The organism is Nocardia sp. CNS-044, assembly GCF_059570515.1.
Genome location: NZ_JCANSX010000006.1, coordinates 115,344 through 346,029, shown reverse-complemented (window position 1 = coordinate 346,029; position 230,686 = coordinate 115,344). Strand labels below are relative to the sequence as shown.

Genomic DNA, 230,686 nt, shown 5'->3' with positions numbered 1-230,686 from the left:
GTGTGCGGCGTCACGGTGAGAGATGTTGCAGGTCAACGGGTTTGCTCGGAGGTTTCACGTCCGCGTTACAGGTCCGCACGGGAAAGGAAATCTTTCATCAAGATCGTCGGGGGATGAGGCCGATCGCAGCTCGACCCCGTGTGCACGCGCTGGCGTGCGATGTGTGCGGCCGGTTGCCGCATCCGCGACGGACCCGTTTGGCGCTCGCCAAGCTGGCTGCCGTCTTTCCGGTGGAATTGGCGTTGCACGCGCTGGTGATTCATTGGCATCCGCCGTATCTGGTGGCAGTGCTGTTGTTGACGATCACGACCACGATCCTGGTGATCTGGGTGGTGGAGCCGTCGGCGATGCGGTTTCTCGGGTCCTGGCTGCACGGGCCGGAGTTGCGGGACCGCGATCGTGTCGATCGGGCGCCCGCGCTGTGGCGGATACGGGTGCACGTCGACGATCGGCCCGGTCAGCTCGAGGCGCTGGCCGCGCACCTCGCCGATCGCGGGGCCAACATCCTGACCGTGCACGTGCATCACTTGGAGTCCGGTGTGCTGGACGAACTGGTGGTCGCGACACCCGTTGAAATCACCACGCACGACCTCACCGCGGCGGTCGTTCTGGCGGGTGGCGCGAAGGTGCGGGTGTGGCCCGCGTCCGCGCTGACGCTCATCGATGGACAGACCAAGGCGCTCGCCGTCGCCGCTCGGGTGGTGGCCGACGCGGACGAATTGCCCCTCGCCATAGCGGAATTGCTCGGTGCGCGGTACCTGCCCGGTGGTCTCACGGACGAGCCTGCCGAGGGCACGGCACTCGAGCTGCCGGACGACGAGCGAACGCTGATCTTCCTGCGGACTGATGAACCGTTCACACCGGCCGAGATCGCCCGCGCCCACCGGCTGTACGACTTGGCACGCATCGTCAGCCGCCGCCCCTGACGGACCTTGCTCCCACACACCTCCGATATGCCTCACATAGGCACCGCCTATGTGGGACGTGCGCTGGATGTGTGGCAGCGTCGATAGAGCGGTAATGCCTTGCCTAGCGGCTCAGAAATACGCGGGATCGGGCAGCGCCCGCTCGGCCGCGCGTAGTCGTTCGGCGAGGCTGATCAGCAGGTCGATCGATTCGGCCGAAAGGCCGACGCTAGTGCGAACGAGCCGCCTCAGCCGTGGGTCGCTGAGTTCGCCGAGCGACGCGAGGTCGGGATCGGCGGCGTGCGGGTCGAGATGATCGAGATCCACTGGGGCACTCACAATCTGGCGACTGGAATTGGCGACACCGTCGCACAAATTCCCTCGCCGCGCCAGTACGGGTCGTCAGTGCCGACCCGCTTCCGCCTTCATCCGCGCCACCATGTGCGGATAGTGCAGTTCGAAGGCCGGGCGCTCGGAGCGGATGCGGGGGAGCTCGAAGAAGTTGTGCCGCGGCGGCGGACACGGTGTTGCCCATTCGAGCGAATTCCCGTATCCCCATGGATCATCCACCGCCACCGGCTCCCCGTAGCGGTAGCTCTTGAAGACGTTCCAGAGGAACGGCAGCATCGAAGCGCCGAGCAGGAAGGCGCCAAGCGTGGAGACGGTGTTCAGTGTGGTGAAACCGTCGCCGGGCAGGTAGTCGGCGTAGCGGCGCGGCATGCCCTCGGCGCCGAGCCAGTGCTGGACGAGGAAGGTCAGGTGGAAGCCGATCAACGTCGTCCAGAAATGCGACCGGGCGAGGCGTTCGTCCAGCAGCCTGCCGGTCATCTTCGGGAACCAGAAGTAGATGCCCGCGAAGGTGGCGAACACGATGGTGCCGAACAGCACGTAGTGGAAGTGCGCCACCACGAAATAGCTGTCGGTGACGTGGAAGTCGAGCGGCGGGCTGGCCAGGACGACTCCCGAGAGCCCGCCGAACAGAAACGTCACCAGGAAACCGATCGAGAACAGCATCGGCGATTCGAAGGTCAGCTGCCCGCGCCACATCGTGCCGATCCAGTTGAAGAACTTGACGCCCGTCGGCACCGCGATCAAGAACGTCATCAGCGAAAAGAACGGCAGCAGAACGGCTCCCGTCGCGTACATGTGGTGCGCCCAGACGGCCACCGAGAGCACGCCGATCGCCAGCGTCGCGTAGACCAGCGCGGCGTAACCGAAGATCGGCTTGCGGCTGAACACCGGGAAGATCTCGGTGACGATGCCGAAGAACGGCAGCGCCACGATGTACACCTCGGGATGGCCGAAGTACCAGAACAGGTGCTGCCACAACAGGGTTCCGCCGGTGGCCGGATCGAAGACGTGCGCGCCGAGGTGCCGGTCCACCGCGAGCCCCATCAGCGCCGCCGTCAAGATCGGGAAGGCCAGCAGCACAAGCACACTGGTGACGAGGATGTTCCAGGTGAAGATCGGCATGCGGAACATCGTCATGCCGGGGCAGCGCAGGCAGACCACGGTGGTGATCATGTTGACCGCCCCGAGAATGGTGCCGAGACCAGAGACGACCAGACCCATGATCCACAGATCCGCGCCGACGCCGGGCGAGTGCTCGAACAGGCTCAGCGGCGTGTAGCCGGTCCAGCCGAAGTCGGCGGGACCGCCCGGGGTGAGGAAACCGGCCGTCGCGATCGTCGCGCCGAACAGGTAGAGCCAGTAACTGAACGCGTTGAGCCTGGGAAACGCCACGTCGGGTGCGCCGATCTGCAGGGGCAGCACCGCGTTCGCGAAGCCGAACACGACCGGCGTGGCGTAGAACAGCAGCATGATCGTGCCGTGCATGGTGAACAGCTGATTGAACTGCTCCGGCGAGAGGAACTGCATGCCGGGCCGCGCCAGCTCGGCGCGCATCAGCAGCGCGATCAGACCGCCGATGAAGAAGAACGTCATCGCGGTGGTCAGATACATGACCCCGAGCACCTTCGGGTCGGTGGTGGTGACCATCTTCCACAAGTAGGAACCCTTGGGCCCCAACCGACTTGGATAGGGCCGAACGGCCTGCAATTGCGTCGTGCTCACGATCGCGCCACCTTCCGAGAACGCCAGGGGCCTGTGGACCGGAGTATGCGCCGCCGTGCCGGGCGACATGCCGAATTCGCCCCGACCCACCCTGGTAGGAGTCGCGTTTGCGACCGGGGTGGGATGTGCGCGCGGCGGCGCGGTCGTACCGTGAAGAGACTTGAAAACCGGATGGGGAGCCGAGATGAAGAGTTGGATTCGATGGGCGGCGATCAGCGGGGTGCCCTCGGTGTTTCTGCGGATGCGGGCGCGGGGCGGTGAACCGCTGGCGCAACTGCTGACCGATCCGCGCGCGCGGGAGAATCCGTATCCATTCGGCGCGCGTATCAGGGCCGAGGGCAGGCTGGTTCGGACGCCCTTCCTCCTGGTCTCCGCCGATCACGACGTTTGTCGGAACATTCTGCGCGACAAGAACTTCGGCACCGCACCGCCGGAGGCGTTGGACCTACCCGCGCCGTTGCGGCGGCTGATCCGAGCGACGGATCTGCGGCTGGCCAGCCCGGTGGAACCGCCGTCCATGCTGATGGTGGATCCGCCCGAGCACACCCGCTACCGCAAGCTGGTGGCCGGTGCGTTCACCCCGCGCGCGGTGGCACGGCTGCGCGACCGGGTCGGCGAGGTGACCGAGGAACTGCTCGACGGCCTCGCGGCGCGCGAAAAAGCGGATCTGATAGGCGATTTCGCGTTGCTACTACCGATCGCCATCATCAGCGAGATCCTCGGCATCCCCGCCGACAAGCGCGACGACATGCTGGAATTCGGGAACGCGGGCTCACCGCTGCTGGATATCAGCGTTTCCTGGCGCCAGTTCCGCGGGGCGGTGGCCGCGCTGCGCGCCAGCCAGGACTATCTGATCGGCCACATCCAGCACCTGCGCCGCGAACCGGGCGACAACATCCTCAGCGCCCTCGCGACCGGCGGCGAACTCACCGACCGCGAACTGCTCGCCACCGCGACCCTGGTCGCGGGCGCGGGATTCGAGACGACCGTCAACCTGCTCGGCAACGGCGCGATGCTGCTGCGCGATCACCCCGACCAACTGGATCTGCTGCGCGCCGAACCGGCCCGCTGGCCCGGTGCGATCGAGGAGATGCTGCGCTACGACAGCCCCGTGCAGATGACCGCGCGAACGGCGTTGTGCGACACCAAGATTGCGGGCGAATCGATACGGGCAGGCGAGACTATCGCCCTCCTGCTCGGCTCGGCCAACCGGGACCCCGCCATGTTCCTCGACCCGGACACCTTCGACATCACCCGATCCAACGCCAAGGATCACCTGGCCTTCGGCAGCGGCGTGCACGCCTGTCTCGGTGCGAGCCTGGCGAGGATGGAAGGAGCGATCGCGCTGCGGGCGCTCTACGACCGGTTCCCCGAGCTCCGGCACACCGGACCGGCGACGCGGCGTGGATTGGTGAATCTGCGCGGCTACGAGCGCATTCCGGTGTCGACCGGAGTGCAGAGGCGAGTGGTGGTCGGCTAGCCCGTTGTCTCATGTGCACTGGATGCGCAGCCCGGTGCGCCGGGTGTGCGTCCGGCACATGAACAGATACAGAGTTCCGACATCACCCCATGTCGCATCGGTGAGCTCACTCGGCCGGATCTGAAGCAGCAGCTCCATCGGCCGCCCGCATTCTGCGCAGACCGGCGTCTCGTCGCCGCCGTTCGCCCAGTGCGGGTATCCGCCGATCGCCACCCCGGTATTGCGCATGTGCGGTAGTCGGGGGCGTTGCCGCGTCAGATGGAGTGCCGCACGGTCGACGATGTCCCAGTTCGCCCATGCGCCCCGGGATCCGCTCTCACCGGGCACGAGGGCCCACAGCTCAGGGCAGTGCAGGCGCATTCCCACCCCGTCGGGCAGTGACTTCTCCAGGCGTGGCACCGCGTGGCGTTCCTCGAAGTCCGACCCGGTGCCGGACACGAGAACTTTGGGGCGCCGCAGTGCGGTGTAGGAGCGCACGAGCCAACCGCCCTGTTCGCGCTCCCGTCCCCACGGGTAGCACTTCCAGCAGTAGAAGAACGTGAAGAACGAGATGGGGAGCCCGTCGTGCAAGCCGTCGCGGGAGTAGTCGACCTGCGCTACCCCAAGGCGACGCAAGGCGGTCGCCGGTGTGGATACCGGCGACCGCCTCGAGCCTCGGTGGCGTTCGCGAGCCGCTACCGCTGACGGCCGCACTGCTCGTCGCGGCAGAACCGCGCTGTCGGCGGCCGCGCGAACCGGACGATGATTACCTGAGCTTGCGCGCCTTCCCAGCCCAATCGACACCCTGATGCCTTGCCGACTCGGCGATTTCGGTTCCCCGGTGCCGCGCGGTTTCGCCCAGCTCCGCGCCCCGGTGCCGTGCGGCCTCGCGCAACTCGGCGCGCCGATGCCTGGCGGTCTCGCGCAGCTCCGCGCGCCGGTGCTTGGCGGTCTCGCCGAACCCGGCCCCGCCCTTCTTGGCGGCCTTCTTCAGTTCGGCGCGGCGCTGCTTGGCCGCCTTCTTCAGCTCGGAACGGCGCTGCCGTGCGGTCTCGCCCAGTTCGGCGCCGCGCACTTTGGCGACCTCGCTCAGCTCGGTGCCGCGCAGCCGGGCGAGTTCACCGAGTTCGGCTCCGCGCAGCCGCGCGACTTCACCTAGTTCGGCTCCGCGCAGCCGCGCGACCTCGCTCAGCTCGGCTCCACGCTGCTTGGCGACTCCACCGAACTCCGCTCCGCGCACCCGGGCGACCTCGCCCAACTCCGCTCCGCGCTCCCGCGCGACCTCGCCGAACTCCGCCCCGCGCCCCTTGGCGCGACCGGCCCACACCCCACCGCGCGCCTTCGCCACCTCGCCGAACTCGTCGCCGCGTTCCTTCGCGATCTCCGCCCACTCCGACCCGTGTGTCTTTGCGGTGTCGGCGAATTCGGCTCCGTGCTCGCGGGCCGCGGCGGCCAGTTCCGCACCGCGCTCCTTCGCCACCGCGGCGATCGCCGCGCCACGCTGCTTGGCCGCGGCGGCCCAGTCGGGTCCGTGGGTCTGGACGATCTCGGCGAGCTCGGAGCTCTTGGTGGCGGCGGTGCCGCCCAGCGCTTTCGCGCGCTCCGCGACACCGTGCGCCTGCTGGCGCAGCGCCTCACCGTTCGAGTGGTCGGCGGCCGCGCCGAACGGCAGCGCCGCCGAGACGGTGGCCGCCGCGTTGCGGGCCGCGCGCTTGCCGCGCCAGCCGAGGGACGGCTTGCCTTCGGTGTCGGCGCTGGCGATCAGCAGTCCGCCGAGCAGGCTCATGTCCTTGAGGAAGGCGTTGCGTTTGGCGATCTTCCGATCCGGGTCCTGTTCGGCCCAGAAGTCCTGTTCGGTGATGGTGGCGGGCACGACCGTGGCCGCCAGTACGAGCGAGGCGAGGCGCGGTGCCTTGCCCAGCGCGAGCAGCACGCCGCCCGAGACCTGCGCGATGGCGTTGATCCGCACCACGGTGGCCGGGTCGGCGGGCAGCTTCGCGGCGACATTGTCCGGTAGCGAACGCTCACCCCGTTCGACCAGCGTCGCGGCGGCCTTCGCGCGCGGTTCGGGATGAATCAATGTGTCGACCCCATCGGCGACGAAGGCGGTCGCCAGCAGTGGTCGGGCTAGTCGGCGCAGCAACATGAACGTCAACCCTTTCCTCGATGGCTTATCGACCGGGTTCCCGTGGCATAGATCGCCAAACACCAAGATCAGCATACGCCCGTGCGCGATCCCGCCCGAGCGAAAAGTGCTCGTCAGCCGCTTGCCGGGCACACCGCCGCCGCTGCTGTGCCCGGACTTCGCGTTTCGTCAGGAACTGCGCGGCAGCGAGTCGGCGCGCGGCGCGTGCGGTCGGCGGCCGCCGTGCGGGCGGATCGCGGGGGCGGCGAGGAACTCGGTGATAGCGGTCGTCACTGCCGCCGGGTCCTCCACCATCGGGAGGTGGCCGCAGTCGGGAAGCACCACGCGGGTGTGCGGGCGCAGGGTGCGGTCGAGGACGGCGCCCGCCGAGGCGGACAGGATGTGGTTCTGCTTGCCCCAGATCGTGCAGATCGGCGGGAAGGCCGGGCCCGGGATGAACTCGTCGAGGACGCGGAAGTTCGGAAAGTCCTGCACCAGGCCGTGCAGCGCCTGCAACCGGCCGCGATCGCCCCAGTGCGCCTTGAGCCGCCGCGAATGCTGCATGCCGAGGCGGCGCCCGCGTGCGCCGAGCTGGTTGGCGATGATCAGCGAGATCACCCGGTCGGGCAGGGCGAGCCGCTTGGCGAGCGGCCCCAGCGGCAGCTTGCCGTCCACCCAGGCCAGTCCCGCGGATTCACCCTTGCGCACGGTGTTGCGGGTGAGCGGGCTGACCAGCACCAGCGCGCGCACGTTCGACGGATGCGCCATGGCGTAGCCGAGCGAGGTGGCGCTGCCGAGGCAGTTGCCGATGAGGACGACGTCGGACAGGTCGTGCGCGTCGAGGAAGGCGCCGAGCATGCGCACGTACTCTTCGAGCCGGTAGCCCGCGGCCGGTTGATCGGATTCGCCGTAGCCCGGCAGATCGAGTGCGAAGACCTCGTGCTCGCGCTTGAGCGCCGCCGCCTGATCGTCCCAGATATGTCGCTGCGTTCCCGCGTTGTGCAGCAACACGATCGGCGGCCCACTGCCGATACGGTCGAAGACTACGGTCCGGCCCTGGTGCGCGAAAGTCGCCACGTCGCCTCCTTGCGAGTGGTGCGTGCATGCGAACGTGCACGCCTGATTCCCAAGGTAGACCCGCTATGGTGGCGGGTCGAGACCCCGGATCGCGGGTAGTTCGGACCGGTCGGTTCGCTTATGGGCCGCCTCGTGTCACCCGCTCACGTCGGCGATGGCCTCGGCAATGCCCGCGCGAACCACCTTGCCGGTCGCGTTGCGGCTGAGTGGGGTGGTGGTGAGACGCCAGCTGGCGGGCACCTTGTAGTAGGCCAGCCGCTCACCGGCGAACTCGCGCAGGTCCGCTTCGGTGACCGTCGCTCCTTCGCGCACCACCACGAGGGCGGCCACCTGCTGACCCAGATCGGCGTCCGGAACGCCGACCACGGCGCTCTCCTCGACGTCCGGGTGTTCGTCGAGACACTGCTCGACCTCGGTCGGATAGACGTTCTCACCGCCGCGCAGGATGAGGTCCGACCGCCTGCCCGACAGCCGCAGCCTGCCCTCCTCCAGGATCCCGATGTCGCCGGTGCGCAACCAGCGATCCGGGGTGATCGCCGCCGCGGTGGCCTCGGGATCGTTCCAGTAGCCGAGCATCACGTACGGGCTGCGCACCCAGATCTCGCCCTCGACGCCCTCGCCGACCGGCTCGCCGAGCGGGTCGTGGATCTCCAGGCTCACCCCGATCACCGGGCGGCCGACCGTGTCGGGGTGCGCGGCGAGCTCGGCGGGGGCGGCGATCGTCGCGGCCGTCGAGCATTCGGTCATGCCGTAGCTGGTCACCAGTGCGGTCCGCGCGACAGGCAGCCGTTGCCGCAGTCGCTCTTGCAGCGCCGCCGAAGAGGGCGCGGAGTTGAGCGAGAAGGAGGCCAGCGAGGACACGTCGTAGGCCTCGAGGTCCACCTCGAGCAGCCGGGTGGCCATGGTCGGCATCGCGCCCCAGTTGCTGATCCGTTCCCGTTCGATCAGCCGAAGCACCCGGTCGGCGTCGAACGCGCCCTGGTAGATGACGGCCGTGTCGCCGGTGACCATCCGCGGCAGCACCAGGTTGTGCAGGCTGGCGATGTGGAACAGCGGGGAGGTGAGCAGGAAGCGCCGGCCCTTGGGGCTTCCGTCGTCCGCCCCGCCAGCGAAGGCCGCGGCGAGCGCGTCGTTGAAGCGGTGATAGTCGATGACCGCCAACAGGTTTCGGTGCGTGTGCACCGCGCCCTTGGGTCGTCCGCTGGTGCCGCTGGTGTACAGGATGACGGTCGGATCGTCCTCGGCGACGGCGGCGTCGGGCAACTCGCCCGCCGCGAACTCGGCGACCAGCTCCGGGACGTCGCGCTCCATGGTGAGCACCGGCACGTCGACGCCGAGTTCGGCGACTCGTGCGGCGCGCTTGGCGTCCACGATCAGCACCGTTGGCTCGGTGTGCGCGAGACCGTAGGCGATTTCGCGCGGCGTCCACCAGGCGTTGTAGCCGACCGCGATCGCGCCGAGGCACTGCGCGGCCCAGAACGCCACCACCCACTCGGGGGTGTTCGCCGCGAGGATGCCGACGCGGTCGCCCTTGCCGACGCCGTAGCGGTCCCGCAGCGCCCTGGCCAGCGCGCCCACCTCGGCCGCGTGCTCGGCGTAGGAGAGCCGCCGGTCCTCGGTCACCAGGTAGTCGCGGTCGCCCAGCGCGGCCGAGGCGGCGAGCACCTCGCGCAGCGCGCGGCCGCGGTTCTTCAGCACCGGCAGCGGCGCGCCGAGCACGTCCTCGACCGTCGTCTCGAAGGGGCCGCCCGGCCCGGTGAGCCGTCCGATGACCGTCGCGGCCAGCGCCTGCGGATCCATGGATTTCGTCATTCTCTGTTCCTCGTCGTTCGTGCGCGGGTTCACGGGATCAGCACCGCCCTGCCGCGGATTCGCCCGTTCGCCAGGCGGTCGAGCGCCTCGCGGCCGTCGTCCAATGGGAAGACCTCGACCTCGACCCGGAGTCTGCCCGATCGTGCCAGCGCGACGGACTCGATCAGATCGGATTTGGTGCCTCCGTAGGACTTTCGCACCGTCGCGCCCCACGGCCAGCCGGGACCGCCTGCGGGCGCCGCGGTGAGTTCCGGCGCGCCCGCGCCGAGCCCGACCATCCGGTACGCGCCGTTGGGCGCCACGCATTCGACCGCCAGGCGCGCGGTCTGGTCGGCGCCGACGAAATCGAACACCGCCTCCGCGCCGCGACCGCCGGTCCGGTCGAGAATGGCCGCGGCGGTCCCGGAATCGGCCAGCAGTCCTTCGGCGGCGCCGTGCGCGCTCGCCAGCGCGAGCTTGTCCTCGTGCACGTCCACCGCGATCACCCTGGCGGCCGTGGTGGCGGTGAGGATCTGCACCGCGACGTGACCGAGGCCGCCGACACCGATGACCACGGCCGTCGCGCCGGGCCGCAACTGGTCGCGTGCGCCGTCGATCGCGTGATAGCTCGTCAGCGCCGCGTCGGCGAGCGGCGCGGCCTGGGTGAAGTCGAGATCGCCGATCGGCACGAAAGACGTTGCGGGAACGCGGATGTACTCGGCCATGCCGCCGTCGGGCCCGAGCCCGGGACAGGGCGGCATCGCCGCGCGACCGGCGGCAAGGCACACGTTCTCGTTGCCGCGCACGCACTCCCGGCACACGCCGCAGGACCAGCACAGGTAGACGACGCCGCGATCACCGACGGCCCGGCCGGTCACCCGATCGCCGATCTCCGCGACGGTGCCCGCGATCTCGTGGCCGAGTGTGAGCGGGTCCTCGCGCAGCTGGAACGGTATCTCCAGCACGTGCAGGTCCGAATGGCAGATGCCCGCCGCGCCGACCCGAAGCAGCAGATCGTCGGGCCCGATCGCGGGCATCGGCACCTCGCGCATTTCCAGCGTGCCGGGGCCGGTGAGCTGGAGCGCTCGCATCATGCAGCCCCCTCCCGCACGGCCGCGTACGTCGCACGCAGATAGGCATCGGCGCGGGCCGAGCCCATGATGCCCGGCTCCATCTTGTTCATCGTGTAGGCGAAGGTCAGGCGGTGGTCCAGGTCGTTCACCACGATCGCCCCGCCGTAACCGGCCCACCAGCACACCCGTCCCTCGGGCACGGCGGGCGCGGCCTGCGGGTGCGGCAGGCCGTAGCCGATGCCGAAGCGCAGCGGAACCAGCAGCGCCTGGTCGACGCCGTCGGACTGCTGCTCGAAGATCAGGTCGATGGTCTTGTCCGACAACAGCTTCCGTCCGTCCAGCGAGCCGCCGCAGGACACCACGGACTGCACCCGCGCCACCGACCGCGCGTTGCCGTGGCCGTTGACAGCGCCGATCTCGGCCTCCTGCCACCCCGGGGTGGCGGTCTCGGCGATGTCGAGCAGCGGACTCGTGAGCGTCCTGACCAGAATGCTGTCCTGGTCGAGCGCCGACATGTCGAATTGCAGTGCGGGCGGCGGAATCAGCCGGGCGATGCGGTCGCGGTGCTCGGGGCCGGTGCCGATGTGGAAGTCGGCGCCGAGCGGCTCCGCGAGTTCCTCGGCGAAGAAGCGGCCGAGGCTGCGTCCGGTGACGCGGCGGATCACCTCGCCGACCAAATGCCCGTAGTTGAGCGCGTGATAGCCCGACGCGCTGCCCGGCTCCCACCACGGCGGCTGGGCGGCAAGACGTGCCGCGGCCGCTTCGGCGTCGTAGATGTCCGCCAGGTCGATGGGCGGCTGCCATCCCGAAACACCGGAGGTGTGCCCGAGGATGTGTCGAATCTCGATGTCGGCCTTGCCGTTCTGGCCGAACTCCGGCCAGTAGTGCGCGACCTTCTGGTGCACGTCGAGTTCGCCGCGATCGACGAGCAGCAGCGCGCACAGCGCCGTCATGGTCTTGCTGATCGAGAAGACGTTCACCAGAGTGTCGGTCCGCCACGGTGCCGTGCGGTCCTCGTCCAGGTGCCCGCCCCAGATGTCGACCACCGGCTCGCCGTCGACGGTCACACAGATCGACGCGCCGAGCTCGGCGCCGGAGTCGAGCTGACGCTCCAGCTCGCGCCGGACGCCTTCGAAGCGGTCGGTGCAGTATCCCGAGATATCGCTCATGGCCTCACACCCGATCCAGCGCTCGGGCGGGCACCGGCAGCGCGTGCCCGGCCGCGGCGGCGCGCTTGGCGCCCCTGGCGATCTCTCGCTGCAGATCGCGCACGTACGGCTCGAATTCGACCTGGATCGTGTGGCGCGGTGAGTTGTAGTAGCGGCCGGCGCGCGCGGTCTCCGCCGCGCGGATGTCCTCGCGCATCCCGTCCGGATCGGGCGGGAGGTAGCGCCCGGTCAGATAGGCGGCGACCAGCTTGCTCTGCTGCTCGGCGAAGTTGACCAGCGTGGGCAACGGCTGGGCGAGACCGAGGTAGAAGAGGTTGTCGATGCCCGGTTTCATCATCTGCTTGAACAGCGGGAGCCGATTGTCGCTGTCCGGCAACAGTTCTGGGTCGCTGAAGAACGGGAAGCTGATGTGATAACCGGTCGCGCAGACGATCACGTCCACCTCTTCGGCGCTGCCGTCGGCGAAGCGCACCCGCGACCCTTCCAGCGCGGTGATGGCGGGCTTGAACGCGATGTCGCCGCAGCCCGCGCGGTGCAGGAACTCCTCGCTCGCCGAGGGGTGCGCTTCGAACGGTTTGTGATCGGGCGCGGGCAGACCGTAGAACTCCATGTCGCCGCGAAACTTTCGGACGAAGCGCTGCTTCAGCTTCAACGCGAGCTTGCGCGGCATCCACGGCGGCACCCGGCGTTTGTCGCCCACTTCGCCGTGCACGTACTTCGGCAGCACCCAGACGCCGCGCCGGGCCGAGACCGTCAGCCGCGCGGCGAGGAAGCGCTGGGACAGCTCTGAGGCGATGTCGAGCCCGGAGTTGCCCATGCCCACCACGACAACTCGCTTGCCGCGCATGTCGACCGGGTCGAACGGGTCGTTGTAGGCGTGGCTGTGCATGAGAACGCCGTCGAATTCGCCTGGGTAATCCGGCATTCTGGGATCCCAGTGGTGTCCGTTGCACACGATGAGCGCGTCGTAGGAGCGGGTGCGGCCATCGGAAGCCGTCACCAGCCAGGCTCCGTCGGGCTGCCGTTCGGCCGCGGTGACCTTGGTTTCGAACAGGATCTTGTCGCGCAGGCCGAAGTGGTCGACGTAGTTCTTGAAGTACTCGAACAGCTGCGAGTGGTGCGGGAAGTCCGGCCACGATTCCGGCACCGGATAGTCCTCGAAGGCCAAGCGCCATTTGGACGTATCGATGTGCAGGCTCTGGTAGCAGGCCGACATGCCGTTCGGGTTCTTGAAATACCAGTTGCCGCCGACCTCGTCGCCCGCCTCGAAACAGTCGAACGGAATGCCGTGGTCCTGCAGGCGTTTGGCGGCGGTGATACCCGATGGTCCCGCGCCGATGACGCATACCCGGGGAAGTTGCTGAGAAGTCAAAGTCGATGTCCTCGTCTGGAGCTGCCGGCGTCGGGGCGAGCGGTGGTGGCACCGCGGGACCCGTGCGTCGCCGAAGTGACGTAGGCAACAAATTAACACTCGATAGACTCACTGTCTAGTGAGTGACAAGATGTCTATTGATAGTGCCGACGAGACGGAGTTACCGTTCACCATGCCGACCAAGTCGAACCCCTCCGGGCTAAGCCTGCGCGACGAACAGAAACTGCAGACCAGGGCCAAACTGCTGGAGGCCGCCAAGACGCTGTTCTGCGCGAACGGGTACGCCGCGGTGCGGGTCGACGAGATCGCCGCCGCCGTCGGGTGCAGCCGGGCTACCTTCTACCTGCACTTCACCGGCAAACTGGACATCTTGCGCGCGGTCGCCGCGCAATCCACCGCACCCACCGCGCTGCACTTCTACGAGGACCTGGACCGGGTGCTCGACATCGGTACCCGCGAGGCGTTCGTCGGCTGGCTGTCCAGGGCCATCGACTGGTTCCACGAATACAAGGACCTGCTGCCCGCGTGGGACGAGGCGACCACGCTGGAACCCGAGTTCCGCGAGATCGCCAGGCAGGGCATCGCGGCACTGCCCAACGCGATGCCCTCGTACCTGTCCCGCTGGCCCGCCGATCGGGTGGACGAGGGGCGGCTGCGCGTGGAACTGCTTGTCGCGCAATTGGAACGGTTCTTCACCAGGTGGGCGATGCAGGGCACCATCGATGTCGACGCCGAACAGGCTGCCGAAGTGCTCGCCGACATCTGGTTCCCCGCACTGCAACCGCCTGCCGCGCCGCGCCGCGCGTAGCGGTCGCCAGACGAGGCGTACCTCCGCATTCGCTCCTGCCGTGCGCGGGGTCTATGGGCGGACTGCGTCCGGCGGTGCCGATCGGGCGTACCTCCGCATTCGCTTCGGCCGTGCGCGGGCTGAGGATGGCCTGCGTCCGGCAGCACCGAGTTACTTGACGTAGCCCGGTGTTTGCTGTCGGGGACCGGGTTGGCCGGGGAGGTGCGAATTACCGACGCCGTGCGAATCTGTCGGTGGCGTGCGGCATCATCTGTGCACGCAGACATCCACGAAGACCGCTCGGAGTGCCCCATGCCGTCGCCAAGAACCAAACCCAAGCCGTTGTCCGACACCGAGATCGAGCAGATCGCCGCGGAGATCGCGGGCGGCCGCCCGCCGATGGTCTGGTTCACCGCCGCCGCCGTCGGTGTGCCCGAGGGGCGTTCGGGCAAGGTGATCGCGCTCGGCGATCCGTCCGACGGTGATTTCCTGCAGGTGCGGCCGACGGGGTCGAAGGATGTACTGTCCTTTTCTCCGACCGAAGTGACGCTGACCAAGCCGTCGCGCGACCGGGCGGCGGCCGCACCACCCAGCCAGCCGAAGTCGACAACAAGGAAGGACTCGACCGTGACCCAGCCGTCGACCACGACGAGCGCACCGGCGCCGACCGCCAGCCCCGCGCCGGTTACCCCAGCGCCGAAACCCGTTGCGCCAGTGTCGGAATCGAGCGGATCCGCCGCGACCGCGTCGAAGCCGGCGACCGCGCCGAAGCCCGCCAAGGCCGCGGCGGCCCGCAAGGCGAAGGCCGCGGAGGTCACGGTGACGCTGTCCGGCACGGCCGACGGCGAGTGGACGGTCGAGGTGGTGAACGGAAAGAAGCGCTCGGTGCGCGGGCTGCCGGTGAACAGTTCCGCGGTCGCGCAGGCGGCCAAGATCTTGCACCCGGAGGTGGCCGAGGTGGTCGCCGGAGTCCTGGAGGCGGCACGGGGCGCGCAGCTGGCGAAGGTCGAGCAGTTGCGGGCCGAGCTCGAAGAGGCCAAGCGACTGTTGGACGAACTGACGGACTGAGTCCCGGCTCGTTCGGAGCTGCCGGGTAGGACGCGTTCCCGGGCTGCTCGGCGGCGTCCGGGTCGTCTGATGTCTCGGCGTCAGACCGCGGTGCTCTCGGCATTCGAGCGCCAGGTCCGGGATGTGGGCTCAGGCGCTGCGGTCGGGCGGCCCGCGGGCAGGTGTGGGTGGCGCAGATCGTCGTGGAAGGCGTAGCCGAGCGAGTACTCCTTGGCGTGGTACATCGCCGAATCCGCGTCCCGGATCAGGTCGTAGACGGTGGCCTCGGGGGCGCGCGGACTGTCGCACGCGATGCCGACGCTCGCGGTGATAGGCACTTCGCCCGCGCTCAGTTCGAAGGGGCGGACGAAGGCCCCGAGTAGTCGCTCGGCGAGCACGGCCGCGTCCTGCCTGCCGAGCGGAGCGAGCACCACGAACTCGTCCCCGCCGTAGCGGGCGACCGCGTCGTCGCGGCGCACCACCCGCCGGATCCGGGAGGCGGCGTTGGCGATCAGCTCGTCGCCGACGGCGTGGCCGTAGCTGTCGTTGACCATCTTGAAGCCGTCGAGGTCGATGAACAGCAGGCACAGCGGCTGGTCGCGCCAGTGCGCGCTGTTGCGGTTGAGCGCGCGCAGCAGCGCCGACCGGTTCAGCAGGCCGGTCAGCATGTCGTGGTCGGCTTGGTACTGGGCCCGTCGCTCGCTGCGGGCGCTGCGCTGGATGGCGCGTTCGCTGCGCACCAGCACGCCGATCAGCAGCAGCGCGAACAGCGAGGACACCACCGCCCGGTCGAGGGCGCCGAGACTGGAGCCGACCACCGGCACCAGCGACGCCACGATCAACGCGACCGCGATGAAACTGGCGCGCTGCCTGGAATGGTGCGGATGGATGTGGCGCGGCGCCCCGAGACTCGCCATGGTCGGGTGCAGCGCGGCGATGCCGACAGCGGCGTAGGCGATCAGCAGCGGCGTCAGCAGGACCTCGTGGCCGATCGAGGCGGTGCCCGCGGTCTCCAGGCTGTAGCCGAGATCGCCGACCAGCACGGCGACCATGGCCAGGTGCAGCAGCCGCAGCGAGGTTTCCGAGCGGGTCGCAGTGGCTACCGAATGGGCGACCAAGGTCAGCAGCAGGGCGTCGAGGACCGGGTACGACGCCGCGACCACCGTGGTCAGGGTGGCGGCGCGCGATTGCAGGATGGGGGAGATGAGGAAAGTCCAGGAGGCCAGCAGCGCCCCGAGACCGATCAGCGCCGAATCGAGCAGCAGATCGTAGTTGCCGCGGACCTGTCTGGGCCGCAGCCAGAGCGTGGCCGCCACCCCGATGCCCAGATAACCGGCCAGCGTGCAGATGTCGTCGAGCGGGCTGATCGAGGCGTCGGCGAAATCGCGCAGCATGGTGCCGAGCGCGAAGAGCACCGCCGACAGCGACAGCAGATACCACGGCAGCGGCTGTGCCGGGCGATGGCGAAGCAGTCCCGCCCCGATCATGGTGAGCGCCCCCGCCACCACCGCCAGCATCGTCAGCAGGGCGAGCGCGCGGGACTGGAACACCAGCGGCACCGAGATCAGCGCCGTCCAGCCGCCGAGAAGCGCCACGCACCAAAGGTTTCCGGTACAGTAGCCGCGGTCGCTCGCCTGCGCTTCGCTGGATGTCATCAGCCCCCCTTGGTCGCTCCGTCCCCGGTGAACTGTGCGGCGTAGTACGTCTGTGAATCCTCCACCGCGACTTCGACGTTCGTCTGCTCATCGAGCACCGCGCGAATGCTGTCGGCGAACGAGAGCTGAGTGTTGTTGTACGAGCAGATGTCCCAGCCGACCGCGGCACGCTCGGCCACCAATGTCTGGACAACTGATTTGATCATGGCATGGAAGGCGGCCCCTTGTCGTGCACTTGGCGCAACAAGGGTGAATCCCGCGTAGTAGATCGCGTCGCGCGCGGCGTGCTCGGGATAGCGCGCGGCGAAGTAGTCCGGGCTGATCCACGGCACCGTCTCCAAATGCCTGGTCAGCGTGGTCAGTCCGATCGGCTCGCCGGACGCGGTGCGCGCGACGTGCTTGTGCACCCGTGGGTCGACCATCTCCTCGCGGAACTCGTCGCGGTGCAGCACCTGCCTGGCGATGGCCTTGGCGCGCAGCGGGCCGAACGCCTCTTCGTAGAGGCGGTGGAACATCTCGATCCGGTCGTCCGGGATCGTGGTCTCGACGGTGACGTGCACCTCGCTCATCGCCGTCAGCTCCAAGAGGTCGTGTGGTAGGCGGCAAGCGCCACCGCGCAGGCCGGGTCGCCCGCACAGCGGGTCTGGGCGAGCGAGAGCTGCACCGGGCCGAAGCCCTCGGGCCGGTGGGCGGTCATGTCCGCGAGGCTGGCGCGGATCAGCCCCTCGACCTCGACCGCGGTCTCGCCCTCGTGCTCGACGAAAAGCCCCGCTCCGGAACCGTCGTCGCGCAGCGCCCAGCCGACACCCGCGGCGGCCGAGCGGCCGACCTCCTCGGTGTGCTGCGCGGCGTAGACGCAGTAGAGCCGATCACCCCAGGGGATCGGCTTGCGGACACGGGCGGTGCGCTCCAGCATGGCGCGCGGCGGGATCACCGACGACAGGCGAATCAAGTTCGCATCACCCACTCCCAACTCACGCAGGGCCGCGTCGAACGCCGACAGCGCTGTCGGGCCCACCCCTGTCGCCGCGCCGATCTCGATCCTCAGTGGCGCCCCGGGGATCTGCCGGTTGTCACGCTCCGGCCTGCCCAGGGGCGGAAGTAGTCGATCGATCCACTGCAGCCCGAGCAGGCCGCTGCGTGGGGTGGTCTGAATCATAGTGCCCTCCCAAAACTCTCGGCCTAATTTGCAGGCCGATATTGCTTCGAATTCGACTGTGCGGCACGAACGCGAATCGCGCACGCGCACCGGCCGAAAGCGATGCTGGGGCGGCGTGTCTCGTAACGTGTGGCGCGACGAACCAGCTCCGAGTCGATCGAGCGAGGCAACAGTGCGGACATGGGTGGCACCGGGCCGGGTGAACATCATCGGCGAGCACACGGACTACAACGACGGTTTCGTGTTGCCCATCGCGTTGCCGCTGGTGACGCGGTGTGCGGCCGAGCCGACCGCCGACGGGCTCGTCCGCGTCGAATCGCGGCAGCGCCCCGGCGAGTCGGTGCGGATCGGAATCGACGAGCTCGGCGATGCGCGGGAGCGGCTGCCGGTTTGGGCGCGGTATCCGCTCGGCGTGGTCGCCGAGTTCGTGCGGCGCGGGCACACCGTTCCCGGCCTCGTGCTGGAACTGGACGGCGCGGTGCCGATCGGCGCGGGACTGTCGAGTTCGGCTGCGCTGTCGTGCTCGGTGGCGGTGGCGCTGCGGGAGCTGTGCGCGCCCACCGTCGCCGACCGCGAACTCATCGATATCGCCCGCGCCGCCGAGAACGACTACGCGGGCGCGCCGACCGGCGTGCTCGACCAGTCCGCGGCCGTGCTGTGCACCGCGGGTCACGCGCTGTTCCTCGACGTGCGCCGGTTCACCAGTGGCAACGGGGGCTACGAGCAGATCCCCTTCGATCTGGCCGCTTTCGGCTTGGAGCTCTTGGTGGTCGACACCGGCCAGCCGCACGAACTGGTCGACGGCGGCTACGCGCGGCGGCGCGCACAGTGCGCGGCGGCCGCGGCCGAACTCGGTGTGCCCGCGCTGCGCGACGCCGAGGCGGCGGATCTCACGCGCATCGTAGACCCGGTCGCTCGGCGGCGGGCGCGCCACGTGATCACCGAGAACGCCCGCGTGGTGGCGGTTGCCGAGAAATTGCGCCAGGGGGCGGATCCGCGCGAGATCGGTCCCGCCCTGAGCGCGGGCCACGCCTCACTACGTGACGATTTCGAGGTCTCGACGGACGCGCTCGACACGGCGGTGACGGCGGCGCTGGAGGCGGGCGCGCACGGCGCGCGGATGGTCGGCGGCGGCTTCGGCGGCAGCGTCATCGCGCTGGTCGACCGGGAACGCACCGAGGCGGTGGTCGCGGCGGTCGGTGATCGCTTCGCGCGCTCGGGTTTCCCGGTGCCACGCACGTTCGTCGTGATTCCGGCCGATGGAGCGCGCCGCGAGTCCTGAGTGCCGGTTGTGGCGCGCGGCGGTGCGGGTCGGCCCGGCGCGGGTGCGGAGGGGCGTCGCCGCCGACCTTCAGCCGCGGTCGGGATCGGTGATCGCCCGGACCAGGAACTCCAGCTTCTCGACGGTCTGATCCAGCGCCCGGGTGCTGCGTTCGGCGCGGCACATGGCCACGGTGCCCTCGATCGCCGCCACGATCAGCGTCGCGGTCTGCTCGGCGTCGTCTTCGCTCGCGCCGTGCGCGCGCAACGAATCGGCCAGCAGCGCGGTCCAGTTGCGGAAGGCGGCGGCGGCGGCCTCGCGCGGCGCGTCGTCCGCGTCGGCGGGGTCCTCGACCGACACCGCGAGCACCGGGCATCCGGCGCGGAAATCGCTGTCGAGCACCACTTTTCGCCACATGTCCACGAACGCGCGGAGGCCGGGGAGCGGCCCGGCGGGCAGCTCCTTGGCGAGCTTGCGCGCGGCGAGCGCGTCGGCGAACCGCACCGCCTCGACGGCCAGTTGCGATTTCCCGCCCGGGAAGTAGTGATACGTCGATCCGAGCGGAGCCTCGGCGTGTTTGGCCAGCTCACGCACGCTGGTGGCGTTCAACCCGCGGCGCCGGATCATGTCCGCGGCGCCCGCAACCATGCGATCCCGCATCTGCGGGGACGTCTTCGCCACCGCGCACCTCCTTGCTCATAACGACCGTCATAGAGTACCGTTCGGAACTTATAACGACTGTTATAAATCGGTTGTTCCGAGAAGTGGAGAGACGACATGCCGATGATCCAGCTGACCCTGCCCGCCGGGGTCCTCGCCGCCGAAACCCGTCGCACGCTGCAGAAAACGCTGGCAGCGACCCTGCTGAAGTGGGAGGGAGCGCCTGACACCGCTTTCTTCCGCGCGCTGGCCTGGAGCCGGGTCGACGAGGTGCCCGAGGGCGGATTGATCACCGCCGAGGACGAGCTGCCGCGCTTCCGCGTCGACGTCACGGTGCCGCAAGGCGCGCTCTCCGACCGCCGTAAGGAGGGCCTGATCAAGGAGGTGACCGCCGACGTGCTCGCCGCGGCTGGCCTCACAGAAGCCGACGCGCTGCGCGTGTGGGTGCTGATCCACGAACAGCCCGAAGGGACTTGGGGCGCGGGCGGCCAGGTGGTCCGCTTCGCCGAGCTCGCCGCGCTCGCGAAAGGCCAGCGCGCCTGATGCGCGAATTGCAGTTCATTCGCGCCGGGCACCTCGAATGGCGGGACCGGCCCGACCCGGTGCTCGAAGCGGACGGCGACGCGATCGTCCGTCCGTTCGTCGCGGGACGCTGCGACGGGGACACCATGCCGATCCACCGGCACGTCAGCCGTGCCATGCAGCTGGGGATCCGGGCGGGATTGGTCGACCCGGTGGTGGCGAGCATCTGCGGGCCCGTCCCGTTCCAGGGCCCGTTCGCCATCGGACACGAATGCATCGCCGAAGTCCTCGAGGTCGGACCGGAGGTCACCGGTCTCGCGCGCGGCGATGTGGTCGTGGTTCCGTGGTCGGTCTCGTGCGGCCATTGCCGGGAGTGCACGCGCGGCCTCACCGCGAAATGCGCGACGACCCGCGAGAGTACTTTGGCCGCTTTCGGTTTCGGACCCGCGAGCGGACCGTGGGGCGGCATGGTCGCCGACCGGCTGCGCATTCCACATGCCGACCACATGCTGGTGCGCCTGCCCGACGGCCTCGACCCGCTGCGCGTGGCCGCCGCCTCCGACAACCTCGCCGACGCGTGGCGCTGCGTCGTCCCGTCCCTGGCGCTCCGGCCGGGCGGCTCGGTGCTGGTCCTGGGGGGCGCTGCGCAGAGCATCGGGCTCTACGCCGCGGGGCTCGCGGTCGCGCACGGGGCCGAGGTCGTCGACTACGTGGACCATCGCCCGGAGCGGCTCGCGATCGCCGAGAAACTCGGTGCCCGACCACATCGCACACGTAAGAAGCAGTTGCGCGCCGCCGATATCCCGGCCCGCCGCTACGACCTCGTCGTGGAGGGCACGTCCACCGCTACGGGCGTCGACCTCGCGTTGCGCTCGCTCGAACCCGGCGGGATCTGCACGCCGGTCGGCTACTACCTACCGCCCGGCACCAAGGTCCCGTTGATGCACATGTACGCCAACGACGCGACGCTGAAGATCGGCGTCTCGAACGTCCGTCCGGTCCTGCCCGACCTACTGGAATTCGTGGCGCGCACCGGTTTTCCCGCCGAACAGGTCACCACCCTGCTCGCCGGCTGGGACGACGCGCCCGATGCCTACACCGCGCACACCACGAAACTCGTGCTGCACCGCCCACCGTTGGGGACGGGCTAGCGCTGACTCGCGCCGTGGCGAATTCCCCGGGGCGACGGACTCGCTGAGCAACCGTCCAGGTTTTGTGCGTGATTGTGCCACGCGGGTGCGGCACAATCACGCACAGTGGATGTCACGAGTACCGCACGACGGACGCGCCCCGACCAGGCCCGTCCATAGCCCGCGCACGGCCGGAGCGAAGGCGGAGGCACGCCTCGTCGCCGGTCGCACGCCAGGAGGGACGACGCTGTGCCGCTTGCCGATTCACCCTTCCACTCCGCACTGCCTGGCGAGCCTCCCGGCGCGACGCTGCTGCGTTTCGAGGCCGCCACCACCCTGCGCCTGGACGCGGAACCCGTCGACTACGCCCTGGTAGCCCTGTATTTCGTGTTCGTGCTCGGCATCGGCCTGCTGGCCAGGCAGCGGGTGTCCTCCAGCATCGACTTCTTCCTGTCCGGTCGTTCGCTGCCCGCGTGGGTCACCGGCCTGGCGTTCATCTCGGCCAACCTCGGCGCGGTCGAGATCATGGGCATGTCGGCCAACGGCGCCGAGTACGGCTTCCCGACCTTCCACTACTTCTGGATCGGCGCGGTGCCCGCCATGCTGTTCCTCGGCGTGGTGATGATGCCGTTCTACTACGGCTCCAAGGTGCGCAGCGTGCCGGAGTTCATGCGCAGGCGCTTCGGCACCGGCGCGCACCTGGTGAACGCGCTGAGCTTCGCGATAGCCCAGATCCTCATCGCCGGTGTGAATCTCTATCTGCTCGGTTCCATCGTCAACGTGCTGCTCGGCTGGCCGCTGTGGGTGTCGGTGATCGTGGCCGCGGTGATCGTGCTGTCCTACATCACCCTCGGTGGGCTCTCGGCCGCCATCTACAACGAGGTGCTGCAGTTCTTCGTCATCGTGGCGGCGCTGCTTCCGCTCACCCTGGTCGGCCTGCACAAGGTCGGCGGCTGGGACGGCTTGCGGGACAAGGTGTCCGCGTCACCCGGCGGTGGGGAACAGCTGGAGTCCTGGGCGGGCAACGCGCTGAGCGGGTTCGCCAACGACTTCCTTTCGGTGCTCGGCATCGTGTTCGGCCTGGGCTTCGTGCTCTCCTTCGGATATTGGACGACCAATTTCGTCGAGGTGCAACGCGCCATGGCGACGCACTCCATCTCCGCGGCCCGGCGCACCCCGATCATCGGCGCGTACCCGAAGATGTTCATTCCGCTGATCGTCGTCATCCCCGGCATGATCAGCGCGGTACTGGTGCCGCAGATGGCCGAGTACAAGCAGGCGGTGACCACCGACCCGGCGTACTCGAGCGACGTCACCTACAACCAGGCGCTGCTGTATCTGATGAAAGACGTGCTGCCCAACGGACTCCTGGGCGTCGGGCTCGCGGGCCTGCTCGCGGCGTTCATGGCGGGCATGGCCGCCAACGTCTCGGCATTCAACACCGTCTTCAGCTTCGACCTGTGGCAGCAATATGTCGTCAAGGATCGCTCGGACGGGTATTACCTCACCGTCGGTCGCCTGGCCACCGTCGGCGCGACTGTCGCGGCCATCTTCACGGCGTTCATCGCGGGCAATTTCAGCAACATGATGGACTACTTGCAGACGCTGTTCAGCTTCTTCAACGCGCCGCTGTTCGCCACGTTCATCCTCGGCATGTTCTGGAAGCGGATGACGCCCACCGCGGGCTGGATGGGTCTGGTCGCCGGAACCGGTTCGGCCATAACGGTTTTCCTCATGCACGAGGCGGGCGTCTTCGAATTGTCCGGGCAGGGTGCGAGTTTCGTTGCCGCGGGTACCGCGTTCGTGGTCGACATCGTGGTCAGCGTCGTCGTCAGCCAGGTGACCCAGCCGAAACCCGCCGCCGAACTCGTCGGACTGGTCTACTCGGAGACCCCCGAATCCATGCGCACCGACCCGGAAGCCGACACGCTGCCCTGGTATCAGCGCCCGGTGTTGCTCGCGGGCATCGCGCTGGTGCTCGTCATCGCACTGAATGTTCTCGTCGGATAAGGAAGAACGCCAATGCTGTTCGATATCCGCACCATCGTGGGAGCCCTGCTCGGCAGCTACGGGGTGATCCTGGTGATCACCGGCCTGGTCCACGACACCGGCGCCGAAGAGGCGAAGACCGGCGGCATCAATGTCAACCTGTGGGCCGGGCTCGGCATGATCGCCGTCGCGGTGGCCTTTCTCGTCTGGGTGCTGGTGCGTCCGGTCGTGCCTGTCGAATCCGAGACGCCGCACCTCGACGAGCAGCCGCGCGACGGCGATCAGTCGAACGCCACCGAGTGAATCAGATCCCCGGCCGCGGGGGTTCGCCGCCCGGTCGCGGCATGCCGCTACCCGGTCGCGGCATCTCGCCGCCCGGTCGCGGCATTTCACCGCCCGGCCGCGGCATGTCGCTGCCCGGCCGCGGCATGTTGCCGGTTCCCTGGCGCGGCATGTCCCCAGGTCCCTGGCGGGGCATGTCGCCGGCTCCCGGGCGCGGAATGTCGCCACGCCACGCGCCGGTCTCGCTGCCCCGGCTCTCGATGAACTCCTTGAACCGCCGCATGTCCCGGTCGACGCGGTGCTCGAGCACGCCGAGCTTGTCGGCGACGTTCTCCACGAAACCCTCGGGATCCACGTCCATTTGCGCGGTGACCCGGGTGTGGGTGTCGTCGAGCCGGTGGAAGGTGATCACGCCCGCGTGCCGTGGGCCGCTGTCGGACTTCCACGCGACGCGCTCGTCGGGATGCTGTTCGGTGATGGTGGCGTCGAATTCGCGGGTCGAGGGTCCGACGTGAATACGCCAGTGGGTGTGCCGATCATCGATCTGCTGCACAGCCTCGACTCCCTCCATGAACTGGGGGAAGGTCTCGAACTGCGTCCACTGGTTGTAGGCGGTGTGGACAGGGACGTCGACGTCCACGGTGGCGGCCATTGTGCTCATATTCTTCCTTTCTCTCGTCAGTTCAGCAGGCCGGTGTGCCTGCGTCCGGTGGTCATGCGCGGCAACGTGAGGCCGAGGGCGATCATGGCGACCCCGAGCCCGAAGTGCAGCCAGTTGTCGGCGGTGTTGAGCGGAACGAAATTCGCGTCGCTCGCCTCGTCGACGATCAACCCGTACAGCCACAGGACCAGATAGATCGCCCCGCCGCCGACCAGGAAGCCCGCTGCGGCGTTGGCCGCTCGGGACGCGAGCAAGCCCGCTACGCCGAAGGCGAGGTGAACGATGTTGTGCAGGATGGACACCTGGAAGATCCCGAGCAGCTTGGCTTGGGAGTGGTGTCCGGCCCAGTCGAGACTGTCGTAATCGGTCGTGACACCCGGAATGAAGCCGAGAATGCCGACGAGCAGGAATACCGCGCCGACAGCGAACGCGGCGATTCGCACCGGGGACCACACGTTGGTCCGCGTGGTGGCATCGAACGTTGCCATGGCAGATGCCTTTCTGTGTGCAGGCAACTGGGACACCGGTCGCATACCCGGGCTATGGGCCGACAAACGGGCGGCCGAACGCGGCGAACCCCGCCCGGCTGTTGGCCGAACGGGGTTCGCGCTGGTGAGAGGGTGTTCTAGCGGTTCACTTCGCGGGCGGGGTGAACGGTGCGTTGATGGTGGTGAAGTACTGGATGGCCGCGCCGATGGCGACCGGTGCGGTCACGAAGATCTGCCCGGCGAGAGTTCCGAGGGCGCCGACGGCGAGGATGCCGCCGATGCAGCCGACGGCGGCGGCGGGGATGAAGGGCCCGAAGAGGCCGACGATGGTGGCCGAGGCGACCGTCGCCCCGACGATGCCGCCGAGCACGCAGCCGACGGCGCCGCCGCCGAGGCCGCCGACCAGGGTGCCGATGCTCGCGCCCATGCCGATCGTGCTGGTCATGCGAGACCAGGCGTCCTTTTCCCTGTCGTATTCGTTCTTCCAAGGGGCCTTGTCCTCGAAGGGCAGGGCGACCGGCTTGTAGACGGCGTTGTCCATCGACAGCTGCGGGGTGAGCGTGGCGGTGCGGTCCGCGATGTCGGCGGCGATGGGGAATTCGAAGTCATCGATGCGCAGCGTGAGCGGGGTTCCGGCGACGACGGTGCCGTCGGTGGCCTTGATCTTCAAGGCATTGTCCTCGACGACGAGCGAGCCCGCGTCGATCGAGACGATCGAGGACGTCTCCGTGGCGTTCGCCGTGAAATTGATCGCGGCGGGTGCGGCGTCGTCGAGGGGTGCGGCCGAGCCGGTGCCCGCGGCGATGCCGACCGCGCCGGTCATGAACGCGGCGGCCAGGGCGAACTTCGTGATCTTCATGGGCTGTGCATTCCTTGTTGTCTGGGCTGTCGCGGGCGCGACAGGGCGACGGCCGTACCTATGACGAATCGGCAGGCCGTGAGGTAACGCGCCGGGGTGGTCCCGCGCGGCGCGGATAAGTCAGCGGGAGATCAGGACGCGGTGGCGCGCAGCCGTCCGACGAGCCCGACGGCTACGTCCACGGCCAGGAACGCGAGCAGGCTCAGGCCGACCAGCGGCACGAACCAGCCGACGACCAACGCGGCCGCGAGCACGGGCAGCGCGAGCCACGGCGACGTGCCGCGCAACGCGCCGCGGCGCGGAGCCCGGCCGAGCGCGAACCGCGAGCCGCGGGTCGGACGCCTGCGCCACCACATCAGGTAGCCGAACACGATCACCACGATCAGGCCGATCATCGCGACGAGCAGCAGCAGCTGATTCGGCAGACCGAACAGCAAGCCCATGTGGAACGCGATGCCCCAGTTGGTGAGCTTGGCCATCAGCGGCCAGTCGGCGAAGGCGAGCCGATCGGTGATGCTGCCGGTGGCGCCGTCCACCGCGACCGCGTCGACGCTGTAGGTGCCCGGCATGCGCCGTTCCTTCACGCCGAACGCCTTCTCTGGGGTGGCCGGAATCGCGATCTCCACCGCCTGGGTGATCCCGGCGGCGCGCGCGGACTCGTACACCCGGTCCACCTGCGCGATCCGGGCTTGCGGATCGGTGGGCTGCGGTGCGTGCGCGTGTCCGCCGCCGTGGTGATCGCCACCCGAGGAGTGATCGGGCGCGGTCGATCCCGGCAGGGCGGTGCTCACGGCGGGCGTGGTCCAGCTCAGCTGCTCGCGCAGCTCGGTGATGTTCTCGCCCGCGTAGGTCGACCAGGTCATGCCGGTGGCCGACAGCAGCAGGATCAGCGGCAGGATCCACACGCCGATCGCGCCGTGCCAGTTCATCGTCCGGCCGCGGCCGCCCTTGGAGCGGTCGGGGGCGAACAGCCAGGCGGCCGAGTTGCGCTGCCTGCGCGAGCGCACGCGGCGGAACCACAGCACCAGACCGGCCAGCGCGATGACCCACAGCCAGGAGGCGGCGAGTTCGCTATAGAGCCTGCCGGGTTCGCCGAGGTGCAGATCGCGGTGCAACTGGTCGATCCAGGTGCGCAGCGGCAGCGCTTGCGAGCTGCCGTAGATGACCGATTCGCCGACCGGCTCGGCGGTGTAGGGGTTGACGAACACCGCGCGGCGCTCGGATTCGCCCAGCGACGGGTCGGTGAAGATGACCCGGGTGGTGTCCTCGGGTCCGGGCGCGGGCGAGACCGCGGCGAGCGCGAGTTCCGGCCTCGTCGCCACCGCGGCGGTGACCTGCTCCGCCAGCGGGCGCGTCGCTTCGCCCGGTTCGACCGTCAGCAGGTCGCGGGAGACGAACGACTCCAACGTCGGCGAGATGGCGTAGAGCGCGCCGGTGACGGCCGCGATCAGGATGAAGGGCGCCACGAAGACGCCCGCGTAGAAGTGCAGCCGCATGGCCAGCGCTTGCATGCCGTTGCGAGCCGGGGACTTGCGCCGCCCAACGGGTTCGGGCGGCGGCGCCGAGGATTCGGCGTCGGGGGTGATGGTTTCTGTTGTGCTCACGGTCGTTTCGTTTCTGAGGTTCGGAACCCCGGTGGGTGCGCGAGACACCGCGCGCGACGCACACCGGCCGCACCGAGGAGTGCTCGGTGGGTGGAATGTGTGACATCGCTGGCGGCGAGAGTCCGGACGCGCACGACAAACAAGCGTCGGAACGCGGGACGGCGGCGGGAACGCGAACAGCGCGTTCGTGCACCGGGTGTGGGTTGAATCAGACGTGAACGAGCCGCGGCGGGCCACGGGTGCGCAGCGTCTCGGCGGCGAGAATCCGCAGGACGACGCGGTCGCGGTGGGTGGTGCGCAGCGGAGCCGGATCAGCGACGACCGGCACCCGATAGAGCACCGGCAGCACCCGTGCCAGGACGGCGGTACCGATCCGATAGGCCGCTTCGGCGCCGCGTATGACAACGGCGGCGACGCAGGCGGCGACGATGTGCGCGGCGAGCATCTGCGGGGTCAGCTGGGCGTCGCCGTGGTGCAGGTGCCCGGAGCTGAAGCCCATGGCGACGTGGCCGAGCAGCTGACCGCCGACCAGCGCCGTGATCAGACCCGCCGCGGTGTCGCGCAGCGGAGCGAGCCCGGCCACCAGCGCGCCGACGACCGCGGACGCCGCGGCGAGCAGGGCGAGGGTGGTGCTGTCGGGGGCCATGCCGCCCGAGGCCCAGCCGTGGGCAGCGATGGAGACGGTTCCCGAGATCGCACCGGCCGACCCGCCGCGCAGCCGCGCGACGGCGCTGCGACGTCCCGCAGCCGACCGGTCGAACTCGATACTCACCCGCTGATGATAACGGACCTGTTACTGGTCGCCGACCACACTGAGCGACCGCCGGAAAACAGCTCCGACCAGGCGGTTCCGTATGGAAGCTTCGGGTCAGGTCCGGTCGGCCTTGAACTGGTTGATCGGGCCCTTGTCCATCTTCACCTCGACGCGGCCGTCGGGTCGCAGGTACGCCGCGGGCCGGAATTCGGAGAACCGCTTGCTGTAGAGCTCGAGCCGTTCGATGAGCACGCCCTCGGGACGGTTGTAGACGATGCCGGGCACGCACGTGAAGATCCAGCTGGACTTCTTCGCCTGATCGGCGGGGATGACCACCTGATCGGCGCCGTTCTCGATGGCCAGCGACACCCGGTATTTGAAGAACGACCCGGTGCCGTTGTTGATCGCCGAGTACGCCACGGGCACGATCGCGACGATCTCGGGGGCGAAACGGACCTCGATGATCTCCTCGGCCTGCCCGCCGCCGCTGCGCACGTGACCTCGGCCGCGGTCGCCCAGGTGCCGGACCAGATCACGGTATTGCGGATTGGCCGGGGTGTCCTTGGCGTCGAAGGTGGCGACGTGCACGACCTCCCCGGTGTTCAACACGACCAGGGCGTAGGCCTCGTAGTCGGTACCGCTGGCCCATGCCACCCGTAGTCGGATCACCGGGGATTTCTCCAGCAAGACGGGTGGGGCGTTCTTGGTCAGGGTGACCGCGCCCTTGGAGAAGTTCACGCCGGGCGGCGGGGTCTGTGGGGGAATGCCCTGCGGTGACGAGGTCGGCGAAAAAGCTTGCGCGGCATGCGGGTCCGGTGGCGAGCCGGAAGTCGAACCGGCGGGCGGTGCTGGCGGAGACGGGAATCGTTGCGGGACGGCTTGATACGGATCGGGCGGCGTGCCGAAGCTCGCGCAGTGCTGTGCGGCAGCAGTATTCGCACTGTGTGGCTCGTCGTCTACGGAGATGCCGAAATCGGTGGCCAACCCGGCCAATCCGGTCGCGTACCCCTGCGCCACGTTGCGCAGCTTCCAGCTGTTCGCGCGGCGATACACCTCGCCGAGGATGACGGTGGTCTCCGAACTCAGTCCGGTGATCGGCAGATCGTGGGCGAGCCCGCCGTCCTCGGTGATGCGGACCGCGAGCGGAATGCCGCCGAACACACCGTTGTCCACCGACGCCGCCACGACAAGCCGGTCGGTCACCGCGCCGACGCTGGGCAGATCGATACTGATCGCGCCGTCGGTCAGGCGCACCGCACCGTCCGGCGAGACCGGCTGGTTGTAGAAGACGAATTCGCTGTCGTCACCGACTTTGCCGTGGTCGCGCACACAGAGCACCGAGAGATCGATACCGGCGGGCGCCACGGTCACGTGCAATCGCCCGCCGCCCAGCGCGACGTTCCCACCTTTGCCGATCACGCTGGACATCGCGCCCCTGTCGCTCGAACTGCCTTCTCGCGCAAGCCTAATACCGACAGACCGGGCGGTCGACAGCCCGCGCGGCCCCGGTTCTCGACGAAACGGGCGCCGCGCGAGCGATCACGGAATCAGTTCTCGATCTCCATCTCGATCAACGGCTTGCGCAACAGCTTGCCGGTGGCGTTGCGCGGCAGTTCGTCGAGGAAGATCACCTCGCGCGGCACCTTGTAGCGGGCCAGGTTCGCCCTGACGTAGTCCTTGATCTCCTGCGGATCGCGCTTGGAGTCCGGGCCCGGCACGACGAACGCGCGCAGCCGCTTGCCGTACTCGCGGTCGTCGACGCCGACCACGGCGGCCTCGAAGATGTCCTCGCGCCCGGCGATCAGGTTCTCCACCTCGAGCGGGAAGACGTTCTCGCCGCCGGAGACGATCATGTCGTCGTCGCGGCCGTCGATGTAGAGCAGGCCGTCCTCGTCGAAGTGCCCGACGTCGCCGCTGGACATCATGCCGTCGACGATCTCCTTGGTTCGGCCGTCGGTGTAGCCGCTGAACGCGAATCCGTTGTCCACGAAGATGGTTCCGGTGACGTTCGGCTCGGTGATCGGCTTGCGGTTCTCGTCGAGCAGCACGATGCGGATTCCGACGGGCGCGCGGCCCGCGGTAGTCGGCGACTTGCGCATGTCCGCGGGGGTGGCCACGGTCATCACGGCGCACTCGGTGGAGCCGTACAGGTTGTAGAGGCTGTCGTTGAAGTGGTCCAGCGTGCGGGTGACCACGTCGGGTGCGATGGCCGAGCCCGCCGCGAAGATCACCTTGATGCTGCGCACGTCGTACTTGGCGAGCACGTCGTCGCCGAGATCGAGGATGCGCTGCAACATGGTCGGCACGACGACCAGCGAGTCCGCGCGGTACTTGTCGATATTGGCCAGCGTCTGCTCGGGATTGAAGCGGCGCTGCTGGAAGACGACCCGATTGCCGAGCGCCAGACCCAGGGTGAACTGGGAAAGGCCGGTGCCGTGGAAGATCGGCGCGGCCATGATCATCGTGCCGTTGGCGGGCAGCGGCACCCGGTCGACGAACTGCGCCGAGGCGAACGGGCTGACCCGGTCGCGCGGCGCGCCCTTCGGGGTGCCGGTGGTGCCGCTGGTCAGGATGACCATGCCGCCGGGCTTGGCCGGGGCGGGCAGCGGCGCGGTGGACCGGCCGGCGGACAGCGATTCGACGGTCGGAATCGACGGATCGGCGTTGTCCTTCTCGTCCACCCAGGTGAGGATGCGCGGGATCTCGGCGGGGATGGCGCTCATCAGATCGAGGAACTCGCTGTCGTGCAGCACGGCCTTGACCTTCTCGCGCGTGGCGACGTCGGCGAACTGCGGCTTGGCGAATCCCGTGTTCATCAGCACCGCGCGCACACCGAGCTTGCCCGCGGCCAGCAGGCTGAGCACCATGCCGCGGTGGTCGCGGGCCAGCACGGCGACGACATCGCCCGCCCGGATGCCCTGAGCTTCCAATCCGCGCGCGAAGGCGTTGGACTGCTCGTTGAGCTGACCGAAGGTCACCTCGCCGCGCTCGTCCACGATGGCGGCGGCATGCGGCCTGGTCTGCGCGGCGTGCATGACGACACCGGCGAACGGACCGAACTTCAGCACGTTGAACGCCGAGCGTGCCGCGTGGTCGGGGCGCAGCGGGTTGAACAGACCCCGCTTCACCATGACGTTCACGCCGAGTGCGAGATCACCGGCCTTGCGAACGGAACCGCCGAGCGCGGGAAGCGACAAAGACATAAGGGACAACCTTCCGCGGTCCAGCCACCGGGACTCGGGGTGGTGTGGACCGCAACATCGAGATCCAGTGCTAGCGCTAACAATAGCAAGCAACTGTTACCGAGTGTGTCATCCATCTCACCGCGTGCGGGTCTTGTCTTTGAAATCCCTCGCGGGTCGCGAATCGGTTGCGCGGCAACGGCTCCGATTCGCGACCCGCGATCGGCCTAGACCTGGTACTCCACGAGCACCCGGCGCAGCAGCTTGCCGGTCGGGTTGCGGGGCAGATCGTCGAGGAAGACGACCTCGCGCGGCACCTTGTACCTGGCCAGGTTGTCCTTGACGTAGGCCTTGAGTTCCTCGCCGTCGGGCGTGTGGCCCGGCTCGGGGACGATGAAGGCGCGCAGCCGCTTGCCGAACTCCACGTCGTCCACGCCGATCACCGCGGCGTCGAACACGTCAGGGCGCTCCAGCAACAGGTTCTCCACCTCCTGCGGGAAGACGTTCTCGCCGCCGGAGACGATCATGTCGTCGTCACGGCCGTCGACCATCAGCAGACCGTTGTCGTCGAAGTGCCCGACGTCGCCGCTGGACATGTATCCGTCGATGATCTGCTTGTTGCGGCCGTCGGTGTAGCCCTCGAACGGCGCGCCGCTGCGCACGAAGATGCGCGCGGTGACGTTGCGGCCGGTGACCAGCTGGTCGTTGTCGTCGTAGAGCCGAACGTCGCAGGTGATCGGCGGGCGCCCGACCGTGCCGGGGGCCTGCGCCAGCTCTTCCGGCTTGGCGATGGTGGCGATCGCGACCTCGGTCGAGCCGTACAGGTTGTGCAGCACCGGGCCGAAGACCTCGGCGGCGCGCACGCACAGTTCGGGCGAGAGCGCGGAACCGGCGAGCACGATGGCCTTCAGCGAGGAGGTGTCGTACTTGGCGCGCACCTCCTCGGGCAGCTCTACCATGCGGTGCAACATGGTCGGCACCGCGACCAGCATGTCGGCCTTGTGGTCGGAGACCATCTTCAACGTCGCCTCGGCGTCGAAGCGGCGGCGCATCACGATCTTGTTGGACAGCACCGTGCCGACCAGCCAGGTGCCGAGACCGGTGCTGTGGAAGATCGGCGAGACGATCACCATCGTGCCGAACTTCTGGAACGGGATGCGGTCGACGAACTGCGCGGTGGCCATCGGCGTCACCTTGGTGCGCGGCGCGCCCTTGGGCAGGCCGGTGGTGCCGCTGGTGAGGATGATGAAGCCGCCGGGCTTGCTCGGCGCGGGCAGCGGCTCGGTGGAGTTCGCGGCGATCAGGTCGTCGAAGGTCTGCGCGCCCTGCGGCAGCTGAGCGCCCTCGTCGACCCAGGTCAGGTAGCGCGGCAGGTCGGCGGGCAGCGCGTCGAGCAGCCCGAGGAACTCGCTGTCGTGCAGCACCGCCTTGACCTTCTCGCGGACGCACACCTCGGCGAACTGCGGCTTGGCGAAGCCGGTGTTCATCAGCGCGATTCGCGCGCCTAGTTTGCCCGCGGCGATCATCGACATGATCAGGCCGCGGTGGTCGCGCGCCAGCACGGCGACCACGGTGCCCTCGGTGATGCCCGCCGCGTGCAGGCCGCGGGCGACGGCGGTGGACTGCTCGTCCAGCTCGCGATAGGTCAGCTCGCCGCGTTCGTCGGCGAGGGCGACCCGATCCGGCGCGATGCGGGCGGAATGCCGCACCAGGGCCGCCTGCGGGCCGAACGCCTTGGTCTCGCGCATAGTGCGCAGGGTTTCCAGCGGTGCCTTGGGATCGCTGACTCCACGATGCCGCAGCACCCCCAGGGCTTTCACGGTTTCCAGCGCACGCGCCACGCTCACCTCGAACTCCTCCACTGAACATTCGCGTCGGCACTCGACCTCGCGATGCGGCTATGTGGATGCCTACCGTAGCAGCGAACGTGTCATGGGTCACATTGGAAGGCGACAAAGCGGACAATGGTCCTGTGTGACGTGGCATCGTCGGCGCGGGTCTCTCCGGGCGGCGCCAGTGGCTCGCTCCCGCGGCCTCGCCACCCGCCCGAGCCGACGCACGACACCCGCCGCCCGGATGGGACACCGACATGTCGAGAAACCTGACCCAACTGGAATTGCTGATCGAGCTGGAGCCGATCGTCGAGCGCGAACTGAATCGGCACCTGGCGACGGCCAAGAACTGGCACCCCCACGACTACGTGCCCTGGGGTGAAGGCCGCAACTACGCCGCGATGGGCGGCGCCGACTGGGAGCCGGAACAGTCGCGGCTGTCCGAAGTGGCGAGAGCGGCCATGGTGGTCAACTTGCTCACCGAGGACAACCTGCCCTCCTACCACCGCGAGATCGCCGAGGGCTTCTCCCGGGACGGGGCATGGGGCACCTGGGTCGGCCGCTGGACCGCCGAGGAGAACCGGCACGGCATCACGATGCGCGACTACCTCGTCGTCACCAGGGGAGTGGACCCGGTCGCGCTGGAACGCGCCCGCATGGTGCACATGACCAAGGGCGCCGACACGCCCGCAGCCTGGGACCACGACAACAACGCGCTCTACGGCTTGGCGTACGTGACCTTCCAAGAGCTCGCCACTCGGGTGAGTCATCGCAATACCGGCAAGGTCTGCGACGATCCGATCGCGGACAAGATGCTGCAACGCATCGCCGCCGACGAGAACCTGCACATGGTCTTCTACCGCAACATGTGCGAAGCGGCCCTCGAGCTCACACCCGACCAAGCGCTGGAGGCGATTTCGACAATCGTGCGGAGGTTCCGGATGCCGGGCATCGGCATGCCGGACTTCCGTCGCAAGGCGGTCCTCATCGCCAAACATGGCATCTACGATCCGCGCCAGCACCTGGACGACGTGCTGATGCCGGTGTTGCGGAAGTGGAACATTTTCGGCCGCAGCGATTTCGGACCTCGCGGCGAGCGATGCCGGGAGGAGTTCGGCACGTACGTCGAGCAGTTGGATCGGGACGCGGCGCGGTTCGAGGAGCGGCGCGACCGGATATTGATGGCGGAAGCGGCTCGCCGATTGGCCGCGGAGACAGGAGATTCCGGGCGGGGGTGATTGTGTCGCGGCGGCGCGGTGGCCGCCGCGACGAACCGAGGGTCAGTTGTAGACCGCGCCCATCGAGGGGACGGAGATGGTGCCGCGCTGGTACTGGTAGCCGTCCGGGTTGGCGTCGCTGACCGGGACCGACCAACGGTGCCACAGGGTTCCGAACACCGCGGAGACGATCATGCCGGGGCCGAGGTCGAGCGCCCTGGAACGGATAGTGGTGTCGACCGGAACGTCGTTGTGCTCGTAGAGCACCTCGGTGCCGCTGCGTCCGTTGGACAGATTGACCCACAGCGCTTCCATCTTGGCGCCGCCCTGGTTCGGCGAGATGGTGCCGGGACCGCCGAAGAAGCCGAGGCGGAAGCCGTCGGTGCCCAGCGCGATGCCCGACCCGTACACGCCGGGGCCCCCGCCGCGGCCGATGTCGGACTGGGCCGGAATCTGGAACGGCTGGGCGGGCAGCGCGACCTTGCTCTTGGCGGGCAACCGGTCCCGCTCGGCGAGGAGTCGCTCGATCGCCTCCTCCGCCAAGGGATTACCTTCGGCGGCCTCCCGCAGCTTCTGCACCGCGACGCCCCAGTCCACGGTCGGGACCTCGGGCTCCGCCGCCGCGCTCCCGCTGAACACCGTCGCCAACACGGCCGAAATGGCCGCCGCCGCGGTGAGATGACGCTTGAAACTCAGTCGACGCATAACCAATCTCCTTGCCAGAGTCCTTGGTACAGCCTTACTGAAATTCCTCCGCTGATTCGCGGTAACCCCCCGGGACCCTACCGACCCTCGAAACCCCACCACAACCCACCCCGAACAACAGCTGGCTCAGGCGCACAACGCAGGCCGCCGACCCGGCAGGGCTACCCACCGGAGGTCGTGACAGCCACGAAGACGCGCTCGCGTGCGGGCCGCGAGCCACCGATCGTTGCACTCACGCGCGCATTGTCCGCCCGCAGAACGTCGCGATCGTGAGATCTGTTGGGACACAGCGCTGTTCACATTGTTCCCTGGGGCACTTTCCGATACCGTGTACGACGGAATGTGGCCCGGCCGCATACCTGCGCAGAACTCGCAGATGAGGGGGAATCATCCATGATTACAACTTTTTCGAGCAGGCGCGTGCGCCGATTCGGTCTCGGTGCTGCGGTGGCCGCTGCGGTAATGGTGCTCGCCGCGCCCACCGCCTCTGCGGCTGAAGCTCGCTTGACGATGTCCTCGGACAATGGGACCTACTCTGTCTGGTCAACCTATTCGCTGACGATCACTGCGGACCCCGCAATGGAAGGGACAGCGACCTTCTGTACCACCGTCGATCGCATAACGACCTGTTACCAGCCGATCCAATCATCGAACGGCACCGCAACGATGCAATGGACACCGTCGAAACAGGGCACATATGACATCGAGGCCAAGTATGTCTACGCCGCTCCGGACGGGCCCAACGGTAGTTACGGACTCCGTGCTCGTGCGACTATCCGTGTCTACTGCCCTGGCCATCAAGGGCAGTCGTGGAACTGTCCGCGCCCCTGAGGACTATCCGGCCGGTGCAGGTGGCCGGTTCGAGGCTCCGGTCATCCCACCGGTGACGGCTGAGTTGGCCACCGCAGAAACTGCGCCGCCCCGGTAGCTTTCCGACGATGACGGCCTACGGGCGGCCTGAGCGAGCGGTCGTGCGATGGGCTCGACATCAGAGACGACGAAACAGGTGCGGGGCCACCCGACCCCGCACCTGTTTCGCTTCAGGTCAGCGCGTCACTTGAGTTCGGCGCTGGTCTTGCCGAGCACCCGCCGCGCCACGATGAGCTGCTGGATCTGCTGGGTCCCTTCGAAGATGTCGAGGATCTTCGAGTCGCGGCCCCACTTCTCCAGCAGGGTGCGCTGGGAGTAGCCGATGGTGCCTGCCAGTTCGACGGCCTTGAGGGTGATGTCGGTGCCGGTGCGGCCCGCCTTGGCCTTCGACATGGAGGCTTCGAGCGAGTTGGGCTTCTTGTTGTCGGCCATCCACGCCGCGCGCAGCGCGAGCAGGTAGGCGGACTCGTAATCGGCTTCCATGCGCAAGAATTCGGCCGCCGCGGCGTGCTGGTTGATCGCCGGGGTGTCGTAGGAAATCTCGATACCCGCGGCGGTCAGGATGGCGCGCAGCTCCTCGAGCGCGGCACGGGCCACGCCGACGGCCATCGCGGCGACCAGCGGGCGGGTGTTGTCGAAGGTCTGCATGACCCCGGCAAAACCCTTCTCCACGTTGACTTCCGGGCTGCCGAGGATGTTGTCGGCGGGAATCCGGCAGTCCTGCAACAGGAGCACGGCGGTGTCGGAGGCCTTGATGCCGAGCTTGTGCTCGAGCCGGGCCACCGACAGGCCCGGAGCGTCGCGCGGCACGACGAACGACTTGATCGCCGCGCGACCGAGGCTCTTGTCGACGGTCGCCCACACCACGATGTGGGTGGCGCGCTGACCAGCGGTGACGAAGATCTTCTCGCCGTTGAGCACCCACTCGTCACCGTCGCGCACCGCGGTGGTGGTGACGGCGGCGGAGTCGGAGCCGAACGACGGCTCGGTGATGGCCATCGCGGCCCACACCTTGCCGAAGCGCTTCAGCTGCTCGTCGGTGGCGACGGCCGCGATGGCCGCGTTGCCGAGACCCTGGTAGGGGATCGACAGCATCAGGCCGACGTCGCCCCACGAGGTCTCCAGGGCGTTCAGCAGCGCGGACATGTTGCCGCCGTTGGTGTTTCCGAGCAGCTCGGTGGCGTGCGCGTCGGATTCCTCGGAGCGGCCGCCCGCGGCGCCGCCGATCTTCTGGGTGCCGGAGTCGGCCAGGCCCTCGACCATGGCGGCCATGGTGTCCAGCTCGACCGGGTACTCGTGCTCGCCGAGGTCGTACTTGCGCGAGATCGGCCGGAAGATCTCCTTGGCGACCTGGTGGGCCTGGTTGGCGCTGGCCCGCAGCTTCTTGGGGAGTTCGAGATTGATCATTGTTGAAGGTCTCCTGAAGGAAGGAACGAGCCGATCAGATGAGCACGACACCCTCGGCGACGCCGACGGCCCGCAGATCGCGGTACCAGCGCTCGACCGGGTGTTCCTTGGTGAAGCCGTGGCCGCCGAGCAGCTGCACGCCGTCCAGGCCGATCTGCATGCCCTTGTCGGTGGCCAGCTTGCGGGCCAGCGCCGCCTCGCGACCGAAGGACAGGCCCTGCTCCGCGCGTGACGCACCCCGCAGGGTCACGAGCCGCAGACCGTCGAGCTCGATGGCGATGTTGGCGACCATGAACGCCACCGCCTGGCGGTGCGAGATCGGCTCGCCGAACGCCTCGCGCTCGTTGACGTAGGGGATCACGTAGTCCAGCACGGCCTGGCTGGTGCCGGCGGCGAGCGAAGCCCAGCCCAGTCGCGCGAGGCGCACCGCGTCGGCGTACTCCTCGGCGCGGGTCTTGGCGTCGCCGTCGCCGAGCACGGCGTCGGCGGAGACCGCCACGTCGTTGAGCAGCAGGCGGCCGATGCCCGCGGCGCGCAAACCCATGCTCGGGTCGGCCTCCACGACCAGGCCCGGCGCGTCGGACTCGACGATGAACAGGGCGGGACGGCCGTCGAGCTCGGCGGCGATCAGGAACAGCTCGGCGTCCGCGGCGGCGGGCACCAGGCTCTTGACGCCGTTGAGGCGGTAGCCGCTCGGGGAGCGGGTGGCCTTGGTCTGCAGGGCGAACGGGTCGAACAGGGCGCGCGGCTCGTTGATCACGACCGAGGCCTGCGGCACGTTCTCGCCGGTGAAGGCGGGCAGGTAGGTCTTCTGCTGGGAATCGGTGCCCCACTGGGAGAGGGCGACCGCGACGCCGCTCGGCGCCAGGATCGGCAGCGCGAGGCCCATGTCACCGTGCGCGAGCGCCTCGGCGACCATCGAGTTGGTGACCGCGCCGCGTTCGGAGGCCGCACCCTCGAGCTCCTCGGGCACGTTGATCAGGGTGATGCCGAGTTCCGCGGCGCGCTCGAGCAGGTCGCGCGGCGCCTTGGCGGAGTTGTCGGCCTCGTAGGCCGCGGGGCGCAGGATCTCGGCGGCGAATTCGCGTACGGTCTCGACGATCATCTGCTGCTCGTCGGACGGGGTGATGTCGAAGAGGTCCTTCTTCTTCGACTCGTTGTCCGCGAGCCGCTTGGGGGCGCCGCCGCCCGCGACCTTGTTGAACGCGCGGGTGGCCGCACCCAGGGTGCGGAAGCCGGTCTTGGTGCCTTCGTAGGTGACTCGCTCGATCGGCTTGCGCAGGTTGTACTTCTCGGCGAGCTCCGACCCGGTGAGGGTTGTCATGACCCGCATCGCGGCACCCATCCAGTCCCGCTTGGGCTGGTTGAGGCCGACGGCTGACGTGTCTGGACGTCGCGTCGTTGCGCTGTCTCGAGTGCTCATCATCACCTGTTTTCTCGGGTGGGTGGGTGAGGTCTTGTCCCAGCTATCTTACTCCTGAGTAAGGCAATCTTACTCCAGAGTAAGAAGACCGTCGAGCGGCCATCGGAGTCGATGCTGCCGGAGGTTGCCGACGCATGCTGGACGGTCGACCGATTCGCCTCTCGATCCCAGGTGCCCGGCATTTTTTCAGTGATACCTCACGTATTGCCGAATAGTGAAACGAATGTACTTCACAATGCTGCGGATTCGGCTACGGTGTCGGCACATAGTTGCCCCCGAAATGGAGGTCTTGTTCATGAAACGACTTGTGGTATTGGCCGGGTTCGCGGTGGCGGTGGGATTGTGCGCACCGGTCGCGGGCGCCGCGCCCGGACTGCCGTTGACGCCCATCGATGTGGATCCGGGCGGCCCGCCGCGGGTCGATTTCGGTTCCGGCGCACCGGTGTTCGATTTGGGCTCGGGCGAGGGCGGGACGGGCATCGACCTCGGGTCGGGCGAGGTCGGATTCCCGTCCGGGTCGGCGGGGTCGGGATCCGGGGAGTCCGGTTCGGCGACGGGGTCGGGAACCGGCTCCGCGCGGCCGGGTAGCGCGGGCTGACGGAGGCGGCTCCGCGGGGCCGTCGCATCGGACGGTGCGTTGGTCTCGCGTGGCCGGGATCAGCCGCCGTTCACCCCGCTGGTGGCCAGGGCGATGTCGGCGATCGATTCCGAATCGTTGCCGCTGCTGCGGGCCCCAGCCGTGCTCGCGGCGACACTCGGGGTGGTCTGCGCCGGGCTGATGGCTCGCGAGTTCGGCGGCGGTCGCGGGGCGCAGACCTTGGCAGCTGCGGCGGTTGCCAGCGCTGCCCTGGTGCAGGGTGTCGGGCACATGTCGAGCGCGGCGGTGTTCGATCTGGCGCTATCGCCCGTTCCCTGTCACCTATGTCCTGCTGTTCGTCGTGTTTCTGCTGACCGGCGGCAAGGCCTACCGCATCGACAACGGCCTCGGCATCGACAACGACGAGCAGGGCGAGCCGCTGTTCGTGTGCCGCGAACTCCGCGCACCGTGGCATGAACTCTGGCCGCGCGCAAAGTATCTCGGCTGACAGCTAGAGTCCGTGCCGACACAGGAATTCGTCGATGGTCTTCCACCACTCCTCGGGCCGCTCGATCATGAGCACATGTCCGGCGTGGATCTCGGTGTACTCCGCGCCGGGGATGGCGGCCGCGAGAGCGCGCGAGTTGGCCGGATGGATGAGCAGGTCGGCCGTGGCGTTCACCACCAGGGTCGGCACCGCGACGTGTGCCAAATCATCGGTGGTATCGACGTTTTCGACGAGCACCGCTTGCTGTCGGGTGCCGCCGGGAACGGACCCGGCCATCTGGCGGACGAGCGCGTCGGACGCCGCCGCGGACAGCGACTCGAGGTGGTCCGCCGAGAATCCCACCAAGGCCGACAGCCGCGCGAACGTCTCGGTGTCGCCGAGATCGAGCAGATCCTGCCACGCTTGCGCGACGATCCTGGCGCGGTTGTCCGCCCTCGAAAAGCCTGCGGCCAGCACCAATCCGCGGATCCGGTCGGGATGCCGCACCGCGGCGCGCACCGCGACCGTGGTGCCGAGCGAGTACCCGATGATCGTGAACGTCTCGACGCCCGCCTCCACCGCGGCCGCGACCAAGGTGTCGGCGAGTCCGTCGACGTCGAGGCAGGTGTCGTCGCCCGGATAGTCGGAGGCCACCACGGTGTGCTTCGCGGCCAGTGCCGCAACGATGCCGCCGAAATTGCTCTCGATCGATCCGCTCGCTCCGTGCGCGAGGACGATGCCGGGCCCGGACCCGGTGACGGTGGTGGTCAGAGGAATCGCAGTCATGCCGCAGAAGTTAGGTATTGACATGGATGTGAAGGCCAACCCGGAGTGAGCGGAGTCACATGCTGATCGGAGACCTGTCGCGGGCCTGCGGCGTGAGCCCGCGGCTGTTGCGCTACTACGAGGAACAGGGTCTGTTGCTGCCCGGCCGAGACGCCAAGGGCTACCGCGTCTACGGCGAGGACGCACAAGTGCGGGTCGCGCGCATTCGCGAATTGCTTTCGGCCGGAATGTCGACGGAGGACATCCGCGGTCTGCTGCCCTGTCTGTGGGATCCGACGCGGTGGGTGCTGCCCTGCGACGAGTCGCTCGACATCGTGGAACAGCGCTACGCCGAACTCGACGGCAAGATCGCCGAACTCGTGCGGCAGCGTGCTCTGCTCGGCGTCCAGCGCGATGCCATCCGTGACTGGCTCGCGCGAGAGTGACTCGCGGGCATTAGCGTATGCCGCATGCCATCACGGATGGGGAGTATGCGTTTCGGCGCCGCGCTCTTGGCGCTCGCGGCCGCATCGGTCATCGGATCGCCGACGGCCAGTGGTGATTTCGTGCCCGCGTCCTGTGCGCAGGGTTGGGGCGTGGAGACCGTGGTCGAGGGTGTCGGCAATCTGGAAAATCTCGACAGCGACGGTGCGGGCGGGTTCTACGTCACCGGCATCCTCGACGGATTCCTCGCCCACGTGGACGCCGCCGGTCGCTTCGAACCGCTGGTCACCGGGCTCGACCACCCGGCGGGCGTGCGCGTGGTCGGCCGCTCCGTGTACTTCCTCACCGGCGACGGCCTCGACGCCGCGCCGGGCACGTTGCGGCGCTACGACATCGACACCGGCGCGGTCGAGGTCCTGCTGACCGGCCTGAACGGACCGAACGGCCTGCTGGTCCTTCCCGACGGGGATCTGCTGTTCACCACCATCGGCATCAAGGCCCCGCCGACCGGCATCTCGCGCTACCGCCCGTCCACCGGCGAGTACACCAAGACCTGGTCGGCGCTGCCGCTGACCAACGGACTCGCGCTCGCCCCCGACGGTCGGTCCCTCTTCACCGACAGCCTGGAACTGAAGGTCTTCCGCATCCCGCTGGACGCGCCCAACAGCTGGAGCGCCGTCACCGGCATCCCGCAACTGCTCGCGCTGCCCGACGACATGGAGGCCACCCGCGACGGCCTGCTGTTCGTCGCCGATCACGCGCTGGGCGCCGTCTACCAGGTCGACACCGCCACCGGCGCGGCCTGCGCCATCATCACCGGACTGATCAAGCCCGGCCCCTTGCGTAACCCGCCGGACGGCGCGACCTCGGTGCGCATCGTGCGCGACGCCGACGGCTGGGCACTGTACGTCACGAGCATGGACGGCGCACTGCGCCGCCTGCGCCCACCGTCCGGTCTCGACCTCACACCCGCCGACGAACGGCGGCGCTAGCCGGAACCTGCGCCTGCGGCGTCCGCGCGCCAAGTAGGTTGGCGGGCATGGTGGATTCCCGAGCGCTCGAACCCCTCGAGATGGTTCCGGCGACCACGGCCGACGCCGCGCCGATCATCGCCATGCGCGATGGCTTGGCGCGCTGGATGGTGGACAACGGCATCGCGCAGTGGCTGCCCGGCGAGTATCCGGTCGCGATCCTCGCGCGCGAGGCGGCGCGCGGCGAATGGTACGTGCGACGCGAGCCGACCGGCGAGGTGCTGGCGGCCGTGCGGCTGATCTGGCACGACCCGGACTTTTGGGGACCCGACGAGATCGAGGCCGGGTACGTGCACGGACTCATGGTCGCGCCGGGCCACCGCGGCCGGAGGCTCGGCGCGCGCGCCCTCGCGTTCTGCGCCGAACGCACCTTGGCGCGCGGGCTCGACCGCCAGCGGCTGGACACCGCCGCGGACAATCGTGCGCTCCGGAAGTATTACGCCGCACAGGGTTTCACCGAGCTGCGGGAGACGACGCTGCCTCCGCAGTTCCACGGCACCGACCGCGTCGTTCTGATGGAGAAGCTGCTGGGCTGATCAGCGCGCGAAGCGGGACAGCACCGCCTCGTGCAGAAGTCCGTTCGTCGCGACGGCGTCGCCGCCGTGCGGTCCCGGCGTGCCGGACAGTGACGTGAAGACCCCGCCCGCCTCGCGGACCAGGATGTCGAGGGCGGCCAGATCCCACAGCGACACTTCGGGTTCGGTGGCGATGTCGACCGCGCCCTCGGCGAGCAGGCAGTAGCTGAAGAAATCGCCGTAGCCGCGCACCCGCCACACGTCGTCGGTGAGCGCGAGGAAGTCCTCGCGCATGCCGCGCTCGCGCCAGCCGGACAAGCTGGAGAAGGCCAGGCTCGCCGAGTCGAGCTCGGCGACGGCGGACACCGAGATCGGGTGCGGCGCACCGGGATGGAAAGTGGTCCAGGCGCCCGAACCCGCGGCCGCCCACCAGCGCCGCGCCAGCGCGGGCGCGCTCACCACGCCGACCACCGGCACCCCGTCCTCCAACAGCGCGATCAGGCTGGCCCAGATCGGCACGCCGCGCACGAAGTTCTTGGTGCCGTCGATCGGGTCGACCACCCACTGGCGTCCGGCGAATTCCGCGTCGCCGCCGAACTCCTCGCCGAGCACCGAATCCGCAGGCCGCTCCTGCGTCAGCGTGTGGCGGATCGCCCGCTCCACCGCGAGGTCGGCGTCCGAGACCGGCGTCAGGTCCGGCTTGGCGTCCACCTTCAGGTCCAGCGCGCCGAACCGCGCCTTGGTGATCGAGTCGGCCGCGTCGGCCAGCCGCAACGCGAGTTCCAGGTCAGAGGAGTGAGCAGCCACGTCCGCAAACCCTAATGGACGCAGCCGGACGGAGTCCGTCGACAGCCCGCGCACGGCCGCAGGGAAGGCGGAGGCATGGGTAGTGGACGGAGTGATCAAAAGCGGCTCAGGAGGCGACCGATGCCGTTCGTGCCGCGGCCAGCGCGCCTGCCCACCACCGCAACTGGCCGAGCATCGTCTGCGCCGCGGCGGCGGGCTCGTCCGGTTCGCGCAGCCGACCCGCTTCGTCGAAGAGCAGGTAGTAGCGCGGGAACGAGACGTACTCGCGGACCGTGTGCGCGTTCAGCTCGTTGAAGACCTGCCGCAGGTGCTCGATCGCGAGCAGCCCGCCGCTGCCGCCGCTGTAGCCGACGAACCCGATCGCCTTAGCGTCCCACTGGGTGAAGTGCCAGTCGATGGCCGCCTTGAGCGCGGCCGGGTAGCTGCGGTTGTAATCGGGCGTGACGATGACGAACGCGTCGGCGGCGGCGAGCCGCGCGGTGAGGTCGTCCATGCCCGCGGGCCGGGGCGGGTTCGGCTCCAGCGCGGGCGGGACCGCGGGCAGCGCGAGCGGCAGCTCCGCGTCGGCGAGGTCGATCACGTCGACCTCGAAGCCGCCGTGCCGAGCCGCCTGTTCGGCGAACCAGGCGGCCACCGTGGGACCGAACCGTCCCTCCCGGACACTGCCGATGATCACCGCGAGCCTGAGTGACGACATTGCTGTTCTCCTTGCGCATCGAGTGCGGCCGGTGCGACCGCCATGTCTCAATGTGCTGCGGCACGGACGATGCTGGAAGGCCGCGCCGAGAGTGGTAGCGGCAGGGCCACCCTCGGGGCGACCCCCGCTTGTACTGTTCGAAGGGTGAGCGACAACGAGCTCGGCCTGTTCCTGCGCAGCAGACGCGAGGCGGTGAGTCCGGCCCGGGTCGGCCTGCCCGCCGGACCGCGCAGGCGCACCCCCGGACTTCGCCGCGCCGAGCTGGCCACCCTGGCCGGGGTCAGTGTCGAGTACATCACCCGGCTGGAGCAGGGACGCGATCGTCACCCCTCGCCGCCGGTGCTCTCCGCGCTGGCCGACGCGCTTCAGCTCGCGCCGAGCGAACGCATCCACCTGCATCGCCTGACCAAGGCCACCACCCCGGGGTTCACCTGCATGGGCGACGCGCAGCCGAACCGCCAGGTGCGGCCCACGGTGCGCGCCGTGCTCGATCATCTGGATCCGGCGGCCGCGGTCGTGGTCAATCGGCTCGGCGAGGTGCTCGCCTGCACCGACGGCTACCGCAGGCTGATGGGTCCGACGGGCCTGCTCGACGCCGACCCCTTCGCCAACCTCGCGCGTTTCGTCTTCGCCGACCAACGCGCCCGCCAGATCTATCCGGACTGGGACTACGTGGCCGACCAGCAGGTCGCGACGCTGAAGCAGGGGCCCTTCCGCGCGGACCCCGCGATCACGGCGCTCGCCGACGAACTCACCGTGGTCGCGGGGGACGAGTTCACCCGGCGGGTGGCCAGCGTCCCGAGTCTGCCCGCCGCCACCGGCGTCACCCGGCTCGCCCACCCGGCGGCCGGTCCGCTGCGGCTCGCCTACGAGACCCTCGACCTGTTCGCCGACGACGACCAGCAGATAGTCGTCCATCTCCCCGCCGATGACGCCACCGCCGCGGCGCTGGACACGCTGGCGGGTCGCCGCCCCGGACAGCTGCGCGCGGTCTCCGGTTGAGGTGTGCCAGGAAATCGCGGGCGCGCTTTTCGTGGTATCGACCGGGACCGGTAGCCTAGTAGACCGTGCATCCTGATGTTTCCGCTGATCTCGCCGAACTCGACGCCACGCTGAAGACGGTCGAGTCGGTCCTCGACATCGAGGAACTGCGCCGCCGCATCGATGAACTCGAGCACCAGGCGGCCGATCCCGACCTGTGGAACAACCAGGACCACGCCCAGCAGGTGACCAGCGAGTTGTCCCACGCCCAGGGCGAGCTGCGCCGGGTCGAGGAGCTGCGCCAGCGGCTCGACGACCTGCCGGTGCTCTACGAGCTCGCCGAGGGCGAGGAGGGCGAGGCCCGCACCCAGGCCCTCGCCGAGGCCGACGCCGAACGCGCCGCGCTGCACGGCGACGTGGAGGCGATGGAGGTCCGCACCCTGCTCTCCGGCGAGTACGACAAGCGCGAGGCGCTGGTCAACATCCGCTCCGGCGCCGGTGGCGACGACGCCGCCGACTGGGCCGAGATGCTGATGCGCATGTACATCCGCTGGGCGGACCGGCACAAGTACCCCGTCGAGGTGTACGACACCTCCTACGCCGAGGGTCAGGGCATCAAGAGCGCCACCTTCGCGGTGAAGACGCCGTACGCCTACGGCACCCTCTCGGTCGAGATGGGCACCCACCGCCTGGTGCGGATCAGCCCGTTCGACAACCAGGGCCGCCGCCAGACCTCGTTCGCCGAGGTCGAGGTGCTTCCTGTGGTCGAGACCACCGACCACATCGAGGTGCCCGAGACCGAGATCCGCGTCGACGTGTACCGCTCCTCGGGCCCCGGTGGTCAGAGCGTCAACACCACCGACTCCGCGGTGCGCATCACGCACATCCCGACCGGCATCGTCGTCACCTGCCAGAACGAGAAATCCCAACTCCAGAACAAGATCTCGGCCATGCGTGTGCTGCAGGCCAAGCTGCTGGAGCGCAAGCGGCAGGAGGAGCGCGCCGAGATGGACGCGCTGAAGACCAACGAAGGCGCGTCTTGGGGCAACCAGATGCGCTCCTACGTGCTGCACCCCTACCAGATGGTCAAGGACCTGCGCACCGCGCACGAGGTGAACAACCCGACCGCGGTGCTGGACGGCGACATCGACGGTTTCATCGAGTCGGGTATCCGCTGGCGGATGCGGGAGCAGGCGAATTAATTTGCGCTGCGTGGCATTCCGGTGCGACGCGCGGCCTCGAACGGTGCTCCGTTGTAGCCTGTCTGGCGTGCGTGTCGCGGATGGTGTGAAACGGCAACAGGGATGGTCGCGGTGATCGCGGCGGCGTCCGCGGCGGATTCCACGGCGTGGCTGCGTTCCAGCGGCCTGGAGATCGTGCTGCTGATCCTCGGCGCGATGTTGTTCAGCCGGTTCGCCACCTTCGTGCGCGACCGGGTCACCAGCAAGATCGATGCCGGGTTCCGCAGCAGCGACGCGCTGGTGCGGACCGAGGCGGCCAAGCACCGGCACGCGCTGGCCCAGGTGCTCACCTGGGTGGTGCTGACCATCGTCTACGTGCTGGTCGGCATGGAGGTGTTGCAGCGGCTCGGCTTCCAGGTGACCGGTCTCGTCGCGCCCGCCGCGGTGCTCGGCGCCGCGCTCGGTTTCGGCGCGCAGCGCATCGTGCAGGACATTCTGGCCGGGTTCTTCCTGATCACGGAGCGACAGTACGGATTCGGTGACGTAGTTCGCATCGCCGTGACTGGAGCCGCGGAGGTGGCCGAGGGTACGGTCGAGGACGTCACGCTGCGGATCACCACGCTGCGCAACGCCGACGGTGAGGTGATCACCGTGCCGAACGGTCAGATCGTGAAAGTGACCAATCTGTCGAAGGATTGGGCGCGCGCCGCGATCGACGTTCCGGTGGCGGCCAGCGCCGACATCACCCGGGTGAACGAGATATTGCACAAGGTAGGAGCCGAGGCGTTCCGCGACCGCAGGCTCGAGCCGCTGCTGCTCGACGAACCCACCGTGATGGGCGTGGACGACCTCGCAATGGACCAGGTGCGCATCCGAATGGTTGCCCGGACGTTGCCGGGTAAGCAGTTCGAGGTCGGACGCGAGCTCAGGGTCCGAGTGGCCGCGGCCTTGCGCCGGGAAGGTATCAGTGAAACCACGTAAATCGACCGCGGTCCTCGGGGCCGCGTGGATCGCGACATTCGTGTTGTACCTGTTCGTCAAGCCTGATCAACCGGCTGCGACCGGGATCACTCAGGTCGTGAACGCCGTACCGGCGGTGGGGAATACGGAGCAGGCCGGGCAGTAGCCGCTGCTCGGGGCTGGATGGTAGCTGCGCATAGCCGGTGGATGCGCGGGTTTAGCTGGTTACACTGGCTCCCCGTGATCACCATGCGGAACGTCACCAAGTCGTACAAGACGTCGACGCGACCCGCGCTGGACAACATCACGGTCGATGTGAACAAGGGCGAGTTCGTCTTCATCATCGGACCGTCCGGTTCAGGCAAGTCGACTTTCATGCGTCTGCTCCTCAAGGAGGAATCGCCGAACGCGGGGGAGATCCGCGTCGCGGACTTCCGAGTCGATCGGCTCCCCGGACGCAAAGTGCCGAAGCTGCGCCAGCGCATCGGCTGCGTGTTCCAGGACTTCCGGCTCTTGCAGCAGAAGACGGTCCACGAGAACGTCGCGTTCGCGCTGGAGGTGATCGGCAAGCGTCGCCAGTTCATCGACCGCACGGTGCCCGAGGTGCTGGACATGGTCGGCCTCGGCGGCAAGAGCGACCGGCTACCCAGCGAGTTGTCCGGCGGTGAGCAGCAGCGAGTCGCCATCGCGCGCGCGTTCGTGAACCGGCCGCTGGTACTGCTGGCCGACGAGCCGACGGGCAACCTGGACCCCGATACCAGCGGCGACATCATGATGCTGCTCGAGCGCATCAACCGCATCGGGACCACGGTGGTCATGGCCACCCACGACAACCACATCGTCGACTCGATGCGCAGGCGGGTGGTCGAGCTCGACCGCGGCCGCCTGGTGCGCGACGACGCGATCGGCGTGTACGGAGTGGATCGATAATGCGCGCGAGTTTTCTCTTCAGCGAGGTCGTCACCGGTCTGCGCCGGAATGTGACGATGACCGTCGCGATGATCCTGACCACCGCGGTGTCGCTGGCGATGCTCGGCGGCGGCCTGCTCTCGGTGCGGATGGCCGACAAGACCGAGCAGTACTTCACCGGCCGCCTCGAGGTGCGCTTCTACCTCGACGAGGACATCTCCGCGAACGACCCGGACTGCGCCACCGATCCGTGCCGCTCGCTGCTGGCCGACATGAAGAACACCTCGGGCGTGGTCAGCGTGCAGTACCTCAATCGGGCCGCCGCGCTGGAGGAGGCGAAGAAGCTTTTCGCCGACCAGCCGGAGATGGTGCAGTACATCTCGGAGACGCCGCTGCCCGCCTCCATGCGGGTCAAGATGACCGACGGCGACCAGTACGAGCGGATCTACGACAACTACCACGCCCGCGAAGGCGTGCGCACCGTCGCCAACGACCGCGAGTTCGTCGACCGGCTGCTGCGGCTGTTCGACGGCCTGCGTAACGCGGCCTTCGGCCTCGCCGTGGTGATGGCGCTCGCGGCGCTGCTGCTGATCGCGAACATGATGCAGATCGCAGCGTTCACCAGGCGCACCGAGGTCGGGATCATGCGGTTGGTCGGCGCGACCCGCTGGTACACGCAGTTGCCGTTCCTGCTCGAGGCCGTTGTCGCGGCCGTCGCGGGTTCGGTTCTGGCGATCTTCGGGCTGCTCATCGCCCGTCCGCTGGTCATCGACCGGGCGCTCGGGCCGCTGTTCGACAGCAATGTGTTCCCGCGGATCACCGGGGACGACATCGCCACGGTCGCGCTGACGATTCTGCCCGTCGGCATTCTGGTCGCGGCCGTGGCGGCCTACGCCACGCTGCGGTATTACGTGCGCGAGTAGGCCGATGTTCGGCGGGCGGGCGGTGTGCGCGAGCGGGCCGCCGCGCCCGGTGAAATCGGCTCATCCCCATGTGGAGAACTCGGCCATTACGGCGGGATTCGTCGTGCAGCGGCGGCGCGATGGTCGGGGGTCGCTCGTAGGATGGGTGGCGTGAATCCCCCCGAAGCCCTCCCCGTCGACGTGACCGGTCCCGGCGCTCCCGCGAGCGCCGAAAGCGCTGCGGTGCAAGAGGATCTACGGTCGCGGGAGGTGCTGGGCCGGGTCTTCGGATACGACAGTTTCCGCGGCGACCAAGCCGAGATCGTCGAGCACGTGATCGCGGGCGGCGACGCGCTGGTGCTGATGCCTACCGGTGGCGGTAAGTCGCTGTGCTACCAGGTGCCCGCGCTCGTGCGGCCAGGCGTCGGCGTGGTGGTCTCGCCGCTCATCGCGCTGATGCAGGACCAGGTGGACGCGCTCAGTGCGCTCGGCGTGCGCGCGGGTTTCCTCAACTCGACGCAGTTCCCCGACGAGCGGCGGACGGTGGAGGCGCAGTTCCTCGCGGGCGAACTCGACCTGCTGTATCTGGCGCCGGAGCGGTTGCGACTGGAATCGACCGCGCAGTTGCTCGATCGCGGCAAGGTCGCGCTGTTCGCCATCGACGAGGCGCATTGCGTGTCACAGTGGGGCCACGACTTCCGGCCCGACTACCTGGGCCTGTCGATGCTGCACGAGCGCTGGCCCGACGTGCCGCGCATCGCGCTGACCGCGACCGCGACCGCGAAGACCCGCGACGAGATCATCGAGCGCCTCGATCTCGGCGGTGCGCGACGGTTCGTCGCCAGCTTCGACCGGCCCAACATTCAGTACCGCATCGAGCCGAAGAACCGACCGGAACGACAGCTGCTGGAGTTCATCCGCGCCGAACACGCCGGTGATGCGGGCATCGTCTACTGCCTGTCGCGCAATTCGGTGGAGAAGACGGCGGCCTTCCTCAACGAGAACGGCATCGGCGCGGTGCCGTATCACGCGGGGCTGGACCACCGCACCCGCGCGGTGAACCAGGCGCGGTTCCTGCGTGAGGACGGGTTGGTCGTGGTCGCCACCATCGCCTTCGGCATGGGCATCGACAAACCCGACGTGCGCTTCGTCGCCCATCTCGATCTGCCGAAGTCGGTCGAGGGTTACTACCAGGAGACCGGTCGTGCCGGACGCGACGGTCAGCCGTCGACCGCGTGGATGGTCTACGGACTCAACGACGTGGTGCAGCAGCGCAGACTGATCGACTCCTCCGAGGGCGACGCCGCGCACCGCCGCCAGCTGCAACTGCACCTGGACGCCATGCTGGCCCTGTGCGAGACCGTGGCCTGCCGTCGCACGCAGCTGCTCGCGTACTTCGGGCAGAGCGGTCAGTCGTGCGGCAACTGCGACACCTGCCTCACCCCGCCGGAAGCCTGGGACGGCACGGTCGCCGCGCAGAAGCTGCTGTCCACCGTCCTGCGCCTGAAGCGTGAGCGCGGTCAGAGCTTTGGCGCGGGTCATCTGGTCGACATCCTGCTCGGCAAGAAGAACCCCAAGGTGCTCCAGTACGACCACCACGAGCTCACGGTCTTCGGCATCGGCACCGATCTGCGCGATACCGAATGGCGCGGCGTCATCCGGCAGCTGCTCGCGCAGGGGCTGCTCGCGGTGCACGGCGACTACGGCGTGCTGACCCTGACCGAGGCCAGCCAAGAGGTGCTGTTCGACGGTCGTCAGGTGCGGCTGCGCCGCGAGCCGGAGCGTGTCGTCGAACCGGCGCGGTCCGCCAAGTCCAGCAAGGCGGCCGCGGCCGCCGACCTCGCCGCCTCCGATGTGCCGTTGTTCGAGAAGCTGCGCGAATGGCGCGGCGCCACCGCCAAGGAGCAGGGTGTGCCCGCCTACGTCGTCTTCCACGACGCGACGTTGCGCGAGATCGCCAGCCGCAAGCCCGCGAGCCTGGCGCAGCTGGGCGCGATCGGCGGCATCGGCGAGAACAAGCTCACCAAGTACGGCGAACAGGTGCTCGAGGTGCTCGCCGCCGAGTAACCGGCTCCGCACACGCCGGTGGACGAACTGTGAAATGTTGACCCCTCAAATCGACGGGTCCGCTGCCATGCGCCAGGATGGGCGGGGATATGGGCGTCGCGGAGGTCGGTGTGAGTGGTGGGCAGGAGATCAGTCGTCGGGAACTGCTGGCGGGTGCCGCCGCGGTCGCGGCCGGAGCGTCACTGGTTGGGCTGACGCCCGCCCAAGCGGTTCCGGTCGCGGCGGGCGTCACCAAGTTCGGGCTCCCAGCCCAGCGCTCTGTGCGCGTGCTCGTCACCGGCGACGCGGGCACCGGCACGCGCACGCAGTGGGCGGTCGCCGACGCCGCGCGGGCCTTCCACGCCCGCGAGCCGTTCTCGCTGGCGGTCGGCCTCGGCGACAACATCTACGACAGCGGTCCGAAAAGCGGCGACGACGCGCAGTTCGCGAGCAAGTTCGAGCACCCGAATACCGGACTGGATTTCCCGTGGGCGATGGTGCTCGGCAATCACGACACGAGCTCGGTCATCGGCGGTGACGGCGGCTGGCTGCTGCGCGGCAACCACGAGGTCGAATATCACGCCAACTCGTCGCGCTGGTGGATGCCGAGCCGCTACTACTCCGTCCGGGTGCCCGAAGAGCGGCCCGTGGTCGAGTTCTTCGTGCTCGACCTCAACCCGCTGGCCGCCTACCTACCCCCGCTGTTCGCGCCCTACTGGGCGGTCGACGGCGAGTTCATGAACGCGCAGCGCGCCTGGCTGGACCGAGCGATCGCCGAATCGCCCGCGCGCTGGAAGATCGCGTGCACGCACCACCCGTACCTGAACAACGGCCCGCACGGCGACGCGGGCAACTACGAGGGCCTGTCCATCGAACCGGTCAACGGCGTGCACGTGAAGCGGTTCTTCGAGGACCACGTGGTGGGCAAGTGCCATTTCATCCTCTCCGGCCACGATCACTCGCTCCAGGTGCTCGAACCCACCGCGGCGGCCAAGGGCACCCGCCAGCTGGTGTCGGGCGCGGCCGCGAAAACCGTTGGCGCCGAGCCACGGGTGACACCGGGCGGCACCGGGACGCCCGCGCTGTACGAGAGCTATCACCAGCTGGGCTTCATGGTCATGGATCTGACTCCGAGCGCGGTCGATCTGCGGGTTGTCGCCGTGGACCCGGGGACCGGCGCGGGCACCGAGGTGTTCGGCCGCCGGCTGGCCTGACGGGCGCCGCGAGTCTCGGGCCGAGCGAAGCGGAACCACGCCGTGAGCGGCCGAACGCACATCACCGAATCACAACACCCCGCCGGGTTGCGCCGGTAACTTCCCGCCGCGGCGGTTACCGTGCAGGCATGGCACCCGGTGATGGCCCGCCCGAAGGCGGTCCCGAAACGTCCGGCGGATCGCCGCCGCCCGACACCCCCGCACTAGCGCCGCACCGCCCGACGGACGACGCGGTGGAGTCGGTGTGGCTCGGTCGTCGGCGCACCCCCGTCCACCTCGGCCGCCCGCGTTTGTCCACCTTGCTCATGCTTACCGCGTTCGTCGCGGTCCTCGTGGTCTACATCGCGCTGCGACCCGGCGGCTGAGGGTCCGACCCGGCACTGGCCGGAGCGCGGAATAAAACGGTTGCCGCGTCACTTAGAGTTGACCGTTATGAAGGAAAAGGGGCGCAAGGTCATCGCGACCAACCGCCGGGCGCGGCACAACTACACGATCCTCGACGTCTACGAGGCGGGGATCGCGCTGGTCGGTACCGAGGTCAAGAGCCTGCGTGAGGGCAAGGCCTCGCTGGTGGACGCCTTCGCCACGGTCGACAACGGCGAGGTGTGGCTGCGCGGGCTGCACATTCCGGAGTTCAGCCACGGCACCTGGACCAACCACGCGCCGCGCCGCGTGCGCAAGCTGCTGCTGCACAAGCGCGAGATCGAGCGCCTGGTCGGCAAGTCGCGCGAGGGTAATCAGACGCTGGTGCCGCTGTCGATGTACTTCTCGGACGGCAAGGTGAAGGTCGAGCTCGCGCTGGCCAGAGGTAAGCAGGATTACGACAAGCGCCAGGATCTGGCGCGGCGGACCGCCGAACGTGAGGTCACCCGTGAGCTGGGCCGCCGGGTGAAGGGTATGCGCTGAGGCCTCGGCCGATGGTGACGAAGAACCCCTGGCGTGATCGAAGGATCGCGCCAGGGGTTCTTCGGGTTCACGTCACAACCGCGCGCACGGTCCGTGCAGCGTCACGCGTTGCAGCGTCGGCCCGCGGAAGTCGGGCACGAGCGTGCGCGACCCCAGCGGCGCGTTCGCGTCGGGCACACCGATGACCGCCTGCTGTGCGGTGAGGTCCGGTTGCGCTGAGCCGTAGTTGTGCACGGCCGCCATGCCCTCCGAGTCCACCGACAGTCCCTCCAACGCGCCGCGCACACCCGCGCGGGTCAGGTCGCCCGCCGCCTCGGCGCTGCTGAGCACCGCCTTCATCGGGTAGGAGACCGCCCAGCCGAGGTTGTAGCCCCAGTTGGTCGGCGGCTGCAAGGCGGCGGCGCGGGCGTGCTGAGCGCCGACGCTGCGGCCGTCCCAGCCGTCGTAGGGCGAGGTGTAGTTGTACAGCGAGGTGATCGCCGCCGCGGCGGGCGTCTTCAGCAGGGCGCCGTTCCAGGTCGGGGTGGAACCGAGGAAACGGCCGTCGTAGCCGCCCGCGACCAGCTTGCCGATGATCTCGGCGGTTTCGGTGGGACCGGTGGCCAGCAGCACGACGTCCGGCGGGTTGGCCAGGATCTCGGCGACCGGTCCGTCCTGATTGCCGACCTCGGCGTTCGGACCGGTGTCGATGCGCGCGTTGACGATCGCGTTGTTCTCCGAAGCCCAGCGCAGCGCCCCGCTGGCGTAGTCGCCGCCGTAGTTGCCTCGGAAGGCGACGACCGCGATCGTGCGTGGCCTGGACTGGAACTGGGCGAACCAGTCCAGGCCCATGATCGCTTCGGTGCAGTACGAATACCCGGTGTCCAGCACCAGGTTTCGATCGGTATCGCGATACTGCCAGCCCGACCAGAGGGTGCCCGCGCCGGTCAGCAGATCGACGGTGTCCATCTCCGGTAGCACCGAAAGCGTCTGCGCCGTACCGAAACTCATCGCCAACGCGAGGACGTTCGGTTCGATCTCGTGGAACTTCTCGCGGTGCAGGCCAGGGTCGTAGGCGGTGTCCCTGGCGTAGGTCGTGATGTCGACCTCGTAATTGCCGATGCCACCCGCCTTGTTGACCTCCCGCCAGAAGGCCAGCTGGCCGTCGTTGAGCGCCTTGCCGAGCGGGGAGAACGGCCCGGCGTCCAGGTCGGACAGCACGCCGAGGTAGATACAGCCCTTGCTCTTGTCCACCGCCTGCGGGCACGGCGCGCTGGTGACGCCCTGTCCCGTCTCGGTCGACGCCGACGAACAGGCCGCCAGTGCGAAACCCATGGCGATCGCGGCCGCGGCGGCGCGGAACAGCCTGCGGCGGCGGCGGATTGGTCCCAAAGTTCTCTTCCTTCGATACAGACGAACGTATTGCCCGGTGGCCCGCCGGTTCACAGCCGGACGCACGGCCCGTGCATCGGCAGTTGCGGCAGGGTCGGTCCGCGGTAATCGGTGGCCACCGTGCGCGAGCCTAGCGGCGCGGACGGATCCGGGGCGCCGATCGAGGCACGCTGGGCCGCGTAATCCGGTGCGCCCGCATTGTAGGTGTGTGGCGCGGCCATGCCCTCGAAATCGACCGTCAGCGCGTCCTGCGACCCGCGCACGCCCGCCCGGTTCAGCGGGCCTTGTTCGGCCGCCTTCGTGAGCAGCGCCCGCATCGTGTAGGAGCTGGCCCAACCCAGGCTGTAGCCCCAGTTCGTCGGCTCCTGCGGCGCGGCGGCGCGAGCCCGGCGGGCGCCCGTGCTGCGCCCGTCCCAGCCGTCGACCGGCGAGGTGTAGTTGTAGAGGGCCGAAAGCGCTGGCCCGGCTGGAGTTTTCAGCAGCGCGCCGTTCCAGGTGGGCGAGGAGCCGAGGAAGCGGCCCTGGTAGCCGCCCGCGACGAGTTTGCCGATGATCTCGGCGGTTTCGGCAGGGCCGGTGGCCAGCATCACGAGATTCGGCGGGTTGGCGAGGATTTCGGCGACCGGACGGTCCTGGTTGCCGACCTCGGTGTTGGGCCCGGTGTCGACGCGCGAGGTGACGATCACGTTGTTGTGCGCCGCCCAGCGCAGCGCGCCGTTGGCGTAGTCGCCGCCGTAGTTGCCGCGGAACGCGACGACGGCCACGTTCGCCGGACGGTACTGGTGCTCGGTGAACCAGTCCAGACCCATGATCGCCTCGGTGCAGTACGAGTAGCCGCTGTCCAGCACCAGATCCCGGTCCGCTTCGCGATACTCCCAGCCCGACCACAGCGTGCCCGCCGAGGTCACGATGTCCGCCGCGTCCATCTCCGGCAGCACCGCGAGGGTCTGGGCGGTGCCGAGGCTCATCGCCAGCGCGAGCACGTTCGGCTCGATCTCGCGGAACTCCTCGACATGCCGATGCGGATCGTAGGCGGTGTCCCTGGCGTAGGTCGAGATGTCGACCTCGTAGCCGCCGATCCCACCCGCCTTGTTGACCTCGGTCCAGAACGCCGTCTGCCCGTCCTGCATCGCCCTGCCGAGCATGGCGAAAGGTCCGCCGCCGAGATCGGAGAGGACGCCGAGGTAGATACAGCCCTTGTCCCTGTCGATCGCGTTCGGGCACGGCGCGCTGGTGACGCCGGGGCCGGTGGTCTCACTCGGCGTCGAACACGCCGCGGCCAAGGCGAGTCCGATGATCATCGGCACCGCCGCGGCGTGGAACAGGCGACGAGGTCGCCTGCTGGTGTTGCCCATTATTGCTCCCTGTTCCGACCGCCGGTCGATCCAATTCCGGTACGGCCGAACAGGAACAGTACCGGGCAGTGGGGCGGTGAGATGGTGGTTTCGGCTTGCACGCGAGACTGTCCTGGTGTGTGCTCGGATCTGATCGATATGATCCGAAACACGCACAAACAATCGGGATGATCCTGCGTTGGGCGAGTGTTAGCATTACTAGCCCGCAAGGTGCGGGCACGTACGGGGCTGAACGGTTTCGACTGCGTACGTTGATTCAGGGGAAGCGTGTCGGTGCAGGCAAGAGACCACCGTAAGCGTCGTTGCAACCAATTAAGCGCCGATTCTCATCAGCGCGAGTACGCTCTCGCTGCCTAAGCGAAGCGTCTCTGTCGGCCCGGGATATGCCCTCGGTCCCGGTGCCGGCATCAGCTAGAGGGCTCACCGTCCGACTCGGTCGCGGAGCCGGACGGGACATCGAACAGCGACTGGGATCGTCATCTCGGCTTGTTCGCGTGACCGAGAGATCCGAGCAGAGACACAGCGAACTGCACACGGAGAAGTCCTGAAGACACGGCGGAGGACCCGGGTTCGATTCCCGGCAGCTCCACCCTCGAAGGCGAGTGCTCGTGAAGAGCACTCGCCTTTTTTGCGGGTTCGGCGTGTTTTGTGGGGGCGAAGCCCCCATGCCCCACCCGGAGGGCTTCGCCCCCGGACCCCGAATCCACGGCTTGCCTACCCAATGCCGCACGCCCCGGACCCCCGTCTCTGGATGGCTTACCCAATGCCGCTACCCGGCCTCGAGCCTGCAAGCCCTGGACCTGTCTACCTCGGACCTGTCTATCCAGAAGCCGCGCCCCCCGGGGATCCTCGATCCCTGGCCTGCGTACCCCATGTCGTGCGCCCGGACCCCTGTCTCTGACTTGCCTCCCCAATGTTGCGCACCCACTCCCACCCCTCGCTCGACCCGCCCCAACGCCGCGGCCACGGATCGGTGCCTGCCCAACAAATGCCATGCCCCAAGTCCCATCTCGAGAGTGATGTCGCCGCTCTCGCGGTTGTCGACGAGCGGTGCGGCGGTTACCGCGAGGGTGCGCACGAGGCCCTGGGGGATTGGACCTACGATCGGGCAGCTACTTCCCGGATTGGCTGCTCGAGCACCGCAGGGCGCTGAACGGGCGCTGACCTCATGGTGGCCAGGCGTTTCGCACCAGGCCTGGGGACCAAGTGCCTTTTACCGTTCGCTGTCGCCGACGCGGTGGTGGCTGCCGAAAGTGGCCGACCGATTCTCGGCAGTGGTCACCATCAATCGACGCGCACCTCCGATCCATAGCCACCATCCTGGAATCGGTCCAAGCCGGCTTGGGTGCGGAGTTCCCATCGGAGCTCGGGATTGCCGACATAGAACCGGAGTAGGTGGTACACCCTGGTTGGGTCGGTGGCCAGGAATGTGTGGGGGAGGTCGATGATTCGGGATCCGATTTCGGGTCCTCGGGGGACGATATCGATGACGTTGGTTCGGGTGGACCGTACCTTGTCGCAACGGGATTCGATCGCCGAGATATCCTCCCAGGCAATTCCTATCGGTGATTTTCCGTACCTGATCGTCACCTGGCCGGGAGTCAATTCGATACCGGCGGTGGAACGACTTCCAGCCAGAACCGAATTTCGCCGAACTGGTAGTACCAACGCATCACCACCGGCGGTAGTCCGAATCTCCGCGGCCACCGGCGCTTTTCGCGGAGCCTGCGACCATGCCGCCAGCAGGAAGGCGGCACCCAGAGCGCCGGGGAGTAAAATGCCCAGAATCCCCTCCCACACCGAGCCTTCTCCGGCCAGAACAGCCCAGATCACCCCGAGCATGGCCTGAAGAAAGAGTAATCCCATCGCGAACGGCAATACCGCATGTCGGTACGACCCGAACGCCTTTCGCTCCCAGCCCGCAGGTAGCGGCAAATCGGACGTGCTCAGATAGGCGCCCATGAATAACCCTTTCTCACCCACCACTGGCAGCCGAAGCGACGCTTCGAACACTCTCCTGATGCATTGGCCTCAATTTTTATCGTCCGAGGCCGTCGCGAAACCTTTTACAACTGGTTCCAGATAGGTGTTGACGTCCTTGAACGCCGACTTCATATTAGCCAGCGCCTTCGTCAAAGTGGCACTAGCCTGTGCAACATCGGTCATCACCTTCGGGGCAACGTAAGGTGTTGCAGCCCCGCCGGTAGCGATTACTTCCAGCGAATACCCGATCAATGCTCCAATCAGGTTCGACAGGACGTCGCGTACCACACTCCGAACTCCGTCGACGATACTTTCCGCCACTTCCATGGACTCGCGCATCGCCGCTGCTGCGGCGGCGGCGAAGCTGACTTTATCAATGAGCGACCCGGCGTGCAGTCGATACGAAGTGCCCGCCTGCCCCCGCCATGTAGAGATATCCTGCGCTACGCTGGAGCTCCAACCTGTAGCGACCTTCTCCAATTCCTTGGAAATGGCGTCCCACGACGCAGCGTAAGCTTTGACTATTGCCGGATTTCCCGTCAATCCCTCCAGTACCGCCCGGAGGGGCTCGAGATGCTCGAACATCCACTTGACAATCTGGGCTCCAGCGAAAGCAAAGGGGTCGGTCAGCCCCTTGGCCAGGCCGGTGACATTGATTCCGAGCGCGACGACACCTAGGCATGCCGAGTTGACGTCGCCCGACTGGAACTTCGCGACTGTTTCCCACGCGTCTCCCGCTAGGGTGCCCTTATATATGCCCGGGTCGCCCGATTCTGCCCCACCGCTGAGGCCGACGTTCGAAAGCGAACGGTTGCCCTCCTGGAAGTACTGATCGCGAATATTTACGTTTTTGTTTATCAGGTCGTTCGCCGGTGGCTCGGCATCGAAAAGCAGGCTCAAGATTTGCCCCCCGCATCATCGGCGATAGTCTCCCGCAGCGCGGTGAGCGCTTTCCCCAGGTTGCCATCTTTATCTTCGAACGTTGTTGCAACCGTCTTCAGTTTGTCCGGAACTTCCGACACGTTCTCGGCGAGTGAACGAATCACCGAAACCGTATTATCTTGTTTGTCGTCGAAAAGCAGTTTAATGGGTATGCGCGGGATGAGCCCGAAACCATCGTCAGCGTTTCCCAAGTAGGTAGCCGCCTCCAGGCACTTCTCTAGGCTCGTTACCAGCGTTGTCACGACTTCAGCGTGCTTGCGAACCTCATCGGGGTCGACGGAGATCGCATCAGGAACTGCCACAGTTACACCAACCAAGACTTCTTGTTGTAGTACTCATCTTCATCATCCGGCTCATCAGGAGTGACAACCTGATCCCGATCGGGTTTACGTGTGCGCGGTTGCACCGTAGGCGATTCCGTGGACCACCCGGAGGTGTAACCAGAGGACGGCGCCGGGTCGGGTGCGGGCGGAGCCGCGGCTGGAGGCGGCAGGGTCACAGGTTGCGACGAGAGGAACTGCGCCGCCGTCGGTGGCGTGGAGGTGGGTTGCGGCGGGGTGTACTCGCCGGCCGGTTCCGGGTCCGGGAATCGCTCGTCGAGCGCCGCGATGATCGACTCTCCCGCCGAGTCGTTTCCGACGATCGCGTGCACGACATCGGCAACCTCGGCCCGCAACTTCACTTGCGCCTTGCGCATACACGACAGGATCTCCGCCGACAATGCGGTAAGACCCATGCTCCGCGCCCCTGAACCCAGGTCGATCGCCGTCGGCACCCCGGTGCTGTCCACCGTGACGCTCACTCGTCCACCCGCGCTGGACGCAGACGCCGACATCGCGGTCATCCGCTCTTGCAGTTCTCCGTATCGCCGGGCCTTCTGCTCCAAGTCTGTCGTGTACTGCGCCAAATCCTCTGCGGCACGGCTCGGATCAAAGCCGACCATCGGCACCTCCCACTCCCCAACCAACTGTCAGTCCGATCGAACCCTTCCAACGAAACCCGCACAGCGCAAATCACAGAGATCCTTCGGTTTCGTCTTCCGGTATAGACGCGCCGCAGATCCATTCGGTTCCATCGGGTTTCCACGAGGCTCAGCAAAACTCCCAGGTGCGCGGTATGCGCGGTCCACTGCGATGCCTGGTAGCAGTCGACTCGTTGGACCATCGGCCGCTGGGTTGTCGTGCTGGCGGGAGGCTTTCACGTCCGTGGTACAGACAGGTCTTCCACGATCCGAGCCGTATCCGTCGCGTGCACGAAGTCGGCCATACGGTCGGCCGAAGCCGGGATGTACGGCCGGTATTCGGCGACCGTGAGGACATATGTCCAGGCACGCAAGCGGATTGGGTTGAGGAGAGGGTGGGTGGCGAGCTGGTCGAGGCGTTGGTGGATCGAGGTGGTGCCGGTTTGGATGGCGATCCAGAGGGCGGCCTCGGCGTTGATGTCTCCGATCGCGCCGAGGGGGTCGATCGTGTACCAGTGGCCGGGGCCTTCGAGGATGTTCTTGGCTTGAAGGTCGGCGTGCAGGACGTGGCGTTCGGTGGTGGTTTCCAGCAGGATGCCGAGGATGGTTTCGGCTTCGGCGAGGTGGGTGGAAGCGCCGAAGGCGTTCATCGCCGAGGAGTAGCGCGTGTCTGCGAATCGTTCACGGGCCCAATCCATTCGCATGTGCGCGACGTTCGCCAGATCTTTCAGGGTCGGCGGTGCTGGCAGGTGGGTTTGGTTCAGGCGGGTCAGCAGTTCGCCGTAGTGGGCGGCGTCGGTGGCGTCGTTCTCTGGCCAGGCGATGGAGCCCGGCAAGATGCGAGTCATGAGAAAGACGCCGGTTTCGTCGTCGTGGTCGAGAATCGTCGGCGCGGCATCCGCCGGAGCCCACCGTTGGAGCAGATGGGCTTCGGTGTAGCCGGATTCCTGGTCCACCGGAATCTTCAGTACGGCAGGGGTCCCGCCGGGAGTGGTGCAGAAGACGCAACAGGACATGGCGCCGCTGTCCGCGATGCTCTCCGGAATCAACTGCCACTGCCGCGCGTAGGTGACGATCCGCGCGGGTAGCGCGTCGAGCCAGGCGCGGCCGTCCTCTTCGCCGCGCAGGAAGAGAATCGCCTTCTCGAGACGTTCGGGAATGGGAGGCACGATCATTGGTGGAGTACCTCCTCGAGTCGGGCGGCGAGGGCGGCGATGTCGCCGCGATCGTTGTATACGTGGGTTGCTATGCGGAGCAGGCACTCTCCGCTCGGCCCCGGACCGACCCAAGCTCTGATGTCCGCCTCGCTCAGCGCTGTCTTGACTTCGGCCACCGTCACACCTTCAAGGATGAACGACCGGAGCCGCGGCGGAAGGTATTCGCGCTCCGCCGTGGGTCGTGCGGCGATTCCGGTGAGGGTGGACGTCGCATTGTCGGCGAGCTTTTCGCACTCGGTGAGTAGTCCTCGATCGTCCCAGCGGTGCCACTGTGCGATGGCGTCGCCGAGGCACAGTCGAGGGACGGGGTCGAAAGTGCCCGGCCACGAGAACCGCTCGACGAGGTCCGCCGAGTCCCATGTCAACGACACTTCCGCGGGTCGAACATGCTGGACGAATTGCTCTGTCAGCCAGAGGAATCCGACAGCACGTTCGGTCGGCAGCCACTTGTGCAGGGTGCCGAACATGGCTGCCGCGCCCCACGCGCCGGGCGTCAGGCGGACGTGGCCCGGGCCGTGCGCGGCGTCGAGAACGAGGTGTCCACCGCGCCCGCGGACCCACTGAGCGATTTCCGCGACGGGTAGCCACAGCGCCGCCGACGACGAGACGAGGCTGGCCTGTAGGTAGGAAACAGCCCCGGGGACTTCGATTTCCAAACTGCCGACAAGGGATTCGGTTCCTCGGAAGGGCAGCGGAACGGCGATTTCGAGGTACCGAGCACCGGCTCTGTTGCACGCCAGTTGCCACGCCCGGTTGATGGAGGAGTACTCGGTGTCGAGAACCACTACGGTGTCCGCCGCGGTCAGCGGGAGCGAGGTGATGATCGCCGCGGCCCCCGATGTCGCGTTCGAACACAGCGTGGTGTGTTCGGGCGTCAACCCGAAGGCCGTGCACACCAGCTCGATTCGGTCGCGTAGCTGCTCGGTGAGTTCAGCGCCGAGAAATCGGGTGGGATCGGATTCGATGCGGCGTCGGTGCTTCACGGCGGCGTCGGCCACCGTGCGGGAGGCTAGACCGTAGGAGGCGTGGTTGAGTTGGATCAGGCCGGGCGCGAGGTCGAACTCCTCGTACGCGGCCGGTTTCACGATGCCGCCCCAGCCCAGGGCAACGTGGCGCGCAGTTGCGGCAGACTCTGCACGTCGAACCGGAAGATCGCTTCGGCCGCGTGTGCGTCAGGGGGTGTCGCGCCGAGTTCGGTGATCGCGAACTCGGTGGGATTCCAGTTTCTCGGCCGACGCTCCAGCGCACCGAGGTGTCCGCCGAGCCGAGCGCAGCGGTCGGGAGCGAGGAAGTCTTCGTGGCAGACGTGCCGGAGCCGTTCGAGAAACATCTCGGCGGCGTTCGGACCATTGACCTGGTCGAGTTCGTGGACCTGCCAGGCGAGCATGGTCGCCACCCGCCCCAATGAGGGTGCCAGGCTGACGTCGAGGTAGCGGGCGAAGGCTTCCGCGGCGTCGGAGTGCCGATGCTGGAGACCGAGTACCCGGCTGGAATCTCGCAGATGTGGGGGGTTCTCGCTGGCGACACCGGAGGTCCGCGACATCGCGGCCAGTTCCTCCAGCAACTGCCAGGAACGGTCGAGTTCCAGGCAAGCCATGGTCTTTTTGCTCAGCCAGTGCAAGGCCTCGTATTCCGCATAGGGATGGCCTGTTTCGCGAGCCGCGTCGATGGCCTCGGCCAGCCACCGATCCGCCGCGGCGGGGTCGTAGGCCGCCAGATGCGCCAGACCTCGGTGTCCGAACGCACGAGACCGGACCTCGGGGTCGGTGCTCATCGCCGCGACCCGGTCGCACAGCTCGATGCAGAGCGGCGCATTCTGCACGGGTCCGCACAGTGCGACCTCGGCTTGCAGCATGAGCGCCTCGGACAGTATCGGACCCGGCTGGGGATGGTCGGCGATCAATTCGTCGAGCGCCCGGCTGGTCTGCTCCCAGTGGCACGTCATGCGCAGATTGCGCGCCCAGAGCAGCCGCACGTCCGCCTCGAGCGCTGGAGTGATCGTCTCGTGCCCGGCGCGGCTGAGGGCGTCCGTGCACGCTTCGGTGCCGCCGATGTGGTCGCCTTCGGCGGACAGGCATTCGGCGAGAAGCGCCGAAGCTTCGAACGAGGGCGTCTGTTCCACCGCGATCCGGGCGAGGTCGCGCGCTTTGGAGACGGAACCCAGGGTGAACTGCCGCCGCGCCGCCGCGAGAGCGAGCGTCCCGGCCTTGGTGCGATTGCGGGCGGCCACGGCGACGGCGGCCGCGCGTACTTGTAGTTCGTCGTCCCAATCCTGTTCGGCCTCTAGGATTTCCAGTAGACGAGCGTGGTGGCGACGCCAACGAGGGGCATTGGCGGCGCCGCGATCGCGCAGGATCTGGGCGAAAAGCGGGTGGTGGATCAGATACCGGTCGTAGTCGCCGCGCGGCTCGGCCGGACGCACCAGACCGTGCTCGGAGAACAGGACGTGCAGTCGTTCGTATACGTCATCGATGTCCATGCGCGCCAGCCGCGCGAGGTAGTCGACTTCGAAGCTGTAGCCGATCAACGCCGCGACTTCGAGCAATCGCTGATCCTCGTCGACGAGGTACGACAACCGCTCTTCCAACACCGCGGTGATCTGCTGCGGCGCCGAGTCGCCCGCGTGGTCTCCCAGTCGAACCATCGACTCGGCGAACAGCGGATTGCCCGCACTCAGTCGAACGATCTTCGAAACGACGTGAGGGGCGACGGAGCTACCACCCGCAGACTGGCGGATCAGCAGCTCGGTATCGGCGCTCGACAGTCGAGGAAGGTCCATGACGACCGTCTCCGGCAGGTACCGGCAGAGCCGGAACACCGCACGCTGCAGCGGATGCGTCTGATCCGGGGAACGCAGCTGATCGGGACGGTAGGCGAGAACGAGGACCAACGGACCCTTCACCCGCAGCGCGATCGTGGTGAGCAGGTCGATGGTGGCGGTGTCGGCCCAATGCAGGTCGTCCAGGACCATGAGCACCGGGCTGTCGGTGAGTAGATCCTCGATCAACCGCAGCAGTTGGTCGAGCCTGCTGTCGATCTCGGTTTCGTCGCGACCCGACTCGGCGTACGTCTGTCCGGTGCGGACCCCCGCCGCCAACAGTTGACCGACGATCGGGACCGACTCGATCCAGTCCGGCGCGTGCTCGCGGAAGGACGACACCATTCGGTTCAATCGACCTCGCGTGCCCGAGCGCTCCGCGGACGAGGCCAACGACCGCAGACACTCGCGGATCGCCTGGAAAGAGTCCGACGCCAGCGAGTTCAACATCGCCTGCCCGTACCCGGCCAGCAACCCCGCTTCGGCGTGCTCCGTCATCGCTCGATGAGCAAGAGTGGTCAAGAGGCTCGTTTTGCCGACGCCTGCTTCGCCGCGCAACACCAGTACGGCGCTTTCGCCGGTCCGGACGGCGTGGTCGACGCGGCCTAGTAGCTGCGAGAGTTCATCGATGCGGTCGACCAGAGGAGGCGGCGCAAGAAGGCGCGACAACCCGATCCCCTCCCACTCATCCGGTTCAATGAGCACGAATCGTACTCGACGGCAGGGCGTTTGGCCTGGAAACAGCAGTTCGTGTCAAGCCCTGTGGTCAGAACTGTGGGGGTGTGAATTCCGGCCTGTTGCGTCGAGCTTTGGACGATCCTGGGGTGCGTCCATTGCCGGTGGTGGTTCGGCGGTTGGTCGAGGAATTGGCCACTTCGCCTCGGTTGGTCGCGCATCTGCGGGTGGTGCACGACGTTGCCTGGGAGGTGGTGGAGTGGGTTTGAGAGCGCTACGAGGGGGAGGAGTTCGATCGAGACGCCGAGTCTCGAGCGGGTGGGTTCGGGGGAGCCGTGGAAGATCTTTCTGGAGTTGGACAACGAGCTCGATCGGATCACGTCGACCGCTGAGTGGCGGCTGAGGTTTCAGTCTTCGTATCCGGTTCGTGGATAACGGCGACACCATTTCCTGGAGACATCTGTGGCTTCCCTACCCAATGCTATGACTCCGATCCCGGCACAGGGTGAGTAGTCCTTCGCGGACGCGGCGGCGTATCAGCACTACACGCCCTTGGCTGTCGATTTTGCCCGGTAGCTGATTCGCTGCGCATTCTCCGGATTCGAGGAGATGGCGTAGTTCTGTTGCGGCGGAGGACGGGATGAACAGGATCTTCCCGCCGAAGCCGAGCTGAATTCGTTCCGCGTCGACGCTTATCTCGTAGTCGACTTCGGGGCGCCGCTGCACCGGTGTGGTCTCGTCGATTCGAGACTCGGACTCGATGTCGATCAGTCGACCGGAGAGCGCGGGAAGCTGGGCGAGCCGGATCGAGCTTGCCGCGTCGTCGACGAGCGCCGCCGCGTCGATCCCATGGGTCAACTCGCTGAGAAGATCCCGAAACGCTGTGGTCGCATGCTTCCGCACCGAGTCGTTCGCGGCGAACCCCAAAGGGAGGGCCGCTCGGAACCGGACGTCCTGATCGATGCGTTCCTCCACGGCGGCCCGGATGAGGGTGGCCCACGTGGGCGGGTGTGCTCCGACCGTCAAATGCAGCGAGGTCGCGTCGGCGCTCACCGCATGGTGTGGAAATCCGCGTGGGATGTACAGCAGATCGCCGGGGCGCAGTTCCTGCTCGAAAAGCGGCTCGCCGGAAACATCGGGAGGCCTGCGCGATTCCCGCAGTGGGAGTTCTACTTCGGTATCGAACACGCTCCACCGTTTGACACCGGAGATCTGGAGCACGAAGACATCGTGGGTGTCGCAGTGGGTCGCGAAGCCTTGTGCGGATGGCGGCGTCAGATACGCGTTGACCTGAAATCGTGCGGACATCTGCTGTCCGAGGCACCGGCACAAAGCTGCCAGCGCCGGGAACGCACGTTCGAGCGCGTTCAGCAGAATCGTGGCGCCGGCGTGATGCAGGGCGAACACTGTTTCGATCGCTTCGTGATCGGACGTGGCGCCGAGTCCGATGCGATCGAAAGTGAGACCACGACCGTCGCTGATGACGTTGATCATCCGTTGGTGCAGTGCGGGCGTGGACAGGATCTGGTCGACGTCCGTCAGTGAGAACAGGCCGTCGTATACCTCGGTGCCCCGGTCGGTGACGACGAGGGGCCGTTGTTCCCAGTATTCGCGCGCGAAGACTTCGGTGTCGCTCGGAGACAGCAGATCGTTCAGGTCCACGGTGACCCCCGTAGGTGAATGACGCGACGTCGAACGGGCCTATCGCCCGCTCAAGGGTTGTTCCAGATGTCCCCGCCGCCGGGGCGGCCTACGTCCTGGCTGCCGTCCGTCGGCAGCGGCTGCGGGAGCGGCAAATCAGGTCGTTCGTCAGCGAAGTCCCACCGATCCTCGGGGTTTTGAATGATCAGCGTTGTGCCACCTTGGATCCGCGAATATCGGCGAAGTTCGGACGCGAGGTACGTGACCTCGATGTCGTCCTCGGTGATCGTGTGGTGATGTGTCGGCACCCGATCGGAATCGTCATCGCTGGTCACGTTCGGGGACGTGTCATCGCGGTCCGGCGAGCGGTCGTCTTCGCCCATGGCGTCCTCCCTGCGTGTCTCGACTTGCTGTTCGGACCGAAGTGAGTGCCACGTCAGCGTAGCGCCATCGCCGATCTTGCCGTGGGCAATTGTGACGTCCGTGTCGGAAGGCTCGTGCGCGAGCAGGGTGCGAGGTATAGGCCTGTCGTCTTTTCCCGGGGACGTTCGGGGGATACGGTGGCGCTCGTCAATCCTGATGGTTAGGGGAAATTCATGACACTGTCGCGTCGACGGTTCTTGGTTGCGTCGGCGGTCGGTGGGGCTGGGGCGGTAGTTGGGGCGCCGGTGGCGGGGGCTGCCGAATTGCGGGTGGTGGGGGCGAGAGATCCGGAGTATTTGCCGTTGGCGCTGCGCGGGTACAACAAGCGTTTCGTGGCGCGGCCGGAGCGGATCTATGTGCCGGCTTCGGCCGAGCAGGTGCGGGATGCGGTGGGGCGGGCGGTCGCGGCGGGGTCGCGGTTGGCGGTGCGATCGGGCGGGCACTGCTTCGAGGATTTCGTGGACTCGGCGCAGACGCGGTCGATCATCGATCTCGGGCGAATGAACGAGGTGCGCTGGGATGAGACGCACCGGGCGTTCTCAGTGGACGCCGGTGCGGAACTCGGTTCGGTGTACGAGGTGTTGAATCGGAGCTGGGGCGTGACGATTCCGGCGGGGATCTGCCTGGGCGTCGGCACGGGCGGGCACATGAGCGGTGGCGGGTACGGACCGCTGTCGCGACGGCTCGGGCTGGTCGCCGACTTTCTGTACGGGGTCGAGGTCGTCACCGTCGGCGCCGATGGGGCGGCCAGGGTGGTGCTGGCGACCAAAGATGGTCCGGATGCGGACCTTTGGTGGGCGCACACCGGTGGCGGCGGCGGCAATTTCGGTGTGGTGACGCGGTATCTGTTGCGTGCGCCGCTCTCCGATGGGGCCGATCCGGTGACGGCGCTGCCGAAATCGCCTGATGCGATGTTTAATTCGCGGGTGGTGCTGCCGCTGATGAGCGAGGCAGCGTTCGTTCGGCTGCTGGGGAACTATCTGTCGTTCTTCGAGCGCAACAATGCGCCGGGCAATCGGTTCGCGGGGCTGTACGCGCCGTTGAGTTTCCGGACGGTAGGCACAGGGTTCGCGCAATTGCTGGTCTTGTTGGATGCAGATTCGCCAGACGCCCGAGCGCAATTCGACGAGTTCCTCGGTGCGGTGCTCGACGGAGTGGACGCCATTCCGGTCGTACAGCCGGTCGCGCAGTTGTCGTATCCCGACACGGTGCGGCAGGTGTATTACCCGAAAGGTCTGTCGACGCCACGCGTCAAGGTGAAAGCGGCTTACCTGCGGCGCGCGTACTCCGAGGATCAGCTGCGGGTGTTCTACCGGTACCTGACGGATCTCGCTGTGCTCGGCGAGACAGAGGTGGAGTTCCTGCCCTTCGGCGGGGCCGTCAATGCCGTCGCGTCCGATGCGACGGCGATTCCAGCGCGAAACGCGTTCGCCCAGATGCTGATTCACGCCGCGTGGCGACTACCCGAGGGTGACGAGCAACATCTGCGGTGGGCGCGTGAACTCTTCCGCGAGGTATACCAGGCGACCGGGGGCGTACCGGTTCCCAACGCGGACAACGGTGGAAGTTACGTCAACTACCCGGACCCCGATCTGGCGGACCCGCGCTGGAACACCTCCGGTGTGCCGTGGCACCGCTTCTACTACGGCGACAACTACCCGAAGTTGTTGCGTATCAAGCAGACCTGGGATCCACGCGGGGTCTTCCAGCACGCACTGTCGATCGGTCGACCGGACTGGTGACAGCGGCGAACTCGGACGCTCGGCGAAACGCCTGCGCCCTGCTCTAGACGCTCGGCCTCCAACCGACCCTCAGGTAAGCGCGATCACCCGACACGGCCCCCCAGTCCCACCCGAATGCTTCGGCGCTCCGACAACCACCGTCGCACCCGAAGCGGGCGCCGCGCCGAGATTCGCCAGCATCTCCACCCCGTAGCGGCCCGCACCGAGAATCGCGGTGTGCGCGCCGTGATCTCGGCTGAGCGCGTGGTCCAGGCTCAGCGTGTCCACCCCGACTCCGACGACCCCGCAGCGCTCCACGAGGTACGCCGCGGCGTCGGGCGCGATGCCCGGTGCGTGCGGCACACCATGGGCATCGAGATTGAGGAAGGCGGCGGCATCGTGGATGAGGCGCTCCCAACCGGAATACATTGCGACGAAGGCCCGTTCGGGGATGCGGCCGTGTACGGACTGCCAGTTCTCGATGTCGTCGATGGTGAGTGCCGCGTCGGCGTCGCGCTCGGCCCGCGCGCTGATGTCGATAACCACCAGCGGCGCAACGAGATCCGTGACCGCCAATGCGTCGGTGGTCGCACCGCCCGGCACGCGATGGGCGGGCGCGTCCAGGTGGGTGCCCGAGTGCTCCCAGAAGGCGAGCGCGTTCTGGCCGAATCCGCCGAGCGCGTGCCCGGCGACGGGCACCATCGTGAACGGCGGACTGCCGGGCCAGGTCGGCAGTCGCGAACTCAGGGTGTGGGTGAGGTCGAGGACGCCGCGGGAGGGCGGGATCGCGCGCGCGGGCGGCGCGGTGGCGGCGAGGGCGGTGAGCCCCGCGGCGGCGAAGAGCGCGCGGCGGCTGGGCCGGGCGGCGTTCTCGTGGGCGAGTTGGACGATTCGCGGCGCGCACATGTCAGCGGTTCCGGATCTGCTGCATGGTGTACCTGAACTCTCGGCGAGCGGCGGCGCTCGCTAACGCGCGTGCTGGGCGGTGCCCTTGGACCGCCGACATCCGACGACCCAGACCGAAGATTACCGGTCCCAACCTCGACAGCTGGCGAACGTCCCTGCCGCTGGGCAGAATCGCGCCAATGATCGCCGACCGCCGTACCCGCGCCGTCGCGTCGCTGCGCGGGCTCACCGTCGGCGACGCGTTCGGCGGCTGCTTCTTCGTCCCCGACAACCTGCCCGCGCTGCGTGCGCGCGAATTGCCGCCGGATCCGTGGTGGTGGACCGACGACACCGAGATGGCCTGCTCGATCGTCGCCGTCCTCGAGCGCCACGGCCGCGTCGACCAGGACGCGCTCGCCGCGTCCTTCGCCGAACACCACGATTTCGACCGCGGCTACGGTCCGAGCGCCAACCGCATGCTGCGCCTCATCCGGCAGGAGGGCGGCGACTGGCGCGAGCTGGCGACCGCCTCGTTCGGCGGGACGGGCTCCTGGGGCAACGGCGCGGCCATGCGGGTCGCTCCGTTGGGCGCCTACTTCGCCGATGACCTGGACCGGCTGATCGACGACGCGGCCGCCTCGGCCGAGATCACGCACGCCCATCCCGAGGGTGTCGCGGGCGCGATCGCCGTGGCGCTCGCCGCGGCAAGCACGCATTTGCGCGGCGCTGATCTACTCGACGCGGTCGCCGCGCGCATACCGCCGAGCGCGGTCGGCGACGGGATCAGCGTCGCGCGCGACTTGCTCGACGCCGATCCCGCCGAGGCCGCCCGCGCGCTCGGCAACGGCCGCGAGGTCTCGGCTCCCGACACGGTGCCGTTCTGCCTGTGGATCGCCGCACGCTTCGACGACTTCGCCGAGGCGTGCTGGGCCACCGCGGGCGCGGGCGGCGACGTGGACACGACGTGCGCGATCGTCGGCGGCATCCTCGGCGCGCGCGGCGCGACGATCCCGGACGAATGGCTGCGGCGATGCGAGGAACTGCCGGACTGGTCGGGCGTCACGCTCGGCGGGTCCGCGCCGCGCCGAGGATAGTTATCGGCTGGCAATTCACCGGGCAGCGCCGATCCCGCGCCACCCGTCGAACACCGGCGCGCAGGTCGGTATAGTCGCCGCGGATGAGTAGTTCCGCCGCCTGTGATGTGCCGATGTCGTCGACCCGCCGGTTCGGGCGTGTGGTCTGGCTTGTGCCTGCGCTGCTCGTCGCGTTCACCGCGCTGTGTCTGACGCAGCCGCTCTGGCCGTTCAAGGAGATCACCGGCGGCTTCATCGACCTGCAGGTCTACCGTCTGGGCGTCGAAACGCTGCGCGACGGCGGCGACATGTACGGGCAACTCCCGCAGACGACGATCGGCATCGGACTGCCCTTCATCTATCCGCCGTTCGCCGCCCTGGTGCTCGCGCCGTTCGCGCTGCTGCCCTGGGACATCGCGGCCTTCGCCTTCTTCGTCACCTCGGTCGCCGCGCTGACCGTGACGCTGTACCTGGTCGCGCGGCGGGTCTGGCCCGGTGAGAATGCGCGGCGGCTCGCGCTGTTCGCCACCGCCTGCGCGGCGCCGCTGGCCATGCTGCTGGAACCGACCCGGGCGACGCTGGATTTCGGCCAGGTCAACCTGCTGCTGATGGCGCTGGTCGCGGCCGATTGCCTGACCGAGAAACCGAAGTGGCGGCGCGGCATGCTGATCGGCATCGCCGCGGCGATCAAGCTGACCCCTGCCGCATTCGTCCTGTTCTTCCTGGTTCGCCGCGACTACAAGTCGGCGATCACCGCCGCCGTCACCGGCGCCGCCGCGACCGCGCTGAGCTTCCTCGTGCTGCCGAGCACCTCGGTGAAGTACTGGTTCGGCGGCCTCGGCAACGTGGACGGTCTGAGCGGCTCGGCGTTCCACACCAACCAGTCGATCCAGGCGGTGCTCGCCCGGTTGCGGGTGCCCGAGCCCGCTTTCACCATCGTCTGGCTGGTGGTCGGCGCGGCCCTGCTCGCGTTGGTCGTGCTCGCGATGCGGCGCGCGGCCGACGCTCCCGCGCTCGCGCTGGCCATCAACGCGGTCTTCACCCTGCTGGTCTCGCCGATATCGTGGTCGCACCACTGGATCTGGATCGCGCCCGCGCTGTTCGCCGTGATCGGCTCCGCGATCCGGCTGCCGTGGCGGCGTGCGCTGGGCTGGTACGCGGTCGCCGCCGCCGTCGGTGCGGTCTTCGTCTACGGGCCGCAGAACTGGCTACCCAACGGCGAACAGCGCGAGTCGCTCTGGACGCCATGGCAGCACGTGATCGGCAATACCTACGTGTGGCTGAGTGTGCTGCTGGTGTTGTTGTTCCTGGCGACCTCCAGGCGCAAGGCGGCGGCGGTCCCACCGGCGCGAGTCCGGCAGGAAGTGTTCCAGCCGGTCTCGTAGCCGGTTCACATAGGCCGATCATCGGCATCGCGCACTAAAGCCGCCGACCCGACAACGCTGCCCGCCCGCTCGGCGACGACGAGCACCCGGTCGGAAACCCATTGCCGCCAGCGCTGATCGGGCCAGGCGACCGCATCTTCGAGGGTGGAGCCGAACGTGCCGGGCGGCGAGCCCGCCAGCGCGGCCAATCGGATCTCGCGCCCGATGTGCCAGTGCTCGACGGAGAGGTAGCGGATCGTGATCATCGGCGATCTCCGGAGCGGTGTTGGCGCGGACCGAGTTTGGCGCTGCCTACCGCCCGGTGTAGAGGAGCCGGGCGGGGCAGCCGCGATTGATTCAACGGGCCGTTCCTGAGCCACGAGTACTCGGTTCGATGAGAAAGCGCTGAGAATCGGCCCTGCTCAGGCCAGCGACGCCAGCCACTCGTGCATCCAGGACAGCGCTGTCTCGCCGCCGCCGACGGGGTAGCTGCCGTAGAGGGTGTGCGCCTCGGAGCGGTAGAACTCCTCGAGCTTCCTGCGGCGTTCCTCGTTGGCGGAGTCCGAGAGCTGGTTCTGCAACAGCGCGACGCCGCCGCGCGCCATCAGATCGTTGACGATGGTGCCGAATTCGAGCTGGTAGCGCCACATGTTGGCCAGATCGGGGCTGGAGCTCTGGGCCAGGAAACCGGCGAACCTGGTGACGAAGTCGTCGGCGGCGGTGGCGCAGTAGAGATCGCCGACCGCGCAGATCGTGCGGGTCTGCGGCGTGACCCAGCCGAAGCCACCCACCCGGGGACCGCCCGCGCCCGCGCCGCCGACCGGCGGGCCGATCAACGCGTCGGTGGGGGAGCGGCGCGGGTCGGAGATGAGACCGACCGCCGCGACGCGTTGCGGCGGCACCACGCCGAGCCCGGTGCCGATCTCGGCGGCCACGTCGCCCGCCGCGTCGGCGCCCTGGCTGTAACCGACCAGCGCGAGCTTGGTCGCGCCGCACTGGCGCGCCATCGCGGCGAGCAGACCGCGGGCGTTGTCGACGGCTTCCTTCTTGGACGCGCCGTACACGTCGCCCTCCCACGGGAAGGCGGTCGCGGCGTAGCTGACGTAGTCGACGCGCACCGAGGACGGCAGGCCGTCGGTCACTCCGGCGAGCATGCCGGGACCGGGCCGGTGCTCGTCGCTCTCCCAGGTGCCCGGAATCGCGACGACGTACATGTTCGGACAGCCAGGATCGGCCTGTGCCCCGCCGCCGACGGAAATGGTGGACAACGCCATCGCCGAGATGCCGATGACCGCACGAAGAAGTGTGGATCGCATGGTGCCGCTCCCCTTGCTGCACGCCCCGCCGGGGGCTTTCCCCTTGACGAATCCGCCCCCGCGGACGACCTCGGACGGCGCTGCCGGACAAAACCCGCGCACGGCCGGAGGGAAGGCGGAGCCAAGCCCGTGGGAGGCGGCTTTGAGACCACGGGGTCTCAGATGCATGCGAGAGTAGCGCAGATGTGGGACGGCACACAATTGGCCGGAATGGTGATACAGATCACCGAAGTCGAGGTTTTCGACCGGCGCCCCGCTCTCATCAGCGAATTCGGGCGACGGCTTCCGCTACTTCCGGCCAACGCTGCGCCCACGGCCTCGCCTTTTCGATTTGTGCTGCGACGCGCAGGATTTCGAGCTCCCCGTCGGGACGGCCGACCAGCTGGACGCTGAGCGGCAGTCCGGAATCCGACCAGCCCGCGGGGATCGCGGCGGCCGGGTTGCCGCACACGTTCCACATCGCGGTGTAGGCGGTCATCGGCATGCTGCGCAGGATCGCGTGTAGCGCGCCCGCGCCGTCCAGCCTGCCGACCGGCGGCGGCAACTGCGGCAAGGTCGGGGTGAGTACGAGGTCGTAGCGTTCGAAAACGCGGTGGACCCGGGCGGCGACCCGTTCGCCGTGGCGTTCCGCCCAGCGCAGCACCGGTTCGGGGGCGAGCACACGCGCGGTGGCCGCGAGCGTGCGAGTGCGGCGCTCGAGCAGATCGGGACGGTCGACGCGATCGGCCTCCTCTCTGATGCCGCCGAGGAACTGTGGGAAGAACGCGGGCGTGGCGTCGGGATAGTCGGGCTCGAATTCCTCGACGTGGTGGCCGAGTTCGGTCAACGTGTCGGCCATCGAGCGCAGCGCCGCGGCGCACTCGGGGTCGAGGCGGGTCAACGGCACGGCGGATCGCACCGACACAGCGATCCGCAAGGGGGTCGCGGGGGCGGTCGCCGAGAACGAGGTCGTCGTCGCGGGCGCGTGCCAGCGATCCCCGGCGACGCTGCCGCTGATGACGTCGTAGAGCAGCGCGCTGTCGGCGACCGACCTGGTCAGCACGCCGAGCGTGCCGAGCGCGCGCCACAGATCACCGTTGGGCGCGGTGCTGACCCGCCCGCGCTGCGGCTTCAAACCGAACAAGCCGCAGCAGGCCGCCGGAATCCGGATCGAGCCGCCGCCGTCGCCGCCGGTGGCCGCCGCCACCACGCCCGCCGCCACCGCCGCCGCCGAACCGCCGCTGGAGCCGCCCGTGCTGCGGGTGGTGTCCCAGGGATTGCGCGTGTAGCCGTGCGCCGCGGATTCGGTGAACGGCCAGGTGCCGAACTCCGGCATCGCGGTCTTGCCGACGATGATCGCGCCCGCCGCGCGCAGCCGTCGCACGATCTCCGAGTCGGCCGCGGCGGGGGTGGTCACCGCGGCGCCGCCGTAGGTGGTGCGGACGCCCGCGACGTCGACCTCGTCTTTGATCGCGATCGGCACGCCGTGCAGCGGGCCGAGTGCGCGCCCGGCGGCCTGGTCGTCGTCGCGGGTGCGGGCCTGCGCCAACGCTTCCTCGGCGAGCACGGTGACGAAGGCGTTGAGCCGCGGCTGTACGCGGCCGATGTGCGCGAGGGTCTGCTCGGTGAGTTCGACCGCCGAGATTCGACCGGTGCGGATGGCCTCGGCCTGGCCGAGCACTCCGGTGTACCGCGGTCGGTCGCCGGGTTGCTCGTTCATCGGATTCCCTCTCGTGGGGCCGGTGCGTTCACGTGGACGCACGTTCAGTTGTCCGATTAGATGACGCGCCCTGGGGAGTGTCAAGGGGATCCGCGCCGTTCACGGGTGATACTGGCGCGCGTGAACATGATCGCCGTACTGCGCCGCGTGCTCGCGGTCGTCGCTGTCGTAGGTTCCACCGCGGCGCCGATGGCGCTGACGCCGCCCGCGCAGGCCGGGCCGTTGACGGACTGCGGGTGGAGCAGAAGGATCGGCGCCGACACGCTGAACGTCGCGCTGCCCGACACCTTCGCCAACTACTGGATGGCCGCCGTCCCCGGGTTGCCCGCCGAGGGCCTCACCCTGCGCGGCCGATACCCGCACGGCCGGTACATCTCGTTCACCAGCTATCAGGGATCGCGGACCTTGGACGGCCTGGACGACCTGCGCATCGATCCGGATCCGGGCAGCGTCAACCCGTTCCGGCCCGGGGCGGACCGCGCCGCGACCGAACGCTCTTTCACCGTGCGGGTGCTGCCAGGCCCCCGGCCCGAGCGACCCGCGCCGAACACCCTCTACGCGGATTCCGGGGTGGCGCTGATCATCTACCGGGTCTACCGCGTGGACGAGGGACGCGATCCGCTCGGCGGGGAGCCGTTGCCAGAGATCACCGTGCACGGGGCCGACGGCCCGCGCGCGCTTCCGGCATGCACGACGGCCAAGGGGGCGATCGATACGTCTTCCGCGCGCCTGTCCGGCGGTCAGCAGCTGCCCCCCGGCGTGCCGGGTCCGGACTACCGCGTGTGGTCCAAGACGAGCGGCGACGGCGTGTTCGCCAATCCGGACAACACTTATCTCGCCTCGCACGTCGCGCCGCGAGCGGGACAGGTCGCGGTCGTCCGTGCCAAACTGCCGACGACTCCCGGGACCTACCGCGGCCAGGCGACCATGACGCTCGCGCAACTGCGGTACTGGTCGATGTGCTCGAACGAGCTTGCCACCACCCGTGTTTCGGCCTGTATCGTCGACGACGAGACGCCGGTCGACGAGCGGGGCTGGTTCACCGTCGTGGTGTCCGACCGCGCCGACCGGCCCGCGAACGCGACCCGCTATTGCGGCGTCGCGTGGTTGCCCACGGCCGGACTCACCACCACGCTGCTGATGCGGAACATGTTGCCCGACACGGTTTTCGCGCATTCCATCCAACGTGCGCCGGCGGACGATCCGGCCGCGGAGATGGGGGACTACTACCCGCGCACCGAGCTCCGAACGACCGCCGAGTTCGAGGGGATCGGCTGCGGAAACTGAGTTCCAGCGGTGTACCACGGCGCGGAGTGCGTCCTCGGCCGGAATGTTCAATTGAGACCGGTCGGTATTGACCGCGAAACACGCTGCACCCCAACGTTTCCGGGCTGAGCGCGGTAAGATTTCGACGGCGTTCTCGAACTGTCGCCGACATCAGAAGAGGGGTACGGCTGTGAGCATGATTCTCGCTACTGCACATGACGTGTACGGCACAGTGCTGGCCCAGGTCGGGAACCCGACACCCGAGGCCCCGCCCATCTCGGACAAGATTCTCCAGATGGTTCGCTATCTCACCTGGTTCGTGCTGCTCTCGGGTATCGCCGCCATCATCTACGCGGGTGGCCGGTTCGCCTGGGAGAAGTGGACGGGCGGCGGCCTCCAGTCGCCGAAGATGGTGGCCGGAGCCATGATCGGCGGCACCGTCGCCACCAGCGCGGGCACCATCATGAACGCGGTCGTCGGCTGAGACCGAGCCCGGCGTAGCTCAGACGGCGCGCCACTTGATGGAGCAGCCCATGCTCGGTCGCTGCGGCTCCGGCGCGGGCTTGCCTGCGCGCACCGCGGTGAGTGCGGCGCGCAGCTCGGAGCCGGTGACGGGTTTGCCGTTGCCCGGTGTGGATTCGTCGAACGCGCCGCGATAGGCCAGCAGAAGGTTCGCGTCGTAGAGGAAGAAGTCCGGGGTGCACGCCGCACCGAAAACGCGGCCGACCGACTGTGTTGCGTCGATGAGGTACGGGAACGTCCACCCGGCCCGTTCCGCTTGTGCGCGAAGGCCTTCCGGCTTGTCGTCCGGGTAGGCGTCCGCGTCGTTGGTGCAGATCGCCACCGCGGGCACGCCCGACGCGTCGATCACCGCGCCGAGTTCGTTCTCGAGGTGCTTCACGTACGGACAGTGGTTGCAGGCGAAGACGACCAGCAGTCCGGGACCGTTCGCGTAATCGGACAGCCGGTGCGTCCGGCCGTCCAGGTCGGGCAGCGCGAATTCGGGGGCGGGTGTGCCCAGCGGGACCATCAGGGATTCGAGTGCCATAGCTGCCTCCGTCCGGTTCCCTTACGAGGGTAATGCGGTCGCGGAGCCCGCGGGTGCTCTCGAACGGTCTGTCACGAGCGCGTCACTTCGTCAGATCGGCCGGATCGGTGTTGGCGCCGCACAGCACGACGCACACCCGCTCGCCGGGCGCGGGGCGGTACGCGCCGGAGGTCAGCGCGGCCATGGCCGTCGCGGCGGCGTGTTCGACCGCCAAGCGATGCTCGGCCCAGAGGGCCCTGCGGGTCGCGAGGATGTCCTCGTCCGAGACCAGCACCGAGACCGAGTCCGCCGAGTGGGCCGCGACGAGGGCCAGTTCGCTGACGCGCCGCGCGCCGAGCGCGTCGGCGGCCACCGAGTCGACCGCGACGTCGACGGGCGCGCCCGCCGCCAGCGCGGCGTGCAGCGCACGGCAGTTCCGCGGTTCCACGGCGACCACGCGGACGCCGTAATGGGCCGCCGCGGTCGCGATCCCGGCGAACAAACCGCCGCCGCCGACCGCGACGACGACGGTGTCCAGCCGGGGCAGCTGCCGATGGATCTCGGTCAGCAGGGTGCCCGCGCCCGCGGCGATGAGCGGGTTGTCGTAGGCGTGCGAGAGCAGCGCGCCGCTGGACTCGGCGAAGGCGTGGCAGGCCGCGAGCGCGTCGGCGTACTGCTCGCCGACCAGCCGGACGTCCGCGCCGTAGCCGCGCAGCTTGTCGATCTTCACCGTCGGCGCGGTGGCGGGCAGGAAGACCGTGGCGGGCACGTGCTGGCTGCGCGCCGCCCACGCGCAGGCCATGCCCGCGTTGCCGCCGGAGGCGATGGTGACGCCGGAGTCGGGCAGGCTGCCCGCCTCGCGGTGCGCCTGGAGGAAGTTCTGCGCGCCCCTGGCCTTGAACGTCCCGGTGTGCTGGAGGAACTCGAGGGCCAGCCAGTGGCCGGGCGACCCGTCGTCCTGCGGGTCGGTGGGCGCGAGGGTGACGGGTCGGACGCGTCCCGCGATGCGCTGGGCGGCCGCCTCGATGTCGTCGTAGCCAAGTTTCGTCGGGTGCGGGTCCATCGGGCTCCTCCGGCGTCGTCGGGCGTGAAGGCGTACCTCCGCTTCATCAGGCGAACGCGATCATAGTCAGCCGCGCGCGGCGCGAATTTCGCCCGCCGAACACGCGATTTGCCAACCAATTGCGCGAATACGGCGCGGATTACCGGTCGGCCAGGGGAGAAGCTGTCATGCTCTGTTTCGTTCGCTGGTCCGACCCGCTGCCGAGCGCACGGGATGAAGAGAGGTCGATCCGTGAAATCGAGTTGGATGGCGGTGCCCGCACTGTTGGCCGTCGCGGTATCGGGTTGTTCCGGAGGCACTTCCGCCGATACCGCGGCTACCTCGACCGCGGCACCGGCGAAAGCGGCGGGAACGACGACGGCCGCCGCGTCGCAAAACGTCGATTCCGCGGGAGTGCACATACCGCTCGGCGAGACGAAAACGGTGCCCATTCCGGCCGACGCGATTATGGAAATCAAGGTTCCCGCGGAATGGGGGACCGCCGTCGACAGCGTGCGCTGCGCGGTAACCGACAACAACGGTCGAAACGAGGACCTACGTTCGTCGGAGCCGAAGAAACAAGAGGTCGTCGCGGGCGCACGGTGGATCACACTGTGGACCTTCTCCTCGCCGCCCGCCACCGAGGTCACCGTCGGCTGCGTGGACGGGGACAACGCGGTCACCGCGGCCGAACTGCGCTACATCCGCGTCGTGCCGCGCGGGCTCGCGCCGAACTGAGTCCACGAGTGCCGCCCGCGCTACTTGCCGTGGGCGCGCAGCTGATAGAGGCCCTTGGTCACCGCGACGGTGTTGCCCTCGGCGTCGGTGACGACCGACTCCAAGGTGAAGTCCGACTTGCCGCGCTCGGCCGCCTCGGCCTCGATTCGCGCGATCTCCTCCTCCGGCAGCGTGGCCTCGGCGCGCAGCTGCGATTTCGCCATGCCGACGAACTTGATCTCGAAGCCCTTCACCAGCGGGTAGTAGGCGGAATTGTCGAACGTCGCCACGGCGATCGCGCCACCGAGCACCTCCGCGACGGTGAACTGGACGCCCGCGTAGATCACCCCGAAGTGATTGCCGTTGCCCTCCAGCGGCACCGTCGTCGCGGCGAACCCGCGGCGCACCTCGACCGCCTGGACGCCCATCTTCGCGGCCGCGGGGATGGTGAACTCCAAGGCGCCGTTGATGATGTCGACGAACGGAGGGGCGTCGTCGGTGCTGTTGTCGGTCATGCGGACCGATTCCTTTCGCGCGTGCGGTCCGGCGTGCCATCGGCCGCACGGCGTCCGCGCGCCTGCCCGCCGCGGACCTCGTCGTCTTTGATTCACCGGTCCCGCCCTCGGCGAGGGCGGGTGCCCTCAGATTAGGAAACGGGCGGTGCGCCGCGCAATCGCGGTTGTCGGCGCCGCTGAGTAGCCTCGGGACCGTGGGCGACGACGGTTATCGCGAGCGCCCGTCCCGACTGGACGGCGCGGTGCTGTGGACGCGCACCGTGACCCGCGTCGAGGAACCCCTGCCCGTCCTGCCGGACGGCTGTATGGACCTGCTGTGGCGGGACGGCACGCTCTTCGTCGCGGGGCCGGACACCACCGCGCATCCCGCGGGCAGTCCGAAGCCCGCGCGATACACGGGCTTGCGGTTCTTTCCCGGCACCGCGCCCGCCTTGCTCGGCGTGCCGGCGCACGAATTGCGGGACCAGCGCGTCGAATTGGCGAATCTGTGGCCCGCGGCGACCGTGCGAGAACTCGCGGGCCGGGTCTCGGACGCGCCCGACCGGGCCGCCGCGCTCGAGTCCATCGCGCTGCGCCGCGCGGCCGAGGCCGAGCCGCCCGACCCGCTGCTGCGCCGCGTCGTCGCGGCACTGCACGCGGGCCGGTCGGTCGCCGCGACCGCCGACGCCGCGGGCGTGGGGGCCCGCCTGCTGCACCGCCGTTCGCTGGCCGCCTTCGGCTACGGACCCAAGACACTGGCCCGCATCCTGCGCCTCCAGCGGGCGCTGGCCGCCGTGCACGCGGGCACACCGCCCGCCGATGTCGCGATCGCCGCCGGATACGCGGACCAGGCGCATCTGTCCCGCGATATGCGGGAGCTGGCGGGCATGACGCTGAGCGAGTGGGCGGCCCGCCGCGCGAGTGCTCGAGCGACCGACGCCTAGCGATCCGCGCGGTACGGCGATTTCCGGTCGACCGGCCGCGTGGTGCAGGACGTCGCACAGCGAGTTGCCTCGGCAAGGAGGCGTTCACCCGTCCGGCCAGGCGGCGCGCCGGGAAATCTCAGCCCAACGGCGCGTACAAATCGATCCCGTTGCCATCAGGGTCTTGGATGACGGCGTAGCGCTGGCCCCACGGCGCGTCCCACGGCTTCAGCTCGCCCTGGTAGCCCGCCGAGACAAGGTCGGCGTAGACGGAGTCCACCTCGGCGGCGTCGGCGCAGCGGAAGGCGAGGCCGATGCGGCCCGCGCTGGTCGGCGGCTCCCAGTCGGCGTAGAAGGAACGAACCGTGTCCTCGGTGTCGAGGGCGAGGCGAAGCCCGCCGGCGAGCTGGGCTTCGACGTGCGGCTGGGTTTCCGCGTCGGCGGGGAACTCCAGGCCGAGGCGGCGGTAGAAGGCCAGCGAGGCCACCATGTTCGAGGTGACGATGCCGATGAAGTCCAGTTGCGGTGTCATATTGGCAGCGTACGGGCGGCGAGTGGGTTCGGTCTTGAAGAAATCGGACACTCAGTGCGTCGGCGCGGGCACCAGTTCGGCGATGAGGTTCTCGACCAGGATGCGGATCCGGTCGCGGATAGTGCGGACCACCTCGATGGTCTGTCCGGCCGGATCGGGCAGTATCCAGTCGCGGTAGCTGATGCCGGGGAAGAACGGGCAGGCGTCGCCACACCCCATGGTGATCACCACGTCGGAGACGCCGACGGCCTCGTCGGTCACCTTCTTCGGCGTGTTGTCCGCGATGTCGATGCCGACCTCCGCCATGGCCTCGACCGCGACCGGATTCAGTTCGGCCGCAGGCGCACTGCCCGCGGACCTGGCCTCGATGCGATCACCGGCGAGAGCGGTCAGAAACCCGGCGGCCATCTGGGATCGGCCTGCGTCGTGCACGCAGACGAACAGCACACTGGGCTTGTGGGCCATCGGGACGCCTTTCGGTGGGGCAATGCTCGGGTGATGCGGTGGCCGGACCCGTCCGACGGCGCGGAATGGTCCCGGTGCGTGCCGTCCGGGAGGCTCGGGTCGAAACGCTGTCGTAGCGTAAGGGATACGGGCGATCGCCCGGCGAGGATGGGGCACCTGTGGGTGCCGCTTGATTCTGTTGTGCGCGTTGTGGCGGGGCATTCGCGCTGCTAGAGGCGATGGGCTCAGAAGTCGTTGCCGCGGTGGAGGAACGCGTAAGGGTAAGAACGGACCGGTCGGTCGGGGAACTCGGCTGGCGACAACGGGTCATCGAGAGCTCTTGCCGCGCTGGGTGAATGGGTCCTCCGAAATCCTGGCCATGCCTTCGCGTATCGAGCCGCGGCGTCGGAGGCAAACGCCACCCGCGGCGTCGGAGACGGACGCCACCATCGCAGAATCCGACGGCCTCATGTCCGCGGTCGTCGCGGAGCGCAATCCGAATCGCTCTCGTGGGCAAGGCGATTTCCGGCCACGTCGCCAATACCTAGCCCGGCCGGAACGGCAAACCGCCGCGACGTCCGTATGGCGTCGCGGCGGTCGGTCGCGCTTGCTCAGATCGGGCGCAGATCGATCACCTTGCGCAGCCGCGCCCGGTCGCGCTCGAGCCGCCGCGCCTCGTAGGCGATGGGGAAGTAGCGCACCCGCTCGGGCAGCAGGGGCACGATCCGCCCGATCAGCCAGCCGAGCACCCGCAGCTTGCGTTCGTCGGCGGCGGTCCAGGTGAGGCCGAGCTTGCGCCGCGCGGGCTCCGGCGTAGTGCCGACCGTGACGAAGTACTGCATCCGTCCGATCGGCGCGACAGCGGTGCGCCAGAGCGGCGCCAGCGCGCGCGGCAGCTGCTTGGGCGGCGCGACCGAGCGGATCACCCGCAGGTAGTCGTGCGCGGTGGGTGTTTCTTCCAGGTGGTTCTCGACCATGTCGTCGAAGAACTTCTCGAACGCGGCGTAGTTCTCCGGAACCTCTTTGGGCGCCACCGAGAAGTTGCGCATCAGCTGCAGCGTCTCCTGGTAGTACGCCTCCTTCTCGGCGTAGGTGAGGGGGCGGCGGCCGAAGTACTTCGCGCTCTCCGTGAACGCGAACGTTCCGGTGTGCAGCACCCAGGCCCACGGCCCGGAGGCCAGCGCCTTGTGCCGGACGCCCGCGGCGTCGGTGGTGTTCAGCGAGGCGTGCATCGCGCGCAGCCGGTCGGCCTCGGCGAGCGCCTCCTCGCCGCCGTAGACCCACATCATCACCGAGGAGAGACTGCGTACGGCGCGGCCCATGGGATCGGTGCGGAAGGTGGAGTGCTCGTCGACGACTGCGGAGATGGTCGGCTCCATGGTCTGGAGGAGGAAGGCGGATCCGGCGGTCAGCGAGAACGTGATCAGCCCCGTCTCGTCCCACATCCTGGTGCCCGGCGCGAAGGGGCGGCGTGGCGGCAGCTCCCGCGCGGTGGTTTCGAGTGCGGCGGACGCGGTCATTGCGATCTCCTTTGATCGACCCACTTCAGAACGATGAGATGATTATCATACCAATCTCTCATTCTCTTGGCGCGGCGGAATTCGTCCTCGCTTACGCTGGCTGCCATGAGTACGCAGTGGCGCGAGCGCACCGGCCGGATCGGCGTCCTCACCGGCGCGGGCATTTCCACCGATTCCGGGATCCCGGATTTCCGCGGGCCGCGCGGGGTGTGGACGAAAGACCCGATCGCCGAACTGCTCTCGACCTACGACAACTACCTGGCCGATCCGGATTTGCGGCAGCGCGCGTGGCTGGCCAGGCGCGACAACCCCGCCTGGCAGGCGACCCCGAACGCCGCGCACAAGGCGCTCGCCGAGCTGGCCGAGGCCGGACGCGCGGTCACGATCATCACCCAGAACATCGACCGCCTGCACCAGCGCGCGGGCTCGGCGCCCGAGCGGGTCATCGAGATCCACGGCAATATGTTCGAGGTCGTTTGCGTGGAGTGCGATTTCGAGACGAGCATGGCCGCCACTCTGGAGCGCGTCGCGGCGGGCGAGCCCGATCCGCCGTGCCCCGAGTGCGGCGGCATCCTCAAGGCCGCGACGATCATGTTCGGGCAGCAGATGGACCACCGCAGCCTGACCAAGGCCGCGCTCACCGCCGAGACCAGCGACATCTTCCTGGCCATCGGCACCTCGCTACAGGTCGAACCCGCCGCCTCGATGTGCGCCGTCGCCGTCCGCGCGGGCGCCGACCTGGTCATCGTCAACGCCGAACCGACCCCCTACGACGACCTCGCCACCGAAGTCGTCCGCGAACCCATCGGCACCGCCGTCCCCCGCTTGGTCGCCGAGATTCTCGGCGCCGAGGGGAACTGATCAGCCGACGGGGCCGAGGACGCGGTCGAGGTAGGGATTGGCGAAGCGGCCCTTGGGGTCGAAGCGGCGGCGGACCTCGGTGAAGCGGTCCCAGTCCGGGTAGCGCTCGCGCAGGGTGTCGGCGGTCTGGAAGTGGCGCTTGCCCCAGTGCGGGCGGCCCTGGTAGCGGTCGAAGATCTCTTCGCAGGCGCGGAAGTACGGCTCCCACTCCATGCCGCGGTACTGGTGCACGGCGATGTAGCAGGTGTCGCGGCCGCCCGCGGGGGAGAGGAAGGCGTCGTCGGGGGCGACCCAGCGCACCTCGATCGGCATCGGCGTCTGGAAACGGGCCGAGACCTCTTTGATCTCCCGGATGGCCGCGACCGAATGCTCGCGCGGGATGGCGTATTCCATCTCGGTGAACCGAAACAGCCTGGGCGAGGCGAACACTCGGTAGGAGCGATCCACCTGGCGGCGGTAGCTGCCCGCGTAGGCGGCGCCGCGGTGGATCCACGGGATCGCTCCGGCCTGCCATTTGCCGAAGCGGCACAGCGCGTCGAACGCGTAGTTGGACATGAGGATGTCGGCGAACCAGTCCATCATCTTGCCGCGCGGCTGCTCGGGCAGCTCGACGCGGTTGTTGCGCTTGGTCATCGCCAGCGGGCTGTGCGCGAACATGTAGAACTCGAAGTGCTCGTTGTCGTCGACATAGGAATCGAGATCGGCGAGCACCTCGTCCACCGGCACCGGTCGTTCGATGCCTTCGAGCACGAACGAGGGCACCAGCTGCAGCGTCACGGCGGTGACCACGCCGAGCGCGCCGACACTGACCCGCGCCGCCCGCCAGCCGTCGCGATCGTTCTCGGCGTCGACCTCGATCCGGCTGCCGTCGGCGAGCATCAGCTCGACGGAATGCAGTGCGGCGGAGATGTTCTGTAGGGTCGCTCCGGTGCCGTGTGTGCCGGTCGCGGTCGCGCCCGCGATGGTCTGCACGTCGATGTCGCCGAGGTTGGGGAAGGCGAGCCCGGCAGCATGCAGTGCGGTGCTGGCCGCGTTGAGCGTGATGCCCGCCTCGACTCGCGCCAGCCCGGTCGCCGTGTCGAGCTCGAGGACGCGGTTCATCCGGGAGAGGTTCAGCAGCAGCCCGTCGGTGCAGACGGTGTCGGTGAAGGAGTGACCCGCGCCCGCGACGCGGACCGTCTGTCCGCGGTCGGTCGCGCTCGCCAGCAGCTCGGCGAGTTCGTCGTGGTCGCGCGGGGTCGCGATGCTCGCCGGTGCGCAGTGTTGATCGCCGGCCCAGTTCACCCACGAATTGGTCATGCGTCCAACTTTAGGGCATCGACTGTGACGCGCGCTACCCGAGCTCGGTTTTTCGAATTACCTGCGACGTCCCAGGCAGGCGTGCGCCTTCGCGGCTTCGACGTCTTCGTCGGTCAGCGGCGGAACGAGCAGCGGCATGCGCGGGATGGATTCGGCGCGCACCCCGTTCAGCATGATCGCGGCGTAGCGCTGCCAGACCTCGGAATCGACGGGCTTGGCGAACTCGGCGAGCGCGTCGACCATGTGGATCAGCGCGAAGAAATCGCTCGCCTCGATGTCGGGCTGCAGCGACCCCGCGTCGCGGGCTCGCTCGATGACGGCCGCGACGGTCGGCTTGATGCGATCGCGCAGCGCCGCGAAACGCTCGGGATCCTCCTCGAGTTCGAGCATGACCTCGCTGAACCCGCGATTGTTCGCCAGGTGCTGGCAGGCGTACTCGAAGAACTGGACGAGTCCCAGCCACGGGTCGGGATGCTGCGCCGCGTCCTCGGCGGCGACGGCGAATTCGCCGATGTGCTGCTCGAAGACCTCGGCGATGAGCTCCTTCTTGTTCGCGAACCGCCGGTACACCGTCCCCACGCCGACACCGGCCTTCTCGGCGACGTCGTCGAGGGTGATCTCGAGTCCGTGGTCGGCGAACAACTCGCGCGCCGCGGCGACGATGCGCTGCTGATTGCGCGCGGCGTCGGCGCGCAGGCGTCGAGGCGGAGAAGGGGCAGTGGCGGGATTCACACCCCCATGCTAGCAACGACCGGGATTAAGTGGAGGCGTTGTCTCCGTTAACGTGATAGCTTCTATCGGTAAGCGGAGATATTACCTCCGCATCGTCGACCTGACTTCGAGGGGACCTATGACTACCGCGATCGACCGTGGGGCGCCGGCCCCCGAGAAAGCCCAGCGCCGCGGCTCACACGCGCTGCGCTGGTGGGTGCTCGCCGTGCTCGGCGTCGCACAGTTGATGGTGGTGCTCGACGCCACCGTGGTGAACATCGCACTGCCCGCCGCCCAGCAGGACCTCGGCTTCAGCGACGCCGACCGCCAGTGGGTGATCACCGGCTACGCGCTGGCATTCGGCAGCCTGCTGCTGCTAGGCGGACGACTGAGCGACCTGTTCGGCCGCCGCAACACCTTCATCGTCGGCCTTGTCGGCTTCGCCGTCGCCTCGGCCGTCGGCGGCGCCGCGCCCAACTTCGAGGTGCTCGTCGCGTCCCGCGTCGGCCAGGGCGTGTTCGGCGCGCTGCTCGCGCCCGCCGCGCTCTCGCTGCTGACCGTCACCTTCACCGAACCGTCCGAGCGCGCCAAGGCATTCGGCATCTTCGGCGCGGTCGCCGGTACCGGCGGCGCGATCGGTCTGCTGCTCGGCGGCGCGCTCACCGAGTGGGCGAACTGGCGCTGGGTGATGTTCGTCAACCTCGCTTTCGCGGCCGTCGCGCTGGTCGGTGCGGTGCTGCTGCTGGCCAAGCACGTCAGTGCGGAGCGGCCCAAGCTGGACATTCCCGGCACCGCCGTGGTGACCGCCGCGCTGTTCGGCATCGTCTACGGCTTCTCGCACGCGGAGACCGACGGCTGGACCAACGGCGTCACGCTGGCCTTCCTGCTCGGCGGCGCGGCGCTGCTCGCGGTGTTCGTCTGGCTGGAGGCCCGGGTCGCGCATCCGCTGCTGCCGCTGCGCATCCTGCTCGACCGCACCCGCGCGGGCTCCTACATGACCGTGTTCGTGATGGGCATCGGCATGTTCGCGATCTTCCTGTTCCTGACCTACTACATGCAGCTGAGCCTGGGCTACTCGCCGATCAAGACCGGCGTGGCGTTCCTGCCGATGGTGGCGGCCATGATCGTCTCCTCGACCACCGCGCCCTCCCTGCTGCTGCCCAAGTTCGGTCCGAAGATCGTCGTCACGGCCGGCTTCCTGATCGCCGCGGCGGGCATGGCCTGGCTGACCCGGATCGGCCTGGACACCGGCTACGGCACGCACATCCTGCCCGCGCTGATCCTGATGGGTCTCGGCCTCGGTGGCGCCATGGCGACCGCCTTCCAGGGCGCGACCTCCGGCGTGCAGCACGAGGACGCGGGCGTGGCCTCGGCCATGATCAACACCAGCCAGCAGGTCGGCGGCTCCATCGGCACCGCGCTGCTGAGCACGATCGCCGCCTCGGCCGCCACGGATTACCTGTCCACCGCGCAGCCGGGCCCGCTGGCCGTCGCGCAGGCGCAGATCGAGAGCTACACCACCAGCTTCTGGTGGGCGACCGCGACATTCGTCCTCGGCGCCGTGCTCTCGGCCGTGCTGATGCCGAACACCGCGCCCGCGCCCGCGGAGGGTGAGCCGGTGCTCGCGCACTGAGTCACGGGTGCTCGCGCACTGAAGCATCGGTGCTCGCGCACTGGGCCCACATTCGAACAACACAGCGCCCGCGCCGGTTTCGACCGGACGCGGGCGCTGTGCTGTGACCGTCAGCAGTTGCTCGGCGCAGGGAGTCCGGCGAATCGATCGGACAGATAGACGAAGGCCCGCGGCGCCCCCTGGATGATCGCGTCGCCGTGGTCGACGCCGGGCAGGATGTCGAGCTGCACCGGCGTGCCCGCCTGGCAGTAGCGCGCGGCGACCGCGCGGACCAGGTCCGGATCGATCTCGTCGGCCTCGCCGTGCCACTCGTACATCGGAGCGCGCGGGACGCCAGGGAATGTCTCCAGGCTGTTCTCCTGCAGGACCCGGACGGTGGACGGGTCGGCGTCCATCGAGCCGTCGAACACGTCGGAGAAACTGCGGTTCGCGCCCGCGTTGATGATCTGCTCGGCGCAGGCGTTGGCGATCTGGTCGCGCAGCTCCCGCCCGGCCGGATTGAGCAGCCGTGATATCGCCGCCTGCCGCGGGTATTCGCGTTCCAAGCCCATCGTGACCGCGAATCCGAGCCCGAACAGTGGGTTCGGGGCGGTGCCGAGATCGCGGGCGAGCTTGTCCATGTTCATCGGAACGCCGCCCATCGCGACGCCGACGATCGGCAGCTCCGGCGCGTACTCCGGGGCGAGCGCCGCCGCGAATCCGGTGGCCATGCCGCCGCCGGAATAGCCCGTCATGCCCACCGGGCTGCCCGCGAGATCGGCGGGGGCGAAGCGCTTGGCCGCGCGGATGCCGTCGAGGGTGATGCGGCCGCCGAGCTGGGCCGCGCCATAGGCGCTCGTGGGGCCGAGGTGATCGGGCACCGCGACGGCCCAGCCCCTGGCCAGCAGCAGATTCAACGCGGGCGCCTCCCGCATGCTGCCGTCGAAGAGGCTGTGCGAGGGCGCGCAGTGCAGGCCCAGCGAGTTGACGAACGGCTGGTACGACACCAGCGGCCGGTCGATCCCGCCGCCCGGCGGTACCAGCACCGTGGTCACCGTCGCGATCGGTTCGTCCGCGGAGTTGGTGGTGCGGAACAGCAACTGCCACACCGTGGAACCGGGGAAGTTCGCGGCGGGCACCATCCTGCTGCGCACGACGTCACCGGGTTGAAATCGGGCCAAATCCGCTGGCGCGGAGTAGAACTCGTCGGCGTCGGGGACGGGATAGACCGGCGACGCGCTCGCGGGCGCGGCGTGCCCGAGACAGGCCGCTGCCGCGAGTGCCGCCAATGCCAGTCGCCGCACCGAGCGTATGCCCGTGCTCGAAGTTTGCTGCCGTCCAGTGCGATGCGCTGCCGCCGCCCTCGGACGCGCGTCCGGTACTTCCCGTCGTGCCGCCATCGTCGCTCCAGTGCCGAAGGGGTAAGGGTGGGTGGAATCGCGGCGAAAACCTTCGGGGCATTCGTAGTCGGCGGCCGAACGCATGTCAACGAACGCGGCTGTTCGTCACCCGTGTCCCCGCCCGAACCGACCGCGTGGTCCTACCGATAGCATGTCGCCGGTGACGTTCGGCGCGGCAGGAGGTCAGCAGATGGGCTCGCAAGCCCGCACCCCGGCCGTCGAGCCCGCGGTGCTCGCGGTGATCTCCGTGGGCGGCGGAATCGGCGCCGTGATGCGCTATCTCGTCGGTCTCCGTTGGCCGTCGCAGCCGGACGAGGTGCCGTGGTCGACGTTCGTCGTCAATGTCGTCGGCTGTTTCTCGATCGGAATTCTGATGGTTCTGATCACCGAAGTATGGGTAGCCCACAGACTGCTGCGCCCCTTCCTCGGTGTCGGGTTGCTGGGCGGTTTCACGACCTTTTCGACCTATAGCCTCGAGATTCGTAGACTGCTCGAATCAGGCGCCGCGATCGAGGCGCTCGGCTATCTCGGGGGGACGGTGGCGGCGTCGCTCACCGCGGTCTGGCTCGGCATGGGGGTGGCACGGCTCTCGGCGGGCACGACACGACCGCGACGCGGTGGACGACAGTGAACGACGCGGCGCCCGCAGGCGGCGCGGTGGACGGCTTGTACGTACGACGGAAGGGGGTCAGGCGATGAGTGGTTCACCTGCGGACGCGGGTCGGTGGCAGCAGGCCGCGCGATTGACGGTGCTGCTCGACGAGGACGACAAGTGGCGGCGCGGCCCCCTGTTCCACGAGATCGTGCGCCGGGCCCGCGACGCCGGTCTGGCCGGCGCCAGCGTGTGGCGCGGCGTGGAAGGCTATGGCGCGTCCTCACGCATCCACACCAGCCGCGTCCTCGACCTCGCCGAGCACCTACCCGTGCAGGTGATGATCGTGGACGAGCCGCAGCGGCTGCGTTCGTTCGTGGCGGAGAACGCCGAGGTGCTCTCCGGCGTGACCGTCACGCTGTCGCCGGTGGAGACCTGGCAGCCCGCCGTCGGGGTCGCCCGATGATGGCGGTACTCGTCGTGGTCGGCGGTATGGTCGGCGCGCCACTGCGCTACCTGATCGATCGCGCGATGGCCGCTCGTTTCGAATCCCTGCTGCCATTGGGAACTTTGACGGTTAACATTGTCGGTTCGGCGGTGCTGGGCGGTTTGATCGGCGCGAGCGCGAGCAGCGAGGTTCTGGCGATGGCGGGAACGGGTTTCTGCGGCGCGTTGACGACGTTCAGCACGTTCGGCTACGAGACCATCCGGCTGGTCGCGGACGGCGCCTACCTCTACGCGGTGGGCAATGTCGTGATCAGCGTGACGGCCTGTTTGGTCGCGGTGTACGCTGCCGCGTCCACGACCCAGTGGTTGTGGGCATGATCCTGATGACGAGCCGGGCGCAGCCGACCTGGAAGGGAGACCCGAGCATGGCCCATGATCGAGCCGGGCGACCCGCGCGGGCGACCGACCTGGAGGACATCGCCCACCTGGTTACCGCCTACTACAGCCAGATTCCCGATCCCGCGAATCCGGCGCAGCAGGTGGTGTTCGGCACCTCGGGGCACCGCGGGTCCAGCCTGGACAGCGCGTTCAACGAGGCGCACATCCTGGCGATCACCCAGGCGATCGTGGAATACCGCGCCACCCGCGGCATCACCGGTCCGGTGTATCTGGCGCGAGACACGCACGCGCTGTCCGAGCCCGCCTGGACCACCGCGCTCGAGGTGCTCGCGGCCAACGACGTGACCGCGGTGATCGACGCCCGCGACCGCTACACGCCGACGCCCGCGCTGAGCCACGCGGTGCTGCGCCACAACACGAACGGCACCAGGCACCAAGCCGACGGCATCGTGGTCACGCCGTCGCACAATCCGCCACGCGACGGCGGCTTCAAATACAACCCGCCGCACGGCGGTCCGGCCGACACCGTCGCCACCGACGCCATCGCCGCGCGGGCGAACGAGCTGCTGCGCACCGGTCTTTCCGAGGTGAAGCGGACGACGCTGCAACACGCGATGGCCACGTGCGTCCAGCGCTACGACTACCTCGACCACTACATCGCCGACCTGCCGAACGTGTTGAATTTGGACGCGATTCGCGGCGCGGGCATCCGCCTCGGCGCCGACCCGATGGGCGGCGCCAGCGTCGACTACTGGGAGGAGATCGGCCAGCGCTACGACCTCGAGCTCGAGGTCGTCAACCCGTTCGTCGACCCCACCTGGCGTTTCATGACGCTGGACAGCGACGGCAAGATCCGGATGGACCCGTCCTCGCGCTACGCCATGGCGGCGCTGGTCGCCATCAAGGACGACTACGACATCTCCACCGGCAACGACGCCGATGCCGACCGGCACGGCATCGTCACGCCCGACGGCGGGCTGATGAACCCCAACCACTTCCTCGCCGTCGCGATCGAATATCTGGTGGCGAACCGTATCGGCTGGGACGCGCTGACCAAGATCGGCAAGACCGTGGTCACCTCGTCCATGATCGACCGAGTGGTCGGCGTGCTCGGCCGCGACGTGCACGAGGTGCCGGTCGGGTTCAAGTGGTTCGTGCCCGGATTGTTCAGCGGCAGCCTGGCTTTCGGCGGCGAGGAGAGCGCGGGCGCGTCGTTCCTCCGGATGGACGGCACGGTGTGGACCACCGACAAGGACGGCATCCTGCTCGCGCTGCTCGCCGCCGAGATCGCCGCTTGCACCGGGCAGACGCCGTCCGCGCGCTACGTCGAACTCGAGCGCCGCTACGGCAGTCCGGCCTACGCGCGCATCGACGCCGCGGCCACCGCGGAACAGAAAGCGCGGTTGGCGAGGTTGACTCCCGATGTGATCACCACCGAAGAGATCGCGGGCGAGCCCATCACCGCCGTGCTCACCCGTGCCCGAGGCAACGGCGCGCCGCTCGGCGGACTCAAAGTCACCACCGAGAACGCCTGGTTCGCGGCGCGTCCGTCCGGGACCGAGGACAAGTACAAGATCTACGCGGAGTCGTTCCACGGCAGCGAGCACCTGGCCCAGGTGCAGGCGGCCGCGGAGGAGTTGGTGGGCAAGGCGCTGACGGGTGAGCGGTAGAGCCGAGACATCGGCGAGCGATAAGGCGCTGCCCAGCGAGATCTGGGTGCTGGTCGGCGCCGCGTTCGTCATCGCGATCGGGTTCGGACTGGTGGCGCCGGTGCTGCCGCAGTTCGCGCGCAGCTTCGGCGTCGGGGTGGCCGCCGCGTCCGCGATCGTCAGCGCGTTCGCGTTGATGCGGCTGCTGTTCGCGCCGGTCAGCGGTCGGCTGGTGCAGCGGCTGGGGGAGCGCTGGGTGTACCTGTCCGGCCTGGTCATCGTCGCGGTGTCCACCGGAGCGAGCGCGCTGGCACAGACTTATTGGCAGCTCCTGGCTCTGCGCTCGGTGGGCGGCATCGGCTCGACCATGTTCACCGTGTCGTCGCTGGCGCTGGTGATCCGCCTGTCGCCGCCGGAGCAGCGCGGGCGGGTGTCGGGGTTGTGGTCGACGAGCTTCCTGGTCGGCTCGGTGAGCGGTCCGCTGGTGGGCGGCGCGCTGGCCGGGCTCGGGCTGCGGGCTCCGTTCCTCATCTACGCCGCGGCGCTGCTCGCGGTGAGCGCCGCGGTCTACCTGAGCCTGCGCCATTCGCATCTGGCCGCGCCGGAGGTCAGCGGCGAACTGCGCGTCATGACCTTTCGTGAGGCGCTGGCCCGCCCGGCGTACCGCGCGGTGCTGTGGTCGAACTTCGCCAACGGCGCGGCCATCTTCGGTGTCCGGATGGCGCTGGTGCCGCTGCTGGTCGTGGAGGTGTTGCGGCAGCCCGCCGGTATGGCGGGCGTCGCGCTGACGGCTTTCGCCGCGGGCAACGTCGCGGTGTTGTTCCTGTCCGGCAGGCTGTCCGATCGGTGGGGGCGCAAGCCGTTCCTCGTCGTCGGCTCGCTGGTGTGCGCGCTGGGCACCGCCGGGCTCGGGTACGCGCCGAACTTCGGCTGGCTGCTGGTGACGTCCGTCGTCGCCGGGCTCGGCTCGGGCATGCTGACGCCCACCCAGCAGGCCGCGCTGGCCGACATCCTCGGACCGAAGGCGCGCGGCGGGCCGGTGCTCGCGGGCTTCCAGATGGCGGCCGATCTCGGCACCGTGCTCGGTCCGGTCGCCGTGGGCGCGCTGGCCCAGCACACCTCCTACGGGCCCGCGCTCGCCGTGACCGGTGCGTTGCTGGCCATCGCTGCCGTGGCGTGGTTGGTGGTGCCCGAAACGCTGCGCGGGCACACCGCCGAGGTCGAAACCGATCACGTCGCGGCGGTGCCGTGCGACGACGCGGAGTACCAGCTCGCGCATCGTGCGGCCGACGAGTGCGAGGAGTCACGCGGCCAGGTCCACGACGAACGCCCTGCCTCGCCCACGGGTTCGCGCCGTTAGCCCGACGCGGTGTGGGCGGCCGGGTGCCCGGCGCACATCGGCAGCGGGAGCTGGGGCAGAGTGTTGACGTGAACCAATCGCGTTCGAACTACACCCCGCGCCCGATGTCGAGCGCGACCAGTTACGCCTTGGGCGGCGTCGCGCTCGCCCTCATCGTGTTGATCGTTTTCCTGGCGTTCCGCTCGGGGCGCGACGAGCCGGACGTGCGCAACGACGGCTACGGCTCCGTGCGCGACCCCGGCGTGCAAGCGGTGCTGCAACCCGACGGCGTGGTCGTTCTCGGCAAGCCGGGGACGCCCAAGACGATCGACGTCTTCGAGGACCCGCTGTGCCCCGCCTGCGGCGCGCTCGAGCGCGTCTACGGCCAGGAACTCGCCCAGCAGCTGGACGAGGGCAAACTCGCGGTGCGGTACCACTACGTCAACTTCCTCGACCCCAAGTCCAGCAGCGAGGACTACTCGACCCGCGCGATCGCGGCCAACGAATGCGTCGCCGAGGCGGGCAACGGTCCGTTGTACGCGAAGTTCCACGAGCTGCTCTTCGCCTCGAAGCAGCCGAAAGAAGGCGGCGACGACCTGAGCAACGAGCAGCTCTCCGGCTTGGCGCGCGAGGCCGGTGCGCCGGAGCCGATCGTGCAATGCGTGGCGAGCGGTGCGAAAGTGGCGGACGTCGAGGTGCACGCGAGGGCGGCGACGGACGACCTGACCGCACGGTTGGACGGTCCCGCCGCGACGCCGTCGGTGTTCGACGGGTCCAACAAGGTGGATGTGAGCAACGAGGAGTGGGTGGTCGAGCTGACGCGCTGAGCGCGCTGGGCACGGACCCTGCAGGGCTCGGCGACGAGAGTCGACTGGTGTTGTGCGGTTTCTCCCCTGCCGTCGGACACGGTTCGGCTCGAGGCCGGAGGCGACGACCCCCGTGCGGCTCAGCCGCGGTGTTCTGGGGCGTCGTCCGGGATGTCGTTCTCGGGGGCGATTCGCGCGAGTTGGCGGTGCAGCGGGATGTGGCCGTCGAGCGGGTAGAGCAGCTCCTCGCCGGTCGGCCGGTCGGCGGTGAACGCGGCTCGTATCCCGGCGGTTTCGACCGCGGGTAGTTCGATATCGGTGTGCGGGAACAGATATCGCGCACCTTCGCGCACGGTGGTGTGCACGTCACCATCCGGCGCGGTCCACTGCAACCGATCTCGGTCGGCCCGGCAGACCCGCCACTGTTTCCTCTTGTCCGCCAACGACTTCAGTCGTCCGTGCCGCGAACAGAGCGCCGCGAGTCCGCCGCCGCTGCGCTCCAGTTCGCCTTCCGCCGCGGGAATCGTGCACCCGGGAAACCGGCACATACCGTCCACCGCCCGAATCTCGCTCGCGACGCGTCGCAGCGCCGCCTCGTCCGTCGCGCTGCCGTCGGTGTGCTCGGGAACCACCTGGAACGACGCGTGCTCGGCGAGCAATCGCGCGAGCGCCGCGTCGATCGGCCCGTAGCCTGCCAGGAACGCGGGCGCCTCCCGCATGTCCAGCAATGTGTCGGCGGCGATCCCGATCTGGATCAGCGGCCGTCGCGGCGGTTCCACCGGCACCCCGGCCTTGGGACACCGCTCACCTCGGCCGCAACGGCAACGCAGCCGCCCCGACCCGTCCGCCAGCGCCACCAGGGCGTCGGCCCGCCGCTGCGGCATCGTCCGCGGATCGGCCGCGCAGACCTGCAAACTCATCTCCCGCAACCGCATCGCGACCGTCTGCGCGCCGGGTGCGGGCAGCAGCCCGTCGAACACCGCCATGCTGTCCTGCACCGCCCGTATCCGCACATCGCGGTCTTCCTGCCGCCGCTCTCGCCGCCGCCGCGCGCCCGCCGGATCCAGCCGATTCGCCCACCGCCGCGCCGCCTGCCGCAGCCGCGCCGGATTCGTCCGCGCCGCGGCCTCCAGCAGTCGCGGCTCCAGCGCGTCGACGACCTCCTTCGCCAGTGCCCGCGTGCTGTCCACGATCACCCGCACCTTCGCCAGGTCGATCCGCCCCGCCGCGAACGCCATGCGGGTCCGGGGTAGCGCCTCCTCCAGCACCAGCCCGATGTCGATCAGCGCTCCCGCGGTGCCCTCGTCCACATACAGCGCCACCGCCGCCTCGGCCGCCGCGAACTCCCCGGCCCGCACCCCACCCGGCCCCGGCTCCGCGCTCGCGGCCCGGGCCCGCCGATACAACTCACGCACCGCGAACACCTCCGCAGCCTGAGCCGCGGCCGCCGCCCCGTGCACCGCCCTGAGCGCCTCGATCAACCCTTCGTCACTCATGGTCCCGAAGTCCATCGCAGAGAGCTGATTCTGTTCGAACATGTGTTCGATTCTACGGTCTCAGTTAACCCCACCGCCACCCCTTTTTCCAGGCGATTTGGCTGCGGACACGCTGGTGGTGTAACTTTCATCAGGCGCGAGGGAAACCGAGCGTGACCCACCAAGGGGCTATGGCGCAGCTGGTAGCGCACCACACTGGCAGTGTGGGGGTCAGGGGTTCGAGTCCCCTTAGCTCCACAGAAATAGCAGGTCAGGCCCGGTCAAAGACCGGGCCTGACCTGTTTTTTGTGTCTGGCCCCGCGTTACCCCCCGTTTTGGTCCTGCTTCCCGTCGATACGGCTTGGGTCGTCGGCGGGGCGGGTTCTACGCTTCGGGCATACCAGCGCATGGTGTGCTGGGTCGGGATTGCCCGTGGTTCCACTCGTTCAACTCTTCTCTAAGCGTGGACCAGAAGTGATCGACCTGGCTGCTTCGGACGTGGCGGTCACGTGGCAGCTGCCACGGCATCCTGATCCGACTCCGAAGAGCTCAATCGGCTTGCTGGTTCAGATGTATCCGGCCGACCTCGGTAATCTCGGATGCTGTCCACACTTTCGTCCGGCCGTTCGTCGATGACGGCAACGATGGTGGTGCGGCGTCAAGTTCTGTGGCGAGCGTCTTGGGGAGACTGAGGCCCGATCGCTAAGTCGGCCTCGCGGCTACGACCCGAAAGTCGACGCGATATGCCCGAACCTCGAGCTGGCCGAGTGTCACTGCTTCGACAAGAATTAGCTGAAGCGTGGTCATATATCCTGCATCGCAGCCAAAGCTGCACGTGCGGCTGCAACCACTAGCGGCCACTCCGAATCGCCGAGGTATATGGCATCCGGTGCGTTTCCTAGTCGGCGAATCATGGGGCCGAGCACCTGGTCCAACTCGATCAGTCGGCCGACCTCTGGTCCATCTACGAGCACGGTGCCGATCCTGCTGCGAGGGTCGGGGACGACTACGCAGTCGTCGTACAAGATACTCACGTTCACGTCCAGGTCGTCGTAAAAATTCTCTTGCGGGAATTCGTGATTTATCCAGACTCGCCTTTGATAGTCCGGATCGGCGAATGATTCGAGTGCTTCTATCACGGACTTGCGCATCTCGGGATATCGAACATCGGTCATGGTTGATCCCAACTCCTCCAAGTCAGCCATTCGCTCAATGGTATATGTGCCATCTCTGGGTTGGTTTTGATGCTTCCGTCGATGGGCTTGCCATCCCGACCTATTGCCTTGCCTCCGGATCGGACAGTGACGTGGTCCACCTGTTGTGTCGGATACTGACTGGTGCGGTCGCCCTGGTCGATCCGCATACCGTTGCCCTGGTTTTCGGGGTCAGGGGGTTCGAGTCCCCTTAGCTCCACTCGAACGAAAAGCCAGGTCCGGCGAAATTATGGACCTGGCTTTCGTCATTTACGAACCTCTCACGAGCACCGTTGACGACACGACCGACGACAGTTCATATCGCGGTGTCGTCGGCAGAGGCGCCGAAGAGCGCATCCATCGAAATGAGCGTTCGGTGGGAATCGGCCGGCATCGAGCCCCACGCCTTCCAAGGACTGCCGCACGAGCTTCGCTCGCTTGCCTTCGAGTATCCCCTGCCGACAGCCACAGCCCCCGATGTCATCCCACTCAGTGCTCCGGCCTCATGCATTCGGTCCGGCGGTGTGGCAGTTCGAGCACCCCGGCTCGTCTGTACGGGTGCCGTGGTCGGGTGGTGACGAGGCGGGGGCCACGGCCCCCACTTCCCATCTGTTCAAGCATGCGACCGAACATCGTGGTTTCCGAACTCGCATGTGGGGCCTGGCTGTGGTTGCGTCGAAGCCATCCCGACAGCACTGAAGGTCACCTCTCCGGCACCGGTAAAACTCGAGATAGCCTGGCGATTCGACGTGCATGATCACGTACATGTCGGTGTTCGAGGGGGCATACATGAGCACCAATTCCGTCGTCAAGCCTGGACCGACCAGGCTGTCGGCTGGTTCGGTCAAGGCTCCTCGGGGCGTATCGCTCTGGGGCTGGTCGTCATCATCGGCGGTGTGTCTGCTGTCCTTGTGTCGCCATTATTGCTTCTGCTGCTGCCATCACAGGACGACACGGACTGGGGGCGACTGCGTGAGGTCAGCCAAACCTACGGAGCAACATCTGCAATCGTGTCGGCACTTGCGCTGTGCGGGGTTTCGGTTTCCCTGTTCATACAAGCTCGACAGTTCAAAGCAGGTCGCTTCGAAAATGTTCGCCGCTACCACCTGGACCTGACCCGTATTGCAATGGACGAGCCGACGATCTTCGCGCCCTGCATCGGCAGACGCGTTGATCCACCCGGAGTTGAGGGCCGTCAGTTCTACTACACCGCTTCATGGATGCGGTATGGCTTGATGGGCTACGAGTCTGGCGTCATCGGCGAGCGGGGGCTTCGGGAGGATGTGCTCGGTGCCATTTTCCGGAGTGAGATCGGACAAGACCACTGGGCTCGAACATCAGGGTATTGGACAGTACGAAAGTCGGACTACAACCGGCGTACCCGCGAATTCAAACGTATCGCCGACGAGGAGTACCAAAAAGCCATCGCGACCGGCCCAGCACCGATCAGCTGGGACGACCTACGCGCTTCACAACAAACAGCTGTCACCCCCTGAGCAGCTCAGTCCCGGCCGACGCACACGGTGGCTTGCTACTGGCGGGATTGCACTCGCCGTCGGCTCCGCCGTCGCACTAGGTGTCGCAGTCTCGAAGGTGAACTTTGACCGTTTCGACCGATGACTCGCTCGAGGCTCCTTGACCACGCCAACGGATAGAGTCGGGCGAGCCGGACATTGGTTGCGAACCTCTGAGTCCTCATGGCCCCCAACCGTCTGACTTCACTCGGCAACAGTTCCGCGGCACCGACCGCGTTCTGGACTATCCGGTCCGCTGGGGTATCGGGTACCAGTTGGAGAACCGCACGTGTTCGTGGGGTAGGTAGGGCGGCTCGCTGGTGCTCGTCGACTTCGACCATCGAATGACGGTGTCGTATGTGATGAACCAGATGCTCGGCAACCGCGGCTACGACCGGTCGCTCGGCGTGCTGCTGGCCGCGTACGAGGCGATCACAAGCTGACTCGAACCATGCGCCGACACCGACGGTGCCCGAGCTCGACAGCGGTGAGCTGGTGCGCGCACATCGGCATGTGGGGATGTCGAGATGCCATGTGGCTGAGTGCATGTAGGCATCCAACATCACACCGCAGTCCGATTCCATGTCATACCAGAGGGTTACGGGCAACGAGAATTCGGCCGATAGCTTCGGGATATCGAAATCGGCCCCGCTCCCGACGTCGACCGATCGACATCGTCGACGGACGGAGGTGGCGTCTCCGACTCAGCTCTCAGGAAGATCTATGACGACATCTGCCTTGTCCCCCGAGTCCTCTCCACGGTCACCACAGCGCGGCGGCGGCGGTGATTACGCCCGTCTGTTGCGCCGGATCTCCGAGGCGGGACTGATGAACCGGCGTCCCCTCTACTACGTCGTCCGGCTCAGCCTCGTCGGGGTCGCGTTCGCAGCCGGCTGGGCGGCGTTCGTCCTCGTCGGCGATTCGTGGTGGACGCTGCTGGTCGCGGGGTTCATGGCCGTGACGTTCGCTCAGATCGCACTCGTCATGCATGATGTCGCGCACCGCCAGGTTTTCCGGCTACGGCAACCGACGGAGCTCATGGGACGACTCGTCGGCAACGCCGGCATCGGCCTGGGCTACGGCTGGTGGCAGGACAAGCACACCCGGCATCACGCCAACCCGAACCACGAGGAACTCGACCCCGATGTCGCGCCCGACATTCTGGTCTGGTCACAACAGCAGGCACGGTCCAGCCGCGGTCTGCCTCGACTCATCGGGCGGGGGCAGGCGTTCCTGTTCTTCCCCCTGCTGTTGCTGGAGGGCCTGAACCTCCATGTGGCCGGAGTACGTGCGCTCAGAAATCGATCGGTCGAACACCGCGGATTGGAGGGCGCACTGCTGTTCGGCCACTTCGCCATCTATCTGGCCGCACTGTTCGCGGTTCTGCCCGCCGACAAAGCCTTCGCGTTCCTTGCTGTCCACCAAGGTTTGTTCGGCCTGTACATGGGCTGCATCTTCGCCCCGAACCACAAGGGTATGCCAACCTTGACCGGCGCCGACCGCCCCGACTACCTCCGTCGCCAAGTGCTGACCTCCCGCAACGTGCGGGGTGGCGCGTTGACCGACCTCGCCCTCGGCGGGCTCAACTATCAGATCGAGCATCATTTGTTCCCGAGCATGCCGACGCCGAACCTGCGTCATGCCCAGGTGATCGTCCGCGACTACTGCACCGAAATCGGCGTGCCCTACCACGAAACCGGTCTGATCTCCTCTTACCGCGAGGCGCTGAGACACCTGCACCACGTCGGCGCTCCTCTGCGCACTCCCGATCGGCACCCGGATGCTGTAGTGCCACAACGCAATCCGGTTGAAGGGCGTCATCGATGAAACCGGTTCAGTGCTCGACAGGCTCGACCGAGCCGTAGATGACGATCTCTGCCTTGGCCGTCGCGGCGAGAACGATGAATCGCTCGAGCTTGTCCGAAGGCAGGAAACCCAGCACCAGTCCATCCGCGCCGGTGAAGACGCCGATCAACGCGGTATCGACCGCACGACAGCGATCGGCCAACAACCGCAGGTAAGGCTGAAGATCGGTCTCGCTGTTCCAGGATCCGATATCGTCGTCGCACTGGTCCCAGTACCAGGCCAGTCCTTCCGGACAGGTGGGCATCAGCTCCAGGCGGCGGCGAATCGTGTCGGGATCGTAGCCACGGTCGTCCCCGTCGAGGTCATCGAGCACCCAACTGTCCTCGGGCCGAATCCGATAGAACGCGAACTTGCCGTTGGTTTCGTCGACCTTGATGATGCACCGCAACGGAATGGGCGTGCTCAGCTCACCGGCCAGCCGTCCGACCTCCCGAGCCAACGCGATCCCTTGCCTGAGCAGTGTCCGCTGCGCGTCGACGCCGACGATCGGCCCGTCGGCGTACGTGTAGTCGACGGACACAAAGTCTTCCAGGTGGAAGTCGTTGTGCCAGTGCTCCCAATCGTAGAGGTCGACCAAACGTCCCGGTGCGTCGTCAGCGTCCGCGGGAATCGGGGCCCAGGACACCACCTCGCCGCGACTTTCGATCCCGCCGTCCACCCAGGTACGCAAACCGGAGGCCAAACCCTCCTCTGGATCCAGACCACCGAAGCCGTCCCGTACACCGAGCAGTCTCGCCGCTCGGTCGTTCATCTGCACCGTAAGCACAACCCAAGCTATCGCTCATATCGACATCGAATTGCGTTGCCGCACAGGACCGGAGCGGTCGAGCGGCGTCAGTCTTCCGTCTCCATATGCGATTCCATGCGCGCCAGAATGTGGTCGATCTGTTCGCGCACCCACTCGGTGAGGCCGTCGCTGCTCATCGCGGTGGCGACCGGGGTCGGGTGGTCCAGCGGCATGACGTAGCGGCCGTCGTCGGGGAGGTCGCGCCAGAGCATGCCTGCTTCGATCCGGCCGCGTGGGCCGTACTTGGAACGGCCCTGCAGGACCTTGACGATGCCGGTGCTCACCGCGGGAGTCGCGAAGAAGGCGTCGCTGCTGATCGTGTCGTCGTCTGTGTCGTCGTTGTCCATGACGCCGGACGACGGGCCCTGGTGAACGATCGTGGGTTCCGAGGTCGGCAGGGTGAGCTGGATGTCGTCCAGATTGCCCGCATTGCATTTGGGCAGCAGTCCGAGCACGGTATCGGCCAGGGCGTGCGGGTCGCATTCGACAGCGTCGAAACCACCTGCGTGCATGAGGGTTTCACCGGGGCGCTGGGTGATGACGTACCCGCGGGCGCGTTGCCGGACGGCATGCACCCGAGTGCGCGCTTCGGGGTTGTCGAAATCCTGGTCGTCCCAGGCGTGCGCCACGATGAAGATGTCAGGTCGGGCGATGGCGCTCGCCATGGCGTCCAGGTCGTGGTCGAACCGTCCCCGCAACCGCTGCTGGACCTCGGACTTCTCCCGCTCGTAGTCGTCCGCCAGCCGGGTGCGGCTGGTGAAGACGAACGGGGCGGGCAGTTCGCCTTGCCGCACTTCCTCGCACAGCAGGTTGAACTCCAGGTCGGTGAACTTCCAGGTTCGGCTCACGAGTCGATCACCGGCTTCACTCGGTCTGGCACGGCGCCGATGCCGTCGTTCAGATGCGCTTTCGACTTCAGGTACTTGGCCGGCTTTTGCGCGGTATCGCCCTGCCCACCGCCCGCGCCGGGGGCGCCGGCCGGACCCATCATCGGGGGACCTCCCATCCCGTGCGAGCCCTGGCTCGCCGCCGCTGTGGCCGGGTAGAGCGGGTGTTCGGCGCCGGGCAGCGACGCGCGCGGAAACGCACGGGCCTGCTGGTAAGGATGCTCGGAGAAACCAGCTGGGCTGCCCACACCACCGGAACCGGTGCTGCCGCCGCCCGCGCCGGACGCCGGATCGACCGGCAGATCGCCCACGGCGGCGGCGAGCGCGGCCGGGTCGAAGCGGCGCAGCATCTCGTGCAACTGGTCCGCGCCGGGCAGGGTGGCACCGAGTTGACCGAGCGACTCCAGTCCCTGGGTGAGCGCCATACCGATCTGGCCGAGGAAGTCCCTGCCCGCCTGGGCGAACGACGCCGGGCCGCCGTCGGCGCCCGCAGTCGGACCGGACAGCCCGGCCACGGAGGACGACTGGCCCGGCACGCCGGCACGCCAGGCCGAGTGGTCACTTGTGCCGGTCGCGGCCGCCAGCGCCTTCTCGTCCAGTGCGTGCGGCAGGTTGTCCAGCACCGACCGCACTTGCGCCGGGTCGAGACCGGTGCGCTTCGCCAGTTCGTCGACGTCGGCCGCCTCCGGGATGTTCTTCAGCACCGAGCGCACCTGTTCCGGGGAGAGGCCGCTCTTCGTGGACAGGGTGTTCTCGTTCAGCAGCTTCGGCAGTTCGCCGAGCATCGAACGCACCTGGGCCGGATCGGCGCCGGTGGCCTTGGCGAGCGCGTCCTCCAACGCGCTCGCGCCGGATCCACCCGCACCCGTTCCCGATGACCCACTGCCCGTTCCACCACCGCCGGACGATCTGCCCTTCGCACCGTTGGGCAGCGGAGTGCCCTTCGCGCCGTTGGGCAGCGGAGCGGACCCGAGCGACGGGACGCTTGGCATGCTGGTGCCGCTGCCTCCCGAGGGGGAGCCGGACGACGACTCGCCGGGAAAGCTGCTGCGCGGGAACGGATTCCCCGAACTCGACGGGCGCGTCTGCGTCCCGCCGCCGTCCGGCGAACCCGCGCCGGACGAACCGACCGGGGTCGCCGCACCGCGGGCGCCGGCCGCGGCAGACTCGGCCTTCTGCTGCGCGGCTTCGTAGCCGGGTGGGAGCTGCCCCTGCGACCTGGAACCCGCGCCGCTGCCGCCACCGCCCTTGGCGCCGTTGGGCAGCGGGGCACTCGCGCCCGACCCCGTGCCGCCCGATCCCGTGCCGCCCGATCCCGTGCCGCCCGATCCCGTGCCGCGCGATTCGGCGCCCTGCGATCCGACGCTGTCAGGGCGTGGGCTTGTGCCGGAATCCGCTGTGCCGTAACCGGACTGGCTCGCCGGGACGACCTGCCCGTAGCCCGGCTGTTGCCTCGGATCCGGCTGCTGGTTCCCGTAGCCGTCCTGGTTGTTGCCGTACTGGCCGTTGCCGTACTGGCCATTGCCCTGCTGGTCGTTCCCGGGCTGGTTCTGCCCCTGACCACCCTGCGGCGCCGGTTGGGCGATCGGACCGTTCACCACGGGCATCACCGAGACGGTGTTCTTCATGCCCTCGCCGTAGTGCTTCTGCCACTCGTCGCGGTACCGGCGGGTCACCTTGCCCGGGCAACAGTCACCGGGATCGGGACTGGAGGGCATGCTGAGCCTGGTCAGGTGCAGCCACTGCGCGCTGTAGTCCAGGTTCTGGCTCATCGCGATCATCGAGGTGGCCAGCGGTTGCACGCCCTCGGAGTAGTTCTCGATCGCCGCTGCCGCCGCGGCCGCGCCCTGCCCCTCCCATGACTCGGTGCCGGTGTTGATGGCGTTCACGAACGTGTTGAGCTTGCCGAGCAGGTCGGTGGCCATGCTGTGCCAGGTGCCCGCGGCGGCCAGCACCGGAGCCGGGTCGAGATCGCGTCCCAGCTCGTACAATTCGCTGAAGGCGAGGCTGTCCTTGTTCTCGACGTTGGCGGTGACGCCCGGATCCTTCTCGCCCTGGTAGTCCTTCAGCGAGGCGGGGAAGCTCTCCGCGTCGGCACGCTGGATGTGTGGCTTGCCGTCCTTGCCCTTCCATGCGAATCCGCCGTTCGGCTTGTCGAATTCGGCGTCCGGCCCGCCCGGCTTGCGTGCGCCGGGAGTGTAGGTGCTGGCCTCGGTCGGCATCTTCAGGTTGTCGAGCGCCTTGAAGTCGCTCTCGGACTCACCCTCGGCGTTCGCGTACGCCTTGCCCGCCGCGATGTAGGTCTCGCCAATGTCCGTGACGATGTCGGCGTGATCTTCGAGGATCGTTCGCAGCCGGTTCCCTTTGGTGGTGAACGCCATCGCCAACTGCGTGCCGGAGGTGAGCGTGCCGATCGGCGCGAAATTGTCGAGGCGCAGGTCTGTCACGGCCGCGGCCATGCCGAGCAGGTCGTCGACCAGATCGGCGCAGGCCCGAGCGGCGGCCAGCGCGTCGGCCGTGTCGAACTTCAGATACCCGGCCTGCGCCTGGTTCTTCAGGCCCGACCACGTGCCTGGTTCGAGAGCCATCCCGTTCACCCTTCTTGTCGCGCGGGCGCACCGCGTGCGCCGCGTCAGTCGTCGTTGTCGGCCACCACGGACCGGGGCGCGCGGGCGCCGGAATCGTCATCGACGGGCCAGCGGCTCGGGTCCGGCGGGTTCAGCGGCGGTGGCGGCGCCGTCGGCATGAGCGAGCCCAGATCCGGTGCGCCCTCGATGATCTCGGAGAGTTTCGGCAGGGCGTTCTTGCGTTCCAGCAGCGGACGCATGAGCTCTCGGCTGCGCTCGGCCGCCTTCGCGGCGGCGGCCTGCACCGCGGCGGTGACGTTCTCCGCGATCTCCTCGAGGGTCAGATCCAGGACGTCGTCGGCGAACTTGGTGTCGATCAGGATGCCGTCGGCGTTCACCGTGACCTCGATGCGCTGATCGCACACGCGCACCGTCTCGGTGAGCCGCGAACGCCGCTGCTGCAGTTCGGCGATGCCGCGGAACTGCTCGCCGAGACCCTCCACCAGCGTCGCCATGTCGGCGCGCAGGCGTTCGTTGACGGTGGGCTGCCCCGTCACGGCGTCGGCTTCCCGAACTGGCCGGCGTTGCCGGAGTCGGTAGCGGCCAAGGCGTCCGCGGCATCGCGCTGCCCGGTCGCCATGTCGCCCAACGTGGTCGCGGCGCCGATGGCGCCCTCGATCAGGTTGTCCCGCGCCGCCTTGTAGCCCTTGTCGCCGTCGAAGAACTTGTGGCCGCGCTTGTCATCACCCCACGGCATGACGGTGCTGTCGGACTCGATACCGCTGAGGGTGTTGCGCAGCTTCTCGGCGACCCCCTTGGTGTCGTTCGACAGCTCCCGGGTCAGATCCGAGGCGTGGCGCAGTTTGTGAGGATCGACCTCCAACTGGTCCGCGGCCATGGCATTTCCTCCTGTGTCGTCGGGTTACGGAGTGAATGGGACGTCGACCTGCTCAGCGGCGTTCGCGAGTGGGGCGTTCCGCGCGTCTGTGGGCGGCAACCACTGCTCTCCCGAGGAGCCACTCGACGATGGCGCGGAGTACGGGCCCGGCAGCGGTTCCACCCACGGCCACTGCTTCGGCCGCGGCTTGCCGCGCACGTCCTTGCCCTCGCCCAGGAACGGTTCGCTGTGGTGTGTGGCGATCGGGTTTCCGTTGCTGCTCCCGCCATTCGCGCCGGTCACCCCAGCACCGGATGGGAGCGGGGGTCGCTGCGCACCGCCCGAGCCGGACGGAGGCGGTGGGGTCCAGCCGCCGTCGACCGAGGACGACCACGAGGTCGGGGGTTGGTGGGTGCGGGCGTCGTGGTAGATCGTGCGGCCCGAGCTACTGCTCGAACTGCTTCCGGCGCTGTGGAACGAACTCGCGGCGTCGTAGTAGACGCTGTTGCCCGAGGCGCTGCTGTGCGAGGACGACGGCCGGTGCGACGAGCCCGCGTGCACCGGCTGGACCGAGGACGACACGCTCGCGTCGGAAACGCTGGACGGCCGGGAACTCGACCCGCTGGACGAACCGTCGCTCCCCGGTGGCCGGGGCGCCGCATTGCCGGAATTCGGTTTCGGCATCCAGACGTAGGAGCGAATGTCGCCGTGCCCCGGCGGAATCGGCTTGCCGATGGCGAAACCGCCGCGCGCACCGCCCACCACCGCACCCCGCGTGGCACCGCCGACCCAGCCCGGCCCGGAGGCGAACGACGAGAAGTCTCTGGTCACCGCGCCCACGGCCAGGTTGCCGAAGGCGGTGCCGACCACACCGGAGGCGCCACCGATCACCGCGCCACGACCGACCCGGCCCGGGATGTTGTTCAACTGCTTGCCCGCGACCTTGTCGATACCGTGCCCGAGATAGCGCCCGAATTCGCGCCCCGGCACCACGCCCGCGACACCGGCGAGGATGGACAGCCCGAACTCCGTGCCGTTGAAGTGCCGTCGTTTGCCCGCCGCGAGCTGACCGACCTGCACCGAGCCGTTGATGGTCCCGACGATGGCGGTCGCCTCGATGGCCCGCGCACCGTAGACGCCCCAGCCCTTCGCGGTGGGAAAGACCGGCCGCAGCCGCGCGGCTTGGGTCCAGAAGTGCCGCTTGGCGGTCGAAGCACCCAGGCGCGCAGCGAGATTGGTGATCGCCTTCTGCACGAAGTCCTCGAATACCTTCAAGAAGGAGCGCGTGGTGGTGATCGCGGCCGCCTCCACCGCGGGGGCGGTGGGCGGAAAGAGCCAGGCCCACAGGATCTCCAGCGCCAGCCAGGCCAGCGTCACGATGACGGTGATCTTGGTGGCCTGGATTTCGGTGCCCATGTCGAACGTGCTGTCGCCGACGGTGCTCATGAAGTTCGCCAGCGCCTCGATGGAGTGCTCACCGGTGCGCAGCGCGTCGTAGCGGGCGCCCATGGCGGTACCGCCCTCGCCCTGCCCATAGGCGTCGATGGTGGCCTGTTTCGCCGCGTCGACATCGGCGAGCAAGGCCGTCAGCTCCGCGCTCGCCGTCTTCCATGCCTCCGACACCGCCCATGCGACGTCCTCGTCGCCCTCCGGCCAGGTGGTTCCGGCCACCCAGGCCAGCCACTGCAACCCCTCGGGCATGTGAATGGTCATCGCTGCACCGCGGCTCCGCACCGCACCGTCGGATTGCTCACCGCAGCTCTCCTCTCGGCGTCCGATGTCGTGGGATTAGAACGCAGACAACTTAATTCGCGATGACGGGCAAACGAATTCGCCGCACCGGCGCCGTTCGCTCCCGAGTGGTAGCGTGCGGGCCCCATCGAGGAGGTGCCGCCTTTCATGACCGCAGCAGAGGATTCGCTCCCCGCCGTTTCCGAGTCACCGCTCGCCGACGCGGCGAGCCGCCGGATCGCCGCGGAATTGAGCGCGCTCGCCCCGCCGGGCTGGCACGAGATGCATGCGGTGTTCGCGCTCACCGCCGTATCGGAGCTGGCGTCGGTCTTCTTCACCGACGAGCACGGCCATCCGGCCCAGGTGTTGCCCTCCGAGGAGGTGCTGGCACTGGTCCGGCGACACCGCGAGGCGTCGGCCGCCCTGCCCGGCGGCCCGTGGTGGCGTTACCTGGTGACGGCGTCGGCGTCCGGCGAGGTCGGCGCCGAGCCCGACTTCGGCGCCGAGCCCTTCCCGGATGACCACCTCTTTTCGCCGGAGGTGTATCGGGCCGACCTGGAGGCGTTTCCGCGGGCGCGGCTCCCGATCTGGTTGGCGGCCCATATCGGGCACGAGAACCGGCAGTCCCGGCCCACCGAGCAGGCGGGGGCACTGGCCCGGACCGCCACGCTCACCCCGGAAATCGAGACGACATTGCCCGCGCTGCCGTTGCTGGCGATGCGCTGGGCGGCGATCGCCGCGGCGTTCGTGGCGGCCGGATCTCCGTGGGGGCCACGGGTGCTGCCCGCGCTCGGCCTGTTCGAGGGCGCCGAGCGCAGCGGTTCCTCGCTGTGGCTGGTCCCCGGCGACCGCGCGGTGCTCTCCGGCGGAGTATGGAACGACCCGGTGCTGGACGCGGTCTACAACGCCGGCGCTCCCATGCCGGATCTCTACGCGGGGGCACCGAGGTGGGTGGCGAACCCGCTGCTCAACCCGCGCGCCGGGTCCGGGTTGCTCTCCTTCTGCTACTGGTGGGAGGGCGGCCACTGGTATCGCGGCGCCGCACCGCCCGCGAGCGAGGTCACGGCCGCGATTCCCGGGGTATGGACCAGGGAGAGCACAGCCGACATCGTGGCGTCGCTCGCCGAGGAATCGGGCGTCGAAACGCGGGACGGAGCAATGGAACTGGTGCTGGCCGCGGAGCACGGCGCGGCCGAGCGCGCACTGCTGGTGCGGCTTTTCGGCGAGCGCGAGGACGTGGACGGCGCGCTACACCAGCTGGTCATGGCGGGCGCGGCGGACTGAAGATGCGGTAACCCCCTCGTTGCTCGAACTGAGTAGATCGCCCTGACAAGAGGTCCGCGCGCTCGACAGGATCGCCGCTGGCCTCCGGGCGCGGGTTCGCGTCGGGTCTCGGCGCGTTCTACGCTCGGCGCACAGTAATGTGTCCTGTTCGCGCCCAACGCGATTCGACGAGAGCGACCCCGGATTCGTCGGGATTGCCGGATCTGGACGGGCCGGTTCCGCCGTGACCAGCGCGCGTCGGCGACCTCCACGTGGCGTGGCAGCGCTCGTCACGAAGAGCTCGTGTGTGCGGCCGAGGTCGCGTATGCGCCGGTAGCATCGAGATGCTCGGACGACTCCGATGTCGAGGTCGCTTCGCAACCATGCTGCCAGTACGGCTTCGGTGCCCGGATGATCACCGACCCAGGGTCGAATTGCTTGGTAGGCAGCATATTTCGAGATATTAGGACGCTTCGACCGATCGGTCAAATATGTGGCGCTGCGAGCCGCGGGGCCCGCTGCGGAGCAGGGCACCTGATGACGCTCAGGTCGGCCCAGGGCGATGCGCATCGTCGCGGGTGCGGCTGGTCACCCACTCGGGTGTCGACTGCCGCCGCGAGTCGTTCGATCCGCTCGGTCCGGGCATTGCGAACACGCGGCGCGTCTTCGGTTCGGGTAACCGACGAGATGCTCTCGGACGGTTGACAAGCTCGAGACCGTACAAATACTGTTCGGTAACCATGAATCCTGTGCCGTCGTACGAAATTCCGAGAGGGATCGTTGTGCCAATCCACATCGCCATAGTGTAGGTGCGACGTACGCACCTTCCTTCGGGCACTACCCCTCTAGCGCGCGCCGCAATCCTCTGGCATGCCCCTGTAGCGCTTCTGTTTCCAGCGTCGCTCGCTGACTCGATTGCTCTACCGAGCACCGACGACACCGCTAGGTCCAGTCTGACCTGCGTCGTTTCGTCGTGGCTTGGGCTGTCCGTGGAAGTTGCTCCGCATTATTGTGGACGATGCTCCGTTTTATTCGGGGCCCTTCGCCGACCCTCGACAACGTCGAAATCGGTTATGTCGAAGCATGAACGGTCCAAGCCGGAACTGCCTCGAGAAATCTTAATGCAATCTTTGGTTTAACCGTGAATCAATCGTGACGGGGGGTCACAGCGTGCACTGAGGAAGGATGGTCAGAGGTGACCGGATCGGCCTTTGCCGTCGCTATTGTTGGCATGTCCTGCAGAATGCCGGGAGCGGCCGATCTCGACAGTTTCTGGCAGCTCCTCAGAGCGGGGCGCGCCGCGATCGGCGCAGCTCCTTCCGTACGCGGGAACATCACCGAGCGGGCCGGATTCGTCGACACCGTAGGGCAGTTCGACGCGGACTTCTTCGGAGTATCGCCCAACGAGGCGCGGGCGATCGATCCGCAGCAGCTGCTTGCGTTGGAGTTGAGCTGGGAGGCGCTCGAGGACGCGGGCCTGGCCGCCACGGCGCGCGATGACCGGCGGTGTGGCGTGTTCCTCGGCTGCACCGGTGGTGATTTCGCCGAAATCGTTGCTTCCCAAGGTGGTCCGGGCGTCAGCCGCCATTCTCTGTGGGGTGTCGGACGCGGCGTCATCGCCAACCGCGTCTCGAACTACTTCGGTTTCAGCGGTCCGAGCATGGTCGTCGACAGCGCCCAGGCGTCCTCGCTGGTCGCGGTGCATCTGGCCTGTGAGAGCCTGCGCAGCGGCGAGAGCGACGTGGCCCTGGCCGGTGGCCTGAACCTGATTCTGTCGCCGACGAGCGGTGAACGGATCGAGCAGTTCGGCGCGCAGTCGGCGCTGGGCGCGTGCCACACCTTCGACGCGCGGGCCGACGGGTTCGTGCGCGGCGAGGGCGGCGGCGTGGTGGTGCTGAAACCACTGGCGCGGGCGATCGCCGACGGCGACCGGATTCACGCTGTGATCCGCGGCAGCGCGGTCAACACCGGCAACGAACGCCGTGTGTTGAGCGCCCCGAGCCGGGATGCGCAGGCCACGGCGATCCGCTCCGCTCTGAGTGCGGCGGGTGTCGAGGCCGAGTCGGTGCAGTACGTCGAATTGCATGGCACCGGAACGCCCGCCGGTGATCCGGTGGAGGCCGCCGCGCTCGGTGAGACCTACGGCGTCGGCAGGGCGCAGGACGCGCCGCTGGCCGTCGGATCGGTCAAGACGAATATCGGGCACCTGGAAGGTGCTTCGGGTATCGCGGGTCTCGTCAAGACCGTGCTGTCGCTGAGTCACCGGGAACTGGTGGCCAGCCTGAACTTCGAGACGCCGAACCCGCGAATTCCGCTCGAGAAGTGGAGTTTACGGGTCGTCACGGGCACCGAGAACTGGCCCGCGGCCGAGGTGCGCAGGGCAGGTGTGTCCTCGTTCGGCATGGGGGGATCGAATGCCCACGTGATCGTGGAGGAGGCGCCCGCCGTCTCGTCCGCCGCGTCCACGGGCGACGGCGCGGTCGGTGCGGTGCCGTGGGTGGTGTCGGCCCGCAGCGAGGGCGGCGTTCGCGCGCAAGCGGCCCGACTCCGGGAGTGGCTGTTCCGCCAGCCGGAGCTGGATGTGGTCGATGTGGCGCGTTCGCTGCTGACCACCAGAGCCCAAATGGAATGGCGCGGCGGCGTCGTCGGGCGGGATCGAGAGGAGTTGCTGGCCGGATTGGCGGCCCTCGCCGACCCGACCGCGCCCGCCGCGGACGTCGAGCCGACCACCGCGCGGGCCGAACAGCGGCGGATCGCGTTCGTCTTTCCCGGGCAGGGCAGCCAGTGGGAGGGTATGGCGCTCGGGCTGTTGGATTCCGGTGGGGCGTTCGCGGAGTCGATCGCGGCCTGCGAAGCGGCGCTCGCGCCGTATGTGGACTGGTCGCTGACGGCGGTGCTGCGTCGCGAAGGCGCCGCGCCTCCGCTGGATCGCGTGGATGTCGTGCAGCCGGTGCTGTTCGCGGTGATGGTCTCGCTGGCCCGGATGTGGCGGGCGGCCGGTGTGGAACCGGACGTGGTGATCGGCCATTCCCAGGGCGAGATCGCCGCCGCGTACGTCGCCGGTGGACTGTCGCTGTCCGACGCGGCGCGCGTGGTGGCGCTGCGGTCGCGGGCGGTCGCCGACGAGCTGGCCGGTCAGGGCAGTATGGCTTCGATCGGACTCGGCGCGGACGCGGTCCGGGAACGTCTGTCGGCGTACGGGGATCGGCTGTCGTTGGCGGCGGTGAACGGACCGGCGCAGAGCGTGATAGCCGGTGATGTTCCGGCGATGGAGGAGTTTCTCGCCACCTGCGCCGACGAAGGTGTATGGGCCCGCCGGATTCCGGTGGACTACGCGTCGCATTCGAAGGCGGTCGAGCGGCTCCGCGATCGGTTGCTCGAGGAACTGGAGCCGATCCGCCCGCGATCCGGTTCGGTGCCCTTCTTCTCCACGGTCTTCGCCGACCGGTTGAATACGGCGGAACTCGACGCCGAATACTGGTATCGGTCGTTGCGGGAACCGGTTCGATTCGCCGACGCTGTCACGGCGCTGATCGGGGACGGTGTCAACGGATTCATCGAGGCGAGTCCGCATCCGGTGCTCACGATGGGCATCGGCCTTACCGCCGAGGCGGCCGGTGCGGCCGAGGGCGTAGCTGTCGTGGGGTCGTTGCGGCGCGGTGCGGGCGGCCAGGAACGGTTCATGACGTCGCTGGCAGAGGCCTATTGTGCCGGTGTGCCGGTGGACCTGCGCGCGCTGGTCTCAGGTGGGGTGCGGGTCGACCTGCCACCGTACGCGTTTCAGCGTCGTAATTTCTGGGCCGGTGTGCCGGTCACTTCCGGTGGCGGTGTCACCGATGTCGTTGCGGCGGCCGAGGAACAGACTCCCGAGGACCGAATTTCCGAAGAGTGGACCGAAGCCCGGGACAACGGCCCGCTAGCCCACAAACTACTGGGTGCCCCCGAATATCAGCGCGACACAATAGTTCTCGATATCGTCCGTGAGGTCGCTGCTGCCGTACTAGGCCACGAGTCGGCTGAATCGATTCACCCCGATCTGCCGTTCACCGAGTTCGGCTTCGACTCCGTCAGCGGGGTCGAGTTGCAGAACCGGCTGATGCGGGCCACCGGTGTGCAGCTGCCGAGGACGCTCGTCTTCGACCATCCGACCGCGACCGCGGTCGCGGCGCTGCTACGGGCACGGGTCACCGGGACCGACAGTGGACAGCGGCGCGCTGAATTCACCCGCTCCGGCGGCCGACCATCCCCGACGTCGAACGAACCGATCGCGATCGTCGGCATGAGTGCCCGATTCCCGGGCGGTGTGCGATCCGCCGAGGATCTGTGGAACCTGGTGGCCGAGGGCCGGGACGTGATCGGCGAATTCCCGACCGACCGCGGCTGGGATCTGGACCGGCTGTTCGATCCGGACCCCGACAAACCGGGCAAGGTCTACTCGCGCCATGGCGGATTCCTCGCCACCGCAGGTGATTTCGACCCGAGTTTCTTCGGCATCAGCCCTCGTGAAGCGCTGGCGATGGATCCGCAGCAGCGGCTGTTGCTCGAAACCGCATGGGAAGCCCTGGAGAACGCGGGCATCGACCCGACGTCGTTGCGGGGCAGTGACACCGGCGTCTTCGCCGGTGCCTGCTCGTCGGGTTACTCCGGCCGGGTGACCGGTGACCTGGAGGGATTCCGGCTGACCGGCACGTCGCACAGCGTCATCTCGGGTCGTGTCGCGTACGTGTTCGGCCTGGAAGGTCCGGCGGTCACGGTGGATACGGCGTGCTCGTCGTCGCTGGTGGCGTTGCACCTGGCGTGTCAGGCGCTGCGCCAGGGCGACAGCTCGCTGGTGCTCGCCGGTGGTGTGACCGTCGCGGCGAGTCCGTACCTGTACGTGGACTTCGCCCGGCAGCGCGGCCTGGCGCCGGACGGTCGTTGCAAGGCGTTCTCGGCCGCGGCCGACGGTGTGGCGTGGTCCGAGGGTTCGGGTGTCCTTGTGCTCGAACGCCTTTCGGACGCGCAGCGGCTCGGCCACAACATTCTGGCCGTCGTTCGCGGTAGTGCGGTGAACCAGGACGGCGCGAGCAACGGTCTGACCGCTCCGAACGGCCCGGCGCAGGAGCGGGTGATCGCGCAGGCCCTCGCCAACGCGGGGATCTCGGCGGTCGACGTGGACGCTGTCGAGGCGCACGGGACCGGCACGACGCTGGGCGATCCGATCGAAGCACAGGCGTTGATCGCCGCCTACGGACAGGATCGCGGCGATCGGGAGCCGTTGCGGATCGGTTCGTTGAAATCGAATATCGGCCATGCCGTGGCCGCCGCCGGTGTGGCCGGTGTGATCAAGATGGTGCAGGCGATGCGGCACGAGCGGTTGCCGCGGACGCTGCACGTCGATTCGCCGTCGCCGCACGTCGATTGGGCTTCTGGTGCGGTGCGTCTGTTGACCGAAGCCGAACCGTGGACCGTCGCTGAGCGGGTGCGTCGGGCGGGTGTGTCGTCGTTCGGAATCAGCGGCACCAACGCGCATGTGGTCCTCGAAGAAGCACCTGCCGCACCGGTAGCGGCTGCCGAGGTCGTGGAAGACGCGGAGCGGCAGTCGAACACGGCCGTGCCGCTCATCCCATTGCTGGTGTCGGGTAAGGGCGATGCAGGACTGCGCGCGCAAGCCGCCCGGCTGCGTGCGTGGCTTTCGGAGCGACCGGAGATCGACATCGCGGACGCGGCCTATTCGCTGGCGACCGCACGGGCCCAGCTGGATTCGCGGAGTGTGATTCTCGGTCGCGATCGAGACGAGCTGCTCGAGCGGTTGACGAATCTCGCCGAATCGGGGACCGGCGCCGGTGTCGTCGCGGGTGCCGTCGGTTCGGGGCAGACGGCATTCTTGTGCACCGGTCAGGGCGCGCAGCGGGTCGGTATGGGCGCCGGGTTGTACGAGGCGTTCCCGGTATTCGCGGACGCGTTGGATTCGGTGTGCGCCCAGTTCGATCCGGTGCTGGGGTGTTCGCTGAGGCTGTTGATGTTCAGTGGCGCCGTCGGCGGTACCGGCGCCACGGTGCTGGATCGGACGGAGTTCACCCAGCCCGCGCTGTTCGCCTTCGAGGTGGCGCTGTATCGCCTGCTGGAGTCGTTCGGTGTGACCCCGGACGTGTTGATCGGCCACTCGATCGGAGAAGTCGCGGCCGCGTACCTCGCTGGCCTGTGGTCGCTGCAGGACGCCTGCCGGTTGGTGGCGGCGCGTGGCCGCCTCATGGGTGCGTTGCCCGAGGGCGGCGCGATGCTGGCCATCGCGGCATCGGAGACCGAAGTGAACGATGTGGTCGCCCGGTATCCCAGCCGAGTGTCGATCGCGGCAGTGAACGCGCCTGCGGCCCTGGTGATTTCCGGTGACGAAGACGCGGTCGCCGAGGTCGAATCACTGTTCGCCGAGCGCGGCAGGAAGACGTCGCGACTGCGGGTCAGCCACGCCTTCCACTCGCATCGGATGGAGCCGATGCTGGCCGAATTCGAGGCTGTCGCTGCGGACTTGACGTACAACCGGCTGCGCCTGCCGGTGGTATCGAATGTGTCCGGTCAGCTGGCCGGGGACGAGATGGCCGATCCCGCGTACTGGGTTCGGCAGGTGCGGGCCGCAGTGCGATTCGCGCCGGGTATCGAGACGTTGCTCGCCTCGGGTATCCGCCGATTCCTGGAAATCGGTCCCGACGCGGTCCTGACGGCGCTGACCCGGCAGACCCTTCCGGACGGGGCGGAGTCTGTAGTGATCGCGGCCGCGCGGCGGGAACACGATGAGCTTCGACAGTTCTCGACGATGCTGGCGCACGCGCACACATCCGGTGTGAGCGTCGATTGGACGCCGATCTTCGCGCGCCGGTCGATGCGACGAGTTCCCCTGCCCACCTATGCCTTCCAGCACCAGCGATTCTGGTTACCGCCGCGTCCCGAAGCCACCGGCGAGACCGGCCACCCCTTGCTCACCGGTGTGGTGCCGGTGGCCGGCAAGGACGAGTTCGTTTTCACCGGCAGGTTCTCGCTGCCGACCGACCCGTGGGTCGCCGACCATATGACCTACGGCACCGTGGTGCTGCCGAGCGCGACCCTCGTCGAGTTCCTGCTCGTCGCGGGCAGCCGAATCGATTGCGGCGTCGTCGAAGAGCTGACGCTGGAGGCTCCGATACTTCCGTCGGAAGACGACGAGGTCGAGCTCCAGGTGTCCGTGGGGGAAGCGGACGGGACCGGGCGACGGCAGTTCGATTTCTACTTCCGTAAGTCCGGTCGCGGATCGGGCGAATGGGTGCGCAACGCCAGCGGCGTACTGGCTCCTTCGTGGGACGGCGACGACGCTCTGCTGAACCGGCTGCGGGACGAGGCATGGCCGCCGGTCGACGCCGAAACACTCGACACCGCATGGATTCCCGAGCGCATCGCCAAGGGATCCGGACTCGAATACGGTCCGGCGTTCATCGGTGTCGACGCCGCATGGCAGCGGGGTGAGACCGTCCTCTCCGAGATCACCCTGGACACCGCCGCCGCGCCGGAACCCGAGCGGTTCGATCTGCATCCCGCCCTGCTCGACCTGGTGATGCACGCCGGACTGGCCGGGCTCGTCTGGCGTGATCTGGACAGCGATCCGAACACCGGCCGACTGCTGTTCCGCTGGGGCGGGGCGCGACTGCATCGGCCGTTGGTTCAGGCGACGACGCTGCGGGTCATCGCCGTGGCAACTGGACCGGAGACGATCTCCGTCGCGACCATCGACGATGCGGGACGGCCCGTGGTCTCCGTCGACGCGGTCGTCATGCGGCCGTACGACGTGAAACAGATGCGTGGCACCCTGGCCGGTGATGACGCCGACATCTACGAGATCCAGTGGACGCCCGCGCCGGTAGCGGCACCGAGCGTGTCCGCGGACCGCCTGGCCGTACTCGGTTCGGCGCCGGTCGCCGGAATCGGCACCAGCTATCCCGGTCCTTCGGAATTCGCTGCGGCACAGACGATTCCGGACGTCGTATGCTGGCATCCGGAGGTCGGCGCCGCGGCCGACGACCCGGTGATCGTTCGCGGTCACCTGGAAGCGGTGTTGGCGACGTTGCAGGCCTGGCTGGCGGAAGACCGTCTGGCCGACACTCGCCTGGTCGTGCTGACCACGAATGGTGCCGGGCTGCCCGGTGAGGCGCCCGATCTCGCCGCGGCAGCCGTCCGGGGCCTGATACGCAGCGCGCAAACCGAATATCCGGGCCGATTCGTCCTCCTCGACGCCGACCCGTCGGCCGCGCCCCTGGCCGATCCGACGCTGGTCGGCGCGGTGATCGCGGCGGGCGAAGAGCAGGCCGCGGTGCGCGCGGGGGCGCTGCTCGTGCCCAGGCTGGTGCGAGCGCTAGCCGAGCACGATGCCGACCCGGCACCGGCCGACCCGTCCTTCGGTACAGGCACCGTACTGATCACCGGCGGTACCGGCGGCCTCGGCGCACTCGTGGCTCGTCATCTGGTCTCCGCACACGGAGTTCGCCGTTTGCTGCTGGTGTCCAGGCGAGGCGAAACCGCCGAGGGCGCAACGGAACTGACGTCCGAGCTGGTGGAAGCGGGCGCTGCTGTGCGGGTGGCGGCCTGCGATGTGGGCGATCGCGAAGCCCTTCGCGCCCTTCTGGATTCGATCGAGGCCGATCACCCGCTGACCGGTGTAGTACACGCGGCGGGCGTCCTCGACGACGGCACCCTCGCGGGTATGTCGGCCGGGCAGCTGCGGCGCGTGTTCGACCCGAAGGCTGCGGCCGCATGGCACCTGCACGAGCTCACGCGGGATCGTGACCTGTCGGCCTTCGTGCTGTTCTCGTCCGTCGCGGCGACGATCGGTACGGCGGGACAGGGCAACTACGCGGCGGCCAACGCATTCCTCGACGCGCTGGCCCACCGCCGCCGCGCCACGGGGCTGCCCGCCATCGCGCTGGCCTGGGGGCCCTGGAACTCCGCCGCCGGTATGACCGGCGGCTTGGACCGCGGCGCCCTCGCCCGCTGGGAAAGGCTCGGTCTCCACCCCCTCAGCGACGACGAAGGTCTCCGCCTGTTCGATGCGGCCACCGGCCGCGCCACCGCGCACGCGGCAGCGATCGGGTTCGACCCGGCGGAGCTGCGGCGCGAAGCGCGCGACGGTGCGGTGCCCGCGGTGCTCCGCGGTTTCCTGCCCCGCACCACGGACCGGCCCGCGGCCGCGTCGAGTTCGCTGGGCACCCGGCTGAGCCAGGTCCCGGAGGCCGAACGCGCCCAAGTGGTGCTCGACCTGGTCCGGGAGCATGCGGCAGCCGTGCTCGGCCACGGTTCCGCCGACGACATCAATCCCGGCGAGCGATTCGACGCACTGGGATTCGACTCGCTCGGCGGCGTCGAGTTCCGCAACCGCCTGTCCAAGGCCACCGGTGTCCAGCTGCCGTCCACCCTGGTCTTCGACCACCCCACCGCCGCGGCGGTCGCCACCCTCTTGCACGCCAAGATCGCGGGAACGGAGTCCGGTTCCAGGACGACCCGGGTGTCGCGTCGCGTCCGCGTGGACGAGCCCATCGCGATCGTCGGCATGAGCTGCCGGTTCCCCGGCGGCGTCCGAACCCCGGAGCAGTTGTGGGATCTGGTGCGGTCCGGCACCGATGCCACCACGGAATTTCCGGACGATCGCGGCTGGAATCTAGAGCAGCTGATCGACAAGGACCCGGACAAACCGGGGACGGTCTACAGCCGCGGCGGCGGATTCCTCGATGACGCCGGTGATTTCGACGCCGGATTCTTCGGAATCAGCCCGCGCGAGGCGCTGGCGATGGATCCGCAGCAGCGGTTGCTCCTGGAAGCCTCCTGGGAGGCGTTGGAGCACTCCGGAATCGACCCGGTCACGTTGCGCGGCAGCGACACCGGAGTGTTCGCAGGCGCGTGCGCCTCGGGGTACGTCGACCGGGTCACCGGCGACCTCGAAGGGTACCGGCTGACCGGCACCACCCACAGTGTCGTCTCGGGCCGCGTCGCCTACGTGTTCGGCCTCGAGGGACCGGCGGTCACCATCGATACCGCATGCTCGTCGTCATTGGTGGCCTTGCACTTGGCGTGTCAGGCCTTGCGTCAGGGCGAGACGTCGCTGGCCTTGGCGGGCGGCGTCACCGTGGCGGCGACCCCTTATCTCTCCGTGGATTTCGCGCGGCAGCGCGGCCTGTCTCCGGATGGCCGCTGCAAGGCGTTCTCCGCCGCGGCCGACGGTGTGGCCTTCGCCGAAGGCGTGGGTGTCCTGGTCTTGGAGCGGCTGTCGGACGCGCAGCGGCTCGGCCACGACATCCTGGCCGTCGTCCGGGGCAGCGCGGTGAATCAGGACGGTGCGAGCAATGGCCTGACCGCGCCGAACGGTCCGTCGCAGGAGCGAGTGATCGCGCAGGCCCTCGCCAATGCCGGGCTCACACCCGCCGACGTCGATGCGGTGGAAGCGCACGGGACCGGCACCCCCTTGGGGGATCCCATCGAAGCCAACGCGTTGATCTCCGCGTACGGGCAGGAACGTGGGGACCGCGAGCCGCTGCGCATCGGATCGATCAAGTCGAATATCGGTCACACCGTGGCCGCGGCCGGAGTCGGTGGCGTGATCAAGATGGTGCAGGCGCTGCGGCACGAAACCCTGCCCAAGACACTGCACGCGGACGAGCCGAGCCCCCATGTGGACTGGTCCGCGGGCGATGTCCAGTTGTTGACCGAGGCTCAGCCCTGGCCTGCCGGTGGACGGGTCCGTCGAGCGGGCGTGTCGTCGTTCGGTGTCAGCGGCACCAACGCGCACGCGATCCTCGAGGAAGCTCCCGCACCGCGGTCGGTCGCCTCGCGACCGGCTACCCACCGTCCACGCATCGCGGTGCCGTGGCTGGTATCGGCGAAGAACGAGACCGCCCTGCGCGCACAGGCCGCGAAACTGCGGCAGTGGCTGGTCGATCGCCCCGACGCCGATCCGGTGGCGGTGGCGTATTCGCTCGCGACGACACGTACGCAGCACGAGTCGCGGGCGGTGATCGTGGGCAATGATCGCGACGAACTGCTGGCGCGGCTGGGGACGCTCGTCGCCGGATCTTCCTCGACCGGGGTGGTTTCCGGGACAGTCGGCTCCGGGAAGACCGCCTTCCTGTTCACCGGTCAGGGCGCGCAGCGGGTCGGTATGGGCTCGGGTCTCGCCGAGGCCTTCCCGGTATTCGCCGCGGCGCTGGACGAGGTGTGCGCCCGGTTCGATCCCTTGCTGGGTTGTTCGTTGAAGCAGGCGATGTTCACCGGCCACCTGATCGACGATCAGGGAGTAGCCGCGGAGACCGGGATTCTGGATCGCACACGCTTGACCCAGCCCGCGCTGTTCGCGTTCGAAGTGGCGCTGTATCGGCTGCTGGAGTCGTTCGGGCTCGTCCCGGACATGGTGATCGGGCACTCGATCGGTGAACTGGCCGCGGCGTATGTGGCCGGTGTGTGGTCACTGGAAGACGCCTGCGTGCTGGTCGCGGCGCGCGGGCGGCTGATGGATGCGCTGCCGGAGGGCGGCGCGATGCTCGCGGTCGCCGCGTCCGAGACCGAGGTCGAGGCGGCGATCGCCGGATTCGGTGATCGCGTGTCGGTGGCGGCGGTGAACGCGTTTGCGGCCGTGGTGGTTTCGGGTGACGAGGAGGTCATCGACGAGATCGATCGGCAGTTCACCGAGCGGAGTCGCAAGACGAGCCGACTGCGGGTTTCGCATGCGTTCCATTCTCATCGGATGGAGCCGATGCTGGCCGAGTTCGAGGCACTCGCGGCGGGAGTGACGTTCAACGCCCCGCGAATGCCATTGGTGTCGAACATCTCCGGCCGGATCGCAGGCGACGAGATCCTGGATCCGGGGTACTGGGTCTCGCAAGTGCGCGCCACGGTGCGTTTCGCGCCCGGTGTCGAGACGCTGGTGGCATCGGGTGTGCGCCGATTCCTCGAAGTCGGACCCGACGCGGTGCTCGCGGCAATGACGCGGCACTCGCTGCCCGCGGAGGTCGAGGCTCGATCGGTGGTCGCCGCGGCGGCCCGCCGGGATCACGACGAGGTCGAGCAGTTCCTGACCATGCTCGGCCACGCGCACACCGCCGGGCTGGCCATCGACTGGAATCCGCTGTTCGCCACCGATCCGGTGTCACGAATCGCGTTGCCCACCTATGCCTTCGAACATCGGCGGTACTGGCTCGAACCCAGCATCGGGGAGACCTGGAACGCGACCTCGGAACACCCGCTGCTCACCGACGTGGTGCGCGTGGCCGACCGCGACGAGTGGCTGTTCACGGGGCGGCTCTCGCTGCGCACCCATCCCTGGATCGCCGACCACGCCACCTACGGCGTTGTGCTCGTCCCGAGTGCCGCGCTCATGGAGATGCTGCTGGTCGCGGGGCCGCGGATCGGATGCGGCGCCGTGGAGGAGCTCATCCTCGAGGCGCCGATCCTCCCGCCTGCGGACGGCGAGGTCGAACTCCAGGTACTGGTGCGGGAACCGGATTCCACGGGACGTAGATCGTTCACGTTCCACTACCGCCTCACCGGCGATCGAGCCGACAGTGAGTGGACGCGCAACGCCAGCGGCGTGCTGAGCAGCCGGCAGCTGATCGACATCGGACTGATGGAAATGCTGCGAAACACGCCGTGGCCGCCGGTCGACGCCGAACCGGTGGATACCGACTGGATTCCGGCCCAGGTGGCGCGTGCCGCCGGACTGGAATACGGTGCCTCGTTCATCGGCGTCGACGCCGCGTGGCGCAGCGGTGACACGGTTTTCTCCGAGGTCAGCCTGAACGAGGAGTTCCCGGCCGAACGGTTCCAGCTGCATCCGGCGCTGTTCGACATGGTGATGCATGCGGGAATCGCCTGTTTGATCTGGCCCGACCACAAGGGCGATCCCGCCGAGGGCAAACTCCTGTTCCGTTGGGGCGCAACGCGGATCCACAGCACGTCCACCGTCCGGACGTTGCGGGTGATGGCCATCCAGCGCAGCGGTGAGGCGATCGCTGTCGTGGCCGTCGACCAGGACGGAACTCCGGTGGTCACCATCGAGGAAGCGGTCATGCGCTCCTACGACGTCCAGCAGTTCCGCGCCACGCTCCCGGGCGGACGCGCGGCACGGTACGGGTTGCGCTGGGCGCCCGTGGAGATACCCGACGGGCACATCCCGACCGGCAGCGCGGCCGTGCTCGGAGCCGCGCACGTGGACGGAATCGACCAGCGGTATCCGGATCTGACCGCGCTCGCTTCGGCTTCGATCGTTCCGGACGTCGTGGTGTGGTCCGAAGCCGCCGCACCGCACAGTGAGTCGCGGCCATCCGCGCGCGGCCGAGTCAAGGCTGCCTTGCGCACGGTGCGAGACTGGTTGGCCGACGAGCGATTCGCACGATCGCGGCTGATTGTGCTGACCAGCCGTGCGGCAGCACCGCCCGATGAGACGCCGGACGCCGCGTCGGCCGCGGTCTGGGGGCTGATACGGAGCGCTCAGACCGAATACCCGGAGCGGATCGTGCTGCTCGATGCCGACGAATCCGGCGGTGCACAGCCAATTTCGGCCGACCTCGTCCGAGTCGTGCTCGGGACCGGCGAGCCGCAGGTGGCGGTGCGGGGCGACCACGTGCTCATACCGCGACTGGAGGCGCTGACCTCGGGAGATGTCACACAGCAAGTGTCGTTCGGGTCCGGGACCGTTCTGATCACCGGCGGAACCGGGGGATTGGGCGCGCTGCTGGCCCGGCACCTGGTCACCACGCACGGCGTGCGGCGGCTGTTGCTGGTCTCGCGCCGTGGCGAGCAGGCCGACGGTGCGACGGAACTCGCGGCGGAACTCTCCCGATCCGGTGCCGAGGTGCGGATCGCCGCCTGCGATGTCACCGACCGCGACGCGCTTCGCGAGCTGCTGGTCGGCCTGCCCGCGGAGCACCCGCTCACCGGTGTCGTGCACACCGCCGGCGTGCTCGACGACGGCACGTTCCACACGCTCACCGGTGACCAGGTCGATCGAGTGTTCGCTCCCAAGGCCGACGCGGCGTGGCATCTGCACGAGCTCACCCGGGACCTGAATCTGTCGGCGTTCGTGATGTTCTCCTCGATCGCCGGAACGATCGGTTCGGCCGGGCAAGCGAATTACGCTGCCGCGAACAGCTTCCTGGACGCTCTGGCGCGGCAACGCCGGGCCGCGGGACTACCGGCACTCGCACTCGCCTGGGGGCCGTGGCAGCAGGACATCGGCATGACCGGCGCGCTGGACCGCGCGGCCATGAACCGGTTGGAGCGACTGGGCCTGGCTCCGCTGGAGCGCACCGACGGCCTGCGATTGTTCGATGAATCGCTGACCACGGCCGAACCGGTGCCTGCGCTGTTGCAGCTGGATACCGACAAACTGCGCATGGAAGCGCATGCCGGCCCGATTCCGGCGGTGCTGCGCGGGTTCGTTCGCACACGCGGCCGGTCGGCCCAGACATCGAGGGGTGAACTGTCGCTCGGGGAGCGTCTGCACGGTGTGGCGGAGGCGAAGCGACGTGGGTTCGTCCTGGATCTGGTGCGGGAACACGTGGCGGCGGTGCTCGGTTACGGGTCGGCCGACGACATCGGACCCGATCGCGGCTTCAGCGAACTCGGCTTCGATTCTCTCGGCGGCGTCGAGTTCCGCAACCGGCTCTCGAAGACGACGGGTCTGTCGCTGCCCTCGACCTTGGTCTTCGACTATCCGACCGCGGGAGATGTCACCGACTACCTACTGGCGCAGACCGTGGCGACAGCGCCCGCGCAACCGGCACCAGCCGTGCCCGACGACATCGCGCGACTCGAGGCCCTGCTCGAGCGGATCATCGCCGACGGTGGCGACAACGACGAGACCGTCGCGGGATTGCGGGGTGTCAACGAACGTCTGCGCACCTATCTGACCGGCAGGTCGCCGGACGGCGCGTACGACGATCTCGATTTCCATTCCGACAGTGAGCTTTTCGACCTGATCGACGAGGAGTTTGGCCCAGCATGAGCAGCCCCGCCGCCAGTAACGAGGAACGGCTGAGCCGGTATCTGAGGAAGCTCACCGGAGACCTGCGCGCCGCCAAGAAACACATCCAGAATCTGGAAGAACGGGCCGGCGAACCGATCGCGATCGTCGGCATGAGCTGTCGGTATCCGGGCGGTGTCGAAACTCCGGCACAGTTGTGGGATCTGGTCGCTTCCGGAACCGACGCTGTCGGTCCTTTCCCCGCCGACCGAGGCTGGGACCTAGAGCGCCTCTTCGACACCGATCCGGATACGCCGGGGACCATCTACACCCGCGAAGGCGGATTTCTCAACGCGGCAGGGGATTTCGACGCCGCCTTCTTCGGAATCGGTCCGCGCGCGGCCGAGGCGATGGATCCGCAGCAGCGCCTGTTCCTGGAAGCGGCGTGGGAGGCATTGGAGGACGCCGGTATCGATCCGATGACGCTGCGCGGCAGCGACACCGGAGTCTTCGCCGGTGTGATCCACCAGGATTACGGTCCCCGCGTGGGTTCGCCCGGCCTGACCGCTGAGACGGAAGGGCATGCCTACCTGGGCGTTTCGGCCAGCGTGCTGTCCGGGCGCGTCGCCTTCACCTTCGGGTTCAAAGGCCCGACGCTCTCGGTGGACACGGCGTGCTCGTCGTCGCTGGTCGCCCTGCACCTGGCGTGTCAGGCGCTGCGCCAGGGCGAGACCTCTCTCGCCCTGGTGGGCGGTGTCACCGTGATGTCCGACCCCACGCTGCTCATCGCCTTCGCCCGGCAGGGTGCGCTGTCCCCGGACGCGCGGTGCAAGGCCTTCGCGGCAGCGGCGAACGGGACCGGATTCTCCGAGGGCCTCGGCATGCTCGCGATCGAGCGGTTGTCGGATGCACGCCGTCACGGCCACCGAGTTCTCGCGGTCATCCGCGGCAGCGCGGTCAACCAGGACGGCGCCAGCAGCCATCTGACCGCACCGAACGGTCCGTCGCAGGAGAAGGTGATCGCGCAGGCCCTCGCCAGTGCCGGTCTCACGCCCGCCGACGTCGATGTGGTGGAAGCGCACGGCACCGGTACCACCCTCGGCGACCCGATCGAGGCGCAGGCGCTGATCGCCGCCTACGGACGCGATCGCGCCGGCGAGCCGCTGCGGATCGGCTCGCTCAAGTCGAACATCGGCCACACCTCCGCCGCGGCCGGTGTGGGCGGCGTGATCAAGATGGTGCAGGCGCTCCGACACGAAATGTTGCCCGCGACACTGCATGTCGATGCTCCGACACCGCATGTGGACTGGTCGGCGGGATCGGTGCGGCTGCTCACCACGGCAGAACCCTGGCCTGCGGGCGAGCGGGTTCGTCGCGCCGGTGTGTCCTCCTTCGGCGCCAGCGGTACCAACGCTCACCTCATTCTGGAAGAGGCGCCCGTCCTGGCGGAGGCTCCCGCCGAACCGGCGGACGACACCGCCTATCGTGGTGCGATGGCGGTGGCCGCCGCTGTCCACCCATGGCTGCTCTCGGCGAAAACCGAGGACGCCTTGCGCGCACAGGCGGCGAAACTGCGGCACTGGGTGATCGAAAACCCCGACCTGACAACCGAAGACATCGGCTATTCGCTGCTGTCGACCCGCGCCCGGCTCGACTGGCGGGCCACGGTGGTCGCCGACGACCGCGAAACGATGCTCGCCGGATTGGCAGCACTCGCCGAACACGGCTCGGCGAGCACCGCCGACGGCGTGACGGCCGGTCATGCGGTGACGCGCAAGGCAGCCTTTCTCTGCACCGGACAGGGTGCGCAGCGGGCCGGAATGGGACGTGAGCTGTACGAGGCGTTCCCGGTATTCGCCGCCGCGTTGGACGAGCTGTGCGAGCAGTTCGATCCACTGCTGGGCGGTTCGCTGAAGCAGGTGATGTTCACCGATCAGCCGGCCGAGGGCAGCGCTGCCGATGCCGGCGTTCTGGATCGGACCGAGTTCACCCAACCCGCGTTGTTCGCATACGAAGTCGCGCTGAGCCGACTCCTGAACTCGTTCGGTGTGACACCGGATGTCCTGGTGGGACATTCGATCGGTGAGCTGGCCGCCGCGTACATCGCCGGTATGTGGTCGCTGCCGGACGCGTGCCGGCTGGTCGCGGCGCGTGGCCGCCTCATGGGTCAGTTGCCCGAAGGAGGGGCGATGCTCGCCATCGCGGCGAGCGAGCACGAGGTATCCGAGGCGCTCGCCGAGCACGACGATCATGTGTCCATCGCCGCGGTGAATTCACCCGCGTCCGTGGTGGTCTCCGGTGACGAAGACGCCGTGACGGCACTCGAACAGCGTTTTGCCGATCGCGGGCGAAAGACCTCGCGGCTGCGGGTATCGCACGCGTTCCATTCGCACCGGATGGAACCGATGCTGGCCGAGTTCGCCGCTGTCGCAAAGGGTGTGAGGTACCGCCGCCCGCAGATTCCACTGGTCTCGAATATCTCCGGCCGGATCGCGGGCGATGAAGTGCTCGAACCGGCCTACTGGGTCCAGCAAGTCCGGGCGAGCGTTCAGTTCGCCCGGGGCATCGACACCCTGGTCGCCTCAGGTGTGCGCCGATTCCTGGAAATCGGTCCGGACGCGGTGCTGACGGCGATGACCCGTCAGTGTCTGCCGGACGAGATCGAATCGCAGTCGTCGGTAATCGCCGGAGCACGTCGCGGGCGCGCCGAGGTCGAGCAGTTCGTGAACTGCCTGGCGCACGCACACGTGGTCGGTATCGACGTCGACTGGAGCGTGTTCTTCGCCGGTCGCCCGGTCTCGCGAGTGCCGTTGCCCACCTACGCTTTCGAGCGCCGGCGATTCTGGCTCGAACCCTCGCTCGGTGCCGCCGGTGTCGAATCGGTGGGTCTGGGCGCGATGGGGCATCCGCTGCTGGGCGCGGTCGTGTCGGAAGCGAAGTCCGGCGACGTCCTGCTGACCGGACGGTTGTCGGTGGCGACGCAGCCGTGGCTGGCCGACCACGTGGTCGCCGGATCGATCGTGCTGCCGGGGACCGGCTTCGTCGAGCTGGCCTTGCGCGCTGGCGCCGAAGCCGGATACCCGGTGGTCGACGACCTGACGCTGCAGGCGCCGCTGCTGCTGCCCGCCTCGGGCGGTGTGCGGATCCAGGTTGTCGTCGGCGGGCCAGGACCGGAGTTCGCGCAGCGGCCGATCTCGATCTACTCGCGCAGTGAGCAGGACCCGGACGGTCAGTGGGTCCTGAACGCGCGGGGGCAGCTGACCACCCTGGACGACCCGGCCGCGCCCGCATCGGAGACATGGCCGCCGGCCGCGGCGACCGATCTCGATGTCGCGTCCGCGTACACGGTCCTGTCGGAACGAGGCTACGAATACGGTCCGGCGTTCCAAAGTGTGCGGGCGTTGTGGCGACGTGGCGCCGAGGTGTTCGCCGAGATCGCCGTCGACGCCGAGAGTGGTGCGCGCGCCGAAGGATTCGGAATTCACCCAGCACTGCTGGACGGTGCACTACAGGCCGGACTGCTGGCTGGCGTCCTCGAGGGTTCGGCAGGACAGCAGGATTCACCGTTCACGGTGGCCGCCGGGCAAGTCGTGCTGCCCTTCTCGTGGGAGTCGGTCGCGCTGTACGCGGCCGAGGCATCGGTGCTGCGCGTTCGGTTGACCACCACCGGATCGTCGGTGTCGCTGTGGGCCGCGGACGAGCAGGGGCAGCCCGTGTTGTCCGGATCGGTGACGCCCCGGCCGATGCGACTGGATCAGCTCGCCACGGGTGCGAGCGGCGCGGCCGATCCGGTGCTGGAAGTGGTGTGGTCGACGGTCGAATCTGGTTCGCCTGCAATGGATTCTGACTCCATACCGTGGGATCGGCTGGATCCGGATGCGACGGTGCCTCCGGTCGTGGTGCTCGAGGCCGGGTCCGGTTGGAGCGAGGCCCTCGGCACCGACGTGGTGACCGCTACCCATGCCGAGGTCGCACGCGTCCTCGAGGTGGTACAGGCGTGGCTGTCCGAGGACCGGTTCGCCGCGAGCACCCTGCTGGTCGCCACCCGCGGTGCGGTCGCACTGGCCGACGAGGACCTCACCGATCTCTCCGGTGCCGCGGTGTGGGGCTTGGTGCGGACCGCGCAAACCGAGGATCCGGGACGAATCATCCTGGTGGACACCGACACCGGCGTCGACCAGTCCGTCGCGGCCACCGTCGTGGCCGTCGGCGAACCCCAGGTCGTCCTGCGTGACGGCATCACCCACACCGCGCGGCTCACGCGGCCCGCGCCCGCCGCGTCCGCATCGGTCGCCCCCGACGCCTTCGGTGCGGGTACGGTGCTCATCACCGGCGGCACAGGTGGTTTGGGCGCGGTGGTGGCCCGGCACGTGGTGGCCGAGCACGGCGTACGGTCGTTGCTGCTGGTGAGTCGCCGTGGTCCTCGGGTCGAGGGCGTCGCGACGTTGTGCGCGGAGCTGGAGGAGCTGGGCGCGCAGGTGCGGGTGGCGGCGTGTGATGTCACCGCCGCCGACGCGGTGGCCGGGCTGCTGGCCGACATCCCCGAGCAGTGGCCGTTGACCGGTGTGATCCATGCCGCGGGTGTGCTCGACGACGGGGTCATCGCATCGTTGACCGCGGAGCGGGTGGATGCGGTGCTGGCGCCGAAGGTGGATGCCGCATGGCATCTGCACCAGGCGACCGCGGATCTGGATCTTGCCACGTTCGTGGTGTTCTCGTCGATATCCGGCACCGTGGGCGGTCCCGGACAGGGCAACTACGCGGCCGCGAACGCCTTCCTGGACGGGCTGGTCGCCCACCGGCGAGCCCGCGGGCTGGCCGGTCAGTCGCTGGCTTGGGGTCCGTGGGCGCGCTCGGGTGGTATGGCCGGGCAGTTGGGTGAGGCCGACCTGGCTCGGATGAGCCGGGCCGGGTTCACCGCGATCCCGGACGAGCCGGCGTTGGCCGGTTGGGACGCGGTGCTCGAACGCGGCATGGCGCACGCGGTGATCGCCACGGTCGACACCGCCACCATCCGCGCTCAGGCCGAGGCCGGTCTGCTGCCCCCGCTGCTGCGCGCACTGGCGCCGGCGGTACGGCGGTCCACGGCGCCCGCTACGGCGGGCTCGACTCTGCGGCAACGGCTTTCGGGGCTGGACGCCGGTCGGCAGCGGCAGGCGGTGCTCGATACCGTCCGCACGCACATCGCTGCCGTTCTCGGTCACGACAGTGTGTCCGCGATCGATCCCGATCGAACCTTCCAGGATCTGGGTTTCGATTCCCTAGGTGCGGTCGAGCTGCGTAACCGGCTCAAGACGGCCACCGGCCTGTCGCTGGCGGCCGCGGTCGTCTTCGATTACCCCACCCCGCAGGCGCTGGCCGCACACCTGACCGACGAGCTCACCGGCACCGGGCACAGCGTGTCGGTCACCGCCGCGAAAGCCTTCGACGGCGAACCGATCGCGATCGTCGGCATGGCGTGTCGGTACCCCGGCGGGGTCCGATCGCCCGAGGAGCTGTGGCAGCTGGTCGTGACCGGGACCGACGCGACGTCGGAGTTCCCGGTGAATCGCGGCTGGGATACCGAGCGGCTGTACGACCCGACCGGGGAGACCCCGCACACCACGTACACGCGGTCGGGCGGATTCCTGCATACCGCAGGAGAATTCGATCCGGCGTTCTTCAATATCAGCCCGAACGAGGCCGCGCTGATGGATCCGCAGCAGTTCCTGCTGTTGGAGACCTCGTGGGAGGCATTCGAGCGTGCCGGTGTCGATCCGGCGCAGCTGCGCGGCAGCGCGACCGGTGTCTTCGCCGGCATGATGTACCACGACTATCCGGTCAACTCGAACTCGGGATCCATTGCATCCGGACGTATCTCGTATGTCTTCGGTCTGGAGGGGCCGTCGGTCACGGTGGACACGGCCTGTTCGTCGTCGCTGGTGACCATGCATTTGGCGGCGCAGTCGCTGCGGTCGGGTGAGTGCGATCTGGCGTTGGCCGGTGGTGTCACCGTCATGGCCACTCCGGAGACCTTCGTGGAGTTCAGTCGGCAGCGAGGGCTTTCGCCGGACGGCCGGTGTAAATCGTTCTCCGACAGCGCCGATGGTGTCGCCTGGGCCGAGGGCGCGGGTGTGCTGGTGCTCGAGCGGTTGTCCGATGCCCAACGCAACGGTCATCAGGTGCTCGCGGTGATCGCCGGTTCGGCGGTGAATCAGGATGGCGCGTCGAATGGTTTGACCGCGCCGAATGGCCCCTCGCAGCGGCGAGTCATTCGTCAGGCCTTGGCCAATGCCGGGGTGTCGCCGCTCGACGTCGACGTGGTGGAGGCGCACGGCACGGGTACGACCTTGGGTGATCCGATCGAGGCGCAGGCGCTGCTCGCCACGTATGGCCAGGAGCGCCCTGCGGATCGGCCGCTGTGGTTGGGGTCGTTGAAGTCCAACATCGGTCATGCTCAGGCGGCGGCTGGTGTGGGTGGTGTGATCAAGATGGTGATGGCGATGCGGCACGGACTGCTGCCGCAGACCCTGCACGTGGATCAGCCGTCCACGAAGATCGATTGGTCCGAGGGATATGTCCGGCTGCTGACCGAACCGGTGGCCTGGCCTGAGGTGGATCGGCCGCGTCGCGCGGGGGTGTCCTCGTTCGGTATCAGCGGCACCAACGCGCATCTCGTTCTCGAGCAGGCTCCGGTATCGGCGGTCGAGTCGGTCCCGGAGATCCGGACCGTCCCGGCCGTGCCGTGGATGCTGTCGGCGCGCAGCGGCGAGGCTCTGGCCGCTCAGGCGGCGCGGCTAGCGTCGCATGTGGTCGACCATGATCCGATCGACGTCGGTTTCTCGCTGGCGTCGACGCGCAGTGTGTTCGAGCATCGAGCCGTCGTGGTGGCCGAGGACCGTGCGGAGGTGCTCGCGGGCGTGCGGGCGCTGGCCGCCGGTGCGCCTGCATCCGGGGTGGTGTCCGGTCGTGTGGTGCCGGGTTCGACGGGTGTGGTGTTCTCGGGTCAGGGTGCGCAGTGGGCCGGTATGGCGGCCGGGCTGCGGGCCGTCTATCCGGTGTTCGCCGAGCACTTCGATGCGGTTGTGGCCGAGTTGGATCCGATGCTGGGGCAGCCTGTTTCGCTGGTGACGGCGTTGGCGGACGGTGAGCTGGTCGATCGGACGGTGTTCGCGCAGGCGGGGTTGTTCGCGTTCGAGGTGGCGTTGTTCCGGCTGCTCGAATCGTGGGGTGTTCGCGCGGATGTGGTGGCTGGTCACTCGATTGGTGAGGTCACTGCCGCGCATGTGGCTGGTGTGTTGTCGCTGGCGGACGCGTGTGTGTTGGTGGCGGCGCGTGGCCGGTTGATGCAGGTGTTGCCTGCTGGTGGGGCGATGGTGGCGGTGGGTGCGTCCGAGGCCGATGTGCGGCCGTTGCTGGTCGATGGGGTGTCGGTCGCGGCGGTGAATGGTCCGTCGTCGGTGGTGTTGTCCGGCATCGAAGACAGTGTGGTCGCGGTCGTCGCGAAGTGCACTGAGCGTGGTTGGCGGACGCATCGTTTGCGGGTTTCGCATGCTTTCCATTCGGCGTTGATGGAGCCGATGTTGGCCGAGTTCGCTTCGGCGATCGAGGGTTTGGTGTTCACCCAGCCCACCATCCCGTTGGTGTCGACGGTGACCGGCGCCCGGGTCGTCGATGAGATGTCGGATCCGGCGTATTGGGTGGGTCAGGTTCGGGATGCGGTCCGGTTCGCCGATGCCGTTGTCATGATGGCGGAGCTGGGTGTGTCCCGGTTCGCCGAGGTCGGGCCGGACGCGGTGTTGACCCCGATGGTCGCCCAGACTCTCGGCGACGCCACGGCGGTCGCGGTGACCAGACGCGACCACGCGGACGCGGTGACCGTGATCAGTGCGCTGGCCGGGTTGTTCGTGGCCGGCGCCGAGGTGGACTTGGCGAGCGTGTACGCCGGTTCCGGAGCGCGGCGAATCGACCTGCCCACCTACGCCTTCCAGCGCGAACGGTTTTGGCTGGATGCCAAGCAGATGCTGGCCCAGTCGTGGCTCGGCGGCGAACTGGGTGGCGTCACCGCGGTCGGGCTGGACGCGGCGGCGCATCCGCTGCTGGGTGCCGTTGTGCCGCACGCGGATTCGGGAGCGGTGAGCTTCACCGGCCGGTGGTCGCTGGATTCGGTGGAATGGCTGGCGGACCACAGCGTGCTTGGCACCGTGTTGCTTCCGGGCACCGGATTCGTCGAACTGGCCGGTCACGTCGGTGGACTGCTGGGTTGCGAGATGGTCGACGAGCTCGTTCTGCATACTCCGTTGACCCTGACGGCCGAGGGCGATGTCGCCGTGCAGGTCGTGGTGGCCGCTCCGGACGAGGCCGGACGGCGCCGACTGAGCGTGCACTCGCGCCAGACGGCCGCGGGTCCGTGGGTGCTCCATGCCGAAGGCGTGCTCGTCCCCGGCACGGGGACGGCCGACTTCGACCTCGTCGCGTGGCCACCGGCCGGCGCGCAACCACTGGACGTCGACGGCGCATACGACGAGCTGCTCGATGTCGGATACGGCTACGGCCCCTACTTCCAGGGGCTGCGGGCCGCGTGGCAGCGCGGTGACGAGGTGTTCGCCGAGGTCGCGCTGCCGGACCCGAAGGACGCCAAGGGTTTCGGGATCCACCCCGCACTGTTCGACGCGGCGCTGCACGCCGCGATCGTCCACGGTCTGCGTGGCGGCATCGAGGGTTTCCCGGCGCTCCCGTTCAGCTGGAACCGCGTGGTACTGCACGCGGCGGGCGCTGCCGCGGTGCGGGTGCGGATCGTGCTGGAGAGCGACCGGTTCACGGTGCAGATGGCCGATGAGCAGGGGCGACCCGTGCTCTCGGTGGGCGCGTTGATCTCGCGGCCGGTGTCGGCCGATCGCCTGAGCGCAGCCGGGGTATCGGATGCCCTCTTCGGCGTCGAGTGGGTCGCTGCCGCGCCGTCCACGGCGAGCGTCGAGCCGGATCGAGTGGTGGTACTCGGCGGACGCGACCGTGATCTCGCGGCATTGATCGCCGATCTGGACGCGAACCCCGACTTGGTGGTGCCCGATCTCGTGCTGCTCGAGTGCCCCACTCACGAGGGTGCGCCGCCGGAGGCGGCACGTCGGGTCGCGATGGACGTGCTCGGCACCGTGCAGCGTTGGCTGGCCGACAGTCGTTTCGCTGGTTCGCGTTTGGTGGTGCTGACCAGGCATGCGGTGTCGGTTACCGATGCGGAGCAGGTGGAACTGGGACAGGCGCCGGTGTGGGGTCTGTTGCGTGCCGCGCAAGCGGAACATCCAGGCCGATTCCAGCTGCTCGACCTGGAGGCCGACGGTGATTCGCTCGCCGCGGCGGCCGCCGTCGGGACGGAGCCGGAGGCCGCATTGCGGGGTATGAACGCGTACGTGCCGCGGCTGCGGCGGCATGCGCCCGGCGCGACTGTTCTGCTCTCCGAGCCGGGTACGGTGCTGGTGACCGGTGGTACCGGTGGTCTCGGTGCGGTGATCGCCCGGCATCTGGTGGTCGAACATGGTGTGCGCCAGTTGCTTCTGACGTCTCGGCGTGGGCTGGATGCTCCCGGGGCGGCCGAGCTGCGGGAGGAGCTGACCGAGCTCGGTGCGCAGGTGACCATCGCCGCGTGTGATGTGTCGGATCGGTCTGCGCTGGCCGCGTTGCTGGACGGTATTTCGGTTGAGCATCCCTTGGTGGGCGTCGTGCACGCGGCGGGGACCTCGGACAACGGTCTCGTCGAGTCGATCACGGCCGAGCGGGTCGATTATGTGTTCGGTCCCAAGGTCGATGCGGCGTGGCATCTGCACGAGCTGACGCGTGATGCCTCGCTGTCGTTGTTCGTCTTGGTGTCCTCGGCGGGCGGGTTGGTGCTGGCCGCCGGTCAAGCGAATTACGCAGCGGCGAATGTCTTCCTGGATGCGCTAGCGGCACACCGCCGGAGTCTTGGGTTGCCCGCGACGGCGGTGGATTACGGGTTGTGGGCGCGGTCGTCGGGGCTCGGTGTCGAGCTGTCCGAAGACGACTTCGATCGGATGCGCCGCCAGGGCTTCCCGCCGCTGACCGAGGCCGAGGGTCTGGCGCTGTTCGATGCCGCGATCGCGACCGATGCCGCGCAACTGGTGGCGCTGCGGGTCGATCCGGCGGTGCTCCGGACGCGGGGCGAGCAGATCCCCGCTCTGGTCCGCTCATTGGCACCGACACCGGTCCGCCGCCAGACCAGGACCGCTGCGGGCCAGGCCTTAGCGCTCGAGCTGGCCGGTTTGCCGGACGCGGACCGTGCGCGCGCTGTGCTCGATCTGGTCCGATCGGTGGCCGCCGCCACTCTGGGGCATGCGTCGGTGGACGCTGTCGAGCCGCAGCAGGCTTTCCAGCAGCTCGGCTTCGATTCGTTGAGCGCCGTAGAGTTTCGCAACAAGCTGAATGCCGCGACGGGTCTGCAACTGCCCGCGACGCTGGTCTTCGACTACCCGAACGCACAGATCGTCGCCGAGTACATCGGTTCGCAGCTCACGGGCACCGCGGCGGTCGAAAAGCCGGTGATCGGCCGGGTGCGCACGGGCGACGACCCGATCGCGGTGGTGGCGATGAGCTGCCGCTACCCCGGTGGCGTCGCCTCGCCCGAAGACCTCTGGGACCTGGTCACTTCCGGCACCGACACGAGGGGCGAGATGCCAACGGATCGTGGCTGGGATATCGAAGGCATCTACGATCCCGAGCCTGGCAAGGCGGGCAAGACCTATACCCGGCAGGGTGGATTCCTATATTCCGCAGCCGATTTCGACGCGGACTTCTTCGGGATCAGTCCCAACGAAGCCACGATGATGGATCCGCAGCAGCGATTGCTGCTGGAGATCTCGTGGGAGGCGCTGGAGCGGGCCGGTGTGGATCCGGCGGTGCTGCGCGGCAGTTCGACCGGTGTCTTCACCGGCCTGATGTACCACGACTACGCCCAGCGCACCGGCACCGGCAGCGGCGCGGCGGGCAGCTTGGTTTCGGGCCGGGTGTCCTACGTGTTCGGTCTGGAAGGACCGTCGGTCACCGTGGACACCGCGTGCTCGTCCTCGCTGGTCGCCCTGCATCTCGCCGCGCAGTCGCTGCGGTCCGGTGAGTGCGATCTGGCACTGGCCGGTGGCGTGGCGGTGATGGGAACACCGGACATGTTCCTCGAGTTCGGCAGGCAGCGGGGCTTGTCGCCGGACGGTCGGTGTAAATCGTTCTCCGACAGCGCAGATGGCGTCGGCTGGTCCGAGGGCGCCGGTGTGCTGGTGTTGGAGCGGTTGTCCGATGCCCGTCGCAACGGTCACGAAGTGCTCGCGGTGATCGCTGGTTCGGCGGTGAATCAGGATGGCGCGTCGAATGGTTTCTCCGCCCCGAACGGTCCGTCGCAGCGGCGGGTGATCCGGCAGGCGTTGGCCAACGCCGGTGTATCGCCGGTCGAGGTCGACGTGGTGGAGGCGCACGGCACCGGCACGACATTGGGTGATCCGATCGAAGCGCAGGCGCTGATTGCCACGTATGGCCAGGAGCGCCCTGCGGATCGGCCGTTGTGGTTGGGGTCGTTGAAGTCCAACATCGGTCATGCCCAAGCGGCGGCGGGCGTCGGTGGCGTGATCAAGATGGTCATGGCGATGCGCCACGGCATGCTGCCGAAGACGCTGCACGTAGATCGGCCGAGCACCAACGTGGATTGGTCCGAGGGGCATGTCCGGTTGTTGACCGAACCGGTGGCGTGGCCGGAGGTGGATCGGCCGCGTCGCGCGGGTGTCTCCTCGTTCGGTATCAGCGGCACGAATGCCCACCTGATCGTGGAGCAGGCCCCGGTGACCGCGCCCGTGGTGGCTCCGGCTCCGGAGCCGGCCTCGGCACCGGCCGCACGGCCGTGGGTGATCTCTGCCCGTAGCGCCGAGGCTCTCGCCGCTCAGGCTGCCCGCCTGGCATCGCGGGTGGGCGAACACGATCCGGTCGACGTCGGGTTCTCCCTGGCGTCCACCCGTGCGGTGTTCGAGCACCGTGCGGTCGTCGTGGCCGACGACCGTGACGGTCTGCTCGCGGGCGTCCGGGCGCTGGCCGCCGGTACGCAGGCACCCGGTGTGGTCACCGGTCGTGCCGCGGCGGGGTCGACAGGTTTCGTCTTCTCGGGTCAGGGTGCGCAGTGGGCCGGTATGGCTGACGGGCTGCGGGCCGCCTATCCGGTGTTCGCCGAACACTTCGATGCGATCGTCGCCGAGCTGGATCCGCTGCTGGAACAGTCGGTCCGGCTGGATGTGGCATTGGCGAGCGGTGAGCTTGTCGATCGGACGGTGTTCGCGCAGGCGGGGTTGTTCGCGTTCGAGGTGGCGTTGTTCCGGCTGCTCGAATCATGGGGCGTGCGTGCGGATGTGGTGGCTGGTCATTCGATCGGTGAGGTCGCTGCCGCGCATGTGGCCGGTGTGATGTCGCTGGCGGATGCCTGTGTCTTGGTGGCGGCGCGTGGCCGGTTGATGCAAGCGCTGCCGACGGGTGGTGCGATGGTGGCTGTCGGTGCTTCGGAGGTCGATGTGCTGGCGTTGTTGGTCGATGTCGATGGGGTGTCGGTCGCCGCGTTGAATGGTCATTCGTCGGTGGTACTTTCCGGTGTCGAGGACGCGGTCCTGGCTGTTGTCGATAGGTGTATCGAACGTGGTTGGCGTACGCATCGTTTGCGGGTGTCGCATGCTTTCCATTCGGCTCTGATGGAGCCGATGTTGTCCGCATTCGCCACGGCGATAGAGGGATTGGCGTTCGCTCGGCCGGCCATGGCGTTGGTGTCTACGGTGACCGGCGCCCGTGTCACCGACGAGATGTCGGACCCGTCGTACTGGGTCGGCCAGGTCCGCGACACGGTGCGCTTCGCCGACGCGGTCCGCACGGCGAGCGATATGGGTGTGTCCCGGTTCGCCGAGGTCGGGCCCGATGCGGTGCTGACCCCGATGATCGCCCAGACTCTCGACACCGCGACCGCCATCGCTCTGACCAAACGCAACGACGACCCCACGACCCTGCTGACGGGCCTGGCCGCGTTGTTCGTGGCCGGTACCGAGATCGATTGGGCTGGTTTCTATGCGGGTAGCGGTGGTCGGCGAGTGGACTTGCCCACGTACGCCTTCCAGCGGCGCCGCTATTGGGTCGCGGAAGGTTTCGCCGGTGGCGGTGACGCTCGAGCGATGGGTCTGGCGGCGACCGGACATCCCCTGGTTTCGGCGGTGATATCGCAACCGGACACCGACGCGGTAACCCTCACTGGCCGCCTGTCGGTGCAGACACACCCGTGGCTGGTCGACCACAGGGTGCTGGACACCGTGTTGTTCCCCGGCACAGGTCTCGTCGAACTCACCTTGCACGCCGCGGAACTGGTCGGCTGCTCGACCCTGGACGAGCTGGTCCTACATGCCCCGCTGGTGTTGACTGAGTCCGACGGTGTCGCGCTGCGCATCGTGGTCGGCGACCAGGACCCGATGGGCCGTCGGGCTGTGCGGATCTTCTCCTGTCCTGACGATGTCGCTTTCGCTTCGTCGTCGTGGACGTTGAACGCTGAAGGTGTCCTCGCGCAAGGCGAGACGTTGGCCGATTTCGACCTCGCCTCGTGGCCGCCGGTCGGCGCGCAGCCGTTGCCCATCGACGGCGCCTACGACGAGCTGCTCGATGTCGGGTACGGGTACGGCCCGTTCTTCCAGGGTCTGCGGGCGGCGTGGCAGCGTGGCGATGAGTTGTTCGCCGAAGTCGCCCTGCCGGACTCGCGGGATGCCGAGGGCTTCGGGATCCATCCCGCGCTGTTCGACTCCGCCTTGCACACGCTACTCATTGCCGAGCCCAAGGCTGCGGCGGGCAGGCTCGCGCTGCCGTTCGAGTGGTCCGGCGTCACCGTGTATGCGGCTGGGGCCAACGCGCTGCGCGTTCGGCTCATCCGCGTCGGTGAGCACGGCGCCGCGCTCGATCTGGCGGATCAGTCGGGTGCTCCGGTCGCCACGGTGCGGAATCTGGCTTCCAGGCCCACCGATCCCGCACAGCTCACGGCAGGCGCGTCCACCGTCGGCAATGCGTTGTTCCAGGTCGATTGGACACCGATCACCGTGTCCGAGGTCCAGATCAGCGCAGTACCGTGGGCGGATCTCGGTGACGAGATCCCAGCGGTGGCGGTGCTGGACTGCCACGCGGGCAACGATCCCGCCGCCGTCCGAACCGCGACACACGAGGCGCTGGGGGCTATCCAGTCCTGGATAGCCGATCAGCGATTCGGCGAATCGGTGCTGGTCGTTCGGACCGGTGGAGCGGTATCGACTGCCGGAGAAGACATCACGAACCTGGCCGGCGCCGCTGTGGGTGGTCTCGTTCGTTCCGCGCAGGCGGAAAGTCCCGGCCGGATCGTGTTCATCGACACGGATTCCGACATCGACGGGCTGCTCGGCGGGATTCTGGCCGCGGGGGAGCCGAACGTCGCCGTGCGCGCTGGGCAAGTACATGCCGCGCGGTTGGTCCGAATTGGTTCCGCCGCAGTGCGTTCGGTGCCGGCTCCGTCCTTCGATCCAGATGACACCGTGCTGATCACCGGTGCGGGCGGTCTTCTCGGTCGGTTGTTCGCCCGGCACCTGGTCGCCACCCAGGGTGTCCGTCACCTGCTGCTGCTCAGCCGCCGCGGTGAATCCGCTCCAGGTGCCGCCGAGTTGCGGGCGGAACTGGAGGGTTCGGGGGCCGAGGTCGAGTTCGTCGCTTGCGATGTCGCCGATCGCCATGCGCTCGCCGAAGCACTTGCCAAAGTGCGTACGGACCAACCGCTTTCTGGTGTGTTCCACATGGCTGGTGTCATCGACGACGGCGCCATCGGTTCTCTCACCCCGGACCGGATGGACACGGTGTTGGGGCCAAAGGCCGATGCCGCCCTGCACCTGCACGAGCTGACCCGCGAGCTTCCGCTGAAGGCGTTCGTGTTGTTCAGCTCGGCGGCGGGTGCGTTCGGTAACGCAGGACAGGGAAACTACGCGGCTGCCAACGCCTGTTTGGACGCGCTCGCGGCGCATCGCAGGGCGTCGGGCAGCCGCGGGCAATCCCTTGCCTGGGGTCTGTGGGACGGCGGTATGGCTGGGGAACTCAGTGATATCGACCGCCACCGCATGTCTCGCTCGGGCATGCTGCCCCTGTCCGAAGAGCAAGGCCTCGCGCTCTTCGACGCCGCGGCGCAGATCGACACACCGGCCCCGATTCTCGCCCGCTTGGACCTGAACGCCATGCGCAGCGCGGGATTCGCGCCCGCCCTGTTGGCAGGTCTCAGCTCGCATCGCAGGAAGGCAGCCGCGAGTGCGGCCTCGGATCTGCGCGCTCGTCTGGCCGAGACTCCGGACAGCGAACGTCTCGGTGTGCTCGTCGAGATCGTTCGCGGTCAGGTGGCGGCGGTGCTGGGCCATCGGAATGCGAATGCGATTCTGGCGGACAGGGCTTTCACCGAATTGGGCTTCGATTCGGTCACTGCTGTCGAATTCCGCAACGCCCTCGAGTCCGCGACAGGTCTGCGGATGGCCGCGACTCTGGTGTTCGACTATCCGTCACCGGAGGCTTTGGCCAAATATCTGGCAGACGAGTTCACCGACCACCGTGACTCCGGCCGGTCGGCGGATTTGTCGGAAAACGACATTCGCAGGGCCCTGCAAACGATCCCCGTCGCCCGTCTCCGCGACGCGGGCCTGCTGGACGCACTCATGCGGCTCGCACATGGACAGGGAAGTCACAGCGAGATCGAGCAGAGCGGCACGGACGAATCGATCGACGAGCTCGATATCGATGACTTGATCGACATGGCTTACAACAACTCATCAGAGGACTGACGGCGATGTGCGCGGCACGGGCGGACGAACCCGTGCCGTGACCACCCGTAAATACTTTGGAATTCCGCCTTGTAGACGTTATTTCGCCGACGAGTCGCGGTGACCGTAAGAAGACCTGGAGCAATAGTGACGAAGCCCGACGACAATACTCAGAAGCTCGCTCAGGCGTTACGCGTCTCACTCAAGGAGACGGAGAGGTTGCGTGCCCGCAACCGCAAGCTCGACGCAGCCCTTCGCGAACCTATTGCGATCGTGGGTATGGCATGTCGTTATCCGGGTGGTGTCGGCTCTCCCGAGGACCTCTGGCAGTTGGTCTCGGAGGGGACCGACGCGACGTCGGAGCTTCCCGAAAATCGAGGCTGGGATACCGAACGTCTCTACGATCAGACCGGCGAAAAACCGAACAGCACCTATACCCGTGAGGGTGGATTCCTGCATTCTGCCGGCGAATTCGATCCGGCGTTCTTCAATATCAGTCCCAGTGAAGCCGCGCTGATGGATCCGCAGCAGTTCCTGCTGCTGGAAACCTCTTGGGAGGCGTTCGAGCGGGCCGGCGTCGACCCCGGCTCGCTGAAGGGAAGCCGGACCGGTGTGTGGGTCGGCATGATGTATCACGACTATCCGGCCAATGCGAATTCGGGATCTATCGCGTCCGGTCGGGTCTCGTACGTGTTCGGCCTGGAGGGACCGTCGGTCACCGTTGACACAGCGTGTTCGTCGTCATTGGTGGCAATGCACTCGGCTGCGGCGTCGTTGCGGTCCGGAGAGTGCGATCTGGCGTTGGCCGGTGGCGTGGCGGTGATGGCCACCCCAGAGACCTTCGTAGAGTTCAGCCGCCAGCGCGGGCTTGCCCCGGATGGGCGGTGCAAGTCCTTCGCCGATGCCGCCGATGGGGTGGGCTGGTCCGAAGGTGTTGGCGTACTGGTGCTGGAGAGGTTGTCCGACGCGCAACGCAAAGGTCATCAGGTGCTTGCGGTGATCGCTGGTTCCGCAGTGAATCAAGATGGTGCGTCGAATGGTTTGACCGCCCCGAACGGTCCGTCGCAGCGTCGGGTGATTCGGGCGGCGTTGGCGAACGCCGGGGTGTCGCCGGTCGATGTCGATGTGGTGGAAGCCCACGGCACCGGCACGACGTTGGGTGATCCGATCGAAGCCCAAGCCCTGCTCGCCACGTACGGCCAAGACCGTGACGCCGATCGTCCCCTGTGGCTCGGGTCGTTGAAATCCAACATCGGTCACGCTCAAGCCGCCGCGGGGGTCGGCGGTGTGATCAAGATGGTCATGGCGATGCACCACGGTGTGTTGCCGAAGACGCTGCACGTCGATCAGCCCAGCACCAAAGTCGATTGGTCCGAGGGGCATGTGCGGTTGTTGACCGAGCCGGTGCCGTGGCCGGCGTCGGATCGCCCGCGTCGTGCCGGTGTGTCGTCGTTCGGCATCAGTGGTACCAACGCGCACGTCATCGTGGAGCAGGCCCCGGTGGCCGAGCCGGTGGCGGAGCAGGCTTCGGTGCCGGTGGCGAAGACTGTCCCGATCGGCGGATTGCTGCCGTGGGTCGTTTCGGCGCGCAGTAGTGAGGCTCTTGCGGGTCAGGCTGCCCGCCTGGCGTCTCATATCGGTGATCACGACCCGGATCCGGTGGATGCCGGTTTCTCCTTGGCATCCACGCGCGCTGTTTTCGAACATCGCGCCGTTGTCGTGGCCGATGACCGTGATGGTCTGCTGGCGGGAGTGCGGGCGCTGGGCCGCGGTGAAACGACTCCCGGCGTGGTGACCGGCCGCGTGGTGCCGGGTTCGACGGGTGTGGTGTTCTCCGGTCAGGGTGCGCAGTGGGCGGGTATGGCCGTCGAGCTGCGCGGCGCGTATCCGGTGTTCGCGGAGGTTTTCGATGCCATCCTGGTTCAATTGGATCGCGCGCTGGGACAGTCGGTTTCGCTGAGCGAGGCTTTGTCGAGCGAGGACATGGTCGATCGGACGGTGTTCGCGCAGGCGGGGTTGTTCGCGTTCGAGGTGGCGTTGTTCCGGCTGCTCGAATCGTGGGGTGTCCGCGCGGATGTGGTGGCCGGTCACTCGATCGGTGAGATCGCCGCCGCGCATGTGGCCGGGGTGTTGTCGCTCGAGGACGCGTGTGTGCTCGTGGCGGCGCGTGGCCGGTTGATGCAGGCGTTGCCTGCTGGTGGGGCGATGGTGGCGGTTGGTGCGTCCGAGGCCGACGTGTCGCCGTTGCTGGCTGGTGAGGTGTCGATCGCGGCGGTGAATGGTCCGGCTTCGGTGGTGCTCTCCGGTGTCGAGGAATCGGTCCTGGCTGTTGTCGAGGTCTGCGCCGAGCGTGGGTGGCGGACGCGTCGGTTGCGGGTCTCGCATGCCTTCCATTCGGCGCTGATGAAACCCATGCTTGCCGAATTCGCCTCGGCGATCGAGGGTTTGACGTTTGCCCGGCCGAACATGCCGTTGGTGTCGACGGTGACCGGTGTGCGGGTCACCGATGAGATGTCGGATTCCTCGTATTGGGTGGGCCAGGTTCGAGACACCGTGCGATTCGCTGATGCGGTCACCGCGATGGCTGGTATGGGTGTGTCCAGATTCGCAGAGGTCGGCCCCGATGCGGTCTTGACCCCGATGGTCGCCCAGACTCTCGACGACGGGTCTGCCGCGGTGGTGGCTCTGGCGCGTCGGGACCACACCGACCCGTCCACGGTGTTGGATGGGGTGGCCGGATTGTTCGTTTCCGGCGCCGAGGTGGACTGGACCGGTTTCTACGCCGGTTGCGGGGCCGAGCGAATCGATCTGCCCACCTACGCGTTCCAGCACGAGCGTTTCTGGCTCGATGCCAAGCAGGTGTTGGCGCAGTCGTGGCTGGGTGCCGAGCTTGGCGGGATCAGCTCGGCCGGGCTGGATGTGGTGGATCACCCGCTGCTCGGTGCTGTTGTGCCGCAGCCGGATTCGGGAGGCATGAGCTTCACCGGCCGGTGGTCGGCGGACTCGGTGGAGTGGCTGGCCGACCACAGTGTGCTCGGAACCGTGTTGCTGCCGGGAACCGGGTTCGTCGAGCTGGCGGGCTACGTCGGCGGTGTCCTCGGCTGCGCCGTAGTGGACGAGCTCGTTCTGCACAGCCCGTTGATGTTGCCGAGTGAGGGCAGTGTCACGGTGCAGGTTGTGGTTGCCGCCGCCGATGAGGCCGGTCGTCGACGGCTCAGTGTCCATTCTCGGCAAGAGGGTCCGTGGTCGCTGCACGCCGAAGGCATGCTCGCTCCGGGGCAGGTGGCGGCTGATTTCGACCTCACCGCATGGCCTCCCAGCGGCGCGCAGCCGATGCCCATCGATGGTGCGTACGACGAGTTGCTGGATGCTGGGTACGGGTACGGCCCGTTCTTTCAGGGCTTGCGGGCGGCGTGGCGGCGCGGTGACGAGTTGTTCGCCGAGGTCGCGCTGCCGGATCCGCGGGAAGCCGAGGGTTTCGGCATTCATCCGGCGCTGTTCGATTCGGCGTTGCATGTCGCGATAGTTCATGGCCTGCGCGGTGGTGGCGAGGGAACCCCCGCGTTGCCTTTCAGTTGGAACCGCGTGGTGGTGCACTCGGCCGGTGCTGCCTCGGTGCGGGTTCGTGTCGTGCTTCATGGCGATCGGTTCGCCGTGCAGATGGCCGACGAGCACGGCTACCCGGTGTTGTCGTTGGGCGCTTTGGTGTCTCGGCCGGTGTCGGCTGATCGCCTGGTCGTCGACCGGGTCTCGGATGCTCTTTTCGGCGTGGAATGGATTACAGTTCCGCCGCTGCCGTCGGGGACCGTCGAGCCTGGCCGTGTGACGGTACTCGGTTCCGGCCCGAGTTCCGGTGCGGAACGGCGTTATCTCGATCTCGCGGCGTTGATCGCCGACCTGGATTCGACTCCCGATTCTGTTGTTCCCGACCTCGTGCTGCTCGAGTGCCCGCACCACGAGGGTCCGCCGACAGCGACGGCACGGCAAGTCGTGACCGGTATTCTCGGCACCGTTCAGGCCTTCCTGGCCGAAACCCGTTTCGCCGGTAGTCGATTGGTTGTGCTGACAAGGCGCGCGGTGGCCGTCGAGGGTTCGGAGCAAGTGGATCTGGGGCAGGCGCCGGTGTGGGGGCTGCTGCGTGCCGCGCAGGCGGAGCACCCGGGTCGATTCCAGCTTCTCGATCTTGCTCAGGACGGCGTGGACCAGGACCGTGACCCGGTCTTCGTCGCGACCGTCGCAGCGGCTGCCGCGACGGAACCGGAGGCCGCACTACGCGGCACGACCCTGCTCGTGCCGCGATTGACCCGCCACGCACCCGGCGCGATCGCCCAGCCGACCCAGCCGGGCACCGTGCTGGTGACCGGCGGCACCGGTGGCCTCGGTGCGGTGATCGCTCGGCATCTGGTGACCGAACACGGTGTGCGCCAACTGCTTCTGACATCCCGACGAGGCCCGGATGCTCCCGGTGCCACTGAGCTGCGTGCGGAGCTGATCGAGCTCGGCGCCGAGGTCACCGTTGCCGCGTGCGACGTCTCCGATCGGGATGCGCTGGCGGCGCTGCTGGACAGCATCCCGGCCGAGCATCCGCTCACGGGTGTGGTGCACGCGGCCGGAACCGCCGACAACGGCCTGATCGAGTCGCTGACGCCGGACCGGATCGACCATGTCTTCCGGCCCAAGCTCGACGCGGCATGGCATCTGCACGAACTCACCCGCCCGCACTCGCTTTCGCTGTTCGCGCTGCTGTCGTCGGCGGGTGGGCTCGTCCTCGCCGCCGGTCAAGCGAACTACGCCGCGGCGAACGTCTTCCTGGATGCTCTCGCCGCTCATCGTCGCACGCTGGGATTGCCCGCGACCTCGGTGGACTACGGGTTGTGGGTGCAATCGACCGGCCTCGGCGCCGAGTTGTCCGAGGACGACTTCGATCGGATGCGCAGGCAGGGCTTCCCGCCGCTGACCGAGGCCGAGGGCCTGGCATTGTTCGATGCCGCGATAGCCACCGATACCGCCCAGCTGGTGGCGCTGCGCGTCGACCCGGCCGTGCTTCGAACCAGGGGCGAGCAGATCCCCGCTCTGGTCCGCACGCTCGCACCGGTCACCGTGCGCCGCCACAACCGAACGCCAGCGGATCAGGCCTTCGCGCACAAGCTGGCCGGTCTCTCCGATACCGACCGCAAGAGCGCTCTGCTCGGCCTCGTCCGATCGGTGGCTTCCGAGGTCCTCGGTCATGCCTCTGTCGAGGCTGTCGAACCTCAGCAAGCGTTCCAGCAGCTCGGGTTCGACTCCTTGCGCGCCATCGAGTTCCGCAACAAGCTCAACGTCGCGACCGGTCTGCAACTACCTGCCACGCTCGTCTTCGATCAGCCCAATCCGCAGATCGTCGCCGAGTTCATCGATTCCCAACTCACCGGTACGAACCAGGACATCGAGGTCACCGCCAGCAGAGCTGGTGCGGACGAGCCGATTGCCGTGGTGGCGATGAGTTGCCGCTACCCCGGCGGTGTCGCCTCGCCGGAAGATCTGTGGCGGGTGGTCGCTTCGGGCATTGATACCACGGGTGAGTTGCCGGTGGATCGCGGCTGGGATATCGAAGGCATCTACGATCCCGAACCAGGTAAGGCGGGGCGGACCTACACCCGCCAAGGTGGATTCCTCTACTCCGCAGCGGAATTCGACGCGGACTTCTTCGGAATCAGCCCCAACGAAGCCACGATGATGGATCCCCAGCAGCGGTTGCTGTTGGAGGTCTCGTGGGAGGCGCTGGAACGCGCCGGTATGAATCCTGCGGTACTGCGCGGTAGTCCGACCGGGGTTTTCACCGGCGTGATGTACCACGACTACGCCCAGTCAACCGGGACCGGCAGCAGCACGGCCGGCAGTTTGGTCTCCGGTCGCATCGCTTACACCCTGGGGTTGGAAGGCCCGGCCGTGTCGGTGGATACGGCGTGTTCGTCATCATTGGTGGCATTGCATCTGGCCGCGCAGTCGCTGCGGTCGGGGGAATGTGATCTGGCGTTGGCCGGTGGTGTCGCGGTGATGTCCACTCCGGACATGTTCCTCGAGTTCAGCCGGCAGCGGGGGTTGGCGCCGGATGGGCGGTGTAAGTCGTTCGCCGACGCGGCCGATGGGGTGGGCTGGTCCGAAGGCGCCGGTGTTCTGGTGTTGGAGCGGTTGTCCGATGCTCGCCGCAATGGTCATGCGGTTTTGGCGGTGATCGCTGGTTCGGCGGTGAATCAGGATGGTGCGTCGAATGGTCTGACGGCGCCCAACGGTCCGGCACAGCGGCGGGTCATTCGCCAAGCACTTGCGAACGCCGGTATCTCGCCGGTCGAGGTCGATGTGGTCGAAGCGCATGGCACGGGTACGACTTTGGGTGATCCGATCGAGGCGCAGGCGTTGCTGGCGACCTATGGGCAGGACCGTGACCAGGATCGTCCGCTGTGGTTGGGGTCGTTGAAGTCCAATATCGGTCATGCTCAGGCGGCGGCTGGGGTGGGTGGTGTGATCAAGATGGTGATGGCGATGCGGCACGGTGTGTTGCCGCGGACGCTGCATGTGGATCAGCCCAGCACCAAGGTCGATTGGAGCGAGGGTCATATCCGGTTGTTGACCGAGGCGGTGGCGTGGCCGGGGGTGGATCGGCCGCGTCGTGCCGGTGTGTCCTCGTTCGGTCTCAGCGGCACCAACGCTCACCTCATCGTCGAACAGGCTCCGGCAGCTGATCCGGCTCCCGTGCCGGTGGCCAAGACCGGCCCGGCCGGTGGAGTGCTGCCATGGGTGGTCTCGGCGCGTACCGGCGAGGCGCTTGCCGAGCAGGCCAGGCGCCTGGCGTCGCATATCGACGATCACGACTCGATCGACATCGGCTTCTCTCTCGTGACTTCGAGAGTGTTGTTCGAGCATCGGGCAGTGGTGCTGGCACCCGACGGCGATGGCCTGAAGGCCGGTACACAGGCGTTGGGTCGCGGCGAGACGGTTCCGGGTGTGGTGTCCGGTCGTGTGGTGCCGGGTTCGACGGGTGTGGTGTTCTCGGGTCAGGGTGCGCAGTGGGCCGGTATGGCGGCCGGGCTGCGGGCCGTCTATCCGGTGTTCGCCGAGCACTTCGATGCGGTTGTGGCCGAGTTGGATCCGATGCTGGGGCAGCCTGTTTCGCTGGTGACGGCGTTGGCGGACGGTGAGCTTGTCGATCGGACGGTGTTCGCGCAGGCGGGGTTGTTCGCGTTCGAGGTGGCGTTGTTCCGTTTGCTCGAATCGTGGGGTGTTCGTGCGGATGTGGTGGCTGGTCATTCGATTGGTGAGGTCGCTGCTGCGCATGTGGCTGGTGTGTTGTCGCTGGCGGACGCGTGTGTGTTGGTGGCGGCGCGTGGCCGGTTGATGCAGGCGTTGCCTGCTGGTGGGGCGATGGTGGCGGTTGGTGCGTCCGAGGCCGATGTGCTGCCGTTGCTGGTCGATGTCGATGGGGTGTCGGTCGCGGCGGTGAATGGTCCGTCGTCGGTGGTGCTGTCGGGTGTCGAGGACGCGGTCGTGGCTGTGGTCGATAGGTGCGTCGAGCGTGGCTGGCGGACGCATCGGTTGCGGGTCTCGCATGCCTTCCATTCGGCGTCGATGGAACCCATGCTTACCGAATTCGCCTCGGCGATCGAGGGTTTGACGTTTGCCCGGCCGAACATGCCGTTGGTGTCGACGGTGACCGGCGCCCGGGTCGTCGATGAGATGTCGGATCCGGCGTATTGGGTGGGTCAGGTCAGGGATACTGTCCGGTTCGCTGATGCGGTTGTCGCGATGTCTGGTATGGGTGTGTCCCGGTTCGCCGAGGTCGGGCCGGATGCGGTGCTGACCCCGATGATCGCCCAGACCCTCGATGACGGGCAGGTGAGCTCGGCTACTTCGGGTTCTACTGTGGTGGCCTTGGCGCGTCGAGACCATGCCGACCCGTCCACGGTGTTGGGCGGGTTGGCCGGATTGTTCGTTTCCGGCGCCGAGGTGGAGTGGGCCGGTTTCTACACCGGTACCGGCGCCAAGCGAATCGACTTGCCTACCTACGCTTTCCAGCGTCGGCGCTATTGGATGCCCGAGGGGTCCGCCGGTAGTGGTGACGCTCGATCGATGGGTCTGGTGGCCACCCGACATCCCTTGGTCTCCGCGGTGGTGTCGCAACCGGATTCCGACGTGGTCGCCGTCAGTGGCAGGTTGTCGCTGCGGACCCACCCCTGGCTGGCCGATCACAGGATCGTGGACACCGTGCTCTTCCCTGGTACGGGCTTGGTCGAACTCGCCTTGCACGCCGCGGAGCGAGTGGGCTGTTCCAGCCTGGACGAACTGATTCTGCGGGCTCCGCTGGCGTTGCCGGAGTCGGCAGGCGTCGCGGTGCGTGTCGTAGTCGGTGGCGAGGACAGCGCGGGGCGTCGCGGGGTGCGGATCTTCTCGCGCCCTGATGACGACATCGACTCGGCGTCATCATGGACGTTGAACGCCGAAGGCGTGCTCGCACCAGGAGCCGGCGGCTCGTCGGTGGATCTGGTGCAGTGGCCGCCCGCCGGTGCGGTCGCGGTCGATATCGATGGGGCTTACGACTCTCTCGATGCGCAGGGCTACCACTACGGTCCGGTTTTCCAGGCACTGCGGTCGGTCTGGCGGGGATCCGACGGGCTCTACGCCGAGATCGAATTGCCTGAGCAGGCCCGGCCCGAAGCGCAGCGTTTCGGCATGCATCCGGCGTTGCTGGATGCGGCGCTGCACGCATTGCGTTTCGCCGATGACACCTCGGCGGACGGAACCGGTTTGGCGTTGCCGTTCGAGTGGTCCGGTGTCACGGTGCACGCGGCTGGGGCCGATGCGTTGCGTGTTCGGCTCACTCGTGTCGGTGCGCATGGGGTTGCTCTGGATCTCGCGGACTCGACCGGTGCCGCGGTGGCGACGGTGCGGCAGTTGGCTTCCCGGCCGATCGATCCCGCGCAGCTCACCATCGGTACACCCATTGCTCGCACCGCTGTGTTCGATGTCGGCTGGACACCGATTGCGGTGTCCGAGGCTGAAGTCGCCGCGGTCGCATGGGCGGATCTCGGTGACGAGGTTCCGGCCGTGGTGGTGCTGGACTGCCCGGCGGGTAATGATCCCGCCGCCGTTCGTGCCGCGACCCATCATGTGCTGCAGGCACTTCAGCCCTGGATTGCTGATCGTCGATTCGGCGAGTCGGTGCTGGTGGTCCGGACCAGTGGTGCGGTATCCGTTGCCGGAGAGAATATTACGGACTTGGCGGGCGCCGCTGTTGGCGGTCTGGTGCGTTCTGCCCAGGCGGAGAACCCTGGCCGGATCGTACTGGTCGACACCGATTCCCGAGATGCCGATTCCGAACTCGGTGCGCTGCTGGGTGGGATTCTGGCGGCGGAGGAACCGCAGGTGGCCGTGCGCGGCGGGCAGGTATACAGAGCGCGACTCGCCCGAGTCGTCGCCACTGCCGCGACCGCTCCGGCGACCGACTCCTTCGACCCCGACGACACAGTTCTGATCACCGGTGCCAGCGGTTACCTCGGTGGGTTGTTCGCGCGCCACCTGGTCGACGCACATGGCGTGCGCCGACTTCTGCTGTTGAGCCGGCGCGGTGAGTCTGCTCCCGGAACCGCCGAGCTACGCGCGGAGTTGCAGCGTCTCGGCGCCGAGGCCGACTTCGTCGCCTGCGATATCGCCGACCGCGGCGCGCTCGCCGCGGTGCTGGCGGGCGTGCCTGCCGGTCATCCGCTCACGGGCGTGTTCCACATGGCTGGTGTGCTCGATGATCGTCCCATCGCTTCTCTGACGCCGGATCGGTTGGACGCGGTGTTGAGGCCCAAGGTCGATGCCGCCCTGCATCTGCACGAGCTGACCGCGGATCTGCCGTTGAAGGCGTTCGTGCTGTTCAGCTCGGTGGCCGGCGCGTTCGGCAATGCAGGTCAAGGCAACTATGCCGCGGCCAACGCCTGCCTGGACGCCCTGGCGGCACACCGCAGGGCAACCGGGCGCAGGGGCAAGTCTTTCGCCTGGGGGCTCTGGAGCACGGACGGGGGGATGGCCGCAGAGCTCAGCGACGTCGACCGGCACCGCATGTCTCGTTCGGGCATGCTGCCGTTGTCGGAGGAACAGGGCCTCGCGCTGTTCGATGCCGCGACAGGAATGGACAACGCCGCCCTCGTCCTGGCCCGCTTCGACCTGGATGCCATGCGCAGCGCGGGATTCACCGCGCCCGCCCTGGTTTCCGCGCTGGTTCCGCATCGCCGGATGGCGGCTTCGGTCGCGTCCACGGCACTTCGCGCCCGTCTGGCGAACACTCCCGACAGTGAACGTTTCGGTGTACTCGTCGAGATCGTCCGCGGTCAGGTCGCGGCGATTCTGGGACACCAGAACGCGAACGCGATTGCGGCCGACAAAGCCTTCGGTGAGCTGGGTTTCGACTCGCTCACCGCTGTCGAGTTCCGCAACGCCCTCAAAACCGTGACAGACCTGCACCTACCCGCGACCCTGGTATTCGATTACCCGACACCACAGGCTTTGGCCGAATATCTGGCCGACGAGCTCACCGGCACGGGGCGGGATGTCGAGGTCACCGCCAGCAGAGCTGTCGACGACGACCCGATTGCCGTGGTGGCGATGGCTTGTCGTTATCCCGGTGGTGTCGCCTCGCCGGAAGACCTGTGGCGGGTGGTCGCTTCGGGAGTCGATGCCACCGGTGAGTTGCCGGTGGATCGTGGCTGGGATATCGACGGCATCTACGATCCCGAACCTGGCAAGGCCGGTAAGACCTACACACGTCAGGGTGGATTCCTGTATTCGGCGGCGGATTTCGATGCGGATTTCTTCGGGATCAGTCCCAACGAGGCCTTGAACATGGATCCGCAGCAGCGGTTGCTGCTGGAGACCTCGTGGGAGGCGTTGGAACGCGCTGGTGTGGATCCGGCTGCGCTGCGCGGCAGTTCGACCGGGGTTTTCACCGGCATGATGTACCACGACTACGCCCAGGGAACCGGCAACAGCGCTGCCGGGAGTTTGGTGTCCGGGCGAGTGTCGTATGTGTTCGGTCTGGAAGGGCCGTCGGTCACCGTGGACACCGCGTGTTCGTCATCGCTGGTGGCATTGCATCTGGCCGCGCAGTCGTTGCGGTCGGGGGAATGTGATCTGGCGTTGGCCGGTGGTGTCGCGGTGATGGCGACACCGGAGATCTTCGTGGAGTTCAGTCGACAGCGGGGGTTGGCGCCGGATGGGCGGTGTAAGTCGTTCGCCGACGCGGCCGATGGGGTGGGCTGGTCCGAAGGCGCCGGTGTTCTGGTGTTGGAGCGGTTGTCCGATGCTCGCCGCAATGGTCATCCGGTGTTGGCGGTGATCGCTGGTTCGGCGGTGAATCAGGATGGTGCGTCGAATGGGTTGACCGCGCCGAACGGTCCGTCGCAGCGGCGGGTGATCCGGCAAGCCTTGGCGAATGCGGGGGTGTCGCCGGCCGAGGTGGATGTGGTCGAAGCGCACGGCACCGGCACCACCCTCGGGGACCCGATCGAAGCGCAAGCGCTGCTGGCCACCTATGGGCAGGACCGTGCTGTAGATCGTCCGCTGTGGTTGGGGTCGTTGAAGTCCAACATCGGTCATGCTCAGGCCGCCGCCGGTGTGGGTGGTGTGATCAAAATGGTCATGGCGATGCGGCACGGTGTATTGCCGCGGACGCTGCACGTGGATCAGCCAAGCACCAAGGTCGATTGGTCCGAGGGGCATATCCGGTTGCTGACCGAACAGGTGGCGTGGCCGGAGACAGATCGGCCGCGTCGGGCCGGTGTGTCCTCGTTCGGGATCAGCGGCACGAATGCTCACGTCGTCATCGAGCAGGCCCCGGCTGTGCAACCAGAGCCGGTGACCAAGACTGTCCCGGCCGGTGGTGGGCTGCCGTGGGTGGTTTCCGTGCGTAGCGGTGCGGCTCTTGCTGGGCAGGCTGCCCGGCTGGCATCGCATGTCGTCGATCACGACCTGGATCCGGTGGACGTCGGTTTCTCGATGGCGTCCACCCGTGCTGTGTTCGAGCATCGCGCGGTTGTCGTCGCCGATGACCGCGATGGTCTGCTCGAAGGTATGCGGGCCTTGGCCGCCGGTGCCCAGGCGCCGGGTGTGGTGACCGGCCGTGTGGTGCCGGGTTCGACGGGTGTGGTGTTTTCTGGTCAGGGTGCGCAGTGGGCGGGCATGGCCGCCGGGCTGCGTGCGGCGTATCCGTTGTTCGCCGAGCATTTCGACGGGATCGTGTCTCGACTGGATCCGCTGCTGGGGCAGTCGGTTTCGTTGGACGCCGCGCTGGCGTCCGATGATCTGGTCGACCGGACGGTGTTCGCGCAGGCAGGGTTGTTCGCCTTCGAGGTGGCCTTGTTCCGCCTGCTCGAATCGTGGGGCGTTCGCGCGGATATGGTGGCCGGTCACTCGATCGGAGAGATTGCCGCCGCGCATGTCGCGGGTGTGATGTCGCTGGCGGATGCGTGTGTGCTGGTCGCCGCGCGCGGCCGGTTGATGCAGGCGCTGCCCGCGGGTGGGGCGATGGTAGCGGTCGGTGCTTCGGAGGCGGAGGTGCTGCCGCTCCTGGCTGGTGAGGTGTCGATCGCGGCGGTCAACGGTCCGACGTCGGTGGTGCTCTCCGGTCTCGAAGACACGGTTGCGGCTGTAGTCGACACGTGCGTCGAACGTGGTTGGCGCACGCGTCGTTTGCGCGTCTCCCACGCTTTCCATTCGGTGTCGATGGAGCCGATACTCGCCGAATTCGCGACGGCGATCGAGGGCTTGACGTTCGGTCGCCCGAGCATTCCCTTGGTGTCCACGGTGACCGGCGCCCAAATCGTCGACGAGATGTCGGATCCGTCGTATTGGGTCGGTCAGGTGAGGGACACGGTGCGCTTCGCCGATGCGGTCGCCACGATGGCAGGTATGGGTGTGACCCGGTTCGCCGAGGTCGGCCCCGATGCGGTGCTGACACCGATGATCGCCCAGACCCTCGACACCGCGACCGCAATCCCGCTGACCAGACGAAACAACGCGGCTCCCGCGACCGTGGTGACAGGTCTTGCCCGGTTGCACGTCACCGGTTCGGCGGTGGATTGGGCGAGCTACTACGCGGGCACCGGAGCCACGAAGGTAGACCTACCGACATACGACTTCCAGCGCCGCCGCTTCTGGGCCACGGGTCCACGGCACACCGGAGGGGCCCATGCACTCGGTCTGCGATCCGCCGAGCACCCCATGCTGGGCGCATTGGTGGCGCAGCCGGAGAATGGGGGCGCCAGATTCAGCGGCCGCCTGTCCACGGTTACCCATCCCTGGCTGGCCGATCACGACGTGCTCGGCACCGTGCTGCTGCCCGGCACCGGATTCGTCGAGCTGGCCGTTTACGCCGGAGGCCAGGTCGACTGTCCAGAACTGGAGGAGCTCACTCTTCTCGCGCCGCTCGTGCTCCAAGGGCATGGCGGAGTGCAGGTCCAGGTGGTCGTCGGTGGCGGTGACGAGTCCGGTCGCCGACGGGTCGACATCTACTCGCGTAATGACGACGACGATCCGTCGGTCCCATGGGCGCACCATGCGCAGGGCACCGTGAGCCCGATCAGCGAGTCCGACGAACTGGAAGGCTCGGCCGACCTCGCGCAGTGGCCACCGGCCGGTGCTTCCGAGATCGGTTTGGCGGACGCTTATGCCGAACTCGCCGACAACGGGTACAACTACGGGCCGGCTTTCCAAGGACTGGAGGCACTTTGGCGCCGGGACGAGGTGCTCTTCGCGGAGGTCACGCTGCCCGAGCAGACCGCTACCGAGGGCTATGGCATACATCCGGCACTGCTCGATGCGGCCATGCACGCACTGCCCTTCGGTCTCGCGCAGACCGTGGGCGAGGACGCCGAGCGGCCGACCCTCGTTCCCCTCGCTTGGTCTTCGGTGCGTTTGCACGCCGACGGCGCCCGGCGGGTGCGGGTTCGGTTGACCTGGACGAATCAGGGGACAGTCGCCCTGGCGATGGCCGATTCCGATGGCGCGCCTTTGCTTTCCGTAGGGTCCCTCGCGTTGCGTCCGTTGTCGCCCGAGCTGCTGTCGGCCGCGACCCGGTCTTCGCGGGACGCGCTGTACGAGGTCACCTGGCGGCCCGGTCCGGAGCTGCGATCCGTGGCAGGCGTCTCCTGGGCCGAGTGGGGTGCGGCGGAGCAGGCCTCGGTCTTGCTGTTCCGGCCCCCGTTCGGCGGCGTGGACGTGCCGGTCCGGCTGCGCACGGCCTTGCACAGTACGCTCGACGTCATCCAGGAGTTCGGGCGGGAAGAACGCTATGCCGCAAGCACTCTGGCGGTGATCACCGACTCCACCGACCCGGCCGCGGCCGCGGTGTGGGGCCTGGTGCGCGCGGCGCAGGCGGAGAACCCAGGGCGATTCGTACTCGTCGACGCTCACGCGGAGACAGCGACGGATCACCTCGTCGCCGCGACGATGTCGGGCGAACCGGAACTGGCTGTAGACGCGGACGGAACACGGGTGCCACGGCTGAAGCGTGCCACCTCGACCGAATCGGAGCGGCAGGCGCCTTGGGATTCCCAGCGGACTGTTCTGATCACCGGTGGTACCGGCGGGATCGGTAGCCACCTCGCCAAGCATCTGGTGAACGCGCACGGTGTGCGACACCTGCTGCTGGCAGGCAGGCGCGGACCAGCCGCCGCCGCGGATCTCATCGAGGAACTCGATGCTCTCGGCGCACAGGTTCGCGTGGTCGCCTGCGACGTCACGGACCGTGACGCGCTGCGAGACCTGCTGGCCTCGATACCCGCGGAGCATCCGCTCGGCGCGATCGTCCACGTGGCGGGCGTTGCCTACAACGGGCTGGTCGATACCTTGACGCCGGAGCAGATCGACTACTGCCTCGGTGCCAAGGCCGACGCCGCCTGGTATTTGCACGAGCTGACCCGTGACGCCGGGCTGTCAGCCTTCGTGCTGATCTCCTCGGTGGCGGGCTTGATACTGCCCGCGGGTCAGGGCGGCTACGCGGCGGCCAACCTGTTCCTCGACGCGCTCGCGACCCACCGTCGTGTCGAAGGTTTGCCCGCTACCTCGCTCGCCTATGGCCTGTGGGACATGAAAACTGGCCTCTCGCAATGGCTCAGCGAGGCCGACCGGCAGCGGATGCGCCGCCAAGGTCTGCCGCCTCTGGCTGCGGACAAGGCGCTCGAGCTGTTCGACGCGGCATTGTGCACGGACCACCCGGTGCACGTTCCGGTCGAGATCGATCCGGCCGCACTGCGTGCGCGCGACGCGGTGCCCGCACTGCTGCGCGACTTGGCCAAGCGGACCGGCCGAAGGCAGAGCACCGGAACGCGGGATGCCGTGGCGGTTCGCAGGCGACTGGCACAGCTCTCGGAGGCCGAACAGGAACAGTGGCTGCGGACGCACATACTCGAGAACGCCGCCAGACTGCTGGGACACGAGAGCGCCGATGCGCTGGACCCCGAACGGGACTTCCTCGAATCGGGGTTCGACTCCCTGGCTGCCATGGAGTTGCGAACCACGCTCAACGCTTCCACCGGTCTGACACTGCCGACGGCCGCGATCTTCGATCACAAGACGCCGGCGGCACTGGCCCGATACCTGTGCAAGGAGCTCGCCGCCGACTCCCGAAGGGGCGCGGAGATCGGTGGCGAAGACGATTCGTTGTACGGGATGTTCCGTGGCGCGGTAGCGTCCGGCCAGGCGGGCAAGGGCTTCACCTTGTTGCGGGCGGCGGCGGAGCTGCGCGAGCAGTTCTCCTCGGCACACGAACTGGACCGGCTGCCGGTGCCCACCCGGCTCGCCGCGGGCCCCATCCTGCCACGCATCATCTGCCTCGCTCCGCCGCTGGCTACCGGCGGCGCACATCAGTACGCGCGGCTCGCCTCGCACTTGCGCACTGCCCGTGACGTATTGGCACTATCGCCGATCGGTTGCCGGACGGGAGAGCCACTTCCGACGACGCCGACGGCGGCCGCGGAAGCAGTGGCGCGCGCTGTCCTCGATGCGGCACAAGGAGATCCGTTCGTTTTGGTCGGATACTCCTCGGGCGGCCTGTTGGCCTACCTCGTCACCGAGCACCTGGAAGCTGCTGGTGGCCCAGCGCCCGCCGCGGTCGTCATGGTGGACACCTACAAGGTGAACGACGATGGTGAATGGCTGCTTCGGGCGATGGCCGAACACATGGTGTCGGCGGAGGCTACGTTCGGTCGCTTCGACCAAGCCCGGCTGACCGGCATGGGCCGGTATGTGCGGCTCCTGAAAGAGATGGTGCCCGGCTCCGTCGAAACGCCGACGTTGTTCGTCCAGTGCGCCGAGAACTTCCTGGAGAACTCATCGGATCGGGTGAACTGGCAGGCCGAACCGTGGGATCCGGCGCATACCGTTGTTTCGGTACAGGCCGACCACATCACGATCCTGGAGGACGGCTCAGCGGCTGTCGCCGAAGCGATCGAAGATTGGCTCGAGAGCTAGGAACAACGACCGGGTGGGCGACTTGCCCACCCGGTCGTTCCGTCAGCTCGACAGCGCCCGAGCGCAATGATCGCGGATCAGCTGTGCGATCGGCCGGCAATTCGAATCGATGAAGAAATGACCGCCTGGAAAGGAGGTCGCGAAGAAGCTTCCGGAGGTGTGCGAGCCCCATACCTCGATCTCCGCGAGACCCGCATCGGGGTCACGATCGCCGGTGATCGCGACGATTGGGCTGCTGATCATCGCATCCGCACGGCACTGGTAAGTCTCGATGGCTCGGTAGTCGTTCCTGACGACAGACAGGATCAGCTCTCGAAAGTCTGGATCCTCGAGCAACGCCGCTGGTGTACCGCCGAACTGCAGGAGATGCTCACCGAGTTCTCGATCGCTCAGCAGGTGCACTCGCAGTTGGGACTTCGCCGCCGAAGGGGCGCGCCGACCCGAGGCGAACAGGACTCTCGGGCCGGCTACCAATTCGCGCTCGAGCCGCCTGCAGGCCTCGAAAGCTACGACAGAGCCCATACTGTGCCCGAATATGGAGAAGCTCTCGGCATCGTCGACCGCTTCTGTCAGTTCGGGAAGCAGGCCGTCGACGAGATCCGCAATGTTGTCCACGAGCGGTTCGTGCCTTCGGTCTTGCCGGCCCGGATACTGGACAGAAAGAACGTCGTATTCCGGTCCCATGCACTTGGCCAATGGTCCGAAAGATATGGCGGAGCCGCCGGCGTGCGGAAAGCAGAACAACTTGTGGGATCCATCCCCGGTCGCGGGGGACAGGCGACGTAGCCAGCTATTACCCATTGGGCGGAAAGCCTTTCGTGACGACACGGATGCGCACCACCGCCGGGTGCCTGCGGTGGTGCGCCTCGAGGACTAGGGCTCGCGAGCTAACGGCTCGGTGGTGTGTGCCTGAGCCGCACCACCGAACTCCAAGGCTTCCAAGCGTTTCGGATCGGCTTGCGGGGATCCGGCTGCGGGAAGAGCGTGATCGGCTTCATGAACCAGGGCAGCCGGTGGAACCGGCGCGCCGCCGAGGCAAGGTGTTCGACCTCGTCGGCCGTCCAGTCCAGATCGGCGAAGAAGCGCAGCGGATCGACCGGACCGAAGTGCCAGGGAGCGTTCGCAAGCAGTTCGGTGGTGGCCTTGCTCATTCGCTTCACAATCGCCGTATTGTTGACATCCAATGCCCACCAGGCGATTTCGGGCCGAGCCAGCGCACCGGCCAAGCTGATGACGTCGTCGTCGGTGAGGTAGTAGATCAGTCCCTCGGTGAGCACCAGCGCCCGCTCGGCACCCGCGAGGGCCTCGTCCAGGAACTCGCTCCGCGCTTCGGGATTGGCGAGGTCCACCGCCGTGCGGGTGAGCGCGCAGCGCGGCGACTCCCCGGCGAGCAGCTCGTTCTTCTCCTCGACCAATGCGGGCAGATCGGCTTCGATCCAAGGCAGGTCGGAGGGCAGATCCAGCCGGTAGGGGCGGGTATCCATGCCCGCGGCCATATTGAGCACCCGATCGCAGCCCTGCTCGATGGTCTTCATGATCAGGTCGTCGATGAGTTTGGTGCGGGTGACCAGATTCCAGCCGTTGTGCATCAAGAGGGGGGTGCGGCCGGCGATGGCGTGGCCCCGCTCGCCGGCGACCCGGTCGGCGAGGGGATCATGGAAAAGAGCGTCGGGACGGGCGGATTCGACAGCTCGGAAGGCGGCCACCCAACGGGCGGTGTCGGAAACGTTGGTAACTAGATCAGCAGTCTCGGCCACCAGTGCAGTCTCGCACAGCGAACGAAACGATGCTCAATTGTCGCATCGCCGCCAGCGGCGCCCGACTCCCGGAAACGCCGCGGCCCGCCACACGCGCCCGCGGGTGCGCTCGCGCTGGCGGCAACACCGGCCGGTGCGCGTCGTCCGGCGGTGGGTCGCCGATGTCACCGAGTCGGGGTCCGCTCGGCTGTCGGCCGTCGGCTGGACGCGAGGGCGTTGTGAACGTTCCCAGTGCGGTTCCCGCTGGTCGTACGGCGTCGGCGATACCGGTTGAGCTGGGTGTTCGTCGCGCGGTCGGGGGTTGTCGACCCCCGTACCGACCAGCGCCGGTCCGTACCCGCCAGTAGATCGGAGGCGACTGTGACGTTTCACAAAGTATTGCCAACGGCTTTCTGGATCGCACGAATCACTAGCTCGAGACGGGTCGGATGCTGTTTCATCATGGTGCGCTGGGGCTCGAGCAGCGGCGGGAAGGAAGTCCAGATGTCCACGATCGATTCCGCGCCGTTGTCGACGATGTCGGGTACGGCCGGTCACCTCACCCGCGCGGGACGTGGGCTCGCTTTCGCGGCGTCCGTCCCACCCATCGAGCCGAACCGTCGACCGTTCGGCTCGACCGCCGCGCACGTCGGCGAAGGAGCGCGTGGCCCGGGATCGCACTGACCTTTCCGGGTTGCTCCACCTATCTCACAGAAAGAAGGACGGCTGACCAATGCTGCCCACCCGAGGATCGCGGACCGCTCTGTCTGCTCTCGTATTGACGGCGAGTGCCGCACTCGTCGCACCGACGCCGACCATGGCCGCGCCACGGCCGGCCCCGGCACAGCAGGCCGTTCCGGCGATCGGAGAGAACGTTCCCTCCGAGGCGCTGGCCGCGCTGGCGCCGACGATCGTCAGCGCCATCTCCGCGCCCGCCCCCATCGCCGACGGCGGAAAAGCCGCGATCCTCGCCCAGGCGCGCGCACTGCTCGCGACACCCGGCATCCCCCCGCAGGTCAAGGCGACCCTGGAAAGGGTCATCACCTTCCTCGACGGTAGCGGTGGCGGTGGCCCCGAGCTCCCGCCGTCGGACGGTCCGCGAATCTCCCAGTTCCTCTACCCGACCATCGGCAAGGGCTGCATCGGACCGACCTCCGATTCGGTCGGCGCCGCGCTGGCCGTTCCCGGTCCGGCCGAACTGCCGCCGCCGGGACCCAAGGCGGGCCAGACCGGCTTCGTCTTCACCGCGCTGGGCACCAAATCCCCTGCGGCCGTGCAAAATCCGCCGCTGACCGTGCAGTGGGTCAACCTCGACAACCGTCGTTCGGGTGTCCAGCCGCTCACCAACGAGTCGGAGCTCAACGCCGACGGTCCCGCCACGCTGTCGGCCCTCGCCGACACCGGCTCGGGCCGCGTCGCCGCGGTGATCTCCGGCTCGCTCACCACCACGACCGCCGATTCCGGCGCTCGTACCTGCACCTTCGCGCCGACCCTAGGGTTCTTCACCGTCGCCTGAGTCGACGCAACGTATTGGAGTTCGATCTATGAAGTTTGCCGTTTCCGGCTTGGTCAGCGGGCTGACCGGCGCGACCTTGGGGGTGGTCGCCGTGCTGGGCGTCACCACTGGCGTGCAACAGAATTCGATCCCGGCGCCCGAGACGACCGTCGACCCCGGTTCGTCGCTGGCCAACACGCCGTACGGCAGCCGATGAGCAACGGGCGCAGGACCATCGCCTGCTTCCTCGTCGGCCTCGGCGCGCTGCTGCTCGTGGCAGCGGTCATGATTCCCAACTACACCGTCGGCAAAGTGGCCAAGACGCCGCTGGACCTGCGGATCACCACGATCGCGAAGAACGTTCCCGGCGAGGAAAGCCTTGTGCTGGACTCGAAGTCGCTCACCTCGCCCGAGGGCTCGGCCAGGGTCGACACCAATGTGCCGATCGTCTCGCAGCGCTTCCTCACCGTCGAAGAGCCGTCCGACGCCGACCAGATGACGGTGCAGGCGGGCCAGACGCTGCGTCGTGACGACCGCGAGGGCGACACCGGTCTGCTCACCGCCTCGATCGACCGCGTCACCATCGACCGCAAGACGGGCGAGCCGATCCCGGTGTCTCCCAACGGTTCCATCGCCGTCTCCGTCGACAAGTCGGGCGCGTCGGTGGCCGACCCGTCGCAGCGCGCCGGTCTGCAGTACCGCTTCCCGATCGGCACCGAGAAGAAGTCCTACCCCTACTTCGATCTCAACGCCCGCGCCACCTACGACATCGAGTACGTCGACGAGACCGAGATCAAGGGCGTGCCGGTCTATCACTTCCGCCAGACGATCCCGGTCACGAACATGTGGGACGTCGTGCAGGCGCCGACCAACAAGCTCACCCTCCCCGCCGCCAAGTGGGGCCTCGAGGGCGAGGAGCCGGTCACGATGACCCGCTTCTACACCAACACCCGCGACGTGTGGGTCGAGCCGAAGACCGGCGCGGTCCTCAAGGGCGGCGAGCAGATTCACCTGTTCTACGGTCGCAGCGCCGGGCAGGTCGACGTCACGGCCCTCAAGTCCCACCTCGTCTTCGACGAGAAGACCATCGATGCCCAGCTGGCCGTCACCCAGGAGAGCCTCGACAGACTCACCCTCTTCGGCCAAACCCTCCCCATCGCCCTGGGGATCTTGGGCGCGATAGCCCTGGTCGGCGGCATCGTGCTCGGGGTGCTCAGTGGCGGTTCCCGCGGTCGTCGAACCGGAAGGTTCTAGCGAACCAATTCACAGCCCGAACACCTCGGCCTCCCGCGTTCGGCGCGGAAGGCCGAGGTGTTTGCCGTTCCGAACAGTCGGCAGGCCAGCGGTTCGGGGCAGGCCGCGAGCGTGCGGCCATGCCTTCGCGAGTGCGAGTAGACGGCGCAGCTCCGCGTTGAGATCCCGTGCGCCCGATCGGACTTGGTACCGGGGCGTGAACCGGCTCGTGCTCGGGGGGTGCCCGGCAGCTTTGGTGGCGATGGCCTCGGCGATGCGACGAGCGGAGATACGTGGGTCACCGCCGGCGGCGGCCAGATCGCCGGGGCTGTCGCTGTAGCGCTTGAGATGCAGCAGGCTGTCGCGGATCTCGACCGTCATGCGGTGTAGGCGGATGGCTGGATCTATCCGGCCGTTGTGGTCGCGCCGCGTCTCCAGGACGATCTCGGGCACGGCTGCCGTGAGATCGGCCCACAACGGCTGAAGTCGGCGGCAGTATCGGCCGGTGCGGTCCCATCCGGTGTGGGCGAGCAGAGTGCTGATCAGCGGCACCGTGACCGCGGCGGGAACGGCGACGGCCGAGATGAGGAAGCCGCTCCATCCTTTCCAGTGCATCTCGGGAGCGAATGATGGTTGGCCTGTCATGACACTGATGGCGGTTTCGAGCGGGTATACGACCGCTACAGCTCCTAGGCCCAGCGTGCTGCACACGCTCGTCGTATAAAGTGCACGTTCCCGCCAGGTGGTGGCGCTTGCGATGCGAATCTCGCGCACACATATCCGGCCGAGGAGCAGTGCCGTAGCGCCGAGCGGCAGGGAGAACGCGACCCAGACCACGACAGCGGGCCAGCCCAGGGTTTGGTCGATCAACTGATCGGCGCGGCGGGCAGGCGTCCCTGCGATCAGAATGACAGCGGTGGTGGTGATCGTGACGAGGTAGTAACGCCGCTGCCTGCGCCACGCGTGTGCGGGTTCGGCGCCTGCCCACAGCTTGGCGACGCCGTAGACGTGCGAGACGGTCAACACAGATGCTCCCAGCGAGAGCTGTCGGGCGATGTTCACCACATCGCTGTCGTCGCCGGGCAGCAGCCATACCAGTGACTTTTCGAACCACGCCTCTTGCAATAGGTTCGCGCAGAGAGTGGCGGCGAGCCCACGGTTGATGAGCCGGTCGACGATGCTGTCCCGTAACAGCCAGCAGCGACCGGCGAGCACCAACGCGATGCCTGCCAGGACGGGCCAGGTGATCAGACCCGGGATCGGGGAGGTCATCTCAGCGGTGCCGGTTTCGGAAGAACGTCGAGCGGAACCGGCTCGCCGACCGCTTCGGCAGCATCGCTTCGACCAGCAGCAGGTCGGCGAACGTTTCGGCGGCGCGCTCGCGCTCGCTGCCGTAGTCTTGGCGGCCCAGCACGCTGCGGATGGATTCCAGCGACAGCGAGGGCATCAGTTCGCGCAACGGCAGATCAGCCGCGGCGCCACCCGGACCGCTCGCAGTGTCTCCGTGGCCGAGCAGCATGTGACCGATCTCGTGGGCGATGATCTGATCGGCATGCCATTCGGTGTCGGCCCCGTACATGATCACGTCGTCGCCTTCCCGCGCAATCCACAGGCCACTTCCGGTGCCGCATCCGTTCCCCAAGAGGGCGTCGACGTCGATTGGGCACAACGAGATCGGCCGTCCCCGGTACTCTGCCACCCGCGCGATGTATTCCGTTGTGTCCCATGGGTGGGGGATCGGTACCAGGCGACTCAGCTCCTCGAATCGCGCGGTGAGATCCTCCATTACCTTTTCCTCGTTGATCGCGTGACCTGTGCCGATGTCGTGGTGGGCGTAATCGCCTGCGTAGCAGGTTGTTGTTGGACAGTCTATTTCGCGGACAATGTCGCGCACCTTCAAGGTGCACGATGGTGGTGAACGGCGGCTTCGAGCGATGGTTGAACACATGGTGTCGAGATTCGCGTGCGGTCGGCACACCGGAGCTCGGCCGCAATGACGACGATGTCGTCGGTGCCGCACGATTCGGTCCAACTCGATATCGGTGCGGTCCAGGTCGACGCGCGTATGATGCTCGTAGTTTGGACGACTGTCCATAAACCACGTGGACCTCGATCACCTTTGCGAGCGCTGTTATGGCCGACCGTGTGCACGCGTTCACCGATGACGTCCTCGCCGAGCACGATGCCGTCGCGCTGGCGGCGCTGGTTCGGTCCGGTGCGGTGAGTCCGGAGGAGGTGGCTCGGGCGGCGATTGTGCGGGCCGAGCGCGTGGAGCCGGTGCTGCATGCCGTCGAGCTGGATTGTTACGAGCGGCCGCGGTTCGCGGGGGAGCGGTCGGGCGTGTGGTTCGGGGTGCCGACGTTCATGAAGGACAACGCCGATGTGGCGGGGATGCCGACTCGCCATGGCAGTCTCGCGTTTCGGCCGCGGCCCGCCGCGCGTGACGACGCGTACACGCGGCAGTTCCTGAGTACCGGAGTGACGCTGTTGGGCAAGACGCGGTTGCCGGAGTTCGGGCTCAATCCGACGACCGAATTCCAGAACGCGGAGCCGACCGTCAACCCATGGAATCCGGAGTACTCGGTGGGCGGGTCGTCCGGTGGTGGTGCGGCGCTCGTCGCCGCGGGGGTGGTGGCGGTGGCGCACGGGAACGACGGTGGGGGATCGTTGCGCATCCCGGCCGCGTGCGCGGGGCTCGTCGCGCTGAAGCCGAGCCGGTTTCGGCACCTGGACAACAGCCAAGCCCGCCAACTCCCGATCAGGCTCATCTCCGAGGGTGTGCTGACCAGAACGGTGCGCGATACCGCAACGTATACCGCAGCGGCCGAAAGCTATTGGCGCAACCCGAAGCTGGCTCCGATCGGGATGGTGGAGGGCCCGGCGGACCGGCAGCTGCGCATCGGTGTGCTGCTCGGTTCGGGAACCGGTGACGAGCCGGACGCCGAGACCCGCGCGGCCGTCGAGCGGGCGGCGCGGTTGCTGGACAAGGCCGGACATCACGTCGAAGAGCTGGGTGTGCCGTTCGCCCGACGGCTCGCCGACGACTTCCTGCTCTACTGGGCGTTGCTCGCGCACATGGCGGCGTTGACCGGCAAGGTTCTGCACGGCCGAACGTTCGACCGCGCGGCCCTCGACGACCTGACCAAAGGACTTGGCCGATACCACCGGGAACGTTTCGTCGGCAGCGCGGGCGCGCTGTACCGGCTGCGCCGGGCAAGGCAGATCTACGACCGCGTCTTCGCCGACTACGACCTCGTGCTCTCACCGGTGACCACCCACACCGTCCCGCCGATCGGCTATCTGAGTCCGACGGTGCCCGCCGACCAACTCATCGATCGCTTGTTCCGATACGCGGGCTACACACCGATCAACAACGTCACCGGATCACCGGCCATCGCACTGCCCATGGGCCTCGGTTCCAACGGACTGCCCATCGGCGTAATGTGCAGCGCCGCATACGGAGACGAGCGCACCCTCCTCGAAATCGGCTACCTCCTCGAAGCGGAGAACCCCTTCCCGCGAATCACCGCGGACCTGCGCAGCTGAGCTCGTCCGGCGAAACCTCGTGCGGAGCAATCTGCTAGGCGCTCCACCAGGGCTCACCAGCGCACTGGGAAGGATTCCAGGTCGTTTTGGGTGAGGACGGGGAGATTGTGGATCTCCTCGACCGGGACGGCCAAGGCGAGGGTGGGGAAGCGGGTTAGGAGGGCGGGGAGGGCGATGGTGGCTTCGAGGCGGGCGAGGGCGGCGCCGGGGCAGATGTGCGGGCCGTGGCCGAAAGCGGTGTGGCGGTGGGAGGTTGGGCGGGTGGGGTCGAACGTGTCGGCGTCGGGGCCGTGCAGGGTGGTGTCGCGGCCGATGGCGCGGTAGGAGAGGACGACGCCGTCGCCCTTGGGGATGACGGTGTCGGCGACGGGGATGTCCTCGGTGGCGAAGCGCATCAGCAAGTGGGTGACCGGGGTGTCCCAGCGGAGGGTTTCCTCGATGGCGGATTTCCATTCGAGGTCGCCGTCGCGGAGACGGCTGAGGTGCTCGGGGTGAGTCAGTAAGGCTCGCAACGTATTCAAGAGCAGGCCGACGGTGGTTTCGTGGCCCGCGGCGACGAGCGCCTTCAGGTTGCCGACGACCTCTTCCTCGGTGAGCGGTTCGCCGCCGTCGTCGGCGAGGATGAAGGCGCTGGTGAGGTCGTCGGTGGGCGACGCGGTCTTGTTGCGCACCAAATCCGTGAAATAGGAGTCCAATTCGTCGATGACGCGCAGCCGCTCGTCCTGCGGAGTGAGCAGGGAGAAGAACGCCTTGTACCAGGCGAGCAGCATCGGGTGATCGGCACGATCGACGCCCATCAGTTCGCTGATGACGCGCATCGGCAGCGGATACGCGAACAGCGCCTTCAGGTCGACGACTACCCCGTCGCGGCCGGCAGCGTCCAGATCGTCGAGCAGTTCGTCGGTGAGCCGTTCGATGGCGGGCCGCAGCGCGTCCAAGCGGCGTGCGGTCAACGCCTGGGTGGTCTTGATCCGCAACCGCCGGTGTTCGGCGCCGTCCACCGTGAACATCGAACGACCGGTGTCGATCATGCCGATGAGCGGCCACTGCCTGGTCACCGTTCCTGAGGTCCACAGCGACCACGCATCGATGTCTTTGACCAAGCGCGGGTCGGTGAGGAGTTTGCGGGCCACCGCGTGTTCCGTGACGCTCCAGGCGGGCACGCCGAGCAGCTCGATCCGAGCGAGCGGGCCCGCGGCTCGCAGCCGTTCGGTCTCACCGTCGAGATCGCGTACCAGCGGATCGATGGATATCGCTGCGGTGCAAGGTCTCTCGTCGATCACGGGGTGCCTCCCTGCGCGGCCGAAGGCGACGATGTAGACAGCTACCTGCCCCCGCACATCCCCCGGACTTCGAAAAGAACTGTCGAGAACACGCTTTCGTGCCCACCACAGAGGCTACCGCCGAAGCCGCCGACCTGCCCGGGTTATATCGCTCGCGCCCCCAGCTACGGGCAGGCTCGACTGAACCTGCCCGATGGCCGAACAGACGTGCGGACGCCACGCCGTTCACGGGAACGTGCAGGCAGGCCCGCCGCCGGAGCTGTCGACATACCCCGCCCGCAACATCCGCAGCAGCAGGCACAGGGACTGGGTGGCCGATCCGGTGGAAGCCGAGCCGCTGTCCGCCACGGAAGCGGGTTCCGAATGCGATGCGGCGGACACCGATCCAGCCGGGACGACGAGCGCGGCGGCAAGGGCGAATCCTGCGAGGGTCTTTCTCATCATGGGCGCGAAGTATTCGTGGCGATTCGGTCCTTCACACGACCTGAATGCTGCCGCCCCCGATTCTGGGGTATGGAGGCCGATGCGACCGGCAGGGTGAGGACGGCCAGGCACCCCAAGACCAGGGCGATGCCGAACCAACCGAGAACAGGCAGGCGTTCCCCGACTACCAACACCGCCAGCACCGCCGCACCGGCCGGTTCGAGCAGCGACAGGGTGGTCGCGGTGCTCGCGGAGACATGCGCGAGCCCCCACCCGAAGAGGACGTACCCGGCGAACATCGGCACCACCGCCATGTACGCGCCCACCGCGGCATTACCCCACGAGCCGACGAGAGGTCCGCCGGTGGCGATCAGGACGGGAACCAAACCCAGCCCGCCCAGGCCGAAGACCGCGCCCATCGACGCGCGGGCGCCGATCCCGCCGCTGATCAGGCGATGGGCCGCCCAGGAGTACACCGCGTAGGTCGAAGCGGCGAGAAACCCGAGCCCGATACCGACCGCGGCGGCGCCGACCGAGTCCGGCCCTGCCGCGTGGCCGGTTCCGGTGGCTTCGGCCGCGCAGATCGAGACAGTGCCCAGCAGGCCCAGTGCAGCGCCGAATTGCCAACGGCGCGTGAGCCTTCGCCGGTCGGCCACCCGCTCGATCACGGCCGAGGCCAGCGGCGACATGCCGACCGAGACCGCGGTGCCCACCGCCACCCCGGCCAGCCGCATCGAGCTGTAGAACGCCAAAGGGTAGAGAGCCACCGAGACCGCGCCAACGAGCACGGTGCCACCCCGGTCGCGCAGCTGTTGTGCCTGGCGAGCGATCGGCCGCGCGGCCAGCAACGCCTGTAGCAGGCCGCCGACACCCATGGCCATCGCCCCGATGGCCAGCGGCCCCACACCGGGCGCGAAGCTCGCCGCCGTACCGGTGGTGGCCCACAGCAGCGACGCCGCGAGCACGCACACGGCACCCTCACCCACCTGTACCGACGCGCGCTGTGCGGCGCGCGCCCGAATCACGGCGCGGCTCATGACTGCCAACCCCCGCTGTCGCTGCTCGACATCGCGAGTGCGCCCGACCAGTGTTGCCGGTGTGCCCACACGCGGCACCAACCCGCACCGATCCACGCTGAGCGGCACGCTCCCGAACCAGGGCACGGCTCATGACAGACCGCCGCCAACCCGGCACGATTCACAACTTGTCCAGCAGTCCGGCGGCGATCGCTCGCGCACGGTCCAAGCGAGCGCCCTCACCTTCCAGCCCGGCTCGCGCTATCGCTCCTTCCAACAGAAACGACAGGTGCTCGGCCAGCACCCGCGCGTCCTCGCCACGCCCGGGAAGCAAGTGCTCGAGGTGGCCCCGCAGCAGCGACTCCACCTCTTCCTTGTGGCGGCGCACCACCGCACGGCCTTCGTCCCCGGCCGGTAGTTCCGCCGCCGCGTTCAGCAGCCCGCACCCGCGGAAGCCGTGCTCGTACGCCAAGGCCGCGTGATCGGCGTAGGAGTCGAAGATCGCCAGCACGCCCCCGGCCGGACCCTCGGCGCGCGCGAGCCGCGCTCGGTACAGCCCGAGCCATTCCTCGTGGCGGGCGTCCAGATAGGCCCGCACGAGCTCGGCCTTCGACGCGAAGTTGTTGTACAGGCTCATCTTCGCGACGCCCGCATCGGCGGTGATGGTGTCGATCCCGGTCGCCGCCACGCCGTCGGCGTAGAAGCGCCGCGCCGCCGCCTCCAGCAGACGCTCTCGCGCCGGTCGGCGCCGCTGACCGGATGCTTCCATGCCTCACCTCCAATTAGGTAGGTCAGTCTACCCAGTCAGGCCGGAATCCGTCCTGAAAAACCCATCCGAATTCCGATCCGCAGCGAAGCACCTCTTATGCGGGAAAGGTCGAAGCATGTCGGATGACGCGGACGAACGCGGCATCATCCGGTTGCGCCGGTACCCGGCGGCGAACGGGACGGCGCCGCAGTGCTACCCGCGCGACCAGGACACGGCGGCCGAACGCAGCCGCTGGCTCGCGGACCTGCTGGCCGCCGTGGGCGACGGCGACCGGGAAGCCTTCACCGACTTCTACCGCTCGACCAGCTACCGCGTCTTCGGCCTCGCGATGCGCATCGCGCGCAGCAGGGCCGCGGCCGAGGAGATCACCCAGGAGGTGTACCTCCAGGCGTGGTCGACGGCCGCGACGTACGACCGCAATCGGGCCAGCCCCATCGGCTGGCTGATGATGCTCACGCACCGGCGCGCGGTCGATCGCGTCCGCGCCGAGCAGTCCACGGCCGATCGAGACATCGTGTACGGCCACAGCCACCTGGGCCGGGATCACGACATCGTCGCCGAGGAGGTCGGCCAGCGCCTGGACGAGCAATCCGTGCTCGAATGCCTGCGGACCCTGACGACCATGCAGCGCGAAGCCCTCGCACTGGCCTACTACAGCGGGCGCACCTACCGCGAGGTCGCCGATCAGCTCGATGTCCCACTGCCCACCGTCAAAAGCCGCATCCGCGACGGACTGCGGCGACTCGCGACCTGCCTGACCGGAGGTGAATCCAGTTGATCGACGCCGAGTCCCCCGACCCGGAACTGCTCGAGCTGGCTTTCCCCTATGCGATGGACGCTGTCACCGACCGCGAGCGCGCGATCATCGAACAACGTGTCGACGCCGCGGACGCGGCCACCGCCGCGGCCTTCGACGACACCGTCCGCGGCGTCCGCGAGACGCTGGCGGCGATGACGGTGGTCGACAGCGTCGCGCCGCCCGCCGAACTGGAGGCGACGATCCTGGCCGCCATCGACGGTCCGGCCGTAGGCGGCCTGCGCCGCACAGGGCCGCGATGGCTGGCGGCGGCCGCCGCGCTGGTCGTCGCGGTGGGCGTGGGGGCGGGCGCGGCAGTCTTGCTCGGCCGTGACACGGTCCAGACCAGCCCCGACATCACGGCCCAGCTCGTGCAGGAACAAGCCGACACCAGGACCCGCGCCGCGACGGTCGAGGGCGGCGGGACGCTACTGGTGACCACCTCCGCGCAACTGGGCGCCGCGACGGTGACCTTCGACGGGGTGCCCGCGCCCGAGCAGGGGCGGTCCTATCAGCTGTGGCTGGTGCCGCCCGAGGGTCCGCCGCGCTCGGTCGGGGTTCTCGCGCAGCTGCCGACACCGGACGCGCCGTTCGTCACCCGGTTCCAACCCACGGACGCCCTGGCGATGACGATCGAACCGCCCGGCGGGTCACCGCTGCCGACGACGACACCGGTCACCGCGCTCGTCCTCGGCTGATCGGCGGGCGGCCGCGATCGCCGATTTCGCCTCCGCGGGCCAACGCCCGCACGTATTCTGGCCCGAATTCGGCCCTACCGACCTTCACCAGCGAGGAGGTGACGATGCGGCGGCGCCTGTCCACCCTGTCGCGGCACCTGTTGCGCGGACTGCTGCTGTACGGCGCGAGCGTCGGCGGTTCCACCCGCTGCCACAACGAATGGCTCGCCGCGGACACCGTTGCGGAGCAGTGGGATTGGTCGATGCCGCACCACTGGTACGACGCCGCGCACCGCTGAGGTTCAGCGCGTTCCTCGGGTAGGTCCCGCGACGATGTCGGAACCGGGCACCGGCTCCACAGGAGCCTCCGGCCGCCACGCTTCCCGGACACCGGGCACCCCGTCCTGCACGACGAAACTCGCGCGGGTGTGGATGGTCGCGCCCTGGCGGCGGATGTACGGCACGACACGGAAGTCGTTGCGCCACAAACGGTGATCGAGTTCGACGCGGACGTAGCCGCGCTGCGCGTTGAAGAACTCGAGATCGGGATTGGCGGCGAGCAGTCGCCGTCCGGTGTCGTTCATGTCCGCGCCGTCGCCCCCGCTGGTGATCGAGGTGCCCGTGAATTCCGAAGCGACCACCGGTGATTCGGGATCGGCGTAGTCGCGGCGCAGGTGGGCCGCGTGGTTCTGGTGCCGGTCGCCGGTGATCACCACCAGGTTGCGTACGCCGCGGTCCGTCGCCGCGCCGAGCACGGTGTTGCGATCGGCCACGTAGCCGTCCCACGAGTCGGTGGAGACTGCCAGATCCGGTCCGGGATCGCTGTCGGTCTGGCTCATGCCCACCTGGTTGCCGACGATCTGCCAGCGCGCGGGCGAGGACGCGAAGCCGTCGAGCAGCCAATCACGTTGCGCGGCACCCAGAATGGTGCGGTCTGGATCGAAGCGGTCGGCACAGCCCGCGGTGACGTTGCCGCCGCAGGCCTGCGGCGTCCGGTACTGCCTGGTGTCGAGCATGGTGATCTCCGCGAGATCGCCGAACCGGTAGCGGCGGTGCAGGTGCATGCCGGAGCCGCGCGGCAGCTGCGCGAGCCGCAGCGGCTGGTGTTCGTACATCGCCTGGAAGGCGGCGGCGCGACGGCGGCGGAACAGCGCGGGAATCATATGGATGTCGATGCCGAGGCCGGGCGAACCCGCCGCCCAGTTGTTGTCGATCTCGTGATCGTCCATGGTGACCAGCCACGGGAACGCGGCGTGCGCGTCACGCAGTGGCTGCTCGGCCTTGTACAGCGCGTAGCGCAGCCGATAGGTCGGCAGGTCGACGGCCTCGTCCTGGAACTCCGTGCCCAGCGAAAGTCCTTGGCGGCCTTGCACCCACGCGCGCTCGTAGATGTAGTCGCCGAGGTGCACGACCAGGTCGAGATCTTCCTGGGCGAGGTGCTCGTAGGCGGTGTAATAGCCGGAGCTCCACGACTGGCAGGAGGCGAAGGCGAAGCGCATGCGCGCGGTCGGCTGCCCGTGCGGCGGCGCGGTGCGGGTGCGCCCGATCGGCGAGATCACCGAGCCGGCGCGAAACCGGTAGTAGTACCAGCGATCCGGCGCGAGTCCGTTGATCTCCGGATGCACACTGTGCGCGAGTTCTCGGGTGGCGACGGCCGAACCGCGGGCCACCACCCGGTGGAAGAGTTCGTCGTCGGCGACCTCGTAGTCGACCGTCACCGGGTGATTCATCATGCCGCCGTGGCCGTCCGGTGCGAACGGGTCCGGCGCCAGCCGGGTCCACAGGACGACGCCGTCCGGAGTCGGATCGCCCGAAGCCACTCCGAGTGTGAACGGATCCGCCGACCAGCGCGGTGTGCGGAACCGCCCGCTGCTGGCCGCCGACGCGCCGACGAGTACCGCGGCCGATCCCGCCGCGCCGAACCGCAACAGCTGCCGCCGAGACACGCCCATAAATCACGGTACATCGGATCGGGCGCGACTCTCCGCCGCCGACCGCGCGGCGCTCGGCGGAAAACGGGCGCGTCTCAGGCTCCCTGGAGCCGGATCTCGCTGGAGAGTTCCGCTGCCAGCTCGCCCAGCTTGGTCCGGTCCGGATCGGCTCCGGCGCGACCCGCGACCTCGTCCCGTGTCGCGATGGTCAGACCTTGCGCGGAGCCCTCGGCTATCTCGACGCGACCCTCGAGCAGCACCAGGCAGGCGTCGGCGCCCGCCCCGAGCAACTCGCGCAGATCGCTCTCGGTGACCGTGGTGTGCGGGCGCTTCGCGTTGTCGTCCATGCCCAACGGGTGCCCGGCCCGCCGGGCGAGAAACCTGGATGCCAACAGTTTGCTGTCAAGGCCGGGGTCGGCCTGGCAAAGGGCATACTTGTTCCGTGACGGACATGGGTGAACTGACCCCCGAGACCCCAGCGGGCGTGGTCGCGCACGTGGTGAGCGTGGGTCGTCCGCAGGTCGCCGGGACTTTCCGCTTCTGGTTCGCCGACCAGCGCTGGGAGTGGTCCGACGAGGTTGCCCTGATGTACGGGTACACCCCAGGCAGCGTCACGCCGACCACCCAGCTGTTGCTCTCGCACAAGCATCCCGCCGACCGCGAACTCGTCGCCGACGCCATCGCCAACGCGCAGCGCAACGCCGCGCCGTTCTGCAGCAGACACAGAATCGTCGACACTACCGGCCGGGTCCATCCCGTGCTTGTGCTCGGCGACATGATGACCGACGACGCGGGCCACCCCCTCGGCACCGCGGGCTATTACATCGATCTCACCGACGCCATCGACGAGCAACGCAGGGAGGCCCTGGACGAGGCACTGCCCGAGCTGTTCGAGGCCCGCGCGGTGATCGAGCAGGCCAAGGGCGTCCTGATGAGCGTGTACAGCATCAACGCCGATCAGGCTTTCCGGGTCTTGCGGTGGCGATCCCAGGAGACCAACGTCAAACTACGCACTCTCGCCGCGCAGCTCTTGGCCGAACTGAGCACGCTGCCGCCGGTGCGCCCCGGGGTGCAGACCGCGTTCGATCACCTGTTGCTCACGTTGCACCAACGCATCGCGCCGGACTGAGGGCCGCCGGTCCGATTCGACGCTGCGAAGCTGGGTAGCCCGTCGTTGACACGGACCGACGACGAGAAAGGCATGAGCGATGACTCAGCCCATCACGAGCACCCTCGATCCGGAACAGCAGCGCATCGCCGGCGAGACCCTGCGCGCCACCGTGGTCGATCTGATCGACCTCTCGTTGATCGCCAAGCAGGCGCACTGGAACGTGATCGGCCGGAACTTCCGCTCGGTACATCTGGCACTGGACGAACTGGTGACCGCGGCACGCGAGTTCACCGATTCGGCTGCCGAGCGCGCCACCGCGGTCGGGGTGAGCCCGGACGGCCGGGCGGCGACCGTAGCCGAGAAGTCCGGCGCGATCGGCTTTCCCGACGGCTGGCAGCAGGATTCCGAGGTCATCGACGCGGTGGTCGGCAACCTGACCGCGGTGATCTCCCGGCTGCGCGAGCGGATCGACGCCACGGAGAAGGCCGATCCGGTCACCCAGGATCTGTTCATCGAGATCGCCGCGCGCCTCGAGCAGCTGCACTGGATGTGGCAGGCGCAGCTGGCGACGGCGTGAGCGGGATAGGCCACCGCCCGCGCGCCGCCGACCGGCGTGGGGCGGATGGAGGGCAAATGTCCGGGTTCCGTCGCGGCGCACTGCTTTGGCGCCCTTCCGAATTGGCTGGTTGCACGGTGCTCCGGCCGAGCGGAGTGCTGGACTGGGACGGATATCGCCGATTCGGCGACGACCTGGTGCGATACGCCGTCGACCGCCCGCGCGCGGTGATCGTGGTGGTCGACGATCTCGATCTGGTCGAGGACGCGGTGGCCACGGCGTGCGCGTCCGCCCGGGTGCGAGTCAGCGACTGGCCGCACGTGCCGATCGTGCTGGTGGCCGCCGGGCTGGCGAACCCGACGGCGACCGTCGCGGCCAGGCACCGGGTGCCGACGTTCCCATCCATCGAGGACGCGCTGCGGGCCCTGCCGCAAGCGCCGCCGCGGCGCGAGGCGGCGATCGAGCTGGCGCCGAGCACGGTCTCCTCGATGCACGCCCGACGGTTCGTCACCCGCATGTGCGATCGCTGGGAGGTCGGCCCGGTCCGCACGGACGCGCTGCTGGTCGCCACCGAACTGGTGGAGAACGCGCTGCTGCACGCCTTCGGCGAGCTGCTCCTGCGCCTGGAATGCCAGGGCGGGTCGCTCACGATCGCGGTGGCCGACGCCGATCCGCAAGAGGCGATGTTGCGCGAACCTGCGGCCGGGCATCCGGCCCGGTTCGGTTTGCACGTGGTGGCCTCGCTGGCGCGGGCGTGGGGTTGCGCGCCGCGCTGGCCGGTCGGCAAGGTCGTGTGGGCGACGCTGGCGGAGCAGCGGAGACCGCTGCTGTTGTGAGCGTGTCGAGGTCGGCCGCCGGGCCGCCGCGCTCGCGTCCGATGCGCGCGGCGGCCAGGACCGGCCGAGCTACGCCGACCGTTGCCAGCCGTTAACTCGGGCGTTCGGTGGGTACCGCCGGGTCATGGCGCACTTCAGACGGTGGGGCGCGGTGTACGTCCTGATACTGCTGTTTGTCGGGTCTTGGCTCGGGCAGTTCTTCACCCAGCTCGCCGACTTCCGCCACGCGCAGTCGGCGCATCAGCAGCCCTTCGTGTGGGGCGAGTTCTGGTCGGACTTCCTGTCCAGCACGTTCGAGAACTGGCAGAGCGAGTGGTTGCAGCTCGTCTTCCAGGCCGTGCTGCTGCTGGGGGCCAAGCACTGGATCTTTCGTGCCGACGCGGAGGATCTGGAACGCATCGAGTCCAAGGTCGACCAGGTGCGACAGGCTCTCGTCCAGCTCGAGGCCGAGAGCCGACGGGTCTGAGGGCTCTCGACGCAGGCGCGGTCCAGGTGGCCGGAGCGAAGGCGGAGGTGCGCCGTCAGCCGAACAGGCCGCCCAGCATGCCGCCGCTCTGCCCCGCCTGCTGCCCGCCGCCGGTGCCGCCGAGCAGTCCGCCAGGCGGCAGTTCCGAAGGCTGCACGATGACGAAGCCGCGACCCGAGAACGCCAGCGTCAGACCTTCTCCTGTGCTGCGGCCGATCAGCCTGCCCAGACCGAACGAGTCGTTGCGCTTGATACCCGTCTGCAAGCTCGACGACCACGCCACCGCCGCCTGCGGATCGGCGTAGGTTGGCTGGTCGACATTCAGCACCACCGGGGTGCCGTGGGTGGTGATGGCGATCCGGCCCCGTCCGGTGAACACGCAGTTGAAAAGGCCTGCGTTGCTCGCGAATCCGGCCGCGCCCTGCACCATCTTGATGTCGTAGCGCAGCGTCGAATCGAAGGCGAGCACGTTGGCGCCGTTGATGGTCAGGCCGTCGCTGCCGTCCAGATCGATGATGTGCACGTCGGCGGCGGCGCTGGCCAGGAACAGGTCGCCGCGGCCGGAGACCTTCATCAGCGGCACGCCCTCACCGGTCAGCCGCTGCTGGATGGCGCGGCCGATGCCGCCGGAGCCCAGCGCCTGGAACTGCAAGTCACCCTGATAGGCGACCATCGACCCGGCGCGAGCCATGACCTCGCCCGCCAGGCCGACCTTGACCATCTTGCCGCCCTGCTTCTGGATGCCGACGCCGTTGACCTCGGCGTGACTCGGGTTGAACAGATCGCTCTGCATCGGCAGCGCTCCTTGCTGGGGTGTCGACATCGGCGGGGGAGGTACCGCGCCGGGCGGAGGGTAAGCGGGGCTCGCGGGTTGCGGTGAGCCGTACGCCGGGGCGTTCGGGTACGCCGGAGGCGGGGTTGGACCGTATCCGGTGCCCGCGGCCGGGGCGCTGTAGGCACCTGACGGTGGGGGTGCGGCGGGGTACGCCGGGGGCGTGGTCGACGGGCCGTACGCGGTGCCCGCAGCCGGGGTGCCGTAGCCGCCGGATGCTGGTGGGGGAGCGGCTGGATACGCCGGTGGCGGAGCGGCCTGCGGCGCGGTGGGCGACGGCGCGGCCTGGGACGCGGCGGGTGGCGGTGCGGGTTCGTCGTCGACGTTCACACCGAACGCCCTGGCGATCCCGGCCAGCCCGTCGTCGTAGCCCTGGCCGACGGCGCGGATCTTCCACGCGCCGCCGCGGCGGTAGATCTCCACGCACACCACGGCGGTCTCGGTGCTGAGACCGGTCATCGGGAAAGTGATCGTGCCCGAATCGGATCCGATCGTCGCGGTGAGCGAGCCCGCCCCCGCGAAGGTGGGCGGGCCGCTGCCGTCGAGGCTGGCGGTCACGACGACTTTGTCCACGTCAGCGGGCAGCGCGGAGGTCTGCACGTCGACCATGTCGCCCGCGCCGCGGCCGTGCCGGTAGGTGACGCCGGGCCCGACGGGTTGGTTGAAGAAGACGAAATCGCCGTCGGAGCGCACCCGGCCCGCCGCGTTCAGCAGCAGCGCGGACACGTCGACGGGCGCGGTGCAGGTGACGGTGACGGTCATCCGGTCGCCGGGTGCGGGCCGGTTCTCGCCGCGGGCCAACGCGGTCACGCCGGGCCCGCCGTCGCGCTGGGTCGCCAGGACATCGAACTCATGGTCACGAGTGTGTCTCGCATCCGCGCCGTGCGCCACCGTGGCCCTTGGATCAGGCCGGAACGCACCTCAGCGCACCGGTCGATGACCGTCGGCGCACTCCGGTCGCGCCGCACCGGGCCGCGCCGGGATCGAAGCCACACCGCGAGATCGGCCGTGCCGCTGGGCAATACGCCATCTGGTCGATATTCGCGCCCGCCCCCCGAAAGGTCGATTTGTCGATATTCTGAGAATTGACAAGATCGTTTTTATAAGTGGATCGCCGCATTTTCGCTGGAGTCAACTTCTAGTTGATGGTCGGCTGCGTTACCTTGCTAAAACAGTCCGTTAGCCAATTATTAACGGTGATAATTCGCACAATCACGAAACTGGATTTATAGATCTCTTTTCCATAACGTTGCTGGTGCGCGCCGCTGGCGTGACGAACCAGTCCGTGAAAGGAAAGCCCACACATGTTCTCTCGCAAGACCTTCGCCGCCGCCGGTGCCGCCGCTGTCGCTGCCACCATGTTCCTCGGCCCCGTCGCGGTCGCCTCCGCCGACGATTCCACCGGCTTCACCGGTTCCGCCACCGGTTCCGCCGAGTCCGGCTCCGCTGGTTCGTCCACCGGTTCGGCCGGTTCGTCCGCCGGCTCGAGCATGCTCGACTCGGGCAGCTCGGCCTTCGACGGCGGCACCTCTGCCATCGTCAACATCATCGAGGCGCTCACCGGCGCTCGTGAGCTGGCCCAGCCCGCCGCGCCTGCCGAGCCCGCTGCCTGATTCGATCTCGGTCGATCACTGCTCCGGTGGTCCTGATTCCCTTTGAGCCGCGACGTACCGGCGCCTGGGGTTTCATTGCAGTGAATTTGCCGTAATTGATCTTGCCATCCGCCGTTCCCGTTTGGGGGCGGCGGATGAGCCATTTTCGATGACGTTTGCTGTCAAAGAAATTGGCTCACTACCTCGTCGGCGCGCGCCCTCTGGAACATCGATCGAGTGCCGTCCCGCGAACCCCTCGGAGAAATGATGACCTCGAGAGTCCGGGGTTGACCGCGCCGCGACCGCGGGGCAAGGTGGGCCGATGGGCAGCGAAGAGGTGCGCGCGGGCGTCACGCTGACGAATCTGGACAAGCCGCTCTTCGACGGTGCGTCGGCGACCAAACGGGATCTGATCGACTACCTGGAGTTCGTCGGCGACCGGCTGGTGCGTCAGCTGCGCGACCGCCCGCTCTCGGTGGTGCGGATCCGGCCGGGGCAGGAACCGTTCATGCAGAAGAACCTGCCCAAATACACGCCGGAGTGGGTGCCCCGGGTGACGCTGTGGGCCGAGAGCGCGCGCCGCGAGGTCACCTACGCCCTCGGTGACGACGTGCGCACCCTGCTGTGGTTCGGCAATCAGCGGGCCGTCGAATACCACCCGACGCTGCTGCTCGCCGACCACTCCACCGGCCCCACCCACCTGGTCCTCGATCTCGACCCGTCACCGGGGCAGACTTTTCGCCATGCGGTGCTCGGCGCCGAGCTGATCCGCGCGGCCTTGGCCGCCGACGGCCTGGCGGGCGCGGTGAAAACCAGCGGCGCCAAGGGGGTTCACGTGTTCGTTCCCGTCGCCGCGGGCACCGATATCGAGGACGCCGCCGCGGCCACCCGGGCGATCGCGGCCCGCGCCGAGCGCCTCGACCCCGACCTGGCAACCACGGCGTTCATCCGCGAGGACCGCGAGGGGAAGGTCTTCCTCGATTCCACCCGCTCCGGCGGCGCGACCGTCGTCGCGGCCTACAGCCCCCGCATCCGCCCCGGCGTCCCGGTCTCCTTCCCGATCGGCTGGGCCGACCTCGCCGACGCGAACCCGACCGATTTCACCCTGAGCACCGCTCCCGAGCGCCTCGGCGACCGCGACCCGTGGACCGAGGATATGCCCGCGCCCCAAACTCTCCCCGAAGATCTCGTCGCCGAAGGCCACACCATCCCGGTCGCCCGCGTCCAAGCCATGCACGAAGGCAAGCGCCGCGCCCGCGCCCGCCGCGCCACCTGACGGCGTCCACTGGCGCGAACTCACCGCACGGATCGCAAAAGCAGAGCGTGTGTCAGGGGATGCGAGCGACGGCGCCGAGCATCGAGACGGCCTCGGGGCGGGGATGCGCGCGCCAGACTTCCGGGCGCCAGGTCATCACCGAGCCGATGCCGGGGGGCACCAGATCGAAACCGGTGAAGAATTGGCGGAACTCGGCCGTCGAGCGCAATTGGAAGGGAACGCCGCTGCGCTCGTTGGCCAGTTTCGTCTCGGCGAGATCCTCGTCGGTGAGGTGATCGTTGGTGCCGTGGGTCATCACCAGGTAGCTGCCGGAGGGCAGCGCCTCGCAGAGCTGACGCACCAAGCCGTAGGGCGCCTCGTCGTCGGTGATGAAGTGCATGACGGCCACCAGCATCAACGCGACCGGCTGGGTGAGATCGAGGGTGGCGGTGAGATCCGGGTGGGTCAGGATCCGGTCGGGGTCGCGCAGGTCGGCGTCGAGGTAGGCGGTCGCGCCTTCGGGCGAGCTGTTCAGCAGCGTGCGGGCGTGCACGAGCACGATCGGGTCGTTGTCCACGTAGACGATTCGCGATTCGGGTGCGATGCCTTGCGCGATCTCGTGGACGTTGCCCGCGGTGGGCAGACCGGTGCCGATGTCCAGGAACTGCCGGATACCCGTCTCGGCGGCCAGGTACGTCACCGCGCGGCGCAAGAAGTTGCGGTTCTCCACGGCCGCGAGCCGCACCGTCGGAAAGCCCTCGGCCACCGCGTCGGCCGACTCTCGGTCCGCCGGAAAATTGTCCTTCCCGCCGAGCCAGTAGTCGTACCGGCGCGCGGGGTGAGGTTTGCTGATATCCACCCTGGCTGCCGCCGATTCCGAGTTCACCACGCCCTCAATTCATCTCGACTAGGGTCATCATGTCAGCTCGAGTTGCGAACCGGTAGCGAGGGTGAAACTCGCACGGCCCCCGGAAGGCTCCGTCATGCAGTTGCAGTACAGCCCGTACGATTTCGACGTCCACCGCGATCCCTATCCGTACTACGCAAGGCTACGCGCGGAGGCGCCGGTCTTCCACAACCCGGCCGACGATTTCTACGCTTTCTCCCGATACGCCGATATCGTTGCGGCACTGCGCGATTCGGACCGTTTCTCCAGCGTCAACGGACTGCGGATGGAGCCCGCGTTCTGGGGACCGCAGGCCGAACGGTTCTTCTCCTTCGTCGCGATGGACCCGCCCAAGCACACTCGACTGCGCGGCCTGGTGGCTCGCGCGTTCACCAATCGCCGGGTGCAGGAATTGCAGCCCCGACTACGGGAGATCGCGCGCGGGCTGTGGCAGCCACTGCTGGAACGCGAAAGTTTCGACCTGATGGCCGATTTCGCGGGTCCGTTCCCCACCGATGTGATCTCCGAACTGGTCGGCGTCCCGGAAGCGGATCGCGACATGATCCGCAAGCTGGGCATGGAGATCATGTACACCGACGAGGAATCCACCGATCTGCGCCCGGAAGCGGTGCAGGCCATCGGGACCCTGGTCGGCTACTACACCGAGCTGACCATCGAACGGAGCAAGACCCGCCGCGACGACCTGCTCTCCGGCCTGCTCGACGCCGCCGACGGCGACGACCGGCTGACCCCCGAGGAGATCGTGGGCGTGCTGATCCTGCTGGTCGGCGCGGGCATCGAGACCACCATGCTCACGCTGGGCAACCTCTGGCACGTCGCGTGGCAGCACCCCGACCGGCGCCGCGAGGCCTTCGGCGGGCGCATCGACGAGTGGATCGCCGAGGGCATGCGCTACGAACCCGCCACCCAGACCCAGCTGCGCAGCACGACCGAACCGATCTCGTTGCACGGCGTCGACATCCCGGCCGGTGCGCGCATCCTGCTGCTGACCGCCTCGGCCAACCGCGACCCCGAGATCTTCACCGATCCAGACACTTTCGACCTGGACCGCGACACGGGCGCCACACTGTCCTTCGGAAGCGGACGACACCACTGCCTCGGCGCGAACCTCGCCCAGCTGGAACTGCGCGTCGCGCTGGAGGAGATCATCGGCACGATCGCCGACTACGACATCGACGCCGCGAACCTGCGTCGCATTCACTCCTCCAACAACCGCGGCTTCGCCAGTCTGCCGACCACGGTCACCGCCCGCTGAACGGAATGTCGACGGGGTGAGCCGCCACCCCGTCGACGCCGAGCCGCAGCGCCTCGTCCACCTTGCCGCGGAAATGCGGACAGGAGCGGAAATCCGATGCGCCGCAATCCAATGCATGGTCGATCGTGTTCAGCGCCGCGGTGGCGGCGGCGATCCGCGCGGCCAGCTGATCGCGGTGCGCGCGCAGCAGCTCGCGGCGCGTGTCGCGGTCCGCGGCACTCTCGAAAAGCCGGGCGATCTCGGCCAAGGTCAGCCCGACCCGTTTGCCGAGCAGGATGACTGCCACCGTCTCGGCGTCGTCGGCGCGATAGACCCGGCGACCGCCGGAATCGCGGCGCGGCGCGAGCAGACCGAGATCCTCCCAGTGCCGCAGCACGTGCGTGGCCAGGCCGAACCGCGCGGCCAGCTCGCCGATCGTCAATCCGGAATCGGACATACCAGCACTCTAAGTCGATAGCGGCTGTCGTACCGCCGTGCCCATCAGGCCGCGCGTGCGGTCCACTGCGCGTACAGCCCGAACGGGTATCCGGGCGGACGCACTACCCTCCTGCGCACCGTCGGCTCGGCGAAACGCGCGCCCAACGCGGTGCGTATGGACGCGTCCCGGACGAAACGGAAGTCGTAGAGCGCCAGCGTCCCGCGCGGGCGAAGCACCCGCTCGAGCTCGGCCGCCGCCGCGACCGGATCCGGCCACTCGTGCATGCTCAGGCTGGAGACGACGACGTCGAAACTGTTGTCCGGGTAGGGAAGTGCGCCGACGTCACCCACGGACAGTTCGACCTCGTGGTCGGCGAGATTGGTCCGGGCGTGCGCGATCATGTGCGGCGAAAGGTCCACCCCGTGCAACAGCAGATCGGGTCGTCTGCGCGCGAGGTGGGCCAGCAGCAGGCCGGGGCCGGTCCCCACGTCGAGGACCGCCTCGCCCGTCCCGGTGGACGCGGCCACCTCGTCGGCGATATGCCGGTACAGCCCGCCGAGCAGTTTGGTGGCGCGCCGGTCGTAGCCGCGGCTTTCCTGTTCTCCGAACCGGGTCATTTCATCCCTTCCTTCAGGTCGACCCTCAGCGTGCGAGTTCAGGTCGACCTGAAGTCAAGGGCTGGGTCAGACCGCGACTCGGCGCAGCGCGTCCCTGGTCAACTCGGAGAGGTCGCGGTAGCCGTCGACGGCCATGATCAGGTCGGCCTCGGCGAGCAGCGCGCGCAGCACGTGCACGATGCCGTCGGCGCCGCCAAGCGCGAGACCGTAGGCGTAGGGCCTGCCGATGCCGACCGCTGCCGCACCCAGGGCCAGCGCCTTGACGATGTCGTCGCCGCCGCGAACGCCGGAGTCGAACAGCACCGGCAGCCCGTCGGCCGCGTCGACCACCTCGGCGAGCATGTCGAGGGCGGGCAGGCCGCCGTTGGCCTGGCGGCCGCCGTGGTTGGAGCAGTAGATGCCGTTCACGCCACCGTCTTTCGCGCGGCGCGCGTCGTCGGGATGACAGATGCCCTTGACGATCAGCGGCAGCGTGGTGAGTTCGCGCAGCCACGGCAGGTCGGCCCAGGTGAGCGGATTGCCGAAGAGCTGGACCCAGCGCAGCACGGCGGCCTGGAGGTGCTCTTCCGGCGGGCCGGGCAGACCCGCGCGGAACACCGGATCGGTGAAATAGTTCGCCAGACAGTGCCCGCGCAGTTGGGGGAAATTCGAGGTGCCGAGATCGCGCGGGCGCCAGCCGGTGATCCAGGTGTCGAGCGTGACGACGATGCCCTTGTACCCCGCCTCCTCGGCCCGCTTCACCAGACTCGCGGCGAGATCGCGGTCGGTGGGCGTGTACAGCTGGAAAAGGCCTGGCGTATCACCCAGTTCGGCCGCCACCTGCTCCAGCGGATCCACCGAGAGAGTCGATGCCACCATCGGGACGCCGGTGCGCGCCGCGGCGCGAGCGGTCGCCAGATCGCCGTGCCCGTCCTGGGCGCACAGGCCGATCACACCGATCGGCGCGAGGAAAACCGGTGCGGGCCATGTCATCCCGAACAGCTCCACCGTGAGGTCGCGCTCGGACGCGCCGACGAACATCCGCGGCACAAGGCCCCACTGGTCGAACGCGGTCACGTTGGCGCGCTGCGTGCGTTCGTCACCGGCCCCGCCCGCCACGTACGACCAGACCGAGGGCGGCAATGCCGCCTGCGCCGCGGCCTCCAGCTCGTCGAAGGACATCGGCAGCGCGGGCTGTACCCCGCCGAGGCCGCGCAGGTAGATCTCGTTCTGGTAATCGGCGAAGGCCATGGATTCGGTCGCCCTTTCGTCTCCGGCGCCGCACCGCGCCACCGGGAGAAAGCATGGGTGTCCGGCTCCTCGCTCCCACTAGAATGCAGGAATCAGGCACGATGGGAACCGCGAATGCAGGATGACGCCGCACTCCTGAGCGAGGACGAGCTCGCCCTGATCAACGCGCTGCAACTCCGCCCGCGCGGTTCCTGGTCGGAATTGGGCCACGCGCTCGGCGTCGATCCGGTGACGGTGGCCCGTCGCTGGCAGCGGCTCACCCGGCGCGGGGTGGCCTGGGTGAGTCCTTCGCCCGGCCCGCGGCTGCTCGACCAGATCACCATCGCCTATGTCGAGATCGGCTGCACCGCCGACGCCGCGGCCGCGGTCAGCCGCAGCCTGTGCGAGCACCCGCACATGGTCACCGTCGAGCGCTGCGCGGGCACCTACAACCTGCTGGCCACCGTCGGGGCGCGTGACCTGGCCACCATGTCGCACTACACGCTGGACGTGCTGCCCGCCATCCCGCACGTCGCGGCAGTGCGGGCCAGGATCGTCACGCACATGTTCACCGAGGGCGGCCGCTGGCGCATCGACGCGCTCGCGCCCGACCAACGCGCCGAACTGGACATCCCGCCGCCGCGGCCATCGGCGCCGGTGCGCGCGGTGAGCATCGACGACGCCGATCGCGCGATGCTCGCGCAGCTCGCCATGGACGGGCGGGCCTCGCACCAGTACCTGGCGACGGCCGTCGGCACCAGCGCCTCGACGGTGAAGCGCAGGCTGGACCGGCTCACCCGGCTCGGATTGCTCCAGTTCCGCTGCGATTTCGCCCGCCCGCTCGGCGGCTGGCCGGTCGCGGTGACCCTGTGGCTCGACGTGCCACCGGATCGGCTCGCCGAGATCGGCGACGCGATCGTCCGGCTACCGCAGACCCGCAACTGCGCCGCCATCAGCGGCGGTCACAACCTGCTCATCCAGGCCAATTTGCACAGTCTCGCCGACATCCCGCGCTTGGAAGCCGGGCTGGCCGCCGCCCATCCCGCGCTGCGCGTCGCGGAGCGCACCGTCACGCTGCGCCACGACAAGCTCTTCGGGCACATTCTCGATCCGCGCGGGCGCAGCAGGCGCGTGGTGCGACCCGACGTCTGGAGCGAGCCCGGGTCGCCGGGGTGAGGCCAGGTTTAGCGGCGGGGAATCGCGGCATGCCGATCGGGGAGGGGGTCGATCGAGAGGAGTCGCTCATGGCTGAATTGGACGGCGTGCGGGTGCTGGTCGTGACCTCGAACACCGGTGTCGAGCACGACGAGCTGCTGGTGCCGCGCGACGAACTACGCAAACGCGGCGCGCGGGTGACCCACGCGGCGCCGAAATCGGAGCCGGTGCAGACCTTCCAGCACGACGTGGACAAGGACGAGGTCGTCTCGCCCGATGCCGCGCTGGACGCGGTGGACATCGACGACTTCGACGCGCTCGTGGTGCCCGGCGGCACCGTGAACGCGGACAAGCTGCGCGCCGACGATCGCGCCGTCGCGCTGGCCAAGGAATTCGCCGGTGCGGGCAAGCCGGTCGCCGCGATCTGCCACGGGCCGTGGCTGCTCGTCGAGGCCGATCTACTGCGGGGCAAGACGCTGACCTCGTACCACTCGCTGCGCACCGATGTCGACAACGCGGGCGGAGCGTGGGTCGACGAGCCGGTGGTGCGCTCGTCCGAGAACGGCTGGACGCTGATCACCTCGCGCGCGCCCGGCGATCTGAAAGATTTCGTCGGCGCGATCTCCACCGAATTGCGGGCGTAGCGGCGGCGCGGCGGGAGGTTCGCCGCGGGCGTCGCCCGTTTCGGCCGTGCGGCCTCGGGTACGCGCTCGACGTCGGCCCTCACGAAGGGCAACGAAGCGGGAGGAGGCTGTATGGCAGGCAACCACGGCAACCGGCTGGTGGGCGCGCGAGCGCTCGCGACGCTGGCCGACCTGGGTTTCGCATCGATCGCCTCGGGGGTGATCGCCCGCAGACGCGCGGTCATGGGGGTGCTGGAACGGACGCAGGCCGACCGGCGCGCGGTGGCGCGCATGCGTCGGCTGCGTGCCGAGTTCGGCGCTGGCCCAGTCGAATTGGTGCTGCCGGGGCGTCGCGTCGTGATCGTGCTCGACCCGGACGACGTCGGCAGGGTGCTCGCGGACGCGCCGCGGCCGTTCGATCCCGCCAATCGCGAGAAGCGCGCCGCACTGCGCCAGTTCCAGCCGCACGGCGTGCTGCTCTCGGAGGGGCCGGTGCGCGCGCAGCGGCGAGCGGTGAACGAGGCGGCGCTGGACACCTCCGCGCCGCTGCATCGCCTCGCCGAACCGTTCGCCGAGATCATCGCCGACGAGGCGCGCGACCTCACCGCGTCCGCGCTGCGCCGCGGCCACCTCAACGCGGACCAGTTCACCGCGGACTGGTGGCGGCTGGTCCGGCGGCTGGTGCTCGGCAGGCGCGGACGCGACGACGAGGCGATCACCGACGAACTGTGGAAGCTGCGCTCGGCCGCCAACTGGTCCTTCCTCGCGCTACCGCAGCGCGGGCGGCGGGATCGTTTCACCGAACGGCTCTACCGCTACGTGGAAGCGGCCGATCCGGACAGCCTTGTCGGAGCGCTGGCGGCGACCGCCGCGGGTGGCGCTGTGGACCCGGTCGGCCAGATTCCGCACTGGCTCTTCGCTTTCGACGCGGCGGGCATCGCCACGAGCCGAGCCCTGGCGCTGCTGGCCACCCACCCGGATCAGCACGCCCGCGCGACCGCCGACGCCGCCGACCCGCACACCCCGCAGACCCGCGACTACCTGCGCGCCTGCGTCCTGGAATCGGTGCGGCTGTGGCCGACGACGCCGGTCATCCTGCGCGACATCACCGAGGACACGCAGTGGCGGACGGGCGCGGACCGGTTCACCATCGAGGGCGGCGCCGCGCTGATGATCGTGGTCCCCGCGTTCCATCGCGATACCGAGCTGCTGCCCTTCGCCGACCGCTTCGCCCCGGACCTCTGGTTGGAAGGACTCGCGGAGCAGTACCCGCAGCTGGTGCCGTTCAGCGCGGGTCCGGCGGTCTGCCCCGGCCGCAACCTGGTGCTCTTCACCACGAGCACACTGCTCGCCCACCTGGTGGACGCCGCCGACTACCGGCTGCGCTCCACGCCCGCGCTGTCGCCGGACAGCCCGCTTCCGTTGACCTTCAACAACTTCGGCCTCGACTTCGTGATCACGCCCGCGGTGACGCGCGCCCGGTGATCGGTTCGAAGCGCCGGGCGGCGCGGTGGCCGCAGGTCCGCGCTGCGCAGGGCGTTCGCAGGCCCGCGGTGCGAAGGTCAGGTCCGCCGCGCGGGTGGCTCAGGCGAGCGCGGTGCGCAGGGCGAACCAGCCGGTGGTCGGGTCCGCGAAGCCGTGGTAGACGAGCGGCGCGCGCTGGTCGAGCTCGAAGTGCCGGTAGACCGCGAGCATGGCCTGGCGGATGGATTCGGCCTGGAAGTCCTCGCTGCGGCGGAAGCCGATGCGGCGTTCGGGCAGCAGTGCCAGCCGGGTCACCTCCGCGCGGTCGCCGAGATCGAGTCCGAAGGGATCGATGATCAGGTGGTCGTGCAGGATCGCGCGCAGCCGTTCGGGGTCGGGCAGGTGCGTGGTGCAGGGGCGCAACTCGGCGTGGATCGATGGTTCGGAGCGGCCGGGCACGGTCGGCGTCTCCAGCGACTCGACCAGCGCCACATCGGGCCGCGGCGGCGCGTCGGGATCGTCGACGGTCGCCTGCTCCATCAGATGCAGGATGTTCCCGCCCGGCATCAGCGGTTCCGCGACGAGGAACAGGGTGACCGAGGGGCAGCGGCAATCCTGGCCGGTGAGACAGACCTTCGCGGGAAGCGGGTAGGACATACGTCCTCCTCCGGAAGCGGAACGAACGATCGGTGGGAGGCGACTCCTCTTCGAGCCCTCCCTGCATGGTAATCCGCGACGACGGCCGGTGGCAGGGGCCGCGGGCGGCCCGTTCGGCGGTTGGGCGGCGGCCTGGTCGTGTGTGATCGTTGGACGGTGAGTCCCATCGCGGAGCGCGGATGAACGCGGCGATACGGCCCGATCTCGGCCTGGCGGCGTTGTGCCTCGCGCTGGCGATCGGCGCGGCCACGGTGTATCGGGTGGCGCGACTCGGTTCGCCGTTCGTCGCGCCCCGCGCGGCCCTTCGCGGTGCCGTGCAATTGGCGATCGTGGCGCTCGTGCTGGCAGCGGCGCTGGCGCACCTGTGGTCGGCGATCCTGGTGCTCGCCGTCATGTTCGTCGCCGCGGTGGTGACCTCGGCGCGGCGCTCGGGTGCGGGGAAGTCCGCGCCGTGGCTGGCGCTGGCGCTGGGCGCGGGCGTCGGAGCGGTTCTCCCGCCCATGCTGCTCAGCGGTGTGGTCCCGATGACGGGCGTCGCGGTGGTGCCGGTCGGCGGGATCGTCCTCGGCGGCGCCATGACTGCGACGTCGCTGGCGGCACGCCGCGCCCTCGACGCGGTCGAGCAGCGGCGCGGCGAGGTAGAAGCCGCGCTGAGCCTGGGCTTCACCGAACGTGACGCCCGGCTGGAGGTGATCCGCCCGACCGCCGCCGACGCGCTGCTGCCCGGCGTCGACCAGACCCGCACGGTCGGATTGGTCACCCTGCCGGGCGCCTTCGTCGGCGTGCTGATCGCCAGCGGCTCGGCCATCCAGGCGGGCGCGGTCCAGATCCTGGTTCTCTCGGGTCTGTTGCTCGCCCAGACGTGCGCCGTCGCGGTCACCGTCGAGCTCGTCGCCCGCTGCCGCGTCATGCGAGAGCCGGGCAAGCGCATCGCCGTGTCCGCAAGCGGCCGGTGAAATCCGCCACCGAAATTGTAACTTCGAGTAACAGTTATCTACACTCGGTGCTGCTGGGAACGATCCGGCGACCGACTCGAATCCGTCCGTGCACTGAGGAAAAGCGTGATCTTCACCGAGCTGGCGCATGCGCTCGACAACGGCTGGGCGCTCACCTTCGGCGGTGGCGTCGAACCCCCTGCCCCGACTCCTTCGACGGTGCTCTACGACGAGCCGCACCGGCAGCTGCGCCGCTACGAGGGCGCGCACGGTTCCGGGAATCCGGTCCTGTTGGTGCCGCCGCTCGCGGTGCACAGTTCCTGCTTCGATCTGCGCCCGGGGCAGAGCCTGGCCAAGTTCCTGCTCGACACCGGGCGCACCCCCTACATCGTCGACTACGGCCGGATCACCTACGCCGACCGGAATCTCGGCTTCGAGGAGTGGATCGACGACATCGTCCCGACCGCGATCGCCACGGTCAGCGCGGAGCACGGTGGGGCCGAGGTCGACGTCGTCGCCTGGTCGCTCGGCGGCACCCTGGCCCTGCTCACCGCCGCCGAGCACGCGGACCTGCCGATCGCCTCGGTCACCGCGCTCGGCACCCCGATCGATTACCGGCGCCATCCGATGCTCGCGCCGTCCCGGCTGCTCGCCCGCGTCACCGGCGGCCGCGAAGTCGCCTGGTCCACCGCGTTGTTCGGCGGTATTCCGGCGTTCGCCGTGCAGCTCGGGTTCCGCGGCATGGCGTTGCCGCGCGAGATCATGCGCCCCTGGTTCATCGCCCGCAATTTGGGTCGCATCGAGGCGCTGGCGCGGATGGAGGCGATCGACCGGTTCATCGGACGGATGCCGGGCTATCCCGGCCGCCTCTACCGGCAGAACCACCGGCTGATGATCGTCGGCAACCACATGGCGAAGGGCAGTGTCCCGCTCGGCGCGGACCGGGTGATCGAGATGGCGAAGGTGAGCTGCCGGGTGCTGCTCGTCGGCAGCCCCTCGGACAACATCGCGCCCGCCGCCACGGTCGCGCCGGGCGTGCGGGTGCTCACCGGCGCGGCCGAGGCTCGCTATGTCGAAGTGCCGCGCGCCAGCCACCTCGGGCTCGTCGCCGGGCCGGAGGCGGCCAGCTGGGCGGTCATCGACGAATTCTTGGGTAGCGCCGTGCTCGCGGATCGCTGAAGTCCATCCGCCTGGCCGGACCATTTTCGTCCGAGCCCCCGTGCGGCCGGAGCGAATCCGGGATTCGAGAGGTACGCCTCACAACCCGACCAGCCGGGCGCTCACCTTGTCGAGTTCCTCGGCGAGCGCGTCGTCCTGGGCTCGGCGCGACGGGGTCTTGAGCGCGTTGTTCTGGAAATAGCGTCCGCTGTGCTCGGCGGGCTCCGGCGCGGCGGCGAGATAGGCGAGCCTGCGACCGCCCTCGGCGGCCGGAATCATGAAGACCCGCTTGGCGATCGCCGCGAACGGCCGGCCCCACCACGGCATCGCGTCCCAGATCCCGGTCGCCACCGCCCCGGGATGGAAGGCGTTGACGGTCACCCCGGTGCCTTCCAGCCGCCGCGCCAGCGCGCGCACGTAGAGGATGTTGGCCAGCTTGGACTGGCTGTAGGCCTTTTCGCCGGAGTAACCGCGCGACAGGTTCAGGTCGCCCAAGTCCAGGTCGGCGCCGTAGTGCATGACCGACGAGGTGAACAGGACACGCGATGGTGCGCTGCGCCGCAGCAGGTCGAGCAGCAACTCGGTGAGCAGGTAGCCGCCGAGATGGTTGACCGCGAAGGTGGCCTCGACCTCGTCGCCGGTGACGACGCGCTGCGGATAGTAGGCGCCCGCGTTGTTGGCGAGCACGTCGAGGCGGTCGTAGTTCGCGAGCACCTTTCCGGCGAGCTCGCGCACCGCGGACTGGCTCGCGAAATCGCACACCAGCGTGTCCACCTGTCCCGCGCCCGCCTCCCGGACGAGTCGTGCGGCACGGTCGAGCTTCTCGGGATTGCGTCCGACGAGTATCAGGTGATCGCCTGCTTCGCCCAGTTGCCGCGCGGCTTCCAGACCGATACCCGACGTCGCCCCCGTGATCAGGATCGTCTTCATGAAACCCACACTGCCACAGCGTTATGCGCAGCGGGGGTCACCGCGCGGGTTCGACCTCCGCCGCGTCGTCCGGTTCCGGCGGCGGTGCTGTCGCCGCGTCGATCTGCTCGCCCACGTAACGCAGCACCACGGCGACGATGGCGGCGACCGGCACGGCGAGGAACGCGCCGACGATGCCGTACAGCGAGCCGCCCGCGGTCACCGCGAGCAGCACCACCACCGCGTGCAGCTGCATGCTGCGGCTCTGCAACACCGGTTGCAGCACATTGCCTTCCAGCTGCTGCACGGCCAGGATGATGCCGAGCACGATCAACGCGGTCGTCACGCCGTTGGCGACCAACGCGACGAGGACCGCGAGCGCGCCCGCGACGAACGCTCCGACGATCGGGATGAAGCCGCCGAGGAAGGTGAGCACGGCGAGCACCGCGGCCAGCGGGACGCCCAGGATCACCAGGCCCGCGCCGATCAACACCGCGTCGATCAGGCTGACCAGCGCCTGGGTGCGGATGAAACCACCGAGGGTGACCCAGATCCGGCCGAGCACCTCCTCGAAGTGCCTGCCGCCGCGGGTCCCGGTCACGCTGTGCAGCCAGGGCATGAAGCGCGGCCCGTCCTTGACGAAGAAGAACGCGAGGACCAGCACCAGAAACAGAGTGACCAGCGCCGAGGTGGCGGTGGTGACGCCGCTGAAGACGCCGGTCGCGATCTGCTCGGCGCTGGACTGCAACCGCGAGACGATGGCGTCCACCGCGGAATCGAGCTGCTCGTCGCGGATGTTCAGCGGTGGGCCCTGCAACCAGTCACGGACCCGGTTGACGCCCTCGGTCGCCTTGTCGGCCAATTCCGGCGCCTGATCCACCACCGAGGGCACGATCAGCGCGATGACCCCCGCGAGCAGACCGAGGAAGCCGAGTATCGACAGCGACGCGGCGAGCGCAGGCCGCAGACCGTGTTTGGTGAGCCAGCGCGTGGGCGGCCACAGCACGGTCGCGACGACGACGGCCAGCGCCATCGGCAGGATCACCACCCACAGGCGCGCGATGATCCAGCCGAGCACCCACGCGCCCGCGGCGATCGCGACGACGCACAGCGCCCATTTCGCCAGCCAGAACAGCCCGGTGCCGATCACATCTCCGCGCTCGGGCGGTTCGAGCGCCTTGTTCTCGCCGGTGTTGGTCTCCACCCTGGGCTTGCTCGGCTCGGTCACGACTTGCCCTCCACTCGCTGACGCCTCACCGGCCCAGTCTCGCACGAGGGCGCCCGCGCGGCGGGTCGCGCTGGCGGCGCACCGGATTGCCGCGCGGATCTCCGGGTAGTGCCACGAAGGAGGAGCTGACCGAACGCGAACCGAGGAGGCTCGATCATGACAGCACCGACCGCGCTGGCGCTGGTGTGCACATTGAAGAAGGCACCGAGCGAATCCAGCAGTGAGCTCATCGCCAGGCAGGCGCTGGCGCGGCTGGCCGAGCACGACGTGAAGGGCGAGGTGCTTCGGCTCGTCGACTACGACATCCATCCCGGCGTCACCGACGACGAAGGCGCGGGCGATCAGTGGCCGCGAGTGCGCGAACAGATCATGGCCGCCGACATCCTGCTCGTCGCCACCCCGACCTGGCTCGGGCACATGTCCTCGGTGGCGCAGCGGATGCTGGAGCGGCTCGACGCCGAGCTGTCCAACACCGATGAGCAGGGGCGGCCCGCGATGGTAGGCAAGGTCGGGCTGGCCGCGGTCGTCGGCAACGAGGACGGCGCGCACAAGATCGTGGCCGATATGTTCCAGGCGCTCAACGACATCGGCTTCACCATCCCGGCGCAGGGCTGCACCTACTGGAACGGCCGCGCGATGGAGACCACCGATTACGCAGACCTCGACGAGGTGCCCGAACCGGTCGCGAGCGCCACCGCCGCCATGGCCCGCAACGCCGCGCACCTCGCCCGGCTGCTCGCCGACCAGCGGTATCCCGCTTACCAGTAACGCTTTTCTCTCGGCCAGAGCCGGTTTCTCCGGCGTATCCCGGGTACCCGATCGATGAGGAGGTGTGTGACATGCCGAAGGAATGGACCGACAAACAGGAACGGCAGTACGAACACATCAAGGATTCGGCGCAGGACCGCGGCGCGAGCACCAAGCGCGCCAAGCAGATCGCGGCCCGCACCGTCAACAAGAACCGCGCGCAGTCCGGCCAGAGCAAGACCGCGAGCCGGTCCTCGGTCAAGGACAAGTCGCCGCAGCAGCGCGGTGGCCAGCGTTCGGGACGCAGCGGTCCGAAGGGCCCGACCAGGGACCAGCTGTACAACGAGGCCAAGAAGCGCAACATCAAGGGCCGCTCCAAGATGACCAAGAAGCAACTGGAGAGCGCTCTCGGCCGTTAATCCGGTGCGCCGAGCAGTGCCGTCGCGGCCTGCTCGGCGAGATCGGCGGCGTGGGCCGGAATCTCCTGTCCCGCGCGTAGATACCGCCTGACCAGGGCGTAGGGCAGATCGACCACCGCGAGCAGCACACGGTCGGTCGCTCGGGCTCCTTCGTCGCCGGTGCGCGCGATCAGTGCGGTCAGCGCGTTCTGTATCGCGGTATTGGCCCGCGCGGTGTCCGCGCGCGCCGCTTCGCTCCACTCCCGTTCGCCCAATTCCCGCGCCCCCGCGAGCAGCACGGCCGCCTCGCGGGGGCTTCGCCGTGCCCAGACGAGGGTCGCGCGTGCGCCGCGGCGGATCGCCTCCTCGGGCGGATCGAGGGTCAATACGGTGAGCAGTTCGTCGCGGAACCGGCTCAGCGTCCGTGTCCACAGCGCGGCGAGCAGCGCGGGCCGATCCGGAAACCGGTGGTAGACCGATCCGCTCGGCGCGCCGACCGCCTTGGCCACCGCCGACATGGTGACGGCGGCGGGCCCGCCCGCGGCGAGGAGTTCCGCTGCGGCGTCCAGCAGCCGATCGGCGTCGTGCTTCGGGGGTCTTCCCATGTATTGGAGGATATGCTCTAATTCTGTTTTAGAGGTAGCTCTCTAAAATGGAGGTGGATCGGATGGACGCCGGAATCGAGCCGCCCGCGTGGGCGCGATGGGCGGCGTGGGGAACCATCGCGGCCGTCGCGCCCTCGGCGGTGTGGCGGGTGCTCGTCGGGGTCGGTGTCGATCTCGGGTGGAGCGACGAGCAATTGGCTTTCCAAGACATTCCCGGCGGCGGAACCGTGTACGTCATCGGTTTGAGCGTGGCGTCGTTGGTCTGTGCCGCACTGACTTTCGCGTTGGTGTCGCCATGGGGTGAGCGGTTCCCGCGCTGGTTCCCGTCCGTCGCCGGTCGTCGGGTGCCGCCCGCGCTGCCCGCGGTCACAGCGACGGCGGGCGCGGCGGCGGTTCTGCTCATCGTCGCGATGAGCGCGTGGAACTGGGACCGGGTCAGCGGTTTCGCGGATCGCCCGGACTCCGGCTGGGCCCGGCTGATGGCCGCCTGCTACGCGCCCGCCGCGCTGTGGCCGGTCCTGCTGTCGGCCGTCACCGCCGATTACTGGCGGCGCCACCGCCGCCTCTCCGTACACGGCTGAAGAAGGAGCGAGAAACCATGGCCGTCATCAATATTCACGTGCGGCGCTTGCCGGCCCCTGCCGCGGAGGTCGGGGCGCTGCTCGACTCGCTGGCGAGCGAGGACGACCGCCTCTGGCCCGTCCCGGCCTGGCCGCCGATGCTCTTCGATCGTCCGCTCGGCGTCGGCGCCGTCGGCGGGCACGGTCCGGTCCGCTACACGGTGGAGCACTACGAACCCGGGCGCTGGGTGCGCTTCCGATTCACCGGTCCCCGCGGCTTCGACGGGTTTCACGAATGCACCGTTCAGCCCACCGCCGACGGCGGCGCCGATCTGATCCACCTGCTCGCCATGCACGCCCGCGGGCCCGCCCGCCTCACCTGGCCGCTGGCCTACCGCTGGATGCACGACGCCTGTCTCGAGGACTGCTTCGACCGCGCCGAACGTGCTCTCACCGGCTCGGTCCGCCACCCGGCCCGGTGGACCCTGCCCGTCCGCGTCTTGCGTTGGCTCGCCGAGCGTGTCATGGGACCGAAGGCCGAAACGTCCTCGGCGACAAAACTTTCCACTGCGGGTTAGCATCCCGGCGACCGTCGAGTGCGGCACCCGGTACGCGGAGTGATTCGCCAGAGAGGCGCGCCGGATACGTCGCCGAACCGGCAGCGCCACAACAACTTCTATCCGAAGGTGGCCGTTCGCGCCGTGCTCGCGCAGTGCCGGGCGAGGGATTGGAGGGCTTCGGAGCAGCCGGTGTCGAGGGCGAGGGCGGCGATTTCGTCGCCGCGGGTTCGGCCGCGGTTGACGATCACCACCGGAGAGCCGTTCTTCGCGGCGCGGCGGACGAAGCGCAGGCCGGACATGACGGTGAGCGAGGAGCCCGCGACAAGCAGTGCGTCGGCCTCGTCGACGAGGTCGAAGGCGGCGGCGACCCGATCCTTCGGCACGTTCTCGCCGAAGTAGACGATGTCCGGCTTGAGCATGCCGCCGCATTGGGCGCAGTCGACCATGCGGAAACTCTCGGTGTCGGTGACCACGGCATCGGCGTCCGGCGCGACCTCGATGCCGGTGGCGGTGGCGGCCGCGGCGAAGCCCGGATTGGCCGCCTCCAGCCGATCGGCGAGCGTCATTCGGGAGATCAGCGCGGAACATCCGAGGCAGCGCACGCGGGCATAGGTGCCGTGCAGGTCGATCACTGTGCGGTGACCCGCCTTGGTGTGCAGCAGGTCGACGTTCTGGGTGATCAACCCGGTGACGACGCCGAGACGTTCCAGGAGGGCGAGCGCCCGGTGCCCCGCGTTGGGCCGGGCGGCGTCCATCCGTCGCCAGCCGACGTGATTGCGCGCCCAATAGCGTTGGCGGAAGGCGGCATCGCCGACGAACTGCTGGTAGGTCATGGGATTGCGGGGCGGCGAATCGGGGCCGCGATAGTCCGGGATGCCGCTGTCGGTGGAGACGCCGGCGCCCGTCAGCACCGCGACCCGGCGATCGGCCAGCACCTCGGCCAACCGCTCCAGCTCCGTGTCGGTCGACGTGCTGCGCGACATGGTCGCATCGTAGGTGATGGGGATGAGTTCTCAGGTGTGCACGGTGATGCTCAACCGGGGCCGCTCGGTCTGGTCCGGCGTGGCGACCCGCTCCCACACCGCCTCGACCAGCGGCGCGAGCAGCAGCTCGCCGAGCTGCTTGACCAGCACCGAGACGACCTGCGTCGACTCGCGGCGGTCGATGGAGGCGACACCGGCCTCACGCAGCCCGATCACTTCGCGGCGAGTCAGCTCGATCAGCGACTCGAGCAGCTCGATCCGGGTCCCGGAAGGTTCGAGTACCGCGCGCCGCAGGTAGTTCACCACCGCGGGGTTGGCCGCGAGCATCCGATGCACCGCTTCGTCCCGGGCAGCGGCGACCTGTGCGGCGTCGCCCGCTACCGGCACCGCCGCCACCGTGTGCGCGAAATAGTCGACGATCAGCTGGTCGACCGCCGCCTCCAAGCCCGCCTTCGTCTTGAAGTGGTGCTGAACGAGTCCGAGCGTGACGCCCGCCTCGGCCGCCACCGCGCGCAACGACACCCGCTCCGCGCCGTACTGGGCGTACAGGTCCATGGCCGCGTTCCTGATCCGCGCCTTCGCGGTCAGATCCTCGTTGGTCGCCCGCGGATCAACCATGTGCCCTCGCCTCGTCGTGCCTGCTTCAGTGGCGGCGATTCTACGGTCACGGGTGATCGACATGGTCGCCGCACCGGTTCCGGTACAGCTGTATTACAGCGAAGGGCGTCGTACGGTGCGTGCGGCCTTGTGCGCCGGGCGTTTTCGTTGCGGTGGGTGCCGGATCAGTTGCGTGCCAGCAGCACGATGCCCGCCGAGATCAGGCCGAGGGCTATCGCGGCGAAGCCGTACGCGACGCGATAGTTCCGCAGGGCCGGTAGTGCGCTGTCGACGGCGAACCGGCCGGGACCGGTCAGTGCGATGGCGGCGGCCGCACAGGCGATCAGCACTTCGTACTCGATGCCGCCCTTGTTGCCGAAGAATCCGGCATCCCATTTGAAGGCGATGGCGTTGACCATGACGCCGAGGATGGCCGCCGCGGCCAGTGGTGTGAGCAGGCCGATGGCCAGGGCCAAGCCGCCGAAAGCCTCGGAGGCGCCCGCGACGAGCGCGGCCGCCTTGCCCCCCGGATAACCCTCCGAGGTGAAGAACTGGGCGGTGCGGTCCAGGCCGTTGCCGCCGAACCAGCCGAAGAGCTTCTGCGCGCCGTGCGCGGCCATCGTCAGGCCGAGCGCGAGGCGCAGGACGAGCAGGCCCAGATCGATGCCGAGTGTGCTCGTGGGTGCGGTTGTGGCCGGTGCTGTCGTGGTCGTCATGGCGAGGTCCTCTCTCGTCCACAAGCTGCCTGACCTTTTCGGCCACGGTACGCCCGGGCACTGTCCGATGTGCCGAATCTCGCCCAGAACGCACTGGTGGGCGGGTCGAGCGACCCGCCCACCAGTGATGCGTCAGCGATCAGTCGCCGCGCTGGTACGCCTGCTGGCGCGCCTCGTCGACGTTGGCTTCCGCCCGTGCCTTCTCGGCGGCGGCTTCCTTCTGTGCGGCCTCACGCTGGGATTCGGCCTTGTCCTGCTGGACACGGCCTTCCTTCTCCAGGTTCTCGTTGCCGGTGACGATGCCCGCGGCCTCCTTGGCCTTGCCCTTGACGTCCTCGACGACGCCCTTGACACCCTCGCGGGGACCGCTTTCGTGCTTCGACACGATGTCTACCTCCGAATATCGGTTGTCGGCTGACACAGGCCGCATACCCGGTCCCGACGACCTCAATCGCGTGACGTCGAGCACCCACCGAGCCCATACACGATCTACTGAACAGGCAGATCGAGGCTCGAGCCCTGATCGGCGGTCGAGGGTTTCGGGGAGGTCGGGTTCTGTCCGTTGCCGGGCGGCGAATCGTTCGACGGTTCCGTCAGCGACTCGACGATCTGATTCCGGTGTAGTCGATCGCGTCGTTCGTTGCCCGCTCCGTGATGCTTTCCTGCTCGCCCCACGTCATGTCGGCAACTGTATTGCCGACCTTCTTGCCGATCAGGTAGTTCACCGTCCAGTCGCTCACGGAATTACCGGTGAGACTGACACCCTTGTCGTTCAGTAACTTGCTGACCGGGGCCGCGACGGCGCCGGAGATCGCGCCGTAGATGCTCTTCGAGGCGATGGAGAAGCCGTCGTAACCATCGCGGACTCCGAGCTTGATCTCCAGCGATTGGAATCCGACTTCCATTCCCCCTTTGACGCCCGCCCCCAGCACAGCGCCCTGGACGATCGTGCGTACGCCGATTTCTTGGATGAGTTTCTTCAGCGCCTGCGTGATCGCCGTGCGGACCGCGACCTGGACCGCGGCGCCCTCGGCCAGGCTCGCTCCCAACGTCGGGGCCGCCGCCGCTGCTGCCGCCGCCAGCTGGATCGCGAGGAACACCAGCATCGAGATGATGTACAGCTTCACCGCGAGGACCAGCATCGCCATCACCCTGAGGACGAAAGCCAGCTCCCTGCAGAATTCGGCGGTACTCTGCAGCGTTCCGCCGTCGCCGCCGACGTTCTTCCAGAAGGCGTCGATAGCGTCGTGGGTGTCGCCTTCGGTGTTCGCCAGCACGACCTTGACGACGTCGTCGCCGAGATCGTTCACCTGGTCCAGGAGGTCGGCGATCTGATCCCATCGATCGGCCGCCGCCCGGAGACCGGTCTCGTCGGTTTCCGGCCATTTGTAGACGACAACGGCGGCAACCGGTTTCAGAGCATCGGGTATCTGAAGTCCCACGGTCGCTCAGCCCTCGCCATCCAGGTATTCGGTGACCTTGGTCAGGGCGTCCTTGAAGTCCTGATCGAGGTTCTGGAACGTCGTCCCTGTCGCCTCGACGCCCCGGCCGAGGAACTGAAGCAACTGCACGGCGCCATCGATGGCCGTCAACGCCTCTTCTGCCTTGCCGGTGTAGTTCTGTGCGAACCGATCGCCGAATTCGTCGTCGCCCCACGCCTGGCCGATGCTGTCGAGTCCGGACTTCAGCGATGACAGCCCGCTGGAGAGCTCGGACGCCAGCTCGGCGAGCTTCGGCGCCTGCGCCTTGACAGCGTCGGGATCGATATGGAAGTTGCTGTTACCAGCCATGTTTGGCTCCCAGTCCCTTCCAATGCGGTCCTTCGTCCTCGTCTTCGTCGTCGGCGGGCGGCGCCGGTTCCGGAGCGTGCGCCGATGCCTCGGGTTCGGGCGGGGCGGGCAGAATGTCGCCGACTTGCTTACCGATGAAGGGCAAGTCCTCGTACACCTGTTCCTGTGGAGCGAAATCCGCGGCCGCCGCGGTGATCGGCGCCAACAGCGCGTCCATCTCGGATTTGGCCGAGCGCGCCGCGAACTGGGCCGCCTGCAGGAACGAGGCCGCCAGCTTCTCCGGTGCGGAGCGCTTGAAGGCAGCCGGGTCGACCCACACGTCGACCGGAATACCGGCCGCGTTCGTGGTCACCCGGACCATGTTGTCGTCGGACCAGCCCTGGGCAGTCGAGGCGGCGAGCACATCTCGCGCCTTCGCGATACCCCGCAGCTGTTGTTCGTAGGTGGCAAGCACGTTGTCGACCTGGCCCTGCAGCGCGTCAGTGCGCGCGCGGAGTTGCTCCTGCTCGAAGGAATTCACACCGAGTCCTCAGATCCGAAGTTGTCGCGTCAGTGGTAGGACGCTACAAGCGCGACATCGGTTCCATCGAATTCTCCGCGGCCACTGAGGATTCACTCGCACCTCCAGTCGCGCGCTCTCCTCGGGGATCTCGATCGTGCGGTGTCACGCCCGCCAGATGCCGTCGCCCGCGCGGGTCAGCACGATGTTGGGGATCACGGCGTTGCGCGACAGCCGGGTGACGGCCAGGACCATCTCGGCGATGTCGCCGGTGCTGAGCATGGCCGTGCGGTCCAGCTCGTCGCGCTTCCACGCCGTCATGTCGGTGTCGACGTAGCCGGGGGAGATTGCTGTCGCGCTGACGCCGTTGGCGGATTCCTCGAGCGAGACGGTCTCGCACAGCGAGATGAGCGCGGCCTTGGTCGCGCCGTAGGCGGCCAGCCCGGCCTCGCCCGCGACCCCGGTGATCGAGGCGAGCGCGACGATCTTCGCCCCGCGCGCCGGGTCGTCGGCGGCGCTTTTGCGCAGCAGCGGCAGCGCCGCCTGGATCAGCGTGATCGGCGCACGGAAGTTGACGTCCAGCATCCGCTCGTAGGTCTTGGCGGGCATGTCCGCCACCCGGCCCGCCGTTCCGGTGCCCGCGCTGAGCACGAGTGCGTTCAGCCCGCCGAACCGATCCTCGTGCTCGCGCACCAGGTTTCGCACCTGATCGAGGTCGTTCATCTGCGCCACAACGGGATTCACCTCGACGCCGGACTCGTCGCGCAGGCGTCGCGCGGTCTCGGTGAGGGTGTCGGCGTTTCTGGCGGCGAGGGTCAGGTGATAGCCCTCGCCCGCCAGACGCCGGGCGATCTCGGCGCCGATGCCGCGAGAACCGCCGGTGATCAGCGCGCTGCGCGTCATCCGAGGCGCTCGATGATGGTCGCGTTGGCCAGCCCGCCCGCCTCGCACATGGTCATCAGGCCGTAGCGCCCCCGAGTCTGCTCGAGGTGGTTGACCAGAGTGGCCAAGATCCGGGTTCCGGACGCGCCGAGGGGGTGGCCGAGGGCGATCGCACCGCCGCGCGGGTTCAGCTTGGCGGCGTCGGCGCCGAGTTCGTGCTGCCAGACCAGCGGCACCGGCGCGAACGCCTCGTTCACCTCGTAGGCGTCGATGTCATCGATGCCGAGCCCCGCGCGGTCGAGGACCTTGCGGGTGGCCGGGACGACGGCGGTGAGCATCAGCAGCGGATCGTCACCGAGCACGGCGAAGGAGTGGAACCGGGCGCGCGGGCGCAGGCCGAGCTTCGTCGCGGTCTCCTCGCTCATGATCAACGCGGCCGAGGCGCCGTCGGTCAGCGGAGACGAATTGCCCGGAGTGATCGACCATTCGATCTCGGGGAAGCGCGCCTTGTACTGCTCGTCGACGAAGGCGGGACGCAATCCGGCCAGGCCCTCGGCGGTGGTGCTGGCGCGAATGGTCTCGTCGGCGGTCAGCGTGCCCGCCGCGATCAGCTCGTTGTCGAATCCGCCCGCGGCGGCGGTCTCGGCGGCCAGCCGGTGCGAACGCGCGGCGAACTCGTCCAGCGCGGCGCGGTCGAACTTCCACCGCGCCGCGATCACCTCGGCGGAAATGCCCTGCTGGACAAGGCCTTCCGGATAGCGATGGGCGATCGGGCCGCGGTTGGCGTCCTTGCCCTGCGCGTTGGAGAACATCGGCGCCCTGCTCATCGACTCCACGCCGCAGGCGATGGCGACGTCGTAGGCGCCCGCGATGACGCCCTGCGCGGCGAAGTGCGCGGCCTGCTGCGAGGAGCCGCACTGGCGGTCCACGGTGGTGGCGGGCACCGACTCCGGGAAGCCCGCGGCGAGCACGGCGGTGCGCGAGATGTTGAACGCCTGCTCGCCGGACTGGGTGACGCAACCGCCCACCACGTCGTCGACCAGCGCCGGATCCAGATCGTTGCGCGAGACGAGCTCGGCGAGCACGCCCGCGAGCAGTGTCGCGGGGTGCACCTCCGACAGACCTCCGCCCGGCTTGCCCTTGCCCGAGGGGGTGCGGACGACGTCCACGACGACGGCGGACCTCATAGCTGTCTCCGATCGACTAAGTTAACTCACATTCTTGTTTAAGTTAACACGGATTCACCTCGCTCCGTAATGGTGACCCCGGTATTGGGGGCAGCCGAGCCGCCAACCAGGGTCGAAGTGGTGCGCGAATCGCCGAGACCGGCACGTAGCATCGTGCTACACAGGTTCGGTGGCCGGCGGGGATGTTGGGCCGCATCGACATGACGAGGTGTTCGTGGACAGCTGGCCGGTCACCGTCGCGTTGCCGATGGTCTTGGCGCTCATCATGTTCGGGCTCGGGCTCGCGCTGACGGCGGACGATTTCACCAGGGTGGTGCGGTATCCGCGCGCGGTGGTCGTCGCGCTGACCTGTCAGCTCGTGGTGCTGCCCGCGATAGCGTTCGGGCTGGTGGTCGCGGTGGGACTCGATCCGGCCCCGGCGGTCGGGGTGATGCTGCTGATGGCCTCGCCGGGCGGTGCGACGGCGAACCTGCTCAGCCACCTGTTCCGCGGCGACGTGGCGCTGAATGTGACGCTCACGGCCGTGAATTCGGTGCTCTCGGTGGTCACACTGCCGTTGGTGACCAACTTCGCGCTCGGCTATTTCGCGCCGCCCGGCGCCGACGGCATCGGCCTGCAATTCGGCAAGGTGGCGCAGGTCTTCGCGTTGGTGCTGATTCCGGTCGCGGCGGGCATGGTGACCAGGCGGCTGCGGCCCGGTTTCGCCGACCGCATGGACCGGCCGGTGCGGATCGTGTCGGTGGCGTTCCTGGCGGTGGTCACCTTCGCGGCGCTGGTGGCCGAACGCGGGAACGTGCTCGGCTATCTGGCCGCCGTCGGCCTCGTGGTCGCGCTGCTGTGCGTGACCAGCCTGGGTGTCGGCTACTTCGTGCCGAAGGCGTTCGGCGTCACCCGCAGCCAGGCCATCGCGTGCTCGATGGAGGTCGGAATCCACAACAGCGCGTTGGCGATGACCATCGCCATCAGTGTGCTCGGCGACATCCGGATGGCGGTGCCCGCGGGCGTCTACGGCATCGTCATGCTGCCCATCGCCTACGTGGCGGGTTCGGCGATCAGCCGCAGGATCCGCCGGGAGGAGACCGTCGAGCCCGCCGCGCTCACGGAGGCCTGAGCCGCGGCTCAGTCGCGGGAACCGGAGACCTCCAATTCCCGGACCCCCGGCGACGCGGCCGGATCCGCGCCGGTCACCTCCAGCCGGACGTATCGCGCCGAGACCGGTTCGGTGAGCGTCCCGCTCGCGGGATCGGCGGCGACGGTGGCCCACTCCCGCCCGTTCTCGGACACCGCGACCGACGACGCGACCGGCGCGGGCTCACCCCACCGGGGCAGCACCCGCTCGACGCGCGCGGGCGTGCCCAGATCGACGGTGAGGCTGCCGTGCGCGCCCTCGGGCGCCCATCCGGTCGCGGTGCTGCCGTCGACCGCGGCGTCCGGATAGCGGCCGGGCTCGGTGGAACTGCTCGTGGCGGGACGGCAGCGGGCGAGGTTGCCGGTGGGTGCGAGATCGGGACGGCGGGTGTCCATCGTCACGGGCGCGCCAGGTACGACGGTGTGCGTACCGGTCGGGGTCCGCAGGGGCATCGGCGCACCGCCGGTCACCGTCACCGTCGTGCGTTCCGCGCCGATCTCCGCGTCGAAAGTGCGTCCCTGCCAGTGCATCCCGCGAATGGTCATGCCTCGTTCGAATTGCGGCGGCAGTGTGGGGTCCACCTCGACGGCGTCGCCGCGCAGCCGCAGCCCGAGCAGGCCGCTGGTGAGCGATTGCAGGAAGCCGCCCGCCGCGGTGGCGAACGTGAACGCGGGCGCGCCCGCCAGCGGGTCGCGCGCGCCCGCCTTCGCGCCGCGCGCCTCGGCGAACTGCGCGAACGGCGCCCGCACGAACGGACGGGCGGCGCGGTCCAGGAAGGTGTTGGTCGCGCAGCCGGGCCTGCCGAGGTGCGCGGCGTCGATGGCGTGCACCGAGTCGGTCATCGCCGGGCCGTCGGGATCGGTTTGCGCGGAATAGTATTCGAGCACTCGGGCGGCGACGTCGGTCGGCATCGGCCATTCCAGCGGATAGATGAGCAGCACGGTGTCGGCCTGTTTGATGGGAGTGCCGGTGTAGCCGTCGAATTGGGCGAAGACGCCGTTCGCCGCGTCGAACGGCATGCGCAGGCCATCGGCGATGGTGGTCCACTCGGCCGGGTGCGGCGTGCCGAGGATTTCGGCGGCGCGCACCGCGTGGCGCAGCGCGAGCGCCGCGACCGCGTTGGTGTAGACGCCGTCGTCGACGTTGTTGCTGTACTCGTCGGGGCCCGCGATATCGCGCAGCGAGAAGCTGCCGTCCGGGTTCGGCGTCACGCGCGCGGCCCAGAATTCGGCGAGCGCGCTCATGATGGGCCACACCCGGTCGCGCAGATATGCGGCGTCGCCGGTGGCCAGGTAGTACTGCCAAGCTGCCAGTGAGATGTCGCCCTGCAAATGAATCTGGTTCAGGCAGTGCGGCGGATCCCAGCTGTGGCATTCGTCGAGGTCGCCGTCCGTCGCGCTGGTCCAGGGATAGAAGGCGCCGGGGAAGCCGAGGCGCTGGGCGTTGGCCTTCGCGGCGGGCAGCGTCTTGTACCGGTACTCGACAACGGTTTTCGCCAGGTCCGGCGCGAAATGTAGGAGGGCGGGGAACATCCAGATGTCGGCGTCCCAGAACACCGCCCCCGCGTAGTTGTCGCTGCTGAGCCCGACCGGCGAGAGACTGTTGTCCTGAGCGGGATTGCTCGCCGAATACAGCGAATACAGCGCGCCGCGTGCCCAGGACCGCACGTCGGGTTCGCCGGGAATCTCGACCTCGCCGCGCCACAGACCTGTCCAGACCGCGGTGGTGTCCGCCAGCAGCGCGGCCCAGCCCGCGCTCGCGGCACGCCGTGCGGCCGCCAGCGCGGAGGCGGCCGGATCGGCGGAGGTGCGTGCGGTGTCGACACCGACGAACTTGGTGGCGGTGTAGGACTCGCCTTCCCGCACCGAAATCCGGGCCTGCTGGCTCGCCGTCAGGTCGTTGTGCGATGGCGACGGCGTGATCGTCGCTCCGGAACCGGCATCCAGGACGGAGACGATCGAACCGGCGACTTCCGTTCCCGCCGTGCGGAATCCGACTCCGACTGTGGCCTCGCCGCGCTGCCCCGCGCCGGTCGGCACGACACGGCGGGCGCCAGCGCCGTCGAGCAGATCGGTCAGCACCAGCTCGCCGGACCAGCGCGGACGCAGGCTGAGGCGCACCGCGCCGACGTGCTGATCGGAGCGGGCCGCGAACACGTCGTACACCAGGTCGGTGGTTCGTCCGTCCGCGGTCGTCCAGGTCGCCTTGGTGCGGACCAGCCCGCAGCGCAGGTGCAGGGTCTGTTCGAAGTCGGTGATCCGCGCGGCGGGTGTGGCGGGGGAGTACGTCTCGTCGCCGACGCCGACCAGCAGGCCCGACCAGTTCGGGATGGCCGCCGCCACCTCGCGGTCGTCGGCGACGCCCGGGCTGTGCCCGTACAGACCGGCGACGAACGCGCCGTCGTAGGCCGGGGTGTACAGCGGCCAGCCGGTGGGTTCGTCGGTGCCGAGGTAGCCCGTCCCGCGCGGCGGCACGCGCAGCCCGAGGTAGCCGTTGCCGACGAAGGGATGACCATCGATCTGGGCGTCGACGTCCGTGTTCGACGGCGACCACCCGGCGGTCTCCGCGACGCCCGGGCACGCCGAGTCCGGCCGTTCGGCCTCCTCGCGCACCACCACCAGCGCCACCGCCGTCACCAACGCCAGCACCGCGCCCAAGGCGATCACGAGCAGTATTCGCCGGAAGGGCCGGGCCGAGAACGACATCGCACCTCCCGTCGTGCGCGGCGTGCACGCTCGATTCACTCGGACGACTCGCGGGCGGGCCGGACCACGCTCGGTCCGGTCTCGAGATGAAGCCTGTGCACGAGGATTTCCCCGTTCCCGCCGATCGACACCCGTCGCCGCCACCGTGTCGCGAATCGCCGCCCGGCGCGGGCATATCCTGTCGCCTGTTGGACTCCATCGACCGCGGCCGCATCGGGCCGGGGAAGGCAGGCCGGATGCACGCCATCGCGTTCTACGAGTTCGGCGAACCGGAGGTGCTGCGGGTCGTCGACGTACCGATCCCCGAGCCGACCGGCGCGCAGGTGCGAATCGCGGTGCGTGCCGCCGGAGTCAACCCGGCCGACTGGAAAATCCGTTCGGGCGCCTTGGTTTTCGGTGAGCCGAGCTTCCCGCAGTTCCCGGGCGCCGAGGTCGCGGGTGTGGTGGACGCGGTCGGGCCGGAGGCGGCAGGCGTCGCCGTCGGCGACGAGGTGATCGCTTGGACGCGCGGCGGCTACGCCGAGTACGCGCTGAGCGCCGAGGTGGCGGCCAAGCCCGAGGAACTCGCCTGGGCCGATGCCGCCGCACTTCCGGTCGCGGTGAGCACCGCGGCGAAGGTGCTGGCTCTGCTGCGACCGCGGGCGGGCGAGACCCTGCTGGTCAACGGCGCGTCGGGGGCGGTCGGCTCGATGGCCGTGCAACTGGCTCGGGCCGAGGGCGTCACCGTCATCGGCACGGCCGCGCCCGCCAACCAGGACCTGGTGCGTGCGCTCGGCGCGACGCCGACACCGTACGGCGACGGGCTGGTCGAGCGGGTGCGCGCACTGGCGCCGGACGGTGTCGACGCGGTGTTCGACGCCGCGGGGCACGGTGTGCTGCCCGCCGCGATCGAACTGCGCGGCGGCACGGATCGCATCGTCACCATCGCCGACGGCGCGGCCGTCGACCTCGGCATCGAGTTCTCCACCGGGCCCGGCCCGCGATCCACGGACCTGCTGGGCGACGTGGCGCAGCGCCTCGCGCGCGGCGAATTCCGCCTGCCCGGCACTGCGCGCGCCTTTCCGCTGGCCGAGGCCGCCGCGGCGCAGCGGGAGATGGAGCACGGCCGCCGACCCGGCAAGGTCGTATTGATCGTCGGGTGACCCGGTTGTCACTAGGCTGGAACGATGCGACTGCCTCGGATTCGCACACCGATGCCACCGCCAGGATTGGCCAGCAGTCTCGACGTCTGGCTGGTCGGCCGGAGCGCGCGGGTCCGCCCGACGCCCGCCGACCGGGTGCTGCGCAATCTCAGCATGAGCGCCAACCACAACCGGCTCTGGATCGGGGTCGGCGCCGGGCTGGTCCTGCTCGGCAACCGGCCGCTGCGCCGCGCGGGCGCGCGCGGACTGCTCGCGCTCGGACTGGCCAGCGGTATCGCCAACGGCATCGCCAAGCCGCTGTTCCCGCGCCGCCGTCCGCCCGACGAATCGGTGCCGTTCGTCCGTCGGCTGGTCCGGCCGCCGGTGTCCTCGTCGTTTCCCTCCGGCCACGCCGCCTCGGCGGCCGCCTTCGCCGCCGGTGTCGCGCTGGAGAGCCCGGCGGCGGCCGCCGCGATCGCGCCGGTCGCCGCGGCCGTCGCCTACTCCCGGGTGCACATCGGCGTGCACTGGCCCTCCGACGTGGTCGCGGGCGCGCTGCTCGGCACGGGGGTCGCGCTGGTCACGCATCGGTGGTGGGCGGTGCGCGCCGACGAACCCGCGCTGCTCGGTCACGCCGAGCAGGTCGACCCGGTGCACCACGGGCGCGGCTTGCTGCTGGTGACCAACCCGCTCGCGGGAAGCGGCAACGGCGCGCTCGCCTCGGCGCAGCTGCGCGCCGGACTGCCCGCGGCGCACATCGTGCGGATCGATCCCGAGCGCGACCTCGACGCCCAGCTCGGCGAACGGCTCGACCGCGCGGACGTGACCGCGCTCGGCGTCTCCGGCGGCGACGGCACGGTCTCCTCGGTGGCCGAGATCGCGGTCCGGCGCGGGGTGCCGCTGGCCGTCTTCGCCGACGGCACCCTCAACCACTTCGCCAGGGACGCGGGCGTCGACCAGGCCGAGCACACGCTCGCCGCGCTCGACCAGGGCACGGTCGTCCGGGTCGACGCCGCGGACGTGCGGTTCGACGAGGACGGGTCCCGCGTCTTCGTGAACACCGCCAGCCTCGGCGGCTACCCCGACTTCGTCCGGCTGCGGGAGCGGTGGGAGCCGCGGCTGGGCAAATGGCCCGCGGCGGGCATCGCGATGATCCGGGTCCTGCTCGGCGCGCAGCCGCTGCACACCGTGATCGACGGCGCACCGATGGCCATCTGGATGTTGTTCGTCGGCAACGGCCGCTACCACCCGGCCGACCAGATCCCGATGTCGCGGCCCGAGTTGCACCGCGGCACCCTCGACGTCCGCTACCTGCGCGCCGACGTCCACTTCTCCCGCACCCGGCTGATCTGGGCCACCCTCACCGGCACCCTCGGCAACTCGGCCACCTACGTCCGCAAAGAAGTTCCCCGCCTCGAGGTCCGCGTCACCGAGGCCTCGGTCTCCCTCGCCACGGACGGCGAAGTGGATTCGCGCGGAAAGGATTTCGTCTTCACCAGCCGCCCGGCCGCGTTGGCCCTCTTCCGTCCGCCGGAGGAGTAGCCGCACCCGTGCGTTTGCGTGTCCCCGCCACGCGTGGTCGGTTTTTGATCTAGCGTGGGCACGGTCGACGCCGAGAGGGGCCGTGGGATGCGAACGGGGATGCTGGGGCTGGCGGAGTTGCGGGAGCGGGTCGAGTCCGGTGAGCTCGACACGGTGCTGGTCGCGATGACCGACATGCAGGGCCGGTTGCAGGGGAAACGTTGCGCGGCACGATATTTCGTGGACGAGGTGATCGACCACGCGACCGAGGCATGCAACTATCTGCTCGCGGTCGACGTCGAGATGACGACCGTGGACGGGTACGCGATGTCGTCCTGGGACAACGGCTACGGAGACTTCGTGCTGCGCCCGGACCTGAGCACGCTGCGGTTGGTGCCGTGGCTGCCGGGGACCGCGCTGGTGCTCTGCGATGTCGAGCAGGTGCATCCGGAGGGCGCGCCGGTGGCCGCCTCGCCGCGCCAAGTGCTGCGCAAGCAGCTGGACCGGCTCGCCGAACACGGGCTGCGCGCCTATGTCGGCACCGAGCTCGAATTCTTGGTCTTCGACGACAGCTACGAATCCGCCTGGGAACGCGGCTATCGCGACCTGCGCCCCGCCAACCAGTACAACGTCGACTACTCGATGCTCGGCACCTCCAGGATCGAACCGCTGCTGCGTCGCATCCGCAACGAGATGGCCGGGGCCGGAATGTATGTCGAGTCGGCCAAGGGCGAATGCAATCCGGGCCAGCACGAGATCGCCTTCCGCTTCGACGAAGCCATGGTGACCTGCGACAACCACAGCATCTACAAGACGGGCGCCAAGGAGATCGCGGCGCAGGACGGCCGCAGCCTCACCTTCATGGCGAAATACAACGAGCGCGAGGGCAACTCGTGCCACATTCACCTGAGCCTGCGGAACGAGGCGGGCGAGCCGGTGTTCGCGGGTGACGGCGAGGGCGGCGCCTCCGCGCTGATGCGGCACTTCCTGGCGGGCCAGCTCGATTGCCTGCGCGAGTTCACCTACTTCCTCGCCCCGAACATCAACTCCTACAAGCGTTTCGTCTCGGGCAGCTTCGCGCCCACCGCCCTGGCCTGGGGCAGGGACAATCGCACCTGCGCGCTACGAGTGGTCGGCACGGGCGCCTCGCTGCGGGTGGAGAACCGCATTCCCGGTGGCGACGTGAATCCCTATCTCGCCGTCGCGGCTTCGATCGCGGCCGGGTTGCACGGCATCGAGCGGCGGCTGCCGCTGGAGCCGGAGTTCCACGGCAACGCCTATCGCTCGCAGCGTCCTCGAGTGCCGACGACCCTGCGGGAGGCGGCGCGGCTGTTCGGCGAAAGCACCGTGGCCCGCACCGCGTTCGGCGCGGAAGTGGTGGAACACTATCGGAACGCGGCGCAGGTGGAGCTGGACGCCTTCGACGCCGCCGTCACCGATTGGGAGCGAACCCGTGGATTCGAACGACTCTGACCCCGCTGCCCCGCGCCCCGTCATCGGGCTGCCGACCTACGTGGAGCAGGCGCGTTTCAGCACCTGGGAGACCCGAAGCGCGGTGCTGCAACACGACTACCTCGACATGGTCGACCGGGCGGGCGGCATCCCCGTGCTGCTGCCGCCCGTCGGAGCCCCGCGACCCGAACTGATCGCCCGGCTCGACGGCCTGGTGCTCACCGGCGGGGCGGACATCGACCCGGCCCGCTACGGCGCGCGCCTGAACGACGCCGCCCTCGGCTACACGCGGCCGGACCGCGACGAATCCGAGTTCGGCCTGTTCACGCTGGCTCGCGCGGCAGGGGTGCCGATTCTGGCGGTGTGCCGCGGGCTGCAACTGGTGAACGTGGCGCTCGGCGGCACCTTGATCCAGCACCTGCCCGACGTGGTCGGACACGAGGGGCACTCGGGCGGGAGCGGCTCGTTCGACGTCAACGAGGTGCTGACCGAACCGGGCACCCAGCTGGCCGCGCTGGCCGGTCCGCGGCTGGAGGCGCACTGCCATCATCACCAGGCGATCGACCACCTCGCGCCCGGACTCGTGGTGAGCGCGCGCTCGGGCGACGGGTCGATTGAGGCCGCGGAACTGCCCGGCGAGGCTTTCCTGGTCGGCGTGCAGTGGCATCCCGAGGCCAATCGGGCAGATGATCGTCTGATGCGGGCGCTGGTGGCCGCGGCCGCGGCCTATCGGCGGGAACGAGACGGGTGAGAGGAGCGGAGGACATGGCGGCGACCGAGGTGGTGAACCCCGCGACCGAGCAGGTCGTGGCGACGGTGGAACCGACGGACGCGGCGGCGACCGACGCCGCCATCGAGCGCGCGCGGCGGGCGGCGGAGCAGTGGCGCGAGGTCGCGCCCGGCGACCGGGCCCGGCTGCTGCGCCGCTTCGCCGAAGCGGTCGACGCCGATCTGGAGCGGCTGGCGCGGCTGGAGGTCGACAACGCCGGGCACACCATCGGCAATGCCCGCTGGGAGGCCGGAAACGTCCGCGACGTACTGCATTTCGCGGCTGGCATGCCGGAGCGTCTGTCCGGCAAGCAGATTCCGGTGGCGGGCGGCCTGAACGTCACGTTTCAGGAGCCGCTCGGCGTGGTCGGTGTCATCGTGCCGTGGAACTTCCCGATGCCCATCGCGGCATGGGGATTCGCGCCCGCGCTCGCCGCGGGGAACGCGGTGGTGATCAAGCCCGCCGAGCTGACGCCGCTGACCGCGTTGCGGCTGGGGGAGCTGGCCAGGCAAGCGGGCCTGCCCGAGCACGTGTTCCAGGTGCTGCCCGGCAAGGGTTCGGTGGTCGGGCAGCGGTTCGTCACCCATCCGGCGGTGCGCAAGGTGGTGTTCACCGGGTCGACGGAGGTCGGCAAGCAGATCATGGCGGGCTGCGCCGAGCAGGTGAAGCGGGTGACGCTCGAGCTGGGCGGCAAGAGCGCGAACATCGTGTTCGCCGACGCCGACCTGGAGCGGGCGGCCGCCACCGCGCCGTACGGCGTGTTCGACAACGCGGGGCAGGACTGTTGCGCGCGCTCGCGAATCCTGGTGCAGCGGAGCGTGTTCGATCGGTTCCTCGAACTGCTGGAGCCCGCGGTGCGCGGCGTGCGGGTCGGCGATCCCGGTGCGGAGGACACCGAGATGGGCCCGCTCATCTCGGCCGCGCATCGCGAGCGGGTCGCCGGGTTCGTGGAGCCGTCGACGAAAGTGGCCTTCACCGGCCACCGTCCGGAGGGACCGGGGTTCTGGTATCCGCCGACGGTCGTGCTGCCCACCGCGCCGACCGATCGGGTGCTCACCGAGGAGGTGTTCGGTCCGGTGGTCGCGGTGCTTCCGTTCGACGACGAGGCCGAGGCGGTGCGCATCGCCAACGACACCGAATACGGCCTGTCCGGTTCCATCTGGACCAACGACCTCGGCAGGGCGCTGCGGGTCTCCCGTGGTGTCGAGGCCGGAAACCTGTCGGTGAACTCGCACTCCTCGGTGCGGTACTGGACACCGTTCGGCGGATTCAAGCAGTCCGGCCTCGGTCGCGAACTCGGACCGGACGCCGCGCTGGCCTTCACCGAGACCAAGAACGTCTTCATCGCCACCCAGTGATTCATCGAACCAAGTGATTCACCGCACCGAGAAGGAGATGCGTTGCAGCGCTTACAGGATCGAGTAGCCGTCGTCACCGGCGGCGGCAGCGGGATCGGACTCGCCACGGTGCGCCGGTTCGCGGCCGAGGGCGCCAAAGTCGTCGTCGCCGACATCGATGCCGCCGCGGGCGAGGCCGCCGCGGCGGAGGTCGATGGACTGTTCGTGAAGGTTGACGTCACCGACGAGACGCAGGTCCGGGACATGTTCGAGGCCGCGGTCGCGGCGTACGGCGGGCTCGACATCGCCTTCAACAACGCGGGAATCTCACCGCCGGAAGACGATTCGATCCTGACCACCGGCATCGAGGCGTGGCGCCGGGTGCAGGAGGTGAACCTGACCTCGGTGTACCTGTGCAGCAAGTACGCCATCGAGCACATGCTGGTGCGCGGCAAGGGCTCGATCATCAACACCGCCTCCTTCGTCGCGGTGCTCGGCGCGGCCACCTCGCAGATCTCCTATACCGCCTCCAAGGGCGGCGTGCTGTCCATGAGCCGGGAGCTCGGCGTGCAGTTCGCCAGGCAGGGCATCCGGGTGAACGCGCTGTGCCCGGGGCCGGTGAACACCCCGCTGCTTCAGGAGTTGTTCGCCAAGGACCCGGAGCGGGCCGCGCGCCGCCTGGTGCACATCCCGCTGGGTCGCTTCGCCGAGCCGGAGGAGATCGCGGCCGCCGTCGCCTTCCTCGCCAGCGACGACGCCTCGTTCGTCACTGCCTCGCAGTTCCTCGTCGACGGCGGCATCTCCGGGGCCTACGTCACGCCGATCTGAGGCGTTCCAGCCACCCGGACGGGTCGTGCGAGCCCGTCCGGGCAATCCGTCGATCTCGAACCTCTGTGACGACAATCACATTCGCTGATTGTCGTGCAGGTAGCCGGGTGTGCGCTGTCCCGTGGTGCGGGTCCGCCGCTGTTTGGTCGTCGTGAAACCTGGGTATCGGTTTGTTCCGTGCCCGGCCCCCGTTTTCGAGTGGGGCCGGACGGACGAATCGAGGCCCGTGGGGACGGGCCGGTGAGGAGGCGGGCGTGACCACCGATCGTGGACAGGACCCGACGCGACTACGGCGTTCGGTGGCCGCGTCGGCCATGGGCAACGCCACCGAATGGTTCGACTACGGCGTGTACGCGGCGACGGCGACCTATCTCACCGACGCGTTCTTTCCCGGCGAACTCGGCACGCTCGGCACCATGCTCGGCTTCGCCATCTCGTTCGTGCTTCGCCCGCTCGGCGGCATGGTGTGGGGTCCGCTCGGCGACCGCCTCGGCCGAAAAGTCGTGCTGGCCACCACGATCCTGCTGATGTCGGCCGCGACCGGTGCGATCGGCCTGTTGCCGACGCACGCCTCCGTCGGCGTGCTCGCTCCGGTGCTGCTCATCGCGCTCCGTGTGCTGCAAGGCTTCTCGACCGGTGGCGAATACGGCGGCGCGGCAACGTATTTGGCGGAATGCGCGACTGATCGTCGGCGTGGCTTCCTCGGCAGCTTCCTGGAGTTCGGCACGCTGGCCGGTTTCGTCGGCGGTTCGGCCGTGGTGCTCGCCTGCCAGCTGGCGCTCGGTTCGGACGCCATGCACGACTGGGGCTGGCGCATTCCGTTCCTGCTCGCCGTCCCGCTCGGTCTGACCGGCTGGTACCTGCGCGCCAGGCTCGACGAGTCGCCGGTGTTCCAGGAGGTCGCCGAGAATCCGCACCCGCCGACCGGGCTGCGCGAGCTGCTGACCGGCTACCGGCGCGAGATCCTCACCCTCGGCGGCCTGGTGATCGCGCTCAACGTGGTGAACTACACGCTGCTCACCTATCAGCCGACCTACCTGCAGAAGACCATCGGAATGTCGGAGTCGGCCACCACCGCCATGATGCTGACCGGTCAGCTGGTGATGATGCTGGTGCTGCCGCTGTTCGGCATGTTCTCCGATCGGGTCGGCAGGCGGCCGATGTGGCTGTTCTCGCTGATCGGTCTCGCGGTGCTCGCGGTGCCGATGTACTGGCTGATGGGGCAGGGCACCGCGTGGGCGATCATCGGCTTCATCGTGCTCGGCCTGCTGTACGTGCCGCAGTTGTCCACCATCAGCTCCACGTTCCCGGCGATCTTCCCGACGCACGTGCGCTACGCCGGCTTCGCCTTCGCCTACAACGTCTCCACCGCGATGTTCGGCGGCACCGCGCCGCTGGTGAACGAAGCCGTGATCGACTCGACCGGGTGGACGCTGTTTCCCGCCGCGTACATGGTCGGCGCCTCCCTCATCGGCCTGGTCGCGTGGGCCTACCTGCGCGAGACCGCGGGCACCTCGCTGCGCGGTACCAAGGTGCCCGACGCCGACGGTGCACCGCTCCCAGGGGTGGCGCAACCCGCGATCTGACTCGGCCCGGTTCACGGCTTCCACGGACGCTGGCACACGGCAGAAGCGTCGGGGATTGCGTCTGCGGCGAACCACGATGGCGTCGGCTCACTGCCGCAGCGCCCGGGGGAGATCGGTCGAAGCGGCCGTGCTCTCGGTCCGAGCGGTGGCAGGGAAGACGGGAACGTCGGCTCGACGCCGGAACCCGTAGCGGGGAGCTATTCCTCCTCGAGCTCGTCTTCGGTCGGCCAGTCGTCGGCGACGATCAGCCGACCGGTGCGCAACATCTCGTCGTACTGCTCGGCGATCAGCGCGGCCGGGTAGGTCGGCCAGTACGAGACGGCTCCGGTGGCCTTGTCGATGACGCTGACCGAACCGCCGATCACCGGCGGCGGTAGTGGCGAATCGCCTTCCGGCACCGGCCCGCGGACCGCGACGACGACGAAGCCGCCATCGAATTCGGTGACCAGTTGTGCGATTCCGCCGTCGAGTTGGTCCGTGACGGACAAGTACCGCGCGGCGATCTGTTGCGCCGCAGCGAGATCCACCGGCGTGGTCGCCGAGGTGGGGTAGGCGTGGACTTCCATGGTGCGTTGGCGGGATCGACCGGCGATCGACCGCCTGCTCCTTTCGTCGTTGCTGTGCAAGAAGATACGCCGCACGCGGTGTGGTGACTGTCTCAGTCGAACTGGACCGTGGCCAGCATGGCGCGGGCCAGTTCTTCCGGGTCCGTCGTGTCGGCCAGCGCCGAATCCGTCAGCGCCCCCTCTCGCCACAGGGCAGCGAAGCCGTGCACCAGCGACCAAGCGGCCAGCTGGGTGGCGCGTTCCTGTCGGTCGGTGCGTTCGAGGCGCAGGTCGGCGACGCCGGCGCGCAGCGCGGCTCCGGAGCGCGTCCGCGCGGCGCGCAGGTCCGCGTCGTCGGCGTGCAGCAGGTCGCGACGGAACATCACGTCGAAGTGTCCGGGATGGTTCAGCGCGAAGCGGACGTAGGCGACCGCGACGTCGCGGAAGTCCGGTCCCGCGCTGTCGAGTTCCGCGCCGAGCAGGTCGTAGCCCTCGATGGCCAGCGCGGTGAGGAGACCGGCGCGATCGCCGAAATGGTGGGCGGGCGCCGCGTGGGAGACGCCCGCGCGCCGCGCGAGCCCGCGCAGGGAGATCGCGTCGACGCCGTCGGCGGCGATCTGCTCGGCCGCCGCGGTCAGCATCGCGGTGCGTAGATCGCCGTGGTGGTAGCCGCTCTTCGCCATGCCTCCGATAGTGGCCGAGAATCTTGTCATTGACAAGTTTGCGTGGCTGTCCCTAATCTTTCCAGTGTCAAGATTGGTTCGTGCCACACCTCGGGAGATAGTCATGGCCCCCTTCGTCATCCTCGCCGCCGTCACCGCGCTCGCCCGCCTGCTCGGCTGGTTCGTCGATCTGTCCTGGCTCGATTCGTGGTCGGACGCAGTTCGTTTCGGCCTCGCCGCCATGTTCGCGTCGACCGCGAGCGCGCATTTCCTCCAACCACGACGCTCGGCGCTGATCGAGATGGTGCCGCCGCGACTGCCCGCCGCACCCGCACTGGTCACGCTGACCGGCGTGCTCGAAGTCGCGGGCGCGGTCGGCCTGTTGATTCCCGCCACCGCGGCCCTCGCGGCGGCGGGCCTCGCCGCACTGCTCGTCGTGATGTTCCCCGCCAACGTCTGGGCGGTGCGAAAAGGCGTGGGCATCAAGACGATGCCGCTCCCGCTGCGCACCGTGTTGCAGGTGGTGTTCCTCGGCGCGACCGCCCTGGTGATCGCCGGCTAGCGCGCATGCGCTGCTGCGCCACGGCGCCGGTCGCCGCGGATTCGTCGGAACCGGCCGGACGAGGTTCGAGCGACACCGGAGAGGATGTAGCGATGTCCTTCACGGTTCCCGACGGTGTCGCCTGGGCGATCGTCGGCGCACTGTCGCTGGTGCTCGCCGGAAGATTCCTCGGGCTGTCCGCGCGGGACTTCGATGCCGATCTGCGGCAACTACGTGAGCTGTCTCGCGCGTGGGTGCGGATGCGGTCCGCGGGGATGCCAGCTATCGAAAGCGCCCGGCCGACCCTGTCCCCCCCTCCTGGGACAGGCCCGGCCGGGCTGAAATAAACAATGCCTTGGGGGTCTTGACAGGGGCTTAAGGAGGGCTTAAAGGGGATCAGGGGTGTGGTTTGGGGAGCTGGGTGAGGAATTCGGCGTTGGTCGCGGTCTGGCGCAAGCCCTCCAGGAGGAGTTCGGTGGCGTGCTGGGCGTCGACGGCGGTGAGGGTGCGGCGCAGGTGGTGGGTCGCGGCGAGTTCGGCGGAGGTGAGCAGGAGTTCGTCCTTGCGGGTGCTGGATTGGGCGATGTCGACGGCGGGGAAGACGCGGCGGGCGGCGGTGGCGCGGTCGAGTTTGAGTTCGGCGTTGCCGGTGCCCTTGTACTCCTCGAAGATCACCGTGTCGGCCAGCGAGCCGGTTTCGACCAGGGTGGTGGCGACGATGGTGAGCGAGCCGCCGTTCTCGAAGTTGCGCGCGGCGCCGAGGAAGCGCTTGGGCGAGGCGAGTGCCGCGGCGTCGACGCCGCCGGAGAGAACGCGGCCCGAGGTGGGCGCGGCGTTGTTGTAGGCGCGGGCGAGGCGGGTCAGCGAGTCGAGCAGGACCACCACGTCGCGGCCGGTTTCGGCCAGGCGTTTGGCGCGTTCGATGGCGAGTTCGGCGAGCGCGATCTGATCGCGCGGTGAGCGGTCGAAGGTGGCGGCGGCGACGTCGGCGGGGACACTGCGCGTCAGGTCGGTGACCTCTTCGGGGCGCTCGCCGACGAGCACGAGCATCAGCTCGCATTCGGGGTGGTTCTTGGCGATGCCGTGCGCGATGGCTTGCAGCACAGAGGTTTTGCCCGCTTTGGGTGGGGCGACGACCAGTGCACGCTGGCCCTTGCCGATCGGCATGACGAGGTCGGTGACGCGGGTGGTCAGCTCGTGCGGCTCGGTTTCCAGACGCAGGCGCTGGTTGGGGTAGAGGGGGATGAGGTTCTCGAAGATGGGTCGTTTGCCCGCGTGCTCCGGGGGCTGGCCGTTGACAGTGTCGACGCGGAGGAGCGAGTCGAGTTTCGCGCCGCGCTGGGGTGATCGCGCGTCGCGCCGGGTCGATTGGGCGTTACGCCGGGTCGATTGCGCTGTGGGTTCGGTCGATTGCGCATCTCGCTCCGTCGGTTGCGCGTCGCGCTGCGCGGATCGTGCCACGCCGGTGACGAAATCACCTCGGCGCAAATGGTTCTCGCGGACCAAGCGGGGCGCGACGTGCAGGTCGTTGTCGCCGGAAAAGTATCCATCGACGCGCAAGCTCGCGGTGTTGCCGACGATATCGAGGATGCCGGAGACCGGCCGTTCGACCTGGTCGTCGTGCGCTTCCGAATGCTGAGAATTGTTGTCTTTCATGATGTTTCCTTACTGAAGGCAGTGTGTGGGAGATGGCGAGGGCCATGCGGTAGAGATCTCGTGACCGCGACCCGGAATCGGCGCGATGCGTCGCGGGTGCGGGTGAGCGGGTCCCATTCATCGCGAATCCGATATCGCGGAAAAGGGGGGATCCGAGTCTGTCCGTGGGAGACGTCGTCTACAACCACCGACAGCACCGAGGCTACCCGCCGCGAATCGATTCGCGCAAGGGTGAAACCTGTCGAGCGTGCGCCGCGTCGCAGTTCGGGCTGGTTACTCGGCCCCTCGATGATGCCGATCGACATCGGCTACCGTCGCAGCACGGACCCGAGCGAGCCGCAGCCGACAGACGTCGATTGTCGTTGCGGCGCAATAATTTCCGCGCGGCGGACTACTGATGGCGGTGCCACAGTGCGGGAGTCGGGCTGACGCCCAGCGCGGCAGGCGGCGTTCGTCGATCGTTCCAATCGAAGCCGTCGCCGCGGATCGGATGCTTGCAGACGATCGCCTGCCACTGCCTCAACGACCCGCGCCGGAACAATATTCCCCCCGCGCTACCCGAAGTACCCGACCGACCGTGCGACGCGGTTCCGAGGCAGGCACGCTGACGTCGTGCGATGCACGACGGGTGAATCCGGTCTCAGAGCACGGCCTGCGTCTGGGTGACCTTCGCGACGAGCTTGTCGGCGTCGTCGCGAATCTCGGTCTCGACGACGATGAACGAGCGTCCCGCGTGCAAGGGCCGGGCGCTGGCGACGGCGTGGCCGGAGCGCACGGCGCGCAGGAAGTTGGACTTCGACTCCACCGTCGTGGTGCCCTGCTTGCCCTCGGGCAGATTGAGGAAGGCGCACACCGCGCCGGTCGCGTCGGCGAGCGACATCAGGACGCCGCCGTGCAGCATGCCGCCGAGCGTGCACAGCGACTCGTCCCAGGCGATCCGGCTGCGCACCAGCTCGGGGCTGTGCTCGAGCACCTCGACGCCGAGCCGCTCGGTGAACGGCATGGACTGGTGGAAGAGCTTGGTGCCGGTCTCGTCGATCATGCCGACCATGCTGCCGTCCGGTGGCGCGCCGGTCGATTACCCCGGAGGTAATCGGCGTCGATCAGCGTGCGGTTGGCGGGAATCCGCGCGTCAACGGGTGAGGTCGCCGCGCCCGGAGGCGGACGGCGCGAACTCGGCCCGATCGGGCGGCCACCGCGCTCCACAGATGCGGCGGCACACGGCTGATCAGAAGCCGGACGAACCGGTGGGTGGCGTCGACCCCACCATCCGCCACGCGCCGCAGTTCACGGTCTTGAAGGCGACGTCGGTCGGCTTGATCTCCACGCGGACCGGGCCGAGCCGGGTGAAGTTGTTGCCGATGATGTACTGCATGTTCGTATTGTCGCCCTCCACTTTCCACAGCCTGCGCCAGTCGCAGCCGTAAAGAGGGTCGGGAGTTCCCGGCGCTTCCCAGATACCGGGGTGGATGTCGACGCCGACCATGTAGAGGCCGTCGCCCGGCATGAAATTCGCGGGCTCGGCGGCCGCGGTTCCGCCTCCGAACAAGGTCGCGGCGGACGCCATCGCCCCCGCGATCACGAGCATGCGCATGCGCTCTGTCTCCTCGATGTTCGCGCCCATAACTGGGCGGATGACCTGCGGAGATCCCCACATCTCCCGGCCCAGATCTACCAGAGTCGTCCGCGGAAGTGGGGGTATTCGAGAGATTTCTGTCACATGCACACCGCGTTCGCACGAATTCGCCGTTATCGCGGGTCGGTGGTGTCATCGTCCTGAGTCGCCGCGATATCGATGGTGTGAGAGGTATTCGGCCATTGGGTGCGCTCACGGAGCAGCGGCGTACGTGTAGTGCCCACTGCGCAGGCTTGTGCACCGAAGAGGGTTTGGCTCGAGTACTGGCCGCCGATGGGGGTTTGCTGCACTGGCGCGCGCGACGCGGCCTCGGGGACGCGGGCTTGGCCGAGCACGCGGTGCAGGAGACGTTGCTACGGGCCTGGCGCTCCTGTTGCCTGTTCGACCCGCGCCGCGGCAGCGTGCGCACCTGGCTGCTCGCCATCGAGCGCAACGTCATCATCGACATCGCGCGCGCCCGCGCGGCGCGACCGTTCGACACGGCATGGGACGAGATCGGTGACGCCGCCGGCGAGAGCCCGATCGCCCACCCCGACTTCGCCGACAGGCTGATCGACGGCCTGCTGGTCGCCGAATTGCTGTCCCGGCTGCCCTCGGCCCAGCGCGAGGCGGTCGTCGAGGTGATCCTGCGCGACCGTGCCTACCGCGAGGTGGCCGCGGACTTCGGTGTCCCGGTCGGCACCGTGAAAACCCGCGTGCACTACGCGCTGCGCTCGCTGCGCCAACTCCCGTCCGGCGCCTGATCCCGGCGATCCGGTTCGCGATCGAGCGAGAGGCCCCCTTACCGTGGTCGGCAGTGTCCGAACCAAGCCGGAGTTGACCGATGCCGACCGAAGACCGCGGTGACCTGCGAATCGACCGACGGACCGCGCTGGCGGGCGTCGGGGTGGCCGCCGCTGCGGTGACGGTGGCCGCCTGCGCGTCCGCCGAACCGTCCGCGCGCGAGGTCGCGCCGGGCACCGAGGTCGCGAAGGTGGCCGACGTGCCGGTCGGCGGCGCCGTGATCGCCGGTGGCACCGTCGTGACCCAACCGCAAGCCGGAGTCTTTCAAGGCTTTTCGGCCGCCTGCACGCACCTCGGCTGCACGGTGTCGAAGATCCAGCGCGAGACCATCGTCTGCCGCTGCCACGGCAGCGCGTTCCGATTCGACGGCACGGTAGCCACCGGGCCCGCCGAACGACCGCTCGCGCCGCGGGCCGTGCGGGTCGACGGCGACCGCATCGTGACCGCCTGAGGGGCGCTGCCCGCTGTAAGCCACTCCCGCTCAACGGCCCTTTCTCGGGGGTGATTTCAGTGCCTCTGACCAGCCGCGATGCCGCCTACTGTGTTGGTAACAGTTCGGTAACTGGACTTGCTTCGCCGTGCGCTGCGTTGCAAGAGTGAACCACTGGGTTTGGTGTTACTAGTGGGAAGGGAGGGGTGCTCCGTCCCGGGGCGCCGACCGAACATGAAGCCAAGCATCATCAAGGCCGGTATCTCCACCACCGTCACGGCCGCGGTGACCGCCACTCTCGCCGGGCTGTTCCCGGTCGCCGCGACGGCCGCCCCGGTCGCGCCGGAGATGGCGGGCAAGCTCGCAGGCAAAACGGTTTTCCTCGACCCCGGCCACCAGGGGTCGAACCACTCCGAGAACCTGGGCAGACAGGTGAACAACGGCCGGGGCGGCACCAAGGACTGCCAGACCACCGGCATGACCTCCGTCAACGGCGTGCCCGAACACACCATCAACTGGAACGTCGCCCAGCTGATCAAGACCTCGCTGGAAAGCATCGGCGCGCGGGTCGTGCTCAGTCGCCAGGACGACAGCGGTTGGGGCGGCTGCGTCGACGAACGGGCGCGAGCGGCCAACGAATCCGGCGCCGACGTGGCGGTGAGTATCCACGCCGACAGCGCGCCGCCCAATCTCCGCGGCTTCCACCTGATCGTCCCGGCGCTGCCCGTGTCCGACGCCAAGATCGGCCAGGTCCAGTCCGGGCCAGGCCTGACCGTGACGAAGGCGGTGCGCGACGCATACCTGCAAGCCGGATTCCCGGCCGCCACGTACGCCGGGGTGCAGGACGGTTTGCAGACGCGCTCCGACATCGCGGGCCCCGCGCTGACCGCGGTGCCGAACGTGTTCCTCGAGATGGGCAACGGCGCCAACGCGGAGGACGCCGCGCTGCTGGAGAGTCCCGAAGGTCAGCTGAAACACGCCATCGCGGTCACCACTGGACTGGTGAGCTACCTGCTCGGCACTTCGCCCGCGACGAACGGATCGGCCACCGACCTACCCGCCTCGGCGCCCGCGCAGTCAGAGCAGGCGATTCCAGCGGAGGCGCCCGCGCAGGCGGTGCCAGCGCAATCGGTCCCCGCGCAGTTCGATCCGAACGGCTCGACACCGGCCAACGGTGCGACGCAGGACGGCGCGGCGCCGCAGTCGCAGACCCTGCCGGGCACGACGCCGGGCAGCCAGCCGATCCCGGGCTCCGGCCAGGACACCATCCAGACGAACCCCAGCCGGTTGACACCGAACAGCCCGTCGACACCCGGAACCTACGCACTGCCCGGTAGCCCGTCGACCCCCGGCAGCCAGTCGACACCCGGCACTCAGTCGACGCCGGACTACCGGTCGAATTCGGAAACCGGCACCCTCGGCATTCTCGCGAACGACGTGCTGGAGCTGCTCATGCCACTGGCACGGACGCTCGGCATGGACGACACGATGATCACCGCGGAGCTGATCAACCTGGCCTACACCCTGGCCAGCACCCTGTTCGGACCCGCGAAGTAATCGCATCCGCCACCGAACGCCACCCGATCCGTCGGGTGGCGTTCGGCCGTTCCGACGGCCTTCGCGCGCCGACTATGGTGGTCCGGGTGGCTGACCGGATTCCTGTGCTGATCGTCGCCGGCTTTCTCGGCTCGGGGAAGACCACCCTGCTCAACCACCTGCTACGCAACAATCGGGGCACCCGAATCGGCGTGGTCGTCAACGACTTCGGGGCGATCAACATCGATTCCATGCTGGTCGCCGGGCAGGTGGACGCGATGGTCTCGCTCGGCAACGGCTGCGTCTGCTGCGCGGTCGACGTCACCGAGCTGGACGACCTGTTCACCCGGCTGGCGCAGCCGAGGGCGAACATCGACGTGATCGTGGTGGAGGCCAGCGGTCTCGCCGAGCCGCGCAATCTCATCCGCATGGTGGTCGGCAGCGACAACCCGCGCATCCGCTACGGCGGTCTGGTGGAAGTGGTCGACGCAGAACAGTTCCCGGCCACGCGCGAGCGCCACCCCGAACTGCTGACCCACCTGCGGCTGGCGGATCTGGTGGTGGTCAACAAGGCCGACCGGGTCGGCGCGGACGAACTGGAGACGCTGCGCGGCGAGATCGCCGACCTGGTCGGCACGGTCCCGGTCTACGCGACCACCCGCGGACGCATCGATCCAGGCCTGCTGTTCGACGAGCCGCTGCGGGCGACCCGGCGCGTCGCCGAGCAGCTCAGTTTCGACGAACTGCTCGCCGAGCACGACCACGAGCACCACGACGACCACCGGCACCTGCACGACGACTACACCAGCGTCTCCTTCACCAGCGAACGAGAACTGGATCCGCGCAGGCTGATCGACTTCCTGGAGGACCCGCCGCCCGGGCTGTTCCGCGCCAAGGGCTTCGCGGCGTTCGGCGTCGCGGCCGAGCGCCGGAAGTTCTTGCTGCACATGGTCGGAAGGCACATCGTCTTCGAGCCCGGCGCGTGGCGGCGCGGCGAACCGCGCACCAGCCAGCTGGTGCTGATCGGTGCGGGCATGCCGTCCGAGCCCACGCTCTCCCGCTTGCGCGAAACCGTGCACAACGCCGACGATTTCCTGGACGAGCAAGCGATGCTCGGCGTGTGGCGCTACACCCCGCACTGAGCGCGTCAGGGATTGGCGCGTTTTACCGCGAGCTGGCGCGTTCGGCGCTTCCCACGCGGCCGAGTTGTGGTGACACTGGCTGCACGCCCGCCGTGTTCGGGGACGGCGCTCTGCGCCGCGCGCGGCGTCGGTCAATGACCGTGATCGACCGTATCGATGTTGTGCGACCGATGGGAGAGTTCGGTGTCCGAGACGTGGGAGAGCGCCACCGCTTACGTGATCAACGCGCTGGAGGCCAAGGGGACCGCCACCCGCGATGATTTCGACGTACCCGCGATCGTCGCCGCCACCAGAGACATCGCCGAAGGCTGGGATTTCCGGGCCATCGAGGACGCCACCTTCTGGCGCATCGCGGCCAGCTTCCTGCGGGTGTGAGGTGTCAGTCGAACCGCTCACATCGGTGCGCGTGTTCGGCGATGCTCCAGCGCCGCGCCGCACGGCGCATCGAACCGGCGTCGGCGTAACCGAGCAGCTGCGCCTGCCGTGCCCGGGTCAGCGAGCCCGCCGACGCCGCCTGCCGCAAACGGGCATCGCGCGCCCGGTCCAGTTCCTTGCGCCACGTCGTGCCCGCCTCCATCAGCCTGCGCTGCAAGGTGCGCGGGCTGGTCGTCAATCGCCGGGCGACGCGGTGCAGCGAGGCGTCGCCCGCGTCGAGCGCCTCCGCCAGCGCCTCGGCGACGCGCCGCGGCCACGCCGAGGGCAGCGGCGGTGGCGGCGGCAGAGCGTCGGCCAAGGGGCGCAAGATCTTCGCCAGCACCGGGTCGGCGGTGGTCAGCGGGATATCCATATCGGTGGCGCGGAAGGTCATCGAGTCGGCCGACGCGCCGAATTCGATGGCGGCCGTGCCGAACACCTCGACGAAGGCGCGGTGATCGGCGGGCGCCTGCTGGCGCAGCGTGACACGGAGCGGCACGAGCGGTTCGCTGACCACGCGCCGAGCCCGGCTCAGCACCGCGCTCAATCCCCAGAGCTGGGTCAGGTCCCGTCCCACGCCCTCGCCGTCGATGATCTCGAGGTAGAGCGTCGTCTCCCGTTCGTTCTCGGCGATCAGGTCGAAGCGGTGATTGGTGGTGACCGCGGCGACATACGGTCCGCAGGTCGCCAAACCGGCGCCGAGGGTGGGCGCGGTCGAGAACAGGTAGTCGTACAACCCGAGACTCGTCAGCTCGTAGCGGCTGGCCACCTGCAACGCGACGGCGGGGTCGCCGAGCGCGTGCGCGCCGATTTCCCAGAGCCGGGAGAAAGTGTGGCTCGGCAGGTGCATGTCGTCGCCCGCCATCGTCCACTCCGGTAACCCGGTCTCCCGTATCAGCTTGTCCCGATCCGCTCCAGCAGCGGTGAGCTGCGAGATGACGAAACGGTGCAGCAAAACCTGGTCGGTACCCACGCGTCCTCCCTGCCCCACATCCGGATGAACACTCTGGGCGAGAACGCTAACGGCGCGGTGATTGATCCGTCATCCGATTCACATCACGAGATGGTCAACCGCAGGCGTTGACCCACTCCGACATGCCGTCGGCGAAGAGCTGCCGTTTCCAGATCGGCACCTCGTGTTTGATCCGGTCCACCAATTCCGCGCAGGCAGTGAAGGCTTCGGCTCGGTGCGGGGCGGCCACCGCGACCACGATGGCGAGATCGCCGATGGTCAGCGCGCCGATCCGGTGCACCGCTGCCACCGGAAGCCCGGTTGACGCGGTGGCTGCGGCGCAGCACTCGCGCAGGAAGCGTTCGGCCTCCGGATGGGCCGAGTACTCCAGCGCGGAAACGGCCTGACCGCCGTCGTGGTTGCGGACTTTGCCGGTGAAGACCACCACCGCGCCGTGTTCGGGACCGGTGACCGCTGCCTCTACTTCGGCGGGGTCGAGCGGTTGGTCGCTGATGCGGGCTACCCGCACCGTGGTCTCAGGTGTTGTCATGAGCGCCGCCTCCGGCTACTTGCGCGAGCAGATGATCGAGGAGCGGTTCGAGCACCGCGATACCGTCCTTCACCCCGCCCGGCGAACCGGGCAGGTTCACGATGACCGATCGACCGGCGAGTCCGGCGACCCCGCGGCTGAGCGCCGCCAGCGGGAACTTCGCGGTGCCGCGCTGCCGGATCGCCTCGGCCACGCCGGGCAGCTCGCGGTCCAACACGGCCAGCGTCGCCTCGGGCGTGGCGTCGGTGGGTGACGCGCCGGTGCCGCCGGTGCTGATCACCAGCGCGGGCGCGAACCGCAGGGCGTCGGCCAAGCCGACAGCGATCTCGGCGTCGGCGTAGACGAGCGGGCCGCGCACCGAGAAGCCGAGTCCGGCCAGCCATTCGACGAGCACGGGACCGGTGGTGTCCACCCTGGTGCCCGCGGCCACGCCCGTCGAGGCGACGAGCACGACCGCGGATCGATCCGCGTCATCGGGGTTTTCGTCCTGTTCCACCGCGGGAACGGTGGTCTCGGCGTCCGCACCCGATTCGCCGGGCCGCTGCCAGTGACCGCGCTTGCCGCCCTCCTTGGTGAGCAGCCGGACACCGTCGAGCGTGGCCGCCGGGTCGACCGCCTTGACCATGTCGTGCAGGGTGAGTCCGGCGACGGCGACCGCGGTCAGCGCCTCCATCTCCACACCCGTCGGTCCCTTCGTCTTGGCGGTCGCCTCGATGGTGATGGCCGTCTCGGTGAAGCCGAATTCGACCTTCACCGAGGACAGCGCCAGCTGATGGCACAGCGGAATCAGCTCGGAGGTCTTCTTGGCGCCCGCGATCCCGGCGATCCGCGCGGTGGACAGCACATCGGCCTTGGGCAGGTCGTCGGCGCGGACCAGCGCGACGACCTCCGCGGTGGTGTGCAGCGCACCGGCCGCCACGGCGACGCGGGTGGTGTCGGCCTTCGCGCTCACATCGACCATGCGGGCGCGACCTTCCTGGTCGACATGGGACAACTCGGTCATGAGAACCAGCCTGGCACAGTGTCGCGGCGCGGCGCGCATCCGCTCACAGTTCGTGGACGAGCACCGGTGTGCCCGCGGTCAGCTCGGTCGTGTCGGCGGGAATGTCGATCAGCACGTCGGCCCACGCCATCCCCGCGATCAGGTGTGAACCCGCACCGGAGAACGGTTCGACGCCGTTCTCGGTGAGTCGTCCGCGCAGGAACTGCCGCCGCCCCGCGGGGGACCGCACCGCCTCGAGCAACGGAACCTCGCTGGTGCGCACCGGCGGCAACCCGGACAGGTGGCGCAGGATCGGCCTGGCGAACACCTCGAACGACACCATCGTGCTCACCGGGTTGCCCGGGAAGCTGAGCACCGGGACGCCGTCCAGCACCGTCAGCCCCTGCGGCCCGCCGGGCTGCACCGCGACCGAGCCGAACACCCCGCCCTGCGCGGCGAGCACGTCCTTGACCACCTCGAAATCGCCCTTGGACACGCCGCCGGAGGTGAACACCAGATCCGCCGAACGCGTTGCGGAGGAGAGCAGTCGGCGGAACACCGCGGGATCGTCGGTGCTGTGCTCGACCGAGCCGACCGTCACGCCGTTGGCCGCCAGCGCGGCCGCGAGGGCGATGCCGTTGGAGTTGTAGATCTGTCCGGGGCGCAGCGGTCGGCCCGCGGGGACCAGTTCGTCGCCGGTGGTGATCACCGCCGCCCGCACCGGGTGGAAGACCGGCACCGTCGGCACCCCGACGGCAGCGAGCGCGGCGATGTGCCGCGGCGTCAGCGCGACGCCCGCGGGCACGAGCAGCGCGCCCGCGCGCACGTCGGTGCCCGGCTCGCGCACGAATTCGCCTGCGGCACGGCCGCGTTCGACGGTCACGGCGCGGCCGTCGGCGCGCGTGTCCTCCACCGGGACGACGCAGTCCGCGCCCGGCGGGATCGGCGCGCCGGTCATCACCTTCAGCGCCGCTCCGACGGGCAAGGGTGCCCGGCCCGGCTGTCCCGCGGCGACCACACCGGCCAGCGGCAGCGTCACCGGGGCGACCGCCACATCGTCGGCGCGCACCGCGTAGCCGTCCATCGCCGAGTTGCGGAACACCGGCAGATCGATCGGCGAGCGGACGTCGGCGGCCAGCTTGCGGCCCAGCGCGGCGGGCACCGCGACGGACTCGACCGGGCGTGCCGCGAGGGGGCGCAGCAGCTGTTCGATGCTGTCGCGGTAGTCGTCGACGGTCCTGGCCGTAGCGCCGGCTGGCCGAGAATTCATAGCGGAAAGCATAGTGGTCGAGCCTGATCTCACGGCCTGACATGGATGTTTGTGAGATCGACCGAACCGGGCGCTGCCCGTGATGCGGGGTAGACGACGCGTCATACTGGAAGGGTGACGTTGGTCGAGATGGGCATACCCGCCGTGCGATCAGGGCGCCCCTCGCTCGACGGACGCCCCGACACGCCTCTGCTGGTCGACCGCTTCGGGCGGGTGGCCCGCGATCTGCGGGTCTCGATCACCGAGAAGTGTTCGCTGCGCTGCACGTACTGCATGCCGGAGGAGGGGCTGCCGCCGATTCCGAAGGACGAGCTGCTGACCGTCGCCGAGATCGTGCGGCTGGTGGCGCTCGCCGTCGAGCAGCTCGGTGTGCGCGAGGTCCGGTTCACCGGCGGCGAACCGCTGATGCGCCGGGACCTGGAGCAGATCATCGCGGGCTGCCACGAACGACTGCCCGGCATTCCGCTGGCCATGACCACCAACGGCGTCGGCCTCGAGCATCGCGCCCGCGGGCTCGCCGCCGCCGGGCTGAGCCGGGTGAACGTCTCGCTGGACACCGTGGACCGCAACGGTTTCGCCAAGCTCACCCGCCGCGACCGCCTCGAATCGGTGCTCGCCGGTATCCGCGCCGCCCGCGCCGCGGGCCTGGCGCCGCTCAAGGTGAACGCGGTGCTGATGCGCGAAACCCTCTCCGGCGCGGCTGATCTGCTCCAGTGGTGCCTCGCCGAGGAGTGCGAGCTGCGGTTCATCGAGGAGATGCCGCTGGACGCCGACCACGAGTGGGCGCGCGCCAACATGGTGACCGCCGCCGAACTGCTCGACGTGCTCGGCGCCCGGTTCACCCTCACCGAAGCCGGTCGCTCCGATCCGTCCGCGCCCGCCGAGAAGTGGCTCGTCGACGGTGGCCCGGCCACGGTCGGCATCATCGCCACGGTGACGCGCAAGTTCTGCGACACCTGCGACCGCACCCGGCTGACCGCCGACGGCATGCTGCGCTCCTGCCTGTTCAGCGACCAGGAGTTCGATCTGCGCCAGGCCATCCGATCCGGCGCCGACGACGACGAACTGGCCACCATCTGGCGCGGCGCGATGTGGAACAAGTGGGCGGGACACGGCATCGACGCCGCGGACTTCGTGCCGCCGGAACGCACGATGGGAGCCATCGGTGGTTGAGGTCCGCTATTTCGCCGCCATCGCGGACGCCGTCGGCAAGGACTCCGAGCGCCTCGACCTGCCCGCCGACGCCACGGTCGCTGATCTGCGCACCAGCCTGGCCGCCGCGTACGGTCCCGACCTGGACAAGATGCTGGCGGTCTGCGCCTACCTCATCGGTGACGAACTCACCCGCGACCCGTCCGCGGCACTCAGCGGGCGCGTCGACGTGCTTCCGCCGTTCGCGGGGGGATAGGCACCGCCGCTCCGGTCGTGCGCGGGGCTGTGGACGGACTACCTCATGCGGCGCCGCCCGCCGCCTGTGTCCAGCTACAGTCGAGCCGTGGTGCAGAGCAAGGCGAGCGATGTGGACGGCTACCTGGCCGAGGTGCCGGAGGCCCGCCGTGCGGCGGTGACCCGGATGCGCGACCTGTGCCGTGCGGAATTGACGGGTTTCACCGAGGTCATGGCCTACGGCATGCCCTGCTACGAACGCGACGGCGTCGGCGAGATCGCGTTCGCCAACCAGAAGCAGTACATCTCCTTCTATCTACTGCGCACCGACGTGCGCGCGGCGTTCGCCGAGCGGCTGGCGGACCACGACATGGGCAAGGGCTGCCTGCGCTTCCGCAAGCCGGAGCTGATCGACTTCGACTTGGTCCGCGATCTGCTGCGGGCGACGGCGGCCACGGAAGGCGGACTCGTCTGCTGAGCGCGCCGAAAGATCTCGCCGCGGCGATGTAGAGAAACCGGCGCGCCGTTCGTCGTCCGAGTAGCAGGGGCATCGGGCCCCTCGAGACGAGGAAGGATGACGCGATGCACTATCTGGCGACATTGGTGGGACGCGAGGAGCCGGGCGTCGATCCCGGGACGCCCGAGTTCGACGCCGAAGTGGCGAAGTACGCGGCGTTCGAGGAGCGGGCGGCCGACGCGGTGGCGGGCGGGGTCGCGCTGTTCCCCTCCGCCGAGGCGATGCACGTCCGGCGTGATGGCGGACGGACTCTGGTCACCGACGGCCCGTTCGCCGAGCAGGCGGAGGTCGTCGGCGGGTTCTACGTGTTCGACGCGCCCGATCTGGACGCGACGATCGAGCTCGCGCGCCAGCTGCCCGCCGCGCAGGACGGCACGATCGAACTGCGGCCGATGGTCATGTGGTCGCCGCACGAGACGCCACGCGCGGACTGGTGGCTCGCGCTGTTGTGGGAAGCGCCGGACGCGGTGATCGCGCCTGGCACGCCCGAGTGGGACGCGGGGCTGGCCGAGCACGAGCGCTTCGGCGCGAAGTACGCGTCGGCGATCCGGGGCGGCGGCGCGCTGCAACCGCCGTCGTCGGCGACCACGCTGCGGGTCCGTGACGGCGAACTGCTGCTCACCGACGGACCGTTCACGGAGTTCGCGGAGGTGGTCGACGGTTTGTACCTGTTCGCGGCGGCGAGCCGAGCGGAGGCGGCGGAGATCGCGGCCGCGATTCCCCTCGGCGAGCGCGGGCGCACCGAGGTGCGTCAGGTCGTCGACCTGGGCGACTGACGGTGACCACCGGCCCGGCCGCGGGAATCGACGCTGTCTATCGCGCCGAGTTCGGCCGGGCCGTCGCGACCGTGGCCGGGATGGTCGGCGACATCGCCCTCGCCGAGGACGCGGTGCAGGAGGCGTTCGCCGACGCGTTGCGCACTTGGCCCGAGCGCGGCGAGCCCGCGAATCCGGGCGCTTGGATCACCACCGCGGCCCGGCGCCGGGCCCTGGACCGGCTGCGGCGCGAATCGGCAAGGGCGGTCAAGGAATACGACGCCGTCGTGGCGCGGGCGCCGATCGAGGAGGTCGAGGTGTCGCCGGTGGCGGACGACCAGCTGCGGATGATCTTCACCTGCTGCCACCCGGCGCTGTCGCCGCAGTCGCAGGTCGCGTTGACGCTGCGGCTGGTGTGCGGCATGCGAACGGTGGAGATCGCCAGAGCCTTTCTGCAACCGGAACACACCGTGGCGCAACGTCTCTCCCGCGCCAAGGCGAAGATCCGGCAGGCCGGTATTCCGTTGCGGGTGCCTCCGGCGCACCTGCTGCCGGAGCGGTTGCCCGTCGTGCTGGCGTGTGTGTATCTGGTGTTCACCGAAGGGTATTTCGCGACCTCCGGACCGTCGGCCGTGCGGGACGAGTTGTGCGACGAGGCGATTCGGCTCGGTCGGCTGCTGTGCGGGTTGCTGCCGGAGGAGCCGGAGGCGCGGGCGCTGCTGGCGTTGATGCTGTTGCAGGACAGCAGGCGCGGGCAACGGCGCGTCGCCGCAAGGAGTTCCGATGCGGAAGGGACGCACGGCGCCGAACGGGGCCGGTCTGCCGAAGGCGACTTGATTCCGTTGGAGGAGCAGGACCGGTCGGCCTGGAATCGCGAGGCCATCCGGGCCGGTCTGGCGTGCCTCGAGTCAGCGGCGGCCGACGGTGACGGGCCGTATCTGGCGCAGGCCCGCATCGCAGCGGCGCACGCGACGGCCCCCAGTTGGGACGAGACCGATTGGCACGCCATCGTCGCGAGCTACGACGAGCTGCTGCGCTACTCCGCCTCGCCCGCTGTCCGAGTGAATCGTGCCGTCGCCGTGGGCTTCTCGCGCGGATTCGACGCCGGGCTCGCCGCACTGGACGAGGTGGCCGACGATCCGCGCTTGGCCGGGACCCACCTGGTCCCGGCCACCCGCGCCGATCTCTTGCGCCGAGCCGGACGGAAACCCGAGGCCGCCGAGAGCTACCGGGCCGCCCTCGACATCGCGGAAAACGAGCAGGTCCGGCGGTTCCTGGCGCGGCGGCTCGCCGAAGTCGAGGCGGCCGAGTAAACCCCGGCCGCGTGACCCGTATCTTCAGCGCCACCAAGTATCGAGCGGCGTCACCGGGACGGTGCGCTTGTGCCTGGTGTTGCGGAAGATGCTCTCCACTCGGTCGGCCACCTCGGGTGTGACGTCCTTGCCCTCGAGGTAGTCGTCGATCTCGCTGTAGCGCAGGCCGAGCGCCTCTTCGTCGGGCAGCGCGGGCCGGTCGTCCTCGAGATCCGCGGTCGGCACCTTCGACCAGACGCTGGCGGGCGCGCCGAGTTCCTGGAGCAGCGCCGCGCCTTGGCGCTTGGTGAGACCGGTGAGCGGGGTCATGTCGACGCCGCCGTCGCCGTACTTGGTGAAGAACCCGGTGACCGCCTCGGCGGCATGGTCGGTGCCGACCACGAGCAGGTTCTCCTGACCGGCGATGGCGTACTGGATCACCATGCGCTCGCGGGCCTTGATGTTGCCGCGGACGAAATCGCTCAGCTTGCTCACCTTCAGCCCGGACGCGGTCTCGGCGGCCACCGCGTTGGCGCCGGGGCGTACGTTGACCACGACGGAACGGTCCGGTGCGACGAAGGTCATCGAGATCCTGGCGTCGGCCTCGTCGGACTGGACGCCGTAGGGGAGACGCACCGCGACGAAGATCGCTTCGAAGCCCTCCGCCCGCAGCTCCTCCGCGGCGAGCTGGCACAACCGCCCCGCCAGCGCGCTGTCCTGGCCGCCGCTGATGCCGAGCACGAAACCCTTTGCGGGCGTTGCGCGCAGATACTCCTTGAGGAAATCGACCCGGCGGCGCACCTCGAGCTTCGGCTCGATCGTCGGCTGGACACCCAATTCGCTGATGATCTGTTCGCGCAGACTAGCCATGGCTCCTCACTCTACTGGCGCGGTGGCCGGGACCACCCGGCGAACGAAGGCTTCCCAGTTGTCCCCGATCCGCTTCCCGTCGTATCGGAGGACATTCAGCTGGTACATCACCAGGGGCGCGGCGAGTGCGGCGAGCAGACCGTCGGCGAGCAAGGGAATCTCGCCCGGCGTGCCCGCCTGCCGCAACAGCATCGCCACGTGCGTCTTGAGCAGGCTGTACGGCCTGCCGGTATAGCGATTCTCGGCTTCGCTGACCTCGGCGGCCCGGTACAGCTCGCCCTCGACCTCGATGTCGAGTATCCGTGCGCGCCCGAACGCGACGAGCCGGTCCACCGGAGGCGCGCCGGGTCCGAGCGGTGGCGGCCCGAACATGAAGGCCCCTTGATACTTCTGCTCGGAGTGGTCGAGCAGCGCGCGCATCAGGCCGGAGCGGTTGCCGAAGCGGCGGAACACGGTGCCTTTGCCGACGCCGGCCCGCTTGGCGAGTTCGTCCATCGTCAGGCTGTCGACGCCGTGTTCGCGGACCAGATCCTGCGCCGCGTCCAGCAGCAGCTGTCGATTGCGCGCCGCGTCGGCGCGCTCGGTGGGCTCGGCGATGCCGGGCAGAGAGGCGCCGATGCGCAGCACGGGTCGCTCGCGCGGCGGTTCGCCTGCCGGCGGTGTGGGGTAGTTCACAGCCCTCTCACGGTCTCGTGGGAAGTAATCGGACCGCAGTCCGGTTAGTGTCTTGTGTCAGTCGGACACCATCTTCAGTACACCAGGGAGTTGCCATGAGCGAGCGTAGTGAGCGAATCATCAACACAGTGCCCCTGGCGAATGCCGAAGGCAGGAGCCAGACCCAGATCCTCGCTCTCGTGGGAAGCCTGCGCGCTGCCTCGATCAACCGCCAGCTCGCCGAAGCGGCTGTGCAGACCGCGCCGGACGGTGTCGAGGTGACCATCTACGAGGGCCTCGCCGACATCCCGTTCTACAACGAGGACATCGACGTCCCCGGCGCCGTGCCCGCCGCCGCGCAGCGGTTGCGCAACGCTGTCGCCGCCGCCGACGGTGTCCTCCTGGTGACCCCGGAATACAACGGCACCCTGTCCGCCGTGCTGAAGAACGCCATCGACTGGACCTCGCGGCCCTACGGTGCTGGCGCGTTGAAGGACAAGTCCGTCGCCGTCATCAGCGCCTCGATCAGCCCGAACGCGGCGCGGTGGGCGCACGGCGACGCGGTCAAGGCCATCGGCGTCGCGGGCGGCAAGGTCGTCGAGGCGGCGCACGCGCACTTCGGTGTGATCGGCGAGCGCTTCGGCGCCGCGCATCCGCGCCAGGACGCCGAGGCGCTCACCCAGCTCGGCGCGACGCTGCACGAGCTGGTGGACGCCGCGCGCGGGCAGCTGGTATCCGCCTGAGCCGTCCGGCGTCCGACGCAGCGCCGGCCCTCGGTGCCGCCCCCGCTCTCGTTCGAGGCGGGGGCGGACTTGTGTTTCCGATGTGTCGGGGTAGTGCACAAGGGGTAGACGATGCGGCGGTGACAGGTGTGACACAAGAGTTTGCTGAGAGAGCGCTACGGTACGGAATTGTGATCTGCACCACGGACGTGTCGGGTTGCGAATCGAGCGTCCTGGTACTTCTCGCGGTGGAATTACACCTATGCGACTCGCAACATGTCGTGTCGTTTCTTTCTGTCGGCCACTAGGTGTAGTGTCTTCGGTGCTGGAAGGCGGTGCGAGACCCACCGCGAGGAGCTATCGTCCGCAGCGGCGCTAGCAGGGGTTTCGAGACCGGATCCAGGAGTTTGCGCAGCGTACGTCGGATCACGCACTGCATACGGATC

At 68.5% G+C, this 230,686-nt stretch carries 190 protein-coding genes, 1 tRNA gene, 1 other RNA gene and 1 pseudogene; 94 read left to right on the top strand and 99 right to left on the bottom strand.

Annotated elements, in window-relative coordinates:
• Positions 1-113 precede the first annotated feature (113 nt).
• A complete protein-coding gene (locus tag T333_RS10250) occupies positions 114-926 on the top strand; it encodes an ACT domain-containing protein (protein WP_496424327.1) in 813 nt (270 codons plus the stop codon).
• 111 nt (positions 927-1,037) lie between these two features.
• Here T333_RS10250 and T333_RS10245 read toward each other — a convergent pair whose 3' ends face one another.
• A complete protein-coding gene (locus T333_RS10245) occupies positions 1,038-1,244 on the bottom strand; it encodes a hypothetical protein (RefSeq protein ID WP_496424326.1) in 207 nt (68 codons plus the stop codon).
• A gap of 63 nt (positions 1,245-1,307) precedes the next feature.
• Entirely contained in the window at positions 1,308-2,978 is a 1,671-nt protein-coding gene (gene ctaD, locus T333_RS10240; RefSeq protein WP_496424325.1) for an aa3-type cytochrome oxidase subunit I, read from the bottom strand.
• Between the two features lie 184 nt (positions 2,979-3,162).
• Here ctaD and T333_RS10235 point away from each other — a divergent pair, with 184 nt between their 5' ends.
• Entirely contained in the window at positions 3,163-4,458 is a 1,296-nt protein-coding gene (locus tag T333_RS10235) for a cytochrome P450 (RefSeq protein WP_496424324.1), read from the top strand.
• A 9-nt stretch (positions 4,459-4,467) separates the two neighbouring features.
• Here the strand turns inward: T333_RS10235 and T333_RS10230 are convergent, their stop codons facing one another.
• The 7 genes from T333_RS10230 to T333_RS10200 form a co-directional block, all read right to left on the bottom strand.
• A complete protein-coding gene (locus T333_RS10230; protein WP_496424323.1) occupies positions 4,468-5,073 on the bottom strand; it encodes a DUF1963 domain-containing protein in 606 nt (201 codons plus the stop codon).
• Between the two features lie 130 nt (positions 5,074-5,203).
• On the bottom strand, positions 5,204-6,583 hold the full coding sequence (locus T333_RS10225) for a DoxX family protein (protein ID WP_496424766.1): 1,380 nt from the start codon (positions 6,581-6,583) through the stop codon (positions 5,204-5,206).
• Positions 6,584-6,751: 168 nt separating this feature from the next.
• A complete protein-coding gene (locus tag T333_RS10220; RefSeq protein WP_496424322.1) occupies positions 6,752-7,639 on the bottom strand; it encodes an alpha/beta fold hydrolase in 888 nt (295 codons plus the stop codon).
• Positions 7,640-7,774: 135 nt separating this feature from the next.
• Entirely contained in the window at positions 7,775-9,451 is a 1,677-nt protein-coding gene (gene casG, locus T333_RS10215) for a steroid-24-oyl-CoA synthetase (protein ID WP_496424321.1), read from the bottom strand.
• 29 nt (positions 9,452-9,480) lie between these two features.
• Positions 9,481-10,521 carry an NAD(P)-dependent alcohol dehydrogenase gene (locus tag T333_RS10210; protein ID WP_496424765.1) on the bottom strand — a complete coding sequence of 347 codons (1,041 nt, stop codon included), beginning with the start codon at positions 10,519-10,521 and terminating at the stop codon, positions 9,481-9,483.
• On the bottom strand, positions 10,521-11,672 hold the full coding sequence (locus tag T333_RS10205; RefSeq protein ID WP_496424320.1) for a serine hydrolase domain-containing protein: 1,152 nt from the start codon (positions 11,670-11,672) through the stop codon (positions 10,521-10,523). Before T333_RS10205 ends, T333_RS10210 begins: the two co-directional genes overlap by 1 nt.
• 4 nt (positions 11,673-11,676) lie before the next feature.
• The gene (locus T333_RS10200) at positions 11,677-13,044 is read right to left on the bottom strand and encodes a flavin-containing monooxygenase (protein WP_496424319.1); all 1,368 of its coding nucleotides are present in this window, start codon (positions 13,042-13,044) and stop codon (positions 11,677-11,679) included.
• Between the two features lie 172 nt (positions 13,045-13,216).
• Between T333_RS10200 and T333_RS10195 the strand changes: the two genes are divergently transcribed.
• Together T333_RS10195 and T333_RS10190 are read left to right on the top strand one after the other, a co-directional pair.
• Positions 13,217-13,852, top strand: a complete 636-nt coding sequence (locus T333_RS10195) for a TetR/AcrR family transcriptional regulator (RefSeq protein ID WP_355003961.1) — start codon at positions 13,217-13,219, stop codon at positions 13,850-13,852.
• A gap of 291 nt (positions 13,853-14,143) precedes the next feature.
• Positions 14,144-14,899 carry a DUF6319 family protein gene (locus T333_RS10190; protein WP_357256288.1) on the top strand — a complete coding sequence of 252 codons (756 nt, stop codon included), beginning with the start codon at positions 14,144-14,146 and terminating at the stop codon, positions 14,897-14,899.
• Positions 14,900-14,979: 80 nt separating this feature from the next.
• Here the strand turns inward: T333_RS10190 and T333_RS10185 are convergent, their stop codons facing one another.
• The 3 genes from T333_RS10185 to T333_RS10175 are packed head-to-tail and all read right to left on the bottom strand — an operon-like array spanning position 14,980 to position 17,692.
• The gene (locus T333_RS10185; protein WP_357256289.1) at positions 14,980-16,533 is read right to left on the bottom strand and encodes a diguanylate cyclase domain-containing protein; all 1,554 of its coding nucleotides are present in this window, start codon (positions 16,531-16,533) and stop codon (positions 14,980-14,982) included.
• Complete coding sequence (locus tag T333_RS10180) at positions 16,533-17,102, bottom strand: hypothetical protein (protein WP_355003871.1); 570 nt, start codon at positions 17,100-17,102, stop codon at positions 16,533-16,535. Before T333_RS10180 ends, T333_RS10185 begins: the two co-directional genes overlap by 1 nt.
• Positions 17,103-17,107: 5 nt before the next feature.
• A complete protein-coding gene (locus tag T333_RS10175) occupies positions 17,108-17,692 on the bottom strand; it encodes a pyruvoyl-dependent arginine decarboxylase (RefSeq protein WP_496424318.1) in 585 nt (194 codons plus the stop codon).
• A 172-nt stretch (positions 17,693-17,864) separates the two neighbouring features.
• On the opposite strand from T333_RS10175, the gene galK reads away from it, so the two are divergent.
• Complete coding sequence (gene galK, locus T333_RS10170; RefSeq protein ID WP_496424317.1) at positions 17,865-18,974, top strand: galactokinase; 1,110 nt, start codon at positions 17,865-17,867, stop codon at positions 18,972-18,974.
• 69 nt (positions 18,975-19,043) lie between these two features.
• Here galK and T333_RS10165 read toward each other — a convergent pair whose 3' ends face one another.
• A complete protein-coding gene (locus tag T333_RS10165) occupies positions 19,044-19,613 on the bottom strand; it encodes a TetR/AcrR family transcriptional regulator (protein ID WP_496424764.1) in 570 nt (189 codons plus the stop codon).
• A 117-nt stretch (positions 19,614-19,730) separates the two neighbouring features.
• Here T333_RS10165 and T333_RS10160 point away from each other — a divergent pair, with 117 nt between their 5' ends.
• From T333_RS10160 to T333_RS10145, 4 genes are all read left to right on the top strand, one after another.
• Positions 19,731-20,156: a tautomerase family protein gene (locus tag T333_RS10160; protein ID WP_496424316.1), complete on the top strand. Its 426-nt coding sequence runs from the start codon at positions 19,731-19,733 to the stop codon at positions 20,154-20,156.
• Positions 20,156-21,286, top strand: a complete 1,131-nt coding sequence (locus T333_RS10155) for a zinc-dependent alcohol dehydrogenase (RefSeq protein WP_496424315.1) — start codon at positions 20,156-20,158, stop codon at positions 21,284-21,286. Before T333_RS10160 ends, T333_RS10155 begins: the two co-directional genes overlap by 1 nt.
• A gap of 288 nt (positions 21,287-21,574) precedes the next feature.
• A complete protein-coding gene (locus T333_RS10150; protein WP_496424763.1) occupies positions 21,575-23,275 on the top strand; it encodes a sodium:solute symporter family protein in 1,701 nt (566 codons plus the stop codon).
• A gap of 12 nt (positions 23,276-23,287) precedes the next feature.
• Positions 23,288-23,557 carry a hypothetical protein gene (locus T333_RS10145; RefSeq protein WP_496424314.1) on the top strand — a complete coding sequence of 90 codons (270 nt, stop codon included), beginning with the start codon at positions 23,288-23,290 and terminating at the stop codon, positions 23,555-23,557.
• 184 nt (positions 23,558-23,741) lie between these two features.
• On the opposite strand, the pseudogene T333_RS10140 reads toward T333_RS10145, so the two are convergent.
• The 8 genes and pseudogenes from T333_RS10140 to T333_RS10105 form a co-directional block, all read right to left on the bottom strand.
• Positions 23,742-24,197 (bottom strand): annotated as a pseudogene (locus T333_RS10140) (SRPBCC family protein); the annotation flags it as partial.
• A 17-nt stretch (positions 24,198-24,214) separates the two neighbouring features.
• Positions 24,215-24,685 (bottom strand): DUF4383 domain-containing protein, encoded by a 471-nt coding sequence (locus T333_RS10135; RefSeq protein WP_355003865.1) that lies wholly within the window; start codon positions 24,683-24,685, stop codon positions 24,215-24,217.
• A gap of 145 nt (positions 24,686-24,830) precedes the next feature.
• Complete coding sequence (locus T333_RS10130) at positions 24,831-25,544, bottom strand: DUF8020 domain-containing protein (RefSeq protein ID WP_357256294.1); 714 nt, start codon at positions 25,542-25,544, stop codon at positions 24,831-24,833.
• A gap of 131 nt (positions 25,545-25,675) precedes the next feature.
• The gene (locus tag T333_RS10125) at positions 25,676-27,148 is read right to left on the bottom strand and encodes a PepSY-associated TM helix domain-containing protein (RefSeq protein ID WP_496424313.1); all 1,473 of its coding nucleotides are present in this window, start codon (positions 27,146-27,148) and stop codon (positions 25,676-25,678) included.
• Between the two features lie 208 nt (positions 27,149-27,356).
• Positions 27,357-27,920, bottom strand: coding sequence for a hypothetical protein (locus T333_RS10120; RefSeq protein WP_355003862.1), 564 nt, complete (start codon positions 27,918-27,920; stop codon positions 27,357-27,359).
• Between the two features lie 96 nt (positions 27,921-28,016).
• The gene (locus T333_RS10115; RefSeq protein ID WP_496424312.1) at positions 28,017-29,330 is read right to left on the bottom strand and encodes a TerD family protein; all 1,314 of its coding nucleotides are present in this window, start codon (positions 29,328-29,330) and stop codon (positions 28,017-28,019) included.
• A gap of 119 nt (positions 29,331-29,449) precedes the next feature.
• Positions 29,450-31,105 carry an acyl-CoA synthetase gene (locus T333_RS10110; RefSeq protein ID WP_357256297.1) on the bottom strand — a complete coding sequence of 552 codons (1,656 nt, stop codon included), beginning with the start codon at positions 31,103-31,105 and terminating at the stop codon, positions 29,450-29,452.
• A 206-nt stretch (positions 31,106-31,311) separates the two neighbouring features.
• Positions 31,312-32,931, bottom strand: a complete 1,620-nt coding sequence (locus T333_RS10105; protein ID WP_355003859.1) for an acyl-CoA synthetase — start codon at positions 32,929-32,931, stop codon at positions 31,312-31,314.
• Positions 32,932-33,173: 242 nt separating this feature from the next.
• Between T333_RS10105 and T333_RS10100 the strand changes: the two genes are divergently transcribed.
• The gene (locus tag T333_RS10100; RefSeq protein ID WP_496424311.1) at positions 33,174-34,154 is read left to right on the top strand and encodes an acyl-ACP desaturase; all 981 of its coding nucleotides are present in this window, start codon (positions 33,174-33,176) and stop codon (positions 34,152-34,154) included.
• Positions 34,155-34,196: 42 nt separating this feature from the next.
• Here the strand turns inward: T333_RS10100 and T333_RS10095 are convergent, their stop codons facing one another.
• From T333_RS10095 to T333_RS10085, 3 genes are all read right to left on the bottom strand, one after another.
• Positions 34,197-34,838, bottom strand: a complete 642-nt coding sequence (locus T333_RS10095) for a hypothetical protein (RefSeq protein WP_496424310.1) — start codon at positions 34,836-34,838, stop codon at positions 34,197-34,199.
• Between the two features lie 1,053 nt (positions 34,839-35,891).
• Positions 35,892-37,115 carry an acyl-CoA dehydrogenase family protein gene (locus T333_RS10090; RefSeq protein ID WP_355003851.1) on the bottom strand — a complete coding sequence of 408 codons (1,224 nt, stop codon included), beginning with the start codon at positions 37,113-37,115 and terminating at the stop codon, positions 35,892-35,894.
• Between the two features lie 34 nt (positions 37,116-37,149).
• Positions 37,150-38,544, bottom strand: coding sequence for an acyl-CoA dehydrogenase family protein (locus T333_RS10085; RefSeq protein ID WP_496424309.1), 1,395 nt, complete (start codon positions 38,542-38,544; stop codon positions 37,150-37,152).
• Positions 38,545-38,833: 289 nt separating this feature from the next.
• On the opposite strand from T333_RS10085, the gene T333_RS10080 reads away from it, so the two are divergent.
• Positions 38,834-39,136: a hypothetical protein gene (locus tag T333_RS10080; RefSeq protein ID WP_496424308.1), complete on the top strand. Its 303-nt coding sequence runs from the start codon at positions 38,834-38,836 to the stop codon at positions 39,134-39,136.
• 235 nt (positions 39,137-39,371) lie between these two features.
• Positions 39,372-39,623: a hypothetical protein gene (locus T333_RS10075; RefSeq protein ID WP_496424307.1), complete on the top strand. Its 252-nt coding sequence runs from the start codon at positions 39,372-39,374 to the stop codon at positions 39,621-39,623.
• A gap of 3 nt (positions 39,624-39,626) precedes the next feature.
• On the opposite strand, the gene T333_RS10070 is transcribed toward T333_RS10075, so the two are convergent.
• Positions 39,627-40,388, bottom strand: coding sequence for an alpha/beta fold hydrolase (locus T333_RS10070; RefSeq protein WP_496424306.1), 762 nt, complete (start codon positions 40,386-40,388; stop codon positions 39,627-39,629).
• Between the two features lie 59 nt (positions 40,389-40,447).
• On the opposite strand from T333_RS10070, the gene T333_RS10065 reads away from it, so the two are divergent.
• From T333_RS10065 to T333_RS10055, 3 genes are read left to right on the top strand one after another with little or no spacing between them, the layout of a single operon-like run.
• Positions 40,448-40,813 carry a MerR family transcriptional regulator gene (locus T333_RS10065; protein WP_357256914.1) on the top strand — a complete coding sequence of 122 codons (366 nt, stop codon included), beginning with the start codon at positions 40,448-40,450 and terminating at the stop codon, positions 40,811-40,813.
• 24 nt (positions 40,814-40,837) lie between these two features.
• Positions 40,838-41,803 (top strand): SMP-30/gluconolactonase/LRE family protein, encoded by a 966-nt coding sequence (locus tag T333_RS10060; RefSeq protein ID WP_496424305.1) that lies wholly within the window; start codon positions 40,838-40,840, stop codon positions 41,801-41,803.
• A 47-nt stretch (positions 41,804-41,850) separates the two neighbouring features.
• On the top strand, positions 41,851-42,378 hold the full coding sequence (locus tag T333_RS10055) for a GNAT family N-acetyltransferase (protein ID WP_355003844.1): 528 nt from the start codon (positions 41,851-41,853) through the stop codon (positions 42,376-42,378).
• Here T333_RS10055 and hisN read toward each other — a convergent pair whose 3' ends face one another.
• Positions 42,379-43,164, bottom strand: a complete 786-nt coding sequence (gene hisN / locus T333_RS10050; RefSeq protein ID WP_355003843.1) for a histidinol-phosphatase — start codon at positions 43,162-43,164, stop codon at positions 42,379-42,381. It abuts the gene before it with no gap.
• Between the two features lie 106 nt (positions 43,165-43,270).
• Positions 43,271-43,861 (bottom strand): NADPH-dependent FMN reductase, encoded by a 591-nt coding sequence (locus tag T333_RS10045; RefSeq protein WP_496424304.1) that lies wholly within the window; start codon positions 43,859-43,861, stop codon positions 43,271-43,273.
• Positions 43,862-44,005: 144 nt separating this feature from the next.
• Between T333_RS10045 and T333_RS10040 the strand changes: the two genes are divergently transcribed.
• The 10 genes from T333_RS10040 (at position 44,006) to smpB (ending at position 52,960) form a co-directional block, all read left to right on the top strand.
• On the top strand, positions 44,006-44,863 hold the full coding sequence (locus T333_RS10040; RefSeq protein ID WP_496424303.1) for a helix-turn-helix transcriptional regulator: 858 nt from the start codon (positions 44,006-44,008) through the stop codon (positions 44,861-44,863).
• 65 nt (positions 44,864-44,928) lie between these two features.
• The gene (gene prfB, locus T333_RS10035) at positions 44,929-46,044 is read left to right on the top strand and encodes a peptide chain release factor 2 (protein ID WP_355003840.1); all 1,116 of its coding nucleotides are present in this window, start codon (positions 44,929-44,931) and stop codon (positions 46,042-46,044) included.
• Between the two features lie 102 nt (positions 46,045-46,146).
• Positions 46,147-47,004 carry a mechanosensitive ion channel family protein gene (locus T333_RS10030; protein WP_355003839.1) on the top strand — a complete coding sequence of 286 codons (858 nt, stop codon included), beginning with the start codon at positions 46,147-46,149 and terminating at the stop codon, positions 47,002-47,004.
• Positions 46,991-47,149 carry an Rv3103c transmembrane domain-containing protein gene (locus T333_RS10025; RefSeq protein ID WP_496424302.1) on the top strand — a complete coding sequence of 53 codons (159 nt, stop codon included), beginning with the start codon at positions 46,991-46,993 and terminating at the stop codon, positions 47,147-47,149. The genes T333_RS10030 and T333_RS10025 overlap by 14 nt, the downstream gene beginning before the upstream one ends.
• 74 nt (positions 47,150-47,223) lie before the next feature.
• On the top strand, positions 47,224-47,913 hold the full coding sequence (gene ftsE, locus T333_RS10020) for a cell division ATP-binding protein FtsE (RefSeq protein WP_355003838.1): 690 nt from the start codon (positions 47,224-47,226) through the stop codon (positions 47,911-47,913).
• On the top strand, positions 47,913-48,815 hold the full coding sequence (gene ftsX, locus T333_RS10015) for a permease-like cell division protein FtsX (protein ID WP_355003837.1): 903 nt from the start codon (positions 47,913-47,915) through the stop codon (positions 48,813-48,815). Before ftsE ends, ftsX begins: the two co-directional genes overlap by 1 nt.
• A 150-nt stretch (positions 48,816-48,965) precedes the next feature.
• Complete coding sequence (gene recQ, locus T333_RS10010; protein ID WP_496424301.1) at positions 48,966-50,861, top strand: DNA helicase RecQ; 1,896 nt, start codon at positions 48,966-48,968, stop codon at positions 50,859-50,861.
• Positions 50,862-50,950: 89 nt separating this feature from the next.
• Positions 50,951-52,054 (top strand): metallophosphoesterase, encoded by a 1,104-nt coding sequence (locus T333_RS10005; RefSeq protein WP_496424762.1) that lies wholly within the window; start codon positions 50,951-50,953, stop codon positions 52,052-52,054.
• Between the two features lie 128 nt (positions 52,055-52,182).
• A complete protein-coding gene (locus tag T333_RS10000; RefSeq protein WP_355003835.1) occupies positions 52,183-52,419 on the top strand; it encodes a WLR motif membrane protein in 237 nt (78 codons plus the stop codon).
• 67 nt (positions 52,420-52,486) lie between these two features.
• Positions 52,487-52,960 carry an SsrA-binding protein SmpB gene (gene smpB / locus T333_RS09995; protein ID WP_043729939.1) on the top strand — a complete coding sequence of 158 codons (474 nt, stop codon included), beginning with the start codon at positions 52,487-52,489 and terminating at the stop codon, positions 52,958-52,960.
• A 72-nt stretch (positions 52,961-53,032) separates the two neighbouring features.
• Here smpB and T333_RS09990 read toward each other — a convergent pair whose 3' ends face one another.
• Both T333_RS09990 and T333_RS09985 read right to left on the bottom strand, forming a co-directional pair.
• Positions 53,033-54,331 carry an ABC transporter substrate-binding protein gene (locus tag T333_RS09990; RefSeq protein WP_355003834.1) on the bottom strand — a complete coding sequence of 433 codons (1,299 nt, stop codon included), beginning with the start codon at positions 54,329-54,331 and terminating at the stop codon, positions 53,033-53,035.
• 50 nt (positions 54,332-54,381) lie between these two features.
• On the bottom strand, positions 54,382-55,686 hold the full coding sequence (locus tag T333_RS09985) for an ABC transporter substrate-binding protein (protein ID WP_357256903.1): 1,305 nt from the start codon (positions 55,684-55,686) through the stop codon (positions 54,382-54,384).
• 224 nt (positions 55,687-55,910) lie between these two features.
• Between T333_RS09985 and ssrA the strand changes: the two genes are divergently transcribed.
• Positions 55,911-56,278: a transfer-messenger RNA gene (ssrA, locus tag T333_RS09980) on the top strand.
• Positions 56,279-56,970: 692 nt separating this feature from the next.
• Here ssrA and T333_RS09975 read toward each other — a convergent pair.
• From T333_RS09975 to T333_RS09935, 9 genes are all read right to left on the bottom strand, one after another.
• Positions 56,971-57,648 carry a hypothetical protein gene (locus tag T333_RS09975; protein WP_496424300.1) on the bottom strand — a complete coding sequence of 226 codons (678 nt, stop codon included), beginning with the start codon at positions 57,646-57,648 and terminating at the stop codon, positions 56,971-56,973.
• A gap of 69 nt (positions 57,649-57,717) precedes the next feature.
• On the bottom strand, positions 57,718-58,569 hold the full coding sequence (locus T333_RS09970) for a hypothetical protein (protein WP_496424299.1): 852 nt from the start codon (positions 58,567-58,569) through the stop codon (positions 57,718-57,720).
• On the bottom strand, positions 58,566-58,913 hold the full coding sequence (locus T333_RS09965) for a type VII secretion target (RefSeq protein ID WP_496424298.1): 348 nt from the start codon (positions 58,911-58,913) through the stop codon (positions 58,566-58,568). Before T333_RS09965 ends, T333_RS09970 begins: the two co-directional genes overlap by 4 nt.
• A gap of 2 nt (positions 58,914-58,915) precedes the next feature.
• The gene (locus T333_RS09960) at positions 58,916-59,554 is read right to left on the bottom strand and encodes a YbaB/EbfC family nucleoid-associated protein (RefSeq protein ID WP_496424761.1); all 639 of its coding nucleotides are present in this window, start codon (positions 59,552-59,554) and stop codon (positions 58,916-58,918) included.
• Between the two features lie 254 nt (positions 59,555-59,808).
• Positions 59,809-60,747 (bottom strand): aminoglycoside phosphotransferase family protein, encoded by a 939-nt coding sequence (locus T333_RS09955; RefSeq protein ID WP_496424297.1) that lies wholly within the window; start codon positions 60,745-60,747, stop codon positions 59,809-59,811.
• Positions 60,744-61,874 (bottom strand): aminotransferase class V-fold PLP-dependent enzyme, encoded by a 1,131-nt coding sequence (locus T333_RS09950; protein ID WP_496424296.1) that lies wholly within the window; start codon positions 61,872-61,874, stop codon positions 60,744-60,746. Before T333_RS09950 ends, T333_RS09955 begins: the two co-directional genes overlap by 4 nt.
• Positions 61,871-64,312 carry an ATP-binding protein gene (locus tag T333_RS09945; RefSeq protein ID WP_496424295.1) on the bottom strand — a complete coding sequence of 814 codons (2,442 nt, stop codon included), beginning with the start codon at positions 64,310-64,312 and terminating at the stop codon, positions 61,871-61,873. The genes T333_RS09950 and T333_RS09945 overlap by 4 nt, the downstream gene beginning before the upstream one ends.
• Before the next feature lie 441 nt (positions 64,313-64,753).
• Positions 64,754-65,776 carry a cupin domain-containing protein gene (locus T333_RS09940; protein ID WP_496424294.1) on the bottom strand — a complete coding sequence of 341 codons (1,023 nt, stop codon included), beginning with the start codon at positions 65,774-65,776 and terminating at the stop codon, positions 64,754-64,756.
• Positions 65,777-65,994: 218 nt separating this feature from the next.
• The gene (locus T333_RS09935; protein WP_357256899.1) at positions 65,995-66,306 is read right to left on the bottom strand and encodes a hypothetical protein; all 312 of its coding nucleotides are present in this window, start codon (positions 66,304-66,306) and stop codon (positions 65,995-65,997) included.
• Between the two features lie 213 nt (positions 66,307-66,519).
• Between T333_RS09935 and T333_RS09930 the strand changes: the two genes are divergently transcribed.
• On the top strand, positions 66,520-68,088 hold the full coding sequence (locus tag T333_RS09930; RefSeq protein WP_496424293.1) for an FAD-binding oxidoreductase: 1,569 nt from the start codon (positions 66,520-66,522) through the stop codon (positions 68,086-68,088).
• 69 nt (positions 68,089-68,157) lie between these two features.
• On the opposite strand, the gene T333_RS09925 is transcribed toward T333_RS09930, so the two are convergent.
• Positions 68,158-68,973, bottom strand: coding sequence for a cyclase family protein (locus tag T333_RS09925; protein ID WP_355003824.1), 816 nt, complete (start codon positions 68,971-68,973; stop codon positions 68,158-68,160).
• A gap of 179 nt (positions 68,974-69,152) precedes the next feature.
• Between T333_RS09925 and T333_RS09920 the strand changes: the two genes are divergently transcribed.
• The gene (locus T333_RS09920; protein WP_496424292.1) at positions 69,153-70,046 is read left to right on the top strand and encodes an ADP-ribosylglycohydrolase family protein; all 894 of its coding nucleotides are present in this window, start codon (positions 69,153-69,155) and stop codon (positions 70,044-70,046) included.
• An 83-nt stretch (positions 70,047-70,129) separates the two neighbouring features.
• Positions 70,130-71,410, top strand: a complete 1,281-nt coding sequence (locus tag T333_RS09915; RefSeq protein WP_355003822.1) for a glycosyltransferase 87 family protein — start codon at positions 70,130-70,132, stop codon at positions 71,408-71,410.
• A 5-nt stretch (positions 71,411-71,415) separates the two neighbouring features.
• Here T333_RS09915 and T333_RS09910 read toward each other — a convergent pair whose 3' ends face one another.
• The 3 genes from T333_RS09910 to T333_RS09900 all read right to left on the bottom strand — a co-directional run bounded on the left by T333_RS09910 (position 71,416) and on the right by T333_RS09900 (position 74,404).
• Positions 71,416-71,655, bottom strand: a complete 240-nt coding sequence (locus T333_RS09910) for a hypothetical protein (RefSeq protein ID WP_496424291.1) — start codon at positions 71,653-71,655, stop codon at positions 71,416-71,418.
• A 156-nt stretch (positions 71,656-71,811) separates the two neighbouring features.
• Positions 71,812-72,705 (bottom strand): cutinase family protein, encoded by an 894-nt coding sequence (locus T333_RS09905; protein ID WP_496424290.1) that lies wholly within the window; start codon positions 72,703-72,705, stop codon positions 71,812-71,814.
• 262 nt (positions 72,706-72,967) lie between these two features.
• Positions 72,968-74,404 (bottom strand): amidase, encoded by a 1,437-nt coding sequence (locus T333_RS09900; RefSeq protein WP_496424289.1) that lies wholly within the window; start codon positions 74,402-74,404, stop codon positions 72,968-72,970.
• 120 nt (positions 74,405-74,524) lie between these two features.
• Between T333_RS09900 and T333_RS09895 the strand changes: the two genes are divergently transcribed.
• Positions 74,525-75,691, top strand: a complete 1,167-nt coding sequence (locus T333_RS09895; protein WP_496424288.1) for a hypothetical protein — start codon at positions 74,525-74,527, stop codon at positions 75,689-75,691.
• 175 nt (positions 75,692-75,866) lie between these two features.
• Positions 75,867-76,154, top strand: a complete 288-nt coding sequence (locus tag T333_RS09890; protein ID WP_355003957.1) for a hypothetical protein — start codon at positions 75,867-75,869, stop codon at positions 76,152-76,154.
• An 18-nt stretch (positions 76,155-76,172) separates the two neighbouring features.
• On the opposite strand, the gene T333_RS09885 is transcribed toward T333_RS09890, so the two are convergent.
• Both T333_RS09885 and T333_RS09880 read right to left on the bottom strand, forming a co-directional pair.
• Entirely contained in the window at positions 76,173-76,718 is a 546-nt protein-coding gene (locus tag T333_RS09885; protein WP_496424287.1) for a thioredoxin family protein, read from the bottom strand.
• An 82-nt stretch (positions 76,719-76,800) separates the two neighbouring features.
• Positions 76,801-77,760 (bottom strand): threonine/serine dehydratase, encoded by a 960-nt coding sequence (locus tag T333_RS09880; protein ID WP_357256879.1) that lies wholly within the window; start codon positions 77,758-77,760, stop codon positions 76,801-76,803.
• A 231-nt stretch (positions 77,761-77,991) separates the two neighbouring features.
• Here T333_RS09880 and T333_RS09875 point away from each other — a divergent pair, with 231 nt between their 5' ends.
• Positions 77,992-78,477: a hypothetical protein gene (locus T333_RS09875; protein WP_355003815.1), complete on the top strand. Its 486-nt coding sequence runs from the start codon at positions 77,992-77,994 to the stop codon at positions 78,475-78,477.
• 20 nt (positions 78,478-78,497) lie between these two features.
• Here T333_RS09875 and T333_RS09870 read toward each other — a convergent pair whose 3' ends face one another.
• Positions 78,498-78,971 carry a YiiD C-terminal domain-containing protein gene (locus T333_RS09870; RefSeq protein ID WP_357256877.1) on the bottom strand — a complete coding sequence of 158 codons (474 nt, stop codon included), beginning with the start codon at positions 78,969-78,971 and terminating at the stop codon, positions 78,498-78,500.
• Positions 78,972-79,165: 194 nt separating this feature from the next.
• Here T333_RS09870 and T333_RS09865 point away from each other — a divergent pair, with 194 nt between their 5' ends.
• Positions 79,166-79,894 (top strand): helix-turn-helix domain-containing protein, encoded by a 729-nt coding sequence (locus tag T333_RS09865; RefSeq protein WP_496424286.1) that lies wholly within the window; start codon positions 79,166-79,168, stop codon positions 79,892-79,894.
• A gap of 118 nt (positions 79,895-80,012) precedes the next feature.
• Here T333_RS09865 and T333_RS09860 read toward each other — a convergent pair whose 3' ends face one another.
• The 3 genes from T333_RS09860 to T333_RS09850 form a co-directional block, all read right to left on the bottom strand.
• Positions 80,013-80,405: a VOC family protein gene (locus T333_RS09860; protein ID WP_355003812.1), complete on the bottom strand. Its 393-nt coding sequence runs from the start codon at positions 80,403-80,405 to the stop codon at positions 80,013-80,015.
• A gap of 51 nt (positions 80,406-80,456) precedes the next feature.
• Complete coding sequence (locus T333_RS09855; RefSeq protein WP_357256873.1) at positions 80,457-80,870, bottom strand: arsenate reductase ArsC; 414 nt, start codon at positions 80,868-80,870, stop codon at positions 80,457-80,459.
• 590 nt (positions 80,871-81,460) lie between these two features.
• Positions 81,461-82,369, bottom strand: a complete 909-nt coding sequence (locus T333_RS09850) for an oxygenase MpaB family protein (RefSeq protein WP_355003810.1) — start codon at positions 82,367-82,369, stop codon at positions 81,461-81,463.
• Between the two features lie 105 nt (positions 82,370-82,474).
• On the opposite strand from T333_RS09850, the gene T333_RS09845 reads away from it, so the two are divergent.
• On the top strand, positions 82,475-83,230 hold the full coding sequence (locus tag T333_RS09845; RefSeq protein WP_355003809.1) for an SIR2 family NAD-dependent protein deacylase: 756 nt from the start codon (positions 82,475-82,477) through the stop codon (positions 83,228-83,230).
• Here T333_RS09845 and T333_RS09840 read toward each other — a convergent pair whose 3' ends face one another.
• Both T333_RS09840 and T333_RS09835 read right to left on the bottom strand, forming a co-directional pair.
• Positions 83,231-84,529 carry a D-arabinono-1,4-lactone oxidase gene (locus T333_RS09840; RefSeq protein ID WP_355003808.1) on the bottom strand — a complete coding sequence of 433 codons (1,299 nt, stop codon included), beginning with the start codon at positions 84,527-84,529 and terminating at the stop codon, positions 83,231-83,233. It lies immediately after the preceding gene.
• A gap of 57 nt (positions 84,530-84,586) precedes the next feature.
• On the bottom strand, positions 84,587-85,261 hold the full coding sequence (locus tag T333_RS09835; RefSeq protein WP_355003807.1) for a TetR/AcrR family transcriptional regulator: 675 nt from the start codon (positions 85,259-85,261) through the stop codon (positions 84,587-84,589).
• Positions 85,262-85,379: 118 nt separating this feature from the next.
• Here T333_RS09835 and T333_RS09830 point away from each other — a divergent pair, with 118 nt between their 5' ends.
• Entirely contained in the window at positions 85,380-86,873 is a 1,494-nt protein-coding gene (locus T333_RS09830; protein WP_496424285.1) for an MFS transporter, read from the top strand.
• Between the two features lie 110 nt (positions 86,874-86,983).
• On the opposite strand, the gene T333_RS09825 is transcribed toward T333_RS09830, so the two are convergent.
• Complete coding sequence (locus T333_RS09825; RefSeq protein ID WP_496424760.1) at positions 86,984-88,165, bottom strand: lipase family protein; 1,182 nt, start codon at positions 88,163-88,165, stop codon at positions 86,984-86,986.
• Between the two features lie 238 nt (positions 88,166-88,403).
• Here T333_RS09825 and crcB (T333_RS09820) point away from each other — a divergent pair, with 238 nt between their 5' ends.
• From crcB (T333_RS09820) to T333_RS09795, 6 genes are all read left to right on the top strand, one after another.
• Positions 88,404-88,883, top strand: coding sequence for a fluoride efflux transporter CrcB (gene crcB / locus T333_RS09820; protein WP_496424284.1), 480 nt, complete (start codon positions 88,404-88,406; stop codon positions 88,881-88,883).
• Between the two features lie 64 nt (positions 88,884-88,947).
• The gene (locus T333_RS09815; protein WP_355003804.1) at positions 88,948-89,310 is read left to right on the top strand and encodes a DUF190 domain-containing protein; all 363 of its coding nucleotides are present in this window, start codon (positions 88,948-88,950) and stop codon (positions 89,308-89,310) included.
• Positions 89,307-89,669: a fluoride efflux transporter CrcB gene (crcB, locus tag T333_RS09810; RefSeq protein WP_355003803.1), complete on the top strand. Its 363-nt coding sequence runs from the start codon at positions 89,307-89,309 to the stop codon at positions 89,667-89,669. Before T333_RS09815 ends, crcB (T333_RS09810) begins: the two co-directional genes overlap by 4 nt.
• A gap of 47 nt (positions 89,670-89,716) precedes the next feature.
• Entirely contained in the window at positions 89,717-91,360 is a 1,644-nt protein-coding gene (pgm, locus tag T333_RS09805) for a phosphoglucomutase (alpha-D-glucose-1,6-bisphosphate-dependent) (protein WP_496424283.1), read from the top strand.
• Positions 91,350-92,699, top strand: a complete 1,350-nt coding sequence (locus T333_RS09800; RefSeq protein ID WP_496424282.1) for an MFS transporter — start codon at positions 91,350-91,352, stop codon at positions 92,697-92,699. The genes pgm and T333_RS09800 overlap by 11 nt, the downstream gene beginning before the upstream one ends.
• Positions 92,700-92,767: 68 nt before the next feature.
• Positions 92,768-93,505 carry a DsbA family protein gene (locus T333_RS09795; protein ID WP_496424281.1) on the top strand — a complete coding sequence of 246 codons (738 nt, stop codon included), beginning with the start codon at positions 92,768-92,770 and terminating at the stop codon, positions 93,503-93,505.
• 119 nt (positions 93,506-93,624) lie between these two features.
• Here the strand turns inward: T333_RS09795 and T333_RS09790 are convergent, their stop codons facing one another.
• Positions 93,625-95,022, bottom strand: coding sequence for a DUF222 domain-containing protein (locus T333_RS09790; protein WP_496424280.1), 1,398 nt, complete (start codon positions 95,020-95,022; stop codon positions 93,625-93,627).
• A gap of 122 nt (positions 95,023-95,144) precedes the next feature.
• On the opposite strand from T333_RS09790, the gene T333_RS09785 reads away from it, so the two are divergent.
• Positions 95,145-95,217, top strand: a tRNA-Ala gene (locus T333_RS09785).
• Positions 95,218-95,762: 545 nt separating this feature from the next.
• On the opposite strand, the gene T333_RS09780 is transcribed toward T333_RS09785, so the two are convergent.
• Positions 95,763-96,164: an SCO4402 family protein gene (locus tag T333_RS09780; RefSeq protein WP_496424279.1), complete on the bottom strand. Its 402-nt coding sequence runs from the start codon at positions 96,162-96,164 to the stop codon at positions 95,763-95,765.
• Between the two features lie 884 nt (positions 96,165-97,048).
• Between T333_RS09780 and T333_RS09775 the strand changes: the two genes are divergently transcribed.
• The 3 genes from T333_RS09775 to T333_RS09765 all read left to right on the top strand — a co-directional run bounded on the left by T333_RS09775 (position 97,049) and on the right by T333_RS09765 (position 99,493).
• A complete protein-coding gene (locus T333_RS09775) occupies positions 97,049-97,648 on the top strand; it encodes a DUF6082 family protein (protein WP_496424278.1) in 600 nt (199 codons plus the stop codon).
• A 338-nt stretch (positions 97,649-97,986) separates the two neighbouring features.
• Positions 97,987-98,109 (top strand): hypothetical protein, encoded by a 123-nt coding sequence (locus tag T333_RS09770; RefSeq protein ID WP_357257254.1) that lies wholly within the window; start codon positions 97,987-97,989, stop codon positions 98,107-98,109.
• A 280-nt stretch (positions 98,110-98,389) separates the two neighbouring features.
• Positions 98,390-99,493 carry a fatty acid desaturase family protein gene (locus T333_RS09765; RefSeq protein ID WP_496424277.1) on the top strand — a complete coding sequence of 368 codons (1,104 nt, stop codon included), beginning with the start codon at positions 98,390-98,392 and terminating at the stop codon, positions 99,491-99,493.
• 7 nt (positions 99,494-99,500) lie between these two features.
• Here T333_RS09765 and T333_RS09760 read toward each other — a convergent pair whose 3' ends face one another.
• From T333_RS09760 to T333_RS09735, 6 genes are all read right to left on the bottom strand, one after another.
• Positions 99,501-100,283, bottom strand: a complete 783-nt coding sequence (locus T333_RS09760; RefSeq protein ID WP_496424276.1) for a hypothetical protein — start codon at positions 100,281-100,283, stop codon at positions 99,501-99,503.
• Positions 100,284-100,366: 83 nt separating this feature from the next.
• Complete coding sequence (locus tag T333_RS09755) at positions 100,367-101,167, bottom strand: ESX secretion-associated protein EspG (protein WP_496424275.1); 801 nt, start codon at positions 101,165-101,167, stop codon at positions 100,367-100,369.
• Complete coding sequence (locus tag T333_RS09750) at positions 101,164-103,794, bottom strand: hypothetical protein (protein WP_496424274.1); 2,631 nt, start codon at positions 103,792-103,794, stop codon at positions 101,164-101,166. The genes T333_RS09755 and T333_RS09750 overlap by 4 nt, the downstream gene beginning before the upstream one ends.
• Positions 103,795-103,838: 44 nt before the next feature.
• On the bottom strand, positions 103,839-104,330 hold the full coding sequence (locus T333_RS09745) for a YbaB/EbfC family nucleoid-associated protein (protein WP_496424273.1): 492 nt from the start codon (positions 104,328-104,330) through the stop codon (positions 103,839-103,841).
• Positions 104,327-104,671 carry a hypothetical protein gene (locus T333_RS09740; protein WP_496424272.1) on the bottom strand — a complete coding sequence of 115 codons (345 nt, stop codon included), beginning with the start codon at positions 104,669-104,671 and terminating at the stop codon, positions 104,327-104,329. Before T333_RS09740 ends, T333_RS09745 begins: the two co-directional genes overlap by 4 nt.
• Before the next feature lie 24 nt (positions 104,672-104,695).
• Positions 104,696-106,363, bottom strand: a complete 1,668-nt coding sequence (locus tag T333_RS09735; RefSeq protein ID WP_496424271.1) for a WXG100-like domain-containing protein — start codon at positions 106,361-106,363, stop codon at positions 104,696-104,698.
• A gap of 186 nt (positions 106,364-106,549) precedes the next feature.
• On the opposite strand from T333_RS09735, the gene T333_RS09730 reads away from it, so the two are divergent.
• The 4 genes from T333_RS09730 (at position 106,550) to T333_RS09715 (ending at position 154,885) form a co-directional block, all read left to right on the top strand.
• Positions 106,550-107,665: a hypothetical protein gene (locus tag T333_RS09730; RefSeq protein WP_496424270.1), complete on the top strand. Its 1,116-nt coding sequence runs from the start codon at positions 106,550-106,552 to the stop codon at positions 107,663-107,665.
• Positions 107,666-108,839: 1,174 nt separating this feature from the next.
• Positions 108,840-122,636, top strand: coding sequence for a type I polyketide synthase (locus T333_RS09725; RefSeq protein ID WP_496424269.1), 13,797 nt, complete (start codon positions 108,840-108,842; stop codon positions 122,634-122,636).
• Entirely contained in the window at positions 122,633-138,421 is a 15,789-nt protein-coding gene (locus tag T333_RS09720) for an SDR family NAD(P)-dependent oxidoreductase (RefSeq protein ID WP_496424268.1), read from the top strand. Before T333_RS09725 ends, T333_RS09720 begins: the two co-directional genes overlap by 4 nt.
• A gap of 126 nt (positions 138,422-138,547) precedes the next feature.
• A complete protein-coding gene (locus tag T333_RS09715) occupies positions 138,548-154,885 on the top strand; it encodes an SDR family NAD(P)-dependent oxidoreductase (protein ID WP_496424267.1) in 16,338 nt (5,445 codons plus the stop codon).
• 42 nt (positions 154,886-154,927) lie between these two features.
• On the opposite strand, the gene T333_RS09710 is transcribed toward T333_RS09715, so the two are convergent.
• Positions 154,928-155,686: a thioesterase II family protein gene (locus tag T333_RS09710; protein WP_496424759.1), complete on the bottom strand. Its 759-nt coding sequence runs from the start codon at positions 155,684-155,686 to the stop codon at positions 154,928-154,930.
• A gap of 86 nt (positions 155,687-155,772) precedes the next feature.
• Complete coding sequence (locus T333_RS09705; protein WP_354999073.1) at positions 155,773-156,642, bottom strand: class I SAM-dependent methyltransferase; 870 nt, start codon at positions 156,640-156,642, stop codon at positions 155,773-155,775.
• Positions 156,643-157,125: 483 nt separating this feature from the next.
• Here T333_RS09705 and T333_RS09700 point away from each other — a divergent pair, with 483 nt between their 5' ends.
• Genes T333_RS09700 through pgfA form a run of 4 tightly spaced genes read left to right on the top strand, consistent with a single transcriptional unit; the run spans position 157,126 to position 159,370 of the window.
• Positions 157,126-157,305, top strand: coding sequence for a hypothetical protein (locus T333_RS09700; protein ID WP_496424266.1), 180 nt, complete (start codon positions 157,126-157,128; stop codon positions 157,303-157,305).
• A gap of 49 nt (positions 157,306-157,354) precedes the next feature.
• A complete protein-coding gene (locus T333_RS09695; RefSeq protein WP_354999075.1) occupies positions 157,355-158,137 on the top strand; it encodes an Rv1157c family protein in 783 nt (260 codons plus the stop codon).
• Positions 158,138-158,165: 28 nt separating this feature from the next.
• Positions 158,166-158,333 (top strand): DUF2613 domain-containing protein, encoded by a 168-nt coding sequence (locus T333_RS09690; RefSeq protein ID WP_354999076.1) that lies wholly within the window; start codon positions 158,166-158,168, stop codon positions 158,331-158,333.
• A complete protein-coding gene (gene pgfA / locus T333_RS09685) occupies positions 158,330-159,370 on the top strand; it encodes a cell envelope lipid trafficking protein PgfA (RefSeq protein ID WP_354999077.1) in 1,041 nt (346 codons plus the stop codon). The genes T333_RS09690 and pgfA overlap by 4 nt, the downstream gene beginning before the upstream one ends.
• 9 nt (positions 159,371-159,379) lie before the next feature.
• Here the strand turns inward: pgfA and T333_RS09680 are convergent, their stop codons facing one another.
• Together T333_RS09680 and T333_RS09675 are read right to left on the bottom strand one after the other, a co-directional pair.
• On the bottom strand, positions 159,380-160,621 hold the full coding sequence (locus T333_RS09680) for an MAB_1171c family putative transporter (protein ID WP_354999078.1): 1,242 nt from the start codon (positions 160,619-160,621) through the stop codon (positions 159,380-159,382).
• Position 160,622: 1 nt separating this feature from the next.
• Positions 160,623-161,243 (bottom strand): hypothetical protein, encoded by a 621-nt coding sequence (locus T333_RS09675; protein ID WP_496424758.1) that lies wholly within the window; start codon positions 161,241-161,243, stop codon positions 160,623-160,625.
• Positions 161,244-161,482: 239 nt separating this feature from the next.
• Here T333_RS09675 and T333_RS09670 point away from each other — a divergent pair, with 239 nt between their 5' ends.
• Positions 161,483-162,895 (top strand): amidase, encoded by a 1,413-nt coding sequence (locus T333_RS09670; RefSeq protein ID WP_496424265.1) that lies wholly within the window; start codon positions 161,483-161,485, stop codon positions 162,893-162,895.
• Positions 162,896-162,948: 53 nt separating this feature from the next.
• Here T333_RS09670 and T333_RS09665 read toward each other — a convergent pair whose 3' ends face one another.
• The 4 genes from T333_RS09665 to T333_RS09650 form a co-directional block, all read right to left on the bottom strand.
• A complete protein-coding gene (locus tag T333_RS09665) occupies positions 162,949-164,178 on the bottom strand; it encodes a cytochrome P450 family protein (protein WP_496424264.1) in 1,230 nt (409 codons plus the stop codon).
• Positions 164,179-164,403: 225 nt separating this feature from the next.
• On the bottom strand, positions 164,404-164,622 hold the full coding sequence (locus tag T333_RS09660; protein ID WP_357253221.1) for a hypothetical protein: 219 nt from the start codon (positions 164,620-164,622) through the stop codon (positions 164,404-164,406).
• On the bottom strand, positions 164,619-165,638 hold the full coding sequence (locus tag T333_RS09655; RefSeq protein ID WP_496424263.1) for a DMT family transporter: 1,020 nt from the start codon (positions 165,636-165,638) through the stop codon (positions 164,619-164,621). Before T333_RS09655 ends, T333_RS09660 begins: the two co-directional genes overlap by 4 nt.
• A 160-nt stretch (positions 165,639-165,798) precedes the next feature.
• On the bottom strand, positions 165,799-166,386 hold the full coding sequence (locus tag T333_RS09650) for a TetR/AcrR family transcriptional regulator (protein ID WP_496424262.1): 588 nt from the start codon (positions 166,384-166,386) through the stop codon (positions 165,799-165,801).
• 115 nt (positions 166,387-166,501) lie between these two features.
• Between T333_RS09650 and sigK the strand changes: the two genes are divergently transcribed.
• The 3 genes from sigK to T333_RS09635 all read left to right on the top strand — a co-directional run bounded on the left by sigK (position 166,502) and on the right by T333_RS09635 (position 168,158).
• On the top strand, positions 166,502-167,164 hold the full coding sequence (sigK, locus tag T333_RS09645) for an ECF RNA polymerase sigma factor SigK (protein WP_496424261.1): 663 nt from the start codon (positions 166,502-166,504) through the stop codon (positions 167,162-167,164).
• Complete coding sequence (locus tag T333_RS09640; protein ID WP_496424260.1) at positions 167,161-167,880, top strand: anti-sigma factor; 720 nt, start codon at positions 167,161-167,163, stop codon at positions 167,878-167,880. Before sigK ends, T333_RS09640 begins: the two co-directional genes overlap by 4 nt.
• A 104-nt stretch (positions 167,881-167,984) precedes the next feature.
• Entirely contained in the window at positions 167,985-168,158 is a 174-nt protein-coding gene (locus T333_RS09635; RefSeq protein WP_496424259.1) for a hypothetical protein, read from the top strand.
• 3 nt (positions 168,159-168,161) lie between these two features.
• Here T333_RS09635 and T333_RS09630 read toward each other — a convergent pair whose 3' ends face one another.
• Both T333_RS09630 and T333_RS09625 read right to left on the bottom strand, forming a co-directional pair.
• The gene (locus tag T333_RS09630; RefSeq protein WP_496424258.1) at positions 168,162-169,811 is read right to left on the bottom strand and encodes an alkaline phosphatase D family protein; all 1,650 of its coding nucleotides are present in this window, start codon (positions 169,809-169,811) and stop codon (positions 168,162-168,164) included.
• 74 nt (positions 169,812-169,885) lie between these two features.
• The gene (locus T333_RS09625; protein ID WP_354999087.1) at positions 169,886-170,137 is read right to left on the bottom strand and encodes a hypothetical protein; all 252 of its coding nucleotides are present in this window, start codon (positions 170,135-170,137) and stop codon (positions 169,886-169,888) included.
• A 104-nt stretch (positions 170,138-170,241) separates the two neighbouring features.
• Here T333_RS09625 and T333_RS09620 point away from each other — a divergent pair, with 104 nt between their 5' ends.
• The 4 genes from T333_RS09620 to T333_RS09605 all read left to right on the top strand — a co-directional run bounded on the left by T333_RS09620 (position 170,242) and on the right by T333_RS09605 (position 172,759).
• Positions 170,242-170,919, top strand: coding sequence for a PAS and ANTAR domain-containing protein (locus tag T333_RS09620; protein WP_496424757.1), 678 nt, complete (start codon positions 170,242-170,244; stop codon positions 170,917-170,919).
• Between the two features lie 79 nt (positions 170,920-170,998).
• Positions 170,999-171,478, top strand: coding sequence for a Dps family protein (locus tag T333_RS09615; RefSeq protein WP_354999089.1), 480 nt, complete (start codon positions 170,999-171,001; stop codon positions 171,476-171,478).
• Positions 171,479-171,534: 56 nt separating this feature from the next.
• Entirely contained in the window at positions 171,535-172,293 is a 759-nt protein-coding gene (locus T333_RS09610; RefSeq protein ID WP_496424257.1) for an ATP-binding protein, read from the top strand.
• A 124-nt stretch (positions 172,294-172,417) separates the two neighbouring features.
• Positions 172,418-172,759, top strand: a complete 342-nt coding sequence (locus T333_RS09605) for a DUF6766 family protein (protein WP_496424256.1) — start codon at positions 172,418-172,420, stop codon at positions 172,757-172,759.
• A 55-nt stretch (positions 172,760-172,814) separates the two neighbouring features.
• On the opposite strand, the gene T333_RS09600 is transcribed toward T333_RS09605, so the two are convergent.
• A complete protein-coding gene (locus T333_RS09600; RefSeq protein WP_496424255.1) occupies positions 172,815-174,401 on the bottom strand; it encodes an AIM24 family protein in 1,587 nt (528 codons plus the stop codon).
• Positions 174,402-174,895: 494 nt separating this feature from the next.
• Here T333_RS09600 and T333_RS09595 point away from each other — a divergent pair, with 494 nt between their 5' ends.
• On the top strand, positions 174,896-175,204 hold the full coding sequence (locus T333_RS09595; protein ID WP_354999092.1) for a hypothetical protein: 309 nt from the start codon (positions 174,896-174,898) through the stop codon (positions 175,202-175,204).
• A gap of 301 nt (positions 175,205-175,505) precedes the next feature.
• On the top strand, positions 175,506-176,459 hold the full coding sequence (locus T333_RS09590; RefSeq protein WP_496424254.1) for a DNA polymerase domain-containing protein: 954 nt from the start codon (positions 175,506-175,508) through the stop codon (positions 176,457-176,459).
• A gap of 52 nt (positions 176,460-176,511) precedes the next feature.
• Here T333_RS09590 and T333_RS09585 read toward each other — a convergent pair whose 3' ends face one another.
• Complete coding sequence (locus T333_RS09585) at positions 176,512-177,324, bottom strand: SAM-dependent methyltransferase (RefSeq protein WP_354999094.1); 813 nt, start codon at positions 177,322-177,324, stop codon at positions 176,512-176,514.
• Between the two features lie 97 nt (positions 177,325-177,421).
• On the opposite strand from T333_RS09585, the gene T333_RS09580 reads away from it, so the two are divergent.
• Positions 177,422-178,600 (top strand): cytochrome P450, encoded by a 1,179-nt coding sequence (locus T333_RS09580; RefSeq protein ID WP_354999095.1) that lies wholly within the window; start codon positions 177,422-177,424, stop codon positions 178,598-178,600.
• Here T333_RS09580 and T333_RS09575 read toward each other — a convergent pair.
• The 3 genes from T333_RS09575 to T333_RS09565 form a co-directional block, all read right to left on the bottom strand.
• Complete coding sequence (locus T333_RS09575; protein WP_357253241.1) at positions 178,587-179,036, bottom strand: MerR family transcriptional regulator; 450 nt, start codon at positions 179,034-179,036, stop codon at positions 178,587-178,589. The two genes, T333_RS09580 and T333_RS09575, sit on opposite strands and share 14 nt — an antisense overlap.
• Positions 179,037-179,080: 44 nt before the next feature.
• Positions 179,081-179,635, bottom strand: coding sequence for a class I SAM-dependent methyltransferase (locus T333_RS09570; protein WP_496424253.1), 555 nt, complete (start codon positions 179,633-179,635; stop codon positions 179,081-179,083).
• Between the two features lie 66 nt (positions 179,636-179,701).
• On the bottom strand, positions 179,702-180,865 hold the full coding sequence (locus tag T333_RS09565) for an alpha-hydroxy-acid oxidizing protein (RefSeq protein WP_496424252.1): 1,164 nt from the start codon (positions 180,863-180,865) through the stop codon (positions 179,702-179,704).
• Positions 180,866-180,979: 114 nt separating this feature from the next.
• Between T333_RS09565 and T333_RS09560 the strand changes: the two genes are divergently transcribed.
• From T333_RS09560 to T333_RS09550, 3 genes are all read left to right on the top strand, one after another.
• Entirely contained in the window at positions 180,980-182,020 is a 1,041-nt protein-coding gene (locus tag T333_RS09560; RefSeq protein WP_496424251.1) for an Lrp/AsnC family transcriptional regulator, read from the top strand.
• A gap of 68 nt (positions 182,021-182,088) precedes the next feature.
• A complete protein-coding gene (locus T333_RS09555) occupies positions 182,089-182,643 on the top strand; it encodes a type 1 glutamine amidotransferase domain-containing protein (RefSeq protein ID WP_354999100.1) in 555 nt (184 codons plus the stop codon).
• A 111-nt stretch (positions 182,644-182,754) separates the two neighbouring features.
• On the top strand, positions 182,755-184,107 hold the full coding sequence (locus tag T333_RS09550; RefSeq protein WP_496424250.1) for a cytochrome P450: 1,353 nt from the start codon (positions 182,755-182,757) through the stop codon (positions 184,105-184,107).
• A gap of 99 nt (positions 184,108-184,206) precedes the next feature.
• On the opposite strand, the gene T333_RS09545 is transcribed toward T333_RS09550, so the two are convergent.
• Positions 184,207-184,743, bottom strand: a complete 537-nt coding sequence (locus T333_RS09545; RefSeq protein ID WP_357253248.1) for a hypothetical protein — start codon at positions 184,741-184,743, stop codon at positions 184,207-184,209.
• 179 nt (positions 184,744-184,922) lie between these two features.
• On the opposite strand from T333_RS09545, the gene T333_RS09540 reads away from it, so the two are divergent.
• Together T333_RS09540 and T333_RS09535 are read left to right on the top strand one after the other, a co-directional pair.
• On the top strand, positions 184,923-185,699 hold the full coding sequence (locus T333_RS09540) for an ABC transporter permease (RefSeq protein WP_496424249.1): 777 nt from the start codon (positions 184,923-184,925) through the stop codon (positions 185,697-185,699).
• Positions 185,700-185,804: 105 nt separating this feature from the next.
• Positions 185,805-186,857 (top strand): alpha/beta fold hydrolase, encoded by a 1,053-nt coding sequence (locus T333_RS09535; RefSeq protein WP_357253252.1) that lies wholly within the window; start codon positions 185,805-185,807, stop codon positions 186,855-186,857.
• 78 nt (positions 186,858-186,935) lie between these two features.
• On the opposite strand, the gene T333_RS09530 is transcribed toward T333_RS09535, so the two are convergent.
• Together T333_RS09530 and T333_RS09525 are read right to left on the bottom strand one after the other, a co-directional pair.
• The gene (locus T333_RS09530; protein WP_354999105.1) at positions 186,936-187,766 is read right to left on the bottom strand and encodes an SDR family oxidoreductase; all 831 of its coding nucleotides are present in this window, start codon (positions 187,764-187,766) and stop codon (positions 186,936-186,938) included.
• A 37-nt stretch (positions 187,767-187,803) separates the two neighbouring features.
• Positions 187,804-188,949, bottom strand: a complete 1,146-nt coding sequence (locus T333_RS09525; RefSeq protein WP_354999819.1) for an AI-2E family transporter — start codon at positions 188,947-188,949, stop codon at positions 187,804-187,806.
• 180 nt (positions 188,950-189,129) lie between these two features.
• Here T333_RS09525 and T333_RS09520 point away from each other — a divergent pair, with 180 nt between their 5' ends.
• Positions 189,130-189,741, top strand: coding sequence for a flavodoxin family protein (locus T333_RS09520; protein ID WP_496424248.1), 612 nt, complete (start codon positions 189,130-189,132; stop codon positions 189,739-189,741).
• Between the two features lie 71 nt (positions 189,742-189,812).
• A complete protein-coding gene (locus T333_RS09515) occupies positions 189,813-190,139 on the top strand; it encodes a plasmid stabilization protein (protein WP_354999107.1) in 327 nt (108 codons plus the stop codon).
• Here the strand turns inward: T333_RS09515 and T333_RS09510 are convergent.
• Complete coding sequence (locus T333_RS09510) at positions 190,136-190,723, bottom strand: TetR/AcrR family transcriptional regulator (protein WP_496424247.1); 588 nt, start codon at positions 190,721-190,723, stop codon at positions 190,136-190,138. The two genes, T333_RS09515 and T333_RS09510, sit on opposite strands and share 4 nt — an antisense overlap.
• Before the next feature lie 62 nt (positions 190,724-190,785).
• Between T333_RS09510 and T333_RS09505 the strand changes: the two genes are divergently transcribed.
• Positions 190,786-191,304 carry a hypothetical protein gene (locus T333_RS09505; protein ID WP_354999109.1) on the top strand — a complete coding sequence of 173 codons (519 nt, stop codon included), beginning with the start codon at positions 190,786-190,788 and terminating at the stop codon, positions 191,302-191,304.
• A gap of 17 nt (positions 191,305-191,321) precedes the next feature.
• On the top strand, positions 191,322-191,861 hold the full coding sequence (locus T333_RS09500; protein ID WP_354999110.1) for an SRPBCC family protein: 540 nt from the start codon (positions 191,322-191,324) through the stop codon (positions 191,859-191,861).
• 98 nt (positions 191,862-191,959) lie between these two features.
• Here the strand turns inward: T333_RS09500 and T333_RS09495 are convergent, their stop codons facing one another.
• The 9 genes from T333_RS09495 to T333_RS09455 form a co-directional block, all read right to left on the bottom strand.
• Positions 191,960-192,826: an NAD-dependent protein deacetylase gene (locus tag T333_RS09495; protein WP_357253261.1), complete on the bottom strand. Its 867-nt coding sequence runs from the start codon at positions 192,824-192,826 to the stop codon at positions 191,960-191,962.
• A 30-nt stretch (positions 192,827-192,856) separates the two neighbouring features.
• Positions 192,857-193,444, bottom strand: coding sequence for a TetR/AcrR family transcriptional regulator (locus T333_RS09490; protein WP_354999112.1), 588 nt, complete (start codon positions 193,442-193,444; stop codon positions 192,857-192,859).
• Positions 193,445-193,608: 164 nt separating this feature from the next.
• Positions 193,609-194,139, bottom strand: a complete 531-nt coding sequence (locus T333_RS09485; protein WP_496424246.1) for a DoxX family protein — start codon at positions 194,137-194,139, stop codon at positions 193,609-193,611.
• 139 nt (positions 194,140-194,278) lie between these two features.
• On the bottom strand, positions 194,279-194,524 hold the full coding sequence (mbp1, locus tag T333_RS09480) for a microaggregate-binding protein 1 (RefSeq protein WP_354999114.1): 246 nt from the start codon (positions 194,522-194,524) through the stop codon (positions 194,279-194,281).
• Positions 194,525-194,732: 208 nt separating this feature from the next.
• A complete protein-coding gene (locus tag T333_RS09475; RefSeq protein WP_496424245.1) occupies positions 194,733-195,581 on the bottom strand; it encodes a WXG100-like domain-containing protein in 849 nt (282 codons plus the stop codon).
• A gap of 6 nt (positions 195,582-195,587) precedes the next feature.
• Positions 195,588-195,929 carry a WXG100 family type VII secretion target gene (locus tag T333_RS09470; RefSeq protein ID WP_354999116.1) on the bottom strand — a complete coding sequence of 114 codons (342 nt, stop codon included), beginning with the start codon at positions 195,927-195,929 and terminating at the stop codon, positions 195,588-195,590.
• Entirely contained in the window at positions 195,919-196,449 is a 531-nt protein-coding gene (locus T333_RS09465; RefSeq protein WP_357253268.1) for a YbaB/EbfC family nucleoid-associated protein, read from the bottom strand. The genes T333_RS09470 and T333_RS09465 overlap by 11 nt, the downstream gene beginning before the upstream one ends.
• A gap of 144 nt (positions 196,450-196,593) precedes the next feature.
• Entirely contained in the window at positions 196,594-197,331 is a 738-nt protein-coding gene (locus tag T333_RS09460; RefSeq protein WP_496424244.1) for an SDR family NAD(P)-dependent oxidoreductase, read from the bottom strand.
• A complete protein-coding gene (locus tag T333_RS09455; protein ID WP_496424243.1) occupies positions 197,328-198,497 on the bottom strand; it encodes a thiolase family protein in 1,170 nt (389 codons plus the stop codon). The genes T333_RS09460 and T333_RS09455 overlap by 4 nt, the downstream gene beginning before the upstream one ends.
• 214 nt (positions 198,498-198,711) lie before the next feature.
• Between T333_RS09455 and T333_RS09450 the strand changes: the two genes are divergently transcribed.
• Positions 198,712-199,608 carry a bile acid:sodium symporter family protein gene (locus tag T333_RS09450; RefSeq protein WP_354999120.1) on the top strand — a complete coding sequence of 299 codons (897 nt, stop codon included), beginning with the start codon at positions 198,712-198,714 and terminating at the stop codon, positions 199,606-199,608.
• Positions 199,609-199,616: 8 nt separating this feature from the next.
• Here the strand turns inward: T333_RS09450 and T333_RS09445 are convergent, their stop codons facing one another.
• Positions 199,617-202,331 carry a discoidin domain-containing protein gene (locus T333_RS09445; RefSeq protein ID WP_496424242.1) on the bottom strand — a complete coding sequence of 905 codons (2,715 nt, stop codon included), beginning with the start codon at positions 202,329-202,331 and terminating at the stop codon, positions 199,617-199,619.
• Between the two features lie 236 nt (positions 202,332-202,567).
• Here T333_RS09445 and T333_RS09440 point away from each other — a divergent pair, with 236 nt between their 5' ends.
• The 7 genes from T333_RS09440 (at position 202,568) to T333_RS09410 (ending at position 210,945) form a co-directional block, all read left to right on the top strand.
• Positions 202,568-203,473: an NADP-dependent oxidoreductase gene (locus tag T333_RS09440; RefSeq protein ID WP_496424756.1), complete on the top strand. Its 906-nt coding sequence runs from the start codon at positions 202,568-202,570 to the stop codon at positions 203,471-203,473.
• Positions 203,474-203,497: 24 nt separating this feature from the next.
• Complete coding sequence (locus tag T333_RS09435; protein ID WP_354999122.1) at positions 203,498-204,994, top strand: bifunctional phosphatase PAP2/diacylglycerol kinase family protein; 1,497 nt, start codon at positions 203,498-203,500, stop codon at positions 204,992-204,994.
• Positions 204,995-205,081: 87 nt separating this feature from the next.
• Positions 205,082-206,446 (top strand): glutamine synthetase family protein, encoded by a 1,365-nt coding sequence (locus T333_RS09430; RefSeq protein WP_357253276.1) that lies wholly within the window; start codon positions 205,082-205,084, stop codon positions 206,444-206,446.
• Positions 206,427-207,176 (top strand): gamma-glutamyl-gamma-aminobutyrate hydrolase family protein, encoded by a 750-nt coding sequence (locus tag T333_RS09425; RefSeq protein WP_496424241.1) that lies wholly within the window; start codon positions 206,427-206,429, stop codon positions 207,174-207,176. The genes T333_RS09430 and T333_RS09425 overlap by 20 nt, the downstream gene beginning before the upstream one ends.
• Before the next feature lie 14 nt (positions 207,177-207,190).
• On the top strand, positions 207,191-208,552 hold the full coding sequence (locus T333_RS09420; RefSeq protein WP_496424240.1) for an aldehyde dehydrogenase family protein: 1,362 nt from the start codon (positions 207,191-207,193) through the stop codon (positions 208,550-208,552).
• A 3-nt stretch (positions 208,553-208,555) separates the two neighbouring features.
• Positions 208,556-209,359: a 3-oxoacyl-ACP reductase gene (locus T333_RS09415; protein ID WP_496424755.1), complete on the top strand. Its 804-nt coding sequence runs from the start codon at positions 208,556-208,558 to the stop codon at positions 209,357-209,359.
• A gap of 314 nt (positions 209,360-209,673) precedes the next feature.
• A complete protein-coding gene (locus tag T333_RS09410) occupies positions 209,674-210,945 on the top strand; it encodes an MFS transporter (RefSeq protein WP_354999821.1) in 1,272 nt (423 codons plus the stop codon).
• A gap of 197 nt (positions 210,946-211,142) precedes the next feature.
• Here T333_RS09410 and T333_RS09405 read toward each other — a convergent pair whose 3' ends face one another.
• Positions 211,143-211,511, bottom strand: coding sequence for an SUKH-4 family immunity protein (locus T333_RS09405; RefSeq protein WP_496424239.1), 369 nt, complete (start codon positions 211,509-211,511; stop codon positions 211,143-211,145).
• Positions 211,512-211,603: 92 nt separating this feature from the next.
• Positions 211,604-212,173, bottom strand: a complete 570-nt coding sequence (locus T333_RS09400; RefSeq protein WP_496424238.1) for a TetR/AcrR family transcriptional regulator — start codon at positions 212,171-212,173, stop codon at positions 211,604-211,606.
• Positions 212,174-212,276: 103 nt separating this feature from the next.
• Here T333_RS09400 and T333_RS09395 point away from each other — a divergent pair, with 103 nt between their 5' ends.
• Together T333_RS09395 and T333_RS09390 are read left to right on the top strand one after the other, a co-directional pair.
• A complete protein-coding gene (locus T333_RS09395; protein WP_496424237.1) occupies positions 212,277-212,714 on the top strand; it encodes a DoxX-related protein in 438 nt (145 codons plus the stop codon).
• A gap of 92 nt (positions 212,715-212,806) precedes the next feature.
• Positions 212,807-213,040: a hypothetical protein gene (locus T333_RS09390; RefSeq protein ID WP_496424236.1), complete on the top strand. Its 234-nt coding sequence runs from the start codon at positions 212,807-212,809 to the stop codon at positions 213,038-213,040.
• A 49-nt stretch (positions 213,041-213,089) separates the two neighbouring features.
• Here the strand turns inward: T333_RS09390 and rho are convergent, their stop codons facing one another.
• The 3 genes from rho to T333_RS09375 form a co-directional block, all read right to left on the bottom strand.
• Complete coding sequence (rho, locus tag T333_RS09385) at positions 213,090-214,349, bottom strand: transcription termination factor Rho (RefSeq protein ID WP_357253289.1); 1,260 nt, start codon at positions 214,347-214,349, stop codon at positions 213,090-213,092.
• Between the two features lie 640 nt (positions 214,350-214,989).
• On the bottom strand, positions 214,990-215,391 hold the full coding sequence (locus T333_RS09380; RefSeq protein WP_496424235.1) for a PaaI family thioesterase: 402 nt from the start codon (positions 215,389-215,391) through the stop codon (positions 214,990-214,992).
• Between the two features lie 186 nt (positions 215,392-215,577).
• Positions 215,578-215,943, bottom strand: coding sequence for an Rv1352/Rv1906c domain-containing protein (locus T333_RS09375; RefSeq protein WP_354999133.1), 366 nt, complete (start codon positions 215,941-215,943; stop codon positions 215,578-215,580).
• A gap of 293 nt (positions 215,944-216,236) precedes the next feature.
• On the opposite strand from T333_RS09375, the gene T333_RS09370 reads away from it, so the two are divergent.
• From T333_RS09370 to T333_RS09350, 5 genes are all read left to right on the top strand, one after another.
• On the top strand, positions 216,237-216,728 hold the full coding sequence (locus T333_RS09370; protein ID WP_354999134.1) for a sigma-70 family RNA polymerase sigma factor: 492 nt from the start codon (positions 216,237-216,239) through the stop codon (positions 216,726-216,728).
• An 80-nt stretch (positions 216,729-216,808) separates the two neighbouring features.
• A complete protein-coding gene (locus T333_RS09365; RefSeq protein WP_496424234.1) occupies positions 216,809-217,219 on the top strand; it encodes a QcrA and Rieske domain-containing protein in 411 nt (136 codons plus the stop codon).
• Positions 217,220-217,432: 213 nt separating this feature from the next.
• Positions 217,433-218,755, top strand: coding sequence for an N-acetylmuramoyl-L-alanine amidase (locus tag T333_RS09360; protein WP_496424233.1), 1,323 nt, complete (start codon positions 217,433-217,435; stop codon positions 218,753-218,755).
• 74 nt (positions 218,756-218,829) lie between these two features.
• On the top strand, positions 218,830-219,876 hold the full coding sequence (locus T333_RS09355; protein ID WP_357253480.1) for a CobW family GTP-binding protein: 1,047 nt from the start codon (positions 218,830-218,832) through the stop codon (positions 219,874-219,876).
• Positions 219,877-220,059: 183 nt separating this feature from the next.
• Positions 220,060-220,251 (top strand): hypothetical protein, encoded by a 192-nt coding sequence (locus T333_RS09350; protein ID WP_354999137.1) that lies wholly within the window; start codon positions 220,060-220,062, stop codon positions 220,249-220,251.
• A gap of 4 nt (positions 220,252-220,255) precedes the next feature.
• On the opposite strand, the gene T333_RS09345 is transcribed toward T333_RS09350, so the two are convergent.
• The 4 genes from T333_RS09345 to T333_RS09330 form a co-directional block, all read right to left on the bottom strand.
• Entirely contained in the window at positions 220,256-221,263 is a 1,008-nt protein-coding gene (locus T333_RS09345) for an AraC family transcriptional regulator ligand-binding domain-containing protein (RefSeq protein ID WP_357253296.1), read from the bottom strand.
• 94 nt (positions 221,264-221,357) lie between these two features.
• Positions 221,358-221,792: a molybdenum cofactor biosynthesis protein MoaE gene (locus tag T333_RS09340; protein ID WP_496424232.1), complete on the bottom strand. Its 435-nt coding sequence runs from the start codon at positions 221,790-221,792 to the stop codon at positions 221,358-221,360.
• Positions 221,779-222,795: a bifunctional molybdenum cofactor biosynthesis protein MoaC/MoaB gene (moaCB, locus tag T333_RS09335; RefSeq protein WP_496424231.1), complete on the bottom strand. Its 1,017-nt coding sequence runs from the start codon at positions 222,793-222,795 to the stop codon at positions 221,779-221,781. The genes T333_RS09340 and moaCB overlap by 14 nt, the downstream gene beginning before the upstream one ends.
• Positions 222,796-222,838: 43 nt before the next feature.
• A complete protein-coding gene (locus T333_RS09330) occupies positions 222,839-224,044 on the bottom strand; it encodes a molybdopterin molybdotransferase MoeA (protein ID WP_496424230.1) in 1,206 nt (401 codons plus the stop codon).
• Positions 224,045-224,158: 114 nt separating this feature from the next.
• Here T333_RS09330 and moaA point away from each other — a divergent pair, with 114 nt between their 5' ends.
• From moaA to T333_RS09305, 5 genes are all read left to right on the top strand, one after another.
• Positions 224,159-225,217 carry a GTP 3',8-cyclase MoaA gene (gene moaA / locus T333_RS09325; protein ID WP_357253304.1) on the top strand — a complete coding sequence of 353 codons (1,059 nt, stop codon included), beginning with the start codon at positions 224,159-224,161 and terminating at the stop codon, positions 225,215-225,217.
• Complete coding sequence (locus tag T333_RS09320) at positions 225,210-225,452, top strand: MoaD/ThiS family protein (RefSeq protein ID WP_354999143.1); 243 nt, start codon at positions 225,210-225,212, stop codon at positions 225,450-225,452. Before moaA ends, T333_RS09320 begins: the two co-directional genes overlap by 8 nt.
• 87 nt (positions 225,453-225,539) lie before the next feature.
• Positions 225,540-225,908 (top strand): iron chaperone, encoded by a 369-nt coding sequence (locus tag T333_RS09315; RefSeq protein ID WP_354999144.1) that lies wholly within the window; start codon positions 225,540-225,542, stop codon positions 225,906-225,908.
• Positions 225,909-226,012: 104 nt separating this feature from the next.
• Positions 226,013-226,723 carry a YciI family protein gene (locus T333_RS09310; RefSeq protein ID WP_496424229.1) on the top strand — a complete coding sequence of 237 codons (711 nt, stop codon included), beginning with the start codon at positions 226,013-226,015 and terminating at the stop codon, positions 226,721-226,723.
• Positions 226,724-226,725: 2 nt separating this feature from the next.
• On the top strand, positions 226,726-228,015 hold the full coding sequence (locus T333_RS09305; protein ID WP_496424228.1) for an RNA polymerase sigma factor: 1,290 nt from the start codon (positions 226,726-226,728) through the stop codon (positions 228,013-228,015).
• Positions 228,016-228,039: 24 nt separating this feature from the next.
• Here the strand turns inward: T333_RS09305 and nadE are convergent, their stop codons facing one another.
• Together nadE and T333_RS09295 are read right to left on the bottom strand one after the other, a co-directional pair.
• Positions 228,040-228,864 (bottom strand): NAD(+) synthase, encoded by an 825-nt coding sequence (nadE, locus tag T333_RS09300; RefSeq protein ID WP_354999147.1) that lies wholly within the window; start codon positions 228,862-228,864, stop codon positions 228,040-228,042.
• Positions 228,865-228,870: 6 nt separating this feature from the next.
• A complete protein-coding gene (locus tag T333_RS09295; RefSeq protein WP_354999823.1) occupies positions 228,871-229,491 on the bottom strand; it encodes a TetR/AcrR family transcriptional regulator in 621 nt (206 codons plus the stop codon).
• Positions 229,492-229,634: 143 nt separating this feature from the next.
• Between T333_RS09295 and T333_RS09290 the strand changes: the two genes are divergently transcribed.
• Positions 229,635-230,261 carry an NAD(P)H-dependent oxidoreductase gene (locus T333_RS09290; protein WP_496424227.1) on the top strand — a complete coding sequence of 209 codons (627 nt, stop codon included), beginning with the start codon at positions 229,635-229,637 and terminating at the stop codon, positions 230,259-230,261.
• The last annotated feature ends 425 nt before the right edge of the window (positions 230,262-230,686 follow it).

What these genes read in the sequence shown, in the direction of transcription:
- T333_RS09650 (WP_496424262.1), bottom strand. Translation starts at nt 166,386, where the DNA reads ATGGAAGCATCCGGTCAGCGGCGCCGACCGGCGCGAGAGCGTCTGCTG.
- T333_RS09405 (WP_496424239.1), bottom strand. Translation starts at nt 211,511, where the DNA reads ATGGAAGTCCACGCCTACCCCACCTCGGCGACCACGCCGGTGGATCTC.
- T333_RS09660 (WP_357253221.1), bottom strand. Translation starts at nt 164,622, where the DNA reads ATGATGAGAAAGACCCTCGCAGGATTCGCCCTTGCCGCCGCGCTCGTC.
- T333_RS10110 (WP_357256297.1), bottom strand. Translation starts at nt 31,105, where the DNA reads ATGTCTTTGTCGCTTCCCGCGCTCGGCGGTTCCGTTCGCAAGGCCGGT.
- T333_RS09740 (WP_496424272.1), bottom strand. Translation starts at nt 104,671, where the DNA reads ATGGCCGCGGACCAGTTGGAGGTCGATCCTCACAAACTGCGCCACGCC.
- T333_RS09670 (WP_496424265.1), top strand. Translation starts at nt 161,483, where the DNA reads ATGGCCGACCGTGTGCACGCGTTCACCGATGACGTCCTCGCCGAGCAC.
- T333_RS10135 (WP_355003865.1), bottom strand. Translation starts at nt 24,685, where the DNA reads ATGGCAACGTTCGATGCCACCACGCGGACCAACGTGTGGTCCCCGGTG.
- T333_RS09520 (WP_496424248.1), top strand. Translation starts at nt 189,130, where the DNA reads ATGACAGCACCGACCGCGCTGGCGCTGGTGTGCACATTGAAGAAGGCA.
- T333_RS09780 (WP_496424279.1), bottom strand. Translation starts at nt 96,164, where the DNA reads ATGGCTGACTTGGAGGAGTTGGGATCAACCATGACCGATGTTCGATAT.
- moaCB (WP_496424231.1), bottom strand. Translation starts at nt 222,795, where the DNA reads ATGACCGAGTTGTCCCATGTCGACCAGGAAGGTCGCGCCCGCATGGTC.
- T333_RS10045 (WP_496424304.1), bottom strand. Translation starts at nt 43,861, where the DNA reads ATGTCGTCACTCAGGCTCGCGGTGATCATCGGCAGTGTCCGGGAGGGA.
- T333_RS09490 (WP_354999112.1), bottom strand. Translation starts at nt 193,444, where the DNA reads ATGGTTGATCCGCGGGCGACCAACGAGGATCTGACCGCGAAGGCGCGG.
- T333_RS10065 (WP_357256914.1), top strand. Translation starts at nt 40,448, where the DNA reads ATGCTGATCGGAGACCTGTCGCGGGCCTGCGGCGTGAGCCCGCGGCTG.
- T333_RS09500 (WP_354999110.1), top strand. Translation starts at nt 191,322, where the DNA reads ATGGCCGTCATCAATATTCACGTGCGGCGCTTGCCGGCCCCTGCCGCG.
- T333_RS09955 (WP_496424297.1), bottom strand. Translation starts at nt 60,747, where the DNA reads ATGATCGTGCCTCCCATTCCCGAACGTCTCGAGAAGGCGATTCTCTTC.
- T333_RS09445 (WP_496424242.1), bottom strand. Translation starts at nt 202,331, where the DNA reads ATGTCGTTCTCGGCCCGGCCCTTCCGGCGAATACTGCTCGTGATCGCC.
- T333_RS09485 (WP_496424246.1), bottom strand. Translation starts at nt 194,139, where the DNA reads ATGACGACCACGACAGCACCGGCCACAACCGCACCCACGAGCACACTC.
- sigK (WP_496424261.1), top strand. Translation starts at nt 166,502, where the DNA reads ATGTCGGATGACGCGGACGAACGCGGCATCATCCGGTTGCGCCGGTAC.
- T333_RS09720 (WP_496424268.1), top strand. Translation starts at nt 122,633, where the DNA reads ATGAGCAGCCCCGCCGCCAGTAACGAGGAACGGCTGAGCCGGTATCTG.
- T333_RS09355 (WP_357253480.1), top strand. Translation starts at nt 218,830, where the DNA reads ATGGTGGTCCGGGTGGCTGACCGGATTCCTGTGCTGATCGTCGCCGGC.
- T333_RS09845 (WP_355003809.1), top strand. Translation starts at nt 82,475, where the DNA reads ATGAGTACGCAGTGGCGCGAGCGCACCGGCCGGATCGGCGTCCTCACC.
- T333_RS10100 (WP_496424311.1), top strand. Translation starts at nt 33,174, where the DNA reads ATGTCGAGAAACCTGACCCAACTGGAATTGCTGATCGAGCTGGAGCCG.
- T333_RS09695 (WP_354999075.1), top strand. Translation starts at nt 157,355, where the DNA reads ATGCTGCCCACCCGAGGATCGCGGACCGCTCTGTCTGCTCTCGTATTG.
- T333_RS09430 (WP_357253276.1), top strand. Translation starts at nt 205,082, where the DNA reads ATGCGAACGGGGATGCTGGGGCTGGCGGAGTTGCGGGAGCGGGTCGAG.
- T333_RS09960 (WP_496424761.1), bottom strand. Translation starts at nt 59,554, where the DNA reads ATGGTCGGCTTTGATCCGAGCCGTGCCGCAGAGGATTTGGCGCAGTAC.
- T333_RS09560 (WP_496424251.1), top strand. Translation starts at nt 180,980, where the DNA reads ATGCAGGATGACGCCGCACTCCTGAGCGAGGACGAGCTCGCCCTGATC.
- crcB (WP_355003803.1), top strand. Translation starts at nt 89,307, where the DNA reads ATGATGGCGGTACTCGTCGTGGTCGGCGGTATGGTCGGCGCGCCACTG.
- T333_RS10060 (WP_496424305.1), top strand. Translation starts at nt 40,838, where the DNA reads ATGCCATCACGGATGGGGAGTATGCGTTTCGGCGCCGCGCTCTTGGCG.
- T333_RS09505 (WP_354999109.1), top strand. Translation starts at nt 190,786, where the DNA reads ATGGACGCCGGAATCGAGCCGCCCGCGTGGGCGCGATGGGCGGCGTGG.
- T333_RS10030 (WP_355003839.1), top strand. Translation starts at nt 46,147, where the DNA reads ATGGTCGCGGTGATCGCGGCGGCGTCCGCGGCGGATTCCACGGCGTGG.
- T333_RS09930 (WP_496424293.1), top strand. Translation starts at nt 66,520, where the DNA reads ATGACACTGTCGCGTCGACGGTTCTTGGTTGCGTCGGCGGTCGGTGGG.
- rho (WP_357253289.1), bottom strand. Translation starts at nt 214,349, where the DNA reads ATGAAAGACAACAATTCTCAGCATTCGGAAGCGCACGACGACCAGGTC.
- T333_RS09390 (WP_496424236.1), top strand. Translation starts at nt 212,807, where the DNA reads ATGTCCTTCACGGTTCCCGACGGTGTCGCCTGGGCGATCGTCGGCGCA.
- T333_RS09595 (WP_354999092.1), top strand. Translation starts at nt 174,896, where the DNA reads ATGTTCTCTCGCAAGACCTTCGCCGCCGCCGGTGCCGCCGCTGTCGCT.
- T333_RS09850 (WP_355003810.1), bottom strand. Translation starts at nt 82,369, where the DNA reads ATGACCGCGTCCGCCGCACTCGAAACCACCGCGCGGGAGCTGCCGCCA.
- T333_RS10165 (WP_496424764.1), bottom strand. Translation starts at nt 19,613, where the DNA reads ATGCGGGATCGCATGGTTGCGGGCGCCGCGGACATGATCCGGCGCCGC.
- T333_RS09900 (WP_496424289.1), bottom strand. Translation starts at nt 74,404, where the DNA reads ATGAACGAGCAACCCGGCGACCGACCGCGGTACACCGGAGTGCTCGGC.
- T333_RS09555 (WP_354999100.1), top strand. Translation starts at nt 182,089, where the DNA reads ATGGCTGAATTGGACGGCGTGCGGGTGCTGGTCGTGACCTCGAACACC.
- T333_RS09905 (WP_496424290.1), bottom strand. Translation starts at nt 72,705, where the DNA reads ATGCGATCCACACTTCTTCGTGCGGTCATCGGCATCTCGGCGATGGCG.
- T333_RS09840 (WP_355003808.1), bottom strand. Translation starts at nt 84,529, where the DNA reads ATGACCAATTCGTGGGTGAACTGGGCCGGCGATCAACACTGCGCACCG.
- T333_RS10095 (WP_496424310.1), bottom strand. Translation starts at nt 34,838, where the DNA reads ATGCGTCGACTGAGTTTCAAGCGTCATCTCACCGCGGCGGCGGCCATT.
- T333_RS09570 (WP_496424253.1), bottom strand. Translation starts at nt 179,635, where the DNA reads ATGACCCGGTTCGGAGAACAGGAAAGCCGCGGCTACGACCGGCGCGCC.
- T333_RS09330 (WP_496424230.1), bottom strand. Translation starts at nt 224,044, where the DNA reads ATGAATTCTCGGCCAGCCGGCGCTACGGCCAGGACCGTCGACGACTAC.
- T333_RS10080 (WP_496424308.1), top strand. Translation starts at nt 38,834, where the DNA reads ATGAAACGACTTGTGGTATTGGCCGGGTTCGCGGTGGCGGTGGGATTG.
- T333_RS10160 (WP_496424316.1), top strand. Translation starts at nt 19,731, where the DNA reads ATGCCGATGATCCAGCTGACCCTGCCCGCCGGGGTCCTCGCCGCCGAA.
- T333_RS09700 (WP_496424266.1), top strand. Translation starts at nt 157,126, where the DNA reads ATGTCCACGATCGATTCCGCGCCGTTGTCGACGATGTCGGGTACGGCC.
- T333_RS09310 (WP_496424229.1), top strand. Translation starts at nt 226,013, where the DNA reads ATGCACTATCTGGCGACATTGGTGGGACGCGAGGAGCCGGGCGTCGAT.
- T333_RS09515 (WP_354999107.1), top strand. Translation starts at nt 189,813, where the DNA reads ATGCCGAAGGAATGGACCGACAAACAGGAACGGCAGTACGAACACATC.
- T333_RS10145 (WP_496424314.1), top strand. Translation starts at nt 23,288, where the DNA reads ATGCTGTTCGATATCCGCACCATCGTGGGAGCCCTGCTCGGCAGCTAC.
- T333_RS09630 (WP_496424258.1), bottom strand. Translation starts at nt 169,811, where the DNA reads ATGGGCGTGTCTCGGCGGCAGCTGTTGCGGTTCGGCGCGGCGGGATCG.
- T333_RS09460 (WP_496424244.1), bottom strand. Translation starts at nt 197,331, where the DNA reads ATGACGCGCAGCGCGCTGATCACCGGCGGTTCTCGCGGCATCGGCGCC.
- T333_RS09590 (WP_496424254.1), top strand. Translation starts at nt 175,506, where the DNA reads ATGGGCAGCGAAGAGGTGCGCGCGGGCGTCACGCTGACGAATCTGGAC.
- T333_RS09815 (WP_355003804.1), top strand. Translation starts at nt 88,948, where the DNA reads ATGAGTGGTTCACCTGCGGACGCGGGTCGGTGGCAGCAGGCCGCGCGA.
- T333_RS09925 (WP_355003824.1), bottom strand. Translation starts at nt 68,973, where the DNA reads ATGTGCGCGCCGCGAATCGTCCAACTCGCCCACGAGAACGCCGCCCGG.
- T333_RS09375 (WP_354999133.1), bottom strand. Translation starts at nt 215,943, where the DNA reads ATGCGCATGCTCGTGATCGCGGGGGCGATGGCGTCCGCCGCGACCTTG.
- casG (WP_496424321.1), bottom strand. Translation starts at nt 9,451, where the DNA reads ATGACGAAATCCATGGATCCGCAGGCGCTGGCCGCGACGGTCATCGGA.
- T333_RS09655 (WP_496424263.1), bottom strand. Translation starts at nt 165,638, where the DNA reads ATGAGCCGCGCCGTGATTCGGGCGCGCGCCGCACAGCGCGCGTCGGTA.
- T333_RS09750 (WP_496424274.1), bottom strand. Translation starts at nt 103,794, where the DNA reads ATGGCTCTCGAACCAGGCACGTGGTCGGGCCTGAAGAACCAGGCGCAG.
- T333_RS09605 (WP_496424256.1), top strand. Translation starts at nt 172,418, where the DNA reads ATGGCGCACTTCAGACGGTGGGGCGCGGTGTACGTCCTGATACTGCTG.
- T333_RS09870 (WP_357256877.1), bottom strand. Translation starts at nt 78,971, where the DNA reads ATGACCGACAACAGCACCGACGACGCCCCTCCGTTCGTCGACATCATC.
- T333_RS09575 (WP_357253241.1), bottom strand. Translation starts at nt 179,036, where the DNA reads ATGTCCGATTCCGGATTGACGATCGGCGAGCTGGCCGCGCGGTTCGGC.
- T333_RS09380 (WP_496424235.1), bottom strand. Translation starts at nt 215,391, where the DNA reads ATGATCGACGAGACCGGCACCAAGCTCTTCCACCAGTCCATGCCGTTC.
- T333_RS09760 (WP_496424276.1), bottom strand. Translation starts at nt 100,283, where the DNA reads ATGAACGACCGAGCGGCGAGACTGCTCGGTGTACGGGACGGCTTCGGT.
- T333_RS09790 (WP_496424280.1), bottom strand. Translation starts at nt 95,022, where the DNA reads ATGTTCGAACAGAATCAGCTCTCTGCGATGGACTTCGGGACCATGAGT.
- T333_RS09610 (WP_496424257.1), top strand. Translation starts at nt 171,535, where the DNA reads ATGTCCGGGTTCCGTCGCGGCGCACTGCTTTGGCGCCCTTCCGAATTG.
- T333_RS09435 (WP_354999122.1), top strand. Translation starts at nt 203,498, where the DNA reads ATGCGACTGCCTCGGATTCGCACACCGATGCCACCGCCAGGATTGGCC.
- T333_RS09340 (WP_496424232.1), bottom strand. Translation starts at nt 221,792, where the DNA reads ATGACAACACCTGAGACCACGGTGCGGGTAGCCCGCATCAGCGACCAA.
- T333_RS10005 (WP_496424762.1), top strand. Translation starts at nt 50,951, where the DNA reads ATGGGCGTCGCGGAGGTCGGTGTGAGTGGTGGGCAGGAGATCAGTCGT.
- T333_RS09545 (WP_357253248.1), bottom strand. Translation starts at nt 184,743, where the DNA reads ATGTCCTACCCGCTTCCCGCGAAGGTCTGTCTCACCGGCCAGGATTGC.
- T333_RS09890 (WP_355003957.1), top strand. Translation starts at nt 75,867, where the DNA reads ATGATTCTCGCTACTGCACATGACGTGTACGGCACAGTGCTGGCCCAG.
- T333_RS09290 (WP_496424227.1), top strand. Translation starts at nt 229,635, where the DNA reads ATGAGCGAGCGTAGTGAGCGAATCATCAACACAGTGCCCCTGGCGAAT.
- T333_RS09975 (WP_496424300.1), bottom strand. Translation starts at nt 57,648, where the DNA reads ATGGGCGCCTATCTGAGCACGTCCGATTTGCCGCTACCTGCGGGCTGG.
- T333_RS09985 (WP_357256903.1), bottom strand. Translation starts at nt 55,686, where the DNA reads ATGGGCAACACCAGCAGGCGACCTCGTCGCCTGTTCCACGCCGCGGCG.
- T333_RS09730 (WP_496424270.1), top strand. Translation starts at nt 106,550, where the DNA reads ATGACCGCAGCAGAGGATTCGCTCCCCGCCGTTTCCGAGTCACCGCTC.
- T333_RS09410 (WP_354999821.1), top strand. Translation starts at nt 209,674, where the DNA reads ATGGGCAACGCCACCGAATGGTTCGACTACGGCGTGTACGCGGCGACG.
- T333_RS09935 (WP_357256899.1), bottom strand. Translation starts at nt 66,306, where the DNA reads ATGGGCGAAGACGACCGCTCGCCGGACCGCGATGACACGTCCCCGAAC.
- T333_RS10190 (WP_357256288.1), top strand. Translation starts at nt 14,144, where the DNA reads ATGCCGTCGCCAAGAACCAAACCCAAGCCGTTGTCCGACACCGAGATC.
- T333_RS09625 (WP_354999087.1), bottom strand. Translation starts at nt 170,137, where the DNA reads ATGGACGACAACGCGAAGCGCCCGCACACCACGGTCACCGAGAGCGAT.
- T333_RS09400 (WP_496424238.1), bottom strand. Translation starts at nt 212,173, where the DNA reads ATGGCGAAGAGCGGCTACCACCACGGCGATCTACGCACCGCGATGCTG.
- T333_RS09910 (WP_496424291.1), bottom strand. Translation starts at nt 71,655, where the DNA reads ATGATCACGATCCGCTACCTCTCCGTCGAGCACTGGCACATCGGGCGC.
- T333_RS09365 (WP_496424234.1), top strand. Translation starts at nt 216,809, where the DNA reads ATGCCGACCGAAGACCGCGGTGACCTGCGAATCGACCGACGGACCGCG.
- smpB (WP_043729939.1), top strand. Translation starts at nt 52,487, where the DNA reads ATGAAGGAAAAGGGGCGCAAGGTCATCGCGACCAACCGCCGGGCGCGG.
- T333_RS09510 (WP_496424247.1), bottom strand. Translation starts at nt 190,723, where the DNA reads ATGGGAAGACCCCCGAAGCACGACGCCGATCGGCTGCTGGACGCCGCA.
- pgm (WP_496424283.1), top strand. Translation starts at nt 89,717, where the DNA reads ATGGCCCATGATCGAGCCGGGCGACCCGCGCGGGCGACCGACCTGGAG.
- T333_RS10055 (WP_355003844.1), top strand. Translation starts at nt 41,851, where the DNA reads ATGGTGGATTCCCGAGCGCTCGAACCCCTCGAGATGGTTCCGGCGACC.
- T333_RS10130 (WP_357256294.1), bottom strand. Translation starts at nt 25,544, where the DNA reads ATGAAGATCACGAAGTTCGCCCTGGCCGCCGCGTTCATGACCGGCGCG.
- T333_RS09920 (WP_496424292.1), top strand. Translation starts at nt 69,153, where the DNA reads ATGATCGCCGACCGCCGTACCCGCGCCGTCGCGTCGCTGCGCGGGCTC.
- T333_RS09710 (WP_496424759.1), bottom strand. Translation starts at nt 155,686, where the DNA reads ATGGGTAATAGCTGGCTACGTCGCCTGTCCCCCGCGACCGGGGATGGA.
- T333_RS09940 (WP_496424294.1), bottom strand. Translation starts at nt 65,776, where the DNA reads ATGATCAACGTCATCAGCGACGGTCGTGGTCTCACTTTCGATCGCATC.
- T333_RS09455 (WP_496424243.1), bottom strand. Translation starts at nt 198,497, where the DNA reads ATGAGGTCCGCCGTCGTCGTGGACGTCGTCCGCACCCCCTCGGGCAAG.
- T333_RS10225 (WP_496424766.1), bottom strand. Translation starts at nt 6,583, where the DNA reads ATGTTGCTGCGCCGACTAGCCCGACCACTGCTGGCGACCGCCTTCGTC.
- T333_RS10205 (WP_496424320.1), bottom strand. Translation starts at nt 11,672, where the DNA reads ATGAGCGATATCTCGGGATACTGCACCGACCGCTTCGAAGGCGTCCGG.
- T333_RS10090 (WP_355003851.1), bottom strand. Translation starts at nt 37,115, where the DNA reads ATGATCAATCTCGAACTCCCCAAGAAGCTGCGGGCCAGCGCCAACCAG.
- T333_RS09580 (WP_354999095.1), top strand. Translation starts at nt 177,422, where the DNA reads ATGCAGTTGCAGTACAGCCCGTACGATTTCGACGTCCACCGCGATCCC.
- pgfA (WP_354999077.1), top strand. Translation starts at nt 158,330, where the DNA reads ATGAGCAACGGGCGCAGGACCATCGCCTGCTTCCTCGTCGGCCTCGGC.
- T333_RS09395 (WP_496424237.1), top strand. Translation starts at nt 212,277, where the DNA reads ATGGCCCCCTTCGTCATCCTCGCCGCCGTCACCGCGCTCGCCCGCCTG.
- T333_RS09550 (WP_496424250.1), top strand. Translation starts at nt 182,755, where the DNA reads ATGGCAGGCAACCACGGCAACCGGCTGGTGGGCGCGCGAGCGCTCGCG.
- T333_RS09830 (WP_496424285.1), top strand. Translation starts at nt 85,380, where the DNA reads ATGACTACCGCGATCGACCGTGGGGCGCCGGCCCCCGAGAAAGCCCAG.
- T333_RS09690 (WP_354999076.1), top strand. Translation starts at nt 158,166, where the DNA reads ATGAAGTTTGCCGTTTCCGGCTTGGTCAGCGGGCTGACCGGCGCGACC.
- T333_RS09765 (WP_496424277.1), top strand. Translation starts at nt 98,390, where the DNA reads ATGACGACATCTGCCTTGTCCCCCGAGTCCTCTCCACGGTCACCACAG.
- T333_RS10070 (WP_496424306.1), bottom strand. Translation starts at nt 40,388, where the DNA reads ATGACTGCGATTCCTCTGACCACCACCGTCACCGGGTCCGGGCCCGGC.
- T333_RS09620 (WP_496424757.1), top strand. Translation starts at nt 170,242, where the DNA reads ATGGGTGAACTGACCCCCGAGACCCCAGCGGGCGTGGTCGCGCACGTG.
- T333_RS10185 (WP_357256289.1), bottom strand. Translation starts at nt 16,533, where the DNA reads ATGACATCCAGCGAAGCGCAGGCGAGCGACCGCGGCTACTGTACCGGA.
- T333_RS09680 (WP_354999078.1), bottom strand. Translation starts at nt 160,621, where the DNA reads ATGACCTCCCCGATCCCGGGTCTGATCACCTGGCCCGTCCTGGCAGGC.
- T333_RS09885 (WP_496424287.1), bottom strand. Translation starts at nt 76,718, where the DNA reads ATGGCACTCGAATCCCTGATGGTCCCGCTGGGCACACCCGCCCCCGAA.
- T333_RS09420 (WP_496424240.1), top strand. Translation starts at nt 207,191, where the DNA reads ATGGCGGCGACCGAGGTGGTGAACCCCGCGACCGAGCAGGTCGTGGCG.
- T333_RS09565 (WP_496424252.1), bottom strand. Translation starts at nt 180,865, where the DNA reads ATGGCCTTCGCCGATTACCAGAACGAGATCTACCTGCGCGGCCTCGGC.
- crcB (WP_496424284.1), top strand. Translation starts at nt 88,404, where the DNA reads ATGTCGCCGGTGACGTTCGGCGCGGCAGGAGGTCAGCAGATGGGCTCG.
- T333_RS09440 (WP_496424756.1), top strand. Translation starts at nt 202,568, where the DNA reads ATGCACGCCATCGCGTTCTACGAGTTCGGCGAACCGGAGGTGCTGCGG.
- T333_RS09915 (WP_355003822.1), top strand. Translation starts at nt 70,130, where the DNA reads ATGAGTAGTTCCGCCGCCTGTGATGTGCCGATGTCGTCGACCCGCCGG.
- T333_RS09635 (WP_496424259.1), top strand. Translation starts at nt 167,985, where the DNA reads ATGCGGCGGCGCCTGTCCACCCTGTCGCGGCACCTGTTGCGCGGACTG.
- ftsX (WP_355003837.1), top strand. Translation starts at nt 47,913, where the DNA reads ATGCGCGCGAGTTTTCTCTTCAGCGAGGTCGTCACCGGTCTGCGCCGG.
- T333_RS10115 (WP_496424312.1), bottom strand. Translation starts at nt 29,330, where the DNA reads ATGTCCAGCGTGATCGGCAAAGGTGGGAACGTCGCGCTGGGCGGCGGG.
- T333_RS10000 (WP_355003835.1), top strand. Translation starts at nt 52,183, where the DNA reads ATGGCACCCGGTGATGGCCCGCCCGAAGGCGGTCCCGAAACGTCCGGC.
- T333_RS09615 (WP_354999089.1), top strand. Translation starts at nt 170,999, where the DNA reads ATGACTCAGCCCATCACGAGCACCCTCGATCCGGAACAGCAGCGCATC.
- T333_RS10175 (WP_496424318.1), bottom strand. Translation starts at nt 17,692, where the DNA reads ATGATTCAGACCACCCCACGCAGCGGCCTGCTCGGGCTGCAGTGGATC.
- T333_RS09360 (WP_496424233.1), top strand. Translation starts at nt 217,433, where the DNA reads ATGAAGCCAAGCATCATCAAGGCCGGTATCTCCACCACCGTCACGGCC.
- T333_RS09735 (WP_496424271.1), bottom strand. Translation starts at nt 106,363, where the DNA reads ATGACCATTCACATGCCCGAGGGGTTGCAGTGGCTGGCCTGGGTGGCC.
- T333_RS09495 (WP_357253261.1), bottom strand. Translation starts at nt 192,826, where the DNA reads ATGTCGCGCAGCACGTCGACCGACACGGAGCTGGAGCGGTTGGCCGAG.
- T333_RS10210 (WP_496424765.1), bottom strand. Translation starts at nt 10,521, where the DNA reads ATGCGAGCGCTCCAGCTCACCGGCCCCGGCACGCTGGAAATGCGCGAG.
- T333_RS09880 (WP_357256879.1), bottom strand. Translation starts at nt 77,760, where the DNA reads ATGGACCCGCACCCGACGAAACTTGGCTACGACGACATCGAGGCGGCC.
- T333_RS09470 (WP_354999116.1), bottom strand. Translation starts at nt 195,929, where the DNA reads ATGGCTGGTAACAGCAACTTCCATATCGATCCCGACGCTGTCAAGGCG.
- T333_RS09860 (WP_355003812.1), bottom strand. Translation starts at nt 80,405, where the DNA reads ATGACACCGCAACTGGACTTCATCGGCATCGTCACCTCGAACATGGTG.
- nadE (WP_354999147.1), bottom strand. Translation starts at nt 228,864, where the DNA reads ATGGCTAGTCTGCGCGAACAGATCATCAGCGAATTGGGTGTCCAGCCG.
- T333_RS10195 (WP_355003961.1), top strand. Translation starts at nt 13,217, where the DNA reads ATGCCGACCAAGTCGAACCCCTCCGGGCTAAGCCTGCGCGACGAACAG.
- T333_RS09855 (WP_357256873.1), bottom strand. Translation starts at nt 80,870, where the DNA reads ATGGCCCACAAGCCCAGTGTGCTGTTCGTCTGCGTGCACGACGCAGGC.
- T333_RS09540 (WP_496424249.1), top strand. Translation starts at nt 184,923, where the DNA reads ATGAACGCGGCGATACGGCCCGATCTCGGCCTGGCGGCGTTGTGCCTC.
- T333_RS10235 (WP_496424324.1), top strand. Translation starts at nt 3,163, where the DNA reads ATGAAGAGTTGGATTCGATGGGCGGCGATCAGCGGGGTGCCCTCGGTG.
- T333_RS10250 (WP_496424327.1), top strand. Translation starts at nt 114, where the DNA reads ATGAGGCCGATCGCAGCTCGACCCCGTGTGCACGCGCTGGCGTGCGAT.
- T333_RS10180 (WP_355003871.1), bottom strand. Translation starts at nt 17,102, where the DNA reads ATGAGCGAGGTGCACGTCACCGTCGAGACCACGATCCCGGACGACCGG.
- T333_RS10155 (WP_496424315.1), top strand. Translation starts at nt 20,156, where the DNA reads ATGCGCGAATTGCAGTTCATTCGCGCCGGGCACCTCGAATGGCGGGAC.
- T333_RS09530 (WP_354999105.1), bottom strand. Translation starts at nt 187,766, where the DNA reads ATGAAGACGATCCTGATCACGGGGGCGACGTCGGGTATCGGTCTGGAA.